Annotated in this window: 212 protein-coding genes, 1 tRNA gene, 3 pseudogenes and 1 riboswitch; of the genes and pseudogenes, 144 read left to right on the forward strand and 72 right to left on the reverse strand. The window is 73.7% G+C overall.

What is annotated here, in order from left to right; genetic code table 11:
- The first annotated feature begins 511 nt into the window (after positions 1–511).
- From IG69_RS0111135 to aspS, 17 genes are all read left to right on the forward strand, one after another.
- Entirely contained in the window at positions 512–1,204 is a 693-nt protein-coding gene (locus tag IG69_RS0111135) for a tetratricopeptide repeat protein (protein WP_030528244.1), read from the forward strand.
- The gene (locus IG69_RS0111140; protein ID WP_157577524.1) at positions 1,201–2,145 is read left to right on the forward strand and encodes an HAD-IIA family hydrolase; all 945 of its coding nucleotides are present in this window, start codon (positions 1,201–1,203) and stop codon (positions 2,143–2,145) included. Before IG69_RS0111135 ends, IG69_RS0111140 begins: the two co-directional genes overlap by 4 nt.
- Positions 2,146–2,192: 47 nt before the next feature.
- The gene (locus IG69_RS23120; RefSeq protein WP_051750459.1) at positions 2,193–2,990 is read left to right on the forward strand and encodes a hypothetical protein; all 798 of its coding nucleotides are present in this window, start codon (positions 2,193–2,195) and stop codon (positions 2,988–2,990) included.
- Positions 2,987–3,163, forward strand: coding sequence for a hypothetical protein (locus tag IG69_RS22120; RefSeq protein ID WP_157577526.1), 177 nt, complete (start codon positions 2,987–2,989; stop codon positions 3,161–3,163). The genes IG69_RS23120 and IG69_RS22120 overlap by 4 nt, the downstream gene beginning before the upstream one ends.
- Before the next feature lies 1 nt (position 3,164).
- Positions 3,165–3,971, forward strand: coding sequence for a TlyA family RNA methyltransferase (locus tag IG69_RS0111155; protein ID WP_030528247.1), 807 nt, complete (start codon positions 3,165–3,167; stop codon positions 3,969–3,971).
- A gap of 2 nt (positions 3,972–3,973) precedes the next feature.
- Positions 3,974–4,909, forward strand: coding sequence for an NAD kinase (locus IG69_RS0111160; protein ID WP_030528248.1), 936 nt, complete (start codon positions 3,974–3,976; stop codon positions 4,907–4,909).
- Complete coding sequence (gene recN, locus IG69_RS0111165) at positions 4,906–6,594, forward strand: DNA repair protein RecN (protein WP_030528249.1); 1,689 nt, start codon at positions 4,906–4,908, stop codon at positions 6,592–6,594. Before IG69_RS0111160 ends, recN begins: the two co-directional genes overlap by 4 nt.
- Before the next feature lie 14 nt (positions 6,595–6,608).
- Positions 6,609–7,793: a putative cytokinetic ring protein SteA gene (steA, locus tag IG69_RS0111170; RefSeq protein WP_030528250.1), complete on the forward strand. Its 1,185-nt coding sequence runs from the start codon at positions 6,609–6,611 to the stop codon at positions 7,791–7,793.
- On the forward strand, positions 7,790–8,758 hold the full coding sequence (locus tag IG69_RS0111175) for a copper transporter (RefSeq protein ID WP_030528251.1): 969 nt from the start codon (positions 7,790–7,792) through the stop codon (positions 8,756–8,758). Before steA ends, IG69_RS0111175 begins: the two co-directional genes overlap by 4 nt.
- Complete coding sequence (locus IG69_RS0111180) at positions 8,755–9,567, forward strand: hypothetical protein (protein WP_030528252.1); 813 nt, start codon at positions 8,755–8,757, stop codon at positions 9,565–9,567. The genes IG69_RS0111175 and IG69_RS0111180 overlap by 4 nt, the downstream gene beginning before the upstream one ends.
- Entirely contained in the window at positions 9,564–11,201 is a 1,638-nt protein-coding gene (murJ, locus tag IG69_RS0111185) for a murein biosynthesis integral membrane protein MurJ (RefSeq protein WP_036829899.1), read from the forward strand. Before IG69_RS0111180 ends, murJ begins: the two co-directional genes overlap by 4 nt.
- Positions 11,198–12,274, forward strand: coding sequence for a glycosyltransferase family 4 protein (locus IG69_RS0111190; protein ID WP_036829857.1), 1,077 nt, complete (start codon positions 11,198–11,200; stop codon positions 12,272–12,274). Before murJ ends, IG69_RS0111190 begins: the two co-directional genes overlap by 4 nt.
- A gap of 19 nt (positions 12,275–12,293) precedes the next feature.
- Positions 12,294–14,006, forward strand: coding sequence for a CTP synthase (locus IG69_RS0111195; protein ID WP_030528255.1), 1,713 nt, complete (start codon positions 12,294–12,296; stop codon positions 14,004–14,006).
- Positions 13,999–14,643, forward strand: coding sequence for an NUDIX domain-containing protein (locus tag IG69_RS0111200; RefSeq protein WP_030528256.1), 645 nt, complete (start codon positions 13,999–14,001; stop codon positions 14,641–14,643). Before IG69_RS0111195 ends, IG69_RS0111200 begins: the two co-directional genes overlap by 8 nt.
- A 63-nt stretch (positions 14,644–14,706) precedes the next feature.
- Positions 14,707–15,192 (forward strand): YchJ family protein, encoded by a 486-nt coding sequence (locus tag IG69_RS0111205; protein WP_245616130.1) that lies wholly within the window; start codon positions 14,707–14,709, stop codon positions 15,190–15,192.
- Between the two features lie 3 nt (positions 15,193–15,195).
- Positions 15,196–15,918 carry a VOC family protein gene (locus IG69_RS0111210; RefSeq protein ID WP_030528258.1) on the forward strand — a complete coding sequence of 241 codons (723 nt, stop codon included), beginning with the start codon at positions 15,196–15,198 and terminating at the stop codon, positions 15,916–15,918.
- A gap of 123 nt (positions 15,919–16,041) precedes the next feature.
- The gene (gene aspS / locus IG69_RS0111215) at positions 16,042–17,865 is read left to right on the forward strand and encodes an aspartate--tRNA ligase (protein WP_030528259.1); all 1,824 of its coding nucleotides are present in this window, start codon (positions 16,042–16,044) and stop codon (positions 17,863–17,865) included.
- A gap of 94 nt (positions 17,866–17,959) precedes the next feature.
- Here the strand turns inward: aspS and IG69_RS0111220 are convergent, their stop codons facing one another.
- Positions 17,960–18,784, reverse strand: a complete 825-nt coding sequence (locus tag IG69_RS0111220; RefSeq protein WP_030528260.1) for an alpha/beta fold hydrolase — start codon at positions 18,782–18,784, stop codon at positions 17,960–17,962.
- A gap of 129 nt (positions 18,785–18,913) precedes the next feature.
- Positions 18,914–19,711: a GNAT family N-acetyltransferase gene (locus IG69_RS21030; protein WP_051750461.1), complete on the reverse strand. Its 798-nt coding sequence runs from the start codon at positions 19,709–19,711 to the stop codon at positions 18,914–18,916.
- A gap of 382 nt (positions 19,712–20,093) precedes the next feature.
- Between IG69_RS21030 and IG69_RS0111230 the strand changes: the two genes are divergently transcribed.
- The 17 genes from IG69_RS0111230 to IG69_RS0111310 all read left to right on the forward strand — a co-directional run bounded on the left by IG69_RS0111230 (position 20,094) and on the right by IG69_RS0111310 (position 34,814).
- The gene (locus IG69_RS0111230; protein WP_030528262.1) at positions 20,094–20,609 is read left to right on the forward strand and encodes a DinB family protein; all 516 of its coding nucleotides are present in this window, start codon (positions 20,094–20,096) and stop codon (positions 20,607–20,609) included.
- Between the two features lie 47 nt (positions 20,610–20,656).
- Complete coding sequence (locus IG69_RS0111235; protein ID WP_030528263.1) at positions 20,657–22,069, forward strand: replication-associated recombination protein A; 1,413 nt, start codon at positions 20,657–20,659, stop codon at positions 22,067–22,069.
- Between the two features lie 14 nt (positions 22,070–22,083).
- Complete coding sequence (locus IG69_RS21035; protein WP_051750462.1) at positions 22,084–22,398, forward strand: TraR/DksA family transcriptional regulator; 315 nt, start codon at positions 22,084–22,086, stop codon at positions 22,396–22,398.
- A gap of 53 nt (positions 22,399–22,451) precedes the next feature.
- The gene (locus IG69_RS0111245) at positions 22,452–22,817 is read left to right on the forward strand and encodes a DUF948 domain-containing protein (RefSeq protein ID WP_030528265.1); all 366 of its coding nucleotides are present in this window, start codon (positions 22,452–22,454) and stop codon (positions 22,815–22,817) included.
- Between the two features lie 2 nt (positions 22,818–22,819).
- Positions 22,820–23,158: a hypothetical protein gene (locus IG69_RS20220; protein WP_036829860.1), complete on the forward strand. Its 339-nt coding sequence runs from the start codon at positions 22,820–22,822 to the stop codon at positions 23,156–23,158.
- 102 nt (positions 23,159–23,260) lie between these two features.
- On the forward strand, positions 23,261–25,951 hold the full coding sequence (gene alaS, locus IG69_RS0111255) for an alanine--tRNA ligase (RefSeq protein WP_030528266.1): 2,691 nt from the start codon (positions 23,261–23,263) through the stop codon (positions 25,949–25,951).
- Complete coding sequence (ruvX, locus tag IG69_RS0111260) at positions 25,951–26,484, forward strand: Holliday junction resolvase RuvX (RefSeq protein WP_030528267.1); 534 nt, start codon at positions 25,951–25,953, stop codon at positions 26,482–26,484. The genes alaS and ruvX overlap by 1 nt, the downstream gene beginning before the upstream one ends.
- A complete protein-coding gene (gene mltG / locus IG69_RS0111265; protein WP_051750463.1) occupies positions 26,481–27,653 on the forward strand; it encodes an endolytic transglycosylase MltG in 1,173 nt (390 codons plus the stop codon). Before ruvX ends, mltG begins: the two co-directional genes overlap by 4 nt.
- Positions 27,647–28,474, forward strand: a complete 828-nt coding sequence (locus tag IG69_RS0111270) for a shikimate dehydrogenase (RefSeq protein ID WP_342666162.1) — start codon at positions 27,647–27,649, stop codon at positions 28,472–28,474. Before mltG ends, IG69_RS0111270 begins: the two co-directional genes overlap by 7 nt.
- On the forward strand, positions 28,471–29,154 hold the full coding sequence (locus tag IG69_RS21040; protein ID WP_051750464.1) for a prepilin peptidase: 684 nt from the start codon (positions 28,471–28,473) through the stop codon (positions 29,152–29,154). Before IG69_RS0111270 ends, IG69_RS21040 begins: the two co-directional genes overlap by 4 nt.
- 24 nt (positions 29,155–29,178) lie before the next feature.
- Positions 29,179–30,408, forward strand: coding sequence for a chorismate synthase (gene aroC, locus IG69_RS0111280; protein ID WP_030528271.1), 1,230 nt, complete (start codon positions 29,179–29,181; stop codon positions 30,406–30,408).
- On the forward strand, positions 30,408–30,914 hold the full coding sequence (locus tag IG69_RS0111285; RefSeq protein ID WP_030528272.1) for a shikimate kinase: 507 nt from the start codon (positions 30,408–30,410) through the stop codon (positions 30,912–30,914). The genes aroC and IG69_RS0111285 overlap by 1 nt, the downstream gene beginning before the upstream one ends.
- On the forward strand, positions 30,911–31,984 hold the full coding sequence (gene aroB / locus IG69_RS0111290; RefSeq protein ID WP_030528273.1) for a 3-dehydroquinate synthase: 1,074 nt from the start codon (positions 30,911–30,913) through the stop codon (positions 31,982–31,984). Before IG69_RS0111285 ends, aroB begins: the two co-directional genes overlap by 4 nt.
- Positions 31,985–32,123: 139 nt before the next feature.
- Complete coding sequence (locus tag IG69_RS20230) at positions 32,124–33,080, forward strand: hypothetical protein (protein WP_051750465.1); 957 nt, start codon at positions 32,124–32,126, stop codon at positions 33,078–33,080.
- Between the two features lie 216 nt (positions 33,081–33,296).
- On the forward strand, positions 33,297–33,857 hold the full coding sequence (gene efp, locus IG69_RS0111300; protein ID WP_030528275.1) for an elongation factor P: 561 nt from the start codon (positions 33,297–33,299) through the stop codon (positions 33,855–33,857).
- Positions 33,858–33,860: 3 nt separating this feature from the next.
- Positions 33,861–34,274 (forward strand): transcription antitermination factor NusB, encoded by a 414-nt coding sequence (gene nusB / locus IG69_RS0111305; RefSeq protein WP_030528276.1) that lies wholly within the window; start codon positions 33,861–33,863, stop codon positions 34,272–34,274.
- A gap of 42 nt (positions 34,275–34,316) precedes the next feature.
- Positions 34,317–34,814 (forward strand): GNAT family N-acetyltransferase, encoded by a 498-nt coding sequence (locus tag IG69_RS0111310; protein ID WP_030528277.1) that lies wholly within the window; start codon positions 34,317–34,319, stop codon positions 34,812–34,814.
- Positions 34,815–34,834: 20 nt separating this feature from the next.
- Here IG69_RS0111310 and IG69_RS0111315 read toward each other — a convergent pair whose 3' ends face one another.
- Complete coding sequence (locus tag IG69_RS0111315; protein ID WP_030528278.1) at positions 34,835–35,026, reverse strand: hypothetical protein; 192 nt, start codon at positions 35,024–35,026, stop codon at positions 34,835–34,837.
- 167 nt (positions 35,027–35,193) lie between these two features.
- On the opposite strand from IG69_RS0111315, the gene IG69_RS0111320 reads away from it, so the two are divergent.
- Positions 35,194–35,568, forward strand: a complete 375-nt coding sequence (locus IG69_RS0111320) for a nuclear transport factor 2 family protein (protein WP_030528279.1) — start codon at positions 35,194–35,196, stop codon at positions 35,566–35,568.
- A 27-nt stretch (positions 35,569–35,595) separates the two neighbouring features.
- On the opposite strand, the gene IG69_RS0111325 is transcribed toward IG69_RS0111320, so the two are convergent.
- The gene (locus IG69_RS0111325) at positions 35,596–36,129 is read right to left on the reverse strand and encodes a metallophosphoesterase family protein (RefSeq protein WP_051750466.1); all 534 of its coding nucleotides are present in this window, start codon (positions 36,127–36,129) and stop codon (positions 35,596–35,598) included.
- Positions 36,130–36,286: 157 nt separating this feature from the next.
- Between IG69_RS0111325 and pyrR the strand changes: the two genes are divergently transcribed.
- The 12 genes from pyrR (at position 36,287) to coaBC (ending at position 48,833) form a co-directional block, all read left to right on the forward strand.
- Positions 36,287–36,898, forward strand: a complete 612-nt coding sequence (gene pyrR, locus IG69_RS0111330; protein ID WP_051750499.1) for a bifunctional pyr operon transcriptional regulator/uracil phosphoribosyltransferase PyrR — start codon at positions 36,287–36,289, stop codon at positions 36,896–36,898.
- Positions 36,895–37,839 carry an aspartate carbamoyltransferase catalytic subunit gene (locus tag IG69_RS0111335; protein ID WP_030528282.1) on the forward strand — a complete coding sequence of 315 codons (945 nt, stop codon included), beginning with the start codon at positions 36,895–36,897 and terminating at the stop codon, positions 37,837–37,839. Before pyrR ends, IG69_RS0111335 begins: the two co-directional genes overlap by 4 nt.
- On the forward strand, positions 37,836–39,143 hold the full coding sequence (locus IG69_RS0111340; protein ID WP_030528283.1) for a dihydroorotase: 1,308 nt from the start codon (positions 37,836–37,838) through the stop codon (positions 39,141–39,143). The genes IG69_RS0111335 and IG69_RS0111340 overlap by 4 nt, the downstream gene beginning before the upstream one ends.
- Positions 39,137–40,285: a glutamine-hydrolyzing carbamoyl-phosphate synthase small subunit gene (carA, locus tag IG69_RS0111345; protein WP_030528284.1), complete on the forward strand. Its 1,149-nt coding sequence runs from the start codon at positions 39,137–39,139 to the stop codon at positions 40,283–40,285. Before IG69_RS0111340 ends, carA begins: the two co-directional genes overlap by 7 nt.
- Positions 40,285–43,596, forward strand: coding sequence for a carbamoyl-phosphate synthase large subunit (gene carB / locus IG69_RS0111350; RefSeq protein ID WP_030528285.1), 3,312 nt, complete (start codon positions 40,285–40,287; stop codon positions 43,594–43,596). The genes carA and carB overlap by 1 nt, the downstream gene beginning before the upstream one ends.
- Positions 43,593–44,471, forward strand: coding sequence for a dihydroorotate dehydrogenase electron transfer subunit (locus tag IG69_RS0111355; RefSeq protein ID WP_030528286.1), 879 nt, complete (start codon positions 43,593–43,595; stop codon positions 44,469–44,471). The genes carB and IG69_RS0111355 overlap by 4 nt, the downstream gene beginning before the upstream one ends.
- An 8-nt stretch (positions 44,472–44,479) precedes the next feature.
- The gene (locus IG69_RS0111360) at positions 44,480–45,430 is read left to right on the forward strand and encodes a dihydroorotate dehydrogenase (RefSeq protein ID WP_245616131.1); all 951 of its coding nucleotides are present in this window, start codon (positions 44,480–44,482) and stop codon (positions 45,428–45,430) included.
- The gene (pyrF, locus tag IG69_RS0111365) at positions 45,427–46,293 is read left to right on the forward strand and encodes an orotidine-5'-phosphate decarboxylase (protein ID WP_030528288.1); all 867 of its coding nucleotides are present in this window, start codon (positions 45,427–45,429) and stop codon (positions 46,291–46,293) included. The genes IG69_RS0111360 and pyrF overlap by 4 nt, the downstream gene beginning before the upstream one ends.
- Before the next feature lie 91 nt (positions 46,294–46,384).
- Complete coding sequence (gene mihF, locus IG69_RS22125; protein ID WP_030528289.1) at positions 46,385–46,702, forward strand: integration host factor, actinobacterial type; 318 nt, start codon at positions 46,385–46,387, stop codon at positions 46,700–46,702.
- On the forward strand, positions 46,699–47,280 hold the full coding sequence (gmk, locus tag IG69_RS22130) for a guanylate kinase (protein ID WP_030528290.1): 582 nt from the start codon (positions 46,699–46,701) through the stop codon (positions 47,278–47,280). Before mihF ends, gmk begins: the two co-directional genes overlap by 4 nt.
- Positions 47,281–47,283: 3 nt before the next feature.
- Entirely contained in the window at positions 47,284–47,559 is a 276-nt protein-coding gene (rpoZ, locus tag IG69_RS0111380) for a DNA-directed RNA polymerase subunit omega (RefSeq protein ID WP_030528291.1), read from the forward strand.
- A 5-nt stretch (positions 47,560–47,564) separates the two neighbouring features.
- Positions 47,565–48,833 carry a bifunctional phosphopantothenoylcysteine decarboxylase/phosphopantothenate--cysteine ligase CoaBC gene (gene coaBC / locus IG69_RS0111385; RefSeq protein ID WP_030528292.1) on the forward strand — a complete coding sequence of 423 codons (1,269 nt, stop codon included), beginning with the start codon at positions 47,565–47,567 and terminating at the stop codon, positions 48,831–48,833.
- A gap of 123 nt (positions 48,834–48,956) precedes the next feature.
- Here coaBC and IG69_RS21045 read toward each other — a convergent pair whose 3' ends face one another.
- Positions 48,957–50,168, reverse strand: a complete 1,212-nt coding sequence (locus tag IG69_RS21045) for a DivIVA domain-containing protein (protein WP_051750467.1) — start codon at positions 50,166–50,168, stop codon at positions 48,957–48,959.
- Positions 50,165–51,634, reverse strand: a complete 1,470-nt coding sequence (locus IG69_RS0111395; protein ID WP_030528294.1) for a coiled-coil domain-containing protein — start codon at positions 51,632–51,634, stop codon at positions 50,165–50,167. Before IG69_RS0111395 ends, IG69_RS21045 begins: the two co-directional genes overlap by 4 nt.
- 128 nt (positions 51,635–51,762) lie before the next feature.
- On the opposite strand from IG69_RS0111395, the gene metK reads away from it, so the two are divergent.
- From metK to fmt, 3 genes are all read left to right on the forward strand, one after another.
- Complete coding sequence (gene metK / locus IG69_RS0111400; protein WP_030528295.1) at positions 51,763–52,983, forward strand: methionine adenosyltransferase; 1,221 nt, start codon at positions 51,763–51,765, stop codon at positions 52,981–52,983.
- A 70-nt stretch (positions 52,984–53,053) separates the two neighbouring features.
- Positions 53,054–55,105: a primosomal protein N' family DNA-binding protein gene (locus IG69_RS0111405; protein ID WP_036829865.1), complete on the forward strand. Its 2,052-nt coding sequence runs from the start codon at positions 53,054–53,056 to the stop codon at positions 55,103–55,105.
- Positions 55,106–55,139: 34 nt separating this feature from the next.
- Positions 55,140–56,075, forward strand: coding sequence for a methionyl-tRNA formyltransferase (fmt, locus tag IG69_RS0111410; RefSeq protein WP_030528297.1), 936 nt, complete (start codon positions 55,140–55,142; stop codon positions 56,073–56,075).
- Between the two features lie 14 nt (positions 56,076–56,089).
- On the opposite strand, the gene IG69_RS0111415 is transcribed toward fmt, so the two are convergent.
- Together IG69_RS0111415 and IG69_RS0111420 are read right to left on the reverse strand one after the other, a co-directional pair.
- On the reverse strand, positions 56,090–56,776 hold the full coding sequence (locus IG69_RS0111415; protein WP_036829867.1) for a maleylpyruvate isomerase mycothiol-dependent enzyme family protein: 687 nt from the start codon (positions 56,774–56,776) through the stop codon (positions 56,090–56,092).
- Positions 56,773–57,579 (reverse strand): DinB family protein, encoded by an 807-nt coding sequence (locus tag IG69_RS0111420; protein WP_030528299.1) that lies wholly within the window; start codon positions 57,577–57,579, stop codon positions 56,773–56,775. The genes IG69_RS0111415 and IG69_RS0111420 overlap by 4 nt, the downstream gene beginning before the upstream one ends.
- Before the next feature lie 71 nt (positions 57,580–57,650).
- Between IG69_RS0111420 and IG69_RS0111425 the strand changes: the two genes are divergently transcribed.
- From IG69_RS0111425 to IG69_RS0111475, 12 genes and pseudogenes are all read left to right on the forward strand, one after another.
- Positions 57,651–59,141, forward strand: coding sequence for an RsmB/NOP family class I SAM-dependent RNA methyltransferase (locus IG69_RS0111425; protein ID WP_030528300.1), 1,491 nt, complete (start codon positions 57,651–57,653; stop codon positions 59,139–59,141).
- Between the two features lie 47 nt (positions 59,142–59,188).
- Positions 59,189–59,845 carry a ribulose-phosphate 3-epimerase gene (rpe, locus tag IG69_RS0111430; RefSeq protein ID WP_030528301.1) on the forward strand — a complete coding sequence of 219 codons (657 nt, stop codon included), beginning with the start codon at positions 59,189–59,191 and terminating at the stop codon, positions 59,843–59,845.
- Positions 59,846–59,847: 2 nt separating this feature from the next.
- The gene (locus IG69_RS0111435) at positions 59,848–60,459 is read left to right on the forward strand and encodes a pentapeptide repeat-containing protein (RefSeq protein ID WP_051750468.1); all 612 of its coding nucleotides are present in this window, start codon (positions 59,848–59,850) and stop codon (positions 60,457–60,459) included.
- A 69-nt stretch (positions 60,460–60,528) separates the two neighbouring features.
- Positions 60,529–60,659: riboswitch (FMN riboswitch) on the forward strand.
- A gap of 118 nt (positions 60,660–60,777) precedes the next feature.
- Positions 60,778–61,788 carry a bifunctional diaminohydroxyphosphoribosylaminopyrimidine deaminase/5-amino-6-(5-phosphoribosylamino)uracil reductase RibD gene (ribD, locus tag IG69_RS0111440; protein WP_030528303.1) on the forward strand — a complete coding sequence of 337 codons (1,011 nt, stop codon included), beginning with the start codon at positions 60,778–60,780 and terminating at the stop codon, positions 61,786–61,788.
- A gap of 2 nt (positions 61,789–61,790) precedes the next feature.
- The gene (locus IG69_RS0111445; protein WP_030528304.1) at positions 61,791–62,405 is read left to right on the forward strand and encodes a riboflavin synthase; all 615 of its coding nucleotides are present in this window, start codon (positions 61,791–61,793) and stop codon (positions 62,403–62,405) included.
- A 74-nt stretch (positions 62,406–62,479) separates the two neighbouring features.
- A pseudogene (gene ribB, locus IG69_RS23280) lies at positions 62,480–62,959 on the forward strand (3,4-dihydroxy-2-butanone-4-phosphate synthase); the annotation flags it as partial.
- Entirely contained in the window at positions 62,939–63,661 is a 723-nt protein-coding gene (gene ribA / locus IG69_RS23285) for a GTP cyclohydrolase II (RefSeq protein WP_425414807.1), read from the forward strand. The pseudogene ribB and the gene ribA, both read left to right, overlap by 21 nt.
- The gene (gene ribH / locus IG69_RS0111455; RefSeq protein WP_051750469.1) at positions 63,658–64,164 is read left to right on the forward strand and encodes a 6,7-dimethyl-8-ribityllumazine synthase; all 507 of its coding nucleotides are present in this window, start codon (positions 63,658–63,660) and stop codon (positions 64,162–64,164) included. Before ribA ends, ribH begins: the two co-directional genes overlap by 4 nt.
- Positions 64,161–64,928, forward strand: coding sequence for a nicotinamide riboside transporter PnuC (gene pnuC, locus IG69_RS0111460; protein ID WP_051750470.1), 768 nt, complete (start codon positions 64,161–64,163; stop codon positions 64,926–64,928). The genes ribH and pnuC overlap by 4 nt, the downstream gene beginning before the upstream one ends.
- Positions 64,929–64,971: 43 nt before the next feature.
- A complete protein-coding gene (locus IG69_RS0111465) occupies positions 64,972–65,235 on the forward strand; it encodes a phosphoribosyl-ATP diphosphatase (protein WP_030528308.1) in 264 nt (87 codons plus the stop codon).
- 47 nt (positions 65,236–65,282) lie between these two features.
- Entirely contained in the window at positions 65,283–66,128 is an 846-nt protein-coding gene (gene hisG / locus IG69_RS0111470) for an ATP phosphoribosyltransferase (protein WP_030528309.1), read from the forward strand.
- Between the two features lie 14 nt (positions 66,129–66,142).
- The gene (locus tag IG69_RS0111475) at positions 66,143–66,583 is read left to right on the forward strand and encodes a PH domain-containing protein (protein ID WP_030528310.1); all 441 of its coding nucleotides are present in this window, start codon (positions 66,143–66,145) and stop codon (positions 66,581–66,583) included.
- On the opposite strand, the gene IG69_RS0111480 is transcribed toward IG69_RS0111475, so the two are convergent.
- From IG69_RS0111480 to IG69_RS0111490, 3 genes are read right to left on the reverse strand one after another with little or no spacing between them, the layout of a single operon-like run.
- Positions 66,584–67,819 carry an MFS transporter gene (locus IG69_RS0111480; RefSeq protein ID WP_036829870.1) on the reverse strand — a complete coding sequence of 412 codons (1,236 nt, stop codon included), beginning with the start codon at positions 67,817–67,819 and terminating at the stop codon, positions 66,584–66,586.
- 32 nt (positions 67,820–67,851) lie between these two features.
- Positions 67,852–68,958: an FUSC family protein gene (locus tag IG69_RS0111485; protein WP_030528312.1), complete on the reverse strand. Its 1,107-nt coding sequence runs from the start codon at positions 68,956–68,958 to the stop codon at positions 67,852–67,854.
- Positions 68,955–69,536 (reverse strand): nucleoside/nucleotide kinase family protein, encoded by a 582-nt coding sequence (locus tag IG69_RS0111490; protein WP_226902897.1) that lies wholly within the window; start codon positions 69,534–69,536, stop codon positions 68,955–68,957. Before IG69_RS0111490 ends, IG69_RS0111485 begins: the two co-directional genes overlap by 4 nt.
- A gap of 30 nt (positions 69,537–69,566) precedes the next feature.
- Here IG69_RS0111490 and hisF point away from each other — a divergent pair, with 30 nt between their 5' ends.
- Genes hisF through IG69_RS0111505 form a run of 3 tightly spaced genes read left to right on the forward strand, consistent with a single transcriptional unit; the run spans position 69,567 to position 71,606 of the window.
- Positions 69,567–70,343: an imidazole glycerol phosphate synthase subunit HisF gene (hisF, locus tag IG69_RS0111495; protein ID WP_030528314.1), complete on the forward strand. Its 777-nt coding sequence runs from the start codon at positions 69,567–69,569 to the stop codon at positions 70,341–70,343.
- A 27-nt stretch (positions 70,344–70,370) separates the two neighbouring features.
- Positions 70,371–70,928 carry a hypothetical protein gene (locus IG69_RS21050; RefSeq protein ID WP_051750472.1) on the forward strand — a complete coding sequence of 186 codons (558 nt, stop codon included), beginning with the start codon at positions 70,371–70,373 and terminating at the stop codon, positions 70,926–70,928.
- Between the two features lie 30 nt (positions 70,929–70,958).
- Positions 70,959–71,606 (forward strand): Pr6Pr family membrane protein, encoded by a 648-nt coding sequence (locus tag IG69_RS0111505; protein ID WP_051750473.1) that lies wholly within the window; start codon positions 70,959–70,961, stop codon positions 71,604–71,606.
- Here IG69_RS0111505 and IG69_RS0111510 read toward each other — a convergent pair.
- The 3 genes from IG69_RS0111510 to IG69_RS0111520 form a co-directional block, all read right to left on the reverse strand.
- Positions 71,581–71,997 (reverse strand): hypothetical protein, encoded by a 417-nt coding sequence (locus IG69_RS0111510; RefSeq protein WP_030528317.1) that lies wholly within the window; start codon positions 71,995–71,997, stop codon positions 71,581–71,583. The two genes, IG69_RS0111505 and IG69_RS0111510, sit on opposite strands and share 26 nt — an antisense overlap.
- A gap of 81 nt (positions 71,998–72,078) precedes the next feature.
- Positions 72,079–73,467 (reverse strand): DUF4331 domain-containing protein, encoded by a 1,389-nt coding sequence (locus tag IG69_RS0111515; RefSeq protein WP_030528318.1) that lies wholly within the window; start codon positions 73,465–73,467, stop codon positions 72,079–72,081.
- The gene (locus tag IG69_RS0111520; protein ID WP_030528319.1) at positions 73,467–73,730 is read right to left on the reverse strand and encodes a hypothetical protein; all 264 of its coding nucleotides are present in this window, start codon (positions 73,728–73,730) and stop codon (positions 73,467–73,469) included. Before IG69_RS0111520 ends, IG69_RS0111515 begins: the two co-directional genes overlap by 1 nt.
- Before the next feature lie 144 nt (positions 73,731–73,874).
- Here IG69_RS0111520 and hisI point away from each other — a divergent pair, with 144 nt between their 5' ends.
- The 16 genes from hisI (at position 73,875) to IG69_RS0111600 (ending at position 91,047) form a co-directional block, all read left to right on the forward strand.
- The gene (gene hisI / locus IG69_RS0111525; RefSeq protein ID WP_030528320.1) at positions 73,875–74,243 is read left to right on the forward strand and encodes a phosphoribosyl-AMP cyclohydrolase; all 369 of its coding nucleotides are present in this window, start codon (positions 73,875–73,877) and stop codon (positions 74,241–74,243) included.
- Entirely contained in the window at positions 74,240–75,796 is a 1,557-nt protein-coding gene (locus IG69_RS0111530; RefSeq protein ID WP_030528321.1) for an anthranilate synthase component I, read from the forward strand. Before hisI ends, IG69_RS0111530 begins: the two co-directional genes overlap by 4 nt.
- Positions 75,793–76,398, forward strand: coding sequence for a Trp biosynthesis-associated membrane protein (locus tag IG69_RS0111535; protein WP_051750474.1), 606 nt, complete (start codon positions 75,793–75,795; stop codon positions 76,396–76,398). Before IG69_RS0111530 ends, IG69_RS0111535 begins: the two co-directional genes overlap by 4 nt.
- A 65-nt stretch (positions 76,399–76,463) precedes the next feature.
- Positions 76,464–76,691, forward strand: coding sequence for an HGxxPAAW family protein (locus tag IG69_RS0111540; RefSeq protein WP_030528323.1), 228 nt, complete (start codon positions 76,464–76,466; stop codon positions 76,689–76,691).
- 14 nt (positions 76,692–76,705) lie between these two features.
- Positions 76,706–77,506 carry an indole-3-glycerol phosphate synthase TrpC gene (gene trpC, locus IG69_RS0111545; RefSeq protein WP_245616132.1) on the forward strand — a complete coding sequence of 267 codons (801 nt, stop codon included), beginning with the start codon at positions 76,706–76,708 and terminating at the stop codon, positions 77,504–77,506.
- Positions 77,503–78,750 (forward strand): tryptophan synthase subunit beta, encoded by a 1,248-nt coding sequence (trpB, locus tag IG69_RS0111550; RefSeq protein WP_169742058.1) that lies wholly within the window; start codon positions 77,503–77,505, stop codon positions 78,748–78,750. The genes trpC and trpB overlap by 4 nt, the downstream gene beginning before the upstream one ends.
- Complete coding sequence (gene trpA / locus IG69_RS0111555; protein WP_030528326.1) at positions 78,747–79,565, forward strand: tryptophan synthase subunit alpha; 819 nt, start codon at positions 78,747–78,749, stop codon at positions 79,563–79,565. Before trpB ends, trpA begins: the two co-directional genes overlap by 4 nt.
- Complete coding sequence (locus IG69_RS0111560; protein ID WP_030528327.1) at positions 79,562–80,080, forward strand: MauE/DoxX family redox-associated membrane protein; 519 nt, start codon at positions 79,562–79,564, stop codon at positions 80,078–80,080. Before trpA ends, IG69_RS0111560 begins: the two co-directional genes overlap by 4 nt.
- Positions 80,081–80,110: 30 nt before the next feature.
- Positions 80,111–80,890 carry a DsbA family protein gene (locus IG69_RS21055; RefSeq protein WP_051750475.1) on the forward strand — a complete coding sequence of 260 codons (780 nt, stop codon included), beginning with the start codon at positions 80,111–80,113 and terminating at the stop codon, positions 80,888–80,890.
- A 31-nt stretch (positions 80,891–80,921) separates the two neighbouring features.
- Complete coding sequence (gene lgt / locus IG69_RS0111570; protein WP_036829873.1) at positions 80,922–81,821, forward strand: prolipoprotein diacylglyceryl transferase; 900 nt, start codon at positions 80,922–80,924, stop codon at positions 81,819–81,821.
- Between the two features lie 129 nt (positions 81,822–81,950).
- Positions 81,951–86,492, forward strand: a complete 4,542-nt coding sequence (gene gltB, locus IG69_RS0111575) for a glutamate synthase large subunit (protein WP_030528330.1) — start codon at positions 81,951–81,953, stop codon at positions 86,490–86,492.
- Positions 86,485–87,945 carry a glutamate synthase subunit beta gene (locus IG69_RS0111580; RefSeq protein WP_030528331.1) on the forward strand — a complete coding sequence of 487 codons (1,461 nt, stop codon included), beginning with the start codon at positions 86,485–86,487 and terminating at the stop codon, positions 87,943–87,945. Before gltB ends, IG69_RS0111580 begins: the two co-directional genes overlap by 8 nt.
- 196 nt (positions 87,946–88,141) lie before the next feature.
- Positions 88,142–89,605 (forward strand): pyruvate kinase, encoded by a 1,464-nt coding sequence (gene pyk / locus IG69_RS0111585; RefSeq protein ID WP_030528332.1) that lies wholly within the window; start codon positions 88,142–88,144, stop codon positions 89,603–89,605.
- A 39-nt stretch (positions 89,606–89,644) separates the two neighbouring features.
- Positions 89,645–89,727, forward strand: a tRNA-Leu gene (locus tag IG69_RS0111590).
- 1 nt (position 89,728) lies between these two features.
- Positions 89,729–90,322: an ANTAR domain-containing response regulator gene (locus tag IG69_RS0111595; RefSeq protein WP_030528333.1), complete on the forward strand. Its 594-nt coding sequence runs from the start codon at positions 89,729–89,731 to the stop codon at positions 90,320–90,322.
- A gap of 164 nt (positions 90,323–90,486) precedes the next feature.
- Positions 90,487–91,047, forward strand: coding sequence for a GNAT family N-acetyltransferase (locus IG69_RS0111600; protein ID WP_169742059.1), 561 nt, complete (start codon positions 90,487–90,489; stop codon positions 91,045–91,047).
- Positions 91,048–91,074: 27 nt separating this feature from the next.
- Here the strand turns inward: IG69_RS0111600 and IG69_RS0111605 are convergent, their stop codons facing one another.
- The 3 genes from IG69_RS0111605 to IG69_RS0111615 form a co-directional block, all read right to left on the reverse strand.
- A complete protein-coding gene (locus tag IG69_RS0111605; RefSeq protein ID WP_051750477.1) occupies positions 91,075–92,373 on the reverse strand; it encodes a DUF1501 domain-containing protein in 1,299 nt (432 codons plus the stop codon).
- Positions 92,374–92,384: 11 nt separating this feature from the next.
- Positions 92,385–94,139: a DUF1800 domain-containing protein gene (locus IG69_RS0111610; protein ID WP_051750478.1), complete on the reverse strand. Its 1,755-nt coding sequence runs from the start codon at positions 94,137–94,139 to the stop codon at positions 92,385–92,387.
- Positions 94,140–94,307: 168 nt separating this feature from the next.
- A complete protein-coding gene (locus IG69_RS0111615; RefSeq protein WP_030528337.1) occupies positions 94,308–94,739 on the reverse strand; it encodes a hotdog fold thioesterase in 432 nt (143 codons plus the stop codon).
- On the opposite strand from IG69_RS0111615, the gene polA reads away from it, so the two are divergent.
- Complete coding sequence (polA, locus tag IG69_RS0111620; RefSeq protein ID WP_030528338.1) at positions 94,738–97,446, forward strand: DNA polymerase I; 2,709 nt, start codon at positions 94,738–94,740, stop codon at positions 97,444–97,446. The genes IG69_RS0111615 and polA overlap by 2 nt on opposite strands.
- Positions 97,447–97,470: 24 nt before the next feature.
- Here polA and IG69_RS0111625 read toward each other — a convergent pair whose 3' ends face one another.
- Positions 97,471–98,790, reverse strand: coding sequence for a lipopolysaccharide biosynthesis protein (locus IG69_RS0111625; RefSeq protein WP_157577528.1), 1,320 nt, complete (start codon positions 98,788–98,790; stop codon positions 97,471–97,473).
- A 29-nt stretch (positions 98,791–98,819) separates the two neighbouring features.
- Positions 98,820–99,530 carry a class I SAM-dependent methyltransferase gene (locus IG69_RS0111630; RefSeq protein WP_211250997.1) on the reverse strand — a complete coding sequence of 237 codons (711 nt, stop codon included), beginning with the start codon at positions 99,528–99,530 and terminating at the stop codon, positions 98,820–98,822.
- Positions 99,531–99,637: 107 nt separating this feature from the next.
- Here IG69_RS0111630 and IG69_RS0111635 point away from each other — a divergent pair, with 107 nt between their 5' ends.
- Together IG69_RS0111635 and IG69_RS22135 are read left to right on the forward strand one after the other, a co-directional pair.
- Positions 99,638–101,311 carry an MmpA family trehalose lipid delivery protein gene (locus IG69_RS0111635; protein ID WP_030528341.1) on the forward strand — a complete coding sequence of 558 codons (1,674 nt, stop codon included), beginning with the start codon at positions 99,638–99,640 and terminating at the stop codon, positions 101,309–101,311.
- A 42-nt stretch (positions 101,312–101,353) separates the two neighbouring features.
- Positions 101,354–101,494 carry a DUF2613 family protein gene (locus IG69_RS22135; RefSeq protein WP_157577530.1) on the forward strand — a complete coding sequence of 47 codons (141 nt, stop codon included), beginning with the start codon at positions 101,354–101,356 and terminating at the stop codon, positions 101,492–101,494.
- Here IG69_RS22135 and IG69_RS0111645 read toward each other — a convergent pair.
- Genes IG69_RS0111645 through IG69_RS0111655 form a run of 3 tightly spaced genes read right to left on the reverse strand, consistent with a single transcriptional unit; the run spans position 101,479 to position 106,090 of the window.
- Positions 101,479–102,612, reverse strand: a complete 1,134-nt coding sequence (locus IG69_RS0111645; RefSeq protein WP_030528342.1) for a glycosyltransferase family 4 protein — start codon at positions 102,610–102,612, stop codon at positions 101,479–101,481. The genes IG69_RS22135 and IG69_RS0111645 overlap by 16 nt on opposite strands.
- Entirely contained in the window at positions 102,609–104,642 is a 2,034-nt protein-coding gene (locus tag IG69_RS0111650; RefSeq protein ID WP_030528343.1) for a hypothetical protein, read from the reverse strand. The genes IG69_RS0111645 and IG69_RS0111650 overlap by 4 nt, the downstream gene beginning before the upstream one ends.
- Complete coding sequence (locus tag IG69_RS0111655) at positions 104,639–106,090, reverse strand: bifunctional glycosyltransferase/class I SAM-dependent methyltransferase (RefSeq protein ID WP_030528344.1); 1,452 nt, start codon at positions 106,088–106,090, stop codon at positions 104,639–104,641. The genes IG69_RS0111650 and IG69_RS0111655 overlap by 4 nt, the downstream gene beginning before the upstream one ends.
- A 114-nt stretch (positions 106,091–106,204) precedes the next feature.
- On the opposite strand from IG69_RS0111655, the gene IG69_RS0111660 reads away from it, so the two are divergent.
- A complete protein-coding gene (locus IG69_RS0111660) occupies positions 106,205–107,047 on the forward strand; it encodes a 2OG-Fe(II) oxygenase (protein ID WP_030528345.1) in 843 nt (280 codons plus the stop codon).
- Here IG69_RS0111660 and IG69_RS0111665 read toward each other — a convergent pair.
- The gene (locus IG69_RS0111665; protein WP_169742061.1) at positions 106,986–108,233 is read right to left on the reverse strand and encodes an acyltransferase family protein; all 1,248 of its coding nucleotides are present in this window, start codon (positions 108,231–108,233) and stop codon (positions 106,986–106,988) included. The genes IG69_RS0111660 and IG69_RS0111665 overlap by 62 nt on opposite strands.
- Positions 108,234–108,370: 137 nt before the next feature.
- On the opposite strand from IG69_RS0111665, the gene pgfA reads away from it, so the two are divergent.
- Positions 108,371–109,315 (forward strand): cell envelope lipid trafficking protein PgfA, encoded by a 945-nt coding sequence (gene pgfA / locus IG69_RS0111670; RefSeq protein WP_030528347.1) that lies wholly within the window; start codon positions 108,371–108,373, stop codon positions 109,313–109,315.
- 9 nt (positions 109,316–109,324) lie between these two features.
- On the opposite strand, the gene IG69_RS0111675 is transcribed toward pgfA, so the two are convergent.
- Positions 109,325–110,125, reverse strand: coding sequence for a class I SAM-dependent methyltransferase (locus tag IG69_RS0111675; RefSeq protein ID WP_030528348.1), 801 nt, complete (start codon positions 110,123–110,125; stop codon positions 109,325–109,327).
- Positions 110,126–110,279: 154 nt separating this feature from the next.
- Between IG69_RS0111675 and rpsA the strand changes: the two genes are divergently transcribed.
- From rpsA to IG69_RS0111705, 6 genes are all read left to right on the forward strand, one after another.
- On the forward strand, positions 110,280–111,773 hold the full coding sequence (rpsA, locus tag IG69_RS0111680; protein WP_030528349.1) for a 30S ribosomal protein S1: 1,494 nt from the start codon (positions 110,280–110,282) through the stop codon (positions 111,771–111,773).
- Between the two features lie 177 nt (positions 111,774–111,950).
- On the forward strand, positions 111,951–112,916 hold the full coding sequence (locus tag IG69_RS0111685; RefSeq protein ID WP_084696758.1) for a carbohydrate ABC transporter permease: 966 nt from the start codon (positions 111,951–111,953) through the stop codon (positions 112,914–112,916).
- Entirely contained in the window at positions 112,913–113,773 is an 861-nt protein-coding gene (locus tag IG69_RS0111690; RefSeq protein ID WP_030528351.1) for a carbohydrate ABC transporter permease, read from the forward strand. The genes IG69_RS0111685 and IG69_RS0111690 overlap by 4 nt, the downstream gene beginning before the upstream one ends.
- A gap of 96 nt (positions 113,774–113,869) precedes the next feature.
- Complete coding sequence (locus tag IG69_RS0111695) at positions 113,870–115,162, forward strand: ABC transporter substrate-binding protein (protein WP_030528352.1); 1,293 nt, start codon at positions 113,870–113,872, stop codon at positions 115,160–115,162.
- A 13-nt stretch (positions 115,163–115,175) separates the two neighbouring features.
- On the forward strand, positions 115,176–116,267 hold the full coding sequence (locus IG69_RS0111700) for an ABC transporter ATP-binding protein (RefSeq protein ID WP_030528353.1): 1,092 nt from the start codon (positions 115,176–115,178) through the stop codon (positions 116,265–116,267).
- A 30-nt stretch (positions 116,268–116,297) separates the two neighbouring features.
- Positions 116,298–116,768, forward strand: coding sequence for a PPOX class F420-dependent oxidoreductase (locus IG69_RS0111705; protein ID WP_030528354.1), 471 nt, complete (start codon positions 116,298–116,300; stop codon positions 116,766–116,768).
- On the opposite strand, the gene IG69_RS0111710 is transcribed toward IG69_RS0111705, so the two are convergent.
- Together IG69_RS0111710 and IG69_RS0111715 are read right to left on the reverse strand one after the other, a co-directional pair.
- Entirely contained in the window at positions 116,721–117,950 is a 1,230-nt protein-coding gene (locus IG69_RS0111710; protein ID WP_030528355.1) for an acyltransferase family protein, read from the reverse strand. The two genes, IG69_RS0111705 and IG69_RS0111710, sit on opposite strands and share 48 nt — an antisense overlap.
- Positions 117,947–119,125: an acyltransferase family protein gene (locus tag IG69_RS0111715; protein ID WP_030528356.1), complete on the reverse strand. Its 1,179-nt coding sequence runs from the start codon at positions 119,123–119,125 to the stop codon at positions 117,947–117,949. Before IG69_RS0111715 ends, IG69_RS0111710 begins: the two co-directional genes overlap by 4 nt.
- A gap of 71 nt (positions 119,126–119,196) precedes the next feature.
- Here IG69_RS0111715 and coaE point away from each other — a divergent pair, with 71 nt between their 5' ends.
- Together coaE and IG69_RS0111725 are read left to right on the forward strand one after the other, a co-directional pair.
- A complete protein-coding gene (gene coaE, locus IG69_RS0111720; protein WP_030528357.1) occupies positions 119,197–120,381 on the forward strand; it encodes a dephospho-CoA kinase in 1,185 nt (394 codons plus the stop codon).
- Positions 120,382–120,469: 88 nt separating this feature from the next.
- Entirely contained in the window at positions 120,470–121,891 is a 1,422-nt protein-coding gene (locus IG69_RS0111725) for an APC family permease (protein ID WP_051750480.1), read from the forward strand.
- Here the strand turns inward: IG69_RS0111725 and IG69_RS0111730 are convergent.
- From IG69_RS0111730 to IG69_RS0111755, 6 genes are all read right to left on the reverse strand, one after another.
- Positions 121,881–123,098 carry a pyridoxal phosphate-dependent decarboxylase family protein gene (locus IG69_RS0111730; RefSeq protein WP_051750481.1) on the reverse strand — a complete coding sequence of 406 codons (1,218 nt, stop codon included), beginning with the start codon at positions 123,096–123,098 and terminating at the stop codon, positions 121,881–121,883. The two genes, IG69_RS0111725 and IG69_RS0111730, sit on opposite strands and share 11 nt — an antisense overlap.
- A 57-nt stretch (positions 123,099–123,155) precedes the next feature.
- On the reverse strand, positions 123,156–126,218 hold the full coding sequence (locus IG69_RS0111735; RefSeq protein ID WP_030528360.1) for an alpha-mannosidase: 3,063 nt from the start codon (positions 126,216–126,218) through the stop codon (positions 123,156–123,158).
- A gap of 16 nt (positions 126,219–126,234) precedes the next feature.
- Entirely contained in the window at positions 126,235–127,158 is a 924-nt protein-coding gene (locus IG69_RS0111740; protein WP_084696760.1) for a carbohydrate ABC transporter permease, read from the reverse strand.
- Positions 127,155–128,096, reverse strand: a complete 942-nt coding sequence (locus IG69_RS0111745) for a carbohydrate ABC transporter permease (RefSeq protein WP_030528362.1) — start codon at positions 128,094–128,096, stop codon at positions 127,155–127,157. Before IG69_RS0111745 ends, IG69_RS0111740 begins: the two co-directional genes overlap by 4 nt.
- Before the next feature lies 1 nt (position 128,097).
- Positions 128,098–129,456 (reverse strand): extracellular solute-binding protein, encoded by a 1,359-nt coding sequence (locus tag IG69_RS0111750; RefSeq protein WP_030528363.1) that lies wholly within the window; start codon positions 129,454–129,456, stop codon positions 128,098–128,100.
- A 140-nt stretch (positions 129,457–129,596) separates the two neighbouring features.
- Positions 129,597–130,913, reverse strand: coding sequence for an ROK family transcriptional regulator (locus IG69_RS0111755; protein ID WP_030528364.1), 1,317 nt, complete (start codon positions 130,911–130,913; stop codon positions 129,597–129,599).
- Between the two features lie 90 nt (positions 130,914–131,003).
- Here IG69_RS0111755 and uvrB point away from each other — a divergent pair, with 90 nt between their 5' ends.
- Complete coding sequence (gene uvrB, locus IG69_RS0111760; RefSeq protein ID WP_030528365.1) at positions 131,004–133,118, forward strand: excinuclease ABC subunit UvrB; 2,115 nt, start codon at positions 131,004–131,006, stop codon at positions 133,116–133,118.
- A 14-nt stretch (positions 133,119–133,132) separates the two neighbouring features.
- Here the strand turns inward: uvrB and IG69_RS0111765 are convergent, their stop codons facing one another.
- Positions 133,133–134,158 carry an aldo/keto reductase gene (locus IG69_RS0111765; protein WP_030528366.1) on the reverse strand — a complete coding sequence of 342 codons (1,026 nt, stop codon included), beginning with the start codon at positions 134,156–134,158 and terminating at the stop codon, positions 133,133–133,135.
- A 172-nt stretch (positions 134,159–134,330) separates the two neighbouring features.
- Here IG69_RS0111765 and IG69_RS0111770 point away from each other — a divergent pair, with 172 nt between their 5' ends.
- Positions 134,331–134,738, forward strand: a complete 408-nt coding sequence (locus IG69_RS0111770; RefSeq protein ID WP_157577532.1) for a hypothetical protein — start codon at positions 134,331–134,333, stop codon at positions 134,736–134,738.
- A 12-nt stretch (positions 134,739–134,750) separates the two neighbouring features.
- Here the strand turns inward: IG69_RS0111770 and IG69_RS0111775 are convergent, their stop codons facing one another.
- From IG69_RS0111775 to IG69_RS0111785, 3 genes are all read right to left on the reverse strand, one after another.
- Complete coding sequence (locus IG69_RS0111775; RefSeq protein WP_030528368.1) at positions 134,751–134,939, reverse strand: hypothetical protein; 189 nt, start codon at positions 134,937–134,939, stop codon at positions 134,751–134,753.
- A gap of 9 nt (positions 134,940–134,948) precedes the next feature.
- Complete coding sequence (locus tag IG69_RS0111780; protein ID WP_030528369.1) at positions 134,949–136,406, reverse strand: HNH endonuclease signature motif containing protein; 1,458 nt, start codon at positions 136,404–136,406, stop codon at positions 134,949–134,951.
- Between the two features lie 117 nt (positions 136,407–136,523).
- Complete coding sequence (locus IG69_RS0111785; protein WP_051750482.1) at positions 136,524–139,181, reverse strand: phosphoenolpyruvate carboxylase; 2,658 nt, start codon at positions 139,179–139,181, stop codon at positions 136,524–136,526.
- Between the two features lie 66 nt (positions 139,182–139,247).
- On the opposite strand from IG69_RS0111785, the gene IG69_RS0111790 reads away from it, so the two are divergent.
- Entirely contained in the window at positions 139,248–140,267 is a 1,020-nt protein-coding gene (locus IG69_RS0111790; protein ID WP_051750483.1) for a TerC family protein, read from the forward strand.
- 21 nt (positions 140,268–140,288) lie between these two features.
- Here IG69_RS0111790 and IG69_RS0111795 read toward each other — a convergent pair whose 3' ends face one another.
- The 4 genes from IG69_RS0111795 to IG69_RS0111810 are packed head-to-tail and all read right to left on the reverse strand — an operon-like array spanning position 140,289 to position 144,345.
- On the reverse strand, positions 140,289–141,164 hold the full coding sequence (locus tag IG69_RS0111795) for an EamA family transporter (RefSeq protein WP_030528372.1): 876 nt from the start codon (positions 141,162–141,164) through the stop codon (positions 140,289–140,291).
- 16 nt (positions 141,165–141,180) lie between these two features.
- Positions 141,181–141,843, reverse strand: a complete 663-nt coding sequence (locus tag IG69_RS0111800) for an MBL fold metallo-hydrolase (protein WP_030528373.1) — start codon at positions 141,841–141,843, stop codon at positions 141,181–141,183.
- Positions 141,844–141,845: 2 nt separating this feature from the next.
- Positions 141,846–142,541, reverse strand: coding sequence for a maleylpyruvate isomerase family mycothiol-dependent enzyme (locus tag IG69_RS0111805; protein ID WP_051750484.1), 696 nt, complete (start codon positions 142,539–142,541; stop codon positions 141,846–141,848).
- 10 nt (positions 142,542–142,551) lie between these two features.
- Positions 142,552–144,345, reverse strand: coding sequence for a glycoside hydrolase family 15 protein (locus IG69_RS0111810; protein ID WP_030528375.1), 1,794 nt, complete (start codon positions 144,343–144,345; stop codon positions 142,552–142,554).
- A gap of 83 nt (positions 144,346–144,428) precedes the next feature.
- Between IG69_RS0111810 and uvrA the strand changes: the two genes are divergently transcribed.
- Positions 144,429–147,455: an excinuclease ABC subunit UvrA gene (gene uvrA, locus IG69_RS0111815; RefSeq protein ID WP_036829879.1), complete on the forward strand. Its 3,027-nt coding sequence runs from the start codon at positions 144,429–144,431 to the stop codon at positions 147,453–147,455.
- 19 nt (positions 147,456–147,474) lie between these two features.
- Here uvrA and IG69_RS0111820 read toward each other — a convergent pair whose 3' ends face one another.
- The 6 genes from IG69_RS0111820 to IG69_RS0111845 all read right to left on the reverse strand — a co-directional run bounded on the left by IG69_RS0111820 (position 147,475) and on the right by IG69_RS0111845 (position 154,068).
- Positions 147,475–148,374, reverse strand: a complete 900-nt coding sequence (locus IG69_RS0111820; RefSeq protein ID WP_030528377.1) for an SCO6745 family protein — start codon at positions 148,372–148,374, stop codon at positions 147,475–147,477.
- An 87-nt stretch (positions 148,375–148,461) separates the two neighbouring features.
- Positions 148,462–149,166 carry an ABC transporter ATP-binding protein gene (locus IG69_RS0111825; RefSeq protein WP_245616140.1) on the reverse strand — a complete coding sequence of 235 codons (705 nt, stop codon included), beginning with the start codon at positions 149,164–149,166 and terminating at the stop codon, positions 148,462–148,464.
- Between the two features lie 5 nt (positions 149,167–149,171).
- Positions 149,172–150,002, reverse strand: a complete 831-nt coding sequence (locus IG69_RS0111830; RefSeq protein ID WP_030528379.1) for an ABC transporter ATP-binding protein — start codon at positions 150,000–150,002, stop codon at positions 149,172–149,174.
- Complete coding sequence (locus tag IG69_RS0111835; RefSeq protein ID WP_030528380.1) at positions 149,999–151,711, reverse strand: branched-chain amino acid ABC transporter permease; 1,713 nt, start codon at positions 151,709–151,711, stop codon at positions 149,999–150,001. Before IG69_RS0111835 ends, IG69_RS0111830 begins: the two co-directional genes overlap by 4 nt.
- The gene (locus IG69_RS0111840; RefSeq protein ID WP_245616134.1) at positions 151,708–152,664 is read right to left on the reverse strand and encodes a branched-chain amino acid ABC transporter permease; all 957 of its coding nucleotides are present in this window, start codon (positions 152,662–152,664) and stop codon (positions 151,708–151,710) included. The genes IG69_RS0111835 and IG69_RS0111840 overlap by 4 nt, the downstream gene beginning before the upstream one ends.
- A gap of 186 nt (positions 152,665–152,850) precedes the next feature.
- Complete coding sequence (locus IG69_RS0111845; RefSeq protein ID WP_242525650.1) at positions 152,851–154,068, reverse strand: branched-chain amino acid ABC transporter substrate-binding protein; 1,218 nt, start codon at positions 154,066–154,068, stop codon at positions 152,851–152,853.
- Positions 154,069–154,322: 254 nt separating this feature from the next.
- Here IG69_RS0111845 and IG69_RS0111850 point away from each other — a divergent pair, with 254 nt between their 5' ends.
- The 12 genes and pseudogenes from IG69_RS0111850 to IG69_RS0111900 all read left to right on the forward strand — a co-directional run bounded on the left by IG69_RS0111850 (position 154,323) and on the right by IG69_RS0111900 (position 164,613).
- Positions 154,323–154,802, forward strand: coding sequence for a Rieske (2Fe-2S) protein (locus tag IG69_RS0111850; RefSeq protein ID WP_030528383.1), 480 nt, complete (start codon positions 154,323–154,325; stop codon positions 154,800–154,802).
- A gap of 199 nt (positions 154,803–155,001) precedes the next feature.
- Positions 155,002–155,142: pseudogene (locus tag IG69_RS23290) on the forward strand (type IV toxin-antitoxin system AbiEi family antitoxin domain-containing protein); the annotation flags it as partial.
- Positions 155,143–155,198: 56 nt separating this feature from the next.
- Positions 155,199–155,756: a hypothetical protein gene (locus IG69_RS0111855; RefSeq protein ID WP_051750485.1), complete on the forward strand. Its 558-nt coding sequence runs from the start codon at positions 155,199–155,201 to the stop codon at positions 155,754–155,756.
- A 152-nt stretch (positions 155,757–155,908) separates the two neighbouring features.
- Entirely contained in the window at positions 155,909–157,849 is a 1,941-nt protein-coding gene (gene uvrC / locus IG69_RS0111860; protein ID WP_030528385.1) for an excinuclease ABC subunit UvrC, read from the forward strand.
- Positions 157,850–157,859: 10 nt separating this feature from the next.
- Positions 157,860–158,759: an RNase adapter RapZ gene (gene rapZ / locus IG69_RS0111865; protein ID WP_030528386.1), complete on the forward strand. Its 900-nt coding sequence runs from the start codon at positions 157,860–157,862 to the stop codon at positions 158,757–158,759.
- Positions 158,756–159,712, forward strand: a complete 957-nt coding sequence (locus tag IG69_RS0111870) for a gluconeogenesis factor YvcK family protein (RefSeq protein WP_036829881.1) — start codon at positions 158,756–158,758, stop codon at positions 159,710–159,712. Before rapZ ends, IG69_RS0111870 begins: the two co-directional genes overlap by 4 nt.
- 21 nt (positions 159,713–159,733) lie before the next feature.
- A complete protein-coding gene (gene whiA / locus IG69_RS0111875) occupies positions 159,734–160,714 on the forward strand; it encodes a DNA-binding protein WhiA (RefSeq protein WP_030528387.1) in 981 nt (326 codons plus the stop codon).
- Between the two features lie 161 nt (positions 160,715–160,875).
- Positions 160,876–161,880 (forward strand): type I glyceraldehyde-3-phosphate dehydrogenase, encoded by a 1,005-nt coding sequence (gap, locus tag IG69_RS0111880; protein ID WP_030528388.1) that lies wholly within the window; start codon positions 160,876–160,878, stop codon positions 161,878–161,880.
- Between the two features lie 21 nt (positions 161,881–161,901).
- Positions 161,902–163,107 carry a phosphoglycerate kinase gene (locus tag IG69_RS0111885; protein ID WP_030528389.1) on the forward strand — a complete coding sequence of 402 codons (1,206 nt, stop codon included), beginning with the start codon at positions 161,902–161,904 and terminating at the stop codon, positions 163,105–163,107.
- Positions 163,108–163,905, forward strand: a complete 798-nt coding sequence (gene tpiA / locus IG69_RS0111890; RefSeq protein WP_030528390.1) for a triose-phosphate isomerase — start codon at positions 163,108–163,110, stop codon at positions 163,903–163,905.
- A 101-nt stretch (positions 163,906–164,006) separates the two neighbouring features.
- Complete coding sequence (gene secG, locus IG69_RS0111895; RefSeq protein WP_030528391.1) at positions 164,007–164,249, forward strand: preprotein translocase subunit SecG; 243 nt, start codon at positions 164,007–164,009, stop codon at positions 164,247–164,249.
- A 13-nt stretch (positions 164,250–164,262) separates the two neighbouring features.
- Positions 164,263–164,613 carry an RNA polymerase-binding protein RbpA gene (locus IG69_RS0111900; protein WP_084696763.1) on the forward strand — a complete coding sequence of 117 codons (351 nt, stop codon included), beginning with the start codon at positions 164,263–164,265 and terminating at the stop codon, positions 164,611–164,613.
- 450 nt (positions 164,614–165,063) lie between these two features.
- Here the strand turns inward: IG69_RS0111900 and IG69_RS0111905 are convergent, their stop codons facing one another.
- From IG69_RS0111905 to tkt, 7 genes are read right to left on the reverse strand one after another with little or no spacing between them, the layout of a single operon-like run.
- Entirely contained in the window at positions 165,064–165,540 is a 477-nt protein-coding gene (locus tag IG69_RS0111905; protein WP_051750486.1) for a hypothetical protein, read from the reverse strand.
- Positions 165,541–165,544: 4 nt separating this feature from the next.
- Entirely contained in the window at positions 165,545–166,279 is a 735-nt protein-coding gene (gene pgl, locus IG69_RS22975; protein WP_030528394.1) for a 6-phosphogluconolactonase, read from the reverse strand.
- Positions 166,276–167,412 carry a glucose-6-phosphate dehydrogenase assembly protein OpcA gene (opcA, locus tag IG69_RS22980; protein WP_030528395.1) on the reverse strand — a complete coding sequence of 379 codons (1,137 nt, stop codon included), beginning with the start codon at positions 167,410–167,412 and terminating at the stop codon, positions 166,276–166,278. The genes pgl and opcA overlap by 4 nt, the downstream gene beginning before the upstream one ends.
- A complete protein-coding gene (gene zwf, locus IG69_RS0111920; protein WP_030528396.1) occupies positions 167,409–168,953 on the reverse strand; it encodes a glucose-6-phosphate dehydrogenase in 1,545 nt (514 codons plus the stop codon). The genes opcA and zwf overlap by 4 nt, the downstream gene beginning before the upstream one ends.
- Positions 168,950–170,563, reverse strand: coding sequence for a glucose-6-phosphate isomerase (locus IG69_RS0111925; RefSeq protein WP_030528397.1), 1,614 nt, complete (start codon positions 170,561–170,563; stop codon positions 168,950–168,952). The genes zwf and IG69_RS0111925 overlap by 4 nt, the downstream gene beginning before the upstream one ends.
- Positions 170,560–171,675 carry a transaldolase gene (tal, locus tag IG69_RS0111930; RefSeq protein ID WP_030528398.1) on the reverse strand — a complete coding sequence of 372 codons (1,116 nt, stop codon included), beginning with the start codon at positions 171,673–171,675 and terminating at the stop codon, positions 170,560–170,562. Before tal ends, IG69_RS0111925 begins: the two co-directional genes overlap by 4 nt.
- Before the next feature lie 7 nt (positions 171,676–171,682).
- Positions 171,683–173,959: a transketolase gene (gene tkt, locus IG69_RS0111935; RefSeq protein ID WP_030528399.1), complete on the reverse strand. Its 2,277-nt coding sequence runs from the start codon at positions 173,957–173,959 to the stop codon at positions 171,683–171,685.
- A 194-nt stretch (positions 173,960–174,153) separates the two neighbouring features.
- On the opposite strand from tkt, the gene IG69_RS0111940 reads away from it, so the two are divergent.
- Positions 174,154–175,083, forward strand: a complete 930-nt coding sequence (locus IG69_RS0111940) for a heme o synthase (RefSeq protein ID WP_030528400.1) — start codon at positions 174,154–174,156, stop codon at positions 175,081–175,083.
- Here the strand turns inward: IG69_RS0111940 and IG69_RS0111945 are convergent.
- Together IG69_RS0111945 and IG69_RS0111950 are read right to left on the reverse strand one after the other, a co-directional pair.
- Positions 175,025–176,341 (reverse strand): MFS transporter, encoded by a 1,317-nt coding sequence (locus IG69_RS0111945; protein ID WP_211250998.1) that lies wholly within the window; start codon positions 176,339–176,341, stop codon positions 175,025–175,027. The genes IG69_RS0111940 and IG69_RS0111945 overlap by 59 nt on opposite strands.
- The gene (locus IG69_RS0111950; RefSeq protein ID WP_030528402.1) at positions 176,338–176,910 is read right to left on the reverse strand and encodes an ArsR/SmtB family transcription factor; all 573 of its coding nucleotides are present in this window, start codon (positions 176,908–176,910) and stop codon (positions 176,338–176,340) included. Before IG69_RS0111950 ends, IG69_RS0111945 begins: the two co-directional genes overlap by 4 nt.
- Positions 176,911–177,108: 198 nt before the next feature.
- On the opposite strand from IG69_RS0111950, the gene IG69_RS22530 reads away from it, so the two are divergent.
- Positions 177,109–177,300, forward strand: a complete 192-nt coding sequence (locus IG69_RS22530; protein ID WP_030528403.1) for a hypothetical protein — start codon at positions 177,109–177,111, stop codon at positions 177,298–177,300.
- A gap of 20 nt (positions 177,301–177,320) precedes the next feature.
- Complete coding sequence (locus IG69_RS23125; protein ID WP_030528404.1) at positions 177,321–180,152, forward strand: helix-turn-helix transcriptional regulator; 2,832 nt, start codon at positions 177,321–177,323, stop codon at positions 180,150–180,152.
- Between the two features lie 19 nt (positions 180,153–180,171).
- Here IG69_RS23125 and IG69_RS0111965 read toward each other — a convergent pair whose 3' ends face one another.
- From IG69_RS0111965 to IG69_RS0111975, 3 genes are read right to left on the reverse strand one after another with little or no spacing between them, the layout of a single operon-like run.
- Positions 180,172–181,095 (reverse strand): COX15/CtaA family protein, encoded by a 924-nt coding sequence (locus IG69_RS0111965; protein WP_051750489.1) that lies wholly within the window; start codon positions 181,093–181,095, stop codon positions 180,172–180,174.
- A gap of 51 nt (positions 181,096–181,146) precedes the next feature.
- Positions 181,147–181,890, reverse strand: coding sequence for an ABC transporter permease (locus tag IG69_RS0111970; RefSeq protein WP_030528406.1), 744 nt, complete (start codon positions 181,888–181,890; stop codon positions 181,147–181,149).
- Positions 181,887–182,600: an ABC transporter ATP-binding protein gene (locus IG69_RS0111975; RefSeq protein ID WP_030528407.1), complete on the reverse strand. Its 714-nt coding sequence runs from the start codon at positions 182,598–182,600 to the stop codon at positions 181,887–181,889. Before IG69_RS0111975 ends, IG69_RS0111970 begins: the two co-directional genes overlap by 4 nt.
- 113 nt (positions 182,601–182,713) lie before the next feature.
- Here IG69_RS0111975 and pssA point away from each other — a divergent pair, with 113 nt between their 5' ends.
- The 10 genes from pssA (at position 182,714) to IG69_RS0112030 (ending at position 190,745) form a co-directional block, all read left to right on the forward strand.
- The gene (gene pssA, locus IG69_RS0111985) at positions 182,714–183,676 is read left to right on the forward strand and encodes a CDP-diacylglycerol--serine O-phosphatidyltransferase (protein ID WP_030528408.1); all 963 of its coding nucleotides are present in this window, start codon (positions 182,714–182,716) and stop codon (positions 183,674–183,676) included.
- Between the two features lie 76 nt (positions 183,677–183,752).
- Complete coding sequence (locus IG69_RS0111990) at positions 183,753–184,445, forward strand: helix-turn-helix transcriptional regulator (RefSeq protein ID WP_036829888.1); 693 nt, start codon at positions 183,753–183,755, stop codon at positions 184,443–184,445.
- The gene (gene sufB, locus IG69_RS0111995; RefSeq protein ID WP_030528410.1) at positions 184,442–185,863 is read left to right on the forward strand and encodes a Fe-S cluster assembly protein SufB; all 1,422 of its coding nucleotides are present in this window, start codon (positions 184,442–184,444) and stop codon (positions 185,861–185,863) included. The genes IG69_RS0111990 and sufB overlap by 4 nt, the downstream gene beginning before the upstream one ends.
- Entirely contained in the window at positions 185,863–187,041 is a 1,179-nt protein-coding gene (gene sufD / locus IG69_RS0112000; RefSeq protein WP_030528411.1) for a Fe-S cluster assembly protein SufD, read from the forward strand. Before sufB ends, sufD begins: the two co-directional genes overlap by 1 nt.
- A complete protein-coding gene (locus tag IG69_RS0112005) occupies positions 187,038–187,379 on the forward strand; it encodes a non-heme iron oxygenase ferredoxin subunit (protein WP_030528412.1) in 342 nt (113 codons plus the stop codon). Before sufD ends, IG69_RS0112005 begins: the two co-directional genes overlap by 4 nt.
- Positions 187,380–187,387: 8 nt before the next feature.
- A complete protein-coding gene (gene sufC / locus IG69_RS0112010) occupies positions 187,388–188,152 on the forward strand; it encodes a Fe-S cluster assembly ATPase SufC (RefSeq protein WP_030528413.1) in 765 nt (254 codons plus the stop codon).
- Between the two features lies 1 nt (position 188,153).
- The gene (locus IG69_RS0112015) at positions 188,154–189,449 is read left to right on the forward strand and encodes a SufS family cysteine desulfurase (RefSeq protein WP_036829890.1); all 1,296 of its coding nucleotides are present in this window, start codon (positions 188,154–188,156) and stop codon (positions 189,447–189,449) included.
- Complete coding sequence (gene sufU, locus IG69_RS0112020) at positions 189,449–189,895, forward strand: Fe-S cluster assembly sulfur transfer protein SufU (protein ID WP_030528415.1); 447 nt, start codon at positions 189,449–189,451, stop codon at positions 189,893–189,895. The genes IG69_RS0112015 and sufU overlap by 1 nt, the downstream gene beginning before the upstream one ends.
- On the forward strand, positions 189,892–190,218 hold the full coding sequence (locus IG69_RS0112025; RefSeq protein WP_030528416.1) for a metal-sulfur cluster assembly factor: 327 nt from the start codon (positions 189,892–189,894) through the stop codon (positions 190,216–190,218). Before sufU ends, IG69_RS0112025 begins: the two co-directional genes overlap by 4 nt.
- Before the next feature lie 2 nt (positions 190,219–190,220).
- Positions 190,221–190,745 carry an acVLRF1 family peptidyl-tRNA hydrolase gene (locus IG69_RS0112030; RefSeq protein WP_084696765.1) on the forward strand — a complete coding sequence of 175 codons (525 nt, stop codon included), beginning with the start codon at positions 190,221–190,223 and terminating at the stop codon, positions 190,743–190,745.
- A gap of 12 nt (positions 190,746–190,757) precedes the next feature.
- Here IG69_RS0112030 and IG69_RS0112035 read toward each other — a convergent pair whose 3' ends face one another.
- The gene (locus IG69_RS0112035) at positions 190,758–191,165 is read right to left on the reverse strand and encodes a PPOX class F420-dependent oxidoreductase (RefSeq protein ID WP_030528418.1); all 408 of its coding nucleotides are present in this window, start codon (positions 191,163–191,165) and stop codon (positions 190,758–190,760) included.
- Between the two features lie 107 nt (positions 191,166–191,272).
- Here IG69_RS0112035 and IG69_RS0112040 point away from each other — a divergent pair, with 107 nt between their 5' ends.
- A complete protein-coding gene (locus IG69_RS0112040; RefSeq protein WP_030528419.1) occupies positions 191,273–191,701 on the forward strand; it encodes a DUF1801 domain-containing protein in 429 nt (142 codons plus the stop codon).
- Between the two features lie 4 nt (positions 191,702–191,705).
- On the opposite strand, the gene ypfJ is transcribed toward IG69_RS0112040, so the two are convergent.
- The gene (gene ypfJ, locus IG69_RS0112045) at positions 191,706–192,626 is read right to left on the reverse strand and encodes a KPN_02809 family neutral zinc metallopeptidase (protein ID WP_030528420.1); all 921 of its coding nucleotides are present in this window, start codon (positions 192,624–192,626) and stop codon (positions 191,706–191,708) included.
- Positions 192,627–192,752: 126 nt separating this feature from the next.
- On the opposite strand from ypfJ, the gene IG69_RS0112050 reads away from it, so the two are divergent.
- Together IG69_RS0112050 and IG69_RS0112055 are read left to right on the forward strand one after the other, a co-directional pair.
- Positions 192,753–194,351, forward strand: coding sequence for an ABC-F family ATP-binding cassette domain-containing protein (locus IG69_RS0112050; protein WP_030528421.1), 1,599 nt, complete (start codon positions 192,753–192,755; stop codon positions 194,349–194,351).
- 36 nt (positions 194,352–194,387) lie between these two features.
- A complete protein-coding gene (locus IG69_RS0112055) occupies positions 194,388–195,440 on the forward strand; it encodes a metallophosphoesterase (protein WP_084696766.1) in 1,053 nt (350 codons plus the stop codon).
- Between the two features lie 25 nt (positions 195,441–195,465).
- On the opposite strand, the gene IG69_RS0112060 is transcribed toward IG69_RS0112055, so the two are convergent.
- Positions 195,466–196,851, reverse strand: a complete 1,386-nt coding sequence (locus IG69_RS0112060; RefSeq protein WP_256437917.1) for a TrpB-like pyridoxal phosphate-dependent enzyme — start codon at positions 196,849–196,851, stop codon at positions 195,466–195,468.
- Positions 196,852–197,002: 151 nt separating this feature from the next.
- On the opposite strand from IG69_RS0112060, the gene IG69_RS0112065 reads away from it, so the two are divergent.
- Complete coding sequence (locus IG69_RS0112065; RefSeq protein WP_030528424.1) at positions 197,003–198,904, forward strand: ABC transporter ATP-binding protein; 1,902 nt, start codon at positions 197,003–197,005, stop codon at positions 198,902–198,904.
- Positions 198,905–198,917: 13 nt separating this feature from the next.
- On the opposite strand, the gene IG69_RS0112070 is transcribed toward IG69_RS0112065, so the two are convergent.
- Together IG69_RS0112070 and IG69_RS0112075 are read right to left on the reverse strand one after the other, a co-directional pair.
- Positions 198,918–200,261, reverse strand: a complete 1,344-nt coding sequence (locus IG69_RS0112070; RefSeq protein WP_030528425.1) for a DUF2252 domain-containing protein — start codon at positions 200,259–200,261, stop codon at positions 198,918–198,920.
- 39 nt (positions 200,262–200,300) lie between these two features.
- On the reverse strand, positions 200,301–201,089 hold the full coding sequence (locus IG69_RS0112075) for an SURF1 family cytochrome oxidase biogenesis protein (protein ID WP_030528426.1): 789 nt from the start codon (positions 201,087–201,089) through the stop codon (positions 200,301–200,303).
- A 33-nt stretch (positions 201,090–201,122) separates the two neighbouring features.
- On the opposite strand from IG69_RS0112075, the gene moaA reads away from it, so the two are divergent.
- The gene (moaA, locus tag IG69_RS0112080) at positions 201,123–202,124 is read left to right on the forward strand and encodes a GTP 3',8-cyclase MoaA (protein ID WP_030528427.1); all 1,002 of its coding nucleotides are present in this window, start codon (positions 201,123–201,125) and stop codon (positions 202,122–202,124) included.
- 21 nt (positions 202,125–202,145) lie between these two features.
- On the opposite strand, the gene IG69_RS21625 is transcribed toward moaA, so the two are convergent.
- Positions 202,146–202,496, reverse strand: a complete 351-nt coding sequence (locus tag IG69_RS21625; RefSeq protein WP_245616135.1) for a DUF3099 domain-containing protein — start codon at positions 202,494–202,496, stop codon at positions 202,146–202,148.
- Between the two features lie 61 nt (positions 202,497–202,557).
- Between IG69_RS21625 and fabG the strand changes: the two genes are divergently transcribed.
- Both fabG and fabI read left to right on the forward strand, forming a co-directional pair.
- The gene (fabG, locus tag IG69_RS0112090; RefSeq protein WP_030528429.1) at positions 202,558–203,271 is read left to right on the forward strand and encodes a beta-ketoacyl-ACP reductase; all 714 of its coding nucleotides are present in this window, start codon (positions 202,558–202,560) and stop codon (positions 203,269–203,271) included.
- Between the two features lie 38 nt (positions 203,272–203,309).
- On the forward strand, positions 203,310–204,068 hold the full coding sequence (gene fabI / locus IG69_RS0112095) for an enoyl-ACP reductase FabI (protein WP_030528430.1): 759 nt from the start codon (positions 203,310–203,312) through the stop codon (positions 204,066–204,068).
- A gap of 3 nt (positions 204,069–204,071) precedes the next feature.
- Here the strand turns inward: fabI and serB are convergent, their stop codons facing one another.
- Both serB and IG69_RS0112105 read right to left on the reverse strand, forming a co-directional pair.
- Positions 204,072–205,295 (reverse strand): phosphoserine phosphatase SerB, encoded by a 1,224-nt coding sequence (gene serB / locus IG69_RS0112100; protein WP_036829893.1) that lies wholly within the window; start codon positions 205,293–205,295, stop codon positions 204,072–204,074.
- 9 nt (positions 205,296–205,304) lie between these two features.
- Positions 205,305–206,540: a hypothetical protein gene (locus IG69_RS0112105; RefSeq protein ID WP_157577534.1), complete on the reverse strand. Its 1,236-nt coding sequence runs from the start codon at positions 206,538–206,540 to the stop codon at positions 205,305–205,307.
- 92 nt (positions 206,541–206,632) lie between these two features.
- On the opposite strand from IG69_RS0112105, the gene IG69_RS0112110 reads away from it, so the two are divergent.
- Positions 206,633–206,899, forward strand: coding sequence for a hypothetical protein (locus tag IG69_RS0112110; protein ID WP_157577536.1), 267 nt, complete (start codon positions 206,633–206,635; stop codon positions 206,897–206,899).
- On the opposite strand, the gene IG69_RS0112115 is transcribed toward IG69_RS0112110, so the two are convergent.
- Together IG69_RS0112115 and glgC are read right to left on the reverse strand one after the other, a co-directional pair.
- Positions 206,889–207,719, reverse strand: coding sequence for an LLM class F420-dependent oxidoreductase (locus IG69_RS0112115; protein WP_030528434.1), 831 nt, complete (start codon positions 207,717–207,719; stop codon positions 206,889–206,891). The genes IG69_RS0112110 and IG69_RS0112115 overlap by 11 nt on opposite strands.
- Positions 207,716–208,987: a glucose-1-phosphate adenylyltransferase gene (glgC, locus tag IG69_RS0112120; RefSeq protein ID WP_030528435.1), complete on the reverse strand. Its 1,272-nt coding sequence runs from the start codon at positions 208,985–208,987 to the stop codon at positions 207,716–207,718. Before glgC ends, IG69_RS0112115 begins: the two co-directional genes overlap by 4 nt.
- 63 nt (positions 208,988–209,050) lie before the next feature.
- Between glgC and glgA the strand changes: the two genes are divergently transcribed.
- From glgA to IG69_RS0112145, 5 genes are all read left to right on the forward strand, one after another.
- Complete coding sequence (gene glgA / locus IG69_RS0112125) at positions 209,051–210,244, forward strand: glycogen synthase (protein ID WP_030528436.1); 1,194 nt, start codon at positions 209,051–209,053, stop codon at positions 210,242–210,244.
- Positions 210,241–210,726, forward strand: coding sequence for an XdhC family protein (locus IG69_RS0112130; RefSeq protein ID WP_051750491.1), 486 nt, complete (start codon positions 210,241–210,243; stop codon positions 210,724–210,726). The genes glgA and IG69_RS0112130 overlap by 4 nt, the downstream gene beginning before the upstream one ends.
- Before the next feature lie 49 nt (positions 210,727–210,775).
- Complete coding sequence (locus tag IG69_RS0112135; protein WP_030528438.1) at positions 210,776–211,558, forward strand: ABC transporter ATP-binding protein; 783 nt, start codon at positions 210,776–210,778, stop codon at positions 211,556–211,558.
- Between the two features lie 66 nt (positions 211,559–211,624).
- On the forward strand, positions 211,625–212,098 hold the full coding sequence (locus IG69_RS0112140; RefSeq protein WP_030528439.1) for an NfeD family protein: 474 nt from the start codon (positions 211,625–211,627) through the stop codon (positions 212,096–212,098).
- A 39-nt stretch (positions 212,099–212,137) separates the two neighbouring features.
- Complete coding sequence (locus tag IG69_RS0112145; protein ID WP_030528440.1) at positions 212,138–213,328, forward strand: SPFH domain-containing protein; 1,191 nt, start codon at positions 212,138–212,140, stop codon at positions 213,326–213,328.
- A gap of 42 nt (positions 213,329–213,370) precedes the next feature.
- On the opposite strand, the gene IG69_RS0112150 is transcribed toward IG69_RS0112145, so the two are convergent.
- Positions 213,371–213,667, reverse strand: coding sequence for an ArsR/SmtB family transcription factor (locus IG69_RS0112150; RefSeq protein ID WP_030528441.1), 297 nt, complete (start codon positions 213,665–213,667; stop codon positions 213,371–213,373).
- Between the two features lie 111 nt (positions 213,668–213,778).
- Between IG69_RS0112150 and IG69_RS0112155 the strand changes: the two genes are divergently transcribed.
- The 6 genes and pseudogenes from IG69_RS0112155 to IG69_RS23135 all read left to right on the forward strand — a co-directional run bounded on the left by IG69_RS0112155 (position 213,779) and on the right by IG69_RS23135 (position 218,745).
- The gene (locus tag IG69_RS0112155; protein WP_051750492.1) at positions 213,779–215,041 is read left to right on the forward strand and encodes an MFS transporter; all 1,263 of its coding nucleotides are present in this window, start codon (positions 213,779–213,781) and stop codon (positions 215,039–215,041) included.
- Entirely contained in the window at positions 214,957–215,733 is a 777-nt protein-coding gene (locus tag IG69_RS0112160; RefSeq protein WP_030528443.1) for a sulfite exporter TauE/SafE family protein, read from the forward strand. The genes IG69_RS0112155 and IG69_RS0112160 overlap by 85 nt, the downstream gene beginning before the upstream one ends.
- Positions 215,730–216,449 carry a sulfite exporter TauE/SafE family protein gene (locus IG69_RS0112165; RefSeq protein WP_030528444.1) on the forward strand — a complete coding sequence of 240 codons (720 nt, stop codon included), beginning with the start codon at positions 215,730–215,732 and terminating at the stop codon, positions 216,447–216,449. Before IG69_RS0112160 ends, IG69_RS0112165 begins: the two co-directional genes overlap by 4 nt.
- Before the next feature lie 10 nt (positions 216,450–216,459).
- Positions 216,460–217,284, forward strand: a complete 825-nt coding sequence (locus IG69_RS0112170) for a TrmH family RNA methyltransferase (protein ID WP_030528445.1) — start codon at positions 216,460–216,462, stop codon at positions 217,282–217,284.
- A 165-nt stretch (positions 217,285–217,449) separates the two neighbouring features.
- Positions 217,450–217,695 (forward strand): annotated as a pseudogene (locus IG69_RS23175) (PAS domain-containing protein); the annotation flags it as partial.
- Positions 217,696–217,704: 9 nt separating this feature from the next.
- Positions 217,705–218,745 (forward strand): ATP-binding protein, encoded by a 1,041-nt coding sequence (locus IG69_RS23135; RefSeq protein ID WP_342666163.1) that lies wholly within the window; start codon positions 217,705–217,707, stop codon positions 218,743–218,745.
- 12 nt (positions 218,746–218,757) lie between these two features.
- Here IG69_RS23135 and IG69_RS0112180 read toward each other — a convergent pair whose 3' ends face one another.
- Positions 218,758–219,135, reverse strand: coding sequence for a DUF3037 domain-containing protein (locus IG69_RS0112180; RefSeq protein ID WP_051750494.1), 378 nt, complete (start codon positions 219,133–219,135; stop codon positions 218,758–218,760).
- Positions 219,132–219,896: a HipA family kinase gene (locus IG69_RS0112185; protein WP_030528448.1), complete on the reverse strand. Its 765-nt coding sequence runs from the start codon at positions 219,894–219,896 to the stop codon at positions 219,132–219,134. Before IG69_RS0112185 ends, IG69_RS0112180 begins: the two co-directional genes overlap by 4 nt.
- Before the next feature lie 35 nt (positions 219,897–219,931).
- Here IG69_RS0112185 and IG69_RS0112190 point away from each other — a divergent pair, with 35 nt between their 5' ends.
- Together IG69_RS0112190 and IG69_RS0112195 are read left to right on the forward strand one after the other, a co-directional pair.
- Positions 219,932–221,467 (forward strand): serine/threonine-protein kinase, encoded by a 1,536-nt coding sequence (locus tag IG69_RS0112190; protein WP_051750495.1) that lies wholly within the window; start codon positions 219,932–219,934, stop codon positions 221,465–221,467.
- Positions 221,468–221,700: 233 nt separating this feature from the next.
- Positions 221,701–222,672 carry a hypothetical protein gene (locus IG69_RS0112195; protein ID WP_051750496.1) on the forward strand — a complete coding sequence of 324 codons (972 nt, stop codon included), beginning with the start codon at positions 221,701–221,703 and terminating at the stop codon, positions 222,670–222,672.
- On the opposite strand, the gene IG69_RS21630 is transcribed toward IG69_RS0112195, so the two are convergent.
- Positions 222,632–223,651: a DNA methyltransferase gene (locus IG69_RS21630; RefSeq protein ID WP_084696771.1), complete on the reverse strand. Its 1,020-nt coding sequence runs from the start codon at positions 223,649–223,651 to the stop codon at positions 222,632–222,634. The genes IG69_RS0112195 and IG69_RS21630 overlap by 41 nt on opposite strands.
- Between the last annotated feature and the right edge of the window lie 162 nt (positions 223,652–223,813).

Below are 223,813 nucleotides of genomic sequence, written 5' to 3' on the forward strand. Positions count from 1 at the left end.
CGCCGATGGTACTGCACTGGTGACGGTGTGGGAGAGTAGGACGCAGCCGGACAACCATTCCAGAAAGGGCCCACCAACACACTTGGTGGGCCCTTTCTCATTGTCCGAAAGAGCATGTCCCGGAGGACATTCTCCGAGCCCGCGCGGTGGCGTCGATAGACTGGCGCGCCGCCTGCCGGCATCCGACGACCGAGAGGACCACCAGGTGTCCGACGACGACCAGCGCCGTGGGGGAGCGTCCCGCTCCGACCGAGGCGGCAGCGACCGCCGCCCCTCGAGCGGAGGCCACGGCGGCCCCCGTCGGGGCGCGAGCGGTGGCGGACGCGGTCAGGGTGGGGGTCCACGCGGACAGGGCGCACGCGGTGGAGCAGGAGCCCCGCCGCGCAGCGGTGGTGGCGACCCCCGGCGGGGTGCCGGCGGCGGCGCCCGCCCGGCCGACGGCCAGGAGCGTGGTGGCAGCCGGCTCGCGCCGAAGAGCCCCCGCCTGCCCGAGCCGCGGATCCCCGACGAGGTGACCGGCAAGGAGATCGACCGCAGCGTGCACCAGCAGCTGCGCACCCTCTCCAAGGAGAACGCCGACGGCGTCGCGAAGCACCTCGTCATGGTCGCCGTCATGCTCGAGGCCGACGAGATCGACGCTGCGATGGCCCACGCCGAGACCGCGGTCCGCCGCGCCGGCCGCGTGCCCGCCGCGCGCGAGGCGCTCGGCATGGTCGCCTACCGGACCGGCGACTTCGCGCGGGCCCTCACCGAGTTCCGCACGGTCCGTCGCCTCAGCGGGTCCTCCCACCTCCTGCCGCTCATGGTCGACTGCGAGCGAGGGCTCGGACGGCACGACCGCGCTCTCGAGCTCGCGTCGTCCCCCGAGGCCAAGACCCTCACCGCCGCGGAGCGGCTGGAGCTGGCCATCGTGGTGTCGGGCATCCGGCGCGACCTCGGTCAGCTCGACGCGGCGCTCCTCGCACTCCAGGTGCCGGCGCTCACGCAGGGTCGCAAGGCCGGTGCGCACCGTCTGCAGTACGCCTACGCCGACACGCTGCTGGCCCTCGGTCGCACCGACGAGGCCCGTGAGTGGTTCCACAAGGTCGTCGACGCCGACACCGACCTCGAGACCGACGCCGTCGAGCGGCTCGAGGAGCTGGACGGCGTCGTGCTCGAGGACTTCGGAGACGACGAGGAGCTCGCGCCGGAGCCCCCCGCGTGAGCACGCTGGCCGCGCGCTACCGCGCGCTGGTCTGCGACCTCGACGGCGTGGTCTACCGAGGCCCCAGCGCCGTGCCGCACGCGGTCGAGGCGCTGTCGGCCCTCGACCGTCCGGTCGTCTACGCGACGAACAACGCCTCCCGCCGTCCCGCGGACGTCGCCCAACACCTGACGGACCTGGGTCTGGAGTGCGCGCCCGAGGACGTCGTGACGAGCAGCCAGGCCGCGGCGTGGCTGCTGGGCGAGGCGGGTACCGAGCCATGGGCGCGTGTGCTGGCCGTCGGGGGCGCCGGCGTCGCCGACGCGCTCGGCGAGGCCGGCTTCATGGCGGTCCGGCGGGTGGGCGAGGGCGAGGGCGCCGTCGCCGCCGTCGTGCAGGGCTACGGTCTGGACGTCACCGCCGCAGACCTCGCCGAGGCCGCCTACGCCGTCGAGGACGGCGCCCGCTGGGTCGCCACCAACACCGACGCCACGCTGCCGACCGACCGGGGCGTCGCTCCCGGCAACGGCTCGCTCGTCGGCGCCGTCGCCCGCGCGGTGGGTCACGAGCCGGACGACGTCGCCGGTAAGCCCCGGCCGCCGCTGTACCTCCTCGCCGCGCGCCGCCTCGGGCTCGAGGCCCCGCAGGTGCTCGCCGTGGGGGACCGCCTCGACACCGACATCGAGGGCGCCGTCAGCGCCGGGGCCGAGTCGCTGCTCGTGCTGACCGGCGTCGACGACCTCGACGCCGTGCTCGCGGCGCCCGCCTCCCGCCGCCCGACCTGGGTGGCACCGGATTTGCGGTGGCTGCACGACGCGCCGGAGGACGGCGAGATCTCCCTCGACGCGCTGGCCGACGCCGTCCGTGCGGTGCACGAGGCGCACGACGCCGGGGACGCCGTTCGTGCCGAGGGCCTGGCCGACGTGGCCCGTCACCTGCTGGAGCGGATGGCCGACCGGTAGCGTGGGGCTCCCGCGGCCGACCCGCCGCACGACACCAGGAGGACCCCATGGCCAAGCGCTCCGTCCGCGCCTACGTCGAGCTCGCCTCCGGGCTCGGTGAGATGACGCGCGCCCGCGCCGTCGAGGCGGCCCACGAGATCGTCGTGCTCGCCGGGTCCGCCGGCTCGAAGTCCAAGGTCGCCAAGCAGGCCGAGAAGCTCGCCGGCGACCTGCTGTCCGCGGCCGAGCAGAACCGCGCCCAGATGGTCGGCCTCGTCCAGCGCGAGGTCGAGTCGGCGGTCGAGCGGGTCGACCTCGGCCGGGTGCTCGGCGAGGTCCAGGGGCTCGCGGCCACCGTCGCCGGCCTCGCGGCCCGGGTCGACGAGCTCGCGCGCTCGGCGGGGATGCGCTCGGGCCTGCCGGGTGCCGGCCTCGTCGAGACGGCCGAGCCCGCTCTCGCCGCGCCGCCGGTGACGTCCGCCCGGCCGGCCCGCCCGGCGCCGCCGCGCACCCGGCGCGCGGCTACCTCGAGCAAGCCGGCGTCGTCGGCCCCCGCGAAGAGGACCACGGCGAAGAAGGCCTCGGCGAAGAGGGCCTCGGCCGCCGCGAAGACGTCGACGGCCACGAAGACCTCGGCGCAGAAGACGTCCGCGAAGAAGGCGTCGGCTCCCACGGCGAAGACCGCCGCGAAGAGGTCGCCGGCGACGAAGGCGTCGGCCCCGGCGAAGAAGTCCCCGGCGAAGAAGAAGTCCACCGCGAAGACGTCGACGGCCACGAACACGTCGGCCCCGGCGAAGAAGTCCCCGGCGAAGAAGTCCCCGGCGAAGAAGTCCACGGCCACGAAGACGGCGGGAGGCTCTGCGTGAGCGAGCAGACCCCTGCCCCGCTGACCGAGGCCCCCGAGACCGGGGACCCGGCCATCGACGCGACGCTGCGCGACCTCGCCGCGGTCCCGGCCGACGACCTCGACGGCCGGCTCGCGGCCGGCGAGGAGGTCCAGCGCACGCTGCGCCAACGCCTCGGCGACCTGGGCGGCTGACATCGCGCGACTCGACGCCGAGCTCGTCCGGCGCGGCCTGGCCCGCTCGCGCGGGGAGGCCCGTGACCTCGTCGCCGACGGCCTCGTGCGGGTCGACGGCGAGCCGGCCCGCAAGCCCTCGACCCCCGTCGAGCCCGAGACCGCGCTCGAGGTCGACGCCGCGGCCCCCCGCTGGGTGGGGCGGGCGGCGCACAAGCTGCTCGCGGCCCTCTCGCTCTGGGGCCCGCGCGGGCTGACCGCCGACGGAGCGCGCTGCCTCGACGTCGGGGCGTCGACGGGGGGCTTCACCCAGGTGCTCCTCGCGCACGGCGCCGCGCACGTCGTCGCGGTCGACGTCGGGCACGGGCAGCTCGTCGCGGAGCTCGCGGACGACCCCCGCGTCGAGGACCGGCCGGGCACGAGCGTGCGCGGCCTCACCGCGGACGCCGTCGGGGGCCGCGCGGACCTCGTCGTCGCCGACCTCTCCTTCATCTCGCTCACCCTCGTCGCCGCCGAGCTCGCCGGCCTCGTGACCGACGACGGCGACGTCGTCGTCCTCGTCAAGCCCCAGTTCGAGGTGGGTCGGGCCAAGCTCGGGCGCGGCGGCCTCGTCACGTCCCCCGCCGACCGGGCCGTCGCGATCGAGGCGGTCCACGGAGCGTTCCTCGGGGTCGGGCTGCACACCCGGGCCATCGCCCCGAGCCCGATCGCGGGCAGCACGGGCAACGTCGAGTACCTCCTGTGGGCGCGGTCGGACCCGTCGGACACAATGAGCCTCGAGGAGGTCCGCGCGAGCGTGCGGGCGCTGACCGAGCAGGGCGGAGGCTGACGATGACCGGTCCGACCCGACGTGTGCTCCTCGTGACGCACGCGTCCCGCGCCGACGCCCAGGAGCTCGCGGCCGCCGTCGCGACGCGCCTGCTGTCCGCCGGGATCGGTGTCTGCGCACCGGAGTCCGACCTCGTGGGTACGCCGCTGTCGCGGGTCGAGGGCGTCGGCGCCATCCCCGAGGACGAGCCCGACATCGGCTGCGAGCTCGTCTGCGTGCTCGGTGGCGACGGCACGATCCTGCGCGGCGCCGAGCTCTCCCGCGGCTCGGGCGTCCCGCTGCTCGGGGTCAACCTCGGCCACGTCGGCTTCCTCGCCGAGGCCGAGCGCGACGACCTCGACGCGACGGTCGAGCGCATCTGCGCCCGCGACTACACCGTCGAGGAGCGACTCACCCTCGAGGTCACCGTCCGGCGCGACGGTGCGACCGTGTTCTCGTCGTGGGCCCTCAACGACGTCTCGGTCGAGAAGGCCGCCCGCGAGCGGATGCTCGAGCTGACCGTCGAGATCGACGGGCGACCCCTGTCGACGTGGGGCTGCGACGGCGTGGTCGTCGCCACCCCGACCGGCTCCACCGCGTACGCGTTCTCGGCCGGCGGCCCGGTCGTCTGGCCCGACGTCGAGGCGCTGCTGCTCGTCCCCATCAGTGCGCACGCCCTCTTCGCCCGCCCCGTCGTCGTCGGTCCCCGCTCGCACCTCGCGGTGCAGCTGCTCGCGGACTCCGACGCCGCCGCCGTGCTGTGGTGCGACGGTCGCCGCGCCGTCTCCCTGCCGCCCGGCGCCCAGGTCGAGGTCCAGCGCTCCGAGCAGCCGGTGCGCCTCGCGCGCCTGGGCACCGGCGCCTTCACCGACCGGCTCGTCGAGAAGTTCGCGCTGCCCGTCCACGGCTGGCGCGGCGCGGCCCGTCAGCGCCAGGCGACCCAGGGCACCGACCGGTGATCGAGGAGATCCGCATCCGCGACCTCGGCGTCATCGACGACGCCGTGCTGCCGCTGCACCCCGGCCTCACCGTGCTGACCGGCGAGACCGGCGCCGGCAAAACGATGGTCGTCACCGGCCTCGGCCTCCTCCTCGGCGGCCGCGGCGACTCCGGGCTCGTGCGGACCGGCACCGACCGCACCGTCGTCGAGGGCGTCGTCGACCTGCCCGCGGCGCATCCCGCGATGGTGCGGGCCGCGCAGGCGGGCGCCGACGTCGCGGACGGGCTCGTCCTCGTCCGCACCGTCCAGGCCGACGGGCGCTCCCGCGCCCACGTCGGAGGGCGGGCCGCGCCGGTCGGCGTGCTCGGCGACCTCGCCGAGCACCTCGTGGCCGTCCACGGGCAGGCCGACCAATGGCGGCTGCGCCGGGCCGACGAGCACCGCGAGGTCCTCGACGCGTTCGGTGGCGACACGGTCGCCGCCGCCCTCGCCACCTACCGCGAGGCGCACACCGAGCTCGTCGCCGTCGAGGCCGAGCTCGCCGCCCTGCGGACGGCCGCCGAGGAGCGCGCCCGCGAGGCGGAGTCGCTGCGCGTCGGGCTCGAGCGCATCGAGGCCCTCGACCCGCAGCCGGGCGAGGACGACGACCTGCGCGCCGAGTCCGAGCGGCTCGGCCACGCCGAGGAGCTGCGCGACGCGGCGGGCGCCGCCCACGAGATCCTCAGCGGCGAGAGCGACACCGCCCTCGAGACGCCGGCCGTCCTCGAGGCGCTCGGTGCGGCGTCGGCGCGCATCGCCCACGCGTCGGCGGCCGACCCCGCCCTCGCCGCGCTCGGTGCCCGGGTCGACGAGCTGCGCTACCTCGCGGCCGACGTCGCCGCCGACCTCGGGGCCTACCTCGCGGACGCCGACGTCGACCCCGCCCGCCTCGAGCAGGTGCAGCAGCGGCGCGCAGCCCTCACCGAGCTGACCCGCCTCTACGGGCCCGGCGTCGACGACGTCATCGCCTGGGGTGGACGCGCCGCGGTCCGGGTCGCCGAGCTCGAGAGCACCGGCGACCGCATCGAGGAGCTCGCGGCCCGGCTCGAGGACCTCACCACCCGGCGCGCGGACGCGGCCGAGGCGCTCTCGGCCGCCCGCCGCAGCGCCGCGGAGGCGCTCGGCACCCGCATCACCGCCGAGCTCGCCCACCTCGCGATGGGCTCGGCCACCGTCACCGTCGCCGTCGAGGACTCCGGGCGCTTCGGCGCCGACGGGCGCGACACCGTCGAGGTGCGCCTGGCCGCCGGGCCGGGCACGACCCCGCGCTCGGTCACCAAGGCCGCCTCGGGCGGTGAGCTCTCGCGGGTCATGCTCGCCCTCGAGGTCGCGACCGCCGACGCCGGCACCTCCGTGCCGACCTTCGTCTTCGACGAGGTCGACGCCGGCGTGGGCGGACGCGCGGCGCTCGACGTCGGCGCACGGCTGGCCGCCCTCGCCCGGCACGCCCAGGTCGTCGTCGTCACCCACCTTGCGCAGGTCGCCGCCCACGCCGACCGCCACCTCGTCGTCGAGAAGTCCGTCGACGGGCACGTGACCCGCAGCATGGTCCACGCCGTCGAGGGGGAGGACCGCGTCGCGGAGCTCGCGCGGATGCTCGGGGGCTCCGGCACCGACGCCGCCCTCGAGCACGCGCGCGACCTGATGGCGCGCGCTCGCGCCTGAACGCATCTGGCACGATGGGGCAGATGTCCATCCGCCTGACGAGCCGCCGCGACCGGGACCCCACCGAGGGATCCGGCCCCGCGCGCGTCGACCGGCGCACGAAGAACCTCACGAAGCGGCTCAAGCCGGGCGACGTCGCCGTCATCGACCACGAGGACATCGACCGCGTCAGCGCCGAGGCGCTCGTCGCGTGCCGCCCGGTCGCGGTCGTCAACGCCGCCTCCTCGATCTCGGGGCGCTACCCGAACCTCGGCCCGGAGATCCTCGTCGAGGCGGGTATCCCGCTCCTGGACGCCGCCGGCCCCGATGTCATGGCCATCAAGGACGGCACGTCGCTGCGCCTCGAGGACGGACGCCTGCTCGCGGACGGCGAACCCGTCGGGGACGGCGTGCTCCTCACCTCGGACGCGGTGCAGGAGGCGATGACCGCCGCGCGCGCCGGCCTGTCGGCCGAGATCGAGGCCTTCGCCGAGAACACGATGGACTACCTGCGCAAGGAACGTGAGCTCCTCTTCGACGGGGTCGGTGTCCCGGACGTGCGCACCGACCTCGACGGTCGGCACGCGCTCATCGTCGTGCGCGGCTACCACTACAAGGAGGACCTCGAGATGCTGAGGTCCTACATCCGCGAGTACAAGCCGGTCCTCATCGGCGTCGACGGCGGCGCCGACGCGCTCATCGAGGCCCGGCACACCCCCGACATGATCGTCGGCGACATGGACTCGGTCTCCGACGGCGCGCTGACCAGCGGCGCCGAGATCGTCGTCCACGCCTACCGCGACGGCAACGCCCCCGGGGTCGAGCGGGTGCGCGCGCTCGGCGTCGACCCCGTCGTCTTCCCCGCCACCGGCACGAGCGAGGACGTCGCGATGCTCCTCGCCGACGACAAGGGCGCCGAGCTCATCGTCGCCGTCGGCACCCACGTCACCCTCGTCGAGTTCCTCGACAAGGGCCGCTCGGGGATGGCCAGCACGTTCCTCACGCGCCTGCGCGTCGGCGGCAAGCTCGTCGACGCCAAGGGCGTGAGCCGCCTGTACCGCGCACGCATCTCGTCGCCGAGCATCGTGCTCATGTTGTGCGTCGCCGTCTTCGCGCTCGGCGCGGCGCTGTGGTCCACCACCGGTGGACGCGCGCTGCTCCAGGTCCTCGCCGCGAAGGTCGACGACCTGTGGACCGCCCTCGGAGGAGTGCTCGGGTGATCGACTTCCGCTACCACATCGTCTCGATCGTCTCGATCTTCCTCGCCCTGGCGGTGGGGATCGTGCTCGGCGCCGGCCCGCTCCAGGGCGAGATCGGCTCGACGCTGCAGAACGAGATCGCCGGTCTGCGCACCGACAAGGCCGACCTCAACGAGCAGCTGACGACCGCCCGCGCCGGCACCGAGGCGCGCGACTCCTTCCTCGACGCCGTCTCCGGGCGGGTCTACGGGGGTGCGCTGCGCGACCGCACCGTCGCCGTCGTCGTCATGCCCGGCTCGGACGCCGCCGTCAGCGAGTCCGTCACCGCCGCCCTCGGCACCGCGGGCTCGCGCGTCACGTCGACGACGACGGTCACCGAGGACTGGGTGAGCACCAACGCCAAGACGGTGGCCGCGCGCGACGAGGTCGTCGGGCAGGTCGCCACGAGCACCGGCGTCGACACCTCGTCCGGCTCCGCCGCGCCCCGCGACCTCCTGCTCGCGACCCTGCTGGCCCGCACGGCGCCGGCGGGGGACGACGGCCCCGACGACAGCACCGCCCGCACCGGGCTCCAGGCGCTCGCCGACGCCGGGCTCGTCTCGCTCGACGCCGAGTCCTTCTCGCGGGCCGACCTCGTCGTCGTCGTGTCGGGCACGGTCTCCGACGGCGACTCCTCGGCCCGCACCGCGACCGCGCAGCAGTGGGTCGCCCTCGCCTCGGCACTCGACGCCCGCTCACGCGGCGTCGTCGTCGCCGACGACCTCGCGGCCCAGGCCGACGGCACCCCGGTCCTCACCGTCCTGCGCGACACCGCGGCCGCGACCCGCGAGGTCTCCTCGGTCGACGACGCCGGGTCGCCGCTCGGCGTCGCGAGCGTCGTGTTCGCGCTCGTCCAGCAGGACGGTGGCAGCGCCGGCCAGTACGGGCTCGGGGCCGGCACCGACGCCGCGTACGCGCCCGTCCCCGCGTCGGCCGCCACCTCGTGACCCCGCTCCGCCGGCTCGCGGCCGGGGTCGTCGGCACCTCCGCGGGCGCGGCGTCCTTCGCCGCGATGACGCGCGCGGTCCGCTCGCCGCGCTGGACCCGGACCAACCACGCCGGTGACCCCGTGACCCTGCTGGAGGGCCCGGCCTGGGTCCTCGCCGGTGCGGCCGGCGCCGCCGCGGGCGGCTCCCTCCCGGGTGCCGTGGCGGCCGCCGGTGCCGGCGCCTTCGGGGCGCTCGACGACCTCGCCGGCGACGGCTCGTCCAAGGGCCTGCGCGGGCACCTCGGCGCCGCCGCGCGCGGCGAGCTGACGACGGGCGCCGTCAAGATCGGCGGACTGGCCCTCACCGGTCTCGTCGCGGCCGCGCTGACCGACCGGGGCCGCGACGACGTCGGAGCGCTCGACACCCTCGTCGGCGGCGCGGTCGTGGCCGGTGCCGCCAACGTCGCCAACCTGCTCGACCTGCGCCCCGGGCGCGCCCTCAAGGCGACGACCCTCGCGGCGCTGCCGCTCACCCTGGCCTCCGACGGGCGCGGCGCCGGCGCGGCGGCCGCCGCCGTCGGCGCCTCCCTCGGCACCGTGCGCCCCGACCTGGCCGGTCGCGCGATGCTCGGGGACACCGGGGCCAACGCGGCCGGCGCCCTCGTGGGCGCGGCCCTGCTGGAGCGCTGCGGGCGCCGTGGACGGCTCGCCGCCCTCGCGGTGCTCGTCGCCGCGACGCTCGCCTCCGAGAGGGTCAGCTTCACCGCCGTCATCGAGTCCACGCCGGGCCTGCGCGAGCTCGACGCGTGGGGCCGGCCCGCCCGATGACCCGCCAGCGCGCGGCCCTCGGCATCGCCGGGGCGGCCGGGCTCATCGCCGCCGTCACCCTCCTGGCCCGGGCCGCCGGCTTCACCCGGATCCTCGTCTTCGCCGGCTCGGTGCGGGCCGAGGGCGTGGGGTCGGTCTACCAGAGCGTCAACGCCATCCCCAACGTCCTCTTCGAGGTCGCCGCCGGAGGTGTGCTCGCCGCCGTCGCCGTCCCCCTCATCGCCCACCGGCTCGGGGCGGGGGAGCGCGAGCACGCCGACCGGCTCGCGTCGGTGCTCCTCAGCTGGGCGCTCGTCGTCCTCGTCCCGCTCGGGGCGCTGCTGTGGCTCGCGGCCCCGCTGCTGGCCGACTGGCTCGTGCGCGCGTACGACCCCCGCACCCACGACGTCGCGACGACGCTGCTGCGCATCTTCTCGGTCCAGGTGCCGCTCTACGGCGTCGGGATCATCCTCGTCGGGCTGCTGCAGGCGCACCGTCGCTTCCTCGCCGCCGCTCTCGCGCCCCTCGTCTCCTCGGTCGTCGTCCTCGGCTCCTACCTCTGGTACGGCCACCTGACCGGGGGAGCCACCGCCCCCTCGGCCGTCGGCGACGACGCCATCGCCGTCCTCGGCTGGGGCACGACGCTCGGGGTCGTCGTGCTCTCCCTGCCCCTGCTCGTCCCGGCGCTCGCCACCGGCTGGCGCTGGCGGCCCGGGCTGCGCCTCGAGCGCGAGGACGCCGTCCGCATCCGGGCCCTCGCCGGCGCCGGGGTGCTCGCCCTCGGGGCCCAGCAGGTCGCGGTGCTCGTGACGATGTGGCTGGCCAACCACTCGGGCACCGACGGTGCGTTCGCCGTCTACCAGTACGCGCAGGCGGTCTACCTCCTCCCGTACGCGGTCCTCGCCGTGCCCGTGGCGACGAGCGCCTTCCCGGCGCTCGCGACGAGCACCGGGGCGGGCGAGGACTCCAGCGCGACGCTGGCCCGGTCGCTGCGGGCCGTGCTCGTCCTCACCGCGCTCGCCGCCGGGATGCTCGTCGCCGCCGCGCCGCCCATCGGGGCCTTCTTCACCGTCCTCGACGCCCGCCAGGGCGCCCAGGGCGCCAGCCCCGAGGCCCTCGCCGCCCTCGCCCCCAGCCTCACCGCGTTCGCGCCCGGGGTCGTCGGCTTCGGGCTCACCGCCCTGCTGACCCGGGCCCTCTACGTTCGCGGCCGCCCCCTCGACGCCGCGATGGCGGTGTCGCTCGGCTGGGCGGTCGCCGCGCTCCTGCCGCTCGTCCTCGTCGGCCCGGACCGCGGGGCCGCGACGACCCTGCGGTGGGTCGGGCTCTCCTCGACCCTCGGGATGACCCTCGCGGCGGTCCTCCTCGTCGTCCTCGTGCGCCGTAGCTGGGCGCCCGAGGTGACCCGGGGCCTCGCCCGCACCACCGGAGCGGCGGTCGTGGCCCTCGCCCTCGCGCTCGTCGTCGGCGACCTCGTGACCCGCGGCCGGACCTACGACGGGCTGCTCGACGCCGTGCTCTGGGGCCTCGCGGCCGGCGGCGCGGCGCTGATGACAGGACTGCTCGCGATCTTCTACGGTGACCGTCGGGCGATGGGGGCCGTCCGCGACCGAGGCCGGGCCCGCCGCCGTCGGGGAGGAGAGGACACGACGTGAAGGTGCTCCTGGTCATGGGGACGAGCGCCGGGGGCGTGGGCACCCACGTGCGCGCCCTCGCCCGGCTGCTCGAGGCCGACGGCCACCAGGTCGTCGTCGCGGCGCCCGCCGAGGCCGCCGACCGCTTCTCGCTCCTGGAGTCCGCCACGCTCGTCGAGCTCGACCTCTCCGACCGGCCGCACCCGGCCCGCGACGCCGCGGCCGTCCGGTCCCTCGCCGGCCCGGTGCGCGGCGCCGACGTGGTCCACGCCCACGGCCTGCGTGCCGGCGCCGTGGCCGTGCTGGCCGCGGCGCGCAGCGGGGTCCCCGTCGTCACGACCCTGCACAACGCGGCGCCGGCGGGCCGGCTGTCCGCGGCCGTCTACGCCGGCCTCGAGCGCGTCGTCGCGCGCGGGTCGGACGCGGTGCTCGGCGTCTCGGCCGACCTCGTCCAACGGGCCGCCCGGCTCGGCGCCCGGCGCACCGGCCTCGCCGTCGTCCCGGCGCCGCCGTTCCAGCCGGCCCGGCGCGACCGGTACGCCGTGCGGGCCGAGCTCGGGCTCGACGCCCGGACCTCGCTCGGTGTCGTCCTCGCACGCCTGGCCCCGCAGAAGGGGCTGCACCGGCTCCTCGACGCGCACCGCGAGCTCACCGACCTCGACCTCGTGACGGTCGTCGCGGGGGAGGGGCCCCAGCACGACGAGCTCCAGCGCCGGATCGACGCCGAGGCGCTGCCGGTGCGCCTGCTCGGGCGCCGGGGCGACGTCCCGGACCTGCTCGCCGCCGCCGACGTCGTGGTCTCCAGCGCGGTGTGGGAGGGCCAGCCCGTCGGGCTCCAGGAGGCCCTGCACGCCGGCGCGGCCATCGTCGCGACGGACGCCGGCGGCACCGGGGCGGTCGTCGGCGACGCCGCCGTCCTCGTCCCCGTCGACGACGCGACCTCGCTCTCCCGGGCCATCCGCGACGTCGTGACGCACGGCGCGGTGCGCGACGACCTGCGCTCCAAGGCCGTCGAACGGGCCGACCACCTGCCCTCCGACGCCGACGCGCTGGCCGCCGTCCTCGACACCTACCGCGGGGTGGGCGCGGCATGACGTATCGTTGAAGCCCGTGGTGCTCCAGACGACGAAACAGATCTTCGTGACCGGAGGCGTCGCCTCCTCGCTCGGCAAGGGGCTCACCGCCTCGAGCCTGGGGCACCTGCTCCGCGCCCGCGGTTTGCGGGTGACGATGCAGAAGCTCGACCCCTACCTCAACGTCGACCCCGGGACGATGAACCCGTTCCAGCACGGTGAGGTCTTCGTCACCGACGACGGCGCCGAGACCGACCTCGACATCGGCCACTACGAGCGCTTCCTCGACGTCAACCTCAAGGGCAGCGCGAACGTCACGACCGGGCAGGTCTACAACCGGGTCATCACCAAGGAGCGCCGCGGCGAGTTCCTCGGCGACACCGTCCAGGTCATCCCGCACATCACGAACGAGCTCAAGGAGCGGATGCGGGCGCAGGCCGCGGGCTCCCCGGGTGTCGAGGACGCCGACGCGCCCGACGTCATCATCACCGAGATCGGCGGCACCGTCGGCGACATCGAGTCGCTGCCCTTCCTCGAGGCCGCCCGCCAGGTGCGCCACGACCTCGGCCGCGACAACGTCTTCTTCCTCCACGTCTCGCTCGTGCCCTACCTCGCGCCGAGCGGGGAGCTGAAGACCAAGCCGACCCAGCACTCCGTCGCCGCGCTGCGGCAGGTCGGCATCCAGCCCGACGCGCTCGTCCTGCGCGCCGACCGCGAGCTGCCCGAGTCGATCAAGCGCAAGATCAGCCTCATGTGCGACGTCGACAACGAGGCCGTCGCCGCGGCCGTCGACGCCCCGAGCATCTACGACATCCCCAAGGTGCTGCACCGCGAGGGCCTCGACGCCTACGTCGTGCGCCGGCTCGGCCTCGTCTTCCGCGACGTCGACTGGACCCAGTGGGACACCCTCCTCGAGCGCGTGCACCACCCCGAGCACGAGGTCGAGGTCGCGCTCGTCGGCAAGTACATCGACCTGCCCGACGCCTACCTCTCGGTGACCGAGGCCCTCCGCGCCGGCGGCTTCCACCACGACGCCAAGGTCAACATCCGCTGGGTCGCCTCCGACGACTGCTCGACCGACGCGGGGGCGCAGCGCGCGCTCGGCGGGGTCGACGCCGTCCTCGTGCCGGGCGGCTTCGGCGTCCGGGGCATCGAGGGCAAGGTCGGCGCCCTGCGCTGGGCGCGCACCCACGGGGTCCCGACCCTCGGCATCTGCCTCGGCCTGCAGTGCATGGTCATCGAGTACGCACGCTCCGTCGCCGGCATCGACGGCGCGAGCTCGACCGAGTTCGACCCCGACAGCCCCGCCCCGGTCATCGCGACGATGGAGGAGCAGAAGGCGTTCGTCGAGGGCGCCGGCGACCTCGGTGGCACGATGCGCCTCGGCAGCCAGCGGGCGGACCTCAAGGCCGGGTCGGTCGTCGCGCAGGCCTACGGGTCCACGAGCGCCGACGAGCGCCACCGTCACCGCTACGAGGTCAACGAGGGCTACCGTGCGCAGCTCGAGGACGCCGGGCTCGTCATCAGCGGGACCCACCCCGAGCTCGGGCTCGTCGAGTTCGTCGAGCTGCCGCGCGAGGTGCACCCGTACTACGTCTCGACCCAGGCGCACCCCGAGTTCAAGTCGCGGCCGACCCGCGCGCACCCGCTGTTCGCCGGGCTCGTCGGCGCGGCCATCGAGGAGCAGCGCGCGTCGCGCCTCGTCGAGGTCGAGCGGCCGCGCAGCGCCGAGCCGGCCGACGCGCGTGCCTGAGCCGCTCGAGGACGTCCTCGGCCGGCGGCCGGTCCGCGGCTCGCGGCTCGCCTTCGAGGGACGCGTCTGGGACGTGCGCACCGACGAGGTCGACCTCGGCGAGGGCGGCGTCGTCGTCCGTGACTACGTCGAGCACACCGGCGCGGTCGCGATCCTCGCGCTCGACGAGCAGGACCGGGCGGTCGTCATCCAGCAGTACCGGCACCCGGTCGGGGCGCTCGGCTGGGAGATCCCGGCGGGCCTGCTCGACGTCGACGGCGAGGCGCCCCACCTCACCGCGGCGCGCGAGCTGCACGAGGAGGCCGACCTCACGGCCCGCTCCTGGTCCACGCTCGTCGACCACTGGGCCTCGCCCGGCGGGTCCTCCGAGGGGGTGCGGGTCTTCCTCGCCCGCGACCTCGCCGAGGTGCCGGAGGCCGAACGGCACGCCCGGACGGGGGAGGAGCTCGGGATGCCGGTGCGCCGCGTCCCCCTCGACGAGCTCGTCGAGGGCGTGCTCGCCGGCCGGCTGCACGGCCCGACGCTCGTCATCGCCGTGCTGGCCGCCGAGGCCCTGCGCGCCCGCGGCTGGGCGGGCCTGCGCCCCGCCGACGCGCCGTGGCCCGCGCGCAGCCCGGGGCGACGCCGGAGGGTGTGAGCGGTCACCCTCCGGGGTACGGGGCGACTCGTGGGAGTCACCGGGGCGTGGGACGATGAGCTCGTGGCCGAGACCTTCGGAGCGGGACGGGGCAACGCCGCCTGGCTCAAGGTGTCGGGCGGCTCCGACGAGGCGCTCGACCGCGACGCGCGCTGCCCGTGCGGTGGAAGCCCCGAGGGTGCGAGCTTCGCGCAGTGCTGCGGCCAGGCCATCGAGGGCAACCGCCCGGCGCCGACCGCCGAGGCCCTGATGCGCTCGCGGTACACGGCGTATGCGCTCGCCGACGGCGACCACCTCTTCCGGTCGTGGCACCCCCGCACGCGCCCCGAGCGGGTCGACCCCGAGCCGTGGGTGCGCTGGGTCGGCCTCGAGGTGCTCGACGTCGTCGACGGCGCACCCGACGACACGACGGGGGTCGTGGAGTTCCGGGCCGGCTGGGTCGCCGGCGAGGGCGCCACGCGGCAGCGCGGTGAAGTCCACGAGCGCAGCCGCTTCGAGAAGCGGGCGGGGCGCTGGTTCTACGTCGGACCCGTCGACGCGGGGGCCTGAGGCGTGCAGATCGAGAACGTCGTCCTCGACGCGGCCGACCCGCACGTGCTGGGCGCCTTCTGGGAGACCCTCCTCGGCGGCCGCCGCGTCACCGACGAGCCCGACACCGTCGAGGTCCGCATCTCGCCCGACGGGGCGCCGGTCCTCGACCTCTGCCTGACCACGGTGCCGGAGCCCGCGCCGTCCCACCCGCGCCTGCACCTCGACCTGCTCGGCGGCGACGCGCAGGACGAGGTCGTCGTGCGCGCCCTCGGGCTCGGCGCCCGGCACCTCGACATCGGGCAGGGTGACGTGCCGTGGGTCGTGCTCGCCGACCCCGAGGGAAACCCGTTCTGCGTCATGGAGTCCCGGCCGGAGTACCGCGCCGGGAGCCCGGTCGCGGCCCTGCCGCTCGACAGCGCCGACGTCGAGCGCGACCTGCGGTTCTGGACCGCGCTCTCGGGCTGGGCCCCCGTCGCCGGGGTCGTTCCGAGCGCCCTGCGCCACCCGAGCGGGCACGGCCCGCTGCTCGAGATCTGTCCCGAGGAGCGGCCCAAGCCCGCGGGGGAGAAGAACCGGCTGCACCTCGACGTCCGGCTCGAGGGGGACGAGGACCTCGACGACGCCGTCGAGCGCGCCCTCGACCTCGGCGCTGCCCTCGTCGAGCACGACTGGGGTCCGCTGCCCTGGCGCGTGCTCACCGACCCCTCGGGCAACGAGGTGTGCCTCCTGCCCTCCCGGGGCTGACGCACGGGGCCGCGGCCCCGGGTGGGGGCCGGAATCTCGGTTCGGGCGGGGAGCGGGCCTTCCGTAGGATGGCCGTCGGCCGTCCAGCGGCCACCTCCCGACCCCGAGACCGAAGGACCCCCCGTGCTCCGCACCCACGAGGCCGGCACCCTGCGTGCCGCCCACACCGGCCAGACCGTCGCGCTCACCGGCTGGGTGGCGAAGCGGCGCGATCACGGCGGGGTGGCGTTCATCGACCTGCGGGACGCCAGCGGCGTCGTCCAGGTCGTGGCTCGGGACGAGGTGCTCACCGGGGCGGCCCACGACCTGCGCAGCGAGTTCGTCGTCAAGGTCACCGGCACCGTCACCGCGCGCGAGGAGCGCAACGTCAACGCGGACCTCCCGACCGGCGAGGTCGAGGTCGTCGCCGAGGCGATCGAGGTCCTCAACGCCAGCGCGCCGCTGCCCTTCCAGGTCGACGAGCGCGTCACCGTCGGCGAGGAGGCGCGCCTCAAGCACCGCTACCTCGACCTGCGCCGTCCGGGCGCGCACTCCGCGGGCCACGCGATCCGCCTGCGCAGCAAGGTGAGCGCCGCCGCCCGCCGGGTCCTCGAGGCCCGCGACTTCGTCGAGATCGAGACCCCCACCCTCACCCGTTCCACCCCCGAGGGCGCCCGTGACTTCCTCGTGCCGGCCCGCCTCGCGCCCGGCTCCTGGTACGCGCTGCCCCAGAGCCCGCAGCTGTTCAAGCAGCTGCTCATGGTCGCCGGGATGGAGCGGTACTACCAGATCGCGCGCTGCTACCGCGACGAGGACTTCCGCGCCGACCGTCAGCCCGAGTTCACGCAGCTCGACATCGAGATGTCGTTCGTCGAGCAGGACGACGTGCTCGAGCTCGGCGAGGCCGTGGTCCGCGAGATCTGGGAGCTCATCGGCGTGGAGCTGCCGACGCCCTTCCCGCGGATGACCTACGCCGAGGCGATGCGCCGGTTCGGCTCCGACAAGCCCGACCTGCGCTTCGGCCAGGAGCTCGTCGAGTGCACCGAGTACTTCGCCGACACCCCGTTCCGGGTCTTCCAGGCCGAGTACGTCGGCGCGGTCGTCATGCCCGGCGGCGCGAGCCAGCCGCGCAAGCAGCTCGACGCGTGGCAGGAGTGGGCCAAGCAGCGCGGTGCGCGCGGCCTCGCCTACGTCCTGATCCAGGAGGACGGCACGCTCGGCGGCCCGGTGGCCAAGAACCTCTCGGAGGCCGAGGTCGCGGGTCTCGCGGAGCACGTCGGGGCGAAGCCCGGCGACTGCGTCTTCTTCGCCGCCGGCCCGACCCGCTCCTCGCGGGCGCTGCTGGGCGCCGCCCGGCTGGAGATCGGCCGGCGCTGCGAGCTCATCGACGAGGACGCGTGGGAGTTCCTCTGGGTCCTCGACGCCCCGCTCTTCGAGCCGGCGTCCGAGGCCGTCGCCGCGGGCGACGTGGCCGTCGGCTCGGGCGCGTGGACGGCCGTCCACCACGCCTTCACCTCGCCCAAGGCCGAGTTCCTCGACACCTTCGACACCGACCCGGGGCCGGCGCTCGCCTACGCCTACGACATGGTGCTCAACGGCAACGAGCTGGGCGGCGGGTCCATCCGTATCCACCGCCGCGACGTCCAGGAGCGCGTGTTCAAGGTCATGGGCCTGTCGCAGGAGGAGGCGCAGGAGAAGTTCGGCTTCCTCCTCGACGCCTTCCAGTTCGGCGCGCCGCCGCACGGCGGCATCGCCTTCGGCTGGGACCGGATCGTCATGCTGCTCGGCGGCTTCGACTCCATCCGCGACGTCATCGCGTTCCCGAAGTCCGGCGGCGGCTACGACCCGCTGACCGACGCCCCGGCCCCGATCACGCCGGAGCAGCGCAAGGAGGCCGGCATCGACGCGAAGCCGACGACCGACGCCGCGCCGCAGGGCGCCCCCGAGGTCTCGCCCAAGCAGTCCTGACCACCCGTCGAGGGAGCAGAACACGCCGTGCGGAGTCGTCTCCGCACGGCGTGTTCTCTTCTCTCGACCACTCCGCCCCACCGGGCGGGTGACGTCAGCGGGCGAGGAACTCCAGCAGGGCCGAGGTGAACTCGTCCTTGTGCGAGACGTTGATGCCGTGCGGGCCGTCGCTGACGACGTGCAGCTCGGCGCCGTCGACGACCTGGGCGGTGCGCTGGCCGGAGACCTCGAGGGGCACGATGCCGTCGCCGTCGCCGTGGATGACGAGGGTCGGGACGGTGCTCTTGCGCAGGCCGCCGGTGAAGTCCTCGACCCAGGAGGCGATGCACTGGACGGCGGCGTGGACGTCGGCCTGGGCGGCGAGCGCGATCGCCTCCTGCCGCTCGTCCTCGGTGACCTTGAGCTCGCCGCCGGCGCTGAAGAAGTTCGTCGTGAAGTCGTCGAAGAACGCCGGGGGGTCCTGCGCGAGCTGCTCCTGCATCCCGCGGACGTCGTCGTCGGTCAGGGCGCCGTCCGGGTGTTCGTCGTCCTTCTTGAGGCACGGGGGCACGGCCGCGGCGTAGACGACGCTGTGGAGCCGCTCCTCACCGACGGTGTCGATGTAGCGGGCGACCTCGCCGCCGCCCATCGAGAAGCCGACGAGGCTGGCGTCGCGCAGGTCGAGCTCGGTCATCAGCGCGTCGAGGTCGGAGGTGAGGGTGTCGTAGTCGTACGACGAGGCCTCGCCGGGCTTGCCGGACTCGCCGAAGCCACGGCGGTCGTAGGTGACGACGCGGTAGCCGGCGTCGCGCAGTGCCGGGACCTGGTTGCTCCAGGACTTCCCGCTCAGGGGCCAGCCGTGGATGAGGACGACCGGCCGGCCGTCACCACCGTGGTCCTCGTAGTGGATCTCGACCGAGCCGTTGGTCAGCGTGCTCACGGGGTTCCTTCCGTCGGGGGATGTCCTTCCACCCTAGGCGCGCTGACCTGCAGTGTTGAAAGTTCGTCCAAGGTAGTGCTGCGGTGTCGAGGCCTGCGGGCGCACGGGCGGTCGCGCGGCGTCGCGCCGTCAGTCGCGGGCCAGGCGGGGGAGCGAGCCCTCGCGCCAGCGGCTGCGCCAGGCCATCCCGGTCGTGAAGCCGAGCCGGTGGTAGATGCGCCGGGCGTCCTCGTTGTCGGAGAACATCCCGAGGGCGCAGGCGCCGGTGCGGGCGACGGCCTCGCGGGTCAGGGCGGCGGTCACCGCGGCGCCGAGCCCCTGTCGGCGGGCGATGGGGGCGACCGCGATGCCGGCGAGCGTCGGGGTGCCGCCGGTCGAGGGCTCGCTGCCGCCGCAGGCGAGCAGGCTGCCGTCGGCGGCGCGGACACCGAGCCACACCTGGTCGGGGCGGGCGAACGGCTGGCCGTGGGTGCGCGGGCTGGCCTCGAGCAGGAGGGCGACGATCTCGTCGCGGGCGGCCTCGGTCAGCGGGACGACGCGCTCCTCGCCGGCGACGGGCGCGGGGGCCGTGCGGGTCCACATCCACTCCCAGTCGCCGCCGACGGAGCCGACGGGCAGGTGGGCCTCGACGAGGTCGTCGAGGTCGACGGGGCGGCTGAGGTGCCGGAAGCCGCCGTCGTGGAACCAGCGCTGCACCGCAGGGTCGGTGACGAGGGCGGCGAGGGCCGCGGCCGGGCCGAGGACGGACGCGCCGGGGACCCCGTGGTCGCTGTTGCGCGCGAAGGCGACGGCCACGCCGCCGCGCTCGTCGCGGGCGACCCACGACGGGCCGGGCGCGCGGCGCCCCACGTCGAGCTGGACGACCGGGTGGTGGCCGGAGGCTTCCAGGAGCTCGTCGTAGGAGGTCAGGGACGTCGCGCCGGTCACGCGGCACAGAATGGCACGCCAGCGGCCGGGGTGACCGCGGCGGTGGGGCGAGCGTGGCCCGGCCCAGCGAAATGGTGCTCGCCCGAGATCCATGCGCCTCGGAAGGAATCCCTTGCCCCGGGAAGGTGTGGTTGCGCTCCGGAAGGGATCCCTTGCCCCGGGAAGGTGTGGTTGCACTCCGGAAGGGATCCCTTGCCCCGGGAAGGAGCGGTTGCGCCCCGGAAGGGATCCCTTGCGGCGCGAGGGTGTGGTTGCGGGAGGAAGGGATTCCTTCCGGACCGCATGGATGCCGTAAGCACCCCATGGACGGCCGGGCGCCGCACCCGTCGCCGGGGCCCGCTGCCACCGCGCGGCGACCCGCTCCGAGCGCTAGCGTGCCGGGATGGCAGCGACGCGCGAGCGGCCCCCGTGGACCGGCGACGAGCGCACGCAGCTCCTCGGGTGGTTCGACCTGCAGCGGGGCATCGTCCGGCTCAAGTGCGAGGGCCTCTCCGACGCGGACGCGCACCGGGTCCTCCTACCGTCCTCGCCGCTGCTCACCGTCGCCGGGATCGTGGGCCACCTGACGGCGGTCGAGGACCTGTGGTTCCGTGAGGTCCTGCTCGGGGAGTGGGGCGACGGGCCGGGCCTCGGCCCCGACGCCGGGGAGGACGACGAGTTCCGTGTGGCGGGCCGCCCGCTGCACGCCCTGCTCGCGGGGTACGCGGCCGCCTGTGCCCGCTCCGACGCGGCGATCGCGGCGCACGACCTCGACGACACCGGCAGCACCGCCCTGCACGCCGTCGGGGGCGCCACGCTGCGCTGGATGGTGCAGCACATGCTCGAGGAGACGGCCCGGCACGCAGGCCACCTCGACCTGCTGCGCGAGATGCTCGACGGCGAGACCGGCTACTACTGACCGACCGGGCGTCGGGGACCGTCGGGCGCCGGCGCTAGCCTCACGGGGTGGCACAGGACGGGACCGACCTCTTCGGCGCGGCCGCGCAGGCGGCGGACGGCGCACCGACCTCCGTCGTGCCCCCGCTGGCCGTCCGGATGCGCCCGCGCAGCCTCGACGAGGTGCGCGGCCAGGCCGACGTGCTGCGCCCCGGCAGCCCCCTGCGCCGCCTCGTCGAGGGCAGCGGCGGCGCGGCCGGCCCGCTGTCGGCCATCCTCTGGGGTCCGCCCGGCACCGGCAAGACGACCCTCGCGCACCTCGTCGCCACCGCCTCGGAGCGCGAGTTCGTCGAGCTGTCCGCCGTGACCGCCGGGGTCAAGGACGTCCGCCAGGTCATGGAGCAGGCCCAGCGCACGCGCGACCTCTACGGCCGCCAGACCGTCCTGTTCCTCGACGAGATCCACCGCTTCACCAAGGCCCAGCAGGACGCGCTCCTGCCCGGCGTCGAGAACCGCCAGGTCGTCCTCGTCGCCGCGACGACCGAGAACCCCAGCTTCTCGGTCATCGCCCCGCTCCTGTCGCGCTCGATGCTCGTCACCCTCGTGTCGCTCACGGACGAGGACGTCGCCGACGTCCTCACCCGCGCCACCGCGGACGAGCGCGGCCTCGCCGGCGCCTACGCGCTCGCCGACGACGCCCGCGAGCACCTCGTCCGACTCGCCGGGGGCGACGCCCGCCGCGCGCTGACCTTCCTCGAGGCCGCCGCCGGGGTAGCCGACGACTCCGTGGCCCCCGGGGCGGCGCGCCCCGAGCCGCTCGTCGTCACGCTCGCGCACACCGAGCAGGCGGTCGCCCACGCAGCCGTGCGCTACGACCGCACCGGCGACCAGCACTACGACGTCGCCTCGGCGCTCATCAAGTCGATGCGCGGCTCCGACGTCGACGCCGCCCTGCACTACCTCGCCCGGATGCTCGAGGCCGGCGAGGACCCGCGCTTCATCGCCCGGCGCATCGTCATCTCGGCGTCCGAGGACGTCGGGATGGCCGACCCGACCGCCCTGCAGACCGCCGTCGCGGCGATGCACGCCGTCGCGCAGATCGGGATGCCCGAGGCGCGGATCATCCTCGCGCAGGCCGTCGTCCACAACGCCCTCGCGCCGAAGTCGAACGCGGCCTACGGCGGCATCAACGCCGCCATCGCCGACGTCCGCGCCGGGCGCGGTGGCTCGGTGCCGCTGCACCTGCGGGGCAGCGGCTACGGCGGCGCGAGCCGGATCGCCGAGGCCTCGGCCAAGGCGGCCGGCCGCTCGAAGGCCCCCGCGTACGTCTACGCGCACGACGAGCCGGACGGCGTCGCCGCCCAGCAGTACCTCCCTGACGACCTGGCCGGCGCGGCCGACTACTACCACCCGACGGACCGCGGCTTCGAGGCCCGGTTGCAGGAGCGCTGGCGCTGGCTGCGGGAACGGCTCGGGCGCTGACCTACGGTGGGGGGATGGACACCGACGCGACCCTGGCCGCCCACGAGGACCAGCTGGAGGCCGACCTCGCGACGCTGACCGCGAGCCCGCCCGAGGGCGAGAACCTCTCGTTCGGCAAGCGCATCGGCGACGGCACCTCGCTCGCGGTCGACCGGCTCTCGGCCGTCGCCGTCCAGGAGCAGCTGCTCGACACGCTGACCCAGGTGCGCCGGGCGCGCGCCCGGGTCGCCGACGGCACCTACGGCACGTGCGAGGTCTGCGGCGAGCCGATCCCCGCCGCGCGCCTCGAGGCCCGCCCGTGGGCCGCCCGCTGCGTCCGCCACGCCTGAGCCCCCGGGAATGGGTGCGTCGGCCGCCACGGCCGCCCGGTAGGGTCGGCGCCATGGACGTCACGCTCGGAGGGATCGCGGGACTCGTCGCCGCGCTCGCGTTCGCCTACCTCGTCGTCCGGGTCGCCGGGCTCGTCGGCAAGGCGGGCCGGATCCTCGACGAGGCGCGCGAGAGCGTGCGCACGACGACCGAGAACGTCCAGCCGACGCTCAAGAGCCTCACCGACACCGTCGGCCTGACCAACGACCAGCTCGCGCGGGTCGACGCCATCACGAGCTCGGTCTCGACCATGACGACCAACGCGTCCGCGCTCACGTCGGTCTTCGCCGCGACCGTCGGCTCGCCCCTCATCAAGGTCGCGGTCTACAGCTACGGCGTCCGCACGGCGGTCCGCGGCCTGCGCAAGGTCTCGTCGTGAGGATGCGCACCGCCGTCGGCCTGGCCGTGCTCGCGGGCGCGGCGTACGTCCTGTGGCGGCGCCCGGCCACGCGCCGGTTCGTCGCCACCGTCCGCGAGTCCGCGACCGAGCGCGAGGCCCAGCTGCGCGCGGCCGTCGAGACCGCCGTCCGCGAGGACGCCACCACCCGCGCGCCCCGCCACGCGGCCGACGCGCGCGTCCCGGACCTCGACGTCGACGCGGGCTGGGGCGAGGGCGAGGGCCGGTCGCTCACCCCCGAGGAGGCGCGTGACCTCCTCCTCGACCCCGCGGGCCGGGGCCGCCGAGCCGCCGACGCCGGGCCCGCCGACCGAGCTCGCTAGGGGCACCCGCCCCCGCCTCCGCACGCCCGTCACCCCCCTCGTGCGCACCGGCCTACGATCGAGGCTGCCCGCGCACGGCCGACCCCCAGGACTGAACCCGACATGGAAACCTCCGAGATCCGGCGCCGCTGGCTCGACTTCTTCGAGCGCAACGGCCACACCGTGGTCCCCTCGGCGCCGCTCGTCCACGACGACCCGAACCTCCTGTTCGTCAACGCCGGCATGGTGCCCTTCAAGCCGTACTTCCTCGGCCAGGAGACCGCGCCCTACGACCGCGCGACGAGCGTCCAGAAGTGCGTGCGCACCCAGGACATCGAGGAGGTCGGCAAGACCTCGCGGCACGGCACGTTCTTCCAGATGAACGGCAACTTCTCCTTCGGCGACTACTTCAAGGAGAAGGCCATCGCCCTCGCCTGGGAGCTCGTCACGACGCCGCAGGACCGCGGCGGCTTCGGCCTGGACCCCGAGCGCATCTGGCCGACCGTCCTCGACGGCGACGACGAGGCGCTCGGCATCTGGCACGAGCAGGTCGGCGTGCCGCTCGAGCGCATCGTGCGCCGCGGCCTCGCGGACAACTACTGGCACATGGGCGTCCCCGGCCCGGGCGGCCCCTGCTCCGAGATCTTCTACGACCGCGGCGCGGAGTACGGCCCCGACGGCGGACCGGCCGTCGACGAGGACCGGTTCATGGAGTTCTGGAACCTCGTCTTCATGCAGGAGAACCTCACCGAGGTCCGCACCAAGGTCGACTTCGACGTCAGCGGCCCGCTGCCGCGCAAGAACATCGACACCGGGATGGGGCTGGAGCGCATCGCGTCCATCCTCCAGGGCGTCGACAACATGTACGAGATCGACGAGGTCTACCCGGTCCTCGCCCGCGCGGCGGAGATGACCGGCAAGTCCTACGGCGCGCACTCCGGCCACTCGGCGGGCTCGAGCCACCCCGGCGACGTGCGGCTGCGCGTCGTCGCCGACCACGTCCGCTCCTCGCTCATGCTCATCGGCGACGGCGTGACCCCCGGCAACGAGGGCCGCGGGTACGTCCTGCGGCGAATGCTGCGCCGCTCGGTCCGCTCGATGCGACTGCTCGGCTACGAGGACCCCTGCCTGCCCGAGCTGCTGCCGGTCTCGCTCGAGCGGATGAAGCAGTCCTACCCCGAGCTCGAGGCCGGGTTCGACCGCATCGCGCAGATCGCCTACGCCGAGGAGGAGGCGTTCCGCCGCACGCTCGCGTCGGGCACGACGATCCTCGACACCGCGGTCGCGCGGACCAAGGAGTCCGGCGGCACGGTGCTCGCGGGCGACCAGGCCTTCCAGCTCCACGACACCTACGGCTTCCCGATCGACCTCACCCTCGAGATGGCGGCCGAGCAGGGCGTCGAGGTGGACCGCGACGGCTTCACCCGCCTGATGCAGGAGCAGCGCCAGCGGGCGAAGGCCGACGCGAAGGCCAAGAAGTCCGGGCACGTCAACACCGAGGTGTGGCGCGACCTGCGCGCCCTCGGCGCCACCGACTTCCGCGCCTACCAGGAGCTGATGAGCGAGGCCAGCGTGCTCGGCCTCGTCGTCGACGGCGAGCGGGTCGAGGAGGTCGAGCCGGGCACGCGCGCGCAGGTCGTCCTCGACCGCACCCCGTTCTACGCCGAGTCCGGTGGCCAGGTCGCCGACGAGGGCGTCATCACCGCCGACGGCCTCGAGCTGCGTGTCCTCGACGTGCAGCGCCCCGTCAAGGGCCTCATCGCGCACACCGTCGAGGTCGTCTCCGGGGCGCTGCGCTCCGGCTCGTCGGTCCTCGCGCAGGTCGACCGCGACTGGCGGGTGGCTGCGTGCCAGGCGCACTCCGGCACGCACGTCGTCCACGCGGCGCTGCGCCAGGTGCTCGGCCCGTCGGCGCTGCAGTCCGGCTCGTACAACAAGCCCGGCTACCTGCGCCTCGACTTCGCGTGGGGGCAGGCGCTCTCGCCCGAGACCCGCAGCGAGATCGAGGAGGTCGCCAACCTCGCGCTGCGCCAGGACCTCCCGGTCTCGGCCACGTACATGCCGCTGCCGCGGGCCCGCGAGATCGGTGCGCTCGCGCTGTTCGGCGAGACCTACGACGAGGACGTCCGCGTCGTCGAGATCGGCGGCCCGTGGAGCCGCGAGCTCTGCGGTGGCACCCACGTCGCCCACTCCAGCCAGATCGGCGCCCTCACCCTCACCGGCGAGTCGTCGGTCGGCTCCGGCGTGCGCCGCGTCGAGGCCTTCGTCGGGATGGACGCGCTGCGCCACCTCGCGAGGGAGCGGGCCATCGTCGCCGAGCTGACCGGCCAGGTCGGCGGGCGGCCCGACGAGCTCGCCGAGCGCGTCGCGGGCCTCATGGGGCGCCTGCGCGACGCCGAGCGCGAGCTCGACCGCCTGCGCAAGGAGCAGCTCCAGGCGCAGGCCGGCTCGCTGACCGACCGCGCCCGCGACGTCGGCGGCATCACCTTCCTCGGCCACGACGCCGGGGATGCCGGCGCCGACGACGTGCGCACGATGGTCCTCGACCTGCGCGGCCGCCTCGGCGACGAGCGCCCGTCGGTCGTCGCGATCACCGGGGTCGCCAAGGGCCGGCCCGTGGTCGTCGTCGCGACCAACCCGGCCGCGCGCGAGCGCGGCGTCAGGGCCGGCGAGCTCGTCCGCGCCGCGGCGCAGGCGCTCGGCGGTGGCGGCGGCGGCAAGGACGACATCGCCCAGGGCGGCGGGCAGGACCCGGCCAAGGTCGGGGAGGCGCTCGCCGCGGTCGAGTGGCGCGTCGGGGAGATCGCCGGCTGATGCCGGCTCCCGGCGCGGGGAGCGAGCGCGGCGCCCGGCTGGGCGTCGACGTCGGCTCGGTGCGCGTCGGGGTCGCCGTCAGCGACCCCGACGGCCTCCTCGCGACCCCGCTCGAGACGGTGCCGCGCACCTCGGAGGCGCCGGCCGCCCCGGGGGACGACGACGTCGAACGGGTGGCCTCGCTCGTCGCCGAGCACGCCGCCGTCCGGGTCGTCGTCGGGCTCCCGCGCTCGCTCTCGGGGGACGAGGGTCCCGCCGCGGAGCGCGCACGCACGTATGCTTCCGTGCTGGCGGTGCGCGTGGCACCCGTCCCGGTGCGGCTCGTCGACGAGCGGCTGACGACGGTGGACGCGCACCGGATGCTCCGGCAGAGCGGTGTGGCCGGGAGGCGGCAGCGGGCCGTGGTCGACCAGGCCGCGGCGGTGCTCATCCTCCAGGCCGCGCTCGACGCCGAGCGGTCGACCGGCGCCCCCGCGGGGGAGCAGGTCGGCGGACGACGGCGCAAGCCACGGACGAAGGGCACGACGACGTGAGCCACGACTTCACCGAGACCATCTTCGGTGACGAGGAGAGCCCCGAGCGGGGCCACCGCACGCGCCGCGAGGCGCACCGGCGGCGGCGGCCACCGCGCCGTCGTGGCCGCCGGCTCGTCGCGATCCTCCTGGCCCTCGGCCTCATCGGCGGCGCCGCCTACGGCGCCTGGACCGTCCTCGGACCCGGCGTGAGCGGCCTGTTCGGCGACGAGCCGACCGACGTCGACTTCGCCGGCCCCGGTGAGGGCGAGACGCGAGTCGTCATCAAGCAGGGTGACACCGGCGAGACCATCGCCTCGACCCTGCGCGACGCCGGGGTCACCAAGACCCGGACCGCCTACCTCGAGGCGGCCAAGGGGGACCCGGCGGCCGCGGCCGGCATCCAGCCCGGCACCTACGTCATGCTCAAGGGGATGCGCGGCGCCGACGCCTTCACCTTCCTCGCCGACCCCGACAACCGGTCCGCGAAGCGGGTGACGATCCGCGAGGGCCTGTGGAAGAAGGAGGTCTTCGCGGCGCTCGCCGAGGCGACGGGGGTCAAGGAGTCCGAGTACGAGAAGGCCGCGAAGGACGGCGAGGCGATCGGGCTGCCCGCCGCAGCCAAGGGCAACGTCGAGGGCTGGCTCTTCCCCGCGAGCTACGAGTTCGACGACGACACGACCGCCACGGAGCAGCTGACGCAGATGGTCGCGCTCACGAAGAAGGCGCTTCAGGACGCCGGCGTCGCCGAGAAGGACTGGGAGCGCACGCTCGTCATCGCCTCGATCGTCGAGGGCGAGGTGAGCGGCGACGCCGACCGCGGCAAGGTCGCGCGCGTGGTGCTCAACCGACTCGAGGGCGGCCCGCCGAGCTACGGCCTGCTCCAGATGGACTCCACCGTCCACTACCTCGCGCAGCAGCGCGGCAAGGCCGGCACCACCGACGCCCAGCGCGCCTCCGACAGCCCGTACAACACCTACAAGGTCCAGGGCCTGCCCCCCGGCCCGATCGGCAACCCCGGTGCCGCGTCCATCGAGGCGGCCGCGAACCCCGAGCCGGGTAACTGGGTGTTCTTCGTGACGGTCGACCCGAGCACCGGCGAGACGAAGTTCGCCAGCACCTCGGCCGAGCACGACCGCAACGTCCGCGAGTTCCAGCAGTGGTGCTCCGACAACCCCGGCCAGTGCTGAGGGCCGCGGTCCTCGGGTCGCCGGTCGCGCACTCCCTCTCGCCCGCGCTCCACGCGGCCGGGTACGCGGCGTGCGGCCTGGAGGACTGGGAGTACGGACGGCACGAGGTCGACGCCGCCGGGCTGCCGGCGTTCGTCGCCGGGCTCGACGACACCTGGCGCGGGCTGTCGCTGACGATGCCGCTCAAGGAGGCCGCCCTCGAGGTGGCGTCGAGCGTCTCCGACGTGGCGCGGCAGGCCGGCGCCGCGAACACCCTCGTCCGGCGCGACGACGGCGGCTGGGACGCGACGAACACCGACGTCTCCGGAGCGGCCGAGGCGCTGCGCCCGCACCTCCCGGGCGAGCCGCGACGCGCGCTCGTCCTCGGCGCCGGGGCCACCGCCCGCTCGGTCGTGCTGGCCCTGGCCGGCCTCGGCGTCACCACGCTCACCGTCCGCGCCCGTGACACGGCCAAGGGCGCAGACCTGCTCGCGTGGGCGCTCGACGCGGGCATCGGCATCCGCAACGGGTCGGTCGCCGCCATCGACGCGTGGGTGACGACGAAGGACGACGTCGTCGTCTCGACCGTCCCGCCGGCCGGGGGCGAGGACGTCGCCGCCACAGTGCCCGCGCAGCACGGCGGCGTCCTGCTCGACGTCGTCTACGCCGGCTGGCCGACGCCGGTCGCCCGGGCCGCCGCGGCGGCCGGGATGACGGTGGTCTCCGGGCTCGACCTGCTCGTCCACCAGGCCGCGGCGCAGTTCACCCTCTTCACCGGCCGGCCCGCGCCGGTCGAGGCGATGGCCGGCGCCGGGATCGCGGCCCTCGAGGGCCGCGCGTGACGATCTGGGGGGTCGCGGCGCTCGCCGCGCTCGTCATGGGCGTCGTCGGCCACCTCACGGGGCGCGAGCTTGCCACCGGCGGGTACCGCATCCCGGAGGACGAGGCGACCCACCCACCCGGCCACCCCTGGTGGACCGGCCCGGCGACGGCCGTCCTCGCCGCGCTGGCCGTCTGGTCGGTCGGCGACCTCGGCGGCTGGGCGGCCCTGCCGCCGTTCCTGCTCTTCGCCTGGCTGACCGTGGCCCTGGTCTGGATCGACCTCGACGTGCACCGCCTGCCCGTCGGCCTCGTCGTGCCGACCGGGGCCGTGCTCGCGGTCCTGCTCGTCATCGCCGTCGTCGCGACGGGGGGCCCGCGCTGGCAGGGCACCCTCGTCGGGGCCGGGCTCATGGGCGGGTTCTACCTGCTGCTGGGCATCATGCCGGGCGGCGGCGTCGGGGGCGGCGACGTGCGCCTGGCGCCCGTCATCGGCGCCCTGCTCGGCTTCCTGGGCGTCGGGCACGTCGTCGTCGGGATGGCCGCCGGCTTCCTCGTCGGAGGGGTGGCCGCCGCGGCGCTGCTGCTCCTGCGGCGGGTCGGGCTCGGCTCGGCGATCGCCTACGGGCCGGCCATGTGCCTCGGGGCCTGGGCCTCCGTCGTGCTCACGCCTCGCATCGTGACCGGCCTCGCGGGGGGCTGACCCCTCCGTGTCAGGATGGGCGCCATGCTGCGCTGGCTGACCGCGGGCGAGTCCCACGGACCCGCCCTCCTCGCGACCATCGAGGGCCTCCCCGCCGGGGTCGAGGTGACGACCGCCGACATCGCGGACGCCCTCGCCCGTCGCCGCCTCGGCTACGGCCGTGGCGCCCGGCAGAAGTTCGAGCAGGACGAGGTCGAGGTGCTCGGCGGGCTGCGGCTCGGACGCACCCTCGGCTCGCCGGTCGCCATCCGCATCGGCAACACCGAGTGGCCGAAGTGGCGCACCGTCATGAGCCCCGACCCGGTCGCCGCCGCCGACTACGCCGCCTCCGACGACGTCAACGCCGAGAAGGAGGTCGCCCGCAACCGGCCCCTGACCCGGCCGCGCCCCGGGCACGCCGACCTCGTCGGCATGCAGAAGTACGGCTTCGACGACGCCCGCCCGGTGCTCGAGCGCGCCTCCGCCCGCGAGACGGCCGCCCGGGTGGCCCTCGGCGCGGTCGCCGCCGCCTTCCTCGAGCAGGCCTACGGCATCCGGCTGCTCTCGCACACCGTCGCGATCGGCGCGGCCGGGGTGCGCGACGACGCCCCGCTGCCCGGGCCGGACGACGTGCCCGCGCTCGACGCCGACCCGGTGCGCGCCTTCGACGCCGAGGGCTCGGCCGCGATGGTCGCCGAGGTCGACGCCGCCCACAAGGACGGCGACACGCTCGGCGGCGTCGTCGAGGTCGTCGCCGTCGGGGTGCCGCCGGGCCTCGGGTCGCACGTGCACTGGGACCGGCGCCTCGACGCCCGGCTCGGCGCGGCCCTCATGGGCATCCAGGCGATCAAGGGCGTCGAGGTCGGCGACGGCTTCCGCACCGCGGCGCGCCGGGGCTCGCAGGCCCACGACGAGATGGAGCGCGGCGCCGACGGCGTCATCCGGCGCCGCACGCTGCGTGCCGGCGGCACCGAGGGCGGGATGTCGGTCGGAGGCGTCCTGCGGGTGCGCGCGGCGATGAAGCCGATCTCCACCGTCCCGCGGGCGCTCGACACCGTCGACGTCGCCTCCGACGAGCCCGCGACCGCCATCCACCAGCGCTCCGACGTGTGCGCCGTGCCCGCGGCGGGCGTCGTCGCCGAGGCGATGGTCGCGCTCGTCCTCGCCGAGGCCTGCCTCGAGAAGTTCGGCGGCGACTCCGTGGCCGAGACCGCCCGCAACCACCGCGCCTACCTCGACGCGATCCCCGCGTCGATGCGCACCTGGGAGTCCTGATGCCCCGCGTCGTCCTCGTCGGCCCGCCCGGGTGCGGCAAGACCACCACCGGGGAGGCGCTCGCCGCGCTGCTCAGGGTCCCGTTCCACGACACCGACGCCGCCGTCGAGGCCGCGCAGGGTCGGACTATCGGCGACATCTTCGTCGTCGACGGCGAGCCCGCGTTCCGGGAGCTCGAGCGGGCCGAGGTCGCGCGCTCGCTCGCCGAGGAGCCCGGCGTCGTCGCGCTCGGCGGGGGAGCGCCGGTCGACCCGCTGACCGAGCCCCTGCTCGCCGGCCACACCGTCGTCTTCCTCGACGTCGGGATCGCCGACGCCGCCAGGCGCATCGGGCTCGACCGATCGCGGCCGCTGCTCGCCGTCAACCCGCGCGCCTCGTGGGTGCGGCTGATGGGGGAGCGCCGGCCGGTCTACGAGCGGGTCGCGACGCACGTCGTCGACACCGCGGGCCGCCCGGCCGACGACGTGGCCGCCGAGATCGCGGGCCTGCTCGGGGCGCCGGCGTGAGCGAGCCGGTCGTCATCCCCGTCGGGGACCTCCACGACGTCGTCGTCGGGCGCGGGGTGCTCGACCGGGTGGCGGGCCTCGTGCCCGAGGGGGCGCGCCAGGTCCTCGTCGTCGGTCCGGAGGGGCTGGACCGCTACGCGGGACCGGTCGCGCAGTCGCTGCGCGCGGCCGGGCTCGTCGTCCACGAGGCGAGCGTGCCCGACGCCGAGCGGGCCAAGACCGCCGAGGTCGCCGCGTCGCTCTGGGCGGTGCTCGGGCAGCACGCCTTCACGCGCACCGACGCCGTCGTCGCGGTCGGCGGCGGCACCGTCACCGACCTCGCCGGCTTCGTCGCCGCGACGTGGCTGCGCGGGGTGGCGGTCGTCCACGTCCCGACGACGCTGCTCGCGATGGTCGACGCCGCGGTCGGCGGCAAGACGGGCATCAACACCGCCGAGGGCAAGAACCTCGTCGGCTCCTTCCACACGCCGGCCGGTGTCGTCTGCGACCTCGACGTCCTCTCGACGCTGCCGCAGGCGGACCTCGTCGCCGGGCTCGCCGAGGTGCTCAAGGGCGGGTTCATCGCCGACCCGCGCATCCTCGAGCTCGTCGAGGCCGCGCCGCAGGACGCGGTGCGCTGGGACGCGCCCGTCCTCGACGAGCTCGTGCGCCGCAAGGTCGCGGTCAAGGCCGAGGTCGTCGCCGGTGACCTTCGCGAGGCGTTCGCGCGGGAGGTGCTGAACTACGGGCACACGCTCGGGCACGCCGTCGAGCAGGTCGAGGGCTACCGGCGCCGCCACGGCGAGGCGGTGGCCATCGGGATGGTGTTCGCGGCCGAGCTCGGGCACCGCACGGGCACGGTCTCGTCCGAGCTGCTGGCCCGGCACCGGTCGGTGCTGGCGGCCGTCGGGCTGCCGACGACGTACGACGCGGCGCCCGTCGAGGAGCTGCTCGCCGTCATGGCGCGCGACAAGAAGTCGCGCGGCGCCCGGCTGCGCTTCGTCGTCCTCGACGGGCTCGCCCACCCGGTGCGCCTCGAGGGGCCGCCGGAGTCCCTCCTGCGCGAGGCCTACGCCGCCCTCGCCCCCTGACGCCTCTTCTCCCCGCGACCTGCGGTGGTCCGCGTGCGACCGCAGGGGGATCCGCGCAGGTCGCCCGGAGCAGAGCGGCGTCAGCGGGGCCTGTGGATGACGGCGTCGGCACTCCCTCCCGACGTGCCACCGTCGGGGGATGCTCGGCGACCCGCCACCCGCACCCTTCGACCCCGCGCTCCTGCGCGGGGCGCCGGACCTGCGCCCGATGGGTATCGACCCCGGTCGCCGTGGGTGGCACCACGTGCGCCACGGCGCCTGGGTCGACGAGGCGGTGTGGCGCGGCCTGACGCCCGAGCAGGGACACGCCGCCCTGGTGCACGCCACCGACCTCGCGGCGCGTCGGCCGGCCCGCAACGTCTACGCGCTCGAGTCCGCCGCGGCGGTGTGGGGCCTGCCCGTCATCGGAGCCTGGCCCCAGCACGTCACCGTGCTGCGGAGCCGGGCCGAGCAGCGCGGCTCGGCCGTCGTGCGCGTCCACGTCGGCCTGCCGACCGAGGGCGTCCTGCGCGAGGGCCTCAGGGTCACCGAGGTGGCGCGAACGGTCGTCGACCTCGCCCGGATGCGGTCCTTCGAGTCGGGGCTCACGGCTGCGGACCACGCCCTGCGCCATGCGATGACGACGCCCGAGGCACTGGTCGCAGCTGCCGGTGACGTGCCGCCGCGCGTGTGGGGGCGGCCCCGGGCGCTGCTCGTGGCCGAGCTCGCCGACGGGCGCTCCATGTCGCCGGGCGAGAGCCTGTCCCGGGCCCGCATGTTCACGTTGCGGCTGCCGCGCCCGACGCTGCAGGTCCCGCTGGAGGACGACGAGGGCCTCGTCGGGTTCGGTGACTTCGGGTGGCCCGGGGTGGTCGGCGAGGTCGACGGCCGGCGCAAGTACGCCGTCCCGGCGGGCGCCGACGCCGTCGCGGCCGAGCGCGCGCTGTGGGCCGAGAAGCTGCGGGAGGACCGCATCCGACGCCGATGGCGCCTGGCCCGGTGGGTCTGGGCGGATGCGCTCGAGGAGGCACGGCTCGCGCGGATCCTCCTCGCCCAGGGGGTTCGTCCCGTGGCGCGACCACGGTGGGTGGACCTCGGCGCCCGCGACGCGTCATGACACCCCTGCTCCGCGCGACCTGCGGTGGTGCGCGTGCGCTCGCAGGGGGATCCGCGCAGATCGCGGGGGGAAGGGCCGCTGCGGGGGAGGCGGCGTGGTCCGGGGGGTGGGGCGCGGGACGGTACGATGATCGCTGATCCCCCACCCCTCGCCGGGGTGACGCGCGCCCGCCCGACGGCGGTGCGCCGCTTCCGAGACACGAGAGAGATCCCGCACGTGGCATCGACCAACGACCTCAAGAACGGCCTCGTCCTCAACCTCGAGGGCCAGCTGTGGTCCGTCGTGGAGTTCCAGCACGTCAAGCCGGGCAAGGGCCCCGCGTTCGTGCGGACGAAGCTGAAGAACGTCCTGTCCGGCAAGGTCGTCGACAAGACGTTCAACGCCGGCGTCAAGGTCGAGACGGCGAACGTCGACAAGCGCACGATGCAGTACCTCTACAACGACGGCACCGACTTCATCTTCATGGACGGTGACACCTACGACCAGCTCCCCGTGAGCCCCGAGGTCGTCGGCGACGCCGCGAAGTACCTCCTCGAGAACCAGGACGCGATCGTGGCCCGCCACGACGGCTCGGTCCTCTACATCGAGCTCCCCGCCTCGGTCATCCTCGAGATCACCTACACCGAGCCGGGCCTCCAGGGCGACCGCTCGACCGGCGGCACCAAGCCGGCGACCCTCGAGACCGGTGCCGAGGTCCAGGTCCCGCTCTTCCTCGAGCAGGGCACGAAGATCAAGGTCGACACCCGCGACGGCTCCTACCTCGGCCGGGTCAGCTGACCCGTGGCCGCTCGCACCAAGGCCCGCAAGCGCGCCCTCGACCTGCTGTTCGAGGCGGAGCAGCGGGGCATCGACGCCGCGGAGCTGCTGCGTGAGCGGCTGGCCACGCCGGTCACCGAGCACGCGCTGCCCGAGCTGACCGCCGACCTCGTCACCGGGGTCTCGGAGCGCCGCGAGACGATCGACGAGCTCATCACCACCTACGCGCAGGGCTGGTCCCTGAAGCGGATGCCCGCCGTCGACCGCAGCATCCTGCGGCTCGGCGCGTGGGAGGTCCTGTACTCGCCGGACGTCCCCGAGGCCGTCGCCATCAGCGAGTGGGTCGGGCTCGCCACCGAGCTCTCGACCGACGACAGCCCCCGGTTCGTCAACGGCCTGCTCGGCCGGCTCGCCGAGGTCAAGCCGACGCTCGCCTGAAAACCGGTTGCCGCAGTGCCGTGCGGGCGGCACGGTCGGGGGATGAGCGTCCGCCCGGCCACCACCGCCGACCTGCCGCTGCTCGGCCCCCTCGAGGACACCGGCGACCGGCAGTTCACCGACCTCTTCGGTGACCTCGGCTGGCCGGCGGCCACGCCGGGGGAGGAGCGCGCGGGGGTGCCGGGGTTCCTCCTCGTCGCGACCGACGACGAGACCCCGGGCGCGCCGGTCGTCGGGTTTGCCCACGTCCTCGACCTCGGGGGCGCGTGGCACCTCGAGCAGCTCTCGGTCGACCCCGACCACCAGGGGCGAGGCCACGGCACCGCGCTGCTCGCGGCCGTCGACACCGAGGTCGCCGCGCGGGGCGGCGGCACGCTCACCCTCATGACCTACGCCGCCGTCGCGTGGAACGGCCCGTTCTACGCGCGGCGGGGCTGGGCGGAGGTCGAGCCCCCGGCCCGCCTGGCGCCGATGCTCGCGGCCGAGGAGCGCGAGGGGCTGGCGCGGCACGGTCGGCGGATCGCGATGGAGCGCCGCTGACGCGGCGTTCGCACCCGGGGTCAGCGGGCGCCGGCGCTCGCGAAGACCACCTCGGGCCACGGGGACGCGGCCAGCCAGGCGCGGTAGGTCTCGGTGTCCGCGTCCGCCGGCGGGAAGAGCGGCTGGCGTGCGGCAACCGCCGCGACGGCCGGACCGTCGGCGTCGACCGCGCAGGAGGCCGCACCGGCAGTGGGGGGAGCGATGGTCGTCACGGGGGCCTCCTTCGGGATCGGGCGGGTGCTGCGACAGCACCAGTGCATCACAGTGTGTTGGGGCAGGCATAGCGATGCGTTATGCGTCTCACGACCCGGATGACGTCCGTGCCGGGTGCCGCCCGTGGGGGCTGGCGCCGGCCCGCGCACCGTGCTGGACTGTGCGGATGAGCACGCTCGGGCCGCGGCTGGCCGCTGCGATCGCCGCCAAGGACCCCGACACCGTCCGCGCGCTCGTCGCCCCCGACGTCGACTTCCGTGGGCTCACCCCCGGCCGCGCGTGGGAGGGCACCGGCGCGGAGGCGCTCGTCGAGGTGTTGTTCGGCGCGTGGTTCGAGCCCTCCGACGAGGTCCGGGCGCTGCTCGACGTCACCGTCGGCGCGCCCGTGGAGGACACCGAGCGCGTCTCGTACCGGCTGGCGCTGCGCAACGGCGACGGGGACTTCACGGCCGAGCAGCAGGCGTACTACCGCACCGAGGGCGAGCGCATCACGTACCTGCGCGTGCTCTGCTCCGGCTTCCGGCCGCACACCTCCGGCTGATTGACCGCACCCGCGGCACCCGTCGGGTCAGCGGCCGTCGCGCGGCCCGAAGACCGTCAGGGCCACGAACGGCATGTGCGTGTGCCCGCAGCAGACGGTCCGCACCGCCTCGGGTACGTCCGCGAACGCCTCGGCCCACCGCCCGAGCCGCGTGTCGACGAGGACGACCTCGTCGTCGTCGCGGGGGCTGCCGTGGCAGAAGAGCACGTCGCCGAACCCCTCGACCGACCGGACCGCGGGGTGGGGGAGCCCGGCGAGCAGCTCCACCTGGTCGGGCCGCAGCACCTTCGCCGCGAACACCGACTCGGGGTGCTCGCAGCGGCCTCCGCGCGCGACCTCGACGACCTCGCGGTCGGCGTTTCCCCGGACGAGCAGCCCCCGGTCGCCGAGCGCGGTGAGGGCGTCGAGCGTCTCGACGGGCATCGGCCCCGACACGAGGTCGCCCGTCACGACGACGAGGTCGGCGGCGCGGACGTCGGGCTCGGCGGTGACGGCCTCGAGCACCGGGAGGACCCCGTGCGTGTCGGACAGCAGGGCGACGGAGCGGACGGCGACGACCATCCACCGACCCTAGGCGCGGCGGCGTCCACGGGGCGGGCCGGAGTGCGACCCGTCCGCCGTCGGCCGCTAGAGTGGCCACCGCAAGACCGCTCGACGTCCTTTAACGACCTGTCCCGTGAGGCAGGGAAGGAGGTCCGCGCCTGTGCGCGCTGACGACATGCTGCCCACCGCAGACGATGCCGCCGCTCCCGGTGCCCCCCGCACCGTGATGAGCGAGCCGGACGTCGCGAGAGCCCTCCGCCGCATCGCCCACGAGATCGTCGAGCGCAACAAGGGCGCCGACGACCTCGTGCTGCTCGGCATCCCGACCCGCGGGGTCGAGCTGTCGCGGCGCCTCGCGGCCCTCCTCCAGGAGGTCGAGGGCGTCGAGGTCCCGGTCGGGGCGCTCGACATCACGATGTTCCGCGACGACTTGCGCCACCAGCCGACCCGGGCGCCGATGCCGACGCGCATCCCGCCGGGCGGCGTCGACGACCGTGTCGTCGTCCTCGTCGACGACGTCCTCTACTCGGGCCGGACGATCCGCGCGGCGCTCGACGCCCTCGCCGACCTCGGCCGCCCGCGGGCCGTGCGCCTCGCCGTGCTCGTCGACCGCGGGCACCGTGAGCTGCCGATCCGGGCCGACCACGTCGGCAAGAACCTGCCGACGGCCCACAGCGAGCGGGTCATGGTGCGGCTCACCGGGGTCGACGACGCCGGCGACTCGGTGACCATCGCCTCCGGCGAGACGCGCGCCGGCCGCCCCTCGACCCCGGGAGGTGCGCGATGAGGCACCTGCTCTCCAGCGCGGACCTGACCCGCGACGACGTGCGGATGCTCCTGGCCACCGCCGCCGAGATGCACGACGTGCAGCGGCGCGACGTCAAGAAGCTGCCGACCCTGCGCGGCCGCACGATCATCAACCTCTTCTTCGAGGACTCCACCCGCACCCGCAGTAGCTTCGAGATCGCGGGCAAGTGGATGAGCGCCGACACGATCAACATCACCGGCAAGGGCTCCTCGACGAGCAAGGGCGAGTCCCTGCGCGACACCGTGATGACGATCGACGCGATGAGCGTCGACTGCGTCGTCATCCGCCACATGGCCAGCGGCGCCGCGCACCAGGTGGCGCAGTGGGTCGACGCGAGCGTCGTCAACGCCGGCGACGGCACCCACGAGCACCCGACGCAGGCCCTGCTCGACGCGTACACGATGGAGCAGCGCCTCGGCAGCCTCGAGGGGCGCCGGGTCGCGATCGTCGGCGACCTCACGCACAGCCGGGTCTTCCGCTCCAACGCGATCACGCTGCGCCGCCTCGGCGCCGAGGTCACGCTCGTCGCCCCGCCGACGCTCATGCCGAGCGGCATCCGACCCTGGGCCGAGCGCGACGGCCTGCACCTGACCGACGACCTCGACGCCGTGCTCGCCGACGGTCCCGACGCGGTGATGATGCTCCGCGTCCAGCGCGAGCGGATGAGCGGCGGCTTCTTCCCGACCCCGAGGGAGTACACCGTGGGCTTCGGCCTGACCCGCGACCGGCTGCGCGCCCTGACCGACGCCAACCCCGAGGCGGTCATCTGCCACCCGGGCCCGATGAACCGCGGCCTCGAGATCAGCGCCGACGCCGCCGACGGGGCCCGCAGCCTCGTCCTCGACCAGGTGTCGGCGGGGGTGGCGGTGCGGATGGCCGTGCTCTACCACCTGCTGGCCGGCGAGGAGGTGGCCGCGTGAGCGACCTGCTCATCACCGGGGTCACCTGGCACGACGCCGACGGCACGCCGCGGACCGGCGACGTCGCCGTCCGCGAGGGGACGGTCACCGAGGTCGGCCGCGTCGAGGACACCGAGGGCCTGACCCGCCACGACGCCGACGGCCTCACCCTCCTGCCCGGCTTCGTCGACCTGCACACCCACCTGCGCCAGCCCGGCCGCGAGGACGCCGAGACCGTCGTGTCCGGCTCGCGCGCCGCCGCGGTCGGCGGCTACACGGCGGTCCTCGCGATGGCCAACACGACCCCGGTCACCGACACCGCCGAGGCGGCCGAGCACGTCCAGCGCCTCGGGCGCGACTGCGGGCTCGTCGACGTCGTCCCGGTCGGAGCCGTGACCAAGGGCCTCGAGGGCGCCGAGCTCGCCGAGCTCGGGCTCATGCACCGCAGCCGTGCCCGGGTCACCGTCTTCTCCGACGACGGGCGCTGCGTCGCCGACCCCCGCGTCATGCGCCGCGCGCTGGAGTACCTGCGGCCCTTCGACGGGGTCGTCAGCCAGCACAGCCAGGACCCCTCGCTCGCCGGCCCGCAGGCCTGCTGCCACGAGGGCGAGCTGTCCGGGCGCCTCGGCCTGCCGGGGTGGCCGCCGGTCGCGGAGGCGAGCATCATCGCCCGCGACGCCATGCTCGCCCGGCACACCGGCGGACGGGTCCACGTCGCGCACGTGAGCACCGCCGAGGGCCTCGACGTCGTGCGCTGGGCGAAGGAGCGCGGCATCCGGATGACCGCCGAGGTCGCGCCGCACCACCTCGCGCTCGGCACCGACCTGCTGACCGGGTACGACCCGGTCTACAAGGTCAACCCGCCGCTGCGTCCCACCGAGGACCAGGAGGCGCTGCGCGAGGGCCTGGCCGACGGCACGATCGACGCCGTCGCCACCGACCACGCCCCGCACGCGCGGCACGACAAGGAGCACGCGTTCGTCGACGCCGCGTTCGGGATGCTCGGCCTCGAGACCGCGTTCTCGGTCGTCCACGACCTCCTCGTCACCACCGGCCGGATGACGATGGCCGACCTCGCCCGTGTCCTCTCGACGGCGCCGGCGGGCATCGCCCGCCTCGCCGACCACGGTCGTCCCGTCGCCCCCGGCGAGCCGGCCAACCTCGTGCTCGTCGACCCCACGGCAGCGGTCACCGTCGACCGTGACGCCTCCCACTCCCTGTCCCGCAACACCCCGTGGCACGGGCGCACCCTCACCGGGGCCGTGCACACGACGATCCTGCGCGGTGCCGTCACCGCGCGGGAAGGAGAGCCCGCACCGTGCTGACCACCCGCGAACCCGCCGTCCTCGTCCTCGAGGACGGGCGCACCTTCACCGGCTCCGCCTACGGCCGCCGCGGCGAGACCGTCGGCGAGGCCGTCTTCTCGACCGGCATGACCGGCTACCAGGAGACGCTCACCGACCCGAGCTACCACCGCCAGGTCGTCGTCATGACGGCGCCGCACGTCGGCAACACCGGCTGGAACGACGAGGACGACGAGTCGGGCCGCATCTGGGTCGCGGGCTACGTCGTGCGCGACCCCGCGCTGCGCCCCTCGAGCTGGCGCAGCCGCCGCACCCTCGAGGACGAGCTCGACGCGCAGGGCGTCGTCGGCATCTGCGACGTCGACACCCGGGCCCTGACCCGCCACCTGCGCGAGCGCGGCGCGATGCGGGTCGGCATCTTCTCCGGCGAGCTCGCCGCGCGCCCGGGCCCGGAGCTCCTGCAGCGGGTCACCGAGGCGCCGCCGATGACCGGCGCGTCGCTCGCCGCCGAGGTCGCCACGAAGGAGGCCTACGTCGTGCCGCCGGTGGGGGAGAAGCGGTTCACCGTGGCCGCCGTCGACCTCGGCATCAAGTCCAACACCCCGCGGATGATGGCCGAGCGCGGCATCGAGGTGCACGTCCTGCCGGCCACCGCGACCCTCGAGGAGGTCCGCGCGGCCGGCCCCGACGGCGTGTTCTTCTCCAACGGCCCCGGCGACCCGGCGACGGCCGACGTCCAGGCCGAGCTGCTCCGGGGCGTGATGCGCGAGGGCATCCCGTACTTCGGCATCTGCTTCGGCAACCAGATCCTCGGCAAGGCGCTCGGGTTCGGCACGTACAAGCTCAAGTACGGCCACCGCGGCATCAACCAGCCGGTCATGGACCGCACGACCGGCAAGGTCGAGGTCACCGCCCACAACCACGGGTTCGCCGTCGACGCCCCGCTCGAGGGCTCGACGAGCACCGACTTCGGCGAGGCGAGCGTCAGCCACGTCTGCCTCAACGACGACGTCGTCGAGGGCCTCGAGGTCCGGCGGGACGGGCGGCTCGTCGCCTTCTCCGTCCAGTACCACCCGGAGGCCGCGGCCGGCCCGCACGACGCCGCCTACCTCTTCGACCGCTTCTGCGATCTCATGACCAGCAACCAGGAGGTGCGCGCCTGATGCCGAAGCGCGACGACATCAAGAGCGTCCTCGTCATCGGCTCCGGCCCGATCGTCATCGGGCAGGCGTGCGAGTTCGACTACTCCGGCACCCAGGCCTGCCGGGTGCTGCGCGAGGAGGGCATCCGCGTCGTCCTCGTCAACTCCAACCCGGCGACGATCATGACCGACCCGGAGTTCGCGGACGCCACCTACATCGAGCCGATCACCCCCGAGATCGTCGAGAAGATCATCGCCAGGGAGCGGCCGGACGCCGTCCTCGCGACCCTCGGCGGCCAGACCGCGCTCAACTGCGCGATGGAGCTGCACGAGCGCGGCGTCCTCGAGCGCTACGGCTGCCCGCTCATCGGCGCCAACGTCGAGGCCATCCAGCTCGGCGAGGACCGCGAGAAGTTCAAGGGCGTCGTCGACCGCTGCGGCGCCGAGTCGGCCCGCTCGGCCATCTGCCACACGATGGACGACCTCATGGCCGCGGCCGACGACCTCGGCTACCCGGTCGTCGTCCGCCCGTCCTTCACGATGGGCGGCCTCGGCTCCGGCTTCGCGCACACCCCGGAGGAGCTGCGGCGCATCGGTGGCGCGGGCCTGCAGTACAGCCCGGTCACCGAGGTGCTCCTCGAGGAGTCGATCCTCGGCTGGAAGGAGTACGAGCTCGAGCTGATGCGCGACACGGCCGACAACGTGGTCGTCGTCTGCTCCATCGAGAACCTCGACCCGATGGGCGTGCACACCGGCGACTCGATCACCGTCGCTCCGGCCCTCACCCTCACCGACCGCGAGTACCAGCGGCTGCGCGACATCAGCATCGCGGTCATCCGCGAGGTCGGCGTCGACACCGGCGGCTGCAACATCCAGTTCGCGGTCAACCCCGAGGACGGCCGGATCATCGTCATCGAGATGAACCCGCGCGTCTCGCGCTCCTCGGCGCTGGCGTCCAAGGCCACCGGCTTCCCGATCGCGAAGATCGCGGCGCGGATGGCCATCGGGTACACGCTCGACGAGGTGCCCAACGACATCACGCAGGAGACCCCGGCCTCCTTCGAGCCGACGCTCGACTACGTCGTCGTCAAGTGCCCGCGCTTCGCGTTCGAGAAGTTCCCCGCGGCCGACGACACGCTGACCACGACGATGAAGTCGGTCGGCGAGGCGATGGCCATCGGCCGCTCCTTCACCGAGGCGCTCCAGAAGGCGCTGCGCTCGCTCGAGAAGGCCGGCAGCAGCTTCCACTGGGACGGCCCGCGGCCGACGACCGAGGCGGCCCGCGCGCTGCTCGACTCGGCGCGCCGGCCCACCGACGGCCGCCTCGTCCAGGTCCAGCAGGCGCTGCGCGGCGGCCTGTCGGTCGAGGAGGTCCACGACGCGACCGGCATCGACCCGTGGTTCCTCGACCAGATCGAGCTCGTCAACGAGGTCGCCGAGCACGTCGCGACCGCCGAGGAGCTGACCCCCGAGCTGCTGCGCCTCGCGAAGCGCCACGGCTTCAGCGACACCCAGCTCGCGTCGCTGCGTCGGATGCCCGAGGCCGTCGTCCGCGGCGTCCGCCACGCGCTCGGGGTGCGCCCGGTCTACAAGACGGTCGACACCTGCGCGGCCGAGTTCGCCGCCCGGACGCCGTACCACTACAGCGCCTACGACGAGGAGACCGAGGTGACGCCGCGCGAGCGGCCCGCCGTGCTCATCCTCGGTTCGGGCCCGAACCGGATCGGGCAGGGTGTCGAGTTCGACTACTCCTGCGTCCACGCGAGCTTCGCCCTGCGCGACGCCGGCTACGACACCGTGATGGTCAACTGCAACCCCGAGACGGTCTCGACCGACTACGACACGAGCAGCCGCCTCTACTTCGAGCCGCTGACCCTCGAGGACGTCCTCGAGGTCGTCCACGCCGAGCAGCAGGCCGGCCCTGTCGCCGGCGTCGTCGTCCAGCTCGGCGGGCAGACCCCGCTCGGCCTGGCCAAGGCGCTCAAGGAGGCGGGCGTGCCGATCGTCGGCACCTCGCCCGAGGCCATCGACCTCGCCGAGGACCGCGGGGCGTTCGGCCGCGTCCTCCACGAGGCCGACCTGCCCGCCCCGAAGCACGGCACGGCGTACAGCGCGGCCGAGGCCGTCGAGATCGCGCGCGAGATCGGCTACCCGGTGCTCGTGCGCCCGTCGTACGTCCTCGGCGGCCGCGGGATGGAGATCGTCTACGACGACGAGACGCTCTCGGGCTACGTCGAGCGCGCGACCGTCGCGAGCCCGGAGCACCCGGTGCTCGTCGACCGCTTCCTCGACGACGCGATCGAGATCGACGTCGACGTCCTCTACGACGGTGAGGACATGTACCTCGGCGGGATCATGGAGCACGTCGAGGAGGCCGGCATCCACTCCGGCGACTCCTCGTGCGCGCTGCCGCCGGTCACCCTCGGCGCGACCGAGCTCGAGCGGGTGCGCGAGTCGACCCTCAAGCTGGCGCAGGGCATCGGCGTGCGCGGCCTCATGAACGTCCAGTTCGCGCTCGCCCAGGACATCCTCTACGTCCTCGAGGCCAACCCGCGGGCGTCGCGCACGGTGCCGTTCGTCGCCAAGGCGACCGGTGTGGCCCTCGCCAACGCGGCGGCCCGGATCATGCTCGGCGCCTCGATCGCGCAGCTGCGTGAGGAGGGCGTCCTGCCCCGCCACGTCGACGGCGGCCGGATGCCGGCCAGCGCGCCGGTGTCGGTCAAGGAGGCCGTCCTGCCCTTCAAGCGGTTCCGGACCGCCGAGGGCCTGGTCGTCGACAGCCTGCTCGGCCCGGAGATGCGCTCGACCGGCGAGGTCATGGGCATCGACCGCGACTTCGGCCGGGCGTTCGCCAAGAGCCAGCTCGGCGCGCTCAGCGGGTTGCCCACGAGCGGAACGGTGTTCGTGTCCGTGGCCAACCGCGACAAGCGCGCGATCATCTTCCCGGTCAAGCGGCTGGTCGACCTCGGCTTCCGCATCCTGTCGACCTCGGGCACAGCAGAGGTGCTGCACCGCAACGGGATCGAGGCCGACGTGGTGCGCAAGCACGCCGAGCGCGGCGAGCACGAGCAGTCGGTGGTCGACCTCATCAACGCGGGCGAGATCGACATGGTCGTCAACAGCCCGAGCGGACCGAGCGCCACGACGCGCGCCGACGGCTACGCCATCCGGGCCGCGACGGCCGCGATGGACAAGCCGATCGTCACCACCGTGCAGCAGCTGTCGGCGGCCGTCCTCGCCATCGAGGCCGTGCAGCGCGACGACCTCGACGTCATGTCGCTGCAGGAGCACACGGCGGCCCTCGACCTGTTCGGCATCGGGGCGCAGGCGTGAGCGGGAGCGGGGTCGTCCAGGTCGCCGGCGAGGTCGTCGCCAACCGGCGGGTCGGGGCCTACCACCACCTGACGATCGTCGCGCCGGGAGTCGCCGAGCTCGCCCGGCCCGGCCAGTTCGTCGCGCTCGCGGTCGGCGGCCCGACGTCGGCCAACCTCCTGCGCCGCTGCTTCTCGCTGCACAAGGTCAAGGCGTCCGGCACCTACGGCGGCACCCTCGACGTCGTCGTCGCCGCGCACGGCCCGGGCACGCAGTGGCTGACCGGCCTGTCGACGCACGACGCCGTCGACGTCGTCGCGCCCCTCGGCCGGCCCTTCCCGCTGCCGGCCGAGCCGGTGCCCTGCGTCCTCGTCGGCGGCGGCTACGGCTCCGCGCCGCTGTTCTGGCTCGCCGAGGCCCTGCGCGAGCGGGGCTGCCACGTCGAGATGGTCCTCGGCGCGGCGTCCGAGGACCGGCTCTTCGGCGTCGTCGAGGCGCGGCGCAGCGCCGACGGCGTCACCGTCACCACCGACGACGGCTCGGCCGGGCGCAGGGGCTGGGTCTCCGACGTCCTCGGCGAGGTGGTCGACCGCACCGGGGCCGGCGTCGTCTACGCCTGCGGCCCGATGGGGATGCTCCGCTCGGTCACCGAGGTCGCACAGGCCCACGGGGCCGTCGCGCAGGTGGCCGTCGAGGAGTCGATGGCCTGCGGCATCGGCGTCTGCATGACCTGCGTCATGCCGGTGCGCGGCACCGACGGCACGACCCGGATGGTCCGCTCCTGCGTCGAGGGTCCGGTCTTCCGCGGCGACCTCGTGCGCTGGGACGCCATCGGCGGGGGCATCACCCGCGTGCCCGAGGACGCGGTGGGCGCCCCGAGGCCGGGGGGTCACTGATGGTCGACATGAGCACGACGCTCGCCGGCGCCACGCTGCCCAACCCGGTGATGACCGCGTCCGGCTGCGCCGCCAACGGCAAGGAGCTGCACCGCTTCTTCCCGGTCTCCGACCTCGGCGCGTTCGTCACCAAGACCGTGATGCGCGACCCGCGCTCCGGCCGGCCGACGCCGCGGATGGCCGAGACCTCGTCCGGGATGCTCAACTCGATCGGCCTCCAGGGGCCGGGCATCGACGCCTTCTGCGAGCAGGACCTGCCGTGGCTCGCCGCGCAGGGCGCCCGCGTGCTCGTCTCGGTCGCGGGCAACACCGCCGAGGAGTTTGGCGAGGTCGTCCAGCGCCTCGTCGCCTCGCCCGCGTGGCCGTGCGTCGTCGGGGTCGAGGCGAACATCTCCTGCCCCAACGTCGCCAACCGCGGGCTCGTCTTCGCCTGCGACCCGGTCTCGTCCGAGCGCGTCGTCCAGATCGTCCGCACCCGCGTGCCCGAGGGGGTGCCGGTGTTCGCCAAGCTCACCCCCGACGTCACCGACATCGTCGCGATCGCCGACGCGGTGCTGCGCGCCGGCGCCGACGGCCTGACGATGATCAACACCCTGCTCGGCATCGTCATCGACACCGACCTGCTGCGCCCGCAGCTCGCCGGCGTCACCGGCGGGCTCTCCGGCCCGGCCGTGCGCCCGGTTGCCGTCCGCGCCGTGTGGCAGGTCACCGCCGCGATGCGCGCGGGCACCATCCCGACAGCACCGGTCATCGGGGTCGGGGGAGTGCGCACCGGGGCGGACGCGCTCGAGCTCGTCGCCGCCGGCGCCTCGGCGGTGCAGGTCGGCACCGCCACGTTCAACGACCCGTCCGCGCCGCGCCGCGTGCTCACCGAGCTCGAGGAGCACCTCGCGCGGCACGGCTTCACCCGCTTCGCCGACGCCGTCGGCGTCGCCCACGAGAGGATGGCCGCCCTGTGAGCCAGGTTCCCTTCGGCACGCGGCTGCGCACCGCGATGGACGAGCACGGCCCGTTCTGCCCCGGCATCGACCCGCACGCCGCCCTCCTCGAGGCCTGGGGCCTGCCGGACACGGTCGACGGCCTCGAGCGCTTCGCGATGACCTGCGTCGAGGCCTTCGGGGGCCAGGTCGCGTGCGTCAAGCCGCAGTCCGCGTTCTTCGAGCGGTTCGGGTCGCGCGGCGTCGCCGTCCTCGAGCGGACCCTGGAGGCCCTGCGCGAGGCCGGCACGCTGTCGCTGCTCGACGCCAAGCGCGGCGACATCGGCACGACGATGGGCGGCTACGCGCAGGCCTACCTCTCCGACGACTCGCCGGTGCGTGCCGACGCGGTGACCGTCAGCCCCTTCCTCGGCTACGGCTCGCTGCGGCCTGCGCTCGACCTCGCCGCCGCCACGGGGCGCGGCGTGTTCGTCCTCGCGCTCACCTCCAACCCGGAGGGTCCGTCCGTCCAGCACGCGGCCGTCGACGGGCGCACCGTCGCCGCGTCGGTCGTCGAGGGAGCCGCCGCCGACAACGCCGACGCGCGCTCCGCCGGAGGTCTCGGGAGCGTCGGGCTCGTCGTCGGCGCGACGGTCGGCGACGCCGCCCACACCCTCGGCCTCGACCTCGCCGGGTCGGCCGCGCCGCTGCTCGCCCCGGGCCTGGGCGCCCAGGGCGGGACCCCCGAGGGGCTGCGCGCGACCTTCGGCGACGCGCTGCCCCAGGTGCTCGGCAACAGCTCCCGCGAGGTGCTCGGCGCGGGTCCCGACACCACCTCGCTGCGTGCCGCGGCCCGCCGTTCCGCGGCCGAGCTGGTGGCCGTCGTCGAGGCGGCGCGGCCCTGACTCGGGAGCGCTCCCGCGACCGGTAGAGTCGGTCGGGTACAGCCGGGTGTTGAGCAGCCAGCACTCGCAGTGACAGCAAGGATCCGATTCCGTGGCTCTCCCCCCGCTCACCCAGGAACAGCGCGCGGCCGCGCTCGAGAAGGCCGCCGCCTCACGACGTGAACGTGCCGAGGTGAAGAACCGCCTCAAGCACGGCGGTGCCTCCCTCGGAGGCGTCATCGAGGACGGGAAGGTGAACGACGTCATCGGCAAGATGCGCGTCTCCGCCCTCCTCGAGTCGATGCCGGGCGTCGGCCGGGTGCGAGCCCGCCAGATCATGGAGGAGGTCGGCATCAGCGAGAGCCGACGCGTCCGTGGTCTGGGCCAGAACCAGGTCGCGGCGCTGCTGCAGCGCTTCGGGCGGCAGTGACGACCCCCTCCCGCCTCACGGTCCTCGCCGGTCCCACCGCGGTCGGCAAGGGGACCCTCGCGGCGTACGTCCGTGAGCACCACCCCGAGGTGTGGCTGTCGGTGTCGGCGACGACCCGACGGCCGCGACCCGGGGAGGTCGAGGGCGTGCACTACCACTTCGTCTCCGACGAGCAGTTCGACCGGATGGTCGAGCAGGGCGAGCTCCTCGAGTGGGCCGTCGTCCACGGTCGGGCCAAGTACGGCACACCCCGCGGACCGGTCGAGGAGGTCCTCGCGACCGGTCGTCCGGCCCTGCTCGAGATCGACCTCCAGGGCGCCCGCCAGGTGCGCGAGTCCATGCCCGACGCGTTCTTCGTCTTCCTCGCGCCCCCGAGCTGGGACGAGCTGGTCCGCCGGCTCGTGGGCCGGGGCACCGAGGACGAGGAGGAGCGGGCGGCCCGCCTCGACACCGCGCGCATCGAGCTCGCGGCCGCCGAGGAGTTCGACGTCACCGTTGTCAACGACGACGTTCGGCGCGCGGCCGAGGACCTCGTATCATGGACGCGAACCCCTGTCCCCGCAACGAAACGAGACTGACGCGTGTCCGGAACCACGGCGAACCCCATCGGCATCACCAACCCGCCGATCGACGAGCTCCTCGAGCAGGCCGACTCCAAGTACGCCCTCGTCCTCTACTCCGCGAAGCGGGCCCGGCAGATCAACGCCTACTACGCCCAGCTCCAGGAGGGCCTCCTCGAGTACGTCGGCCCGCTCGTCGACTCCGAGGTCCACGAGAAGCCGCTCTCCATCGCCCTGCGCGAGATCAACGAGGGCCTGCTCACCTCCGAGCCCACCAACGAGCCCTCCGAGGGCTGACGCCCGTGAAGGTCGTCCTCGGGGTCGCCGGGGGCATCGCCGCCTACAAGGCGTGCTCGCTCCTGCGCCTGCTCTCCGAGGCCGGCCACGACGTCACCGTCGTCCCCACCGCCTCCGCCCTCCACTTCGTCGGTGAGGCGACGTGGGCGGCGCTGTCGGGCAAGCCGGTCCACACCGACGTGTGGTCCGACATCACCGAGGTCCCGCACGTGCGGATCGGTCAGGAGGCCGACCTCGTCGTCGTCGCGCCGGCCACGGCCGACCTGCTCGCGCGGGCGGCCACCGGGCAGGCGGACGACCTGCTGACCAACGTCCTGCTCACCGCGCGGTGCCCGGTCGTCATGGCCCCGGCCATGCACACCGAGATGTACGAGCACCCGGCGACGCAGGCGAACATCGCCACCCTCACCGAGCGCGGCGTCCACGTCGTGCCGCCGGCCTCGGGGCGCCTGACCGGCCGCGACACGGGCCCGGGACGCCTGCCGGAGCCGGAGCAGCTCTTCGAGGTCTGCGTGCGCGAGCTCGCGCGGGGCGCCGGGGGAGCGGCGCCGTCCGGTGCGGCGGCCGCTCGGGCTCCCCGGGGTGACCTCGCGGGCCGGCGCGTCGTCGTCACCGCCGGCGGTACCCGCGAGCCGCTCGACCCCGTCCGCTACCTCGGTAACCGGTCGTCCGGCAAGCAGGGCTACGCCCTCGCCGCCGTCGCGGCCGGGCGCGGCGCCGAGGTCGTCCTCGTCTCCGCCGCCTCGCTCGAGGCGCCCGCCGGGGTGCGGGTCGTCCCCGTCGAGACGGCGCTCGAGATGGAGGCCGCCGTCCGCGCCGAGGCGGCCGAGGCGGACGTCGTCGTCATGGCCGCGGCCGTCGCCGACTTCCGGCCGTCGAGCTACGCCGACCACAAGATCAAGAAGACGCACGAGCCCGGTGCCGACGGGAGCGCGGACGAGTCCGCGCCGGTCGTCACCCTGGTGCGCAACCCCGACATCCTCGCCGGCCTCGTCGCCGCGCGCGGCGGGGCGGCTGCGCCGGTCGTCGTCGGGTTCGCCGCCGAGACCGGCGACGAGAGCGCCTCGGTGCTCGAGCACGGGCGCGCCAAGCTCGCCCGCAAGGGCTGCGACGTCCTCGTCGTCAACGAGGTCGGCGCCGACGTGACGTTCGGCAAGGACGACAACACCGTGCACGTCCTGCGCCGGGGGAGCGACGCCGTCCTCGACGTCGGTCCGGTCACGAAGACCGCTGTCGCGCAGGCCGTCTGGGACGTCGTCACCGACCTCCTCTGACCGGGTCGGTCACCAGCCCCGCGGCACCGGCGTCCGGTCCCACCCGTCGAGTGAACAGGACACGCCGCCTGCGCTGGTGCGCACGCGGCGTGTTCTGTTCACTCGACGGGTCGAACGGGTCGGTCAGCGGCGGGCGCCGGCCTTCTTGCCGCGGGGAGCCTTCGCCGCGGGCTGCGCGTCCGCCTCGGCGGTGTCCTCCGCCTCGACCTCCTCGTCGACCTCGGGCTCGGTCTCCTCGATGTCGTCGGTCCCGGCCTCGGTGTCGTGCGCCTCGACGGGCTGCACCTCGTCCGACTCCTGCTGCTCGATGGGCTGCGCGTCGGCCTCGGTCGCGTGGACCTCCTCGACCGCGACCTCCTCGCGCTCCGGCTCCGCGGCGGGTGCGGGCGCGGGCTCCTCGACCGCCCCGACGGCCGCCGGGCCGCCCAGCGTCGCGAGCATGTTGCGGACGTTGGAGAGCTGGGCCGTGATGCTGTCGCGGCGCGCGGTCGCGGCGGCCAGCTCGCGCTCGGAGTCGCGGCGGACGCGGTCGGCCTGCTCCTTGGCGGTGCGGACGAGGCCGGCGGCCTCGGCGCGCGCGGCCTCGAGGACCCGGGCGGCCTCGCCGGTCTTGGCGGCGTGGTCCTCCTCGGCCTCGCGGGCGAGGAGGTCGGCGCGCTCCTGCACGGCGGCCAGGGCGTCGTCCTGTGCGGCGATCTGCGCGTTGAACTCGGCCGCGGCGGCCTCGCGACGCTCGCCGAGCGTCGTCTCGAAGTCCGCGGCCTGCTGCGCGGTGCGGGCCCGCTGCTGCTCGTAGTAGGCCTCGGCCTCCTCGCGCCGGGCGGCGGCCTCGCGGGCCGCGTCGTCGACGATCGCGTCGGCCTCGGCCTTCGCCTGCGCCACCACCTGGGCCGCGGCGGCGTCGGCGCGCCCGCGGACCTCCTCGGCGTAGCGGTCGGCCTCGGCCCGTGCCAGCGCGGACTCCTCGGTCGCCACGCGCCGGGCCTCGTCGGCGTCGGCGGCGGCGGCCGCGCGGATGGCCCCGGCCTCCTCGTCGGCGAGCCCGAGCATCGTCCCGATGCGCTCGCCGAGGTCGGCGAAGGTCGGGCTGGAGGCCTTGCGCGCGTCCTCCTCGAGCGAGGCGAGCCGTGAGCGGTGCTCCTCGAGCTGCGCCGCCGTCGCCTCGTGGTCCTGGCGCGCCTTGGTCAGCTGCACCGACGTCTCCGCGGCCTCCTGCCGGGCCGACTCCGACTCCTGGCGCGCCGTGTCGACGGCCTGGTGCAGGGCCGCGAGGTGGGCGTCGACCTGCACCGGGTCGTAGCCGCGGAAGACGGTGGGGAACTCGGGGTGGGTCATGCGGACTCCTCGTCGGGGGTGGGGGCCTCGGGCGTGGGTGCGTCGGTGGTCGGGGGTGCGTCGTCGTGCACGTCCAGCGCCTCGATGACACCCGTGAGCCGGCTCAGCTGGGTGGTGATGGCGTCACGTCGCGCGGCGAGTGTATGCACCTCGGCGCGGGCCCGTTCGACGGCGGCGTGCGCCTCGGCGCGGACCAGGTCGGCGCGGGCACGGGCGTCGTCCGAGAGCCGGGTGATCTCGGCGCGGGCGGCGCGGTGCGACTCGTGCGCCTCGCGCTGCATGCGCTCGACGTCGGCGGCGACCTCGTGCCGGACGCGGCGGGCGCCCTCCTCGGCGTCGGCGACCCGGCGCTCGGCGCGGAGCGTGGCCTCCGCCTCGCGCCGGCGCGCCTCCTCGAGGATGCGCTCGGACTCGCGCGCCGCGGCCTCCCGGGTCCGCTCCGCGTCGGCGCGCGCCTCGGCGAGCACGCTCTCGGCCTGCTCGCGCATCCGACGGGCCGCGGCGTCGGCCTCGGCCAGCCGGTCGCGGCTCTTCGCCCCCGCGCTGCCGAGCAGGGTCTGGACACGCTGCCGGTGCGTGCGGGTGCGCTCGACGATCTCGGCGTGGTGCTCGCGGGTGCGCCGCTCGCGCTCCTCCTCCGTCCGCGCGAGGACCTCGCGCACGGTGCCCTGGGCCCACGCGAGGTGGCGCTCGGCCGCCTCGACGACGGAGGCCGCCTCGGCCTCCGCGGCGGCGGCCAGCCGGATGGCCTCCCGCTGCGCGTCCTCGACGAGCAGCTCGGCCTCGACCCGGGCGCCACGCTCGCGGGTCGTCAGCTCCGCGATGCGCCGGGCGACCTCGGTCTCGGCCTCCTCGCGGTGACGGACCGCGAACGACTCCGCCGCCTCGCGCAGGGCGGCCAGCTCGCCGTGGGTCGTGGTGCTCAGGGCCTCGAGCTCGGCCGCGTGCCGGGCGTGCTCGTCCTGCCACCGCTCCTGGTGCGCCCGCTCGTCGTCGGCGAGGCGTGCCATCGTCGTGTCGTGCTCGGCCCGGGCGCGCTCCAACACCGCGGCCGCGCGCTCCTCGGCGTCGCGCACGAGCGTGGCGGACTGCTCCTCGGCGAGACCGATGGCCTCGTCGCTCACCTTCGTCGCCCGCTCGCGCAGCAGGGCGGCCTGGTCGGAGGCGTCGGCGAGGAGGATCTCGACCTCGGCGCGGGTGTCGGCCAGGCGCTGGTCGGACTCGGCGCGGGCGTCCTCCAGCCGGGCGGTCAACTCGGCGAGCTCGTGCGCGGCGCGGTCGCTCTCGGCGCGCACCCGGGCGGCCTCGGCCCGCGCCTCGCTCAGCTCGCGGCCCGCGTCCTCGCGCAGCTGGTCGGCCAGCTCCTGGGCGCGCGTGAGGAGCGAGAGCGCCTCGTCGACCGGCCCCGCGGGCGCGGCGGGGTCGTTCCCGGCGCGCACCGGCTCGTCGTGGATCCCATCGGACACGCGCGCCATGATTTCACGTGCGGCCGGGGGAGACGGACCGGGCGGCTGTCGTGTTCCACGGACCGGTATCTTGGGCCGGGCGTGCCCGCTCAGGTCCGGGGGCGCCCGTCCATCGAAGGAGTTGCCGCGTGTCCGCACGTCTGTTCACGTCCGAGTCGGTCACCGAGGGTCACCCGGACAAGATCTGCGACCAGATCTCCGACAGCATCCTCGACGCGATGCTCGAGCAGGACCCGCACAGCCGGGTCGCCGTCGAGACGATGGTGACGACCGGCCTGGTCCACGTCGCCGGCGAGGTGACGACCGAGGCGTACGTCGAGATCCCGCGGATCGTGCGCGAGACGGTGCTCGGCATCGGCTACGACAGCTCGACGAAGGGCTTCGACGGCGCGTCGTGCGGCGTCGAGGTCTCGATCGGCCAGCAGAGCCCCGACATCGCCCAGGGCGTCGACACCGCCTTCGAGAACCGCAGCGGCGGCGTCGACCCCAAGGACAAGCAGGGCGCCGGCGACCAGGGCCTGATGTTCGGCTACGCGTGCGACGACACCCCCGAGCTCATGCCGCTGCCGATCTACCTCGCGCACCGGCTCTCCGAGCGCCTCACGGCGGTCCGCAAGGACGGCGAGCTGTCGTACCTGCGCCCCGACGGCAAGACCCAGGTCACCATCGCCTACGACGGCGACACCGCCGTCTCGCTCGACGCCGTCGTGCTCTCGACCCAGCACGCCGAGGACGTCAGCCTCGAGGGCCTGCTGCAGCCCGACATCCGCACCCACGTCATCGAGCCGGTCCTCGCCGAGCTCGCCGACGGCGGCACGGACCTGCGCACCGACTCCTACCGCACCTACATCAACCCCACCGGCAAGTTCGTCATCGGTGGTCCGATGGGTGACGCGGGCCTGACCGGCCGCAAGATCATCGTCGACACCTACGGCGGGATGGCCCGCCACGGCGGCGGCGCGTTCTCGGGCAAGGACCCGTCGAAGGTCGACCGCTCGGCGGCGTACGCCACCCGCTGGGTCGCGAAGAACGTCGTCGCCGCGGGCCTGGCCCGCCGCTGCGAGGTCCAGGTCGCCTACGCCATCGGCGTCGCGCAGCCGGTCGGCCTCTACGTCGAGACCTTCGGCACCGAGACCGCCCCGGTGGAGAAGATCCAGGACGCGATCCGCCGCGTCTTCGACCTGCGCCCGCTCGCGATCCTCGAGGACCTCGACCTGCTCCGTCCCATCTACAAGCCGACCGCCGCCTACGGCCACTTCGGGCGCACCGCGGTCGAGGGCGTCGAGAACGCCTTCACCTGGGAGCGCACCGACCGCGTCGAGGCGCTGCAGCGCGCGGTGGCCGGCTGACCGGCCGCTCGTCCACAGCCGGAGCCCGCCGCCCCCGAGGGGGTCGGCGGGCTCCGCTAGGTTCGGGGCCGTGAGCGGGACGGACGAGGCGGGGGAGCAGCTGGCCCTCCTCGCCGGTGCCCGGCCCGCCCGCCCGCGCCTGCGGGGCGAGGACCCTCCGGCCGACGAGCGTCCCGTCGCGCTCGTCCAGGTCGACACCGGCCTGGCCCACCTCGACCGGCCGTTCGAGTACGTCGTCCCCGCGTCGATGGCGCAGGGCGCGATCCCCGGGGCGCGGGTCAAGGTCCGCTTCGCCGGGCAGGACCTCGACGGCTGGGTTCTCGAGCGTCGGGACGAGGCCGAGCACACCGGGCGGCTCAGCCCCCTGCGGAGGCTCGTCTCGCCCGAACCGGTCCTCACCCCGGCCGTCCTCGACGCGGCGCGCACCGTGACCCGCCGGTACGCCGGCACCCTCGGCGACGTCCTGCGCCTCGCGGTGCCCCCGCGGCACGCTCGCGCCGAGCAGGCGCTCGCCGCCGACGCCCCCGAGCACCCGCCGCTGCCGGACGCCCCGTCCGGGGCCTGGGCGCCGTACCCGGCGGGGGAGGCGTTCCTCGCCCGGCTGCGCTCCGGGGGCGACCCCGGCGCCGCGGTCCTCGCCCTGCCGGCCACCGACCCGTCGCGGGCCTGGCCGGCCCTGCTCGCCGAGGCGGTGCGGGCCACGGTCGAGGGCGGGCGCGGGGCGGTCGTCGTCGTGCCGGACCACCGTGACGTCGTGCGGACGGAGGCCGCGCTCGTCGCGGCGCTCGGTCCGGGCCGGCACACCCGCCTGACCGCCGACCAGGGCCCGCAGGCCCGCTACACCGCCTTCCTCAAGGCGCTGCGCGGCCACGTGCCGGTCGTCGTCGGCACCCGCGCGGCGGCCTTCGCCCCGGTCGCCGACCTCGGGCTCGTCGTCTGGTGGGACGACGGCGACGACCTGCTCGACGAGCCACGGGCCCCCTACCCGCACGTCCGTGAGGTGCTGCTCGCCCGGGCCGCGCGCGAGGGCACGGCCGTGCTCGCCGCCGGCCACGTGCGCTCCGCGGCCGTCGCCGACCTCGTCGCGTCCGGGCGTCTCTCGGTCGTCGAGGCCCCGCGGCGGGCCGTCCGCGATGCCGTGCCCGCCGTCCGCGTCGCCGGGGAGGGCGCCGACGTCGAGCGGGACCCCGCGGTGGCGGCGGCCCACCTGCCGAGCGTGGCCTGGCGGGCCGCGAAGGAGGCGCTCGCGGCGGGGCCGGTGCTCGTCCAGGTGCCACGGCGCGGCTACCTGCCCTCGCTCTCGTGCCAGGACTGTCGTCGCCCCGCCCGCTGCCGGGTGTGCTCGGGCCCGCTCGGGCTCACCGGCCCGCAGGGTCCGCCCGCGTGCCGCTGGTGCGGTCGCGTCGAGACCGCCTTCTCCTGCCCCAGCTGCTCCGGCACCCGGCTGCGCTCGTCGGTCGTCGGTGCCCGGCGGACCGCCGAGGAGCTCGGGCGCGCCTTTCCCGGCGTCCCCGTGGAGCGCTCGGGTGCGGGCACGGTGCTCGACGCGGTCGAGGGCACCCCGCGCCTCGTCGTCGCGACGCCCGGCGCGGAGCCGGTGGCCGAGAGCGGGTACGCCGCTGCCCTCCTCCTCGACGCGTGGGCCCTGCTCGACCGGCCCACGCTCGACGCCGGCGAGGAGGCGCTGCGCCGGTGGTGCTCCGCCGCCGCGCTCGTGCGTCCGGCTGCGGCCGGTGGCCGCGTCGTGCTCGCCGGCGCGCCGCTCCACGTCACCGTCCCCGCGGTCGAGGCACTCGTGCGCTGGGACCCCGCGTGGTTCGCCGAGCGCGAGCTCGCCGAGCGGCGCGAGCTGTCGCTGCCCCCCACGGCGCGCGTCGCGGCCCTGACCGGCTCCCGGGCCGCCGTGGCCGCCGCCCTCGACGAGCTCACGCTGCCGGAGGGAGGTACCGTGCTGGGTCCGCTGCCGCACGGCGAGCAGCGCTGGCGCACCCTCGTCACCGTGCCGACCGGTGCCGGTCCGGAGCTGACGAGCGAGCTCTCCGCCCTCCGGGCCAAGGCGTCGGCCCGCAAGGACCCCGACCCGGTCACCGTGCGGGTCGACCCGCGCGACCCCGCCGGCTGACCGGCGGCGCCACCGGCCCTCCTAGACTCGCCGGGTGCGCCTCGTCCTCGCCGGAACCCCCGACACCGCCGTCCCGTCGCTGCGGGCGCTGCTCGCCTCGCGCCACGAGGTGGCCGCCGTCGTGACCCGCCCGGACGCCCGCGCGGGCCGGGGCCGGACGCTGCACCCGTCACCGGTCAAGGAGGTCGCGCTCGAGCACGGCCTCGAGGTGCTGACCCCGGCGCGCCCCGGAGACCCCGACTTCCTCGACCGGCTGCGCGAGATCGCCCCCGACTGCTGCCCGGTCGTGGCCTACGGCGCGCTCCTGCCCCGGCCGGCTCTCGACGTACCGCGGCACGGCTGGGTCAACCTCCACTTCTCGCTGCTGCCCGCGTGGCGTGGCGCCGCGCCGGTGCAGCGCGCCGTCATGGCCGGGGACGAGGTGACCGGCGCCAGCACGTTCGTCATCGAGGAGGGCCTCGACACCGGGCCGGTGCTGGGGACGGTGACGGAGCCGGTGCGCCCCACCGACACCGCGGGGACGCTCCTCGAGCGGCTCGCCGGCATCGGCGCCGGGCTGCTCGTCGCGACGATGGACGGCCTGGAGGACGGCTCCCTGCGCGGCGTGCCCCAGCCCGACGACGGCGTCAGCCACGCCCCCAAGCTCACGGTGGCCGAGTGCGAGGTCCGCTGGTCGCTCCCCGCCCACCTCGTCGACCGGCAGGTGCGCGGCGCCACGCCGAACCCCGGCGCCTGGAGCACCTTCCGGGACGAGCGGCTCGGCATCGGCCCGTTCGCCACCGCCGACCTGCCGCCGGACCTCCCGGCGCTCGCGGCGGGCGAGCTGCACGCCACCAAGCGCGCCCTCCTCGTGGGCACCGCCTCCGGCCCGGTCGTGCTCGGCGAGGTGCGTCCCCAGGGCAAGCGCGCGATGGCCGCCGCCGACTGGGCCCGCGGCGTGCGGATCGCGCCGGGGGAGCGGCTGGGCTGACGGCCCGGGCGGCCTCAGCCACCCGGCAGGGGCTGCTCCGGCAGCGGCCCGAGCCCGGCGAGGGCGGGCAGCCAGGGGGTGACGTCACCCCGGACGACGAGGGCGCGCACCTCGTCGGCCGTCCGGCGCGCGGTGACGGCCCGGAGGAGGTCGACGGTGTCGGCGCGCAGGAGGACCGCGGCGTCCTCCGGTCGCCCGGACGTGACGCGGACGCGGGTGCCGTCGTCGAGCCCGAGCGGGGGCAGGCCGTCGCCGGCCTGCGCGACGCGGCCGAGCATCCGGTCGAGGACGATCTCGACGCCTGCGCCCGAGCGGCCGCCCGGCTCGCCGAGCGCACCGCGCAGGTCCTGCTCGTGGATGACGACGTCACCGAGCGGCCGCGTGCCGTGGGCCGTCATCCACTGCACGAGGCCCGGTGCGAGGGAACGCCACTCGTCGACGAGTGTGCTGACGTGGCGGCCCCGGCGCGCCTCCACCTGGGCGGCCGTCCACTCCTCGCCGTGGTCGTCCGGCTCGTTGCCGTCGAGCACGTCGGCGCCGAGGCCGACCATGTGCGAGAGCAGGTCGCGGGCGCTCCAAGCGGGCGTGGCGGGGACGCGGACCTCCATCCGGTCGTCGCCGGCCGCGAGCACGAGGGCGCAGACGCGCTCGTGCGCCTCGCGCCAGGCCGCGACCGCCGGGTCGGTGGTCCCGGTGGTCATCGGGCCTCCAGTGCCGCGAGGTCGCGCTCGGCGTAGCGCCGGTGCCACCACTCCTCGGTGAGGATGGTCAGCAGGCACTCGCGCACCGGGAAGGCCTCCGGCTCGGGCCAGCCCGGCGCGTCGACGGGCACCGTGTCGCGGGCGAGGTCGTCGTCGCCGAGTGTGGCGAGGTGCGCCCGGACCCGGTCGGCACGGTCACGGCGCAGCGCGAGCGCCACCTCGAGGTCGGGCCGGGCGTCCCGGTCGGCGGTGAACGCGTCGGTGTCCGGAGCCTCCTCCCAGGGCAGGGAGAGCGGGTCCCAGGGCGCCGGGTCGCCCTGGACAGCGCGCAGCAGCCAGCACTCCGTCGCGAACGCGAGATGGCGCAGCGTGTCGACGAACGACCACTCGCCGTCGACGCGCTCGTGCAGGAGGGCGGGGTCGAGACGGCGGGCCCGCTCGACCGTCCCGGCCCACAGGTCCTCGAGGACGTCCCAGGCGTGCCGGAAGCCGTCGGCGTCCGTCGGCCGGATGTCGGCGTGCCCCCGTGCGGTCCGGTCGAGCTCGGCGACGACGAGCGGGGCGACGTCGACCCCGTTGACGACGAGCCGGCCGATCTCGCCGCTCACCTCCAGGCCCTCCACGTAAGCGCCCCGGACCCGCACGTCGGCGAGCAGGACGTCGCGCAGGAGCATCCCGGAGAGGTCGGCGGAGCGCAGCCGCGCCCCTCGCAGGCGGACCTGCTCGGCGGTGGCGCCGCTCAGGTCGACGCGCCGCGCGCTCGTCCCGGAGAGGTCGAGGCCCTCGTGGTCCACGGTGTCCATGGGCCCACGCTAGGGGTGGATGCGGACGAGGGGCGTCCGCTGTCCCGACCGGCCGCCGGTAGCCTGCTGCGGTGCCCGACCGACCCACCCGCCCCCACGGCCGCGGGCCGCGGCAGCGCTCCCGGACCGCCCCCGCGCAGCGCACCCGCGCCGCCGAGCCCACCCGCTTCGCCGCCTACACCCTCCTGCGGGCGGTCGCCGACGGCGCCTACGCCAACCTCGAGCTGCCGCAGATCCTCCGCCGTCGCCGGCTCGAGGGGCGCGACGCCGCCTTCACGACCGAGCTGGCGTTCGGGACGCTGCGCTGGCAGGGCCTGTACGACAAGGTGATCGAGGTGGCCGCCGGTCGCCCGGTGGAGCGGCTCGACCCGGCGGTCCTCGACGTCCTGCGCATCGGCGTGCACCAGATGCTCGGGATGCGCGTCGCGCCGCACGCCGCGGCCGACCAGACCGTCGGGCTCGCCCGCAGCGTCGCGAGCCAGGGGGCGGGCGGCCTCGTCAACGCGGTCTTGCGCCGGGTGGGGGAGCGCCCGCTCGAGGAGTGGGTCGAGGAGGTCGCCCCGCGCGACGGCGGGAGCGCCGCGCTCGCGGTGCGCCACTCGCACCCCGAGTGGGTCGTCAAGGCCCTGCGCGCCGCCCTCCTCGGGCACGGTCGCGCGACGCCCGAGACGGTCGACGCCGAGCTCGACGCCCTCCTCGCCGCCGACAACGTCCCGCCGGTCGTGCACCTCGTCGCGCGCCCCGGGCTCGCGACCGTCGAGGAGCTGCTCGAGGACGCCGACGCCGAGGCCAGCCTCGGTTCGCCCATCGGCGCGGTGCTCCACGGCGGGGACCCGGGCCGCATCGCCGCGGTGCGCGACGGTCGGGCCGCGGTGCAGGACGAGGGGTCGCAGCACCTCGCGCTCGCGCTGGCCGCGGTCGACGTGCCCGACGACGCCCCGGCCCGCTGGCTCGACCTGTGCGCCGGCCCCGGTGGCAAGGCCGGCGTGCTCGGGGCCCTGGCGCTACAGCGCGGCGCGGACCTCACGGCCGTCGAGGTCAGCGAGCACCGGGCCGACCTCGTGCGCTCGAGCCTCGCCGCCCTCGGCCAGCGTGCCGAGGACGCCGGACGCTCCGTCGAGGTCCGCACCGCCGACGGCCGCGAGATCGGCGAGGACGAACCCGCTTCTTACGCGAGGGTGCTCGTCGACGCGCCGTGCACCGGGCTCGGTGCGCTGCGCCGCCGGGCCGAGGCGCGCTGGAGGCGCACGCCGGCCGACCTCGCCTCCCTCGGACCGCTGCAGCGCGCGCTCCTCGCGTCGGCGCTCGACGCCGTCGCGCCCGGTGGGGTCGTCGCCTACGCGACGTGCAGCCCGCACGTGGCCGAGACACGGTTCGTCGTCGGCGACGTGCTCAAGAAGCGCGACGACGTCGAGGTCCTCGACGCCCGTCCGTTCGTGCGCGACGCCGCCGGCGAGCAGCTGGCCGAGCTCGGCGACGGCCCGTACGTGCAGCTGTGGCCGCACGTGCACGGGACCGACGCGATGTTCCTCGCCCTCCTGCGCAAGCGGCCGGAGGCCTGAGCCCGGCTGCGCCCGGACCGCCGAACGACCTCGCTAGGGTGGCGGGCGTGCAGATCTCGCCCTCGATCCTCTCGGCCGACTTCGCCAACCTCCAGTCCGAGCTCGAGGCGATCGCCACGGCCGACTGGGCGCACGTCGACGTCATGGACAACCACTTCGTCCCCAACCTCACCCTCGGCCCGCCGGTCGTCGAGGCGCTGCTCAAGGTCTCGCCGGTCCCGCTCGACTGCCACCTGATGATCGAGGACCCCGACCGCTGGGCGCCGGGGTACGCCGAGGCCGGGGCGCAGTCGGTGACCTTCCACGTCGAGGCAGCCACCGACCCCGTCGCCACGGCCCGCGCCATCCGCGCCGCCGGCGCCCGCGCCGCCTTCGCGGTCAAGCCGGGCACCGACTTCGCCCCCTACGAGGACCTGCTCGCCGAGGTCGACATGGTCCTCGTCATGACCGTCGAGCCCGGGTTCGGCGGCCAGTCCTTCATGGCCGACCAGATGCCCAAGGTCCGCCAGGTCCGCGAGGCGGTGCGCCGGCGCGGTGGCGAGATCTGGGTGCAGGTCGACGGCGGCGTGTCCGCGAGCACGATCGAGCAGTGCGCCGAGGCCGGGGCCGACGTGTTCGTCGCCGGGTCGGCCGTCTACGGCAAGGACTCCGCCGCCGACGCCGTCGCCGAGCTGCGCGCCCTGGCCGAGAAGCACCGGCACTGAGCGTGCCCTCCCTCGCCGGGCGCCTCGCGCAGGAGGACGGCTTCGCTGCCGACCTCGACCTGACCGAGGGGCTCGCTCCCGGCGAGGTTCTGGCCGGCGCCGAGCTCGAGGGCTGCCGCCTGACCGGGGCGGTGCTCGAGCGGGCCGTCCTGCGGGACTGCACCTTCACCGACTGCACGTTCACCGGGTGCGACCTCTCGATGGCCGTCCTCGACGGCTCGCGCTTCACCGACTGCCGGTTCGTCGAGTGCAAGGCCCTCGGCGTCGTCTGGGCCCGGGCGGCGCCCGCACCGCTCTCGACGCGGCCGTGGGACCTCGAGCGGTGCCGGCTCGACCTCGGCTCGTTCCGTGACGCCGCCGCCGCGGGGTCGCGGTTCGTGGACTGCTCGATGCGGGAGGTCGACCTCGCCGGTGCCGACCTGCGCCGCGCGACCTTCACCGGGTCCGACCTCGCCGGCGCGACCTTCGCCGGAACCGACCTGCGGGAGGCCGACCTCGTCGGGGCCTCCGGCTACGTGGTCGACCCGACCGAGAACCGGGTCCGCGGCCTGCGCGTCGACGCGGTCGCGGCCGGCGGCATCCTCCGCGCGCTGGGGCTTGTCGTCGAGGGCTGACCCGTCCGTGCGCGGGACGTCACACCGGACCTCGTGGCGGCCGACGGGGCGAGGGCGCATAATGGCCGCATACGTGCTCCGGGGTCGGTGCAATTCCGAACCGGTGGTGACAGTCCACGACCCGACCGCAGCCAGCGGCCGGTTGACGCGGTGAAACTCCGCGACCGACGGTGAGAGTCCGGATGGGAGGCAGCACGTGTCGACGGGAGCAGTGTCCCGTCGGCGGTCGCCGTGACCGCGCACCGAGGTGTGCGCGAGCCGTCGACCCGTCCACCCGGAGCCCGACCGAGACCGGTTCGAGGCACGAGGACGGACACCGTGGAGCGAGACACCGCGCTGATGCGCCGGGCGCTCGATGCCGCCGTGCGCGGGCCCGAGGCCGACCCCAACCCCCGTGTCGGCTGCGTCGTCACCGACCGCGACGGCGAGGTCGTCGGCGTCGGCCACCACCGCGGCGCCGGCACGCCGCACGCGGAGGTCGACGCGCTCGCCCAGGCCGGGGCCGCCGCCCGCGGCGGCACCGCCTACGTCACGCTCGAGCCGTGCGACCACACCGGGCGCACCGGCCCGTGCTCGCGCGCCCTCCTCGACGCCGGGGTGGCCCGGGTCGTCCACGCGGTGCCCGACCCGTCCGCCGAGGCCGCCGGTGGGGCCGAGCGGCTCGCGGCCGCCGGGGTCGCGGTGCAGGCCGGCGTCCTCGCCGAGGACGCCGAGGCGGTCAACCGCACTTGGTTGCACACCCGGCGCACCGGTCGTCCCTTCGTCACGTGGAAGGCCGCCGCCACCCTCGACGGGCGCTCGGCCGCCGCCGACGGCTCGAGCCGCTGGGTCACCGGGGAGGCCGCCCGCGCCGACGTCCACGCCCTGCGCGCCCGCTGCGGCGCGGTCCTCGTCGGCACCGGCACGGCCCTGGCCGACGACCCCGCCCTCACCGTCCGCGACGCCGAGGGCCGCACCGTCGGCCGCCAGCCCCTGCGCGTCGTCGTCGGCAAGCGCGACCTGCCGGGCGGCGCCCGGCTCGCCGACGGCGTCGCCGAGACCCTGCACGTCCCGACGCACGACCCCGCCGCCGCCCTGGCGGCCGTCCACGCGCGCGGCGTCCACCACGTCCTGCTCGAGGGCGGGCCGACCCTCGCCGCCGCCTTCCTGCGGGCCGGTGTCGTCGACGAGGTCGTCGCCTACCTCGCCCCGGCCCTGCTCGGCGGCGGCCACCCCGTCGTCGGCAACCTCGGGGGCAGCTCGATCGGGGACGCCCTGCGCCTCGAGACCACCGACGTCACCGTGCTCGGTGGCGACGTCCGCATCACCGCCCGACCGCTGAGGAGCTGACCGTGTTCACCGGAATCGTCGAGGAGCTCGGCACCGTCGTCGCCCTGGACCGGGGCGCCGACTCCGCCCGGCTCACCCTCCGCGGCCCCCTCGTCACCGAGGACGCGACGCACGGCGCCTCGATCGCCGTCAACGGCGTGTGCCTCACCGTCGTCGAGCACGTCGACGGTGAGTTCACCGTCGACGTCATGGCCGAGACCCTCCACCGCTCGAGCCTCGGCGCGCTCGCCCCGGGCGACCGGGTCAACCTCGAGCGGGCGATGGCCGCCTCGTCCCGGTTCGGCGGGCACGTCGTCCAAGGCCACGTCGACGGCACGACGACGATCACCGCCCGCGAGCCGGGCGAGCGCTGGGAGGTCGTGCGGTTCGGGCTGCCGGCCGCCCTCGCGCCCTACCTCGTCGAGAAGGGGTCGATCACGGTCGACGGGGTGTCCCTCACCGTCGTCGACGTGACGGACGGCTCGTTCTCGGTCTCGCTCATCCCGACCACGCTCGACCTGACCACGCTGGGGCACAAGGGGGTCGGCGACCCCGTCAACCTCGAGGTCGACGTCCTCGCCAAGTACGTCGAGCGGCTGCTGGCCACCCGGTTCGCCCCCACGGAGGTGGCCCCGTGAGCGCCGGCCCCGGTCCCGCGCCGACCCTCGCCTCGGTCGAGGAGGCCCTCGACGCCCTGCGCACCGGCCGGCCGGTGCTCGTCGTCGACGACGCCAACCGCGAGAACGAGGGCGACGTCGTCCTCGCCGCCGAGACGCTCGACCCGTCCTGGACGGCGTGGGCGGTGCGCCACAGCTCGGGCTACCTGTGCGCGCCGATGCCCGAGGCGAGGGCCGACCGGCTCGGCCTGCCGCTCATGGTCCGCGACAACGCCGACCCGCTCGGGACCGCCTACACCGTGACGGTCGACGCCGCGGTCGGCGTGACGACGGGCATCTCGGCCGCCGACCGCACCCGGACGGTGCGCGTCCTCGCCGACCCGGCCTCGACGCCGGCCGACCTGCGCCGGCCCGGGCACGTCGTGCCGCTGCGCGCCCGCGCGGGCGGCGTGCTCGTCCGGCCCGGGCACACCGAGGCGACCGTCGACCTCTGCCGGCTCGCGGGGCTGGAGCCGGTGGGGGTCATCGGCGAGCTCGTCGAGGACGACGGCACGATGACCCGCCTCGACGGCGTGCTCGCCCTCGGTGCGCGGTACGACCTGCCGGTGCTCGCCATCGCCGACCTCGTCGCCTGGCGCCAGCGCCACGACCGCGTCGTCCGGGTCGCCGACACCGTCGTCCCGACGCCGCACGGCCGCTTCCGGGCGCTGGCCTACCGCGACGACATCACGGAGGAGGAGCACCTGGCGCTCGTCAGCCCGCTGGGTCTCGGCACCGGCCCGGTGCTGACGCGGGTCCACTCCGAGTGCCTGACCGGCGACGTCCTCGGCTCGCAGCGCTGCGACTGCGGCCCGCAGCTGGACCGTGCGCTCGAGCGCGTCGGCGCCGAGGGCGGGCTCGTCGTCTACCTGCGCGGCCACGAGGGCCGGGGGGTCGGGCTCGCGGCCAAGCTGCGCGCCTACGAGCTGCAGGACCGCGGGCTCGACACCGTCGACGCCCAGCTCGAGCTCGGACTGCCCGTCGACGCCCGCGACTACACGGTGGCCGCCGGCGTCCTCACCGACCTCGGCGTCGACGCTGTCCGGCTGCTCACGAACAACCCGGCCAAGGTCGAGGGCCTGCGCGCCCACGGCATCGAGGTCCCGGCCGTCGAGCGGCTGCGCACGACGCCGCTGCCGACGAACAGCGAATACCTGCGCACCAAGCGCGACCGGATGGGCCACGACCTCGTCGTCGACGCCCACGACCCCCGAGAGAACCCGAGGAGCACGGCATGAGCGGAGCAGGGTCCCCGAGCGTCGCGGCGGACGGGCGCGGCCTGCGGGTCGCGGTCGTCGCCGCGTCGTGGCACGACACGGTGATGGACGGCCTCCTCGACGGCGCTCGCCGCGGCCTGGCCGAGTGCGGCGTCGAGGACCCCCTCGTCGTCCGCGTCCCCGGCACCGTCGAGCTGAGCGTGGCGTGCGCTCGCCTCGCCCCCGCGCACGACGCCCTCGTCGCCCTCGGGGTCGTCGTCCGCGGCGGCACGCCGCACTTCGACTACGTCTGCCGGAGCGCGACGGCCGGGCTGACCGACGTCGCCGTGCGCACCGGCGTGCCGGTCGGGTTCGGGGTCCTGACCTGCGACGACGACGCCCAGGCCCTCGACCGCGCCGGGCTGCCCGGCTCCCGCGAGGACAAGGGCCACGAGGCGGCCGTCGCCGCCGTCGCCACCGCGGTCACCCTCCGCGACCTCGGCGCGCGTGCGCCGCTGCCCACCGCCGACCGACAGGACGGATGACGACCGTGCCCCTCCTCGCCGCCGCGGCCCAGCCGGGCCCGAACCTCTTCCAGCAGCTGCTCGACGCGAGCATCCCGATCGGCACCTACCAGCTGCACTACCTCGAGGTCCTCGGCGTGCTCATCGGCATCGTCTCGGCGTGGTTCGGGATGCGTCGCGCCGTCTGGGCGTGGCCGGTCGGCATCGTCGCCAACGTCATCCTCTTCTTCGTCTACCTCGGCGCGCTGGTCGGGGCCGACCAGCGGATCCCGCTGCTCGGGCAGGCCGGGCGCCAGGTGTTCTTCATCGTCGTCAGCGTCTACGGCTGGGTGACGTGGGCCGCCCTGCGCCGCCGGCGCGGCGGGGGAGGGGCCCCGGCGGTCGACCCGCGCTGGATGACGGCCCGCGAGCGGGCCGTCGTCGTCGCCGGCTGGCTCCTGGGCACGGTGCTCGTGCACCAGGTCTTCCAGGCGATCCTCGACGCCAACCCCAACCCGTACTACACGCCGGCCTGGTGGTTCTCCTGGTGCGACGCGTGGATCTTCGTCGGCTCCGTCGTCGCGACCTACGCGATGGCCCGCGGCTGGAACGAGTTCTGGCTGGCCTGGATCGGCGTCGACCTCGTCGGGGTGCCGCTCGGCTTCGCGACCGGGTACGTACCGACCTCCGTCATGTACGTCTTCTACGGGATGTTCGTCCTCTACGGCTTCTCGCAGTGGGTACGGGTGACCCGCGCGGCGGGTGAGGCGGCCTCCCACGACGACGTCGTGGCGCCCGTCGCCTGACCGGCGGTCGGGCGGCCCTCCGCACCCCCGTACGCTGGTGCCCGTGAAGACGTTCGACGCGCTGTACGCCGAGCTCGCCGAGAAGGCCCGCACCCGCCCCGAGGGCTCGGGGACGGTCGCGGAGCTGGACGCCGGCGTCCATGCCATCGGCAAGAAGATCGTCGAGGAGGCGGCCGAGGTCTGGATGGCCGCCGAGCACGAGGGGCGCGAGCGCACCGCCGAGGAGGTCAGCCAGCTGCTGTACCACCTCCAGGTGCTCATGCTCGCCGCCGACCTCTCCCTCGACGACGTGTACAAGCACCTCTGAGCCGGCCTCCCCGCCGCTCGTCGACGCCCCACCCCAGGAAGACCCCCATGCTGCGTATCGCCGTCCCCAACAAGGGATCCCTCGCCGACCCGTCGGCCGCCATGCTCCGCGAGGCCGGGTACCGCACCCGCCGCGACACCAAGGAGCTCGTCGTCACCGACGTCGACAACGGGATCGAGCTGTTCTACCTCCGCCCGCGCGACATCGCCGTCTACGTCGGCTCCGGCACGGTCGACTGCGGCATCACCGGCCGCGACCTGCTCCTCGACTCCGCCTCCGCGGCGGTCGAGGTGATGCCGCTCGGCTTCGGTGCCTCCACCTTCCGCTGGGCCGCGCGCCCGAACACCGCGACCGACGTCGCCGGGCTCGCCGGCCGCCGCATCGCGACGAGCTACTCCGGCCTCGTCGAGAAGCACCTCGCCGACCAGGGCGTCGAGGCCTCGGTCGTGCGCCTCGACGGTGCCGTCGAGACCGCGATCACCCTCGGGGTCGCCGACGTCATCGCCGACGTCGTCGAGACCGGCGCGACCCTGCGCAGCCAGGGCCTGGAGGTCTTCGGCGAGCCGATCCTGCGCAGCGAGGCCGTGCTGGTCCGGCGCGAGGGCAGCGAGGAGACCGCCGGCATCGAGGTCCTGCGCCGGCGACTGCTGGGCGTCGTCACGGCCCGCCACTACGTGATGCTCGACTACGACGTGCCGGCGGACCTCGTCGACCGCGCCTGTGCCGTCACCCCCGGCCTCGAGAGCCCGACCGTGTCGCCGCTGCAGAACCGCGACTGGTGCGCCGTCCGCGCGATGGTGCCTCGGATCGGCACGAACGCCGTGATGGACGAGCTGTACGACCTCGGCGCCCGCGCCATCCTCGTCACCGACATCACGGCCTGCCGGCTCTGACCCGGGTGCCGACCGTGACCGACGCCCCCGCCCCCGACGCCCCCTTCCGGCCCCGGCGCGGGCGCGTCGTGCCGCTCGCCGTCGCCGGCGTCTTCGTGCTCATCTGCACGGCCGTCGCCGTCGGGATGGGCGTCGCGGGCCAGTGGGGGCTCGGCGACCAGCTGGCCCTCGTCGTCTTCGGCGTCGCCGTCGCCGCGTTCCTCGCGCGCTACGCCGCCATCCGCGCGACCCCCGGCGAGGCCGGGCTGACGGTGCGCAACCTCATGTTGACCCGCACCGTCGGCTGGGACGAGATCGAGGCGGTGCGCTTCGTCGACGGCGACCCCTGGGTCAGCCTCGAGCTCGTCGACACCGACGTCGTCGCGGTCATGGCCGTGCAGCGCGTCGACGGCGAGCGCGGCCGCGCCGAGGCCGCGCGCCTGCTCGAGCTCGTCCGGGCCCGCCGCCGCGGCTGATCACACGGCGACGCCCTCCCGCTCGGACCCCACCCGCGCGGCGGTGGGCCGCAGCCGGCCGAGCGCCAGGAGCTGGGGGAGGGCCATGAGCGCGAGCAGCGCCCAGAGCAGCGTGAACCCGCCCGAGGCGTCACGGACCGCGCCCATCGTGGCGGGCCCGAGCGAGGCGAGCGAGTAGCTGACGAGGAAGGCCATCGCGGTCAGGCGTGCGCTGTCGCGCGGGGTGACCGAGTACCGGACGAGCAGGCCGAGGCCGAGCGCGAAGCACGCCCCCTGGCCGGCGCCGATGAGCAGGGCCCAGCCCCAGGCGAAGGCGTCCGGCGCGAGCCAGACGCCGGTCTCGCCGACGCCGCCGAGGAGGGTCGCCCCGGCGAGCAGCCACCGCGGGTCGTGGACGCGGTCGAGCAGGGTCGGCGCGACGAGGCCGCTGACCAGCTGCGCGCCGGTGAAGACGGACATGAGCAGCCCGGCGTCGCCGGCGCTCCACCCGTGGGACTCGTAGGTCGGCGCGAGCCAGGCCAGCGACGAGTAGAACTGCCACGACTGGAAGGTCAGGTAGGCCGCGAGCGTCCAGGCGGTCACGCTGCGCCACGGGAGCCGGTGCGTGACGGCCTCGGCGTCGGGGTCGGCGGGCGCGGCCGCCCGTCGCGCGGAGCGACGCGCCAGCGGCACCCACACCAGGCCCGCCAGGGCGGCCAGCGGCGCCCACGCGAGCAGGGAGCCCGCCCAGCCACCGAATGCGCCGGACAGCGGCACGGCGACGGCCGAGGCGACGGCGGCGGCGCCCATCATCGCCATCATCGTCAGGCCGGTGCCGAGGCCCGACCGGTGGGCGGGGAAGACGCTCTTGACGATTCCCGGCAGCAGCGTGCCGGCCACCGCGATGCCGGCGCCGGCGACGAGCGTGCCGGCGTAGAGCGACCACGTCTGCCCGCCGCCGACGCCGCGCACGACGAGCCCGACGAGCACCAGCCCGACCCCGTGGCCGACCGCGACCCCCGGGCCGACCCGGCGCGCCAGGACGTTGGCGACCGGCGCGAGCAGGCCCATGCAGAGCACCGGCAGGGTCGTGAGGACGCCCATCGCCGCGCCCGAGAGGCCGAGGTCGTCGCGGACGGTCTCGGCGAGCGGCGGCAGGCTCGCCATGAGGGTGCGCAGGTTCGCGGCGACGAGCACGAGCGCGGTGACGACGAGCCAGGGCGGCGTCGAGGTCGTGGGGCGGGCGGGGGTGGTCACGAGGCACTCACCGCGGCATCCTCACACGCGCCTCAGGGGAGGTGGGACTCCGGGACCAGCTGGAGCGCCTCGTCGTCGTCGAGGCCGGCGACGACGAGCAGGTCGACGACGATCGAGCGGACCTGCCCGCGGACCATCTCGGCCGAGAGCCCGGCCGACGGCTCGGCCCGCGCGGAGAGCCCGGCGACCCGGGCGAGGACGACGCGTCCGGCGGACGGCAGCGCGTGCTCGTCGAGGACGCGGGCGAGGTCGTCGGCGGCCCGGGCGAGCTCGGCGACGAGGTCGACGTACCGGGGTGGCACGGTCTCGTCGCGGCGGACGGCCACGCCGGCGCGGCGGGCGAGGACGCGCAGGTTGCGCACGCAGCGGTCGAGCGGGACGACGAGCGCGGACGCCGCGACGGCCTGGGGGCGGTGCCGGCGCAGCAGTGGGGACTGGCGCACGACCGCCACGCCCTCGGCGGCGGCGGTGCGCAGGTCGGTCAGCCGGTTTTCCAGCGCCCGGGCCTCGTCCAGGGCCTCGCGGGCGAGGTCGACGTCGCCCGTCCGCAGCGTCTCGGCCACCGACTCCAGGGTCCGCGCGACGGCCCGCACCGTGCGGGCGGCCTCCGCGCGGGGCCGCGCCACCGGGCTCGTCGGGACCACGGCCCCGATGAGGAGCGCGACGAGGCCGCCGACGAGCGCGTCGAGCCAGCGCCCGACCCCGGTGCTCGTCGTCGCGGCGAAGGCGACGATGAAGACCGACTGGACGCCCGCCTGGATGACGACGAGCTGCCCGGACGAGATGACGATGGCGATGGCCATCGCGGCGACGACGACGGACGCCATCTGGAGCCCGCCGCTGCCGAGCAGGAGGATCGTCACGTCGCCGACGAGCACGCCGATGGCGACGCCGACCGTCACCTCGACGATCCGCCGCAGGCGCTGCCCGTAGGTGAGCCCGAGGCAGAGGATCGCGGTGACCGGGGCGAAGAAGGGTTGGGGGTGACCGAGGGCGAGCCGTGCGGTGAACCAGGCGACGACGACGCCGAGGCCGATCTGGAGCAGGAAGACCACCCGGTCGTGGAGGCGGTGCAGCCCGCGCTCGAGCGCCGAGCGCAGGCCGTCCGCCCCGGAGCGGGCGCGCGCGGCGACGCTCACCGACCCTCCGTCGAGACGCGGACGTCGGCGTGCTCGCGGGTGCGGTCGTCGGCGAAGACCCGCTCCTCCTGGGCGGCCCAGCGCTCCCAGTGCGGGCGAAAGGTCTCGCCGTCACGGTCGATGCCCCGGCGCATCCGCTCGTCCCGGGGTGCCTCGACCCACACACGGACGGCGGCGTAGTCGCCGGCCCGGCCGACGCTCGCGCCGCAGCCCTCGACGACGAGGACCGGGGCCGCGGGCACGTCCCGCGTCTCGCCCCAGCCGTGGCGGTCCCAGTCCCACACCCGGTAGCGCGCGTCCTCGCCCCGCGACAGGGGGTCGAGGACCTGCTCGACGAGGAGCGGGACGGCGTCGGCGAGCCCGTCCCAGCCGGGGTAGAGCTCGTCCATGTGGACCACCGGGGCGGCGAGGGCCTCGACCACACCCTTGGCGAGCGTGGTCTTGCCGGAGCCGCTCGGCCCGTCGACGGCGACGACGGCCGTCGCGCCGCACCGCGGGCGGGCGTCGTGGAGGGCCTCGAGGACCGCCTCGACGTGCTCCGGCTCGGCCGGGTCCGTCACCTGGAACCACACGGTCACCGACCCTAGCGCCGCCACTACGCTGGCGCCGTGTCGTCCGTCGCCGTCCGTGTCATCCCGTGCCTCGACGTCGACGCCGGCCGCGTCGTCAAGGGCGTCAACTTCCGCGGCCTGCGCGACGCGGGGGACCCCGTCGAGCTCGCCCGCCGCTACGGCGAGCAGGGCGCCGACGAGCTGACCTTCCTCGACGTCACCGCGAGCAGCGGGGACCGCGCGACGATGTACGACGTCGTGGCCCGCACGGCCGAGGAGGTCTTCATCCCGCTGACCGTCGGCGGCGGGGTGCGCACGGTCGACGACGTCGACCGTCTGCTGCGCGCCGGGGCCGACAAGGTCGGCGTCAACACCGCCGCCATCGCGCGCCCGGAGCTCATCGCCGAGACCGCCGACCGCTTCGGGGCGCAGGTGCTCGTCCTGTCCGCCGACGTGCGGCGTCGTCGGACCGAGGACGGCTCGCCCGCAGGCGGGTTCGAGGTGACGACGCACGGCGGGCGCACCGGCACCGGCCTCGACGCCGTCGAGTGGTGCGCCCGGGCCGAGTCGCTCGGCGCCGGCGAGATCCTCCTCAACTCGATGGACGCCGACGGCACCAAGGACGGCTTCGACCTCGAGCTGATCCGGCTCGTCCGGGCCGCCGTCTCGGTCCCGGTCATCGCGAGCGGGGGAGCGGGCGCCGTCGAGCACTTCGCGCCCGCGGTCGAGGCCGGTGCGGATGCGGTCCTCGCCGCGAGCGTGTTCCACTTCGGGGACCTGACGATCGGTCAGGTCAAGGACGCGCTGCGCGTCGACGGGCTGCCCGTGCGCTGAGGCCACGGGCACGACGGAGGGGGAGAGATGCTCGACACCGCGCACCCGCGCGACCTCGTGATGGTGGGGGCCGTGTTCGGCCTCGCGACGTTCATCTGGTCCGGCTGGGCCCAGGAGGGTCCGCCGCGGCCGGTGCTGTGGAGGGTGCTGCTCGGCGCGCTCGGGGTCGCCGGGCTCGCGCTCGCCGGCTGGAGCACGACGCAGGCGGTGCGGCACTGGGGCGGCTCGAGCGCGATCGAGCCGGGGAGCCGGGCCTTCACCGTCTACCTCGTCGTCTTCTGGGCCGAGGTCGTCGTCGCGGGGGTGGCCGGGGTCCTGCTCGCCCGGCGGGGGCGCGGCGACCTCGTCGCGCCGCTCGTGCTCCTCGTCGTCGGGCTGCACTTCGTCGCGCTCGCGGTCGTCTTCTCGCAGCCGGTGCTGCACCTCACCGCGGGGCTGCTCGTGGCCGTCGCGGTCCTCGCGGCGCTCGTCCCGGCCGGCGCGGTCGCCCGCAGCTTCTGGTGCGGCGTCCTGGGGGCGCCCGTGTTCCTCGTCGTCGGGCTGTGGTGTGCCCTGACCGGAGAGCCGCTCCTCGACCCCTCCTGACGCGGCGGCCCCACCCCTACACTCACGCTCGTGACCGCCTCCCGCGCACGGCAGCTGCACCTCGTGGTCGCCCTCGTGGCGACCTTCGCCCTCACGTTCCAGACCGCCCTCGTGCTGTCGGGGGAGGCGGTCCTCAACGACGAGGTGCCGCCGCTGGCCACGCGCCTGTACCGCCTGGTCGCCTACTTCACGATCCAGAGCAACGTCCTCGTCGCGGTCACGGCGTGGCAGCTGTGGCGCGACCCGCTGCGTGACGGCCGCTGGTGGCGCCCGGTGCGGCTCGCCGCGCTCGTCGGCATCACCGTGACCGGGCTCGTGCACTTCGTCCTGCTGCGGCCCCTGCTCGACCTGAGCGGGGCCAACTGGGTCGTCGACAAGCTGCTCCACATCGTCGTGCCGGTGCTCGCCGTGCTCGCCTGGGTGCTCGCCGGGCCGCGGCCGCGCACGACGTGGCGCACCGCCCTCGAGGCCCTCCTGTGGCCGCTGCTCTGGACGGCGTGGACCCTCGTCGTCGGCGGCCTGAGCGGCTGGTACCCCTACCCGTTCCTCGACCACCGGAGGAACGGTGTCGGCGCCGTGGTCGTCGCCGTGCTCGGGATCACCGTCCTCTTCCTGCTGCTCTTCGCCGCGGTCGTGGCCCTCGACCGCCGGCTCAGGCCGGCCAGTCGAGCTCGGTGACCTCGCCGCCCACGACCGTGGCCGTCATCGTCACCCCGTGGGTACCGACGGGGTAGAGCTCGTAGTCGCCGGCGAGCAGCTCGGGGTAGACGAGGCACGACACGGTGCCCGACGGGGTCGGCCGGGGCACGACCCCTACGTGGGGGAACGGCGACGCGTGCGCGTGGTCGTGCGGTCCGTCGTGCTCGTGGTGGTGCGGGTGGTCGTGGTGGTGCGGGTGGTCGTGGCCGTGCGGGTGGTCGGCGACCGCCCCGGCGGGCCGGATCTCGACCTCGAGGTCGTCCAGGTCGGGGCGGTGCTCGGGCATCGTCACGACGAGCGCGCCGACGTCGCCGCCGATGTCGAGGGGCACGGGCCCCTGTCCGGCGTACGGGTTCTCGGTGGTGGGCACGGCAGTCCTCTCGGGCGGGAAGGGTGGAGCGGGCGGGCCCGCCCCGCCCACCGGGTCGCGGTGGACGGGGCGGGCGGTCGGTCAGGCGGCGCCGCCGGCGGTGCCGGGGGTCGTCTGGTACCCCCCGGCCGGCGTCCCCAGGTAGGGGAAGACGTCGAGGAACGGCGGGTTGGTGTTGCTCGTGCCGTCGGTCAGGCCGCCGGACGCGTCGTCCGGCGTGAACGACGGGTCCACGAGGGGGATGGTCGCCCCGGCCACGGCGCGCAGCTCGATGGCCACGACGTCGTCGATCGGGCGGCGACCGTTGGGGAACCCCGCGGCGTCACCCGCGACGAGCCCGATGGGGTTCGGCTTCTTGGCCGGCGGCACCGCGAGGTTGAGTCGCAGCATGTCCGCCTGGTTCGCGCCGGTGTAGTTCTGGAAGCCCGGCACGACCCCCTTCGGGATGCCCGTCAGGAGGATCGCGAGCAGGTCGGCGCGGTCCTTCTTGTAGGCGGCCAGGCGGGGGAACACCCCGGGGTAGAGCACCGGCAGGAGACCGGCGAGCTCGGGCCGCGCCACGTACTGCGCGAACCGCTTGTCACCGTCGGGCCCGACCGAGTTCCACGTGTCCTTCTCGGCCATCGGGGTGATGACCTCGTTGAACAGCGGGTTGCCCAGCCGCGAGACCTGCCGGAAGGGCCCGGCGTCCTCGGCCTTGCCCTGCCCGACCTTGAGGACGCGGATCTTCTGGCGGCTGGCCGTGGCCCACACCCCGATGACCGAGCGGGTGTCGTCGACGTCCGTCGGCGCCCCGTGGCCGGCCGTGAGGTCGGTCTTGGGCACCTGGATCGCGATGCTGTGGACGTTGAGCCCCTGGGTGCCGTTGACCCCCGCCGCCGCGGCGGACGGGATGAGGTGCGCCATCTGGTAGGGCCGCAGCGTCCCGAGGTCGAAGATGCTGCCGAGGTCGACGTGGAAGCCCTCCGCCCGCTGCCCGGCGAACACGGTGCGCCCGCCCGCGATGCGGTGGACCGCCTGCGCGGCGAGCTTCTCGTAGTTCGGCGTGCTGCGCGGCCCGACGTTGACCGGCGGGCAGGCCAGCCGCTCGGCGAGCGTCGTCCACCCCTTGCCCTTCTCGTACCGCGTCACCGAGTAGTACTGCGGGCGGGTCCACGTCGAGTCGCTGATCGAGGTGATCGGGCCCGTGTTGTAGAGGAAGGTCTTCTTGTTGCGGATGCCGGTGACGAACCGGAACCGGTACACGATGTCGGCCTCGCCGGCCGTCCCCGAGTTGCTGATCTTGATCTCGTAGAGCACGTCGTCGCCGAACTCGTAGAAGTTCGGACCGCCCTGCGGGTTCTGGAAGGGGATGAAGTTGGCGATGAGCGTGACGTGGCTCGGCTTGTCCGGGCTGACGAACGCGTAGACGTCGGTGTTGTCGGCGACGGGGTCCTTGGAGACCTCGGGGGCTTCGCGGTGGGAGGACATCAGGCCTTCCCTCCCGACGCCTTGACGAGCCGGCGGACGAGGGCGGGGTCGTGGACCTCGACCTCCTCCTCGCCGACCATGAGCGAGATGACCCCGGAGCCGGGGTCCTCGATGAACGCGACGAGCACGGCGTTGTCGAGCTCGCCGAGGACCTCGTCCTTGTCACGGACGGTGGCCTGCGCCGCCGTGGCCGTGGCGACGACGGCGATGGCCGTCGTCGACCCCGCCGCCGCCAGGAGGCCGCGTCGTGATGTCCCTGCCATGGTGCTTCCCTTCGTGGGGCGCGGGAGGACCTCCCGCGCGGGAGCGGGCCGCGGACGTCGACCACCTGGGTCCACAGCGACCCGTTGGTGTTCGGAGCCGTGCCCCGGAGCGGATGGGTCGACCCGTCACGGCAGAATGGGCGGGTGCCGACCGACCCCGCCCTCGACCCCTCCGTCGCCGCCCGCCTGAAGCGCGACGAGCACGGTCTCGTCGCCGCGATCGTCCAGCAGCACGACAGCGGTGAGGTCCTCATGCTCGGCTGGATGGACGACGAGGCGTTGCGCCGCACCCTGACCGAGGGCCGCGTGACGTTCTGGTCGCGCAGCCGCCAGGAGTACTGGCGCAAGGGGGACACCTCCGGCCACGCCCAGCACGTGCGCTCGGTCGCGCTCGACTGCGACGGCGACGCCCTCCTCGTCCGCGTCGAGCAGGTCGGCGCGGCCTGCCACACCGGCGACCGCACGTGCTTCGACGCGGGGGACCTCGGCGCGGTCGTCGGGGCGGGCGCATGAGCGCCGCCGAGACGCCGGACCTCGCGTACGGGCAGACCTGGCCGGCGCTCGACGCGTTCGGCGTGCTCGCGCGCGACCGGCGCGTCATCCCCGTCGTCCGGCGCCTCATGGGCGACGCCGAGACACCGGTCGGGGTGTACCGCAAGCTCGCCGGCGACCGGCCCGGCACCTTCCTCCTCGAGTCCGCCGAGCACGGCGGCGTGTGGTCGCGCTGGTCGATCATCGGGGCGGCCAGCCGCGCCACCCTCACCGAGCGCGACGGCGAGGCGCACTGGCTCGGCGAGCCGCCGGTCGGCGTGCCCACCGACGGCCCGGCGACCGAGGCCCTGCGCGCCACGATGGAGGTGCTCGCGACGCCGCCGATCGCCGGCCTGCCCCCGCTGACCGGCGGGATGGTCGGCGCCGTCTCGTACGACGCGGTGCGCCGCTGGGAGAAGGTCCCGAGCGACCTGCCGGACGAGCTCGGGGTCCCCGAGCTCGCGATGATGCTCGCCACCGACCTCGCGGTGCTCGACCACGCCGACGGCTCGATCCTCCTCGTCGCCAACGCCGTCAACTACGACGACACCGACGAGCGCGTCGAGCAGGCCTGGTCCGACGCCGTCGCCCGCCTCGACGCGATGACCGCGGCGCTCGCCGCGCCGGCCCCGAGCACCGTCGCCGTCGTCGACACCGAGGCCGTCGAGTCCGCGATGGCCGGCGTCCGGTCGAACACCACCCGCGAGCGCTACGAGGAGGTCGTCGAGCTCGCCAAGGAGGACATCCGCGCGGGCGAGGTGTTCCAGGTCGTCCTCTCGCAGCGGTTCTCGCTCGACTGCCCGGCCGACCCGCTCGAGGTCTACCGCGCCCTGCGGGCCTCCAACCCGAGCCCCTACATGTACCTCTTCCGCTTCCCGGCACCCGACGGGTCCGACTACGCCGTCGTCGGCAGCAGCCCGGAGGCGCTCGTCCGGGTCACAGGGGAGCGGGCCATCACGCACCCGATCGCCGGGTCGCGGCCGCGCGGCAAGACGCCCGAGGACGACGTCCGGCTCGCCGAGGAGCTGCTGGCCGACCCCAAGGAGCGCGCCGAGCACGTCATGCTCGTCGACCTCGGCCGCAACGACCTCCAGCGCGTCTGCCGCCCCGGCACCGTCGACGTCGTCGAGTTCATGGACGTGCGCCGCTACAGCCACGTCATGCACCTGGAGTCGACGGTCGTCGGTGACACCCGGCCGGGCGTCGGCGCGTACGACGTGCTCGTGTCGACCTTCCCGGCCGGCACCCTCTCCGGCGCCCCGAAGCCGCGCGCGCTCGCGCTCATCGAGCACTACGAGCCCTCGCGGCGCGGGGTCTACGGCGGCGTCGTCGGCTACCTCGACTTCCACGGCGACCTCGACATGGCGATCGCCATCCGCACCGCGCTCGTCCGCGACGGCGTCGCGCACGTGCAGGCCGGCGCCGGCATCGTCGCCGACTCGGTGCCGGCCCGCGAGCACGAGGAGTGCGTCGCGAAGGCCACCGCCGCGCTGCGCGCCGTCGCGACGGCCGGGGCGATGCGGACCGTGTCGTGAGGCGGCTGACCGGCAAGGGCCCCGTCGCCCTCCTCGCGCTGCTCGGCGCGGGCGTCGTCCTCGTCGCCGGGTTCCGGCCGTGGGTCTCCGGCACCGTCGCCGACGCCGTCCTCGGCGGCAGCCGGGTCGAGGCCACCGGCGCGGAGGTGGCGCCCGGGCTCTCGGCGATCGCCCTCGCGGTCGCCGCCGCGGCCGTCGCCGTCGTCGCCGCCGGCCGGGTCGGCCGCACGGTGGCCCTCGTCCTCTGGGCCGGGTGCCTCGTCGTCGCCGGCGCGCTCACCGTCCGGGTGCTCGGCGACCCCTCCGGCGCGCTCGGGCCGGTCGCGGCCACACGCGTCGGCCGCACCGGCACCGTCGAGGCGGTCGCCTCCGCGACGGCGATGCCCTGGGTGGCGCTGCTCGGCGTCCTCGTCGCCGCGCTGGCCCTCGGCTGCGCGCTCGCCGGGGCGCGCCGGTGGGCCGGGCCGTCCCGCCGTTACGAGGCGCCGGGCACGGCCGAGGGCCACGTCGCCGGCCGGCGGGGCGAGCGGGTGGCGAGCGACTGGGACGACCTCTCCGCGGGCCGTGACCCCACCGACGTCGGCGACGACGCCACGACCTGACAGAATCGACACGACGCCACGCCCCGGGCCGACCGGCCCCCGACCCCTTCCGAGGTGGAGCCCCCATGAGCGAGATCGAAGACCACGGCCACAGCCTGGCGGCGTGGACCGCGGTGGGGATCATCATCGTCGCGTCGGCCATCATGTGCCTCGCGGTGATGTTCCCCAACGTCCCGCTGTTCATCGGCGGGGCGGTGCTGGCCGTCGTCGGCGGCATCGCCGGCAAGGTCCTCTCCATGGCCGGGTACGGCGCGGCCGGGCGCGACCGCGGCGAGGCCCCCTCGATCCGATGACCGGCGGTCCTCCCGTGGCCTCCGTCCTCGACTCCATCGTCGATGGGGTCCGTGAGGACCTCGCCGAGCGCGAGGAGCACCTGCCGCTCGAGCGGGTCCGCGAGCTCGCGGCCGCCGCCCCGCCGGCGCTCGACGCCGAGGCGGCGTTCCGGCGCCCCGGTCTCGCGCTCGTCGCCGAGGTCAAGCGCGCGAGCCCGAGCAAGGGAGCGCTCTCGGACATCCCGGATCCCGCGGCCCTCGCCGCCGCCTACGAGGTCGGTGGCGCCAGCGCGATCTCGGTCCTCACCGAGCAGCGGCGCTTCGGCGGCAGCCTCGCCGACCTCGACGCCGTGCGCGCCGCTGTGTCGATCCCCGTGCTGCGCAAGGACTTCGTCGTCACCGACTACCAGGTCTGGGAGGCGCGGGCCCACGGCGCCGACATCGTGCTGCTCATCGTGGCCGCGCTCGACGACGACTTGTTCCGGTCGCTGCTCGCCCGCGTCGGCGAGCTCGGGATGACCGCGCTCGTCGAGGTCCACGACGAGGCCGAGACCCAGCGCGCCGTCGACGCCGGCGCCACCGTCATCGGCGTCAACGCCCGCAACCTCAAGACCCTCGAGGTGCACCCCGACACCTTCTCGCGGCTGCGGCCGCTCGTCCCGGACGGCGTCGTCATCGTCGCCGAGTCGGGCATCACCGGGCCCGCCGACGCGGCGGCGTACGCGGCGCAGGGCGCCGACGTCGTCCTCGTCGGCGAGGCCCTCGTCCGCGACGGCGACCCGGCGGCCGGGGCCGCCGCGATCGTCGCCGCCGGAGCCGTGGAGGCGACCCCGTGACCGACACCACCGACACCACCGAGAGCGGCCTGACGGTCGACGAGCTGCCCCGCCCGGGACGCTTCGGCGACTTCGGCGGCCGCTACGTGCCCGAGGCGCTCGTCCCGGCGCTCGAGCAGCTCGACGAGGCCCGCCAGAAGGCCGCCGTCGACCCCGAGTTCCAGGACGAGCTCGCCCGTCTGCACGCCACGTACACCGGACGGCCGAGCATCATCACCGAGGTGCCGCGCTTCGCCGCGCACTGCGGCGGCGCCCGGGTGGTCCTCAAGCGCGAGGACCTCAACCACACCGGGTCGCACAAGATCAACAACGTCCTCGCCCAGGCCCTGCTCACGAAGCGCATGGGCAAGACCCGCATCATCGCCGAGACCGGCGCGGGCCAGCACGGCGTCGCGACGGCCACCGCCGCCGCGCTCATGGGCCTGGAGTGCACGGTCTACATGGGCAAGGTCGACACCGAGCGCCAGGCCCTCAACGTCGCGCGGATGAAGATCCTCGGCGCGGAGGTCGTCGCCGTCGAGCACGGCTCGGCCACGCTCAAGGACGCGATCAACGAGGCCCTGCGCGACTGGGTCACCAACGTCACGACGACGCACTACGCCATCGGCACGGTCACCGGCCCGCACCCGTTCCCCGAGATGGTCCGCGACTTCCACGCGATCATCGGCGAGGAGGCGCGGGCGCAGGTCCTCGAGCTGACCGGGCGCCTGCCCGACGCCGTCGTCGCGTGCGTCGGTGGTGGCTCGAACGCGATGGGCATCTTCCACCGCTTCGTCCCCGACACCGGCGTGCGGCTCATCGGCATCGAGGCCGGCGGCGAGGGCGTGCAGAGCGGGCGCCACGCCGCCCGCTTCGCCGCGGACGCGACCCCCGGGGTGCTGCACGGCGCCATGAGCTACCTCATGCAGGACACCGACGGGCAGACGGTGGAGTCGCACTCGATCTCGGCCGGCCTCGACTACCCGAGCGTCGGCCCCGAGCACGCCCACCTGCGCGACAGCGGCCGGGCCGAGTACCGCTACGCCACCGACGACGCGGTGATGGAGGCCTTCCGCCTGCTCTGCCGCACCGAGGGCATCATCCCGGCGCTGGAGTCGGCCCACGCCCTCGTCGGGGCGATGGAGGTCGGGCGCGAGCTCGGCCCCGACGGCCTCGTCCTCGTCAACCTCTCCGGCCGCGGTGACAAGGACATGCACACCGCCGCCGCGTACTTCGGCCTCGTCGAGGAGGGCACCCAGTCGTGAGCACCACCCAGGCCACCCGCCTCGGGGAGGTTCTCGAGCGCTGCCGCGCCGAGGGCCGCGCCGCGCTCGTCGGCTACCTCCCGGTCGGCTACCCGAGCGTCGAGGGCTCCATCGAGGCGATGAAGGTCCTCGTCGAGGCCGGCTGCGACATCGTCGAGGTCGGCGTCGCGTACAGCGACCCGGTCATCGACGGCCCGGTCAACCAGGAGGCGATGGCCGCCGCCCTCGCCGCCGGGGTCCGCGTCGACGACGTCTTCACCGCTGTCTCGGCCGTCCGCGACGCGGGCGCCGTCCCGGTCGTCATGACCTACTGGAACCTCGTGCTCAAGCGGGGCGTCGAGGCCTTCGCCGCCGACCTCGAGGCGGCCGGGGGCGCAGGCCTCATCACCCCGGACCTCGTGCCGGACGAGGCCGACGACTGGCTGGCCGCGAGCGAGCGGCACGGCCTGGACCGGGTCTTCCTCGTGGCCCCGAGCAGCACCCCCGACCGCCTCGAGAAGGTCACCTCGGCCTGCCGCGGGTTCGTCTACGCCGCCTCGACGATGGGGGTTACGGGGGTGCGCACCAGCGTCGACACCGACGCCCGCACGCTCGTCGAGCGCGTCCGCGAGGTCACCGACGTCCCCGTCTGCATCGGCCTCGGCGTCTCCACCCGCGAGCAGGCGGCCGAGATCGCCGCCTACGCCGACGGCGTCATCGTCGGGTCCGCGCTCGTGCGGACCCTCGCCGGCGACGGGGAACTCTCCGAGCGGCTCGAGGCGTTGCGCAGTCTGACCACCGAGCTGGCCCAGGGTGTCCGGGAGGGGAAGCGATGAGCACGAGCACCGACGAGGTGGGCACCGCGCCCGCCCCCTGGTACCGCTCGGAGCGTGTCCTCGACGTCGTCGGGCTCGCGGCCCGCCTCTTCCTCGGGGTCGTCCTCGTGTGGGCCGGGTTCGCCAAGGTCGGCCGCCCGCTGACCTCGCAGCGCGCGGTGCAGGCCTACGACCTGCCGTTCCTCTCGTTGGACGTCGCGGGCTGGATCGGCCTCGCGCTGCCCTTCCTCGAGATCGTCCTCGGGGTCCTCCTCGTCCTCGGGCTCTTCACGCGGCCGGCGGCGATCGTGGGGACGCTGCTCATGGTCGTCTTCGTCATCGGGATCTCGCAGGCGTGGGCCCGTGGCCTGACCATCGACTGCGGCTGCTTCGGCGGCGGCGGCCAGGTGGGCGCCAACGAGACGAAGTACCCTCAGGAGATCGCGCGCGACGCCTCGTTCGCCCTCGCCGGCGCGTGGCTCTGGTGGCGGCCGCGCACCCTCGCCTCCCTCGACCGCGTCCTCTTCGGACACTGACCGACCGCACCGAAAGGCATCACCCCCGACATGGCCAAGAACTCGACGAAGCCGAGGCCGGGCAACGCCCGCCAGGCGAAGATCCAGGCGGCGCAGAAGGCGAACGGCGGCGGGGGTGTCAACAAGATCGTCGTCGCGACGGTCGTCGTGGTCGTCGCCATCGTCGCGGTCGTCGGCGGTGTCATCTGGATGGAGACCTCGCAGAAGAACGCCGTGACCGGTGGCGGCAACGCCGTGCCGGCGGGCGCCGCGGGCCTGGGCGCCGGGTACCCGGCGTTCACCGACGTCAAGGCGGTCGCGGGCGCGCCGACGCTCGACGTCTTCGAGGACTTCCAGTGCCCGGCCTGCAAGGCCTTCGAGGACCAGCTCGGCCCGACCGTCGAGTCCCTCGCGAAGGAGGGCAAGGTCAAGGTCGTCTACCACGTGAAGAACTTCCTCGACGACAACCTGCGCAACGACAGCTCCACCAAGGCCGGCAACGCCGCCTTCTGCGCGGCCGACGCGGGCAAGTTCCAGGAGTTCCACGACCAGGCCTACGCCAATCAGCCGAGCGAGGGCGCCGGGTTCACCGACGCACAGCTCAAGGGCTTCGCCTCCGCGGCCGGCATCACCGGCAGCGCGCTGACGACCTGGCAGCAGTGCTACGACGCCGGCAAGTACGTCGACTACGTCAACTCGGTCGAGAAGAAGAGCTTCGAGGACGGCGTGCGCGGCACCCCGACCCTGCGTCTGAACGGCAAGGACCTCGACCTCGGCCAGGTCGGCACCCCCGAGCTGCTGACCCAGGCGATCCAGGACGCCACGAAGTGACCCCGGTGATCCGGCAGGCGGGTCGTCCGGCGTGACGACCTACCTGCCGAGCCCGACGGTCGCGGCCTTCGACCTCGGGCCCCTGACGATCCGGGCGTACGCCCTGTGCATCCTCGCGGGCATCGTCCTCGCGGTGTGGCTGACCGGGCGCCGGCTCGCGGCGCGGGGGGTCGACTCCGGCGTCGCGCTCGACGTGTCGGCCTACGCCGTCATCCTCGGGATCATCGGCGGCCGGCTCTACCACGTCATCACGACGCCCGAGCCGTACTGGGGCGAGGGCGGGCACCCGCTCGACGCGCTGAAGATCTGGAACGGCGGCCTCGGCATCTGGGGCGCGATCGCGCTCGGCGCGGTGGGCGTCTGGATCGGCTGCCGCCGGGCCGGCGTCCCCTTCCTCACCTTCGCCGACGCCGCCGTGCCGGGCGTCGCCTTCGCCCAGGCGATCGGCCGGTGGGGCAACTGGTTCAACAACGAGCTGCACGGCGGCCCGACCACGCTCCCGTGGGGGCTGACGGTCCACCAGTGGGACCAGGCCGCCGGCCGCGCCGTCACCGACGCCTCCGGCAACGCCGTCGTGGCGGGTGTCTACCACCCGACGTTCCTCTACGAGTCGCTCTTCCTCCTCGTCCTCGGGTTCGGGCTCCTCGCGCTCGACCGGCGTCGTCGCCTCGCGCCCGGGCAGCTGCTCGGCTTCTACGTGGCGGGGTACCCGGTCGGGCGCATCGTCGTCGAGAAGATGCGCACCGACGAGGCCGAGCTGATCCTCGGCCAGCGGCTCAACGTGTGGACGAGCGTCCTCGTGTTCCTCCTGGGCGTCTGGATCGTGTGGCACACCGGCCGCCGGGCCCGCCGGGCCGAGCCCGAGCAGGTCGACGAGCCGGCCGCGGAGGCGTCCACGGCGGAGCACCCCGAGTCCCAGGATGTGGGATAGCGACGCTCGAATGGCAAGACGCGGGGGGCCGGGGATAGCATTCCGGCACGTGGCCAGAGACGTCCGCGCCTGACCTTGCCGTGCCCGGTCCCGCGAGGGGCCGTCGACCCCCGAGGACGGTGATCCGACGTGACCGTCGCCCGCTTCTCCGCCCAGCCCGACGACGTCGGGCTGTACCGCCGCGAGCACGAGCACGACGCGTGCGGTGTGGCGATGGTCGCGACGATGCGAGGGAGCGCGGGCCACGACATCGTCGCCCACGCCCTCGACGCGCTGCGCAACCTCGACCACCGCGGCGCCACCGGCGCCGACCCGCTCGTCGGTGACGGCGCCGGCATCCTCACCCAGGTGCCCGACGCCTTCTTCCGGGCCGTCGTCGACGCCGAGCTGCCGCCCGCCGGCGCGTACGCGGCCGGGATGGCCTACCTGCCGACCGACGCCGCCGAGCGCGAGAGCGCGCAGGAGCGCATCGAGGCGATCGCCGCCGAGGAGGGCCTGCGGGTCCTCGCCTGGCGCGACGTGCCCGTCGTCCCCGACCTCGTCGGCGAGGCCGCCCGCGCGACGATGCCCTGCTTCCGTCAGCTCTTCGTCGCGTCGCAGGAGGGCCTCACGGGCATCGAGCTCGACCGGGTCGCCTTCGTCCTGCGCAAGCGCGCCGAGCGCCAGGCCGAGGTCTACTTCCCGTCGCTGTCGGCCCGCACGGTGGTCTACAAGGGGATGCTGACCACGGGTCAGCTGGAGCCGTTCTTCCCGGACCTCTCCGACGAGCGCTTCGCCACCGAGCTCGCCCTCGTGCACTCGCGCTTCTCGACCAACACCTTCCCGAGCTGGCCGCTGGCGCACCCCTACCGGCTCATCGCGCACAACGGCGAGATCAACACCGTCAAGGGCAACCGCAACTGGATGCACGCCCGCGAGAGCATGCTCGCGTCCGACGTCCTGCCCGGCGACCTCTCGCGCATCTCGCCGATCTGCAGCCCGGAGGCCTCGGACTCCGCGTCCTTCGACGAGGTCCTCGAGCTGATCCACCTCGGCGGGCGCAGCCTGCCCCACGCGGTGCTCATGATGATCCCCGAGGCCTGGGAGAACCACGCCTCGATGGACCCCGCCCGCCGCGCGTTCTACGAGTTCCACTCGACCTTCATGGAGCCCTGGGACGGCCCGGCCGCCGTCTGCTTCACCGACGGCACCCTCGTCGGGGCTGTCCTGGACCGCAACGGCCTGCGTCCCGGCCGCTACTGGGTCACCGACGACGGTCTCGTCGTCCTCGCCTCCGAGGCCGGTGTCCTCGACCTCGAGCCCGAGAACGTCGTGCGCCGCGGCCGCCTGCAGCCCGGCCGGATGTTCCTCGTCGACACCGCCGCCGGGCGGATCGTCAGCGACGAGGAGGTCAAGTCCGGCCTCGCCGGCGAGCACCCCTACGAGGAGTGGCTGCACGCGGGACTCATCGGCCTGAAGGACCTGCCCGAGCGCGAGCACATCGTCCACACCGCCGCCTCCGTCGCGCGCCGCCAGCGCACCTTCGGGTACACCGAGGAGGAGCTCAAGATCGTCCTCGCGCCGATGGCCCGCACCGGCGCCGAGGCCCTCGGGTCGATGGGCACCGACACGCCGATCGCGGTGCTCTCGGAGCGGCCGCGGCTCGTCTTCGACTACTTCACCCAGCTCTTCGCGCAGGTCACCAACCCGCCGCTCGACGCCATCCGCGAGGAGCTCGTCACCTCGCTCGCCGGCTCGATCGGGCCGGAGGGCAACCTCCTGGACGCCAACCCGGCCCACGCCCGTCAGGTCGTCCTGCCGTTCCCGGTCATCGACAACGACGAGCTCGCGAAGATCGTCCACATCAACGCCGACGGCGACCTGCCCGGCTTCGAGACCGTCGTCGTCCGCGGCACCTACGACGTGAGCGGCGGCGAGGCGGCCCTGCGCGCCCGCCTGCACGAGATCTTCGCCGAGGTGTCCGAGGCCATCGCCGGCGGAGCACGCTTCGTCGTCCTCTCCGACCGCGACTCCGACCGCGACCTCGCGCCGATCCCGTCGCTCCTGCTCACCTCGGCGGTCCACCACCACCTGATCCGCGAGAAGACCCGCACGCAGGTCGGCCTCGTCGTCGAGGCCGGCGACGTCCGCGAGGTACACCACGTCGCGCTCCTCGTCGGCTACGGCGCCGCCGCGATCAACCCCTACCTCGCGATGGAGTCCGTCGAGGACATGGTCCGCCGCGGCGACATCACCGACGTCACCGAGGAGAAGGCGGTCGCCAACCTCATCAAGGCGCTCGGCAAGGGTGTCCTCAAGGTGATGTCGAAGATGGGCATCTCCACCGTCGCGTCCTACCGGGGCGCCCAGGTGTTCGAGGCGATCGGGCTCTCGCAGGGGCTCGTGGACGAGTTCTTCACCGGCACGGTCAGCCAGCTCGGCGGCATCGGCCTCGACGTCGTCGCCGCCGAGACCGCGGCCCGGCACGGGATGGCCTACCCGCCGGACGGCATCCGCCAGGCGCACCGCAAGCTCGTCGTCGGCGGCGAGTACCAGTGGCGCCGCGAGGGCGAGCCGCACCTCTTCGACCCCGAGACGGTCTTCCGGCTCCAGCACGCGACCCGCCAGCGCCGCTACGACGTCTTCAAGCAGTACACGCAGCGGGTCGACGAGCAGTCCGGCCGGCTGATGACCCTCCGCGGGCTCTTCGAGCTCGGCGGCGCGTCGCCGCGCGAGCCCGTGCCGCTCGAGGAGGTCGAACCGGTCGAGTCCATCGTCAGGCGGTTCTCCACCGGCGCGATGAGCTACGGCTCGATCAGCAAGGAGGCGCACGAGACGCTCGCCGTCGCGATGAACCGCCTCGGCGCGCGCTCGAACACCGGCGAGGGCGGCGAGGACGTCGACCGGCTCCTGGACCCGGTGCGCCGCTCGGCCATCAAGCAGGTCGCCTCGGGCCGCTTCGGCGTGACGTCGATGTACCTGACCCACAGCGACGACATCCAGATCAAGATGGCCCAGGGCGCCAAGCCCGGTGAGGGCGGCCAGCTGCCCGGCCCCAAGGTCTACCCGTGGGTCGCGCGGACCCGGCACTCGACGCCCGGCGTCGGCCTCATCAGCCCGCCGCCGCACCACGACATCTACTCGATCGAGGACCTCGCGCAGCTGATCCACGACCTCAAGAACGCGAACCCGCAGGCGCGGGTCCACGTCAAGCTCGTCTCCGAGGTCGGGGTCGGGACGGTCGCAGCGGGGGTCAGCAAGGCGCACGCCGACGTCGTCCTCATCAGCGGCCACGACGGCGGCACCGGTGCCGCGCCGCTCACGTCGCTCAAGCACGCGGGCGGCCCGTGGGAGCTCGGCCTCGCCGAGACCCAGCAGACGCTCGTCCTCAACGGCCTGCGCGACCGGATCGTCGTCCAGGTCGACGGGCAGATCAAGACCGGCCGCGACGTCGTCGTCGCCGCGCTGCTCGGCGCCGAGGAGTTCGGCTTCGCCACCGCGCCGCTCGTCGTCTCCGGCTGCGTGCTCATGCGGGTCTGCCACCTCGACACCTGCCCCGTCGGCATCGCGACCCAGAACCCGGAGCTGCGCAAGCGCTTCTCTGGGCAGCCCGAGTTCGTCGAGACCTTCTTCGAGTACATCGCCGAGGAGGTGCGCGAGCACCTCGCCGCACTCGGCTTCCGGAGCATCGAGGAGGCGATCGGCCAGATCCAGCACCTCGACGTGAGCAAGGCCGTGCAGCACTGGAAGGCGTCGGGGCTCGACCTCGGGCCGGTCCTCGCGGCCGTCGAGAGCCCCGACGGCTCGGGCATCCGTCACCGCGTCGCCCAGGACCACGGCCTCGAGAAGGCGCTGGACCACCAGCTCATCGCCGCGGCCCGCGACGCGATCGACCACGGCGAGGCGGTGCAGGCGCGCTTCGCGATCCGCAACGTCAACCGGACGGTCGGCACGATGCTCGGCCACGAGGTGACCAAGGCGCACCCGGACGGGCTCGCGGACGGCACGATCGACCTCACTCTCACCGGCTCCGCCGGGCAGAGCTTCGGGGCGTTCCTGCCGGCCGGTGTCACGCTGCGGCTCGAGGGCGACGCCAACGACTACGTGGGCAAGGGCCTCTCCGGCGGCCGCGTCGTCGTCCGGCCCGCCCCGGGGTCGGCGCTCGTCGCCGAGGAGAACGTCATCGCCGGCAACGTCATCGGCTACGGCGCGACCTCCGGCGAGCTGTTCCTCCGCGGCCGGGTCGGCGAGCGCTTCTGCGTCCGCAACTCCGGCGCCACCGCCGTCGTCGAGGGCGTGGGCGACCACGGCCTCGAGTACATGACCGGTGGCACGGCGCTCATCCTCGGCCCGACCGGGCGCAACGTCGCGGCCGGCATGTCCGGTGGTGTGGCGTACGTCCTCGACCTCGACCACGACCGGGTCAACCCCGAGCTGGTCGACCTCCTGCCGCTCCGGCCGGACGACGAGCTCGTCGTCCACGACCTCCTCGAGCGCCACGTCCGGTGGACCGACTCGGGTGTCGCGGCGCGGCTCCTCGCCGACTGGGGCAGTGCCCGGTCGGCCTTCACCCTCGTCCTCCCGCGCCAGTACCAGCGCGTCCTCGACGTGCGGGCGCAGGCGGAGACGGAGGGACTCGACCCCGACGGCCCCCAGGTGTGGGAGCGGATCATGGAGGCCTCCCGTGGCTGACCCCCAGGGTTTTCTCAAGACGCGTGAGCGCGAGCTGCCGCGCCGCCGCCCGGTCCCGGTGCGCATCCGGGACTGGAAGGAGGTCTACGAGGCGCAGGCGGTGCCCGAGCTGCAGCGTCAGGCCGGTCGCTGCATGGACTGCGGGATCCCGTTCTGCCACAGCGGCTGTCCGCTGGGCAACCTCATCCCCGAGTGGAACGACCTCGCGTGGAAGGGGGAGTGGCGCGAGGCCATCGAGCGGCTCCACGCCACGAACAACTTCCCCGAGTTCACCGGTCGGCTCTGCCCGGCGCCGTGCGAGTCGGCGTGCGTCCTCGGCATCAACCAGCCGCCGGTCACCATCAAGCAGGTCGAGGTGACGGTCGTCGACCGCGCCTTTGAGAACGGCACGATCCTGCCGGTCTCGCCGGAGCGGCTGTCCGGCAAGACCGTCGCGGTCGTCGGCTCCGGCCCGGCCGGCCTCGCGGCCGCCCAGCAGCTGACCCGCGCCGGGCACACCGTCGCGGTCTACGAGCGGGCCGACCAGCCCGGCGGCCTGCTGCGCTACGGCATCCCCGAGTTCAAGATGGAGAAGGCCGTCCTCGACCGGCGCATCGCGCAGATGAAGTCCGAGGGCACCCGCTTCCGCACCGGCGTCGACGTCGGTGGCGACCTCACCGGGGCCGACCTGCGCAAGCGGTTCGACGCGGTCGTCGTCGCCATCGGCTCGACCGTGCCGCGCGACCTGCCGGTCCCCGGCCGCGAGCTCGACGGCGTCGTCCAGGCGATGGACTTCCTGCCGCCGGCCAACCGGGTCGCGCTCGGGCAGAGCGTCGAGAACCAGGTGACCGCCACCGGCAAGGACGTCGTCGTCATCGGCGGCGGCGACACCGGCGCCGACTGCATCGGCACGGCGCACCGGCAGGGCGCCCGCTCGGTGACGAGCCTCGAGATCATGCCGCAGCCCGGCATCGATCGCGCCGACGCCCACCCGTGGCCGACCTACCCGATGCTCTTCCGCGTCGCCTCGGCGCACGAGGAGGGCGGCGAGCGGGTCTACGCGACGACGACGAGCGAGGTCGTCGGCGACGACCAGGGCCGGGTGCGGGCGCTGCGTCTGCACGAGGTCCGGATGGGCGAGAACGGCTTCGAGAAGGTCGAGGGCTCCGAGCGCGAGATCCCGGCCCAGCTCGTGCTCCTCGCGATGGGCTTCCTCGGGCCGCAGCCCGGCGGGCTGCTCGAGCAGCTCGGGGTCGACAAGGACGAGCGCACGAACGTCGCGCGCGACGGCCACTTCATGTCGTCGGTGCCGGGCGTGTTCGTCGCCGGCGACGCCGGCCGCGGGCAGTCGCTCATCGTCTGGGCCATCGCCGAGGGACGATCGGTCGCCCACGAGGTCGACGCCTGGCTCATGGGCAAGCCGTCGCGGCTGCCCCGGCCGGTTGCGCCGACGGACCGTCCGCTGACGGTCTGAGCCGGCACCCCGGTCCGACCTCCCGCCCGACACAGGGCTTCGTCCGCGAGACCCCGGTTCCGAGCCGGGGTCTCGCGGACATTTCGGGGTGACCCCGAAATGTGGAGGCGCGTGGGGCCGGTGGGGTTCGGCGGGGGAGCGACCGCGATGTGGCCCGCGTCACGATGGAAGCGGTTGCACCGATAGGCTCGGCGGCATGCGTCGTGCCAAGATCGTCTGCACCCTCGGCCCCGCCACCTCCAGCGCCGAGAACCTGCGAGAGCTCGTCCGGGCCGGGATGGACGTGGCCCGCCTCAACCTCAGCCACGGCGTCCACGCCGACCACGAGCAGGTCTACCTCGACGTCCGCCGCGCGAGCGACGCCGTCGGCCGCGCGGTCGGCGTCCTCGTCGACCTCCAGGGCCCGAAGATCCGCACCGCACGGTTCGCGGACGGCCCCGTCGTCCTCCAGAGCGGCGCGACCTTCACGATCACCACGCGCGACGTGCCGGGAGACGTCACCGAGGTCGGCACGACGTACGAGGGGCTGCCGGGCGACGTCCACACCGGCGACCGCATCCTCATCGACGACGGCAAGATCGCGCTCATCGCCACCGACGTCACCGAGACCGACGTCGTCTGCCAGGTCCTCGAGGGCGGCCCGCTGAGCAACAACAAGGGCATCAACCTGCCGGGCGTCGCCGTCTCGGTGCCGGCCCTGTCCGAGAAGGACGAGGACGACCTGCGCTGGGGCCTGCGGGTCGGCGCCGACATGATCGCGCTGTCGTTCGTCCGCAGCGCCGACGACATCCGCCGCGTCCACGAGATCATGGACGAGGAGGGCCACCGCCTCCCGGTCATCGCGAAGATCGAGAAGCCGCAGGCCGTCGAGAACCTCGACGAGATCATCCGCGCCTTCGACGGCGTCATGGTGGCCCGCGGGGACCTCGGCGTCGAGATGCCGCTCGAGCAGGTCCCGCTCGTGCAGAAGCGTGCCTGCGAGATCGCCCGCCGCCGGGCCAAGCCCGTCATCGTCGCGACGCAGGTGCTCGAGTCGATGATCGAGAACAGCCGCCCGACCCGCGCGGAGGCCTCCGACGCCGCGAACGCCGTCCTCGACGGCGCCGACGCGCTCATGCTCTCCGGCGAGACGAGCGTCGGCAAGAACCCGTTCGCCGCGGTCCGGACGATGGCCCGCATCATCGAGAACACCGAGACGCACGGCCTGCACCGCATCCGCCCGCTCGGCACCCGGCCGAACTCCAAGGGCGGCGCCGTGACGGCCGCGGCCGCCGAGATCGGCGAGCTCCTGGGGGTCAAGTACCTCATCACGTTCACCGAGGGCGGCGACTCCTCGCGGCGCCTGTCGCGGGTGCGCCCGCGCATCCCGATGCTCGCCTTCACGCCCAACCAGTCCACGCGCAGCCAGCTCGCGCTCACGTGGGGCGTCGAGACCTTCCTCGTCGGCAAGGTGCGGCACACCGACGAGATGGCCATGCAGGTCGACGAGGTGCTCATGGGGCTCGGCCGGGTCCAGGAGGGCGACCAGGTGGTCATCGTCGCGGGCTCGCCCCCCGGCATCCCCGGCTCGACGAACGCCCTGCGCGTGCACAAGGTCGGCGACGCCAAGAACCGGGTCGCACCGGCCTACGTCGAGGCGGCGAAGCACGGACACGCCTGAGGCCGGCACGGTGGCCCTCGATATGCTGTCCACGCCCCGGCCGGGGTGGTGGAACGGCAGACACGGCGGACTCAAAATCCGCTGCCCGCGAGGGCGTGCGGGTTCGAGTCCCGCTCCCGGCACATGACCCAGAGTGCAGCCACCACCAAGCGCGTCCTCGTCGCCGAGGACGAGGCCATCATCCGGCTCGACCTCGCGGAGATGCTCCGCGAGGCCGGGTACGACGTCGTCGGCCAGGCCGGCGACGGCGAGCAGGCCGTCGAGATGGCCCGCTCGCTGACCCCGGACATCGTCATCATGGACGTCAAGATGCCCGTCATGGACGGGCTGACGGCCGCCGAGACGATCGGCGCCGAGCGCATCTGCCCGGTCGTCATGCTCACCGCGTTCAGCCAGCGCGAGCTCGTCGAGCGCGCCCGCGACGCCGGCGTCATGGCCTACGTCGTCAAGCCCTTCACCGCGAGCGACGTGACGCCGGCGCTCGACATCGCCCTCTCGCGCTGGAGCGAGCTCAAGCAGCTCGAGGCCGAGGTCGCGGACCTGGGGGAGCGGCTCGAGACGCGCAAGGCGGTCGACCGCGCCAAGGGCGTGCTCATGGCCAAGCTGAAGATCAGCGAGGCCGACGCGTTCCGGTGGATCCAGAAGACCGCCATGGACCGGCGGATGGGGATGCGCGAGGTCGCCGACGCCGTCGTCGCCGGCATGGAGAAGAGCTGACCGGATCCGTGGGCCGGGAGCGGTCCCACGACGGGATCCGCGGGGCGCGTCGGGCCGTTCGGACCGGTTCCGGCCATCCGGACTTTCCTCGGGCGCCTACGGGGGCATAGTGTCCGGTGTCGGTGCGGTTCCCGCGGGGGACCACCGTCGGACAGGAGGCGAACGTGGCGCGACGACCCGTCGAGGTGGCTGCCGTCGAGGGTGACCTCGAGGCCCTCACCGCGCTCTGGCGCGAGGCGAAGGTCGACGCCGGGACGAGCCCCGAGGTCTGCGCCCGCGCCATCTCCGACGGCCGCCTCTCGAGCGCCCTCCAGCGTCCCGGCGTGCAGGCGTTCATCGCCACCCTCGAGGGCGAGCCCGCCGGCTACGTCATCACGACCGACAACCCCTTCGGCCTCGCGCCGAGCCCCGAGGTCGCCATCGAGCAGCTCTGGGTCACCCCGGTCGCCCGGCGCCACGGCGTCGCGAAGCAGCTCCTCGCCGCGGTGCTCGCGGCGGCCGAGCGCGCCGGCTGCGAGCAGGTCGTCTCCAACGTCCCCACGACGAGCCGCGAGGCCAACCGGTTCTTCGCCCGCCTCGGCTTCGGCTCCACGGTCACCCGTCGCGTCGTCGCCACGGGCACCCTGCGGCGCCGGATCGCGCCCGAGACGGCCGACACCGGCCTCGAGCTGACCCGGCGCCGGCGCAGCCTGCGCCAGCGGGCCTTCTCGACTCGCTCGGCCTGAGCCGGCCTCCCCGGCGGCCGGGCCCGTTCAGGCCTTGGCGCGTAGGAGGCCGAGCCGCTCCGACGGGGCGCCGGGCAGGATGCCGCTCGCGGTGAGGCCGCAGCGCTTCTCGAGCACCTCGGCGAGGACCGAGCGGTAGTCGGTCGTCGCCTTGAGGTCACCCGCCTGCGTCTGGTCGGGGGCGACCCCGGGCCAGGTGCCGTAGACCTTGCCGCCGTTGACGCCACCGCCGAGGACGAAGCTGAAGTTGCCGTAGCCGTGGTCGACGCCCCCGGAGCCGTTCTCGGTGACGCGGCGGCCGAACTCCGACAGCGTCACGAGGGTGACCCGGTCGGCGGCGCTGCCCAGGTCGGTCATGAACGCGGCGAGCGCCTTGCCGACCTCGCTCAGCTGGCCGAACATCCACCCGCCGGTGCTGGACCCGAGGTCGGTGTGCATGTCCCAGTTGCCGGAGTCGATGCTCACCGCGCGCAGGCCGACGCCGGCCTTGACGAGGCGGGCGGTGTCGCGCAGCGCGTCGCCGAGGCCGCCCGAGGGGTAGGTCGCGCCGTTCGCCGGGGTGTAGCCCGCGGTCCGCAGCGTGCCCGCGGTGGTCAGCGCGTCGAGGGCGGTCCGGGCGGGGGTCGTGATGGCGTCGGCGTCGCCGGCGTGCATCGCCCGCAGCGCCGTCGTCCAGCGGGCGGTCTCCGTCGCGTCCCACGCCCCGCTGAGGGTGAAGGAGTCGACCGAGCGCATCGAGAGGTCGGAGGTCAGGTCCCCGAGGAAGGATCGCGGGGCGGTCGTCGAGCCGATCGTGGTCCCCGCGAAGGGGCCGGGGGTGGTCGTGGCGCCGACCATGCGGTCGAGCCAGCCGGTACGGATCGAGGAGCCGGGGGCGGCGCGCTCCATCTCGTCCATGTCGGTGAAGTGCGAGCGGGTCGGGTTGGGCTGCCCGACGGCGTGGACGACGGCGAGGCTGCCCGCGGTGTAGAGCGGCAGGAGCGGCGCGAGGGCGGGGTGCAGGGCGAAGCGGGTGTCCAGCGCGAGGCCCCGGGACTGGGGGATCGCGATGGAGGGCCGTGCGGTGTAGTAGGCGGGGTCGCCGACCGGCGGGACGACGGACAGGCCGTCGATGCCGCCGCGGAAGGAGAGCACGACGAGGGTGTCGCCGGTGTAGCCGGCGTCCGCGAAGGTCAGGCGGGTCATCGCCTCGGCCGGTCCGGCGAGGGCGAGGGTGGCGCCGGCCGCGCCGAGGACGGAGGCGCCGGCGAGCAGCGCGCGGCGGCTGGGGGCCATCGCGGCGAGTCCCTCGGGGCAGCCGCAGGTGGGGGTGCTGGTGGTGGTCATCGGGGCGCTCCTCAGCGGGTCGCGAACTCGGGGGTGTCGAGGATCAGCGCCACGACGTAGGGCAGGCGCCAGCCGACGGCTCCGTCGGTGGGCTTCAGCGGGTTGCTCGCGCTCCGGCCGAGGAAGGTGCAGACCGCGTCGCGCTTGGCGGCGGGCAGCGGCGCGGAGAGCAGCCGGGTGGACAGGGCGTCGACGTAGTCGCCGTACGTGGCGGGCAGGGTCGTCGGGAGCAGCCCGCGCAGGGCGGGGAAGACGACGCGCTTCTCGTTCGTGTCCGCGGCCTGCCAGCCCTGGTACATCGAGAAGTTCCACGTCGCGAGCGTCGCGCCGGCGCCGGCCCAGAAGCCGGCCACGTCCGGGTAGCCGTTGGGCGCGGGCCACGCGAGGGGGGCCTGGCCGGCCACGCGGGCGTTCCACACGACGTCGCCCAGCCACGCGCGGGGGTCGGCGCCGGGACGGACCCCGAGGATCCGGGCCGTCGAGACGATGCGCTCCAGGGGCCGCTTGACCTTGAGGCCGGTCGAGCCGGCGAACTCGGCAGAGGCGAAGAGGGCGCGCAGGACGGGGGCGATCGCGGTGTCGTTGGCCAGGTAGACCTGCGCGAGGGAGTCGACGAGGCTGCTCGGCGGGGTGTCGGACACGAACCGGATCGCCAGCTTCGTGGCGATGCGCCGGGCGGTGCTCGGGTGGCGCGCCAGGTGCTGGAGGTAGGAGGTCGCCACCGCGTCACCCTTGGGCGAGGTGTTGGGGCTGGACCACCCGAGGAGACCCAGCTCGCCCACGTGGTGGCGGTTGTAGCGGTAGAAGTACTCGCCGGTCTCGTGCTCGGTCGACACGCCCGTCATCACGAGGGCCGAGGTACGGATGTCGGACTCGGCGTAGCCGCCGGTGACGCCGACGGTGTGCAGCTCGAGGAGCTCACGGCCGAAGTTCTCGTTGGGGGCCCGCTTCGAGGAGGACTCGTTGTCCAGCTGGGCGAGCATCGCCGGGTGCTTGGCGGCGGCGACGAGCATGTCGACGTAGCGGCCGAGGGCGTGCTTGCGGACGACGTCCTCGTGGAAGCGGTGCACGCAGTCCCACGTCTCGCCCCAGGGCGCCGTGACGACGAGGTGGTTGCTCCAGAAGTCGACCATCACCTCGAGCAGCTGGCGCTTGGACCAGATGGCCCGGGCCGTGTAGGCCTCGATGGTGTCGTACCCGAGGTCGCCCGTCTGGTTGGGCCAGTAGCGGTCGCGCACCTCCCAGGTCTGCCACCACAGCCGGGGGAACCGGGTCTTGAGCAGGTCGTCGACGACCGGGTCGGGCATCGTCTTCGGCGACAGCTGCGCCTCGAGCCACGCGCTCGCGCCCATCGACGTGATGGCGTCGATGACCTCGGGCGTCGCGCCCCAGGTCGCCCGCCGGGCCAGGTGCAGCGCGGCGACGGGACTGCCGGTCACTCCGGCGGTGGAGCTGCGCCGCGGGGCCGTCCGGACGGCCGTGTAGGGCAGCGTCCGGCCGCGGGTGGTGCGCGCGGGCGTCGCGGCGGCCACGGCCGCGCGCGGGGTGTACGCGGCGTCGACCGCCTTCGCGCTCGCCGTCCGGGTCGGCACCACCACGCCGGCCGGCGCGGTGGATCGCGGCGGGGTGGGGTCGGGCAGCCGGGTCTTCGCCCTGGCGGCCTTGGCGGCCTTCTTCGCGGGCGCGGACGGGTCGGAGCCGGCGGTGGCGGCGCCGAGGATGGCCTGGAGGGTCGCGGCCCGGCGAGGGGGCAGGGGAGAGCTCACCCTTCAATGGTTTCGGCCTGTGCCGCAACCGTCCTCGTCCGTTCGGGTGCCGCGCCATCGGGCCAACGGCCCTCGTCCGCCGGATTTGACCGGGGCTTTACCCGGGCTTGGCCCGGGGGTGGTCCGCCGCTGGTGAGCGCCTGACCCGAGCCGTCCGCCGGCCCGGCGTCACGCGCCCGGGGCGGCGTCCCGGATGAGGCAGGTGATGCGGCTCGTGCAGACCCGGCGGCCGTCCTCGTCGGTGACGACGACCTCGTAGCAGGCGAGGGTGCGCCCGAGGCTGAGCGGCGTCGCCGTGCCCGTCACGAGGCCGGAGCGGGCGGCCCGGTGGTGGGTGGCGTTGATGTCGAGCCCGACGACCGCCTTGCCCTCGCCCGCGTGCAGGGCGGCCCCGATGGACCCGAGCGTCTCGGCGAGGACGACCGAGGCGCCCCCGTGGAGCAGGCCGTAGGGCTGGGTGTTGCCGGCGACCGGCATCGTCGCGACGAGCTGGTCGGACGTGGCCTCCAGCACCTCGATGCCCATCCGGTCCATGAGGGAGTCGGGGTTCATCGCGCGCATCCGGGCGACGGCTGACATGAGGTCGGGGCTGTCGGTCATGGTCGTTAGGCTGCCACGCGTGAAGCTCCTCCTCCTCGACGGACACTCCCTGGCCTACCGGGCGTTCTTCGCCCTCCCCGTCGAGAACTTCTCGACGAGCACGGGGCAGCACACGAACGCCGTCTACGGCTTCACCTCGATGCTCATCAACGTCCTGCGCGACGAGGCGCCGACGCACGTCGCCGTCGCCTTCGACGTCTCGCGCCAGACCTTCCGGCTGGAGCAGTACGGCGAGTACAAGGCCGGCCGCTCCAAGACGCCCACCGAGTTCACCGGCCAGCTGCCGCTCCTGCGCGAGGTGCTCGACGCGCTGCGCATCAAGCACATCGGCGTCGAGGGCTTCGAGGCCGACGACGTCATCGCGACCCTGACCCGCCGCGCCACCGAGGCCGGCGCCGAGGTCGTCGTCTGCACGGGGGACCGCGACGCCTTCCAGCTCGTCACCGACAAGGTCAGCCTGATCTACCCGGTCCGCGGCGTCTCCGAGGTCTGGCGGATGGACCCCGCCGCCGTCGAGGAGAAGTACCTCGTCCCGCCGGACCGCTACAGCGACCTCGCGGCGCTCGTCGGCGAGGCCAGCGACAACCTGCCCGGCGTGCCCGGTGTCGGCCCGAAGACCGCGGCCAAGTGGATCGCGCAGTACGGCGACCTCCAGGGGATCGTCGCCCACGTCGACGAGATCAAGGGCAAGGCCGGCGAGAACCTGCGCGCCCACCTCGACGACGTCCTGCGCAACCGCCGCCTCAACAAGCTCGTCGACGACCTCGACCTGCCACTGTCCGTGCCGGACCTCGAGCGCGCCACCTGGGACCGCGAGGAGGTGCACCGGGTCTTCGACGGCCTCGAGTTCCGGGTGCTGCGCGACCGCCTCTTCCAGACCTTCGACGTCGAGTCCGACGAGGTCGAAGGTGGCTTCGAGCTCGGTGGTGACGTGCTCACCGCCGACGACCTCACGACGCGGTTCGCCGACGACGGCCCGGGCCGCGCGCTGCCGCACGGTGTCGTCGTCTCCGGGCACTACCGCGCCGGCGAGGGCGACGCCACCGCGCTCGCGCTCGCGGGCGAGGACGGCGCCACCGCCCACCTCGACCTCACGGCGCTCACCGCCGAGCAGGAGCAGGCCCTCGCCGGCTGGCTCGCCGACCCCGACGCCCCGAAGGTCCTCCACGACCTCAAGCCGCAGCTGCAGGCCCTCAGCGCCCGCGGCCTGGCGCTCAACGGCGTCGTCAGCGACACCGCCCTCGCCGCCTACCTCGTGCGCCCCGACCAGCGCTCCTACGACCTCGAGGACCTCGTCGTGCGCCAGCTCGGCCGCGAGCTGACCGCCGAGGGCGACGCCACGAGCGACCAGGGCGCCCAGGGCACGCTCGACTTCGACACCGACGACGACACCGCCGCCCGCGACGCGATGGTCCGCGCCCGCGCCGTCCTCGAGCTGTCGGCCGTCCTCGCCGAGAAGGTCGAGGAGACCGGCGGCACCGAGCTGCTCGCCGACCTCGAGCTGCCGCTCGTCGGCATCCTCGCCGAGATGGAGCGCACCGGCATCGCCGTCGACGAGGACGCCCTCACCGCGCTCGAGGCCGACTTCGCCGCGAAGATGCGTCAGGCCCAGCAGGACGCCTACGACGCGATCGGCCGCGAGGACGTCAACCTCGGCAGCCCGAAGCAGCTCCAGGAGGTCCTCTTCGACCAGCTGGGCATGCCGAAGACCAAGCGGACCAAGACCGGGTACACGACCGACGCCGACGCCCTGGCCGACCTCTTCGTCAAGACCGAGCACCCCTTCCTCGAGGCGCTGCTGCGCCACCGCGACACCAGCCGGCTGCGGGTGACCGTCGAGGGGCTCATCAAGTCGGTCGCGCCCGACCGGCGCATCCACACGACGTACCTGCAGACCATCGCGGCCACCGGGCGGCTGTCGTCCACGGACCCGAACCTCCAGAACGTGCCGATCCGCACCGAGGAGGGCCGGCGCATCCGCGACGTCTTCGTCGTCGGCGAGGGCTTCGAGTCGCTGATGTCGGCCGACTACAGCCAGATCGAGATGCGGATCATGGCCCACCTCTCCGGCGACGAAGGGCTCATCGAGGCCTTCCGCACCGGCGAGGACCTCCACCGCTTCGTCGGCGCGCGGGTGTTCGCCGTCGAGCCGGCCGACGTCACCCTCGAGATGCGCAGCAAGGTCAAGGCGATGAGCTACGGCCTCGCCTACGGCCTCTCGGCGTTCGGCCTCTCCAAGCAGCTGACCATCTCGACGGGCGAGGCGCAGGGCCTCATGGACGAGTACTTCGCCCGGTTCGGCGGCGTGCGCGACTACCTGCGCGAGGTCGTCGTCGAGGCCCGCGCCACCGGCTACACCGCGACGATGCTCGGCCGCCGCCGCTACCTCCCGGACCTCCTGAGCGACAACCGCCAGCGCCGTGAGGGCGCCGAGCGGATGGCCCTCAACGCCCCGATCCAGGGCACCGCCGCGGACATCATCAAGCTCGCGATGAAGGGCGTCCACGCGGCGCTGCAGGCCGAGGGTGCGCGCAGCCGGATGCTCCTCCAGGTGCACGACGAGCTCGTGCTCGAGGTCGCGCCCGGCGAGCGCGAGGACGTCGAGGCCCTCGTCCGCCGCGAGATGGGCGCGGCGATCGACCTCGGGGACGTGCCGCTCGACGTCAGCGTCGGCGTCGGCCGCTCCTGGCACGACGCCGCGCACTGACCCGGCAGCGGCGCGGCCGCTCCCTCAGCGGACGGCGGGCTGCTCGGGCGAGGCGGCGTCCTCGGCGAGCGGCGGGTCGACCGTCGGCACGGCCGGGTCATCGTCGGGCCCGGTGCGGGCCAGCAGGTAGCCGCCGAGGACGAGCAGCAGCAGGGCGTCGAGGCCGAGCTTGACGAGGAGCAGGTCGTGGGCGGTCGTCACGACACCGGACAGCGCGGTGGTCGCGACCAGCGCGCCCCACAGGAGGAGGACCGCGCGCGGGTGCCGCCGGGCGAGCGCGCCGTAGACGAGCAGCTGGACCATCGCGAGCACCGTGCCCAGCGTCGCGAAGAGCCACAGGTCGTCGCGGACCGGGGCGTAGGCGGCGCCGCCGACGAACTCGAGGGCCAGGCCGCGCAGGAGGAGCACCCCGGCGACGGCCACGAGCCCGAGCGCGAGGATGGCCCCGAGCCCCCAGGCGTGCGTCCGGCGCAGGTCGTGGCCGCGGGCCATCCGGGGGAAGAGGACGACGACGACGAACTGCGGCAGGAAGAGCATGGCCTTCGTGAGGACGAGGCCCGCGGCGTAGTGCCCTGCCTCGTCGCCGGGCAGGACGACGCGGGCGAGGAGGACGTCGATGTTCGAGACGGCGAAGAAGGCGAGCAGGGCGGAGGCGCTGTGCACGACCTCGCGGGCGACACCCTCGCGGTCCCACGCGCGACGCACCTGCTCGGGCACCGCGCCGACGGGGACGGCCGTGCGCCGGCGACCCGGGCGCCGCAGGGCCACCGTGCCGACCACGACCGGTGCCGCGGCCGCGAGCGCCACGCCGACGAGGGCGGCGGAGGCCGAGCGGTCGACGAGGAGCGCCGCGCCGCCGGCCACGAGCCGGGCGGTGCCCATCGTGACGTACAGGAGGGCGAGGGCCCCCCAGCGCTGCCCGCCCTGGAGGATCCCGGCCTGACCGCCCATGACGGTGAGGAGGCCGGCCGACACCGCGAGGCAGACGGCCCCGACCGGGCTGTCCAGCCGCAGACCGCCGACGACGAGGGGGACGGCGAGCGTTCCGACGAGGGTCACCCCGGCGGCGGCCCGCAGCGTCGCGGAGAGCACGTCCCGGGTGACGTGCGCGGGGTCGCCGGTGGTCGTCGACACCCGGCGGGCGCCGGTGGCCTGGAGCGCGAGCGAGACGACGTTGAGGACGATGAGCGCGCCGAGCACGCTCGAGAACTGCCCGAACTCGTCGGGGCCGAGGAGCCGGGCGCAGGCGAGCGTGAGGCCGTACGTCGTGAGGTTCATGACCCCGATGGCCGCCGCCATCGTGGCGCCCCCGAGGACGCGTCTGCGACGTCGCCGGCTGCTCACCGGCGAAAGTTACCACCGGGTAGAGCCGATCAGTAGGGGTCGTCGGCTCCCGTGTGTCCGAGCAGCCGGGCGACCGGGCGCAGGTGCAGGCGCAGCAGGACCTTGACCCCGACGTTGCGGACCCACCAGGGCAGCTCGGCGAGCATCCGGGCGCGGTCGGCGGTGGACGGCGCCGTGACGACAAAGCGCGCCATCGAGCCGGTGCGGCCGCGGTAGGCGAGCGTCCGGCCGGGGAGCACGTGCCGCAGGAGGGCGAGGGTGACCCCGATGGACGAGAACGCGTCGTGCACGAGGACGGCGCCGCCGGCGACGACGTGCTCGGCCCAGCGCAGGTCGTCGGTCACCGTCCAGTAGTCGTGCTTGCCGTCGACGTGGAGCACGTCGACCTCGCCCGTCCACCCGCGCCGCGCCTGCGCCGACGTGGTGGCCAGCACGGTCACCCGGTCCTCGACGCCGAGCCGGGCGAGGTGGGCCGCGAGGAGGCCGCGGACGGCGGGCCCGGCGTACCGGCGGGTGCGCACGAAGGGGTCGATGGTCGTCACGACGACGTCGCGGCGGGCGCCGGCGAGCGCGCACGTGGAGCGACCCTGGTGCGCGCCGACCTCGAGCACACGGGCCGGCCCGGGGTGGACGGACCGGACGACGGCCTGCAGCAGCTCGGCCTGCGCGCGGGTCAGCCAGCCGGGGATGCGGTCGACCTCCGCCCAGGGCACGACGCCGCCCGGCGTTCTCTCGGGCACGGGTCCCTCCGCGGCTCGGTCATCTAGGGTGTGGCTCCGGACCGGGCCAGCATAGGGAGGCCGTGATGGTGGCCCCGAGGTGGCCGGGCGGGCGCAGGACGCGCGAGGTGGTGCTGGACCTCTGGGTCCTCGTGCCCGTCGTCGTCCTCGGGTGGCCGCTGCTGACGCGCGGCGGGTACCCCTTCGCGCGCGACCTCGTCCTCACCCCGCGACTACCGCTGCGACCCGAGGCCGTGGGCCTCGGGACGGCCTCGCCGCGGGCCGCGCCGCTCGACGCCGTGGTCGGCGTCCTGTCGCTCGGGCTCGACGGGGGAGTGCTCGGCCGGGTCGCGGTCCTCGGTGGGCTGGCGCTCGCGGGGTGGGGGGCGCACCGGCTGGCCCGCCCGCTGGGGACGCCCGCCCGCCTGCTCGTCGGCGCCTTCGCGGTGTGGAACCCGTTCGTCGTCGAGCGCCTGGGCCTCGGGCAGTGGGCGCTGCTGCTCGGCTACGCCTCCCTCTGGTGGGTCGCCCTCGCGGCGGTGCGGGCGCGCGAGGACGGCCGGCTCCTCCCGCGGACGGCGCCCTGGCTGGCGCTCGGCGCCCTGACCCCCACCGGCGCGGTGCTCGTCGGGGGAGTGGCGCTGGTGACCGGTCTCGGGACGACCCGTCACGGTCGCCGTCGGGACCTCGGCCTCGTCGGGCTCGTCGCCGCCGCGCAGCTGCCGTGGCTCCTCCCGTCGCTGCTGTCCTCGGCGGCCACCACGTCGGACCCGGCCGGGGTCGCGGCGTTCGCCGCCCGGGCCGAGCTGCCCGGACCCGCGGTCGTCTCGCTCGTCGGGCTCGGGGGCGTCTGGGACCGGCTGAGCGTCCCCGGGAGCCGCGCCGGGCTGCTCGGGGCCCTCACCGTGCTCGTCGTCCTCGCCGGGCTCGTCGCCGGGCGACGGCGGGGGCTGCCCGGTCGACGGCTGCGCGCGTGCGGGGTCGTCGGTCTCGTCCTCGCCACCCTGACGAGCGTGCCCCTCGGGCAGCACCTCGTCGCCGCCGGCACCGACACCGTCCCGGGCCTGGGCCTGCTGCGCGACGCCCAGAAGTGGCTCGCCCCCTTCGTCCTCGTGGCCGTCCTCGGGGTCGGCGCGCTCGTCGACGGCCTGGCCCGGCTCGTGGCCCGCCGGGCGACGCCGCTGTCGTCGACCGTCCTCGTCGTCGCGCTGGCGCTGCCCTTCGTCCTGCTCCCCGACGGCGCGGTCGTCGTGCACCGGGTCCTCACCCCGAGCCGCTTCCCGGCCGACGTGGAGCAGGTCGCCCGGGCGGTGGACGGCACCGACGCGCTCCTCGTCTCGGCGCCGTGGCGCCTCTACCGGGCCTACCCGTGGGCCACCGCCTACCCGACCTACGACCCCGCGTCGCGCCTCTACGACGTCCGGGTCGTCACGAGCGACGCGCTGGTCCTCGGCGACCGCACACTCCGGGGCGAGGACCCGCTCGCGGCCGCCGTCGGCCGCGCCCTGGCCCCCGTGACGTCCGGCTCCGTCGCCGTCCTGCGCGGGCTGGGCGTGCGCTGGGTCCTCGTGACGCGCACCGACCCGGACGGGCCGGGCCTGCTCGCGGCGCTGCGTGCGGACCCCTCGGTCCGGGTCGTCGTCGAGGGGCCCGACGTCGTCCTCCTCGAGCTGACCGGCCGCCGGGCGGCGGCACCGCAGGTCGCCCCCGCCGCCCTCGCCACCGTGGTCGTGGCGGACCTCGCGGTGCTCCTCCTGCTGCTCGGCGTCGGTCTCTCCCGACCTCCCCGGGCGCGGCGCTGAGTTCTGTTACTGTGGCGTAGTTTCTCGACAGGAAGGCCGCGGATGTTCGGCAACGTGATCGCCCCCGCCGTCGCGGGCATCGCCCTCGCGCTCGCGGGGATCTTCGGGCTCGTGTCCTCGCAGACCGCCGCGCCCGCCGAGAACCCCGCCAGCCAGCCGGTCATCGTCTACGGCGCTCGCTGAGCCCGGCGGCCCCGCCGCCGCCCCGCCTCCTCCTGCAGGACGGCCACCAGCTCCTCGACGGAGCGCTCCCAGCTGAGCCCGGCCGCTCGCTCGCGTGCCGCCTCGCCCGCCAGCTCGACGTCGACCCGGCCGGACAGCACGTCGTCGACGGCCGCGGTCAGGCCCGCGCGGTCCTCGACGAGCCAGCCGGTGACGCCGTCGTCGACCGACTCGCGCAGCCCGCCGCTGGAGCGGTAGCCCACGGTCGGCGTCCGCTGCGCCGCGGCCTCCGTCACGGCGATGCCCCAGCCCTCCCGCACCGAGGGCAGGGCCAGGACGTGGGCGGCCGCGAGGAGCCGGTCCCGCTCGTCGTCGTCGACCCACCCGTGGAAGCGGACGACGTCGTCGACGCCGAGCTGGTGCGCCTCCTCCCGCAGCCGCCTCTCCCACCAACCCGTGCCGACGACGTCGACCACCAGCCCTGGGTGGCGACCGCGCAGGGCGTGCGCGGCCTCGAGGACGTGCTCGACCTGCTTGTGCGGGACCAGCCGCGAGAGGACGACCACCCGGGGGGTGGGGGAGCGCGGCCCGGCGACCGGCCGCGGGACCAGGCCGTTGCGCACGACCCGCACGAGGTCGGCCCGCACCCCGAGGCGTTCCAGGTCGGCGGCCGTCGAGCGCGAGACGGTGACGTGCGGGGCCCGGCGGTAGAGGGCCGGCGTGACGCGGGACTCCACGAACCAGCCGAGCCGGCCGCGCCAGTCGGGGTAGATCATCCGCCACTGCTCGCGGTGGACGTGGTGGACGAGGGCGACGACCCCGGTCCGGCGGACGAGGGGCGTCGCGAAGGGCAGCCCGTTGATCACGTCGACGACGACGTCGAGGGAGCGCCGGTGCCGCGCCACCCAGAGCAACCCGTGGAGGTAGACGGTCAGCCGGCCGCCGCCGCGCACGTGGACGACGCCGTCGACCCGCTCCCCGGCCCGCGTGCCCGGGGGGCGTGCGGTGACGACGACGACCCGGTGGCCGCGGGCGGCGAGCCCGGCGGCCATCTGCTCCACGTAGACCTCGCTGCCACCGGCCTCCGGGTGCGCCGCGTCCCGCCACGAGAGGAACGCGACGTGCAGGGGACGGCTCATCCGCCGGTCCCGACGACGCGCGGGCACAGACGGGTGGGTCGTCCTGCACCCTCGGTGACGGTGACGCCGAGCTCCTGCGCGCGCTGCGGGTCGGAGACGACGGCCAGGCGCCCGGGCTGGATGACCCAGTCGTCACCGAGGCGCTGGCTGGGGAAGACCGCGACCCGCCCGCCGGGCGTCGAGGTGACCTCGACGACCGAGAGGTGGGGGTCGGTGCCGATCCCGACGGTCGTCGAGGTCTCGGGGTAGACCCCGTACCACCGTCCGGCGCGCGGGGTCTCGCCGTCGTCGACGACGACGCGCACCGTGTGGTCGGCCCGCGTCTGGAGGTAGACCTGGCGCTGGACCGAGCCCGTGTAGGTGGCGAGCAGGATGCGTCCGGGTCGGACGTCGCGGTGGACGGTGACCCGCAGCACGGTGGGCGCCGACTCGACGAGGACCCAGGGCTCGTACCGGTCCCCGGTCGCGAGGTACAGGGCGTCGCAGCCGGGTGTGGCGGCGAGCGTGTCGGGGGCGGCGTCGTCCGGGAGGTCGGTGACGTCGCGCAGGACCGGCGGCCCGGCCAGCCCGAGGGCGTCGTCGACCCGGTGCTGGAGCGAGAGCAGGCGCACCAGCGGCTCGCCGCGGCCGACGGTGGCGCTCGACCACAGCCCCGAGACCGCCTGGACGGCGGTCGACCACACCGTGACGGCGGCGAGCACCCCGAGGACGACACCGGCCCGCCGGCGCGACCGCCGCAGCAGCGGCGGCAGGACGGTCCACAGCGCGACGACGGCGCCGACGACGAGGAGGGGGACGAACTCGCTCGTGTACCGGTTGGCGACGTAGCCGTAGGCGAGGATGCCGCCGGGCACGACGGCCGCACCGAGCAGCGGCACCCCGAGCACGCGCAGGGGCCGCCGGTCCCGCAGCAGGAGCAGGCCCGGGACCGCGGCGACGGCGAGCGCGAGGAGCAGGGGGGCGGTCGCGGTGACGCTCGCGGTGCGGTAGGTCTGGTCGAGGACGACGCCGTCGCGGACGACCGGGGGCGCCTCGGGCAGCGAGAACCACGGGAACCACGAGGTGAGGCGCAGGCCGTCGGGTGAGAGGTAGGCCTGGAGGGTCGTCGGCAGGAACTGCAGTCCGGTGATGTGGCCGCCGTTGGCCGCGAGGGCCTCGCGGCGGTGCGCGTTGACCCCCGTCCACACCTGGTCGGCCAGCGGGAACAGGTACGGGTGGCCGAACTTGACCTGGTTGAGCGCGACCGAGAGCGCGAGCGGGACGAGCGCGGCGGCGACGAACCCACCGGCCAGGCGCCGGCCGTGGGGGCGGGCACGCCCCTCCGCGAGCCACCACGCGGCGCCGGCGAGCACCGTCGCGCCGATGACGGCGAAGCCGCCGGTGGTCCGGGTCATGACGGCCGCGAGGACGAACGCCCCGAGCCACCCGAGCGAGCGCCGGTCGGGCGAGGACGCGGCGCGCGCCAGCCAGTACAGCGCGCCGACGACGGTGGCGACCGACCAGGCGTAGACCTCGTGGTAGACCCACGGCAGGCCGGCGTCGAAGGTGAGGACGGTGCCCCCGGTGAGGGCCGCGAGGAGCACCGCCGCCGCCGCGGCCTCGCGGCGGTCGGGCACGCCGTCGCCCCGGACGACGCGCCGGGCGAACCAGAGGAGCTTGGTCGCCATGACGGCGGTGACGAGCCACGCGAGGGCCATCGACAGCACGGTGAGGCGGCCGTCGAACTCGTGCGTCACGAGCATGACGGGCACCCGCAGGAGCGCGGGGAACGGCGGGAAGTACATGTACGTCCGGCCACCGATCTCGAACCCCTCGATGCCGAGGCTGTCGGCCGGGAGGTCCAGCCGGCCGTCGAGGAACGCCTGGGCCTGGAGGTCGAAGAAGTTCGACGCGTAGCCGAGCCCGACCGCCGTCCGTCCCGGGTTCCACCCGAGGTCGAGCAGGACGAGGAGGTGCACGAGGGCACCGGTCAGGCAGCCCGCGAGGGTGGCCGCGACGACCCGGGGGTGGAGCGGTGCCGGACGGCTCACGCGGGGGCGAGGCGGTAGAGCAGCTGGTAGCCGAACAGCGTCGGCCAGCCCCGCACGGCGGCGCGGTCGGCCGCGCCGACGGCCCGCAGGACGTCGACCCGGCGGCCGCCGCTGCGACCCCGGTCGAGCACGTCGACCGGCACCCCGACGACGTCGCGCTCGAGCACCGTCAGGCCGCTGCGCGCGACGAGGCGCTCGAAGCTGCGCCGCGTGAAGAAGCGCAGGTGGCCCTCGTCGAGCGGTCCGCGGCTGTCGTAGTCGAAGCGACCGACGGCCGTGCGGCACCGGGGGTACCAGTGGCCGAAGTTCGGCACCGACACGAGGATCTCGCCGCCGTCGGCGAGGCGCGCCGTGAGGTCTCGCAGCAGCGACTCGGGGTCGGCGACGTGCTCCAGGACGTCGGCCGCGACGACCCGGTCGTAGCCGGAGCCGACGGCGTCGGGCAGGCCCCGCCCGAGGTCGGCCTCGACGAAGTCGTCGAGGCGCTCGCCGACGCCGTCGTGCTTGACGAGGTCGACCCCGACGACCCGGTGCCCGGCGCGACGGACCAGGGCGCCGAACGCGCCGTCGGAGCACCCGACGTCGAGCACCGACCCGGCGGGCGCTGCACCGAGCCAGGCGAGGAGCCGGCCGTGGCTCGAGTGCTCGGAGGACTTCAGCTCGTAGGCGTCGGGGGCGCCCGGGGTCCGGTGGGCGCCGAAGCCCATCCGCCCGGCCCGGTGCCGCAGCACGTCGCGGGCGACGTCGCGCGCGTAGGCCATCCCGTTGACGTAGCAGATCTCGTCGCCGTAGTACGTCGGGATCGGGACCTCCTCGACCCGCTTCCCGGCGTCGAGGAGCCCGAGGATGATCTCGGTGTCGAAGTCGAAGTCGTCGCTGTAGGTGTCGAGGGCGAGGTCGGCGAGCGCGTCGACCCGGTAGGCGCGGTACCCGCTGTGCCACTCGCTGAGCCGGGCGCCGGTCATCGCGTTCTGGAACGTCGTGAGGATGCGGTTGCCGACGTACTTGTAGACCGGCATGCCGCCCTTGAGCGCCTGGCCGCGCACCATCATCCGCGAGCCGAACACCGCGTCGGCCCGGCCCTCGGTCAACGGGCGCACGAGGTCCTCGATGACCTCGGGGGCGTACTGGCCGTCGCCGTGGAGGAGGACGACGACGTCGAGGCCGTGCCCGATCGCCCACCGGTACCCGGCCTTCTGGTTGCCCCCGTAGCCGAGGTTCTTTTCGTGGCGCACGACGGTGAGCGGTAGGTCGCTCGTCTCGCGGTAGGCGAGCCCGATCGCGTAGGTGTCGTCCTGGCTGGAGTCGTCGGCGAGCAGGACGTGGTCGACCTCGGCGCGGAACGCCGCGGGGAGCCGGTCGAGCGTCTCCACCAGCGTCGTGGCGGCGTTGTAGGCGACGACGAGCACGCCCACGCGGGGGCTGCCGGCGGCGGCGGTCTGGGTCATCGGGTGTCCGTCCTGGGTGGGCGCGGGTCCGCCCGGTCGAGGCGGCGTCGCGACGTCGCTGGATTGTATGTGACCCGCCAGTAGCCCCGTGGCACCTCGTGCCATAGTGGCGCCATGCCGAGCCAGTTCGTCGACCTCGAGCGGCTCGAGGCCGCCCTGCCGCAGGCCAGCGCCGCCTACCGGTCCGCCGACCCGTTCCCGCACCTCGTGCTCGACGACGTGCTCCGGCCGGAGGCCTTCGCCGCCGCGGTCGCGGAGTTCCCCGGCACCGACGACGAGTTCTGGCGCGGCTACCTCCACGTCAACGAGACGAAGTACTCCAACACCGTCCCGGACTCGTGGGGCGACACCCTCCGCGCCGTCGCCGAGGAGCTCTGCGCGCCCGCGTTCGTCGCCTACCTCGAGCGGCTCACCGGCATCGAGGACCTCATGGCGGACTGGACCATGGACGGCGGCGGCCTGCACCAGACGTTGCGCGGGGGCCACCTCAACATCCACGCCGACTTCACGACCCACCACGACCACGAGAACTGGGCGCGGCGGGTCAACATCCTCCTCTACCTCAACGAGGAGTGGCCCGCCGAGTGGGGCGGGCAGCTCGAGCTGTGGGACCCGCAGATGACGGCGTGCCGCGCCAGGGTCACGCCGAAGGGCAACCGGATGCTCGTCTTCACGACCTCCGAGGACAGCTTCCACGGCCACCCCGACGCGCTCACCTGCCCTCCGGGGGAGGCTCGGCGCTCGCTGGCCCTCTACTACTTCACCGAGGAGGACCACGCGGTCCGCCGCTCGACGCACTACCGCGCCCGGCCGGGTGACGGGGCCAAGCGGGTCGCCATCTGGGCCGACCGGCAGGCGCTGGACGTCTACGACCGGGCCAAGCGGCGGCTCGGGCTCAGGGACGAGACGGTGCAGAAGGCGCTGTCGCGGGTCCAGCGGCTGCGCCGGCGGGGCTGAGGGCCGGCTCCGGGACGAGGGGGAGGGCCGCGAGCTCCTCGCGGTCGGCCGGTCGCGCCCCGAGGCGGCGCTGGACCCAGGCCTCGACCGGCCGCTCGACGTAACGGACGGTGAGGACCACGGCGGCGGCGAGCAGCGCGAGGGCGAGCGCCGCCTTGGCCGGGGCCGGCCAGGTCGGCAGACGCTGGCCCACGCCGAAGAAGATCGGGTAGTGCCAGACGTAGACCGCGAGGCTGTAGCGGCCGAGCACGACGAGCGGCCGCCAGCCGAGGGCGCGGGAGAGCCGGCCCTCGGGCGGCAGACCGGGGGCGGCGACGACGACGGCGACGACGGCGAGGTTCGCGGCGACGCCGCCCCACCCGAGGTAGGCGCCCGAGTTGCCGAGCAGCAGCACGAGGGCGGCGAAGAGCGTCAGCGCGTACGAGACGACGGTCCCGGCGACCGAGCGGACCGGCCGCAGCCACGGCCAGCAGACGGCGGCGAGGGCCCCCCAGAGCATCCCGTCCATCCGCGTCGTCGTGCGCAGCAGCGCGGTCGTCAGCGCCTCGACGTCGGCGACGTGCGCGCGCCAGGCCGTGCAGGCGAGCAGCAGGCCCCCGAGGGTGAGCGCGAGCACGACGCGTCGGTGGCGCAGCCCCCGCACGAGGACGACGAGGACGAGCGTCACCTGCACGTAGACGGCGGTGTACCAGAGGTGCCCGAGGTCGGCCCGCGCGAGCAGGGCCTCGGTCTGGAGGTAGACGTTCCACCCGAACGTCGTGACCCAGAGCACCGAGCGCTCGGTCTGGGTCTCGACGACCTCGCCCGCGCCCTCGGCCAGGGTCGTGAACCACACGAGCAGCAGCAGGGGCCAGGTCTGCGACGAGATGCGCACGACCCGGCTGAGCACGGCGAGCGCCGGGCGCTCCGCGGCGATCGTGCCGACCCGGCCCTCGTCGTCGGCGCGCGTCCCGTCCCGGCCGATGAGGGATCGGGTCAGGAGGAAGCCCGCGACGACGAGGAAGACCGTGACGGCGATGTTGCCGCTCTGGAGCAGGTGCAGCAAGGGCGGCACACCGGCCAGGGCCTCGATCGACCACAGCGCCCACATGTGCGACAGGACGACGAGGACGAGGGCGACGCCGCGGACCCAGTCCAGAGCCGTCGAGCGCGTGCGCGGCGTGGTGGGCGCGGCGGCGGTGGTCATGGCGCGCAGGCCTCCCGGGACGGTGCGGACGGGGCTGCCGGGCGAGGGGTCGCCACGCGGCATCCGCGAGTCATGTTACCGGCGGGTTGCATCCTGCTACATTTCGTCCGACATCGAGCCCAACGGAGGGTCAAGCAGTGCGCGGAATCGTGACGAAGCTCCTCGTCTTCCTCGGAGCGTTCCTGGTGACGACCGCGATCCTGTCGCTGGCGTACGCCTCGGGACAGGTGCAGAAGACCCCCCTCGACGTCGACACGGTGACGCGGCTGTCGGGCGAGGCCCAGGTGGCCGGCCCGGACGGGCTCGAGACGACGCCGGTCAAGGCCACGAGCATCACGCACGCCGACTCCGAGCTGAGCACCGGCGAGGTCGTCCTCTTCCAGAACTCCAGCTGCCTCGTGCGCGACCCGGACGGCAACGCCCCCGACTGCGTCGCGGCGGACGACCCGTCCAAGACGTTGCTCTCGGCGAGCACCGACACCTTCGCCACCGACCGTCGCACCGCCCTGCCGGTCAACGACTTCGCGAACCTGCCGGCCGACGCGGCGCCGAAGGAGGGGCTGATCAACAAGTTCCCGTTCGGTGTCGAGCAGAAGACCTACCCCTTCTGGGACGGTCTCGTCGGCGGCGCGGTCGACGCGACGTACCAGGGCGAGGAGGACGTCGACGGCCTGGCCACGTACAAGTTCCTCGTCTCGGTCAAGGACGCCCCGATCCAGATCGCCGACGGCGTGGCCGGCACCTACTCCACCGACAAGACGCTGTGGATCGAGCCGACGACCGGATCGATCATCGACCAGAAGGAGCACCAGGTCCGGCTGCTCGACGACGGGTCGACCTTCCTCGACCTCACGTTCGGCTTCACGCCCGAGACCGTCCGAACCAACGTCGACTCCGGTTCCTCCAACGCCTCGCAGCTCGGCCTGCTGACCCGCACGGTGCCGCTGGTCGGTGGCGTCCTCGGCGTCGTCGCGCTCCTCGGCGGCCTTGCCCTCTGGCTGACCGGTCGCCGCGGCGGCCGCCACGGTGCGGCCGACGACGGCGAGACGCTCGAGCGCAGCCGGGTCCCCGCGGGCCGCTGACACGCGGGCTCAGGCCGGGCGCTCGGTGACGAGGATCGCCGTGCCCGGCAGCACCCGGCCGCGCAGCGGGGACCAGCCGCCCCACTCGGCCTCGTTGCGCTCGGGCCACTCCGGCTCGACGAGGTCGACGAGCACGAGCCCGGCCGCCACGACCTGGCGCACGAGGTCGCCGAGGGTGCGGTGGTGCTCGGTGTACGTGACGACGCCGGCCTCGCTCTCGACGTAGGGGGTGCGGTCGAAGTACGACTGCGACACGGTGAGCCCGGCCGGCCCGGGCACGTCCGGGAAGGCCCAGCGCACCGGGTGCGACGTCGAGAAGACGAAGCGCCCGCCGGGGCGCAGCACGCGGGCGGCCTCGCGCAGCACGGCGGCGCTGTCGGCGACGAACGGGATGACCCCGTAGGCGGTGAACACGCGGTCGACCGACGCGTCCGCGAGGGGGAGGACCGCCCCGTCGCACTGGAGCAGGGGGAGCGGGGCGGCGCCGGCCCGCACGTCGAGCCGACGCCCGGTGCGCAGCATCCCGGCCGACAGGTCGCTCGCGACGACCCGCACGTCGTGGGTGCGGGCCAGCCAGCGCGAGCACTGGGCCGCGCCCGCGCCGATCTCCAGGACGGTCATCCCGTCGCGGACGCGGAGCAGGTCCAGCTCGGCCTCGGTCCAGCCCTCGGGCCCCCAGACGAAGGAGTCGTCGCCGAGGAAGGCGCCGTGCTCGGTGTAGTAGTCGTCGGCCTCGGCGTCCCACCACGACCGGTTGGCCGCGCGCGTCTCCTCCGCGCCGACGGGTCGGCGCCCCGCCTCGGACGTCATCGGCCGGCGCCCCCGACCGCGACCGTCCCGGACGTTTTGCCCGCTGCACCCGGAGCCGAGTAGGCTGGCCGAGCACACGTGTGCCCTGCGTGGGTCACGCGTGCGCGCGAAGCATCCCATCGATTCCATCTGTCCACATCGGAGTTCCTACTACATGACTGCCAGCACGGTCGACACGACCGCCCCCCAGATCGCGATCAACGACATCGGATCTGAGGAAGACCTCCTCGCCGCCATCGACGCGACGATCAAGCACTTCAACGACGGCGACATCGTCGAGGGTCGCATCGTCAAGGTCGACCGGGACGAGGTCCTGCTCGACATCGGCTACAAGACCGAGGGCGTCATCCCCTCGCGCGAGCTGTCCATCAAGCACGACGTCGACCCCAACGAGGTCGTCGCCGTGGGCGACGAGGTCGAGGCCCTCGTCCTCCAGAAGGAGGACAAGGAGGGTCGTCTGATCCTGTCCAAGAAGCGCGCCCAGTACGAGCGCGCCTGGGGCACGATCGAGAAGATCAAGGAGGAGGACGGCGTCGTCACCGGCACCGTCATCGAGGTCGTCAAGGGTGGCCTCATCCTCGACATCGGCCTGCGCGGCTTCCTCCCGGCGTCCCTCGTCGAGATGCGCCGCGTCCGCGACCTCCAGCCGTACGTCGGCAAGGAGATCGAGGCCAAGATCATCGAGCTCGACAAGAACCGCAACAACGTGGTCCTGTCGCGCCGTGCCTGGCTCGAGCAGACGCAGTCCGAGGTCCGCACGACCTTCCTCAAGGAGCTCGGCAAGGGCCAGGTCCGCACGGGTGTCGTGTCCTCGATCGTCAACTTCGGTGCGTTCGTCGACCTCGGCGGGGTCGACGGCCTCGTCCACGTCTCCGAGCTGTCCTGGAAGCACATCGACCACCCGTCCGAGGTCGTCGAGGTCGGCGACGAGGTCAAGGTCGAGGTCCTGGACGTCGACATGGACCGCGAGCGCGTCTCCCTGTCGCTCAAGGCGACGCAGGAGGACCCGTGGCAGCACTTCGCCCGGACCCACGCGATCGGCCAGGTCGTCCCGGGCAAGGTCACCAAGCTCGTCCCGTTCGGTGCGTTCGTACGCGTCGACGACGGCATCGAGGGCCTGGTCCACATCTCCGAGCTCGCCGAGCGTCACGTCGAGCTGCCCGAGCAGGTCGTCACCGTCGGCCAGGAGATCTTCGTCAAGGTCATCGACATCGACCTCGAGCGTCGCCGCATCTCGCTCTCGCTCAAGCAGGCGAACGAGGACGGCGCCGGCCAGGTCGAGTTCGACCCGACCCTCTACGGCATGGCCGCGGAGTACGACGAGCAGGGCAACTACAAGTACCCCGAGGGCTTCGACCCGGAGACCAACGAGTGGCTCGAGGGCTTCGAGACCCAGCGCGAGGCCTGGGAGAAGCAGTACGCCGAGGCGCACGCGCGCTGGGAGGCGCACCGCGCCCAGGTCGAGGCGTTCGCCAAGGCCGACGCGGAGGCCGCCGGCGGCAGCGCCGAGACCTCGTACTCCTCGGAGTCGGGCTCGTCCTCCTCGAGCGACAGCTCGCCGCGTCCGCAGCAGGCCGCGCAGTCCGAGGGCACGCTCGCCTCGGACGAGGCCCTCGCCGCCCTGCGCGAGAAGCTCACCGGCAACTGAGCCACCGCGCCGCCACGGCGCACCGGCTCTGCCACGAGGGGCCCGGACCACACGGTCCGGGCCCCTCGCCCGTCCCCGGGTCCCCGCGCGAGACGACTTCACGGATGTCATCGGCCGGACGAAACTCGTTCACCTCCAAGTCCCCGTCGGTCGACCTGCGCGGTTAGGGTCGCGCACGTGCCGCCGACGTCGACGACCCAGCCCGATGTCGCGCGAGGGGGAACCACCGGCCCACCCGAGCCGGTCGGACCCCCTCCGCGACGCTCGTCCGGACGCGCGTGGGAGTGGTCGCTCGCCGCGCTGCTCCTCGCGCCGAACCTCGTCCTGCTCATCGTCTTCACCTACCGTCCGCTGCTGGACAACATCCGGCTGTCGTTCACGGACTGGAACATCTCGGCGCCGGTCGCGAACCCGGTCGGGTTCGCCAACTACGTCGAGTGGTTCGGCCGGGAGGACACCCGCACCGTCCTCGGCAACACGCTCGTCTTCACGGTCGCGACGGTCGGCATCTCGATGGGACTCGGCCTGGGCCTGGCGATCCTCCTCGACCAGCGGCTGCGCGGGAGGAACCTCGTCCGCTCGGCCGTCTTCGCCCCGTTCGTCATCTCCGGCGCGGCGGTCGGTGTCGCGTTCCAGTTCGTCTTCGACCCGAGCTTCGGCCTGGTCCGCGACCTGCTCGCCCGCATCGGGGTCGAGGCACCGGACTTCTACCAGCGCTCCGGCTGGGCGCTGTTCATGGTGACCTTCACCTACATCTGGAAGAACCTCGGCTACACCTTCGTCATCTACCTCGCCGCCCTCCAGGGCCGGCGCGCCGACCTCGACGAGGCCGCCGAGATCGACGGCGCCTCGCCGTGGACGCACTTCCGCAAGGTGCTCCTGCCGCAGCTGCGCCCGACGACCTTCTTCCTCTCGATCACGGTGCTGCTCAGCTCGGTCCAGGTCTTCGACATCATCAACGTCATGACCCGCGGCGGGCCCGTGGGCGACGGCACGATGACCCTCGTCTACCAGGTCTACCGCGAGACCTTCGTCAACCAGCGGGCCGGCTACGGCGCGACGGTCGCGACCGTCATGTTCCTCATCCTCCTGGTCGTCACCGTCGTCCAGGTGCGGATCATGGACAAGGGGCAGCGCTCGTGAGGGCGCGCGCGCACGGGGCCGAGGCCGCCTCGCACCGCTCCCGCGGGATGACCGTCGCCGGCTACGTCGGGATGGTCCTCGTGCTGCTGCTCGTCGGCGTCCCGCTGTTCTGGATCGTCATCACCTCGCTCAAGGAGCGCGGCGACATCTACGTGCAGCCGGCGCAGTGGCTGCCCGACCCCGCGACGACCGCGAACTACCACGACGTGACGACGCGCATCCCGTTCCTCGACTACTTCCGCAACTCGGTCATCATCACGCTCGTGCTGTCGGCGTCGAAGATCGTGCTCGGCGTCATCAGCGCCTACGCGCTCTCGCTGCTGCGCTTCCCGGGGCGGGGGGTCGTCTTCCTCGTCGTCATCGCCGCGCTCATGGTGCCGAACCAGATCACGGTGATCAGCAACTACGCCCTCGTCGCGCAGCTCGGCTGGCGCAACACCTTCCAGGGCATCATCGTCCCGCTCGCCGGGGTGGCCTTCGGGACCTTCCTCATGCGCAACCAGTTCCTCAGCCTGCCCGGCGAGATCATCGAGGCGGCGCGGCTGGACGGGGCGGGGCCGATCAAGCTCCTCTGGCGGGTCGTGCTGCCGATGTCGTGGCCGACGCTCGTCGCCTTCTCGCTCATCACCGTCGTCAACGAGTGGAACGAGTACCTCTGGCCGTTCCTCATGTCCGACGACCAGCGCACCGCCCCGCTGCCGGTCGGCCTGACCCTGCTCCAGAACAACGACGGTGTGACGAACTGGGGCCCGGTGATGGCGGGCACGGTGCTCGCGATGCTCCCGGTGCTCGTCCTCTTCCTCGTCCTCCAGCGCCAGATGATCAAGGGCCTCACCGCGGGGGCCGTCAAGAGCTGACCCGGGCGACCCGCGAACCACCGACCAGCGCCACCGACGACCACGACGCACATCCACCCCGGGCGAGCAGTCCCGGACCACAGGGAGGGCACCACCATGAACAACGTCACCCGCCGGGGCTTCCTCGGCCTCGCCGGCGTCGCCGGCGCCGCCGGTCTCAGCGCCTGCGCCGGCACCGGCACCAGCGCCACCTCGAACCAGGGCGGCGACGGCAACACGCTCGAGTTCTGGAGCAACCACCCCGGCAACAGCAAGCCGGTCGAGCAGGAGCTCATCGCGGCGTTCCAGAAGGCCAACCCCGGCATCACCGTCAAGCTCGTCGACGCCGGCAAGAACTACGAGGAGGTCGCCCAGAAGTTCAACGGCGCCCTCGTCGGCGGCACCCTCCCCGACCTCGTCGTCGTCTCGGACGTCACGTGGTTCAACTTCGCGCTCAACAAGCAGCTGACCCCGCTCGACGACCTCATGACGACGGCGAAGGTCGACCCGTCCGACTACGTCGACGCCCTCTACGGCGACTACCTCTTCGACGGCGGCCACTTCGCGCTGCCCTACTCGCGCTCGACGCCGCTCTTCTACTACAACAAGGAGATCTGGTCCAAGGCCGGCCTGGAGGACCGCGGCCCGAAGACCTGGGACGAGTTCAAGGAGTGGTCCGAGGCGCTCAAGGCGGCCGCCGGCAACGGCAAGTTCGCGATGGAGCTGCCCGACGGCTCCAACTACCTCGACTGGCACTTCCAGAACATGGCGTGGGGCTACGGCGGCGGGTACTCGCAGGAGTGGACGCCGACGTTCACGGCCGAGGGCACCGTCAAGGCGGGCCAGTACCTCCAGGACATCGCCAAGGCCGGTGTCGTCAAGTTCAACGCGACCCCCGAGGCCGACTTCTCCGCGGGCCTGGCCGGCTGCATCCTCCAGTCCACCGGCTCGCTCGGGGGCATCGCCAAGGACGCGAAGTTCGAGGTCGGCACCGCGTTCCTGCCGGGCGAGGGCAACTGCCCGACCGGCGGCGCGGGCCTCGGCATCCCGGCGAACATCTCGGACGAGCGCAAGGCCAACGCGCTCAAGCTCGCCGAGTTCATCACCAACGCCGAGAACACGGTGACCTTCACGCAGGCGACCGGGTACATGCCGGTGCGCAAGTCGGCCGTCGAGCTGCCGGCCGAGAAGGAGTACCTCGCGAAGAACCCCAACGCCAAGACCGCGATCGACCAGCTGCCGCAGACCCGCTCGCAGGACAACGCCCGCGTGCTCCTGCCCGGCGGCGGCGCCCGCATCGGCAAGGGCCTGGACCAGGTCGCGCAGGGGCAGGACGTGGCGACGGTCTTCGCCGGCCTCGACAAGGAGAGCCAGCAGGTCTTCGACAACCAGATCAAGTCCAAGCTCTGAGGAGAGCCATCCGATGGCAACGGTCTACTTCGACGCGGCGACCCGCCGCTACGCCAAGGACGCCTCTCCGGCGGTCGACGCGGTCACCCTCGACATCGAGGACGGCGAGTTCCTCGTCCTCGTCGGCCCCTCGGGGTGCGGCAAGTCCACGACCCTGCGGATGCTCGCCGGCCTGGAGCCGGTCGACGACGGCCGCATCCTCGTCGACGGGCACGACCAGCAGGGGGTGCGCCCGCGCGACCGTGACATCGCGATGGTGTTCCAGAGCTACGCGCTGTACCCGAACATGACGGCCGCGCAGAACATGGCCTTCGCGCTCGACAACTCCGGTGTCTCCAAGGCGGAGACGAAGACCCGGGTCCAGGAGGCGGCGCGCATCCTCGAGATGGAGGACCTGCTGCACCGCAAGCCGGGGCAGCTCTCCGGCGGGCAGCGCCAGCGCGTCGCGATGGGCCGGGCGATCGTGCGCCAGCCCAAGGTGTTCTGCATGGACGAGCCCCTCTCGAACCTCGACGCCAAGCTGCGTGTCTCGACCCGCAGCCAGATCGCGGGGCTGCAGCGACGGCTCGGGGTGACGACGGTCTACGTGACGCACGACCAGGTCGAGGCGATGACGATGGGTCACCGGGTCGCGGTCCTGCGCGACGGGAGGCTCCAGCAGGTCGACGCCCCGGAGGTGCTCTACGACAAGCCGGTCAACACGTTCGTCGCCTCGTTCATCGGCTCCCCGGCGATCACCCTCGTCGAGGCGCCGGTGCGCGAGGGCCGGGCCGAGGTGCACGGGGTGCCCGTCGCGCTCGACCGCTCGGTCGCGTCGGCGGCCGGTGACCGCGTCGTCGTCGGGCTGCGCCCGGAGGCCTGGCGGATCGCCGGCGCCGACGACCCCGGCGCGCTCGAGCTGACCGTCGAGCTCGTCGAGGCGCTCGGCTCGGAGTCGTTCGTCTACGGCCGCCGGCCGTCGACCGACGGCACCGAGGGGGAGCGGGTCACCATCAAGACCGAGAAGCGGGCCGGCGTCGAGGTCGGTGACGTCGTGCGCGTCCGTCCGCTCGAGGCCGAGGCGCACGTGTTCGACGCGGAGAGCGGCGAGCGGCTCGGCGCCTGACGGGGTGGTCGTGCGTGGCAGGGTGGAGCCATGCCACGCACGATCGCCACGAACACCTCCGTCGAGCTCGCCGAGCTCCTCGACTTCGTCCGCCCGCGCCACCAGATGGTGCTCATGACCACCCGCGCCTCGGACGGCCGCCCGCAGGCGTCGCCGGTCACCGGCGGGGTCGACGACGCCGGCCGCATCGTCGTCACGAGCTACCCGGAGCGGGCCAAGGTCCGCAACGCCCGTCGCGACGCGCGCTGCAGCGTCCTCGTGCTGTCCGACGACTTCGGCGGGGCGTGGGTGCAGGTCGACGGTGACGCCGAGGTCGTCGACGCGGTCGACGACGTCGAGCCCTTCGTCGAGTACTTCCGCAACATCTCGGGCGAGCACCCCGACTGGGACGAGTACCGGCAGGCGATGGTCGAGCAGGGCAAGTCGCTCCTGCGCATCACGCCGACGCGCTGGTCACCGGTCGCGACCGGCGGGTTCCCCGCTCGCCTCGCCGGGGAGTGAGGCCGTCGGCCGAGGGTCGCCACCGGCCAGCCGGCTGAGGCGGCGCGAGCCGAAGACCCGGCGGACGACGGCCTCCGCGACCGGGGCCACCGCGCGGTGCACGACGACGACGACGGCGCCGAGGACGACCGCGGTGACGAGCAGCCGTGGGAGCGTGTCCCACCCGCCCGCGTGGCGGCGGACGAGCTGGAAGACCGGCATGTGCCACAGGAAGACCGTGAGCGACGCCTGGCCGAGCACGACGAGCGGGCGCCACGACAGCACCCGGCTGCCCGGGCCGTCGACGGAGGCGCCGTTCGCGAGCCCGACGACGAGGGCGGTCGCGGCGAGCGTGGTGACGACTCCCTGGAGCCCGAAGTAGCCGTCGATCCCGACGAACACACAGCTGAGGAGCACGCCCGCGAGCAGCAGGAGGCCGCTGCCCGCGAGGGCCGTCGCGTGCCGTCGCAGCCACGTCGGCGTGGGCCGACCCTGGAGCAGGGCCGCGGCGGCCGCCCCGGCGAGGAGGCCGTCCATCCGGGCCGTCGTCGTCAGCGCCGCGCGGAACCAGCCCTCGTCGAGGTAGAGCTGCCAGCGCCACCAGAAGGTGGCGACGAGCGCGACCACCGCGATCCCGACGAGCAGACGCCGGCGTCGGGCCAGCGCGACGACGACGAGGGCCGCGACGACGAAGAACTGCACGTCGATGCTGAGGAAGTACAGCGGGCCGATGTCGGCGCGCGCCGCCAGTGCGTGGTCGCGGACGTAGGTGTTGAACGTGAAGGTCGCCGCCGCGAGCACCGACCGGATCGTCGCGTCGCTCGAGGTCGTGTCCGTGGGGTCGAGGCGCCACGCGAGGAGGACGGCCACGAGCAGCACCCAGACCTGGAGCGCGATCCGGACCGTCCGCTGCTCGAGGTAGACCAGCGGGCCCCAGACGCGGCTGCGGGTGGAGGCGGCGAGCATCCGCTTCGTCACGAGGTAGCCGCTGATGACGTAGAACGTGCTCACGGCGATGTTGCCGCCCTGGAACAGCGCGCCGAGGGAGCCGAGCGGCGGTCGCTCGGCGGTCGGCCAGACGACCGTCGCGTGGAACAGCACGACGAGGGCGATGGCGGCTCCCCGCAGCCCGTCGACCGGCAGGGAGCGGTGGACGACCCGGTGCAGGGTCGACGGCACGGCGACGGGAGGGGCGCTGCTCACGCGACCCCCACCCCCGGGGCCGGGGGCAGCGGGCGCTCGACGGCGGGCGGTCGCAGGTGGGTGGCGAGCCAGGCCCGGACCGGCTCCTCCACGCAGCGGTGGCTGACCGCCGTCACCACGGCGACGACGGCGAGGACGACCGCGGTCGTGGCGACGGGGGACGCCTCGGGCCCGACGTGCCGCCCGACGAAGAAGATGACGGGGTAGTGCCAGACGTAGACGACGAGGGAGGCGCGACCGAGCCAGGTGAGCCATCGCACCGACAACACCCTGGTCAGGCGGCTCTCGCGCTCGTGGAGGACGACGGCCGCGACGAGGGTGGCGGCGACGACGACGAACGCGACGCTCCAGCCCTCGAGGTAGGCGTAGGGGCCGAGCTCACCGCCGAGCGACAGGAGGACGGGCACCGCGAGCAGCGCGAGCGCCCCGACGAGCGGTGCGCGGGGAGCCAGGCGCCGCAGGTGGGGGAGCGCGACCGCGAGGGCCGCCCCGAGCAGGAGGCCGTCGGCGCGGGCCACGGTGCTGACCGAGAGCGCGAACCAGGTGCTGTCCGAGGCCTCGACGAGGCGGTAGGTCGCGGACGCGACGGCCAGCAGGACGAGCGTCCAGGTCAACGCCCGCCGGCGCGCCGCGAGGACCGCCACGAGGAGCGGCAGCACGAGGTACCACTGCTGCTGCACGGAGAGGAACCACAGGTGCCCGAGGTCCGGGCGGGCCTGGAGCGGGTCGAGCGCGTAGAGCCAGTTGTTCGTGTAGGTGAGGGTGTGGGTCACCGTCGTCACCGTCGACCCGGTCGGGGCGGTGTCGGTCGGGTCGAGCGCCGCGACGAGCACCACGGCCGCGCACAGCGGCACGACCTGCGCGCCCAGCCGCACGAGGCGCCGGGCGTAGAACCGCACCGGGTCGAGGGTCCCGCGGGCGTCGTCACGCAGCAGGCCGGCGGTGACGATGTACCCGCTGACGACGAAGAACACCGGTACGGCGCCCCCGGCGACGAGGCCGCGCAGCCACGGGGTCGACCGGATCCCCTCGGCCGGCCAGAGGAACGCGCTGAGGTGCCCCAGCACGACGAGGACGATGGTGAGCCCGCGCAGCCCGTCGAGGGCGAGGAGGCGCCGCCCGGGCGCGGTGGCCCGGGTCCCGGCGTCCGGGGCCTCCCGCGTGTGGGTCGTCACGGGAGGAGGTTACCCGTCGGTCGCCCGGCGCACCGGGGCTCGGCGGGAGGCGCGCCGGTAGGGTCGGCGGCATGCTGCGCGTGGGCCTGACCGGAGGCATCGGGTCCGGGAAGTCGACCGCCGCGCGGGAGCTCGCGCGGCTCGGGGCGCACGTCGTCGACGCCGACGCGGTCGCCCGCGAGGTCGTCGAGCCCGGGCAGCCGGCGCTCACCGAGATCGCCCGACGCTTCGGCGACCACCTCCTGCGCCCGGACGGCTCGCTCGACCGGGCGGCTCTCGGGCGCGTCGTCTTCGGTGACCCGGCGGCGCTGCGGGACCTCGAGGCCATCACCCACCCCGCGATCTGGGCGCGCACGGCCGAGCTCGTGGCCGAGGTCCCGGAGGGCGGTGTGCTCGTGCACGACATGCCGCTCGTCGTCGAGAAGGGGATGGCGGGGGAGTACCACCTCGTCGTCGTCGTGGGGGCCGACGCCGAGGTCCGCGTGGCGCGGCTGGTCCGCGACCGCGGGATGGACGAGTCCGACGCGCGCACACGGGTCGCCGCGCAGGCGGACGACGCGGCGCGCCGGGCCGCCGCCGACGTGTGGCTGCCCAACGAGGGGAGCCCCGAGGCGCTGGCCACGGCGGTGCGCCGGCTGTGGCACCGACGTCTCGAGCCCTTCGCCGACAACATGCGCAGCGGGACCCGCAGCCGCCTGCCCGCACCCGTGCTGTCCCCGCCGGACGCCGACTGGGCGCCCACCGCGGCCCGGCTCCTCGCCCGGGTCCGGCACGGCGTGGGCGAGGCGGCGGTGACGCTCGACCACGTCGGCTCGACCGCGGTCCCGCACCTGCCGGCCAAGGACGTCGTCGACCTGCAGGTGGGTGTCGCGACCCTCGCCGACGCCGACGACCCCGCCTTCGTCGCCGGGATGGCGCGGATGGGGTTCGTGCGCGTCGAGGACGTCACCGAGGACCACGGCAGGGACGGCTCGCCGTGGCCCAAGCGCTTCCACGGGTCGTCCGACCCCGGGCGCGTCGCCCACGTCCACGTGCGCGAGGTGGGTTCTGCCGGTTGGCAGTTCGCCCTACTGTTTCGCGACTGGCTCCGCGCCGACGCCGGCGAGCGCGACGCCTACGCCGCCGTCAAGGCCGACCTCGCGGCCCGCCTCGTGACGACCGAGGAGTACGCCGACGCCAAGGAGCCGTGGTTCGACGCGGCGTCCCCGCGAGCCCGCGCCTGGGCCGAGCGGACCGGATGGGCGCCGGGGGCCTGAACCTCCCCCCGACCGGCGGGGTGTGACAGGGTGGGTCGATCGCGCTCCGGTGGGGGGACCGGGGCACCATCGACGAACTGGGGACTCCGTGACCGCGACCGACACCACCGCCGTCGACGACGGGACCGGTGCGCTCAGGCGCTCCATCAACGGCAAGCAGCTCTTCTTCTACACGCTGGGTGACGTGCTCGGCTCGGGCATCTACGTCCTCGTGGGGCTCGTCGCGGCGGCCGTCGGTGGCGCGTTCTGGGTCGCCTTCGCCCTCGGCATCCTCGTGGCCGCCATCACCGGGTCCGCGTACGCCGAGCTCGTGACGAAGTACCCCCGGGCGGCCGGTGCGTCGCTCTACGTGAAGAAGGCGTTCGGCAGCCCCGTGCTGACCTTCCTCGTCACCGTGTCGTTCCTCTCCGCGAGCTTCGCCGCGACGGGGTCGCTCGCCACCGGCTTCGCCTCGTACTTCGCGACCCTCTTCGACGGCGGCGGCCCGCCGGCCCTGCTCGTGTCGCTGGTCTTCGTCGCGCTGCTCGCCGTCGTCAACTTCGTCGGCATCACCGAGTCGGTCGTCATGAACATGCTCATGACCTTCGTCGAGGTGGCCGGCCTCCTCGTCATCATGGCGATCGGCGTCTACCACGTCGTGCAGGGCGACGCCGACTTCGGCGTCCTCACCGACCTCAGCACCGACGGCAACCCGGCGCTGGCGATCCTCGCCGGGATCGCGTTCTCGTTCTTCGCGATGACCGGCTTCGAGAACACGGCGAACGTCGCCGAGGAGACCGTGGACCCGCACCGCCACTTCCCGCGCTCGCTCGTCGGAGGCATGGTCGTGGCCGGCGTCGTGTACGTCCTCGTCTCGATGGCCGCCGCCCTCACCGTGCCCGTCGACCGGCTCGCCGATTCCGACGCCGCGCTGCTCGAGGTGGTGAAGTCCGGGATCCTGCCGTTCTCGACGGACCTCATGGCGACGGTGTTCTCGGTCATCGCCCTCGTCGCCATCACGAACACGACCCTCGTCACCCTCGTCACGCAGCCGCGCATCCTCTACGGCATGGCGAACGAGGACGTCGTGCCCGGCATCTTCGCGACGGTCCACCCCCGTCGCCGCAGCCCCTGGGTCGGGCTGCTGTTCAGCGCGCTCGTCGTCGCGGCGCTGCTCGTCACCGGCACGCTCGTGCTCGAGGCCGGCGGTGGGATCGACCTGGTCAACCGGCTCGCGCTGGTCACCGTCGTCTTCCTGCTCTTCATCTACGCCCTGGTCATCGTCGCGTGCCTGCGCCTGCGCGGGCAGGACGAGCACGAGAAGACGTTCCGGGCCAACACCCCGCTGCTGCTCCTGGGCCTCGTGGGCAACCTCGCGATCCTCGCGTTCGCGGTCTACGACGACCCGACGTCACTCCTGTGGTGCGGGGGCCTGCTCCTGCTCGGGGTGGTGCTGTACCTCGTCGAGCGGGTCGTCGGCTCGCGGACCGGCAGCGACGACACGGAGACGGACCCGGCGCTCACCCGGTGACGATGGCGACGGCCCGGGGTCCGAGGCGCTCGAGCGCGGCGACGAACAGGTCGAGGTCCTCGGGCCGGGTGCGGTGGTTGCCGATGGCGACACGCACGGCGAGCCGTCCCCGCAGCGTCGTCTCGGTGACGACCGCCACGCCGCTCTCCTGGACGAGGAGGACGAGCTCGCGGTTGACGGCGTCGAGCTGCTCCTCGTCCAGGCCGTCGACCCGGTAGCGCAGGCACACGATGTCGCAGCCGACGGGGGCCAGCCGCTCCAGCGCGGGGTGGCCGTCGACGAGCTCGGCCAGCCGGTAGGCCAGCGCGGTGGTCCGGTCCATCACCGCGCCGTGCGCGTCGGCGCCGTGCGCGAGCAGGGCCATCCACACCCGCAGGGCCCGGAAGCCGCGGGTGAGGTCGATGCCGTACTCGGTGAACCAGACGTCGCCGGCGGCCAGCCCGCGGGTGGCGTGCCGCAGGTAGGCGGGCACGACCGAGAAGGTCGCGCGGTGGGCGGCCTCGTCGCGGACGAGGACGAGCCCGACGTCCATCGGCGCCTGCATCCACGTGTGCAGGTCGAGCGCCAGCGAGTCGGCCCGAGCCATCCCCCGCACGAGGTCGCGGTGGGCGCTGAGGCCGAGGAAGCCGCCGATCGCGCCGTCGACGTGCAGCCAGAGGCCCTCGCGCTGGGCGAGGGCGGCGACGTCGAGGGTCTGGTCCTCGTGCACGGGCAGCAGCCGGAGCGACGCCTCGCCGAGACCCAGCAGCTCGCAGCTCTTCCGGTGGCAGCTGTGGACCTCGCTGCTCGCGTAGACGGCCACCGTCCATACTCCGGCCAGCCCCTCGGTGCGAACGGTCGGGCCGAGGACCGCGCTGCGGGCGACCGCGAGCCCGACGAGGTTCGCCTCCGACGCGCCGCTGACCAGCAGGCAGCTCGCACTCGTCGGGTAGCCCACCGCCTCCGCGCACCAGCGCACGACCTGCTGCTCGACGAGCACCGGCGCGTGGTCGCCCCCGCCGAGGTTCGGGTTGAGGGCGCTGGCCACGAGGTCGGCCAGGTTGCCCACCGGGGTGCCGGTGCCCATGTACCAACCCCAGAACCGGGCGTGGTCGTTGCCCATCGTGTACGGCACGACGCGCGCGAGCACCTCGGCGTAGGCGGCCTCCGCCCCGATGCCCTCACGGGGGAGGGGGCCGGCGAAGGAGTCGGGCACGGAGCCGGTCATGGCGCCGATGCTCCCCCCCGGGCGCGCGGCGGGGCCAGTCCCCGCCGCGCACCGGTGTCAGGCCCGCCGCAGCCGCAGCGTCGCGATCTGGAAGGGCCGCAGCGAGATCGAGCCGTCACGGTCGGTCAGCGCCCGCGGCTCCCGGAGCGGCCGTTCGAGCAGGTCGGTCTCGACGACCTCGGTCGCCTCGAACCCGGCGACGAGCCTTGCCGACGCGCGCCCGCCGTGGGCCTCGTAGAGCCGGACGACCACGTCGCCGCTGCGGTCCTCCGTGAGCTTGACCGCCTCGACGACGACACCCGGGTCGCCCTCGAGCCGCACGAGCGGAGCGGGGGCGGCCGCACCGCGCACCGAGCGCACCGGCAGGTTCGCCCGGTAGCCCTCGACGACGGCCTCGGCGACCTCGGCCCCGACGACGAGCCCGGCCCGCAGCCGGTGGTGGCCTTGGTCGGCCTCGGGGTCGGGGTAGACCGGCGCGCGCAGGAGCGAGAGCCGGACGGTCGTCGTCGTGCCGGGGGTGGCCTCGGCGTCGCCGCGCGAGGTCCGGCCGACGTCGTGGCCGTACGTCGAGTCGTTGACGACCGCGACGCCGTACCCCGGCTCGCCGACGTGGACCCAGCGGTGGGCGCAGGTCTCGAAGCGGGCCGCGTCCCACGAGGTGTTCGTGTGCGTCGGGCGCAGGACGTGGCCGAACTGGATCTCCGAGGCCGCGCGGTCGGCATGGACGTCGAGGGGGAAGGCGAGCTTGAGCAGCTTCTGACGCTCCCGCCAGTCGACGTCGAGCTCGACGTCGACGACCCGGCTGCCGGCCCGCAGGGCGAGCATTTGCTCGACCCGGGAGGAGCCGAACCGGCGCACGACGCGCACGGCGACCCGCTCCGGCCCCTTCTCGACGAGCTCGACGAGCTCGGCGTCGACGAGATCGGTCGTGTGCCGGCGGTAGTGCTCGTCGACGTCCCACGCGTCCCACTGGGTGGGGGTGTCGCGGTGCAGCTGGAGCAGGGCGCCGCGGCTCCCCGGCGCGAGGACCTCGCGGCCCCCGGCGGTGAGGTCGCGCACCGACGCGAGCAGCCCGTCGCGGTCGACGACCAGGCGCACGAGCCCGTTGTCGACGACCCACCCGCCGGTGTCGGGGTCGGGGGAGTCCTCGACGCCGACCGGGGTCTCCGGTCCCGAGCCGTCGAGGACCGCCGCGCCGAGGGCGGTGACCCCGTCGCGGTCGTGCGGGGCCGCGTTGAAGACGACCTCGTGCTCGCCCTCGCCCGCGAGAGCGGCCAGGGCGTCGTCGACGAGGGTCTCGAGCTCGGTCGCCACCCGCTCGTAGTTGGCCTCGGCCTCGCGGTGCACCCAGGCGATGGACGAGCCGGGCAGGATGTCGTGGAACTGCTGGAGCAGCACCGTGTGCCACGCCCGCTCGAGCGCGTCGTAGGGGTACTCCGCGCCCGTCGTCACCGCCGCCGTCGCCGCCCACAGCTCGGCCTCGCGCAGGAGGTGCTCGCTGCGGCGGTTGCCCCGCTTGGTCCGGGCCTGCGAGGTGTAGGTGCCGCGGTGGAACTCGAGGTACATCTCGCCGCTCCACACGGGTGCGTCCGGGTAGGCCGCCTCGGCCCGGCGGAAGAAGTCGTGGGGGTCGCCGAGCTCGACGCGCGGGGAGCCCTCGAGGTCGTGGGTGCGCGCGGCGGCCGCGAGCATCTCGCGGGTGGGACCGCCGCCGCCGTCGCCGTACCCGAAGGGCAGCAGCGAGAGGTCGGTCCGCCCCTTCTCCGCGAAGTTGCGCTCGGCGCGCGCGAGGTCGGCCGCCGAGACGTCGGAGTTGTAGGTGTCGGCCGGCGGGAAGTGGGTGAAGACCCGGGACCCGTCGATGCCCTCCCACCAGAAGGTGTGGTGCGGCATCCGGTTGGTCTCGTTCCACGACGGCTTCTGGGTGAGGAACCAGCGCGCGCCCGCCGCGAGGGCGATCTGCGGCATCGCCGCCGTATAGCCGAACGAGTCGGGCAGCCAGACGTCCTCCGGCTCGACCCCGAGCTCCTCGAGGAAGAAGCGCTTGCCGGCGACGAACTGGCGGGCCAGCGCCTCGCCTCCGGGCATGTTGGTGTCGGACTCGACCCACATGCCGCCGACCGGCACGAACCGGCCCTCGCGCACGCGCTCCTTGATCCGCTCGAACAGCTCGGGCTGGCTGTCGCGCACCCAGGCGTACTGCTGCGCCGAGGAGCACGCGAAGACGAGGTCGGGGTCCTCGTCCATGAGGGCGAGGACGTTGGAGAAGGTGCGGGCGCACTTGCGCGCGGTCTCGCGGGTGGGCCAGAGCCAGGCCGAGTCGATGTGCGCGTGCCCGACGGCGACGACGCGGTGCGCGCTGGCGTCCGCCCCCGCGTCGAGCGCGGGCCGCAGCGCGGCGCGGCCGGCCGCCGCGGTGCCGGCGACGTCGTCGGGGTCGACCGCGTCGACGGCGTCCTCGAGCGCCTTGAGGGCGCCCGCGCGGCGGCTGCCGGCGGGCAGCTCGACGACGAGGCCGCGCAGGGCGGTCACGTCCTGGAGCAGCTCCCACACCTCGACGTCGACCTCGGCGAGGTCGACCCCGTCGTAGCGGTAGCGCGGCTCGCGCCCGGCCGTGGCGAGGTCACCGAGCGGGGTCGGCTCGAAGGTGAAGGCGCCGGCGCCGGCGACGTCCGGGTTGGACGACGCCTCGAGCAGCACCTCGACGGCCTGTCCGTCCGCGGAGACCGCCGCGAGGGGTAGGTACCGGTTGCGGGGGTGCAGGCCCTTGATGACGGTGCCGTCCGGGCGGTAGGCCGTGGCCTCGGCCTGGAAACCGGGGTGGTCCTCGGAGTAGCCGAGGTCGGCGACGACCTCGACGCGCGTGCCGTCACCTCCCCAGCCCTCGGGGACGGTCCCGGTGGCGCGGAACCACGTCGTGCCCCACGGGCGGCCCCAGCGGGTACCGGGGGAGACGGGTTCGAACGCGGAGGTGGTGGCCTCGGCGAAGGGGACGGGCTCGCCGGGGGCCTCCCACCACTCGACGGTGAGGGGGGTGCGGCGGCGGTGGAGGCCGGGGACGAGGCGCTCCCGCACGAAGCGGTCGACGCGCAGCTCGACGAGGTGGCTGTTGTCGTGCACGGGTGGTGGTTTCCTCTCAACCCTTGACGGAGCCGGCGAGGGCGAACGAGCCGCCTCCGAGGCGTTGGACGACGAGGTACAGGACGAGCACGGGCAGGGAGTACAGGACGGAGAAGGCGGCGAGCTGCCCGTAGGCCACCGCTCCGTTGGTGCCGAAGAACGTGTAGATCGACACGGCCGCAGGCTGTTTCGCCGGGTCGAGCAGGAGCACGAACGGGACGAAGAAGTTCCCCCACGCCTGCGTGAACACGAAGATGAAGACGACCGCCATGCCGGGGCGCATGAGCGGGACGACGACCCGCCACAACGCCTGCATCGAGCTCGCCCCGTCGACCCAGGCGGCCTCCTCGATCGACACCGGCACCGAGTCCATGAAGTTCTTCGTCATCCAGACGGCCATTGGGAGCGCCGTCGCGGAGAGGAAGAGGACCGTGCCGGGCACCGAGTCGAGCAGCCCGAGCGTGACGAAGAGGGCGTAGACCGGCACCATCACCGCGGTGATGGGCAGGCAGCTCCCGAAGAGGATCGTGTGGAGGAACGCCCGGTTGAACCGCATCCTGTACCGCGACAGCGGGTACGCCGACAGGGTCGCGACGAGGACGACGATGACCGCCGTCGCGCCCGAGACGACGAGCGAGTTGAGCAGCGGTCGGAAGGTCAGCTCCGGGGTGAGGACGTCGCGGTAGTTCTGCAGCGTCGGCTCCTCCGGCACCGAGACCGACACCGTGGCGCTCGGGTTGACCGACGCGAGGAGGATCCAGGCGAGCGGCACGAGGAACGCCACGCCGACGACGACGAGCGCGAGCCCGGCGGCCAGTCGCGGGCCCTTCGTGCGGCTCGGCGCCGCGGGGCTGACCCGGGGGCGCCGGGGTGGGCGGGTCGCGGCCGGCGGGACCGGCACGGCGGCGGTGGGCGACGGCGTGGTCGTGGGCGTCGTCATGAGTCGACCTCCGGCTTGAGCACCTTGACGTAGACGACGGCGAACAGCGCACCGACCATGAGCGTCACCGTGGCGATGGCCGTGCCGTAGCCGACCTGTGCGAACTTGAAGGCCTGCTGGAAGGCGAGGATGGGCAGCGTCGAGCTCTGCGTCCCGGGGCCGCCGCCGGTCATCACCCAGATGAGGGTGAAGACGCCGAGGGTCTGCAGCGTCGTGAGCATCATGTTCGTCGCGATGGCCCGGCGGACCATCGGCAGCGTGATCCGCGTGAAGCGCTGCCACCAGCCGGCGCCGTCGATCTCCGCGGCCTCGGTGAGGTCCGGCGGGACCTCGGCGAGGGCGGCCGAGTAGACCATCATCGAGAACGCCGTGCCGCGCCAGACGTTGGCGAGGATGACGGTGAGCAGCGGGAACGTGATGAGCCAGGTCGGCCCGTCGAGGCCGAGCCACCCGAGCATCTCGTTGAGCGTGCCGTCGGTGGCGAAGAACGCGTAGAGGGTGAACGCGGCGACGATCTCGGGCAGCACCCACGCCGTGACGACGAGAGAGCTGACGACCGAGCCGAGCCGCTTCGGCCCGTTGCGGACGAGCAGCGCGAGGGCCATCCCGAGGACGTTCTGGCCGACGATGGCGGAGCCGACGACGAAGACGAGGGTGAGCCAGACCGACTTCCAGAACTGGCCGCTCGTGAACAGCTGCGTGTAGTTGTCGAGACCGACGAACTCGGGGGCGACGGCGCGGTAGCCCGACAGGGCCGCGTTGGTCAGCGAGCCGTAGAGGGCGTACCCGATGGGGCCGACGAGGAAGATCCCCATGAGGACGACGCCGGGGGCGAGGGGGAGGAGGCGCAGGAGCGTGCGCCGGCCGCCGGTGGCGGCACCCCGCCCCGGGCCGCCGCGGTCGCGGCGGCTCGGGGCGGGTGCGAGGGCGGTGCTCACCTCAGCCGCCCTGGACCTTGTCCTGGCCGACGATGCCGACCAGCCCCTCGTCGTAGGTCTTCGCCGCCTCGTCGGGCGTCGCGGACCCGGTGGCGACGGACTCCGCCGCGACCTGGATGTTGCCGGAGATCTGCGAGTAGTCCGGGGTCGCCGGCCGGAAGTTCGTCGTCGGCACGAGCGAGGAGAAGAACTCGAACGACGGGTTGTACGAGGTGTACGCGTCGTCCGAGGCGACGTCCTTGCGGACCGCGATCTGGCTGTTCTCGGTGTCGTACTTGAGCGAGTTCTCGCGGTTGAGCGCGACCTTGATGAAGTCGAACGCCGCGTTCTTGTCCTTCGCGTTGGCGCCGACCGACAGCAGCCAGCCGCCGGACATCGACACCGAGCCGGGGGCCTGGCCGTTCTGGGTCGGCATCGGGGCGAAGCCGATGGTGTCCTCCCAGCCCTTCCAGGCGTTGTCGCCCTCGATCCACTGGCCGGGAAGCCACGAGCCGTCGAGCGCGATGGCCAGCTCGCCCTTGGGGAGCATCTCGGTGGCGACGCGCGAGCCGACCGTGGCGTCGAGCGCGACGTCGAGGGCCGGGGCGAGCTTCTCGCCGAAGATGGTCTGGTAGAAGCCGAGCGTGTCCTTGAAGCCCTGCGACCCGGTGACCCACTTCTGGCTGGAGTCGTCGTACAGCGTGCTGTCGGTGCCGTAGAGCAGCATCTCGAAGCCCTGCATCGAGGTGGCCTCGCCGGCGGCCTTGCCCGCGTAGACGTTGATCGGCGTGACGCCCGGGGCCTTCTGCTTGATGGTGCGGGCGGCGCTGAGGACGTCGTCCCAGGTCTTCGGCTGCCAGTCGGTCGGCAGTCCGGCCTTCTCGAAGATGTCCTTGTTGTAGAACAGCGCACGGGTGTCGGTGCCCATCGAGACGCCGTAGGTCTTCTTGTCGTCGCCGAGGCCGGCCTGCTTGGCGACGTCGTCGAACTGGCTCCAGTCCGACCACCCGGCGAGCTGCTCGTCGATGGGGGCGAGGTAGCCGGCGGCGGCGTCGCTGCGGACCTGGAAGCTGTCCTCGTAGATGACGTCGGGGGCGGTGGAGGGCGAGCGGTTCATCAGGGCGAGCTTGGTGAAGTACTGGTCCTGCTCGGCCTCGATCGCGGTGAGCTTGACCTTCTTGCCGGGGTTGGCGGCCTCGTACTCCGAGGCGGCCTTCTTGAGGACGGCGTCGAGCTGCGTGAACTGTGCCGTGCGCTGGTAGGCGACCGTGATCGTGTTCGTGTCGCCGGACCCGGAGGAGGAGCCCGAGCCGCAACCGGCGAGGACGATCCCGAGGGAGAGGGCGGCGGCACCGAGGGCCGCAGGACGGGTGCGCTGCATCGGGGGGTCCCTTCGCGTTCGCGGGTCACCGTTGACCCGGCTTGCGAGGTTTATACATCAAATGGACTAACTGACGTCAAGGGGGATCCGGGGTTCGTGGACACGGGATCTCGACAGGTGGACGCCGGCCGTCGGGGGTGTCAGTCGACGAGCAGGGCGGAGGAGCGCGCGCTGAAGGCGTGGTCGAGGACGGTGCTCGCGGCGCCCACCGCGGCGACGTCGGGGCCGAGGACGGTGCCGCGCACCGCGATCGGGTGGATGGCCGCACCGACGGCCCGGTCACGCACGAGCGCGGGGACGAGCGTGAGGAACGTGGGGGAGAGCCGGGCCCAGAGCGGCCCGCCGAAGACGACATGGTCGGCGTCGAGGACGTCGACGAGGTCCGTCACCGACTTGGCGACGTGCCGGGCCCAGTCCTCGAGCAGGGCGAGGGCGCGGGTGTCCCCGGCGTCGGCGAGGTCGCAGAAGGCGTCGAAGGCGACGAGGACCGAGGCGCCGGGGTGGAGGGGGTCGCCGGCCGGCGGGGGCACGGTGGGCCCGCCGGCGTCCGTGAGGTCGGGCGCAGCGGGGTCGAGGTCCCAGTGCCCGATGCCCTCGCGGACCGCGCGCCGGACGACCTGGCCCGGCGCGCAGACCTCGCCGAGGCAGCCGCCGAGGCCGCACCAGCAGGACGGGCCGGTGGCGCCGGTGCCGAGGTGGCCGACCTCGCCGGCGTTGCCCGAGGCCCCGCGCAGCACCTCGCCGCCGACGACGAGACCGGCGCCGACACCGGTGCCGAGGTAGAGGAAGACCGCTGTCGCGCCGGGCCCGAGGCCGCCGGCCCAGACCTCGCCGACGGCGGCGGCGACGACGTCCTTGTCGAGCAGCACCGGCAGCCCGGTCGCGTCGGCGAGGGTGTCACGCACCCCGACCCGCTCCCAGCCGGGGAGGTTCGGGGGGCGCACGAGCGTGCCGGCCGCGCGGTCGAGCGGGCCGGGGGCGGCGACGCCGAGCCCGACCAGCCGCCCCGGGTCGATGCCCGAGTCCGCGACGAGACGGTCGACGTCCTCGACGACGTCGCGCAGTACCTCGTCCGGGTCGGCGCCCGGCCGCAGCGCGCGGGCGGAGCGGGCGACCGGCTGCCCGGTGAGGTCGAGGAGGACGTGGCTGACGACGGCCGGGTCGAGGTGGACGCCGACGGCGTAGCGGCCCGAGGGCTGGAGGCGCAGCAGGGTGCGCGGCTTGCCGGGACCCGAGGCCCGGCGGCCGGCCTCGACGACGAGGTCGTCGTCGAGGAGGCGGCGGCAGATGTTCGAGACGGCCTGGGGGGAGAGGCCCGTCGCGGAGGCCAGCTCGACCCGGCTCAGGCCCTCCGGGTGGTGGCGGATCGCCTCGAGGACGACGACCTGGTTGTAGCCCCCGACGCGGGGCAGGTTGGAGCCCCGGCGGATGGTCGGGGGCGCGGGCACGCCCGTCATCGTCGCACGTGGGCGCCCGGGCTGGGCAGCGATCCCGTCCACGCGCACGCGGCCGCGGCCCCTGTCGGTGCCGGGGCCTACCGTGGATGCATGCGCCCCACCACCGAGCTCCAGCGCCGCGTCGCGCCGTTCGAGGTCGTCTCCGAGTTCTCGCCCGCCGGCGACCAGCCGAAGGCCATCGAGGAGCTCGCCCGCCGCATCAAGGCCGGCGAGCAGGACGTCGTCCTCCTCGGCGCCACCGGCACCGGCAAGTCGGCCACCACCGCGTGGCTCGTCGAGCAGGTGCAGCGCCCGACGCTGGTCATGGCGCCGAACAAGACGCTCGCCGCGCAGCTGGCCAACGAGTTCCGAGAACTGTTGCCGCACAACGCCGTCGAGTACTTCGTCAGCTACTACGACTACTACCAGCCCGAGGCGTACGTCCCGCAGAGCGACACCTACATCGAGAAGGACTCCTCGATCAACGAGGAGGTCGAGCGGCTGCGGCACAGCGCCACGAACAGCCTGCTGACCCGGCGCGACGTCATCGTCGTCGCGTCCGTCTCGTGCATCTACGGCCTCGGCACGCCGCAGGAGTACGTCGACCGGATGGTCCCGCTGCGCGTCGGCGACGAGGTCAACCGCGACGACCTCCTGCGCAAGTTCGTCCACATGCAGTACACCCGCAACGACCTCGCCTTCACCCGCGGCACCTTCCGGGTCCGTGGCGACACCGTCGAGATCATCCCGGTCTACGAGGAGCACGCCGTCCGCATCGAGTTCTTCGGCGACGAGGTCGAGGCGCTCTACACGCTCAACCCGCTGACCGGCGAGGTCGTGCGCGAGGAGCAGGAGATGTACGTCTTCCCCGCCTCGCACTACGTCGCCGGCCCGGACCGGATGGAGCGGGCGATCGCGGGCATCGAGCGCGAGCTCGAGGACCAGCTGGCGAACTTCGAGCGCCAGGGCAAGCTGCTCGAGGCGCAGCGGCTGCGGATGCGCACGACGTACGACATCGAGATGATGCGCCAGATCGGGTCGTGCTCGGGGATCGAGAACTACTCGATGCACATCGACGGCCGCTCGCCGGGCTCGGCGCCCAACTGCCTCCTCGACTACTTCCCGGAGGACTTCCTCCTCGTCATCGACGAGTCGCACCAGACCGTCCCGCAGATCGGCGCGATGTACGAGGGCGACGCCTCGCGCAAGCGCACCCTCGTCGACCACGGCTTCCGCCTGCCGTCGGCGATGGACAACCGGCCGCTGAAGTGGGAGGAGTTTCTCGAGCGGATCGGCCAGACCGTCTACCTGTCGGCGACCCCGGGCGACTACGAGCTGGCCAAGAGCGACGGCTTCGTCGAGCAGGTCATCCGCCCGACCGGGCTGGTCGACCCCGAGGTGATCATGAAGCCGACCAAGGGCCAGATCGACGACCTGCTCCACGAGATCCGGCTGCGCACCGAGAAGAACGAGCGCGTCCTCGTCACGACCCTCACGAAGAAGATGGCCGAGGACCTCACCGACTACCTCCTCGACAAGGGAGTGCGAGTCCGGTACCTGCACAGTGACATCGACACGCTCCGCCGCGTCGAGCTGCTGCGCGAGCTGCGGATGGGGGAGTACGACGTCCTCGTCGGCATCAACCTCCTGCGCGAGGGTCTCGACCTGCCGGAGGTGTCGCTCGTCGCGATCCTCGACGCCGACAAGGAGGGCTTCCTCCGCTCGACCCGCAGCCTCATCCAGACGATCGGCCGCGCGGCGCGCAACGTGTCGGGCCAGGTGCACATGTACGCCGACAAGGTCACGCCCTCGATGCGCGACGCCGTCGAGGAGACGACGCGCCGGCGCGAGAAGCAGGTCGCCTACAACCTCGCGCACGGGGTCGACCCGCAGCCGCTGCGCAAGCGGATCGCCGACATCACCGACATGCTCCAGCGCGAGGACGCCGACACCCAGGAGCTCCTCGGCTCCGGGCGGGCGCGATCGCGCGGCAAGGCCGACGGTGGTCGTGGCCGCGGCGCGGTGGCGGCCGACGCGGACGCCGCGATGGGCACGCAGCGCGGCAAGGACCTGCCGGCGAGCGAGCTGGCCGGCCTCATCCAGGAGCTCTCGACGCAGATGCACCAGGCCGCCGGCGACCTGCACTTCGAGCTCGCGGCGCGGCTGCGCGACGAGATCGGCGACCTCAAGAAGGAGCTGCGGCAGATGAGCGAGGCGACGCGCTAGCCCGGGCGACCGGCTCAGCCGGCGAGGTCGCGGCTGCGCTGCTGCACGCCCATCTCGCCGTAGGGGTAGTCGGTCGCCCCGAGGTCGCTCGCCGTGTCGAGCGCCGCGTTCTCCTCGGGCGTCAGCTCGACGTCGACGGAGCGGAGGTTGGCCCGCAGCTGCTCGGTGGTGCGTGCGCCGAGGATCGTCGAGGTGACGGCCGGGCGGTTGGTCACCCACGAGAGGGCGACCTCGGCCATCGAGACACCGCGCGCCTGGGCGACCTGCTCGACGGCCTCGATGATCCGCCACGTGCGGTCGGTGCCGCGGCGGTCGTAGGCCTCCATCCCGCGGTTCGGGTCGTCGCCGAGGCGGGTGTCGCCGGTGGGTCGCTGGTCGCGGGTGTACTTGCCCGACAGCCAGCCGCCGCCGAGCGGGCTCCAGGGGAGCAGTCCCATCCCGGCGTCGAGCACGGCGGGGACGATCTCCCACTCGATCTCGCGGACGATGAGGCTGTACTGCGGCTGGAGGGTCACCGGCGGGCGCACCCCGAGGGCGCGCGCGGTGTGGACGAGCTTGGTCAGCTCCCAACCGGTGAAGTTGGAGAGGCCGTAGTAGCGGATCTTGCCCGCCTGCACGAACCCGTCGAGGGTGCGCAGGGTCTCCTCCATCGGCGTGTGCTCGTCGGAGGCGTGCACCTGGTAGAGGTCGACCGAGTCGACGCCGAGCCGGTCGAGGGAGGCGTCGAGGGCTCGGGTCAGGTGCCGGGCCGAGAGGCCGCTGCTGTTGGGGCCCTCCTCGAGGGCGAAGCGGCCCTTGGTCGCGAGGACGACTCGGTCGGTGACGTCCGTCGGGCGGTCCTTGAGCCAGCGGCCGATGATCTCCTCGGACACCCCGCCGGAGTACACGTTCGCGGTGTCGACGAGCGTGCCGCCCTCCTCGAGGAAGACGTCGAGCTGCTCGTGCGAGCCGGCCTCGTCCGTCTCCGTCCCGAAGGTCATCGTGCCGAGGCAGAGCTCGGAGACCGCAGTTCCACTGTTGCCGAGTCGTCGGTAGCGCATGCGTTCGACCCTAGACCGGGGTCCGCCGCGGGACGGGCCCGCGATGCCGACCGACTCGCGTGTTCGCCCGGTTCCGGCGACGGAGCCCCCGCCGAGGCCCTAACCTCCGGGGGTGGCTGTGGTGGAGATCGGTGAGCCCGGTCGCGTCCGACGGGACTTCCCTCCGGTGTGCGTGAAGTCGGGTGTCCCGACGGAGGACTCGGTGCGGCTGGCCGGCAGCGCGGCGCCGGGGTGGACCGGCGCGATGGTCCTCTTCGGGACCCTCCCGTGGCTCTTCGCCACGTCGATGTCCGGGCGGCGGTACGAGGTGGAGCTGCCATGGCGACGCGAGCTGACGCAGCGCTACCGCGGCCGGCGCCGCGCCGGCTGGGTCCTCGTCGCCTCCGGTCCGGTCATGGCGCTCGTGGGCGCGTCGGCCGGGGTCGGGTGGGCGGGCTTCCTCATGTGGCTGTCGGTCCTCGGCGTCGCCGCGGTCGTCGTCACCGAGTGGCGCCTGAGCGTCGGTGTCCGGTTGTCCCCGGAGGGCGTCCTCGTCGTGACGCGGGTGCACCCGGACTTCGCGCGCGCCTGTCGGCGCTGACCGCGCCGCCGGTCAGCGCTCCGGCGGGACCTCGGTCGAGAGGCCGCTGTACCACCGCACGACACCGGCGACGACGAGCAGGACGAGGCCGGAGGCGAGCAGCGACTCGTCCCACGACATCCCCCCGACACCGGAGCAGAACCCGACGAGCACGGCGCACAGGCCGACAGCGGCCGCAGCGGCCGAGAACGAGAACCCCATGCGGGCACCCTAGGGGTGGTCGAGCGGGTTCGGGAGGCGGTGCTGGGGTCCGGTGGTGCGGGTGGCGCCGTCGGGGCCGTGCCAGGTGACGGTGCCGTCCGGGGCGAGCGTGGGTCGCCAGCGGCCTTGTTGCTTGAAGCGGTGGTGCCGTCGGCAGAGGTCTTCGAGCCCGGTCGGGGTGGTCGCACCGACGGGCCAGGGCTTGACGTGGTCGAGGTCGCAGTGCACGGCCGGGCGGGTGCAGCCCCACATCCGGCACGTCCCGTCCCTCGTCTTGACGAACTCGCTGATCGCTTTCGGTGGCTTGTACGCGCCGGTGGTGAGGGAGGCCAGGGTCCCGGTGTCGGCCTCGAGCACGGCGCGGGCGACCTCGAACGGCAGGACCTTGAGCAGGTTGGCCAGGGTGGCGGGGTCGACCCAACCCAGACCCGGCAGCTGAGTCCCCGACACCGCGTACCCGGGCGACACGACCGCCTGCGACACGCTGAGATCCCCGTCGAGCTCGGCCGGCTCCTCCAACCACGACAGCTCCTCGCGCGAGTCCGGGTCGAGGTCGCCGTACCGGACGACCTCACCCGTCGTGGAGTCGATGAGCGTCTCGTCGTCGTCGCACTCCACCCGGAACCACGTCCCCGACGCCTGCTCCGGTGCGGGACGGTCGGTCACCACGGGCACCCCGAGGGTGACCTGCGCCGAGACCTTGACGTTGCGCAGCACCAGGTCGGCCAGCGCGTCCGCCCGTGACTCCGGCACCGACAGCGCCTCGTCGACCTGCCGGTAGTCACCGGCCAGCTCCTCCACCGCCGCCCACATCGCGCTCGACGTCGCCGTCGGCAACGAGGCGAACCAGTCCGTCAGCCCGTCCTCCCCGGGACGGACCTCCACACACCGACCCCGCTTCCGCAACGCCACGTGAGCCGCGACCTGGTCGGCCGCCACCCGCGTCGCGACCCGGCGGGCCTCACCCGCGACCCGGGCCGGGTCCATCGCCGCCAGCCGCGGCGCCAGATCCGCATCGACCCGCACACACGCCTCCACGTCCAGCCCCGCGCAGGCGTCGACGACCTTCTGCACGTTCGCTGTGGCGACCGCACCCTCGATCAGCAGGTCACGCACCCGCGGGAACCGCTCACCCAGCGCGGCGCCCAACGCCGCCTTCCGACCCGCGACCCCCTCGGTCAGCCCCGTCGCCAAACTCATCCGCGTCGACGCCATCGCGTCGACGAACCCCACCGGATGCACCCGCTCCCACGAGCCCGAGCGCACCGTCGTCTCCACCCTGGCGCCCCACGCCCCCGCCACAGCGACCACCGCGTCCGCAGCGTTCGCCATCCCCTGCGCCGCCCCCGCCAGCGCGAACGCCTCCTCCGACGACAGTCCGTGACCCTGCTCGACCAGCTCACGACCCAGTCGCGCACACTCCTCGCGCAGCCCCGCGACGCGGCGGGAGAGGGTCTCGGTGTCCATGCCTCAGTGTACCGAACACGTGTTCGACGGGCAAGGGTAGACGGACCTCTGTGGACGACGAAAGTGGCTGAAGGACAGCCATTTCCGAGAGCCGGGCGGTACCTCCCGACACCAGCCTCACCCGGTGTTCTGCAGCCCCGCCGCGAGCCCGTTGACGGTCAGCAGGAGCGGCCGGTGCCACTGCGACCCCTCGTCCTCGCCGGTCGCCCGCAGCTCGCCGAGCCCGCGCAGCAGCAGGTGGCTGAGCATGTCGACGAACGGCCGCCGCAGCCCGACGGCGGTGTACAGGTGCGGCTTCCGCTCGAGCATCTCGTCCTGCCCCAGCAGCTCGAGCACCATCCGCCGGGTAAGTGCGAGCTCGTCGAGCACCTGGGTCGCGAGCTCGGGCCGTCCACCGAGGGCGAGGAACGCGGCCGCCAGGTCGTCGTCGGTCTTCGCCAGGCTCATCTCGGCGACGTCGACGAGCGCCGCGAACACCGGCCACTCGCGGTAGGCCTGCCGGGCCTCGTCGAGGTCGCCGAGCGCGGCGAGCCCGCTGCCGAGCCCGTACCAGCCGGGCAGGTTGACCCGCGTCATCGACCACGCGAACACCCACGGGATGGCGCGCAGGTCGTCGAGACTGCGTCCCGACTCCGAGCCGCTGCGTCGCGAAGGACGTGACCCGAGCCGCAGGTCGGCCAGGAGGTCGAGCGGGCTCGACATCGCGAAGAAGTCCGCAAAGCCCGGCTGCTCCACCAGCGAGCGGAACGCCGTCCGGCTCGCTTCTGCCACAGCAGAACCCACGGCGTCGAACCGCCCGGCCGCCTCGTCGCGCGCGGCGACGTGCTCCGGCGCGTCGGTCAGCAGCACGGCCGATGCGACCCGCTCGAGGTGCTGCTCGGCGATGCGGACGTCGGCGTACCGGGCGAAGATCACCTCGCCCTGCTCGGTCACCTTGAACCGCCCGTCGACCGACCCCGTCGGCTGCGCCGCGATGGCCCGGTGCAGCGGACCGCCCCCACGGCCGAGGGACCCACCACGACCGTGGAAGAGCGTCAGCTCCACCCCGTGCCGCCGGGCCCACGCGACGAGCCCGACCTGCGCGCGGTGCAGCGCGAGGGTGGCCGCCGCCGGACCCACGTCCTTGGCCGAGTCGGAGTAGCCGAGCATCACCTCGACCTGCCGGTCGACGCCCTCGAGCCACGTCGCCGTCGACGGCAGGGCCACCCACTCCTCGAGCGTGTGGTCGGCGGCGTCGAGGTCGGCGCCGGTCTCGAAGAGGGGGACGACGTCGAGCGCCAACGGGCGCGCCCCCACCGCGAGCCGGGCCAGCGCCCGCACCGCGACGAGGTCGGCGGCGGACTGGCTGAACGAGACGACGTACCGGCCGCAGCTGCGCCGGCCCCACCGCTGCTGCAGCCAGGCCATGACGCGCAGGGTGTCGAGCACCTCGCGGGTCCGGTCACCGGGAGCCCCGACGAGCTCGGGCCAGCCGTCGACCGCGAGCCGGTCCAGCAGCGCGGGGTCGGTCGCCGCGACCTCGGGGTCGGCCGGCCGGGCGTCGTCCGGCAGGAGCCCGAGCGCCTCGACGAGGGCCGCCCGGTGGACGGCCGAGTGCTGCCGCACCTCGAGCTCGGCGAGGTGGAACCCGAACGTCTGCACCATCCACACGACGTCCTGCAGCTCGCCGTGGGCCGTGCGCGCGTCACCGGCCGCGACGAGCGAGTCCTGGACGAGGGCGAGGTCGGCCAGCGCCTCCTCGGGCGAGCCGTACGCGACGCCGGCCCGCTCGTCACGGGTCGCCGCCAGCCGGGCCGCGACGACGAGCAGCTTCTGGCGGTGCGGCTCGTTGGGGGAGTCCTTGGTCACCTCGGCGAGCAGGCGTGGGTGGGCGGCGGCGTCGTTGGCGAGGGCGTCGCGCAGCGCCGCCGTCGGGGGCGTCGACTCCTCGTCGACCGTGATCATCCGCGCGACCCGGTCGACGGCGTCGTGGAGGATCTCGAGCGCCTGGTCGGCGTGGGCGCGCACCGTCTCGCGCGTCACCTCGGCGGTGACGAAAGGGTTGCCGTCGCGGTCACCCCCCACCCAGGACCCGAACCGGACGATGGGCGGCAGCGGTGTGTCGGAGGGGCGCTCGTCACCACCGAAGGCCGCCTCGACCGCACGCTGGAAGCGCGGCACCGCGTGGATGAGTGACTGCCGGAAGACCGTGAGCACCGTCTTCACCTCGTCGGCCGGCGTCGGCCGGGTGATGCGCAGCGTCGAGGTGCGCTGGAGGATGTCGATGTCCTCGAGCATCCTGCGCCGCGCGCGGGCCCGCTCCGCGGGGCCCGAGCCCGGGTCGGCGTGCGTGTCGAGGTGCTCGGCGATGCGACGCAGCGCCGACGCCACCGCCCGGCGGCGCGCCTCGGTCGGGTGGGCGGTCAGCACGGGGTGGATGCGCATCCGCTCCAGGCGCGCCCGGGCGTCCGGACCCGCCGCGGCGACGGCCGGCCCGATGTCGCCGGTGTCGCTGCCGCCGCCGTACTCGCCGTCCTCCCGGCGCAGGGACCGGGCCCGGTGCCGCTCCTCGGCGAGGTTGGTCAGGTGCAGGTGCACCGTCAGCAGGCGCGCCAGCCGGGACGTCGTCTCCGGGTCGAGGGCCGCCACGAGCGCCGCCGGGTCGCCGTCCTCCTCGCCGCGGCAGCGCCGCTCGAGGGCGTCGGTCAGCTCGAGGAGGTCCGCGCGTCCGGACTCCTCGACCACCTGCCGGTGCAGGCTCGTCAGCAGGGAGAGGTCGTCGAGCATGCTGGCCATGACGGCCAGCCTAGGAGCGCGCGGACGTGGCGCAACGGGGCGTCCACCCACCGTTACGCTGGCGCGGTGCTTCCCGCCCTGCTGCCCGCCGCCACCAGCGATCTCGACCTCGCCCCCTGGGTCTGGTGGGTGACGATCGGCGTCGCCGTCGCCGTCCTCGCCTTCGACATCGCGGTCATCGCCCGCCGCCCGCACCGTCCCTCCACCAAGGAGCTCGTGTCGGCGCTGGCCGTCTACGTCGGCGCCGCGGTCCTCTTCGGGCTCGGGCTCTGGTTCACCGCCGGGGGCCAGCTCGCGGGTGAGTTCTTCGCGGGCTGGCTGACCGAGTACTCGCTCTCGGTCGACAACCTCTTCATCTTCATCCTCATCATGGCGAGCTTCCGGGTGCCGGAGAAGTACCAGCAATTCGCGCTCATGGTCGGCATCGTCATCGCGATCGTCCTGCGCGGCATCTTCATCGCCGTCGGCGCGGCCGCGATCAACAACTTCAGCTGGGTGTTCTACATCTTCGGCGCGTTCCTCGTCTACACGGCGTGGAAGCTGGCCAGCGGCGGCGAGACCGACGACGACGAGTACGAGCAGAACCGCTTCATGCGCCTGGTGTCCAAGCGCTTCCCGGCCAGCGAGGACTACGACGGCACGAAGCTCTTCACGCGGCAGAACGGGGCCCGGCTCGCCACGCCGCTCTTCTTCGTCATCGTCGCGCTGGGCACGACCGACCTGCTCTTCGCGCTCGACTCCATCCCCGCGATCTACGGCCTCACCGACGAGCCCTACCTCGTCCTCGTCGCCAACCTCTTCGCCCTCATGGGTCTGCGGCAGCTGTACTTCCTCATCGGTGGCCTGCTCAAGAAGCTCATCTACCTCAGCTACGGCCTCGCGGTGCTGCTCGCCTTCATCGGCCTCAAGCTCATCCTCCACGCCCTGCACGAGAACGAGCTCGGGTTCATCAACGGCGGCGAGAAGGTGCCGGTGCCGGAGATCCCGATCTCCGTCTCGCTCGGCGCGATCGTCGTCATCCTCGGCGTCACCACCGTGCTCAGCCTGTGGCGCACCCGGCGCCACCCCGAGCTCGTCGAGGACTGACCCCCGGCCCGGTCCGGCGTCTCAGGCGGCCTGCGCCTCGGCGGGGTCCTTGCGCGCCCCGAGCCCGAGGACGAGGGCCGAGGCGCTGACGACGAGTGCCATTCCGACGAGCTGGCTCGGCGCGAGCCGCTGGCCGAGCACGACCAGCCCGGCGACCGCGGCGGCCGCCGGCTCGAGGCTCAGCAGGATGCCGAACACCTGCGCGCGCAGCCGGCGCAGCGCCAGCAGCTCGAGCGAGTAGGGCAGCACCGACGACAGCACCGCGATGCCCAGGCCCTTGAGCAGCGCCTCGCCGGTCCACGACGGGACGCTGGTGACACCGAGCGGCAGCGTGACGAGGGTGGCGACGACCATCGCCAGCGCGAGGCCCTCGAGCTTCGGGAAGGCCGCGCCGGTGCGACCGGACAGGACGATGTACGCCGCCCAGAAGCCGCCGGCGGCCAGGGCGAGCAGGATGCCCGTCCACTCCAGCTCGGCGAACGGCACCTCGCGCGCCTCCGAGATGAGGACGACGCCCGCCGCGGCCGCGAGCACCCCGAGGGCGTCGACGACACGCCGCGACAGCACGGCCGCCAGCGTGAGCGGCCCGATGAACTCGATGGTCACCGCGACGCCGATCGGCAGGTGCGCCAGCGACTGGTAGAAGGTGTAGTTCATGAGGCCGAGCGCGACGCCGAAGGCCGCGACGGTGGCCCAGGCGCGCCGGGTGTGACCGTGCCAGCGGGGCCGGACGAAGGCCAGCAGCAGCGCGGTCGCGAACAGCAGCCGCATGACGACCGAACCGCCCGCACCGATGACCGGCACGAGGGTCTGCGCCAGCGCCCCGCCGAACTGGACGGACACGACCCCCGCGAGGACGAGCAGGGGAGCGGGAACCCGGTCGGCGGCGGTCGTCACCGCTGCAGGCTAGCCATCACCATCCGCGCTCGCGCCACTCGTCCAGGTGCGGCCGCTCCGCCCCGAGCGTCGAGTCGCCGCCGTGCCCCGGGTAGAACCACGTCTGGTCGTCGTACACGCCGAAGATGCGCTCGGTGACGTCGCCGTAGAGGGCGTCGAAGTCCTGGCCCTCGTTCTTCGTGTTGCCGACGCCGCCGGGGAAGAGGGTGTCGCCGGTGAAGAGGTGCGTCACCCCGTCGGGCGCCCGCCACGCGAGCGCGACCGAGCCGGGCGTGTGGCCGCGCAGGTGCACCACGTCGAGCACGAGCTCACCGACCCGCAGCGTGTCGCCCTGTCGCAGACGGACGTCCGGCGCCAGCGGCAGCGCGTCCGCGTCCTCCTCGCCGGCGTAGGTGCGGGCGCCGGTGGCGCGGGCCACGTCCGGCAGCGCCCGGACGTGGTCCCAGTGCTGGTGCGTCGTCACGAGGTGGTCGAGGCGCCCGGTGCCCTCGGCGACGAGCGCGAGGCAGCGGTCGGGGTCGTCCGCGGCGTCGACCATCAGCTGTGCGCCGGTGGCCGTGCAGGTGAGGAGGTAGACGTTGTTGTGCATGTCCGAGACCGACATCTTGCGCAGGGTCGCGGGGCCGAGCTCGCGCACGTCGCTCGGGCCGCCGGGGGTCACGTCGCCGGTGTAGGCCATCGTCATCGTCCGTCCGGGAGTCGGGGCAGGGGGTCGGCGGAGACACCGTCGGTGAGGCCGCGGGCGAGCCACCCGAGGAGCGCGGCGCGGCTGCCGGTCACCGAGGTCGTGCCCAGGCCGACGGTCCACTCCTCGCCCTCGTCCGAGCGCAGCGTCACGTCCGGGGCGTCGTCGAGGGTGCGCAGGCGCTCGGCCTCCTCGTCGAGGAAGGCCAGCAGGAGCTCGGGCTCGAGGTCGGCGAACCCGAAGCCGGCGTCGAGGTCGACGTGGTGCCACGTCACCTCGCGCAGCCGCATCATCGGGATGTCGGCCGCGGTGCCGCGCACGTCGCCGGGGGTGCGCTCGAGGGCCTGCCCGGCGTGCTCGGGGCCCAGGCGCGGCGCCTCGGCGGCGTACTCGGCGGCGGTGCGCTCGAGGTCGTCGGCGAGCTCGGCGGGGGTGCGGCCGGCGCCCTCGTCGATGTCGGCGTTGCGCTGGTCCCGGCTCGCGTACATCGTCTCGCGGGTGCCGTCGACGGCCGAGCGCACGAGCCGGGCGAGCCCGTCGGCGTTGCGCGCGACGTGGGTGACGACGTGCCCGCGGGTCCATCCTTCGCAGAGCGTCGGGCCGGCGGCGTCGGGCAGGGCCCGCGTGGTGGCGACGAGCCGGGCGGTGTGCGCGTCGACGTACTGGGCGGGGTCGATCCGGGTGCCGGTCATGCCGCCGACGCTACCGCCGCCCGGCCTGCGCGTCGGCCTCCGCGATCGCGATGGCCGCGCGGACGAGCGCGAGGTGCGAGAACGCCTGCGGGAAGTTGCCGACGAGCCGGTCGGTCGACGGGTCGTACTCCTCCGAGAGCAGGCCGAGGTCGTTGCGGATCCCGAGGAGCCGGTCCATCAGGGTGTGCGCGTCGTCGACGCGGCCGCACCGGGCGTAGGCCTCGGCGAGCCAGAACGAGCAGGCGAGGAACGGGTTCTCGTCGCCGCTCAGCCCGTCGACCCCGCTCTCGGTGCGGTAGCGCAGGACGAAGCCGTCGCGCAGCAGGTCCTCCTCGACGGCCCGGACGGTGCCCAGCACGCGCTCGTCGTCGGCCGGCAGGAAGCCGACGGTCGGGATGAGCAGCAGCGCCGCGTCGACCTCGCGGGTGCCGTAGTGCTGGACGAAGGTGCCGCGCTCGGCGTCGAAGCCCTGGTCGAGGACCTCCGCGTGGACGCGGTCCCGCAGGGCGCGCCAGCGCTCGACGTCGCCCTCGTGGCCGTCCTCCTCGACCGCCCGGACGGCCCGGTCGAAGGCGGCCCAGACCATGACCCGCGAGTGCGTGAAGTGCTGCGGCTCGCCCCGGATCTCCCAGAGACCGTTGTCGCTCTGGTCCCAGTGGTCCGCGAGGTCGTCGACGAGGGCCTTCTGGACGGCCCACGACTCGTGCGACTCGCTGACGCCGAGGCGCCGGGCCTCGTCGAGCGAGATCATCACCTCGCCGAGGACGTCGCTCTGGCGCTGGTCGACCGCCGCGTTGCCGACCCGCACCGGGCGCGAGCCCTCGTAGCCGGGCAGGTGGTCGAGCGTGCGCTCGGGCAGCTCGCGGCTGCCGTCGACGGCGTACATGATCTGGAGGTCGGCCGGGTCGCCGGCGACCGCCCGCACGAGCCAGTCGCGCCACAGCCGCGTCTCGTCGACGTAGCCACAGGCGAGCAGCGCCTCGAGGGTGAGCGAGGCGTCGCGCAGCCAGCAATACCGGTAGTCCCAGTTGCGCTCGCCGCCGACGTCCTCGGGCAGGCTCGTCGTCGGCGCGGCGACGATGCCTCCGCGCAGCTCGTCGGTGAGCAGGCGCAGGACGAGCAGCGAGCGGGTGACCGCGTCGCGGTAGGGCCCGTCGTGGGTGTGCCGGGCGGCCCAGTCGTCGAACCGCCGCACGGTGTCGTCGACGCGGCTCGGCACGTCGAGCGCGCCGGGGACCTCGCACCACGACGGCACCCAGGTCATCGCGAACTCGTAGCGCTCGCCCGCGCGGACCGTGAACTCGTCGCGGTGGTGGTGGTCGGTGGGCTCGGGCAGCCGGTCGCCGCGCAGCACGAGCATGTCCGGCCCCGCGACGGCGCGGATGACCGTGACGCCGTCGCAGTCCTCGGTCCGCGACACCCAGGGCAGGACCTTCCCGTACCCCGTCCGCACGACCCACTCGTGGAGCATCGCCACCTCGCCCTCGAGGCCTTCGACGATGCGCACGAGGTCGGCGCGACCGTCGCCGAACGGCATGAGGTCGGTCACACGCACCCGCCCCGTCGCGGTCTCGTGGACGGTGTCGAGGACGAAGCTGTTCTCGCGGTACGCGCGCGTCGCCGTCGCCTCGTCGACCGGCCCGAGGAACCAGCGGCCGTGGTCGTCGGTCCCGAGGAGGGCCGCGAAACAGGCGGGGGAGTCGAAGCGGGGGAGGCAGAGCCAGTCGACGGCTCCGTGCCGGCTGACGAGGGCCGCGCCCTCGGTGTCCCCGAGGAGGGCGTACTCGGCGATGGGGGTGCTCACCTCGTCGACCCTAGACGCCGGGTCTGGACGAACCCCGGATGCCGTCACCGCTGATGAGGGGGCTGTCGGACCCGACACCTAGCATGGCGAATGTGAGTCATGACCACCTCGTCGTCCGCGGCGCCCGCGAGCACAACCTCAAGGACGTCAGCATCGAGCTCCCCCGGGACGCTCTCGTCGTCTTCACCGGCCTCTCGGGGTCGGGCAAGTCCTCGCTGGCCTTCGACACCATCTTCGCCGAGGGCCAGCGGCGCTACGTCGAGTCGCTCTCGGCGTACGCCCGGCAGTTCCTCGGGCAGATGGACAAGCCCGACGTCGACTTCATCGAGGGCCTCTCGCCCGCGGTGTCGATCGACCAGAAGTCGACCAACCGCAACCCCCGCTCCACCGTCGGCACCATCACCGAGGTCTACGACTACCTCCGTCTCCTCTTCGCCCGCGCCGGCCGCCCGCACTGCCCGGTCTGCGGCGAGCCGATCACCCGGCAGAGCCCGCAGCAGATCGTCGACCGGCTCCTCGAGCTGCCCGAGCGCACCCGCTTCCAGCTGCTCGCGCCGGTCGTCCGCGCCCGCAAGGGCGAGTACGTCGACCTCTTCGCCGAGCTCCAGGCCAAGGGTTTCTCCCGGGCCCGCGTCGACGGCGAGGTCGTCACCCTCACCGACCCGCCGAAGCTCGAGAAGCAGGTCAAGCACACGATCGACGTCGTCGTCGACCGCCTCGTCGCCAAGGGTGACGACACCTCGGCCAAGCGCCGGCTCACCGACTCCGTCGAGACCGCCCTCGGGCTGGCCGGCGGGGTCCTCGTCGTCGACTTCGTCGACCTCGAGGAGGGGCACCCGGAGCGCGAGCGCCGCTACTCCGAGAAGATGGCCTGCCCGAACGACCACCCGCTGTCGATGGACGAGGTCGAGCCGCGCTCGTTCTCGTTCAACAGCCCGTTCGGCGCCTGCCCCGAGTGCAGCGGCATCGGCACCGAGCTCGAGGTCGACCCCGACCTCATCGTCCCCGACGACGACCTGACCCTCGCCCAGGGCGCCATCGCCCCGTGGGCCACCGCGTCGGGCGCCGCCGACTACTTCCAGCGCGTCATGTCGGCCCTCGCCGACGAGATGAAGTTCTCCATGGACACGCCGTGGCGCGAGCTGCCGAAGAAGGTCCGCGACGCGTTGCTCACCGGGCGCAACCACAAGGTCCACGTCCGCTACCGCAACCGCTTCGGGCGCGAGCGCTCGTACTCCACCGGCTTCGAGGGCGCCATCCCGTTCGTCCGGCGGCGCCACTCCGAGACCGACTCCGACTGGAGCCGTGAGCGCTACGAGGGCTACATGCGCGAGGTGCCCTGCCCCGTGTGCAAGGGCGCGCGGCTCAAGCCCGAGTCGCTCGCCGTCCTCATCGGCGGCCGCTCGATCGCCGACGTCTCCCGCCTGGCCATCGGCGACGCCGCGCAGTTCTTCTCGACGGTCGAGTTCACCGAGCGCGAGCGGCAGATCGCGGCGCGCGTCATCAAGGAGATCGACGCCCGGCTGGGGTTCCTCCTCGACGTGGGCCTGGAGTACCTGAGCCTGGACCGGCCGGCCGGCACCCTGTCCGGCGGTGAGGCGCAGCGCATCCGGCTCGCGACCCAGATCGGGTCCGGCCTCGTCGGGGTCCTCTACGTCCTCGACGAGCCGAGCATCGGTCTGCACCAGCGCGACAACCACCGCCTCATCGAGACGCTGACCCGGCTGCGCGACCTCGGCAACACGCTCATCGTCGTCGAGCACGACGAGGACACGATCGCGACGGCCGACTGGGTCGTCGACATCGGCCCGGGCGCGGGCGAGCACGGGGGCGAGGTGGTGCACTCCGGCACCGTCGCCGACCTGCTGACCCACCCCGACTCCATCACCGGCAAGTACCTCTCCGGCCGTCGCGAGATCCCGACCCCGGCCGTCCGTCGCCCGCAGGAGCGCGGCCGGGAGGTCGTCGTCGTCGGGGCGACCGAGCACAACCTCGACAACGTCACCGTCGGCTTCCCGCTCGGCAACCTCGTCGCGGTCACCGGGGTCTCGGGCTCGGGCAAGAGCACGCTCGTCAACGACATCCTCTACAACGTCATGGCGAACAAGCTCAACGGCGCCCGCCACGTCCCGGGCCGGCACAAGTCTGTGACCGGCCTCGACCACCTCGACAAGGTCGTCCACGTCGACCAGAGCCCGATCGGGCGCACCCCGCGCTCGAACCCGGCGACGTACACCGGTGTGTTCGACCACGTCCGCAAGCTCTTCGCGACGACCGAGGAGGCCAAGGTCCGCGGCTACCAGCCGGGGCGGTTCTCGTTCAACGTCAAGGGCGGCCGCTGCGACGCGTGCTCCGGCGACGGCACGATCAAGATCGAGATGAACTTCCTCCCCGATGTCTACGTGCCGTGCGAGGTCTGCCACGGCGCGCGGTACAACCGCGAGACGCTCGAGGTCCACTACAAGGGCAAGTCGATCGCCGACGTCCTCGACATGCCGATCGAGGAGGCCGCCGAGTTCTTCGCCGCGGTCCCCGCGATCGCGCGGCACATGCGCACGCTCAACGACGTCGGCCTCGGCTACGTCCGGCTCGGCCAGCCCGCGCCGACCCTGTCCGGCGGTGAGGCACAGCGCGTCAAGCTCGCCTCCGAGCTGCAGAAGCGCTCGACCGGGCGGACCGTGTACGTGCTCGACGAGCCGACGACCGGCCTGCACTTCGAGGACATCCGCAAGCTCCTCAAAGTGCTCCAGGGCCTCGTCGACAAGGGCAACACCGTCATCGTCATCGAGCACAACCTCGACGTCATCAAGTCGGCCGACTGGCTCGTCGACCTCGGCCCCGAGGGCGGCAGCGGCGGCGGGCGGGTCATCGCCGAGGGCACGCCCGAGGAGGTCGCGGCGCTCGAGGAGTCGCACACCGGGCGCTTCCTCGCGCCGGTCCTCGCGAAGACCGCGCGCACGACGGCCGCCCCGGCCAAGCGGGCTGCGTCGAAGAAGACGGCGGCGACGAAGGCCCCGGCCACCAAGGCGCCGGCGAAGAAGACCGCGGCCAAGGGCTCGACCGCCCGTCGGGAGCCGACCCGCAGGACCACCTCCCGCAAGGCCGGCTGACCCGGCCCCCGGACCGCGCTCAGGCGCGGCCGGGGGTGCCGGGCAGCCAGCCGGCGTCGATGACCTTCTTCACCACGGCACGGGCCGTCGTCAGCAGCTGCTCGGCGTCGTCGACATCCGCCCACGCCGCGGCCGAGGCGTCGTCGGTGGCGTCCTCGAGGTGGTCTCGCAGCCGCCGCCCGGCCTCGGTCAGCGTCGGCGCCCCACCGTCCCGGGCCGGTGTCAGCAGGCCCGACGTGCCCAGCGACTCCTCGGCCCCGGCCCACTCCTCGTCGGTCCACCTCCGGGTGGGCTGGAGGAAGGCACGACCGCGGCTCGCGCGCTCCGGGCTCGTGGCGCGCAGCCAGGCGTCGTAGAGGACGAGCGACTCGAGCGGGCGCAGCCCCGCCGAGGTCAGGGCCGCGACGTGCCCGTCGCCGCGCCACTCGCGCCACAGGGCGGTCGCGTGCCAGAGGGCCAGGTGCGGGGACGCCGGCCACTCCTGCGCCGCATAGGCGGCCGCCAGCGGCCGACCACCGTGGTCCAGCCGGTCGAGGACCGGACGCAGCCGTCCGACGAGCTCGGCCACGGCGGGGGAGCCGACGTCCGCTCCCAGCGCGGAGCGCAGCCCGTCGTCGAGGCAGCGGGTGCGCACCTCGTCGAGCCCGCTCGGGGTGTGCCGCCCGAGCGCCAGGCCCCAGGCCTTGGCCACCGCCTCCGGCCGGAAGCCGAAGAAGGTCGCCGCGACCACCTGGCCCGGGACCGCGCCGAGCGGGGCGGCACGCATCCCGGTGTAGGCCCCCAGCCACCCGACACCGAGCTCCTCGCGGGCGGCGTGCACGTGCGGGCCGAAGTACGCGGCGAGGTGGTAGGGCTCGAGGGTGCGGTAGGCCAGGCGAGCCACCGCGCGCGCGGCCGCGTCGTGCCGGAAGGTCGTCATCGACCCACCCTAGGCGGGCCGTGCGGCGGGTGAGCAACGGGAACGGGCCGCGCGACGTGGAGTCGCGCGGCCCGTCCTCGTGTGTGATCAGTCTTCGCCGAGGTAGGCCTTCCGGACGTCGTCGCTCGCGAGGAGCTCCTTGCCGGTGCCCGAGAGGACGATCGAGCCGACCTCGAGGACGTAGCCCTTCGTCGCGCGCCGCAGCGCTGCCTGGGCGTTCTGCTCGACGAGGAGGATCGTCGTCCCCTGCTGCTGCAGGGTCGTCACGGTCGTCATGATCCGCTTCATCATCAGCGGCGAGAGACCCATCGACGGCTCGTCGAGCATGAGCATCTTCGGGCGGCTCATCATCGCCCGGCCCATCGCGAGCATCTGCTGCTCACCGCCCGAGAACGTGCCGGCGGGCTGCGCGCGGCGCTCCTCGAGGATGGGGAAGAGCTCGAACGCCGCCGCGAGGTCCTCACGGATGCCCTTGTCCTTGCGCGAGAACGCCCCGAGGAGGAGGTTCTCCTCGACGCTCAGCTTCGGGAAGATGCGCCGGCCCTCGGGGGAGTGGGCCAGCCCGAGCGAGACGATCTCGTGCGGGGCGACCTTCGTCAGGTCCCGGCCGTCGAAGACGATCGAGCCCGACACCGGGCGCAGCAGGCCCGAGATCGTCCGCAGCGTCGTCGTCTTGCCGGCGCCGTTCGTGCCGATGAGCGAGACGACCTCGCCCTGGTCGACGGTGAACGAGATGCCCTTGACGGCCTTGATCTTGCCGTAGGACACGACGAGGTCCTTGACCTCCAGCATGGCGCTCACGCGCTCTCCTCCTCGTCCTCGTCGGTGTCGTCGCCACCGATGTAGGCCTCGATGACCCGCGGGTCCGACTGCACCTCGCCGGGGGAGCCCTCGACGAGGACCTCGCCCCGGACCAGGCAGAGCACCCGGTCGCAGAGGTTGAAGATGAACCGCATGTCGTGCTCGATGACGACGACGGCGAGGCCGCTGTCCCTGATCTTGAAGATCAGGTGCATCGTCTCCTCGGTCTCCTTGGGGTTCATGCCCGCGGTCGGCTCGTCGAGGAGCAGGATCTGCGGGTCCGTCGCGAGGGCCCGCGCGATCTCGAGCCGGCGCTGGTCGCCGTAGGGGAGGTTGCGCGCGAGGATCTCGGTCGACTTCCCGAGCCCGACGTAGTCGAGCAGCTCCTGCGCCCGCAGGCGGGTGGCCTCCTCCTCGCGCCGGAACTTCGGCCCGCGGAGGATCGAGGTGAGCGCCATCGACGAGGTGCGGCAGTAGCGCCCGACCATGACGTTCTCGAGGGCGGTCATGTTGCCGAACAGCCGGATGTTCTGGAACGTCCGGGCCATGCCGGCGCGCACGACCTTGAGCGGCTTCGGCGGCAGCTGCTCACCGCCGAGGGTCACCCGGCCCTCGGTCGGGACGTACATCCCGGTGAGGCAGTTGAAGAAGGTCGTCTTGCCGGCGCCGTTCGGGCCGATGAGCCCGACGATCTCGCCGTCGTGCACCTTCATGCTGACGTCGCCGACGGCGGTGAGGCCGCCGAAGCGCATCGTGACGTGCTCGGCCTCGAGAACGACGCGGTCCCCGATCACGTGGCCGCTCGGCGTGGGGTCGGTGACGGTCACTTCGCCTCCTCCAGGTGTTCGGACTGCACGATCTCGGCGAGCTCCTCGTCGTCCTCGTGGAACTCCAGCTGCCGTCGTTTGCTCGCGACGAGGCCCTCCGGCCGGAAGCGCATCATGACGACGAGCAGCAGACCGAAGATGAGCAGCCGGTAGTCGTTGACGATGCGGGCCTTCTCGGGGAGGAGCTTGAGGACGGTCGCGCCGACGAGGACGCCGGCCACCGTGCCCATGCCGCCGAGGACGACCGCCGCGAGGAGGAACGCCGACTCGAGGAAGATGTACTGGTCGGGCGTCACCGAGGTGTCCTGGTGAGCCTTGATCGTCCCGGCGAGGCCGGCGAGCGAGGCGCCGACCGCGAACGCGAGCAGCTTGAGCCCGAAGACGTTGACGCCCATCGCCTCCGCCGCGCGCTCGTCCTCGCGGATCGCGACCCAGCCGCGCCCGATCCGGCTGTCGTTGAGCCGGGTGAAGACGAGGATGACGAACGCGATGAGCAGGAGCAGGAGGAAGTAGTAGTTGCTGAACCGTCCGAGCGGGATGCCCGCGACCGTGTGCGTCTGGCCGAAGTCGAACCCGAAGAAGTTGAGGTCCGGGATGCCGGGGATGCCGTTCGGGCCGTTGGTCAGGTCCGGGCCGTTGTTGCCGTCGAGGTTGAACATCGCCAGGCGGAAGATCTCGCCGAAGCCGAGGGTGACGATGGCGAGGTAGTCGCCGGAGACCCGCAGTGTCGGGGAGCCGATGATCAGGCCGAAGATCGACGCGACGAGCATCCCGAGGAGCATGACGACGAGGAAGGGCGGGTTCCACCCGATCGTCGCGAACGCCGACTTCGACAGCATCGCGCCGACGTAGGCGCCGGTGCCGAGGAAGGCGATGTAGCCGAGGTCGAGCAGGCCCGCGAGCCCGACGACGATGTTGAGGCCCAGCGCCGTCGCCGCGAAGATGAGGATCTGCGTGGCGATCGACATGTTCGCGTCCGAGCCGTCCTGGGTGAACGGGAAGAGGAACGCGACGAGGAAGGCCGCCAGCAGCAGCGGGCGCCGGTTGTTCTGCCCGATGAACCCGAGGTACTCGCCGAACCCGCTGCCCACGAGGCCGATCGCGACAGCGAGCAGCGTGATGAGGAGGCACCCGAAGGTCGCCGGGTCGTCGACGTTGAGCGTGTACGCCGTCGCGAAGAGCAGCAGCCCGAGCATGACGACGATGACGAGGATCTCGGCCCACGAGGGCAGCCGCGGCCAGGTCCGGACGTCGAGGTCCACGTGCGGCGAGAGCAGGCCACCGGCGAGGACGAGCACGGCGCCGGCGAGGCCGACCCAGCCGCCCTCGTTGACGTTGATGAGCCCGCCCGCCTGGTAGGCCACGGCGATGATGCCGGCGAGGGCGAAGACCACCGAGCCCCAGCCGACGGCGCGCAGGCCCCGGCCCGGGTTGAGCCACTGCGGCCGCCGGAAGAGCAGCACGCCGAGGGCGAGCGCGACGATGCCGAGGAGCATCGCGTAGAGCTGGATCCCGAGCGGGTAGAACCGGACGCTCACGTCGTCGAGGATCCGGTTGTCGTAGGACCACGACAGCAGGCCGCTCACGAGGAGCAGCGCGCCACCGGCGACCGCGAGGATCGCGGCGCGGTCGCCGTGCTGCTCACGCAGCCGGTCCAGGCGCGAGAGCTCGGTGTCGGTCGTGTCGGGGGAGTGCGTCACGGTGCTCATGCGCGGTCCACCACCTTTGCGCCGAGGAGGCCCTGCGGTCGGAAGACGAGGACGAGGATGAGGAGCGCGAACGCCCACACGTCCTTCCACGGGCTGCCGCCGAAGGTGCCGGGGATGAACTGGACGGCCAGCGCCTCGACGAGCCCGAGGGTGAGTCCGCCGATGACGGCGCCCCAGACGTTGCCGATGCCGCCGAGGACGGCGGCGGTGAAGGCCTTGAGGCCCGCGAGGAAGCCCATCTTGAAGTTGATGTTCGTGACCTGCAGGCCCTGGGCGATGCCGGCGACGGCCGCGAGGGTCGCGCCGATGACGAAGGCGACGACGATGATGCGGTCGACGTTGATGCCCATGAGCCGCGCGGTGTCGGGGTCCTGAGAGACGGCCTGCATCGCCCGCCCGGTCTTGGTCCGGGAGACGAAGTAGAACAGGCCCGCCGCGCAGATGACCAGGGCGCCGACGGTGAAGATCGTCGAGCGCTGGAGCGTCACGCCGCCGAGGTTGAACGCGGGGCCGCTCACGACCTCGATCTGCGGGAAGGGGACCTTCTGCTTGGCGTCCGGGAAGCTCGGGATCTTGCCGTAGAGGAGGCGGACGGCCTCCTGGAGGAAGACCGAGATGCCGATGGCCGTGATGAGGGGGGCGAGGCGCGGGGCGTTGCGCAGCGGCCGGTAGGCGATGCGCTCCATGAGGACCGCGATGGCCACCGAGGCGGCGACCGCCCCGACGATGAGGACGGGGAGCGCCCAGAAGGGGAGCATCTCGCCGCCGTCGACGTAGCTGCGGAAGAACAGGAGCGCGGTGCTGAGGGCACCGAACGCACCCACCATGAAGATCTCGCCGTGGGCGAAGTTGATCAGCTGGATGATCCCGTAAACGACCGTGTATCCGACCGCGATCAGGGCGTACAGCGATCCCAGGGTCAGCCCGTTGACGAGCTGCTGGGCAAGTTCCACCACGACCTCCTAGGCGTGACGTGCGGGTGGGCTGGGGGGAGAGTAGCGGGTGACGTGCGTCACGGACAGGCGCCACACGGGGGGTGGGCACGCACCCGACGGCCGGGTCCGGACACGGACGGCGGGGGTGGTCTTCTCGACCACCCCCGCCGTCGGGGTGCTCACGACTGTGTCGTCAGGAGCGGCTTACTTGAACTCCTCCGTGTTCACGGGGGCCCACGCACCGTCCTTGACCGCGTACACGGTGAGGACCTTGGAGGTGGTGTCGCCGTACTCGTCGAACGCGACCTTGCCGGTCACGCCGTCGAAGGAGACGCTGCTCATCGCCTGGACCGTCGCCTGGCGGGCGGCCTCGGCCGAGTCCGCGTCCTTGAGCGAGGTCTTGAGGGCGTTGATGATCGCGTTCGCCGCGTCGTACGCGTAGGCACCGTAGGCCTCGTACGGCTCGGCGTAGCCGCCCGCGTTGTAGGCCTCGACGAACGCCTTGGCCGACTCGAGCTGGTCGGTCGGGGCGCCGACCGAGGTGGCGAGGTCGCCGGTGGCGGTGCTGCCCGCGAGCTTGATGAACTCGCCGGAGTAGATGCCGTCGCCGCCCATGAGCGGGACGTTGAGGCCGGCGGCCTTCATCTGCTGCGAGAACGGACCCGCCTGCGGGAACTCACCGCCGTAGTAGACGGCCTTGGGGTTGCTCGGCTTGATCTTGCTGACGACGGCGTCGTACTTGTCGTCGTCGGGGTTGATCGTCTCGGCCGCGACGATGGTGCCGCCGAGCTTCGTGAACTCCTTGCTGAAGGCGTCGACGAGGCCCTGGCCGTAGGTCTTCTTGTCGTGGACCGTCGCGACCTCCTTGATGCCGGCCTTCTCGAAGAGGTAGCGCGCCGCGAACGGGCCCTGGATCGAGTCGGTCGTGCAGGTGCGGAAGTAGTTCTGGTAGGTCCGCTTCGGGGCCGTCGCGAAGTCGGCGCCCTGGGTGAGCGACGGGTTCGTGTTGGCCGGCGAGACCATCGTGATGTTGGCCGTCGAGAGCACCGGCTGGACGCTCTGCGCGACCGAGCTGTTGAGCGTGCCGACGACGCCGACGACGTCCTTGTCGGACGCGAGCTTCGTCGCGGCGTTCTTGCCGACGTCGGGGGTGGCCTGGTCGTCCTCCGCCGCGAGCTCGAGCTTCCAGCCGGGGATGGCGTTGGACTCGTTGGCCTGCTTGATGGCGAGGTCGACCGAGTGCTCGATGCCCTTGCCGAGGGCGGCGAGGTCACCGGAGAGCGGCGCGATGACGCCGATCTTCGCGGTCTTGGTGCTGCCGGAGCCGCTGCCGGTGTCGCTGCCGCCGTCGTCGCCGCCGCGCGTGCCGCAACCGGAGAGCGCGAGCGAGGCCACGAGCAGCGAGGCGCCAACGGCAACCACGGAACGCTGAGGCACAGTTCCTCCTGGGGATCTGGTCTGGTGAGCGGATGCTCCTGCCCGCCGACGCGGACCTGACGGAATGTAGCCGTGATCGGCCCGTTTGCCGAGGACCTTCTTGTTTGTGGTGCCGAGTTGTTACCTGCGGATCCAGCAGGTGGACGGGCCGGACGGACAGTGGACGAAGGTCCACAGGCGGCGTCCAGCGACGACATGGATACTGCGAGGGACACCCACGGACCGAGAGGGACAGCCCGATGAGCACCGACCGCCCCACCCCGTCCAGCACCGAGTGCGGCTCCGGCTGCGCGTGCGTCACCCGACGCCAGTCCTTCCGCACCGCGGGCGCCGTCGGCGCCGTCGTCGTCGGGGCCGGCTCGCTCGCCGCCTGCGGCTCCGGCGACGTCGAGGAGGCCGCCAGCTCGGCCGCCAGCGCCGCGAGCTCCGCCGTGTCGCAGGCCATCAAGGCCGCCGAGATCCCCGTCGGCGGCGGCAAGGTCTTCGAGTCGATCTCGACCGTCGTCACCCAGCCGACGCAGGGCGAGTACAAGGCGTTCTCGTCCGTCTGCACCCACCAGGGCTGCCAGGTGGGCGGCGTGTCCGACGGCGTCATCACCTGCCCCTGCCACGGCAGCCAGTTCGACGCCGCGACCGGCGCCGTCAAGCAGGGACCGGCGACGAAGCCGCTGCCCGAGAAGTCCGTCACCGTCAGCGGCGACGGCCTCACCGTCTCCTGACGTTCGTCCCTCCCGGCACTCCCGTCACGACATTTCGGGGTGACCCCGAAATGTCCACGAGACCCCGGCTCCGAGCCGGGGTCTCGTGGACGAACCGGGGTTTCGTGCCGTCGTCCACAGGTGCCGGAGCGGGCGGCCGTCGTCCACAGATCCGTCCCGGCCGCTGGCCCCTCGGCTCGGCCGCGTCGATCGTCGGGGGATGGACGAGACGGATGACCTGGGCTTCCTCGGGCGGCTGCACGACGGCGTGTTCACGACCGCCGAGGCAGCCGGCCTCGGTGTATCCCGCGAGGCGCTGACCCGCGCCGTGAGGGCGCGCACGCTCCGGCGCTTGGCGCGTGGCCTGTACGCGACCGGGGCCGCGGCAGCACGTCCGGAGGACCGACACCTCGAGCTGTGCCGCGCCCTGCGTTCGGCCCGGTCGAGCCGCCGTTCGCCGCCCTCGTCGGTGTCGCCCTCGACCACGGGACGGTGGCGGCCGTCGTCTCGGTCGACGCCGCGATGCACCGGGGGATCGTCACCCTCGACGGGCTGACGGGCGAGGTCGCTCGGCGGGCGGGCCATCGCCACGTCCAGCGAGCCCTCGCGATGCTCCGGCTCGTCGACGCGGCCAGCGAGAGCCCGGGGGAGAGCCGCACGCGGGTGACGCTCGAGTCCCTCGGGCTCGAGCTCGACTCGCAGGTCGAGGTCCGTGACGAGGACGGTGAGCTCGTCGGGCGCGTCGACCTCGCCGTCCGCGGGACGAAGGTGCTCATCGAGTTCGACGGAGCCGTCAAGTACTCGGCGGGCGGTCCGGAGGCCGTCATCGCCGAGAAGCGTCGTGAGGACAGGTTGCGGGAGCTGGGCTACGTCGTCGTCCGCGTCATGTGGGACGACCTCGCGCACCCCGAGCGGCTGCTGGCCCGGGTGCGGCGGGCGATGGCCCTGGCCGAGCGGCTGACCGCCGGCGCGTGACCATCTCCGTCAGCTCGACACACGAGCTCGTCCGCGAGACCCCGGCTCGGAGGTCGTGCCTCGTGGACATTTCGGGGTGACCCCGAAAAGGGGAGGCGGGTGGGGTGGGTGGGGGCAGTCGGGGTGTCGGGGGCGCGGCTTAGGGTTGACGGGTGGCCGACCCCTCGACGTACCGCCCCCGGCCGGGCGAGATCCCGACCGACCCGGGCGTGTACCGCTTCCGCGACCGCGAGGGCCGCGTCATCTACGTCGGCAAGGCCAAGTCGCTGCGCCAGCGGCTGTCCTCCTACTTCCAGGACGTCGCCGCGCTCCACCCGCGCACCCAGACGATGGTGCGCACCGGCGCGAGCGTCGAGTGGACGGTCGTCGGCACCGAGGTCGAGGCGCTCCAGCTCGAGTACGCGTGGATCAAGGAGTTCGACCCGCGCTTCAACGTCAAGTACCGCGACGACAAGTCCTACCCCTACCTCGCCGTGACGATGGCCGACGAGTACCCCCGTGCCCTCGTCGTCCGCGGCGCCAAGAAGAAGGGCACGCGCTACTTCGGCCCCTACGCCCACGCGTGGGCCATCCGCGAGACCCTCGACCTCGCGATGCGCGTCTTCCCGATGCGCACCTGCTCGACCGGCGTCTTCCGCCGCGCCGAGCAGGTCGGCCGCCCGTGCCTGCTCGGCTACATCGACAAGTGCAGCGCCCCCTGCGTCGGCCGGGTCGACGCCGCGCGCCACCGCGAGATCGCCGAGGACTTCTGCGACTTCATGGCGGGCAACAGCGGCCGGTTCGTCTCGCGCCTCACCCGCGAGATGAAGGCCGCCGCCGCCGAGCTCGACTTCGAGAGGGCGGCGCGGCTGCGCGACGACATCGGTGCGCTCGAGCGGGTGCTCGAGAAGTCGGCGGTCGTCCTGCCCGACGCCACCGACGCCGACGTGTTCGCCCTCGCCGAGGACGAGCTCGAGGTCGCGGTCCAGCTCTTCCACGTCCGTGGGGGCCGCGTGCGGGGCCAGCGCGGCTGGGTCGCCGAGCGCGACGCCGAGACGACACCCGAGGTCGTCGAGCACCTCCTCCAGCAGGTCTACGGCGGTGAGTCCGGCGAGGGCGTGCCGCGCGAGGTGCTCGTCCCGGTCCTCCCGGACGACGACGAGGCCCTCGCGGCGTGGCTCGCCGGCCTGCGCGGCAGCCGGGTCGACCTGCGCGTCCCCCAGCGCGGCGACAAGCGCACCCTGATGGAGACGGTGGCGCGCAACGCGACCCAGAGCCTCGCCCGCCACAAGGTCACCCGTGCCGGAGACCTGACGACCCGCAGCCAGGCCCTCCAGCAGCTCCAGGAGGTCCTCGACCTCGACGACGCGCCGCTGCGCATCGAGTGCTTCGACATCAGCCACGTCCAGGGCACGCAGGTCGTCGGCTCGATGGTCGTCTTCGAGGACGGCCTGCCCCGCAAGTCGGAGTACAGGCGCTTCATCGTCCGCGGTGACGAGACCGGGGCCACCGACGACACCGCGGCCATGCACGAGGTCCTCACCCGTCGTTTCCGCCGCGGCCGCAAGGAGGCCGAGGAGCGGGAGGCCGAGGTGGCCGAGGGCCGCGAGCGGCCGGCGCGCTTCGCCTACACCCCGAACCTCGTCGTCGTGGACGGCGGTCTGCCGCAGGTCAACGCGGCGGCCCGAGCCCTCGAGGAGGCGGGCGCCGTCGACGTCGCCGTCGTCGGTCTCGCGAAGCGTCTCGAGGAGGTCTGGGTGCCGGGGGAGGAGTTCCCCGTCATCCTCCCGCGCACCAGCGAGGGGCTCTACCTGCTCCAGCGGCTGCGCGACGAGGCGCACCGGTTCGCCATCACCTTCCACCGGCAGCGCCGTTCCAAGGCGATGACCCAGAGCGCGCTCGACGGCATCGCCGGTCTCGGCGAGAAGCGGCGCCAGGCGCTGCTCAAGCGGTTCGGGTCGGTCAAGAAGATCCGCGCCGCCTCTGTCGACGAGCTCGCCGACGTGCCGGGCATCGGGCCTGCGTTGGCGGCCGTCGTTGCGGCAGAGTTGGGCTCGACCGAACAGGACATGCCGGCCATCGACCCGCTGACGGGCGAGGTCGTCGAGCAGTAGGGAGCATCCAGTGGCTGACGCACCGTCGTCGGGGTCGAACGGACGGGCGGACTTCCTCGTCGTCAGCGGGATGAGCGGCGCCGGCCGCTCGACCGCCGCCAACGTCCTCGAGGACCACGGGTGGTACGTCGTCGACAACCTCCCGCCCCAGCTCATCCCGGCGATGGCGGTGCTCGCCGGTCGCGCCCGGGACGAGGGGGCCGGCGACCTGCGCATCGCCGCGGTCGTCGACGTGCGCGCCCGCCCGTTCAGCTCCGAGCTGCGCGAGGGCATCGCCGCGGTGCGCGAGCACGGCTGGCACCCCCAGCTGATGTTCCTCGACGCCACCGACGAGGCCCTCGTCCGCCGCTTCGAGAGCGTCCGCCGGCCGCACCCGCTCCAGGGCGAGGGGCGCCTGCTCGACGGCATCCAGGCCGAGCGCGAGCTCCTGCGAGACCTGCGGGCCGACGCGCACGTCGTCATCGACACCTCCGGCCTCAACGTCCACCAGCTGGCGCGCAAGCTGACCCCGATCGTCGGCAAGAGCGGCGGACCCTCGCTGCGGCTGGCCGTCATGTCCTTCGGCTTCAAGTACGGCGTGCCGCTGGACGCCGACTTCGTCTTCGACATGCGCTTCCTGCCCAACCCGTTCTGGGTGCCCGAGCTGCGCCCGCTGACCGGCGTCGACGCGCCGGTCGCCGAGTACGTGATGTCGCAGGCCGGTGCCACGTCGTTCGTCGACCGCGTCGTCTCCCTCATGGAGCCGGTCACCGCCGGCTACCGGCACGAGGGACGGCGCTACGCGACGGTCGCCGTCGGCTGCACCGGCGGCAAGCACCGGTCGGTCGCCGTGGCCGAGGCGCTCTCGCGCCGCCTCGGGAGTCCGGACGTCGCGACCTTCGTCGTCCACCGCGACCTGGGGCGCGAGTGAGCGGGCCGGTCGTCACCGCCCTCGGCGGGGGCCACGGGCTGTCGGCGACGCTCACGGCGTTGCGGTTCGTCACCGACGAGATCACCGCGGTCGTCACGGTCGCCGACGACGGTGGGTCGAGCGGCCGGCTGCGCGACGAGTTCGGCGTCCTGCCGCCCGGCGACCTGCGGATGGCCCTCGCCGCCCTGTGCAGCGACACCGAGTGGGGCCACACCTGGCGCGACGTGCTCCAGCACCGGTTCGAGGGGGAGGGCCCCCTCGGCGGGCACGCGCTGGGCAACCTGCTCATCGTCGCGCTCTGGGAGCTGCACGAGGACCCCGTCGCGGGCCTCGACCTCGTCGGGCGCCTGCTCCAGGCCCACGGGCGGGTGCTGCCGATGGCCGCGGTGCCGCTCGCCATCGAGGCCGAGGTCGGCGGGCTCGACCCGCAGGCCCCCGCGACGGTGACGACGGTCCGCGGGCAGGCCCAGGTCGCCCGGACCCGCGGCCGGGTGGAGCGCGTGCGCCTCGTGCCGTCGGACCCGCCTGCCTACCCCGAGTCGGTGGCGGCCATCCGCAGCGCCGACTGGGTCGTGCTCGGCCCCGGTTCGTGGTTCACCTCCGTCATGACCCATCTGCTCGTGCCCGACCTCGAGGAGGCGCTGCGGGTCACGCGGGCCCGTCGCCTCCTCGTGCTCAACCTCGACCCGGGAGCGGGGGAGACGGCCGGCTTCGACGCCGTGCGCCACCTCGAGTCGTTCGCGGCGCTCGCGCCGGGGCTGCGCCTCGACGGGGTGCTCGCCGACCCCGCCGCGGTCGAGGACCACGCCGCGCTGGAGGCGGCCGCCGCGCGGCTCGGCGCGCAGCTGCACGTCACCCCCGTCTCGCGCGCGCGGGCCACCGGCGAGCACGACCCGCTCCGGTTCGCGGCCGCCCTGCGGGACATCCTGTACACCCCGCGACCCGGTCACTGACGCGTGGCAGGATGACCCGCTATGGCGATGACGGCGAAGGTGAAGGACGAGCTGAGCAGGCACGTCGTGACCAAGCCCTGTTGCCGCAAGGCCGAGGTCGCGGCGATGCTGCGGTTCGCCGGGGGCCTGCACATCATCGGAGGGCGGATCGTCGTCGAGGCCGAGCTCGACACGGCCAGCGCGGCGCGCCGGCTGCGGCGTGAGCTCGCCGAGGTGTACGGGCACACCCCGGAGGTCCTCGTCCTCGCGGCCGGGGGGCTGCGCAAGGGGAGCCGCTACGTCGTCCGGGTCGTCCAGGACGGCGAGGCGCTGGCCCGGCAGACCGGCCTCATCGACAGCCGCGGCCGCCCGGTCCGCGGGCTGCCCGCCAAGGTCGTCAGCGGCTCCGTCTGCGACGCCGAGGCCGCGTGGCGGGGCGCCTTCCTCGCGCACGGCTCGCTGACCGAGCCCGGGCGCTCCTCCGCCCTCGAGGTCACCTGCCCCGGGCCGGAGGCCGCGCTCGCCCTCGTCGGTGCCGCCCGCCGGCTCGGCATCCAGTCCAAGGCCCGCGAGGTCCGTGGCGTCGACCGCGTCGTCATCCGCGACGGCGACGCCATCGGGGCGATGCTCACCCGCCTCGGGGCGCACGACGCCGTCCTCGCCTGGGAGGAGCGCCGGATCCGGCGCGAGGTCCGGGCCACCGCCAACCGGCTCGCCAACTTCGACGACGCCAACCTGCGTCGTTCGGCCCGGGCGGCGGTCGCGGCCGGGGCACGCGTCGAGCGGGCCCTGGAGATCCTCGGCGAGGAGGTGCCGGAGCACCTGCGCGAGGCCGGCGAGCTGCGGCTGCAGCACAAGCAGGCGTCCCTCGAGGAGCTCGGCCAGCTCGCCCAGCCGGTCATGACGAAGGACGCGGTCGCGGGGCGCATCCGCCGCCTGCTCGCGATGGCCGACAAGAAGGCGCAGGACGAGGGCATCCCGGACACCGAGGCGGTCCTCACCGCCGACATGCTCGACGGCTGAGAGCGGCCCGGACCGTCTCACGGACGGGCGTGCGTAAACGGTTACTCGCCCGTACCCCGGACACCGTGATGGTGCTCCCGGGTGGGGTCTAGGGTGTGTGGTGGACCACAGGGACGTGGGACCCGCCCCGTCCTCACCCTCCCCATCGGAAGGCAACGCAAGTGACCGTTCGCGTAGGCATCAACGGCTTCGGCCGCATCGGGCGCAACTTCTTCCGCGCGGTGCAGGCGTCCGGCGCCGACATCGAGATCGTCGCCGCCAACGACCTGATGGACAACGCGTCCATCGCGCACCTCCTCAAGTACGACTCGGTCCTCGGCGTCCTCGCCGACGACGTCTCGCACACCGAGGACTCCATCACCGTCGGGGGCAAGACCATCCGCGTCTTCGCCGAGCGCAACCCCGCCGACATCCCCTGGGGTGAGGTCGGCGCCGACGTCGTCATCGAGTCCACCGGCATCTTCACCGACGGCGAGAAGGCCAAGGCCCACATCGCCGGCGGCGCCAAGAAGGTCATCATCTCCGCCCCGGCGAAGAACGAGGACGCCACCTTCGTCATGGGCGTCAACGACGCCGACTACGACCCGGCCAACCACCACGTCATCTCCAACGCCTCGTGCACGACGAACTGCCTCGCGCCGATGGCGAAGGCCCTCAACGACGAGCTCGGCATCGTCAAGGGGCTCATGACGACGGTGCACGCCTACACGCAGGACCAGAACCTGCTCGACGGCCCGCACAAGGACCTGCGTCGCGCCCGCGCCGCCGCCCTGTCGATCATCCCGACGAGCACCGGCGCCGCGAAGGCCATCGGCCTCGTCCTGCCCGAGCTCAAGGGCAAGCTCGACGGCTACGCGCTCCGCGTCCCGACCCCGACCGGCTCCGCCACCGACCTCACCTTCGAGGCCGGCCGCGAGACCACCGTCGAGGAGGTCAACGCGATCGTCAAGAAGGCCGCCGAGGGCGCGCTCAAGGGCTACCTCAAGTACACCGAGGACCCGATCGTCTCCGCCGACATCGTCACCGACCCGAGCTCGTGCATCTTCGACTCGGGCCTGACCAAGGTCATCGGCAACCAGGTCAAGGTCGTCGGCTGGTACGACAACGAGTGGGGCTACTCCAACCGCCTCGTCGACATCACCGCCCTCGTCGGCAAGAGCCTGTGAGCCGGGGGGACCGACCGACCCATGGCTGACATCGCCTCGCTGGGCGACCTGCGCGGCAAGCGCGTCCTCGTCCGGTCAGACCTCAACGTGCCGCTCGACGGCACGACGATCACCGACGACGGCCGCATCCGGGCGTCGGTCCCCACCCTGCGGCAGCTGTCCGAGGCGGGCGCACGCGTCATCGTGTGCGCCCACCTCGGGCGCCCCAAGGGCGCGCCGGAGGAGAAGTACTCCCTCCGGCCCGTCGTCGGGCGGCTCTCAGAGCTGCTCGGCCGCGACGTCGTCTTCGCCACCGACACGGTGGGGGAGAGCGCGCGGGCCGCGGTCGACGGGATGGCCGACGGCGACGTCGTCCTCCTCGAGAACCTCCGGTTCAACGCCGGCGAGACCGCGAAGTCCGACGAGGACCGCGCCGAGTTCGCCGACGCCCTCGCCGGGCTCGCGGACGCGTTCGTCTCCGACGGCTTCGGCGTCGTCCACCGCAAGCAGGCGTCGGTCTACGACGTCGCGACCCGGCTGCCCTCGGCCATGGGCGGGCTCGTCCACGACGAGGTCGAGGTGCTCAAGCGCCTCACCGAGTCGCCAGAGCGCCCCTACGCCGTCGTCCTCGGCGGCGCCAAGGTCGCCGACAAGCTCGCGGTCATCGACAACCTCATGGGCACGGCCGACCGCCTGCTCATCGGCGGCGGGATGCTCTTCACCTTCCTCGCGGCCCAGGGCCACGAGATCGGCACGAGCCTGTTCGACGCCGACAGCGTCGACGCGTGCAAGGGCTACCTCGAGCGCGCCGAGCGCGAGGGCGTCGAGATCGTCCTGCCGGTCGACGTCGTCGTCGGGCGGGAGTTCTCGGCCGACACCGAGGTCGACACGGTCGCCGCGGACGCCATCCCGGCCGACACGATGGGGCTGGACATCGGCCCCGAGTCGGCCCGCCTGTACGCCGAGAAGCTCGCCGACGCGCGCACCGTGTTCTGGAACGGGCCGATGGGCGCGTTCGAGATGGAGCCGTTCGCGGCCGGCACGAAGGCCGTCGCCCAGGCGCTCGTCGACGCGACCGAGGGCGGCGCGCTGACCGTCGTCGGGGGTGGCGACTCCGCCGCCGCCGTACGGCAGCTCGGGTTCTCGGACGACCAGTTCGGGCACATCAGCACCGGCGGCGGCGCCTCCCTCGAGTACCTCGAGGGCAAGGAGCTGCCCGGCATCGCGATCCTCACGAAGGAGCACTGAATGGCCTCCGGCCGCACCCCGCTCATGGCGGGGAACTGGAAGATGAACCTCGACCACCTCCAGGCGACGCACCTAGTGCAGAAGCTCGACTGGACGCTCAAGGACGGCAAGCACGACTTCGGCGCCGTCGAGGTGGTCGTCCTGCCGCCGTTCACCGACATCCGCAGCGTCCAGACGCTCATCGACGGTGACCGGCTCGAGCTCAAGCACGGCGCGCAGGACCTCTCCGCTCACGCCTCCGGGGCGTACACCGGCGAGGTGAGCGGCGCGATGCTCGCGAAGCTCGGCTGCTCGTACGTGGCGGTCGGCCACAGCGAGCGGCGCGAGTACCACGGCGAGACCGACGAGGTCGTCAACAGCAAGGTCAAGGCGGCCTTCGCCGCCGGGCTGACGCCGATCTTCTGCGTCGGCGAGGGCCTGGAGGTCCGCCAGGCCGGCACGCACGTCGAGCACGTCCTCGCGCAGGTCGAGGCCGGCCTCGCGGACGTGCCCGCCGAGCAGGCCCGCACCGCCGTCGTCGCCTACGAGCCCGTGTGGGCCATCGGCACCGGCGAGGTCGCGACCCCCGACGACGCGCAGGAGGTGTGCGGGGCCATCCGCACCAAGCTCGCCGAGCTGTACTCCGGCGACGTCGCGGACGGCATCCGGGTGCTCTACGGCGGCTCGGTCAAGTCCGGCAACGTCGCGGCGATCATGGGCCAGGACGACGTCGACGGCGCGCTCGTCGGCGGGGCCTCGCTCGAGGCGGGCGAGTTCGCGGCCATCTGCCGTTTCCGCGACCACCGCGGCACCGTCTGACCCGATCCGTGCCGCCGCGCCCGCCGGGGTCGCGGCGGCCGGGCCGGGCAGCGGTTATCCTTGTCCGGTTGTCCCCGACCCCCACACCGAAGGATCCCTCCGTGGACGCGGTTCGTATCGGCCTCCAGGTCCTCCTGGTCATCGGAGGCCTGTTCCTGACCCTCCTCATCCTGCTCCACAAGGGCAAGGGTGGCGGACTCTCGGACATGTTCGGCGGTGGCATGTCGAGCTCGCTCGGCGGCTCGTCCGTGGCCGAGCGCAACCTCGACCGCATCACCGTCGGGGTGGCGGCCGTGTGGTTCACCTGCGTCGTCGGTCTCGGCGTCCTCGAGCGGTTCGCCTGAGAGGGGCTGGACGATGGCTGGTGGTAACGCGATCCGTGGCTCGCGCGTCGGCGCGGGCCCCATGGGAGAGGCCGAGCGCGGCGAGGCCGCGCCCCGGCGCTACGTCTCCTTCTGGTGCTCCAACGGGCACGAGACGAAGCCCAGCTTCGCCGAGGAGGCCGGCCTGGTCGTCCCCGAGCAGTGGGACTGCCCGCGCTGCGGCTTCCCGGCCGGGCAGGACCGGGACAACCCGCCGGCCCCGCCGAAGGTCGAGCCCTACAAGACGCACCTCGCGTACGTGAAGGAGCGCCGCTCGGACGAGGACGGCCAGGCCATCCTCGACGAGGCCCTCGCGAGCCTGCGCGGCCGCGGCCTCATCCAGTGAGGCGCTGAGCTCCTCGCACGAACGCACGCGACCCCCGGCCAGCGGCCGGGGGTCGCTGTGTGTTCGGCGTGCTGACGTTCCCCAGCTCCATACCCCTCCGACCCCTGACACCCAGGGTCAGAGGGGTCGGCCCGCCGCTGTCGTTCGCTCCCGATGCTGACGCACTCATGACGAGCGGTCGCCGAGCAGCTGCTCGTCCCATGTGCTCCGGATGGTGGACCAGACACGATGAACGGCCCTTCATCCGCCGCTCGTCCCGTGTGCTCCGGATGCTGGAGCAGTCATGATGAGCGGTCGGGTGCAACCGCTCATCATGACTGCGCCGAGGGGTGGAGCGAACGACAGCGGCCGCGCGAGTACTGACAACTCGGCCAGGTCCGCGCTCGCTCGAGGTGAAACCCGACCTCGTGGCGGTCGGGTTTCACCTCGAACCGGCAACGGGGTGGTGACTCAGCGGCGGGCGGTGCGGGCCAGGTGGCCGACGACGTTCTCGACCCAGTCCTGCTCGCGCTGCATCCACCGCACCGCGACGAGCGTGCGCACGACGACCGGCACCCCGCGGCGCGGCGGCTCGACGGCGAGGTCGGTGCCGAACGGGTCGGTGCTGACGACCCAGCGGTAGCCGGCGCCGACGAGGTGGTCGCCGACCGCCGTCGCCACGACCGTCACGGCCTCGGGCCCCTCGGCCTCGTCACCCCGCGCGAGGGCCGCCGACCACGCCGCGGCGATCGTCGCCAGGTCGGCGGGGTCGATGCCGTGCTCGGCGTAGCGCAGGCGGTAAGCCTCGAGCCGCGCCTCCTCCTCGCCGGTCAGCGGACGCGTCGCGACCTCCTCGACCGGCTCGACGCCGTCGTTGCCACCGGGCCCGTCGTCGGCGACGACCGCGTCGTCGTCGCCGCGGGTGCGCCAGCGGTCGAGGATGCCCACGGCGTCAGCCCCGGTCCAGGTCGGCGGCGGCGTCGGTGTCGACGAGCCAGAGCGTCTGCTCGCTGCCGTGGACGTGCGCGGCCGGCGTCTCCTCGAACGGCGACCCGGTGACCCCGCGACGGACGGCGTCCGCCTTGTCGCCACCGGCGACGAGGAACCACACGAGGCGCGAACGTTCGAGGCACTCGCGGGTCAGCGACACCCGGTCCGGCGGCGGCTTGGGGGAGTCGTGCACCGCGACGGCCATCGCATCGGTCGTCCCGGCGGCCGGGTGGTGCGGGAAGAGCGAGGCGATGTGCCCGTCCGGCCCGACCCCGAGCACCATGACGTCGAACGCGCCGTTGCCCGCCGCGTGGATGGCCTCGGCGTAGGCGTGCGCCGACTCCTCGGCCGAGGCCGAGCTGTCCGGCCCGGCGACGCGGTGGACGTGCGCGGGGTCGAGCCCGAGCGTGTCGAGACCGGCCTCGTCGTTCTGGGTGTCGTTGCGGTCGGGGTCACCGGCGGGCAGGTAGCGCTCGTCGCCCCACCAGACGTGGACCCGCGCCCAGTCGACCGCCGCCCGCGCCGGGGTGGCGGCGAGCGAGCGGACGATCTCGGAGCCCATCGAGCCGCCGGTCAGCGACACGTGGGCCACCCCGCGAACGGACTGCGCGTCGACGAGCGCGACGACGAGCCGCGCCGCCGCGGCGTCCGCGAGGGCCTGCTTGGACGGGTGGACGACGACGGTGCTCCCGCTCACGAGCGACGCTCCTTGACCTCGGCGAGCTTGGCCGCCGCGGCGGCCTTGACGGTCTCGGTGTCCGCGCCGTCCTCGGGCATCGGGCGCTTCTCGACCATCGCCGAGCTGCCGGCCACGCGAGCGGCCCGGCGCAGGCGCTGGGTCGTGCGCTCGGCCTCGGCCGGCGACGGGGCCGCCCCGGCCTTGACCGCCTCGCTCGCGGTGCGGCGTGCGCTCGTCAGCGTCGGGAAGCCCTTGGTGAGGGCGTCCTCGTAGACCTCGTCGGGGTCGAGCCGGCGCAGCTCGTCGGCCAGGCACTCGGCGTCCGAACGGTGCGGCAGCGCGAGCGTGCGGTCCGGCTGGCCGACCTGGCGCAGCATCGACGTGCTGCCGTCCTCCGGACGGACCAGGTCGACCGTGCCGCTCTTGCGCTCGAGACGGACCGAGATGATGCCCGAGCCGCTCTTGGAGCGGGCGAGCGACACGGGGCAGCGCAGCCTGCTCGCCAGCCATCCGGCGAGCAGCTCGCCCGACGGGCTGTCCGGGGCCGCGACGACGAGCGCCTCGGTGACCGGCTCGAACGGCGGCTGGTCGAGGGCAGCGGTGAGCAGCCCGCGCCACAGCGTGATGCGTGACCAGGCGAGGTCGGTGTCGCCGGGCGCGTACGACTTCGCGAGCCGCTTGAGGACCGTCTTCGGCGGCCCCTGCGTCCGGGCCGCGTCGGTGATGCGGCGCTGGGCCATCTCGCCGATCGGGTCCTTCGAGGGGTCCTTCGGGGCCTCGGCCGGCCACCACGCCACGATCGGCGAGTCGGCGAGCAGGAGCGGGGTGACGACGGCGCGGCCGTGGCTCGCGAGCCGGCCGTACAGCCGGAGCACGACGACCTCGGACGCGCCGGCGTCGCCGCCCACGCGGATCTGGCCGTCGAGGCGGGCGGCGCCGCGGCGGTTGCTCCCGACGACGACGATGATCCGGCAGGGGTGCTGCCGGCTCGCGTCGTTGGCGACCTCGATGGCCTCCTCGGCCTCCGCCTCGTCGACGACGACGACGAGGGTGAGGACGCGGGAGAGCGCCATCGCGCCGGTGTCGGAGCGCAGGGCGACGAGCTTCTTCGAGACCGCCGCGGTCGAGGTGTTGGGCAGGTCGACGATCAAGGCAGCCTCCACTCGCGTCCGTCACGGTGCATCAGCTCGTCGGCCGACGCGGGGCCCCAGCCACCCGAGGCGTACTGCTCGGGGGCCTTGCCCTTCGTCGCCCAGAACTTCTCGATGGGGTCGAGGATCTGCCACGAGAGCTCGACCTCCTCGTGCCGCGGGAAGAGCGGCGGCTCGCCGAGGAGCACGTCGAGGATGAGCCGCTCGTAGGCCTCGGGGGAGGACTCGGTGAACGCGCGGCCGTAGCCGAAGTCCATCGTCACGTCGCGCACCTCCATCTGCGAGCCGGGCACCTTGGCGCCGAACCGCAGGGTGACACCCTCGTCGGGCTGGACCCGGATGACGATGGCGTTCTGCCCGAGCTCCTCGGTGGCGGTGTGCGTGAACGGCAGGTGCGGTGCCTGCTTGAAGACGACCGCGATCTCCGTGACGCGCTTGCCGAGCCGCTTGCCGGTGCGCAGGTAGAACGGCACGCCGGCCCAGCGGCGCGTGTCGACCTCGAGGCGCACCGCGGCGTAGGTCTCGGTGGCGGAGCCGTCGGCGACGCCGTCCTCGTCGAGGTAGCCGACGACCTCCTCGCCGCCCTGCCAGCCGCGGGAGTACTGCCCCCGCGCGGTGCCGGACGCGAGGTCGTGGGGGATGCGCACCGCCGAGAGGACCTTCTCCTTCTCGAGGCGCAGCCCGTGCGCGTCGAACGACACCGGCTCCTCCATCGCCGTCAGGGCCATGAGCTGGAGCAGGTGGTTCTGGATGACGTCGCGCGCCGCGCCGATGCCGTCGTAGTACCCGGCGCGGCCGCCGATGCCGATGTCCTCGGCCATCGTGATCTGCACGTGGTCGACGTAGTTCGCGTTCCACACCGGCTCGAACATCTGGTTCGCGAAGCGCAGCGCCAGGAGGTTCTGGACCGTCTCCTTGCCGAGGTAGTGGTCGATCCGGAAGACCGAGTCGGCCGGGAAGACGTTCTCGACGATGTCGTTGAGCTCGCGGGCGGAGGCGAGGTCGTGCCCGAACGGCTTCTCGATGACGACCCGGCGCCACGACCCGCTCTGCGGGGTCGAGAGGCCGGAGCGCTCGAGCTGCTCGCAGACGATCGCGAACGACCCCGGGGGGATCGAGAGGTAGAACGCGTGGTTGCCGCCGGTGCCGCGCTGCTCGTCGAGCTCGGCGACGGTCTCGGCGAGGAGGTCGAACGCGGCGTCGTCGTCGAAGCTGCCCGGGACGAACCGGATGCCCTCGGCGAGCGTGCGCCACACCTCCTCGCGGAACGGGGTGCGGGCGCGCTCCTTGACCGACTCGTAGACGATCTTCCCGAAGTCCTGGTCCTCCCAGTCGCGGCGGGCGAACCCGACGAGCGAGAAGCCGGGCGGCAGGAGACCCCGGTTGGCGAGGTCGTAGATCGCCGGCATGAGCTTCTTGCGGGCGAGGTCACCGGTGACACCGAAGAGCACCATCGAGCACGGGCCCGCGATCCGGGGCAGGCGCTTGTCGCGCGGGTCCCGCAGCGGGTTCTGCTCGGCCGTGACGCGAGCCGGGCTCATGCGCCCCGTCCCAGGGCCGCGCGGACCCGGGCCAGCCCGGCGTCGTGCTCGGTCAGGTGCAGGCGCAGCACGGGCCGGCCGTGCTCGGCGAGGACCTTCGCGTCACCGGCCGCCTGCGCGGCGATGAACTGGCCGAAGGTGAAGTCCCGCCCGGGCACCTCGAGGTCCTGGGCCGGGTCGGCCGTGACCTGCACGTACACCCCGGTCGCGGGCCCGCCCTTGTGGTACTGGCCGGTGGAGTGCAGGAAGCGCGGGCCCCAGCCGAAGGTCACCGGGCGTCCGGTGCGCTCGAACAGGTCGCGCGCGACCTGCTCGAGGTCGGCGTCGGCCTCGCGGTCGAGGTAGGCCATGACGGCGACGTACCCGTGCTCGGCGTCGAGGCCGGCGAGGAGCGCGTCGACGGCGGCGTCGACCGAGCCGGCGTCGCCGAGCCAGTCGCCACCGAGCGCGCGGACCTCCACGGCCCCGTCGGTGAAGGCGGGGTCGTCGCCGGCGCCGATGCCCGCGTCGAGCATCTCGCGGGCCGCGGCCTTGGCGCTCTCCACGTCGGGCTGGTCGAACGGGTTGATGCCGAGCAGCCGACCGGCGACGGCGGTCGCCGCCTCCCACAGGAGCATCTGCGCCCCGAGGCGACCCGCGACCGTGACGACCGAGTCGCCGTCCGCGCCGTCGTCGTCGGAGTCGGTGGCCACGAGCCGGACGACCGTGCCGTCGGCGTAGAGGTGCGCCGGCTCGGTGCCGATCGCGACGACCGGGAGGATGCCGGTGCCCTCCTTGCCGGTGGACTCGGCGATGAGCTGCTCCGCCCACGCCGGGAAGCCGACGTTCTCCGTGCCGGCGTCGACGAGGACGAGCTTGTCGCGCAGCGGCTCGGTGCCGGCCATCGCGGCGCCCAGGCGCAGCGCCGGGTTCGCCTCGTCGTCGGCGGCGAGCAGGTCGGCGACGAGCTCGGCGTCGTCGAGGAGGGCCTCGACGTCGGCCCCGGCGAGACCGGACGGGACGAGCCCGAACGCGGTGAGCGCCGAGTAGCGGCCGCCCACGGCCGGGTCGGCGTTGACGACACGGAAGCCCGCCTCGCGCGCCTGCCCGTCGAGCGGGCTGCCCGGGTCGGTGACGACGACCATCCGCGTCGTCGGGTCGATGCCCGCCTCGCGGTAAGCGGCCTCGAACGCGCGCCGCTGGCTGTCGGTCTCGACGGTCGACCCGGACTTGCTGGAGACGACGACGACCGTGCGGTCGAGGTCGGTCAGCGCGCCGCGCACGACGTCGGGGTCGGAGGAGTCGAGGACGACGAGGGGGACCCCGGCCGTGCCGCAGATGACCTCCGGCGCGAGCGAGGACCCGCCCATCCCGCAGAGGACGACGCGGTCGTAGCCCTCCTCCTGCAGCTCGGACCGGATCGCGGCGATCTCGCCGACGAGCGGGCGCGAGCTGCGGGGGAGGCCGGTCCAGGAGAGGCGCTTGGAGGCCTCGTCCTGCGCGGCCTCGCCCCACAGGGTGTCGTCCTGCGCGAAGAGCCGGCTCGCCACCCGGTCGGCGACGAGCTGCGGGACGTGCCGCGCGACGGCGTCGGCGGCGGCCCCGGTGGCGGAGACGTCGATCGTGCTCACGCGGCGGCCTTCTCGAGCTCGCTCTGGACGCGGTCGAGGAGCTCGGCCCACGACTTCTCGAACTTCTCGACGCCCTCGCGCTCCAGGAGGTCGACGACCTCGGAGTACGAGATGCCGAGGCGCTCGAGCCCGTCGAGGACCGCCGTGGCCTCGGCGTAGGAGCCGGTGACGGTGTCACCGGTCACCTCGCCGTGGTCGGCGGTGGCGTTGAGCGTCTTCTCCGGCATCGTGTTGACGGTGCCGGGCGCGACGAGCTCGGTGACGTACATCGTGTCCGGGTAGGCCGGGTCCTTGACACCGGTCGAGGCCCAGAGCGGACGCTGCGGGTGCGCACCGGCCGCCTCGAGCGAGGCCCAGCGCGGGGTCGAGAAGACCTCCTCGTAGGCCTGGTAGGCCAGGCGGGCGTTGGCCAGGCCGGCCTTGCCGCGCAGGGCCTTCGCCTCGTCCGTCCCGATGGCGTCGAGGCGCTTGTCGATCTCGCCGTCGACGCGGCTGACGAAGAACGACGCGACGGAGCGGATCTGCGAGAGGTCCTTGCCCTTCTCGCGGGCCTGCTCGAGACCGGTGAGGAAGGCGTTCATCACGGCGCGGTAGCGGTCGAGGCTGAAGATCAGCGTGACGTTGACCGAGATGCCCTCGGCGAGCACCTGCGAGATGGCCGGCAGGCCCTCGAGCGTCGCCGGGATCTTGATGAGGACGTTGGGCTGGTCGACCGCGTCGCGCAGTGCCTTGGCCTCCTGCACGGTCTTCGCGGTGTCGTGCGCGGAGCGCGGGTCGACCTCGATCGAGACGCGGCCGTCCTCGCCGTCCGTCCGCTCGAACACGGGCATGAAGATCTCGCAGGCGTCGTGGACGTCGCGGGTGGTCAGCGAGAAGACGGTCTCGTCGACGCTGCGCCCGTCACGGGCGAGCTCGGCGACCTGCTCGTCGTAGGCGTGGCCCTCGGCGAGGGCGGCCTGGAAGATCGACGGGTTGGTCGTCACGCCGACGACCCCGTGGTCGTCGATCAGCTCCTGGAGGTTCCCCGAGGAGATGCGGTCGCGGGAGAGGTCGTCCAGCCAGACGGACACGCCGTTCGCGGCGAGGTCCTGGAGGGGCTTCGGTGTGGTCATGCGGCTCTCACTTCCCTGCCGAGGCCTTCTGGCTCGGCGTCTTCGTGTTGCCGGCAGCGCGGGAGGACTTCGCCCGCGGAGCGGTGTCGGTGACGGCGGGGACACCGGTGGCCGTGCGCGCCGCCTTGAGCGAGTCCTTCGCGGCCTTGGCGACCGCCTCGGGCGTGAACCCGAACTCGCGGAACAGCGTCCCGGCGTCGGCCGAGGCCCCGAAGTGCTCGAGGCTGACGCAGCGGCCGGCGTCCCCGACGAGGTCGTGCCATCCCATGGCGACACCCGCCTCGACGCTGACGCGGGCCTTGACCTCGGGGGGCAGGACCTTGCTCTGGTAGGAGCGCGGCTGCTCCTCGAACCATTCCCGGCACGGCATGGAGACCACGCGGGTGCGGGTGCCGGAGCGCTCCAGGCGCTCGCGCGCGGCGAGGGCCAGGCTCACCTCGGAGCCCGTCGCGATGAGGATGACCTCGGGCGCCTCGTCGCCGTTCGTGCCACCGTCGACGAGCACGTACGCACCCTTGCGGACGCCGCTCGCCTTCGCGTGCGTCGTGCGGTCGATGGTCGGCAGGTTCTGGCGCGACAGGGCGAGACCGGCGGTGCGGCGGCGGCGGAGGATCTCGGCCCACGCCTCGGCGGTCTCGTTGGCGTCGGCCGGGCGGACGACGTCGAGCTGCGGGATGGCGCGGAGCGACGCGATGTGCTCGACCGGCTGGTGGGTCGGGCCGTCCTCACCGAGACCGATGGAGTCGTGCGTCCACACGAAGGTCACCGGCAGCTGCTGCAGGGCGGCGAGACGGACCGCGGGCCGCATGTAGTCGGAGAAGACGAGGAAGGTGCCGCCGTACGGGCGGGTCATCCCCTCGAGCGCGATCCCGTTGAGGATCATGCCCATCCCGTTCTCGCGGATGCCGAAGTGCAGCGTGCGGCCGTAGGGGCCGCCCTTCCACTCGGCGGTCTGGCGGCTCGTCGGGATGAACGAGTCGGCGCCGGCCATCGTCGTGTTGTTGGACTCGGCGAGGTCGGCCGACCCGCCCCAGAGCTCGGGCAGGACGTCGGCGAGGGCGCCGAGGACCTTGCCGGAGGCGGCGCGGGTGGCGAGGCCCTTCTCGTCGGCCTCGAAGACCGGGAGGGCCTTGGCGAAGTCCTTCGGGAGCTCGCCGGCGACGAGCCGGTCGAGGAGGGCGGCGCGGTCGGGGTTGGCCTTCCGCCACGCCTTGTAGCCCTTGTCCCACTCGCGGTGGGCGGCCTTGCCGCGCTTCTTGACCTCGCGGGCGTGGGCGAGGACCTCGCGCTCGGCGGGGAAGGACTTCTTCGGGTCGAAGCCGAGGATCTCCTTGGTGGCCGCGACCTCGTCGTCGCCGAGGGCGGAGCCGTGGGCCTTGCCGGTGCCGCGCGCCGACGGGGCGGGCCACGCGATGACGGTGTGCAGGCGGACCAGGGTGGGGCGCTTGCCCTTCCGGCTCTTCTCGAGCGCGGCGAGGAGGGCGTCGACGTCCTCGGTGTACTCCGGCGTGCCGGCCGGGTCGTCGGACTGGCGCCAGTCGACGTCGACGACGTCCCAGCCGTAGGCCTCGAAGCGCTTGGCGACGTCCTCGCTGAACGAGATGTCGGTGTCGTCCTCGATGGAGATCTGGTTGGCGTCGTAGACGACGGTGAGGTTGGCGAGCTCCTGGTGGCCGGCGAGCGAGCAGGCCTCGGCCGACACGCCCTCCATGAGGTCGCCGTCGGAGGCGAGCACCCACACGTGGTGGTCGAACGGGCTCTGGCCGGGCTTGGCGTCGGGGTCGAGCAGGCCGCGCTGGCGGCGCTGGGCCATCGCCATGCCGACGGCCGAGGCGAGGCCGGAGCCGAGCGGGCCGGTGGTGATCTCGATGCCCTTGGTGTGGTGGACCTCGGGGTGGCCGGGGGTCAGCGAGTCCCAGGTGCGCAGCGCCTTGAGGTCGGACAGCTCGAGGCCGTAGCCCGACAGGTAGAGCTGCACGTACTGCGTGAGCGACGAGTGGCCGCACGAGAGCACGAAGCGGTCGCGGCCGAGCCACGAGGGGTCGGACGGGTCGTGGTTCATCACCTGCTGGTAGAGCAGGTAGGCCACGGGCGCGAGGCTCATCGCGGTGCCGGGGTGGCCGTTGCCCTTGTGCTGGACGGCGTCGGCGGCGAGGATGCGGGCGGTGTCGACGGCGCGGACGTCGAGGTCCGACCACTTCGCCTTGCGGGCCACCGGCTTCGAGAGCTCGGGGGAGCGGCCGGCGACGGGGGACGCGGAACGGGGACGGGCGGTGGGGCTCAAGGGGTTCCTCTCTCGCGGGGACGTGCTCGTGACGTCGCCACCGGCGGTGAGGGCGCCGTGTGACGCAACTGGCAACCACCCTAGCCCTGCGTGAGGGGGTGACGACCGGGGGCGTCACGGGTGGTTCCCACGGGCGGATAGAATCGGGGGGCACGCTTCCGGCCGACCCGAAGGACGACGTGGCCACCACCCCCGTGACGACCGCTCCCGCGGCGGTCTCCGCCCGCCGCGGTCCGCGACGCGTCGGGGCCTTCGTGGCGCTCACCAAGCCGCGCATCATCGAGCTGCTGCTCGTGACGACCGTGCCCGTGATGTTCCTCGCCGAGCGCGGGGTGCCGTCGCTGTGGCTCGTCGTCGCGACGCTGGCCGGTGGCATCCTCAGCGCCGGCGCCGCGAACACCTTCAACTCGGTCTACGACCGCGACATCGACCGGCTGATGCACCGCACGAGCAGCCGGCCGATGGTCACCGGCGAGGTCACCGTCCGTGAGGCGATGCTCTTCGGCGGTGTCCTCACGGTGGCGTCCACGGTGTGGTTCGCGCTCGTCGTCAACGTCCTCTCGGCCGCGCTGTCGCTGCTGGCCATCGCCCTCTACGCCGTCGGCTACACGATGCTCCTCAAGCGGCGCACGTCGCAGAACATCGTCTGGGGCGGGATCGCCGGCTGCATGCCGACGCTCATCGGCTGGTCCGCGGTCACCGGCTCGGTCGGCTGGCCGGCGCTCGTCCTCTTCCTCGTCATCTTCTTCTGGACGCCGCCGCACTACTGGCCGCTCTCGATGGCCTTCCGTGACGACTACGCCTCGGCCGAGGTGCCGATGCTCCCCGTCGAGAAGGGGCCGGTCACGGTCGGCCGCCAGATCGTCGCCTACTCCTGGGTCATGGTCGCGGTCTCGCTCGCGCTCGTGCCGGTGGCGTCGATGGGCTGGCTCTACACGGTCGTGGCCGTCGCGTCCGGTGCGCTCTTCGTCGCCGAGGCCCACCGCCTCCTCCGCGCCGCGCGGCGCGGGGTCACGGGCCTGGCGCTCAAGCCGATGCGGCTCTTCCACTACTCGATCACGTACGTCACCGTCGTGTTCCTCGCGGTGGCCGTCGACCCGCTGCTCCACCTGCCGCTGCGCTGACCCCCGCGGGGAGGTCGCGGCCGGTGCGGTAGGGGCCGATCCACACCGTGAGCGAGACGAGCGCGTGCAGCGCCGTCATCGCGACGATCGTCTCGTGCACCCCGATCGCGCTGCCGAGCCACCCGGCGGCGAGCCCGGCGAGCGGCATCGTGCCGAAGTTGAGCACCGACGAGGCCGACATCGTCCGTCCGAGGAGGCTCGGTGGGGTCCAGCGCTGCCGGAACGCGGAGCGGACGACGTTGGCCCCGACGACACCGACCCCGACGAGGGCGACGCCGAGGGGCACCAGGCCCACCGCCGCGCCGGGGCAGGCGAGCGGCACGAGCAGGGCGGTCGGTCCTCCCACGACCTGGAGCCACCGCATCGCCCGTGCGGTGCCGACGCGGCGCGCGAGGGGCGTGGCGACGGCCGCGCCGACGAGACCGCCGACGCTGCCGGCGGCCACGAGGAGGCCGACGGTGCCGGGCGCGACACCGAGGTCGCGGACGAGGAAGAGGACGAGCAGCGCCCCGTAGCCGGTCAGCGCGAAGTTCGAGGCCGCGCCCTGCAGGGTGAAGAAGCGCAGGTACCGGTCGCGCGCGACCACCCCCACGCCGTTGGCGATCTCGCGCCGCAGCGGCTCGCGGGCCGGACGCTCCGGCGGGGGGCGGAGCGCGGCGGGGTCCATCCGCCACAGGCAGGCCGCCGACACGAGGAAGCCCGCGACGTCCGCGACGACGGCGGTCGCGGCCCCGACGAGCTGGACCAGCAGGCCGCCGACGCCCGGCCCGGCGACCTGCATCGCGGACTCGGTGCCGTAGAGGCGGCCGTTGGCGGCGTCGAGGTCGTCGGCCCGGACGACGCGCGGCACGAAGGCGCCGTAGGCCGTCCGGAAGAACACGGCGCACATGCCGTTCGCGAGCACCGCGGCGAGCAGGTGCGGGAGGTCGAGCACCCCGAGCAGGGCCGCGACGGGGATGGAGCCGACGGCGGCCGCGGCGACGAGGTCGGCGACGAGCATCACCCGGCGCGCGTCGAGCCGGTCCACCCAGGCGCCGGCGGGCAGGCCGACGAGGAGCCAGGGCAGCCAGGCGGCGGCCGTGAGCAGCCCCATCCAGCCGGGCCCGGCGTCGAAGGTCGTCACGGCGAGGAGCGGGACGACCACCGTGGTGGTCATCGCGCCGAGGACGCTGACGCCCTCACCGGCCCAGAAGAGGCGGAAGTTCCGGTTGCGGCGCAGGGGTGGTGGCTCGGCCGCGGCGCGGACGGCGCCCGTCACGGACGGCACGGGAACCCCCGGGCGACGACGAGGACCGGCTCGCGCTCGACGCCGTCGTCCGGGACCTCGCGGTCGGCCCAGCGGCGGTAGAGGGCGATGGTCTCCTCGGCGACCTGCCGGAGCTCGGCGGGGGAGAGGCGCAGCCAGTTCTGGTTGGCGAACGCCGCGTCCTCCCAGGCGGGGTCGGCGTCGCGGTCGGCCAGCCACGTGGTGATGCGCTCGACCTGGCGGCGCAGCTGGAGGGCCTCGGCCTCGCGGGCCGCGGTGGCGGCGGCCGGGTCGTCGGCGAGCTCGGCGCTGCTCCACCGGGTGCCGGCGGAGACCAGGCGCCACCACCGCTCGCGGCGGTCGCGCGCCAGCTCGGGGGCCTCCTCGACGAGGCCGGCCCGGGCGAGCACCTTGAGGTGGTGGCTCGCGTTGCCGACGGCCTGGCCGGTGCGGGCCGCGAGCATCGAGGCGGTGCCGGGGCCGTCGACCTTGAGCGAGTCCATCATCCGGGAGCGGAAGGGGTGGGCGAGCGCCGCGAGGGGGGCGGCGTCGCGCAGCGTGCGGATCTCGGGTCGGGTCATGCGGTCGACGGTAGACCCACAATTGCTGTTGTGCAATGAGTGTTGTGGATATCCGGAGGACGGGACAGCCACCTGAGGTACCTCAGGACGCGCGTCGCGCCGCCGATCCGGGAGGACGCCCCATGTGCCGCCCTGCCTCAGCGCCCGACGGTGGAGGGGTCGGCGGCACCCGGCCGCCGGCACCGAGAGGAGACCACCGTGAACACCTCCGCCGACCCGCTCTTCGTCCGCGCCGAGCTCGAGTACCGCCTCGAGCGGTGGGGGAGCACCCGCATCGCGTCGACCCCGGACCGCGGAGCACCGGACCACCCGGTGCGCCGGCTCGCCGAGCGCCTGCGCCGCCGGGCGTCGCGGCCGGTGCTGGCGCCGGGTCGCCCCCGCCACCCGTGACGGGTGCCATGATCGGCACCGTGCCCACCCGTCCGAGCGCCGTCCTCGTCGGCCGTGACCCCGAGCTGGGCCGACTGCGGGAGGCCCTCGGCGGACCGGGGGACGGTGGGGCGGTCCTCCTCGGCGGCGACGCCGGCATCGGGAAGAGCGCCGTGGTCGCCCGCCTCGTCGACGAGACCACGACCCGGCGGGTCCTCCTCGGCCACTGCGTGGGTGACGTCGGGACCCTGCCGTACCTGCCCTTCGTCGAGATGCTGGCCGCCCTCGACGGGCGCGAGCGAGACCTCGTCGACGAGCTCGTCGAGGCGCACCCCGGCCTCGTCCCGCTCGTGCCCCGGCTCTCCGCCTCGGCGAGGGAGACGGCCCGCGCCGACCTGGTGGAGGCCGTCCACGCGGTGCTGGGCGTCCTCGGACGCGACGGCGGCGCGCTCGTCGTCGTCGAGGACGCGCACTGGGCCGACGAGTCCACCCGTGAGCTGCTGACCCTGCTCTTCACGCGCGGTGCGCCCGAGGGCGTCTCGCTGGTCGTCACCTACCGCAGCGACGACGTGCACCGCCGGCACCCGCTCGCCCCGGCGCTCGCCGTCTGGTCGCGGCTGCCGCGCCTGGCCCGCCTCGAGCTCGGGCGACTGCCCGACGACGCCGTGCGCCGGATCGTCCGCAGCGCCGCGGCGCTGCCCGACCCGCTCGTCGACGAGGTGACCGCCCGCGCCGAGGGCAACGCCTTCCTCGCCGAGGAGCTGGCCGTCGCGGCGGCCGACGGCTCGGCGCCCGAGCTCGGCCGGCTCCTCCTCGGGCGGGTCGAGCGGCTCGACGACGACGCGCAGGCCGTCGTCCGGGTGGCCGCCGTGGTCGGCCGGCGCGTGCCGCACGCCCTGCTCGAGCGGGTCGCCGACGTGCCGCCCCCGACGTTGCGCTCGGCCCTGCGACAGGCGGTCGAGCACCACGTGCTCGAGCCGTGGGGGGAGCTCGGCTACGAGTTCCGGCACGCCCTCCTGGCCGAGGCGGTGTCCGAGGACCTGCTGCCGACCGAGCGCCTCCAGCTGCACCGCGCCTGCGTCGAGGCCCTGCGCGAGGACGAGCGGCTCGGTGCGGCGGCGGACCTCGCGCGCCACGCCCTCGCGGCCGGCGACCGCGCCACCGCCCTGCACGCCTCGGCCCGGGCCGGGGACACCGCCCGCCGGATGGGTGGACCGGCCGAGGCGCTGGGTCACTACGAGACCGCGCTGGGACTCACCGACGACCCCGAGGTCGTGCACGACCTCACCCTGCGGGCCGCGGCCGCCGCCAACGGGGCCGGACGCGCCGGCCGTGCCGTCGCGCTGCTGCGGGCCCGGCTGGCGGACGCCGAGGGGGCGCCACGCGAGCGGGCCGAGCTGCTCGCGGCCCTTGCGTACGCCGCACGGCTGACGGAGGAGCGCGTCGACCGGCTGACCGTCACGGCCGAGGCGCTCTCGCTCCTCGACACCGACGCCCCCGTGGCCCTGCGCGTGTCGGTCCTGACCCGTCGCGCCGACGCGCTGACCGACGCCGGGCTGGTCGAGGAGGCGCTCGCCGTCGCCGACGAGGCGATGGGCCTCGCCGTCGAGCACGGACTCCACGCCGACCGCGTCGACCTCAGCTCGAACCTCGCCTGGCTCGCCCAGGCCGCGGGCGACCCCGACGGGTCGGTCCGGCGTCTCCGGGGGGTCGTCGAGGGCTGGCGGGACACCCCGGACCTCGCGTTCCTCCGGGCGCTGCACATCCTCGCCGTCGTGCACCACCGGCAGAGCGACCTCCCCGCGGCGCTCGCCGGCTTCGAGCGCGTCGTCGACGAGGCGCGCCGCGCGGGCCTCGCGGCCTCGGTCTACTCGGTCGACGCGCTCGCCCTCGCGATCACCGTCGCGTTCGAGCTCGGTCGGTGGGACCACGCGCTGGAGCTCGCGGAGCGGGGCCGCGTCGGCGCGTCGCCGTCGGCGCGCGCCAGCATCGACGCGGCGGTGGGCTACGTCCACGCCGCGCGTGGGGAGCCGGACGTCGAGGCCACCCTCGCGGCCGGGCGCCCGTTCTGGCCGGACGACTCCCGCATCCCGGTGCAGGCCGGCGTCGCGGCGCTCGACGTGCTGGGGCGCTGCGGCGTGCTCGACCGGGTCCTGGCGCTGCGCGCCGAGCTCGTGACCTCCCTGCGCGCGGCCTGGTCGGTCGAGCACGCACCGGTGGAGGTCCGTCTGGCCGCCCTCGTCGTGGGGCACCTGGCGAGCGCCGCGTCGACGGCCTCGGCGGCGACCCGCGGGCGGCTCCTCGACGAGGGGGAGCGGCTCGCCGCGGAGGCGGCCCTCGTCTGGCCGGAGGGCTCGCCCGGACCCGAGCTGGAGGGGCGGATGTGGCTGGCGCGGCTCGCCGCGGAGCGGCTGCGGCTGCGGCGCGCCGCAGGTGAGCCGGTCGAGGCCGAGACCCTCGTGACGGCCTGGGAGGACGCCGTGACCCTGGCCGAGGAGCGCGGAGACCCCTACGAGAGCGCCCGGGCCCGCCTGCGGCTGGGGGAGGTGCTCCTGTCGACCGGGGACCGTCGGGCGGACGGGGTGCTCGAGAACGTCCGGGTGGTCGCCGTGTCGCTCGGGGCGGCGCCGCTGCTCACCGCGCTCGACGCCCTCGCCACCGACCGTGGCCCCGCCCAGGGGCTCACGGCGCGCGAGCACGAGGTGCTCGCGCTGCTCGCGCTCGGGCGGTCCAACGGGGAGGTCGGGCGCGAGCTGTTCATCACGACGAAGACGGCGAGCGTGCACGTGTCGAACATCCTCGCCAAGCTCGGGGCGGCGAGCCGCGGCGAGGCCGTGGCGGTCGCCCGCAGCACCGGCCTCCTGGACCCCTGAGCGGTCGGGGCCGGGCGCCTCAGGCGGTGAGGGCGGCGTCGCGCCGGCGCGCAGCCGGCGTGCCCGGCACGAGCACCCCGCGGGAGAGGAGCAGGACGCGCGTGGCGGCGGCGACGAGCACCGCGGCCCCGAGCAGGTGCAGCGCGACGAGCGGGATGGGCAGACCGGTCCAGTACTGCGCGAAGCCGATCGCGCCCTGGGCGAGCTCGACGACGAGCAACGTCGTGACCGGGCCGCGCAGGGCCGTGCCGCGCGAGCCCCACCAGAGGACCACCGTCACGGCGACGAGGGCGTAGACACCCACGGCGTGCACGTGGCTCCACACCTGCGGGTCCAGGCCGTTGCGCGGGGCGTCGGCATCGCCCGCGTGCGGGCCGCTGCCGGTGACGACGGTGCCGAGGTAGACGACGACCCAGACGAGCGCCTGCATGAGGAGGGTCGCGCGCCGCAGACCCGGCGCCGCGGGCGTCCCGAGCCGGTCCGTGACGCGCAGGAGCAGCCACACCGACCCGGCGACGAGCACGAGCGAGAGCAGGAGGTGGATCGCGACGACCCACGGGTTGAGCTGCGTCAGGACGGTGATCCCGCCGACGACGCCCTGGAACGGGATGCCGAAGGCCAGGAGGAACGCGTGGACCCGCAGCGACCGGCTCGTGCGGCTCCACCGCCAGACGGCGACGAAGGTCAGCACGGCGACGGCGATGAGGACGTAGGTGAGCAGCCGGTTGCCGAACTCGATGACCCCGTGGGCGCCGAGCTCGCGGTGCGGCACGAAGGACTCGTCGGTGCAGCGCGGCCACGTCGGGCAGCCGAGGCCGGAGCCGGTGAGGCGCACGAGGGCCCCGGTGACGATGATGACGGTGTTCGCGACGAGGCTCGCCCAGGCCCAGCGACGGACCGTCCGGGTCGAGACCTCGCCGGTGACGAGGGGGAGGGGGCTCACGCGTCAGATGCTACGACGGGCCGTCGTGGCCGGCCGAACCCGCTCGGCCGCTCAGCCGGACCAGCGGAACCAGCGCACGGCGGCCGCGCCGGCCGCCGCACCCCACACGACGAGGACGGCCCACTGCCCCCACGGCCAGCCGCCGTCCACGAGCGCGACGCGCGTCGCGTCCCCGAGGGCTCCGGAGGGCAGCGCCGCGGCGACGGTCGAGAGCGCGCCCGGGAGCCGGTCGGTCGGCACGAGCACGCCGAGCCCGAGCAGGACGACCCACGCGAGGTTGGCGATCGCGAGCACGGCCTCGGCCCGGACGGTCCCCGCGAGGAGCAGGGCGAGACCGACGAACGTCGCTGTCCCGAGGAGCAGCGAGACCAGCCCCGGCAGCAGGCCGCCCGCCGGGGGACGCCAGCCGAGAGCCAGACCCAGCGCGCCGAGCACGACCACCTGGACGGCGAGCACGGTCAGCACGGCGAGCGCCTTGCCGGCGAGCAGGCCACCGCGCCCCAGCGGGGTCGTCCCCAGCATCCGCAGCACCCCCGAGCGCCGGTCGAAGCCCGTCGAGATGGCCTGCCCCGTGAACGCGGTGGAGACGACGGCGAGGGCGAGCGCCCCGGCGGCGGCCAGGTCGACCCGGCGCCCCGCGCCGAGGTCCGGGACGGAGGCGAGGGCGAGCCCCGCGAGCGCGAGGGCGGGCAGGACGACCGACACGAGCAGCTGCTCGCCGTTGGCCAGCAGCACCCGGCTCTCGAAGCGGGCCTGCGCGAGCACCCGGCCCCGGGCCGCCGTGGGCGCGCTCACGACGCCTCCCGGCGGCGGGTCAGGGAGAAGTAGACGTCCTCGAGCGACCGGTCGCCGCGCACCCGGGCCAGCGGCCCCTCGGCGACGACCCGTCCGCCGGCCATGACGACGACGTCGTCGGCGAGCCGCTCGGCCTCCTCGAAGGAGTGGGTCGTCACGACGACGCAGACGCCGCGCCCGGCCTCGGCGCGCACGAGGTCCCAGACCTCGAGGCGCGCGTGGGGGTCGAGCCCGGCGGTCGGCTCGTCGAGGAAGAGGACCTCCGGCCGCCCGACGAGGGCGGCGGCCAGTGCCACACGCTGCCGCTGGCCGCCGGACATCCGGCGGACCGTCGTGCGGGCGAACTCGTGGATGCCCAGCCGCTCGGCGAGCTCGTCGACCGGCCGCGGCGCCCGGTGCAGGGCCGCGAGGTGGTGCAGGAGCGGGAGGGGGCGCACGGTCGTCGGGAGGCCGCCGTCCTGCAGCATCACGCCGACGGCGGCGCGGTGGGCGGCGTCGGCGTGCCACGGGTCGGTGCCGAGGACGCGGACCTCGCCGGCGTCCGGGCGCTGCAGGCCCTCGAGGCACTCGACGGTCGTCGTCTTGCCGGCGCCGTTGGGGCCGAGGAGCGCGGTGACGCGCCCGGCGTCGGCCGACCAGGAGGCGCCGTCGACGGCCGTCGTCGTCCGGAACACGCGCCGCAGCTCACGCACGAGGACAGCGGCCACCATGCCCGGCATCCTAGGGTGGGGCCCATGCCACGCATCGACCGGGAGGCCGGGCCCGCCACGTCGCCCACCGAGACGACGGGCCCGGAGGCGGGCACGGGCCACGAGGGGGAGCGATGAGCAGCGACGCGTCCGACACGAGCACCGGCCGCCGGCGGATCCTCGACCGCTGGCGGCTCGTCTCGCCGACCGGTGCCCGCGTCGTCTCGCTGCGCCAGCTGCCCAAGCGGGAGCGCGCCCGCCTCCTCGCCCCGAGCACGTTCACGACGCTCAACATGGTGAGCGGCTTCTCGTCGGTGCTGCTCGCGTTCCGGGGGCACTTCACCCTGGCGGCAGTCCTCATCGCCTTCTCGATCGTCATGGACATCGCCGACGGCTTCGTCGCACGCCTGGTCGGGGCGACCTCGCCGTTCGGCCTCCAGCTCGACTCCCTGGCCGACCTCATCTCCTTCGGGGTGGCGCCGGCCGTCCTCGTGCACACCTGGGCCCTGAGCGACTGGCCGCTGCTCGCGTGGCTCGTCGCCTTCCTCTGGCTCTCGTGCGCGGCCTTCCGCCTCGCCCGCTTCAACGTGACGATCGACCCCGCCGCCGACAAGCGGTACTTCGTCGGCCTGCCGTCCCCGGGCGCCGCGAGCGTCGTCATCGCGACGATCTTCGCCCTCGACTCGCCGTTCTTCGGCCCGGGCACCGGCCCGTGGCAGGCCTGGTTCCCGCTGCTCGTCAGCGTCGTCCCCGCCTTCCTCATGGTGATGACGATCCGCTTCCGGTCCTTCCGCAACCTGCTCCAGCCCACGACGCCGGGCGCCCGGCTGACGACGGGTCTCGTCGCGGCCGCCATCGTCATCGGGCTCGTCGTGGCACCCGGCCTCACCGGGATCGTCGTCGCCTACGGGTACGTCCTCACCGCCCCGCTCGGCGTGCTCACCGCGCCGGTGCGCGAGCGGCTGCTCGGGTCCGAGTCGGTCGCCCCGCCGCGCCGCCGGATGCAGTCGGTCTTCCTCCCGATCGAGGGCGACGACGAGCTCGACGGCCCGGACGCCGACGACCCCTGCGACGAGCCGGGCACGGCCCCCGCCTGACCCGGTCCCTCACCCGTGTCACGGGTTAGGCGACCCTTCCTTGGACGTCGTCGCAGCAATTACCTAACATGGGTGTGTGGTTAATCCCGCAGCCTCCGTCGACGAGTCGCGCACGCGCGACCGGGTGCTGCGTGTCGTGAGCCAGGAGGGCCCGGTGAGCATCACCGCCCTCGTCGAGCGGCTCGGCCTCACCGAGACCGCCGTGCGCCGCCACGTCGACAACCTCTTCGCCGAGGGCCTCGTCCTCGCCCGCGACGCCGCCGGCCCGCGCCGGCGCGGCCGCCCCGCGAAGGAGTGGCTCCTCACCGACGCCGGCCACCGCGCCCTGGCGTCCGACTACGACGACCTCGCCGGCGAGGCGCTGCGCTTCCTGCGCCGCACCGGCGGCGAGCACGCGGTCCAGGCCTTCGCCGAGGAGCGCGTCGCCCACCTCGAGGCCCGGCTCGCCGGGCGCCTCGACGACGCGGGGCAGGACGTGCGCTCGCGCGCCGACGCCCTCGTCGACGCCCTGAGCACCGAGGGCTACTCGGCCTCCGCCCGCCCGGTGGGAACACCCGGCGGCCCGGCGGCCTTGACCGGTGTGCAGCTGTGCCAGGGTCACTGCCCGGTCCAGCACGTCGCGAGCGAGTTCCCCGAGCTGTGCGAGGCCGAGACCGAGGCGTTCTCCCGTCTCCTCGGCGTCCACGTCCAGCGCCTGGCGACCCTCGCCCACGGCGACCACGTCTGCACCACGTTCGTCCCGACCCCTACCGAGAGGCCATCGCGATGACGAGCCACATCGAAGAGCTCAACCCGGGTCTGAAGGACCTCGGCACCTACGAGTACGGGTGGGCCGACAGCGACACCGCGGGCTCCACCGCGCGCCGCGGCCTGTCGGAGGAGGTCGTCGCCGACATCTCCGACCGCAAGAGCGAGCCGCAGTGGATGAAGGACCTGCGGATGAAGTCGCTGCGGCTGTTCGACAAGAAGCCCATGCCGAGCTGGGGCAGCGACCTCACCGGCATCGACTTCCAGAACATCAAGTACTTCGTGAAGTCCACCGAGAAGCAGGCGACCTCCTGGGAGGACCTGCCCGAGGACATCAAGAACACCTACGACAGGCTCGGCATCCCCGAGGCCGAGAAGCAGCGCCTCGTCGCCGGCGTCGCCGCGCAGTACGAGTCGGAGGTCGTCTACCACCAGATCCGCGAGGACCTGGAGGAGAAGGGCGTCATCTTCGTCGACACCGACACCGGCCTGCGCGAGCACGAGGACCTCTTCCGCGAGTACTTCGCCTCGGTCATCCCGGCCGGCGACAACAAGTTCGCGGCGCTCAACACCGCCGTGTGGTCGGGCGGCTCGTTCATCTACGTCCCGCCGGGCGTCCACGTCGACATCCCGCTCCAGGCCTACTTCCGCATCAACACCGAGAACATGGGCCAGTTCGAGCGGACGCTGATCATCGCCGACGAGGGCTCGTACGTGCACTACGTCGAGGGCTGCACCGCGCCGATCTACAAGTCGGACTCGCTGCACTCCGCGGTCGTCGAGATCGTCGTCAAGAAGAACGCCCGCGTCCGCTACACGACGATCCAGAACTGGTCGAACAACGTCTACAACCTCGTCACCAAGCGCGCGACCTGCGCCGAGGGCGCGACGATGGAGTGGATCGACGGCAACATCGGCTCCAAGGTGACGATGAAGTACCCGGCGGTCTTCCTCCTCGGCGAGCACGCCCGGGGCGAGACGCTGTCCATCGCCTTCGCCGGCGAGGGCCAGCACCAGGACGCCGGCTCGAAGATGGTGCACGCCGCCCCGAACACGAGCAGCTCGATCGTCTCCAAGTCCGTCGCCCGCGGCGGTGGCCGCACCTCCTACCGGGGCCTGGTCAAGGTGATGGAGGGCGCGACCGGCTCGAAGAGCTCGGTCGTCTGCGACGCGCTGCTCGTCGACACGATCAGCCGCTCCGACACCTACCCCTACGTCGACATCCGCGAGGACGACGTCCAGATGGGCCACGAGGCCACGGTCTCCAAGGTCTCCGAGGACCAGCTCTTCTACCTCATGTCCCGTGGCATGTCCGAGGAGGAGGCGATGGCGATGATCGTGCGCGGCTTCGTCGAGCCGATCGCCAAGGAGCTGCCCATGGAGTACGCCCTCGAGCTGAACCGCCTCATCGAGCTGCAGATGGAAGGAGCAGTCGGCTGATGCCGTTGCTGACCCCCCAGCGCCCCACCGAGGGCGCCCACACCCACAGCGCCGCGACGATGGTCCCGGACCAGTCGCGCGCCGAGCGCACGGCGTCCTTCGAGGTCGACGCGTTCCCGGTCCCGCACGGGCGCGAGGAGGAGTGGCGCTTCACGCCGGTCGACCGGCTCGGCACCTTCTTCCGCGACGAGGCGACCGGTGAGTGCCTGACCTGGGAGGAGAACCTCCCCGAGGGCGTCACCGTCTCGACCCTCCCCGTCGCCGACTGGCAGGCGCTCGGCGTGCCCGCGCCGCAGGACCGCGCGGCCGCCGTCGCCGCCGCGCACAGCGGTGGCGTGGCGCTCGTCGACGTCCCGGCCGAGGCCGAGCTCACCGAGCCGGTGCGGCTGCGCCTGACCGGCGGCGAGCAGGGCCTCGTCCACGGGCACGTCACCGTGCGCGTCGGCCGCTTCGCGAAGGCCACCGTCCTCCTCGAGCACGACGGCACCGCGGACTACTCCGAGGTGCTCACGGTCCTCGCCGGCGACGGCTCGGACGTCACGCTCGTCTCGGTCCAGGAGTGGGACGACGCCTCGCGCCACCTCGGCCAGCACGACGTCGTCGTCGGCCGCGACGCCCGCGTCCGGCACATCGCCGTGACGCTCGGCGGCGGGGTCGTCCGGCTGAACACGAACGCCACCTACGCCGGTCCCGGCGGGTCGTTCGAGGGTCTCGGCGTCTACTTCGCCGACGCCGGCCAGCACCTCGAGCACCGGCTCTTCGTCGACCACGAGGCGCCGCACTGCCGCAGCAACGTCGAGTACAAGGGCGCGCTCCAGGGCGAGACCGCCCGGACCGTCTGGGTCGGCGACGTCCTCATCCGCGCCGCGGCCGAGGGCACCGACACCTACGAGCTCAACCGCAACCTGCTGCTCACCGACGGCGCCCGCGCCGACTCGGTGCCCAACCTCGAGATCGAGACCGGCGAGATCGAGGGGGCCGGGCACGCCTCGGCCACCGGCCGGTTCGACGACGAGCAGCTCTTCTACCTCATGGCGCGCGGCATCCCCGAGGACGAGGCCCGCCGCCTCGTCGTCCGCGGGTTCTTCGCGAGCGTCGTCGGCCGCATCGGCGTCCCCGAGGTGCAGGAGCGCCTCATGGAGGCCATCGAGCGCGAGCTCGCCGGGGGCGCCGCGTGAGCGAGCAGCCGACCGAGGAGGGCTTCACCTACGTCTGCCGGCTCGACGAGCTGCCGGCCGTCGGGGCCGCCCTCGCCGAGATCGAGGGGCGCCGCGTCTCGATCGTCCGCACCGAGGACGGCGCCGTCCACTGCGTCGACGACACGTGCAGCCACGCCAACGTCTCGCTCTCCGAGGGCGAGCTCGACGGCTGCACCCTCGAGTGCTGGCTCCACGGCTCGCGCTTCGACCTGCGCACCGGCGAGCCGACCGGCCCGCCCGCCATCACCCCCATCGCCGTCCACACCGTCCGCACCGAGGGTGACGACGTCTTCGTCGCCCTGTCCGAGGAGCTCTGACCCCACGTATGTCCACCCTTGAGATCAAGGACCTGCACGTCACCGTCGAGACCGAGCAGGGCACCAAGGAGATCCTCCGCGGTGTCACCCTGACCATCGAGTCCGGCCAGACCCACGCCATCATGGGCCCCAACGGCTCGGGCAAGTCGACGCTCGCCTACTCGATCGCCGGCCACCCGAAGTACACCGTCACCTCGGGCACCGTCACGCTCGACGGCGAGGACGTCCTCGCGATGAGCGTCGACGAGCGCGCCCGCGCCGGCGTCTTCCTCGCGATGCAGTACCCCGTCGAGGTCCCCGGCGTCACCGTCTCGAACTTCCTGCGGACCGCCAAGACCGCCGTCTCCGGCGAGGCCCCGAAGCTGCGCACCTGGGTCAAGGACGTCAAGGACGCCATGGGCAACCTGCGCATGGACCCGGCGTTCGCCGAGCGCAACGTCAACGAGGGCTTCTCGGGTGGCGAGAAGAAGCGCCACGAGATCCTCCAGATGGAGCTGCTGCGGCCGAAGTTCGCCGTCCTCGACGAGACCGACTCCGGCCTCGACGTCGACGCGCTGCGCATCGTCTCCGAGGGCGTCAACCGCGCCAAGGAGTCGACCGGCTCCGGCGTCCTCCTCATCACGCACTACACGCGCATCCTGCGCTACATCCGGCCCGACTTCGTCCACGTCTTCGTCGACGGCCGGATCGCCGAGCAGGGCGGCCCCGAGCTCGCCGAGCGCCTCGAGGCCGAGGGGTACGACCGCTTCCTCCCGGCGACCACCGAGGCCTGACATGGCGGCCGCCCCCTTCACCGACGAGGAGCTGGCCCGCCTGCGGGCCGACTTCCCGATCCTGTCGCGCACCGTGCGCGGGGGGCACCCGCTGGTCTACCTCGACTCCGGGGCCACCTCGCACAAGCCGACCGTCGTCCTCGACGCGGAGCGGCACTTCTACGAGCACACGAACGCCGCCGTGCACCGCGGGGCGCACCAGCTCTCCGAGGAGGGCACGGACGCCTACGAGTCGGCCCGCGAGACCATCGCCCGCTTCATCGGCGCGCAGGCCTCCGAGGTCGTCTTCACCCGCAACGCCACCGAGGCCCTCAACCTCGTCGCCTACGCCTTCACGAACGGGGCGCACGGCGGCGGGGGCGGCCACGGCGACCGGTTCGCGCTGCGTCCGGGCGACGAGGTGCTCGTCACCGAGATGGAGCACCACGCCAACCTCATCCCGTGGCAGGAGGCGTGCCGCCGCACCGGCGCGACCCTGCGCTGGGTGCCCGTCACCGCGGACGGCCGGCTCGACCTCACCGACCTCGACTCCCTCCTCACCGAGCGGACGAAGGTCTTCGCCTTCACGCACGTCTCGAACGTGCTCGGCACGGTCAACGCGGTGCGTGAGCTCGCCGAGCGCGCGCACGCCGTCGGCGCCCTCGCGGTCCTCGACGCCTGCCAGTCGGTGCCGCACCTGCCGATCGACGTCACCGACCTCGGCGTCGACCTGCTCGCGTACTCGGGTCACAAGATGTTCGGCCCGCTCGGCGTCGGCGTCCTCTGGGGCCGCCCGGAGCTCCTCGACGAGATGCCGGTGTTCCTCACCGGCGGCTCGATGATCGAGACCGTGACGATGGAGTCGGCCACCTACGCGCCGGTGCCGCAGAAGTTCGAGGCCGGCGTGCCCGTCGCGGCGCAGGCCGTCGGGCTCGCCGCCGCGTGCGACTACCTCACCGCCCTCGGGATGGACCGCGTCCACGCCCACGAGCAGATGCTCACCGAGCGCCTGCTGCGCGGGCTGGCCGAGCGGCCGTGGGTCACCGTCCTCGGGCCGGCCGACCTGCGCGAGCGCGGCGGCGCCGTCGCGTTCGCCGTCGACGGCGTGCACCCGCACGACGTCGGCCAGGTGCTCGACGACCGCGGCGTCGAGGTGCGCGTCGGCCACCACTGCGCGTGGCCGCTGCACCGGACGCTCCGCGTGCCGGCCAGCACCCGGGCGAGCTTCGCCGCCTACACCACCCCCGGCGAGGTCGACGCGCTCCTCGAGGCGCTCGACCGCGTGCCGGCGATCTTCGGGACGGAGGTGCCCGCCTGATGGACCTCTACCAGGAGCTCATCCTCGACCACTCGAAGAAGCCCGTGAACCACGGTCTGCGCGAGCCGTTCGAGGGCGAGAGCCACCAGGTCAACCCCACGTGCGGCGACGAGGTCACCCTCCGGGTGCACCTCGTCGGCGAGGGGCCCGAGGCGGTCGTCGAGGACGTCTCGTACGACTCGATGGGCTGCTCGATCAGCGTGGCCTCCGCGTCGATCCTCGCCGAGGAGCTGACCGGCGGCACCGTCGCCCACGCCCGCGACACCTACGAGGCGATGCGGGCGATGCTCACGAGCAAGGGCGAGGACCCCGGCGACGAGGACGTCATCGGCGACGGCGTCGCCCTGTCCGGCGTCGCCAAGTACCCCGCCCGCGTCAAGTGCGCCCTCCTCTCGTGGGCCGCGTTCACCGATGCCCTGTACAAGGCCGAAGGAGCCCAGCAGTGACCGACACCGCAACCCCCGCCAACGTGGCGGACGTCGAGGAGGCCCTGCGCGACGTCGTCGACCCCGAGCTCGGGATCAACGTCGTCGACCTCGGCCTCGTCTACGGGATCACCGTCGACGGCCAGAACCACGCCGTCATCGACATGACCCTCACCTCGGCGGCCTGCCCCCTCACCGACGTCATCGAGGACCAGACCGCGGCCTCCCTGGAGGGCCTCGTCGCGTCCTACCGCGTCAACTGGGTCTGGATGCCCCCGTGGGGCCCGGACAAGATCACCGACGACGGTCGCGAGCAGCTGCGCGCCCTGGGCTTCAACATCTGAGCGTGACCACGCGCGTCGTCGAGGTCGCGGCCGGGCGGTACGACCGCTGGCGGGCGCGCTTCGACGAGAACAACGGCGCCGGCGGCCCCCAGCGGGTCGTCGGCGTCGACCGTCTCGACGCCGACCCGCTGGCGCTCCTCCTCGTGCGCCGCGGTGGCTACGCCGTCGGGGTCGCGGTGGGGGAGAGGCTGACCGAGCACAAGGTCGGGACCCGCTACGTGCAGTCGCGCACGGCGGCCGGTGGCTGGAGCCAGCAGCGCTTCGCGCGGCGGCGGGCGAACCAGGCCGACGAGCTCGTCGGGGCGGTCACCGAGCACGCCGTGCGGCTGCTCGCCGGGTCGGGGGCGGCGGGGCTCGTCGTCGGCGGTGACCGGTCGCTCGCCGAGGCCGTCCTCGAGGACCCGCGGCTCCGAGGTCTCGTCGGGCTCCCGCGGCGCGAGCTCTACGACCTGCCCGACCCGCGGCTGGCCGTGCTCCAGACGGCGCTCGAGCGCGCCCGCGCCGTGCGCGTCACCATCGAGGAGTAGCGCGACGGAATCTCAGGGCGTGGTGTCGCCCGGCGTGATGCGCAGGACGACGCGGTCGGTGTGCCCGCGGCGCATCACCCGCTCGATGCCCATGACGAGCCGGAACTGGAACCCGTACTCGGCCCGCAGGACGTCGTGCGCGTGGGCGACACCGGCCTCGTCCTCGACCAGCTCGGCTCGTCCGGTGGCGACCGGCGCGTCCGGCTCGACGGCGCCGCGTCGCGAGCACGGGCGCATCTCGACGCGCGGGTCGCGGCGCAGACGCTTGACCTTGCCGCTACCGGAGGGCGTCGTGACGAGCAGCGACCCGTCGGCGTCGGGCGCCACCCAGACGGGCGTCGCGACGGGCGCACCCGAGCGGCGGAAAGTGGTGAGCGAGACGAAGTCAGCCTCGCCGACGGTGGTCCAGACGTCGGTCATCCGGCCAGCCTGTCACGGCCAGCGCGTTGGCGACCTCTCGACGAACGCGGTGAAGCGGGAGCAGGATGGGCCGCGCACGCACGGCACGACGACACCGAGGGGTGGACATGGCAGGCACGACGGATGGGTTCTCGGCCGAGGAGAAGGCGGCGATGAAGGCGCGGGCCGCCGAGGCGAGGGCGGCCAAGAAGGGCGCCAAGGCCGAGGAGGAGCGGCAGGCGCTCCTGGACGCCATCGCGAAGATGGACGACGGCGACCGCGCGCTGTGCACGCGCCTGCACGAGGTGATCACCTCCGCCGCACCGGAGCTCGCGCCGCGCACGTGGTACGGAATGCCGGCCTACGCGAAGGACGGCAAGGTCCTGCTGGCGGTCAAGAACTCCGGCAAGTTCGGGCAGCGCTACTCCAGCCTGGAGTTCCAGGACGTCGCCGCCCTCGACGACGGGGCCCTGTGGCCGGTGGCCTGGGCCGTGACCACCCTGACCGCCGAGGGCGAGGAGCAGGTCGCCGCGCTCGTGCGCCGAGCGGTGGGCTGACGCCTCAGCTCTCGACCGAGGCGACCGCGAAGGTGTCGCACTGGTTGAGGTCGCCGGTGCGGTAGCCCTGGAGGAACCACTTCTGCCGGGAGGCGCTCGAGCCGTGCGTCCACGACTCGGGGGAGACCCGGCCGGTCGCGGCCTCCTGGATGCGGTCGTCCCCGACGGCGGAGGCCGCCGAGAGGGCCGACTCGATGTCGGCGTCGGTCAGTGGCTTCAGGAACGGCGTGCCGGTGTCCTCGTCGGGCACCTGCGACGCGTGCTGCGTCCACACGCCGGCGAGGCAGTCGGCCATCAGCTCGATGCGGACGCCGTTGGACTCCGGCCCGGTGCCGCCCTGCTGGGCCTTGCCGAGCAGCCCGAGCTGGTCCTGCAGCGCGTGCCCGTACTCGTGGGCGACGACGTACTCCTGCGCGAGCGCGCCGTCGTCCGCGCCGAACTGGGTGCTGAGCACCTGGAAGAAGCTCGCGTCGATGTAGACGGACTTGTCGAGCGGGCAGTAGAAGGGCCCGACCTGGTTGCTCGCCGTGCCGCACGCCGACTGCGTCGCGCCCGAGTAGAGCACCGTCGGCGTCTCCTGCCACTCGCGCTTGTAGCGGGGGAGCTCACCGGCCCAGAACGCCTGCACCGAGTTGACCGTGCCGATGACCCGGCAGGTGTCGCTGCGGTTGGCGTCGGCGCCGGTCCGGCACTCCTGGAAGGCGGTGGGATCGACCTCGCCACCGGCCTGCACCTGCCCGGGCGCGGGCTGGCCGCTGCCGCCGGTCGGGAGCTGCGAGGGGTCGATGCCGAAGACGAGCGCGAGGATGAGCACGACGATGCCGCCCAGGCCGCCGCCGACGACGAGCCCGCCCGGGCCACCCGACCCGCCGCCACCGGAGCGGACCTGCGAGGTGTCGAGGGTGACGTCGTCGTTGAAGCTCATCGCACTGCCTCCGTGGTCGGGCCGTTCCGGAGCAGAGTCCGGCGCGACCTAGACTAGGGGGAGCCCGGGCGGCCGTGCCGCCACGCGACGCAGGCCCCGGGACCCACCACACCGGAAGGCCCCACCGTGATCACCGCTGCGTCCGTCGAGCTGCGCGCAGGCTCCCGCCTGCTCCTCGACGGGGCCACCTTCCGGGTCGCCCCCGGCGACCGCATCGGCCTCGTCGGCCGCAACGGCGCCGGCAAGACGACGCTGACCAAGACCCTCGCGGGGGTCACCCAGCCGGCCGCCGGCACGATCACCCGCTCCGGCGAGGTCGGCTACCTCCCGCAGGACCCGCGGACCGGCGACCTCGGCATCACCGCCCGCGACCGCGTCCTGTCCGCGCGTGGGCTCGACACGATCGTCCGGGACCTGCGGGCCGCCGAGCAGGCGATGGCCACCGAGACCGGCGAGAAGCAGGAGCGCGCGATGCGCCGCTACAGCCGGCTCGACGCCGAGTTCACCGCCGCGGGCGGGTACGCGGCCGAGTCGGAGGCGGCCCAGATCGCCGCGGCCCTCGGCCTCGAGGAGCGTCTGCTCGAGCAGACCATCGGCACCCTCTCCGGCGGTCAGCGCCGACGCGTCGAGCTGACCCGCATCCTCTTCAGCGGCGCCGAGACGCTGCTCCTCGACGAGCCGACCAACCACCTCGACGCCGACTCCATCGCCTGGCTGCGCGACCACCTCAAGGGGTACCGGGGCGGGCTCGTCGTCATCAGCCACGACGTGCACCTGCTCGACGTCGTCGTCAACAAGGTCTTCCACCTCGACGCCAACCGCAGCGAGCTCGACCAGTACAACCTCGGCTGGAAGGCCTACCTCCAGCAGCGCGAGACCGACGAGCGCCGCCGCCGCCGGGAGCGGGCCAACGCCGAGAAGAAGGCGTCCGCCCTCATGGCACAGGCCGACAAGATGCGCGCCAAGGCGACGAAGACCGTCGCCGCGCAGAACATGGCCCGCCGCGCCGAGCGGCTGCTCTCGGGCCTCGAGGCCGACCGGGCGCAGGACAAGGTGGCCAGGCTGCGCTTCCCCAAGCCCTCACCGTGCGGTCGAACCCCCCTGCGGGCCTCGGGCCTGTCGCGCTCCTACGGCTCCGCCGAGGTCTTCACCGACGTCGACCTCGCGATCGACCGCGGCTCGCGGGTCGTCGTCCTCGGCCTCAACGGGGCGGGCAAGACGACGCTGCTGCGCCTCCTCGCCGGGGTCGACACCCCCGACACCGGCCAGGTCGAGCCCGGTCACGGCCTCAAGCTCGGGTACTACGCGCAGGAGCACGAGAACCTCGACGTCGGCCGGACCGTCCTCGAGAACATGAAGTCGGCGGCGCCCGATCTCGGCGAGACCGAGGTCCGCAAGGTGCTCGGCAGCTTCCTCTTCAGCGGCGACGACGTCGACAAGCCCGCGGGCGTCCTCTCCGGCGGCGAGAAGACCCGGCTCTCCCTCGCCCTGCTCGTCGTGTCGTCGGCGAACGTCCTGCTCCTCGACGAGCCGACGAACAACCTCGACCCCGCCTCGCGCGACGAGATCCTCGGCGCGCTGCGCACCTACGAGGGCGCCGTCGTCCTCGTGACGCACGACGAGGGCGCCGTCGACGCGCTCGAGCCGGAGCGCATCCTCCTGCTGCCCGACGGCGTCGAGGACCTCTTCAACGCCGACTACCGCGACCTCGTCACCCTCGCCTGAGGCGCGCCGACCCGTCGGCGGGCGCATACTGCCCGGGTGAGGTCGCTGCGGGTGCTGGTCACCGTCGTCGTCCTGCTGCTCGCGGGGTGCGGCGCCGGTCCGCGCCCGGGGGATGCCTCGACCGCGCCCGCGGCGTCGCCCCCGGCCCCCGCCCGACTCACCCCCACGGCTCCCGTCACCCTCGCAGCGCGCCCTGCCCCGGTGCGGTTCTCGGTGCTCGGCGACGTCGGGGCGACCGCGGACACCACGCGCGTCCTGCGCGGCATCGACGACCGTGCCGACGACTTCACGCTCGTCGTCGGCGACCTCTCGTACGGGGCGCCCGGCGCCGAGACCGACTGGTGCCGGCAGGTGTCCGCGGCCCTCGGCGCCCGCTACCCGGTCGAGATCGTCTCGGGCAACCACGAGGACCACGGGCCCAACGGTGACGTCGACGCCTTCGCGCGCTGCCTGCCCAACCGCCTCCCGGGGCTCGTCGGGCAGTACGGCCGCGAGTGGTACGTCGACGTCCCGGCCGCGAAGCCGGTCGTGCGCATCGTCATGGTCTCGCCGGCGCTCGACTTCGGGTCCGGGACGTGGTCGTACGCCGCCGGGACCTCGCACTACCGGTGGACCGAGAAGGCCCTGACCTCGGCGCGGGCCGCGGGTATCCCCTGGGTCGTCGTCGGGATGCACGAGCCGTGCCTGTCCGTGGGCGTCTACGCGTGCGAGCCGGGGCCGGACCTGACCAACCTGATGCTCCGCGAGAAGGTCGACCTCGTCGTCACCGGTCACGAGCACATGTACCAGCGCACCCGCCCGCTCGCCCTCGGTGCGCAGTGCCCGCGGGTCACGCCCGGCCGGTACGACGCGGGCTGCGTGACGAGCGGCCGGGGCACGACGACCGTCACCGTCGGCACCGGTGGCCACCCGCTCCGCGACGTGACCCCCGGCGACCCGGAACGGCCCTACTTCGCGGCGGTCAGCGCTCGCGACCTGCACCCGGCGTTCGGGTCGCTGGCGGTGTCGGTGACCGCGCACGACCTCCGGGCGCGGTTCGAGCCGGTCGGCGGCGCGACGTTCACCGACCAGGTGCACCTGACGCGCTGAGCGCCCGGCGGCGTCCCGGCCCTCGTCAGCCCGGGATGGCCGGCAGGCGGGTGAGGGCCGCGGCCACCGACTGCTGGAGCTCGGTGTCGTCCCACGTGTGGTCGACGAGGTCGCCGCGCAGGTAGGCGTCGTAGGCCGGCAGGTCGAGGTGGCCGTGACCGCACAGGGCCGTGAGGATGACCTTCTCCTCCCCGGTCTCGATGCACCGGATGGCCTCGTCGACCGCCGCCGCGACCGCGTGCGTCGGCTCGGGCGCCGGCACGATGCCCTCGGTCCGCGCGAAGAGCACGCCGGCCGCGAAGCAGTCCTTCTGCGTCTTGGCGACGGCCTCGATGAGGCCCTCCTCGTAGAGGTGGCTGACCAGCGGGCTCATGCCGTGGTAGCGCAGGCCGCCGGCGTGGATCGGGTCGGGGATGAAGTCGTGCCCGAGCGTGTGCATCTTGAGCAGCGGCGTCAGCCCGGCGACGTCGCCGAAGTCGTAGGCGTACGTGCCCTGGGTGAGCGAGGGACAGGACGCCGGCTCGACCGCGCGGATGACCGGCCCGGCCCCTCCGGCCTGCAGCTTCTCGCGGAGGAACGGGAACGTCAGCCCGCCGAAGTTCGAGCCGCCGCCGGTGCAGCCGACGATGAGGTCGACGCTCTCGCCGACCTTGGCCAGCTGGAGCAGCGCCTCCTCACCGATGACGGTCTGGTGGAGCAGGACGTGGTTGAGGACCGAGCCGAGCGCGTAGTTGGCCGTCGGGTCCTGCGCGGCGACCTCGACCGCCTCGCTGATGGCCAGGCCGAGCGACCCGGGGGAGGCGGGGTCGCTCGCGAGCATCGTGCGACCGGCCTGCGTGAGGTCCGAGGGGCTCGGGTGCACCGTGCCGCCGAAGGTCTCCATCATGATCCGGCGGTACGGCTTGGCGTCGTACGAGGCCCGGACCTGCCACACCTCGCACTCGAGGTCGAACTGCGCGCACGCGAACGCGAGCGAGGTGCCCCACTGCCCGGCGCCGGTCTCGGTCGTCAGCTTCCGGATGCCCGCCTTCGCGTTGTAGTACGCCTGCGGCACGGCGGTGTTCGGCTTGTGCGAGCCGGCGGGGGAGACGCCCTCGTACTTGTAGTAGATGCGGGCCGGCGTGCCGAGCGCCTTTTCGAGGCGGTGCGCCCGGAACAGGGGCGAGGGCCGCCACAGCCGGTAGACGTCCTGGACCTCCTGCGGGATGTCCACGTACCGCTCGGTGGTCACCTCCTGCGCGATGAGGTCCATCGGGAAGATCGCGGCGAGGTCCTCGGGCCCGACCGGCTGCCCCGTCCCGGGGTGCAGCGGCGGCGGGGGAGGCGTCGGGAGGTCGGCCAGCACGTTGTACCAGCGGGTCGGCATCTCGTCCTCGTCGAGCAGGATCTTGTGGCGCAGCGGCTCGGGCACGGGGCTCCTCGGTGGATGTCGCGAACGGTCGGCGTGGGCACATCGTGCGGTCGCGGCGCCTCGCGCACAAGAGGGTGACCACCGTCGGGGGAACACGTGTCGGCGCGCGGTGGTTGACTGGCGAGCAGCGACACCGAGGAGACCGACACCGATGAGCATGACGGGCTGGCAGGCCCTCCACAGCCTGAGCCGCGACTCCAGCGTCAAGGAGCGCCGCCTGGCGCCCGGCACGACGCGCCGGGTCCTCGGCTACGCCCGCCCGTACAAGAAGGCCATCGCGTGGTTCCTCGGGCTCGTCGTCGTCGAGTCCGCCCTCGTCGTCGCCACGCCGCTGCTGCTCAAGGCGATCATCGACGACGGCATCTACCCCAAGGACTCCGGCGTCGTCGTGCGCCTCTCGTTGTTCGTCGCGCTCATCGCCCTCGTCGGCGGGGTGCTGACCCTCGTCGAGCGATGGTTCTCCGCGCGGATCGGCGAGGGCCTCATCTACGACCTGCGCACCCAGGTCTTCTCGCACGTCCTGCGCCAGCCGGTCGCCTTCTTCACCCGTGCGCAGACCGGTGCCCTCGTTACCCGCCTCGGCAACGACGTCATCGGCGCCCAGCAGGCGTTCACCTCCGTGCTCTCGAGCGTCGTGAGCAACGCGATCACGCTCGTCCTCATCGTCGGGGCGATGGCGCTGCTGTCCTGGCAGCTGACCCTCGCCGCCCTGCTGCTCGTCCCCTTCTTCCTCCTGCCGGCACGCTTCATGGGCCGGCGGCTCGCGAGCCTCGCACACGAGCAGATGGTGCAGAACGCCGACCTCGGGACGCGGATGACGGAGCGCTTCAACGTCGCCGGCGCGCTGCTCGTCAAGCTCTTCGGCCGCCCCGCCGTCGAGGACGACGAGTACGCCGTCCGCGCCGCCCGGGTGCGCGACATCGGTGTGAAGATCGCCGTCAACCGGTCGGTGTTCTTCGTCGCGCTCACCCTCGTCGCCTCGCTCGCGACGGCGATGGTCTACGGGGTCGGCGGTGTCATGGCCGTCGGCGGCTCGTTGACCGTCGGCACGCTCATCGCCCTCACCGCGCTGCTCGCCCGCCTCTACGGGCCGCTCACCGCCATCTCCAACGTCCGCGTCGACATCATGACCGCCCTCGTGTCCTTCGAGCGGGTCTTCGAGGTGCTCGACCTCGAGCCGCTCGTCGCCGACGCCCCGGACGCGCGACCGGTCCCCGCGGGCCCGGTGCGGGTCGACGTCGAGAACGTCGGCTTCGCCTACCCGTCCGCCGACGAGGTCTCGCTCGCGTCGCTGGAGAGCACGGCGACGGGCGACCGCCGGGGCAGCGGGCCGGTCCTGCGCGACGTGTCCTTCACCGTCGAGCCCGGCACCCTCGTCGCGCTCGTCGGGCCGAGCGGTGCCGGCAAGACGACGATCACCTCGCTCGTGGCGCGGCTGTACGACCCGACCGCCGGCTCGGTGCGCATCAACGGCGTCGACCTGCGCGAGGCGTCCGGCGAGTCGCTCCACGACGCGGTCGGCGTCGTCACCCAGGACGCGCACCTCTTCCACGACACCATCCGCGCCAACCTCGAGTACGCCGCGCCGGGCGCCACCGAGGAGCAGATGGTCGCCGCGCTGCGCGCCGCCCAGGTGTGGACGCTCGTCGACTCCCTGCCGGCCGGCCTCGACACCGTCGTCGGCGACCGCGGCCACCGCCTCTCCGGCGGCGAGAAGCAGCGCCTGGCCATCGCCCGCCTGCTGCTCAAGGGGCCCGGCCTCATCGTCCTCGACGAGGCGACGGCCCACCTCGACAGCGAGTCCGAGCAGGCGCTCCAGCGGGCCCTCGACGAGGCCCTGCGCGACCGCTCGGCGCTCGTCATCGCGCACCGCCTCTCGACCGTCCGGCACGCCGACCAGATCCTCGTCGTCGACGACGGCCGCATCGTCGAGCGCGGCACCCACGCCGAGCTCGTCGCGGCGGACGGCCTCTACGCCGAGCTCTACCGCACCCAGTTCGACGACGAGCTCGGTGAGGTCCTCGACACCCCGACGGAGTCCCACCCCGCCTGAGCCCGCACCGGTGTCAGGCCGGGGCGACGTGCTCGAACGCGCCGCCGCGGAAGGCGTCGACGAAGAGGCGGTAGTCCTCGGTGGCGCGCGTCGAGTACGCCCGGGCGAACTCGACCATCGTCGCGACGAGCGCGTCGGTGTCGTCCCCGACGGCTCGCCCGACGACCTCCTCGACGCTGACCCGGACGAGGTCCTGGTCGGACTCGGCGTCGGCGACGCAGTGGATCTTCGCGGTCGCCCGTCCCAGCTGGGGGAGGAGCACCTCGAGGTCCTCCGGCTCCGAGACGTCGTCCCAGGACAGGTCCGCCTCGTACGGGGAGACCTCGCTGACGACGTACCCGACCTCGCGTCCGTCGGTCTCGAGCGAGGTCCAGCCGAGGAACCGGTCGGCGTGCGCCTGCAGCGCCCGCTGCGAGACCGCCGTCCGGTGGCCGTGGTGGTCGAAGTAGGTGGCGCCGCGCTCGTCGTCGACGACCCGGCTCGGTGCGGCGACGTTCCCCTGCTTCATCGAGAGCACCACGTCGTTGTCCAGTGCCTGGGTGAACCCCTCGACGAGCAGGCTGTAGGCGGGCAGGCCGGCGCTGCCGATGCCGAAGCCGGAGCGTCCGACGACGTCGAGGACGTCGAACGTGACGGTGCCGCGGTGCCGCTCGGGCAGGGTCTCCCGGTAGCGGGCGAACGCCGCCCGCACCCGCTCCTCCTCGTCGGCCTCGAGCCGACGCACGCCGCTCCTCTCGGCGAAGGAGCGGCGATAGTCGTCGACGACGGTCATCGACTCGAGCATCGCGAAACGGGTCGACATCTTCGCCGCCCGGAGGGCGTCGAGGACCGCACCCTCGGCGGTGTCGAGGGTGAGGGCCCACTCGGTGTCGTCGTCGACCTGCCGGTAGTGCGCGACCTGGTCGACGTAGGCGCGGACGTAGAGGCCGACGAGGTCGTCGATGACGTCGTCGGGCAGCGCCTTCTGCCAGCACATCAGCGACAGGCTGGCGCAGAAGCGCGCGAGGTCCCACGTCCAGTGCCCGAGGTAGGCCTCGTCGAAGTCGTTGACGTCGAAGACGAGTCGGCCGTCGGCGTCGAGGTAGGTCCCGAAGTTCTCGGCGTGCAGGTCGCCCTGGATCCAGACCCGGGCGCCGTCGTCGTCGACCCAGCGCTCGTCGAAGCCACCGAACAGCCCACCCTCACCGACGTCGGCGTAGAACAGGCAGGCCGTGCCGCGGTAGAAGGCGAACGGGTCGCGCGCCATCTTGCGGAACTTGGTCCGGAACCCGTGCGGGTCCGCGCGCATGAGCGGCTCGAAGGCCTCGAGGAGGGTCGTGACGATGAGGTCGGTGCGCTGCTCCGGCGTCGTGGTCATGCGGCACTCTCGCACGCCGCCCGCCGCGCAGGACCGGCCTCAGGCGTCCTCCTCGTCCCAGATGCGAACCTTCTTCGGCTTCGGCGGGTACTTCTCGGGATGCGCCAGGCGCTCCTCGCGCCGGATGCCGAAGCCGACGAGGACGAACCCCAGGACCGTGGTCATCCACCACTGGTAGGCGTAGGCGAGGTGCGGGCCGAGGCTGCGGTCGGGCGGCAGCAGGGGAGCGGGGCGGGGCGGCGTCGCGCCGTCGGCCGTGCGCTCGGACTCCAGCAGCACGTACCCCGGCAGCAGCGTCGTGCCGAGGGCGCGCGACGCGTCCGGCACGGAGAGGTTGGCGATCTGCCCGGCCGCTGGTGGCTTGTCGGCCGACTCCTCGCCGGGCCGGGCCCAGCCGACGACCGTCGTCTCGCCGGAGGGAGCCGGCGGCACGGTCGGCAGGACGCTGGCGCCCTGGTCCGAGACGCGCACCCAGCCGCGGTCGACGAGGACGTCGGTGCCGCCGTCGTCGGGGCGGAAGGCCCACAGGACCTCGTAACCGACCGCACCGTCGTTGGGGCGGCCACGGACGAACACCGGACCCGCGGCGTAGCTGCCGGTCATCGTCACGCGCGTCCACTCGGCGTCCGTGCTGACGCCGTCGGCGGTGATGGCCTCGCCGACGGGCACGGGCGTGGCGCGGTAGTGCCGGTCCAGCCGGTCGTTGCGCTCCACCTTCGCCTCGTGCCGGTGGTACTGCCACCAGCCGAGGTGGTAGGCGGCCACCGCGAAGAGGGCCGAGAGGACGAGCGCGCCCAGCCATCGAGGTGTCAGGAGCCGACGCAGCACCACTTCACGCTACGCGACGTACTGTGGACTCCTATGACCGACCTCCCAGAGCCCCGCCTCCTCGACCGCTTCGGCCGCGTCGGGCGAGACCTGCGCGTGTCGGTCACCGACCGCTGCAACCTGCGCTGCACCTACTGCATGCCCGCCGAGGGCCTCGACTGGCTCCCCAAGCCCGAGATGCTCACCGACGACGAGCTCGTCCGGCTCGTGCGCATCATGGTCGGCCTCGGTGTCACCAACGTCCGCCTGACCGGCGGCGAGCCGATGCTGCGGCGCAGCCTCGTCCACGTCGTCGCCGGCATCGCGGCGCTCGAGCCACGCCCCCGGATCGCCATGACGACCAACGGCATCGGCCTCGACCGGCTCGCAGCGCCGCTCGCGGCCGCCGGGCTGGACCGTGTCAACGTCAGCCTCGACACCATCGACGCCCAGCGCTTCCGCGACCTCACCCGTCGCGACCGGCTCGAGGACGTCGAGGCCGGGCTCAAGGCCGCCGCCGACGCCGGGCTCACCCCGGTCAAGGTCAACGCGGTCGCGATGCGCGGGTTCAACGACGAGGGTGTCGCCGACCTCCTCGGCTGGTGCCTCGACCGCGGCTACGAGCTGCGCTTCATCGAGCAGATGCCGCTGGACGCCCAGCACGCCTGGGACCGCTCGCAGATGGTGTCGCAGGCCGAGATCCTCGAGCGGCTCGGGGAGCGGTTCCGGCTCACCCCCGTCCAGGAGCGCGGCAGCGCCCCGGCCGAGCGCTTCCTCGTCGACGGCGGCCCGCAGACCGTCGGCGTCATCGCCAGCGTGTCCGCGCCGTTCTGCGCCGCCTGCGACCGGGTGCGGCTGACGGCCGACGGCCAGCTGCGCAACTGCCTCTTCTCCCGCTCCGAGATCGACCTGCGCGGCCCGATGCGCGAGGGCGCGTCGGACACCGAGCTCGCCGACCTCGTCATCGGCGAGATGTGGGCGAAGAAGCCCGGGCACGGCATCGACCGCCCGGACTTCGAGCAGCCCGACCGCCCGATGTCGGCGATCGGCGGCTGAACCGGCGCGACCGCGACGGCGTCAGCCGCGGGGCTGGTCCTCGTGGCGCACGGTGCTCGGCACGTGCGTGTACGCGTGGTCGGTGAGGCGCGGGGTCGGGTCGACGCTCGGCGTGACCGGCGTGCGACGGCCGCGCACCCGCGGGGCGACCGAGTTGACGGCGACGACCGCGATGAACGGCAGGAACACCGCGGCGGCGGCGAAGATCCAGCGGTACCAGTCGTCGATGACGATGGTGAGCACGAAGCAGATCGTGCGGATGGTCATCGTCACGAGGTACTGCTTCATCCGGTGCCGCTGGTCGGCTTCGCGCGAGTCCGCCGCCGTCGTCACCGACTGGGCGTCGGGGTGGCGGTGGCGGGTCGTGGGCACCCGTCCACCATACGTCCGCGGCTGTCCGGCTACCGCTGGGTAGTCCACTAGGTTCGACAGCATGAGCGACCCCCGCACCGTCCTGGTCACCGGCGGCAACCGCGGCATCGGGCTGGCCATCGCCCGCTCCTTCGCGCAGGCCGGCGACCGCGTCGTCGTCACCCACCGCAGCGGGGAGCCGCCGGAGGGCCTCGAGGGCGTCATCTGCGACGTCACCGACAGCGCGTCCGTCGACGCCGCGTTCACCGAGGCGGAGGAGAAGCTCGGCGGTCCGGTCGAGGTGCTCGTGGCCAACGCCGGCATCACCAAGGACGGCCTGCTCATGCGGATGAGCGACGAGGACTTCGACAGCGTCCTCGAGACCAACCTCACCGGCGCCTTCCGGTGCGTGCGCCGCGCGAGCAAGGGGATGATCCGCCTGCGCCGCGGCCGCATCATCCTCATCTCGAGCGTCGTCGGCCTCTACGGCGGCCCCGGGCAGGCAAACTACGCCGCGAGCAAGGCCGGCCTCGTCGGCCTGGCCCGCTCGGTGACGCGCGAGCTCGGCGGCCGCGGCATCACGGCGAACGTCGTCGCGCCCGGCTTCATCGAGACCGACATGACCGCGGCGCTGCCCGAGGAGACCCAGAAGACCTACAAGGCGGCGATCCCGGCCGGCCGCTTCGCGACGACCGACGAGGTCGCCGGTGTCGTGCGCTTCCTCGCCTCGCCGGAGGCGGCCTACGTCTCCGGCGCCGTCGTCCCGGTCGACGGCGGCCTCGGCATGGGCCACTGACCGCGACCGTCCCCCGACCCACCACCGAAAGGCCAGCCATGCTGCTCGAGGGCAAGAAGCTCCTCATCACCGGTGTCCTCATGGACTCCTCGATCGCCTTCCACGTCGCGAAGATCGCCCAGGAGCAGGGGGCGGAGGTCGTCCTCACCTCCTTCGGCCGCACGACGAAGATCACGACGGCCATCGCGCGGCGCCTGCCGCAGACCCCGCCGGTCATCGAGCTCGACGTGACGAGCGAGGAGGACCTCGCGGCCCTGCCCGACCGGGTCCGCGAGCACGTGCCGCACCTCGACGGCGTCCTGCACTCGATCGGCTTCGCCCCCCAGGGCGCCTTCAACTTCCTCGAGGCCTCGTGGGAGGACGTCTCGACGGCGGTGCACGTCTCGGCGTACTCGCTCGCCGCCCTCGCCAAGGCCTCCCTGCCGCTCATGCCCGACGGCGGCAGCGTCGTCGGCCTCACCTTCGACGCCCGCTTCGCGTGGCCGGTCTACGACTGGATGGGCGTGGCCAAGGCCGCCTTCGAGTCGACCAACCGCTACCTCGCCCGCGACCTCGGCCCGAAGGGCGTGCGCTGCAACATCGTCGCCGCCGGCCCGATCCGCACGACCGCGGCCAAGTCCATCCCCGGCTTCGAGCAGTTCGAGGAGGCGTGGGGCACGCGCGCGCCGCTCGGCTGGGACGTCAACGACGCGGTGCCCACGGCCCGGGCGTGCGTCTCGCTGCTGTCGGACTGGTTCCCGGCGACGACCGGCGAGATGATCCACGTCGACGGCGGCTACCACGCCATCGGGGCCTGAGGGTCAGGCCTCCGCGGTCTCGGCGTCCTCGATCTCCTCGCGGCTGACGCCGAGGAGGAACAGGACGGTGTCGAGGTAGGGCACGTTGACCGACGTGTCCGCCTGCTCGCGCACGACCGGCTTGGCGTTGAACGCGACCCCGAGACCGGCCACGCCGAGCATGTCGAGGTCGTTGGCCCCGTCTCCGATGGCGACCGTCCGCGTGAGCGGCAGCCCCTCGAGGGCGGCGAACTCGCGCAGCGCGGCCGCCTTGCCCGGCCGGTCGACGACCGCGCCGGTGACGCGACCGGTCAGCCGGCCGTCGAGCACCTCGAGCCGGTTGGCGCGGACGTGGTCGACGCCGAGCTCGACCCCGATCGGCTCGACGACCTCGGCGAACCCGCCCGAGACGAGCGCGACGGTGAAGCCGAGCGACTTGAGGGTGCGCACGAGCGTGCGGGCACCGGGGGTCAGCCGGACGGAGGCCCGCACCTCGTCGAGGACGGAGACCGGCAGCCCGGCGAGCGTCGCGACGCGGGCGTGGAGGCTCTCGGCGAAGTCGAGCTCGCCCCGCATCGCGCGCTCGGTGACCGCCGCCACCTCGGCGGCGGTGCCGGCGTGCTCGGCGATCAGCTCGATCACCTCGTCCTGGATGAGCGTGGAGTCGACGTCCATGACGACGAGCCGCCCCCCGCGCCGGGCCAGGCCGGCCGGGGCGACGGCGATGTCGCAGCCGGTGCTCGCCGAGACGAGCGCGAGGTCGCGGCGCAGCCGGTCGACGTCGGCGCCGGAGACGTCGAGCTCGACCGTGGTCACCGGCCAGCGCGACAGGCGCCGGATGCGGTCGATGTTCGCGCCGTGCGCGGCGACCGCGCGGGCGACGGCTGCGACGTGGCGCGTCTCGAGCGGGCGGGCCATCGCGACGACCGCGGCCCGGCCGGTGCGCCGGCGGGCGTTGTCGCCGCGCCCGGCCACGAGCTGGACGTGCATCCCCATCTCCTCGCCGGCCCGGGTGATGCGGTCGGTGAGGACGTTCTCGTCCGGCCCGGGTGCGAGGAGCACCGACAGGGCGAGGTGCCCGCGGACGACGACCTGCTCGAGGTCGAGGACGTCACCGCCGACGGTCGCGGCCGCCGCGAAGACGGCGCTCGTGACGCCCGGTCGGTCCGGCCCGCTCAGCGAGACGAGGAGCGTGCGCGCCTCGGGGTCGGGCTGCGGCGGGAGGGGCGGCGTCTCGGGGGAGGGCACACCGGCAGGCTAGCCGGGGATGGTCGGATGCTGGCCCCCGGACCGGTCACTGAAAGGACCTTCCAGCGTCATGGTGGTGAGCAGTTGGTGCAGCTCGGCCCACCGCGGGTCGTCGCCGTCGGTCGCCAGCCTGTGGTCGACGACGGCCGAGGCCTCGGCCAGCATCGTCGCCGCCAGCGCAGGATCCGGCTCCGCCCTAGCACCACGCAGCAGAGCGTCGACCAACCTCTCGGCATACTGACCTCCGAACGGACTCGCCACCTCGAGGAGCCGCAAATCGTCGAGGGTCAGTCGGGGATCCGGCGGCTCGAAAGCCGACGGAATCTCGGACTCGCACGCCAGCCACAACGCCCTGGCGAGGTCGCCGATCCAGTCGACTTCCTTGTCCGTTCCACGCCGGATCGTGTCCGCCAGCTCTCGAACGCGTCCGGCGGAGACGGCGGCCTCGACGACTGCGTCGCCGTCGATCGTCGCAAGACCCCCCAGGCGAGCGGCGGCCAGCCTCTTGTCGAGCTCGGCCGAGCGCTCTCCCAGCAGCCGATGTGCCCGGGCCCGCATCAGCAACCGTCGGGACTGTGAGCCCGTGGCCATCCAGTCGGCGGTCTCGTGCTCGCCTGCCCGTTCAAGCCATCCCGGCGACCAGGGCTGTGCGTCAGCATGGTCGATCTCGGTCAGGGCCTCGGCGGCGTGCCCCTCGTCCAGCAGCACCTCGGCGTACGCGAGGTGTGCCTCTGCCAGCTGCGCGCGGAACGCACCGTCGGGCACGTCGCTCGGAACGGTGTCGACCGCGAGCTGGACCATGGCTAGGTGCTGCCGCACGACGCCGCGCCGTCCGGGCGTGTCACGGGGAGGGACGTCGAAGCCCAGTGCCTCGAACATCACCCATGCGGCGGATGTCTGGCGCGTCGACCGGTAGCGAACCGCGGCCTCGGAGCACTCGCGGAGGGTCCACCACAGCACGACGGCGTGTGTCACGAGGTGGACGCCGACGACCCCGACCTCCCAGGCGTCCGCGTCGTCGACGAGTCCCGAAGCGCCGAGCACGAGATTGGCGACGAAGAGCGTGCAGGCGACGATCCGCACCCCGGACACCCCCAGCCTCGCGACCGGAGGATCGGGGTCTCGCTCGTCACGGGTCCAGTCCAGCGTCCGGGCGAGATCGCTCGGCAGGCGCGCCAGCACCGTCTCGGCGCGCGACCCGAAGGCGCCGGCGACGAACGCTCCCGCCGTGATGAGGACCCCCATGGGGATCGCGAGATCCGGTGCTCCCATCCCAGCCCCCCCCTCTCGGGCCACATGGTCTCGCGGCGGACGGGACGTGGCAAGGGCGTCGTGTGTTGGTCGACGGGCGAGGTCAGCCGCCGAGCGCGGGCCGCTGGACCTGCTCGCCTACCTCGAGGCGCTCGACGCGCTGGGCCGGCCCGGCGTCACGGCGGGCTCGGCGCGCGCTGCGGTCGCTGACCGCTCGGGCGCACGCGCACGTCGACCTGCTCGACGACGACGAGCTCCTCCCCGCGAGCACGACCGTCCTCGAGGTCGGGGGAGACCGGAGCCGGCGTGTCGGCACGGTGCTCGACGTGCTCGCCCGCCGGGTCAGCCGGTGAGGGAGTCCCGCCAGGCGATCAGGTCGCGGACCGGACCGAGGTCGTGGTCGGGGCCGTTGAGCCCGACCGTGAACAGCCGCGTGCCGACGTCGTGCAGGGCCTGGGCCCCGGCGGCGTAGTCGTCGACGTCCTCGGGCAGGCGCCCGGGCCTGGGCGAGACGCCGGCCGAGCGCTCGATCTCCGAGGGGTCCCGCCCCACCTTCGTGCACCACTCGTCGAGGACGGAGTGCTTGTGCGCCACCGTCTCCGGGTCGCCGAAGCCGTGCCAGACGTCGGCGTGCTGCGCGACGATGCGCAGCGTCTTGCGCTCGCCCCCGCCGCCGATGAGGACGGGGATCTTGCGCGTCGGCGCGGGGTTGAGCTTCGACCACCGCTCCTCGATGAGCGGCAGGTCGCGGGCCAGTGCGTCGAGCCGGCCTCCCGCGGTGCCGAACTCGTACCCGTACTCGGCGTAGTCGCGCTCGAACCATCCCGACCCTATGCCGAGGATGAGCCGGCCCTCGGCGCCGTCGCGGGCGCTGACGTGGTCGACGGTGCGGGCCATGTCGGCGAGCAGCTGCGGGTTGCGGTAGCTGTTGCACGTGACGAGGGCGCCGATCTCGACGCGCTCGGTGGCCTCGGCCCACGCCGCGAGCATCGTCCAGCACTCGAAGTGGGCGCCGTCGGGCTCGCCGTAGAGCGGGAAGAAGTGGTCCCAGTTGAAGATCACGTCGACGCCCGCCTCCTCGAGCCGCGCGCAGGTGCGGCGGATCTCGGCGTAGCTCGCGTGCTGGGGCTGGAGCTGCGCGCCGATGCGGACCGGCCGGTCGGTGCCGCTCACGTGCCCTCCACCGGTCCGGCGCCGATCTCCTGGCCCTTGCCGACGACCGTGATGCCGGAGTCGGTGACGGTGAACCCGCGCGCGAGGTCGGCCTCGCGGTCGACGCCGATCGTCGTGCCCTCGGGCACCGTGACGTTCTTGTCGATGATCGCGCGGCGGATCGTGCAGTTGCGCCCGATCTGCACGCCGTCGAGCAGGACGCTGTCCTCGACCTCGGTGTAGCTGTGCACGTGGACGTCGGGGGAGACGACCGAGCCGATGACGCGCGCGCCGGAGATGACGACGCCGGGGGAGACGGCCGAGTTGAGCGCCTCGCCGAACCGGCCGTGCGCGCCGTGCACGAACTTGGCCGGAGGGAACGGGCCGTAGGTCGTGTAGATCGGCCAGTCGTAGTTGTAGAGGTTGAAGACCGGGTGGATCGAGACGAGGTCCATGTGCGCCTCGTAGTAGGAATCCATCGTCCCGACGTCGCGCCAGTAGCCCATGTCGCGCTCGGTGCCGCCGGGGACGACGTTGTTCTTGAAGTCGTAGACCGACGCGGCGCCCTGCGCGACGAGGGCCGGGACGATGTCGCCGCCCATGTCGTGCTTGCTGCCCTCGGTCGTCGAGTCCTTGGTCACGGCGTCGATGAGCGCGTCGGCGCTGAAGACGTAGTTGCCCATGCTCGCGAGCACCTCGTCCGGGGAGTCGGGCAGGCCCTTTGGGTCGGTCGGCTTCTCGAGGAACGCGCGGATGCGGGTCGGGTCGTCGGGCTCGACGTCGATGACGCCGAACTGGTCGGCGTCGGCCTTCGGCTGGCGGATCGCGGCGACGGTGACGCCGGCGCCGCTCGCGACGTGCTGGTCGACCATCTGCGAGAAGTCCATCCGGTACACGTGGTCCGCGCCGACGACCACGACGATGTCGGGCTTCTCGTCGGTGATCGTGTTGAGGCTCTGGAAGATCGCGTCGGCGCTGCCGAGGTACCAGGACTTGCCGATGCGCTGCTGCGCGGGGATCGGGGCGACGTAGTTGCCCAGCATCGTGCTCATCCGCCACGTCTTGGTCACGTGCCGGTCGAGGCTGTGCGACTTGTACTGCGTCAGCACGACGACCTTGAGGTAGCCGGAGTTGACGACGTTCGACAGCGCGAAGTCGATGAGCCGGTAGATGCCCCCGAACGGCACGGCGGGCTTGGCGCGGTCGCGCGTCAGCGGCATCAGCCGCTTGCCCTCCCCACCCGCGAGGACGATGGCCAGGACCTTGGGACCTCCGCTGCGGTACGCCATGCGACCAACCTATGGGGTGATCGGCCTCGTCGGCAGCCCCCGTTCGCCACTACGGTGAAAACCGTGCGCATCGACATCCTGACCAAGGAGTACCCGCCGTCGATCTACGGGGGAGCGGGGGTGCACGTCGCCGAGCTGACCCGGGCCCTGCGGGAACGGGACGACACCGACGTGCGCGTCCACGCCTTCGGGGGCCCGAGGGACGAGGAGGGGACGACGAGCCACCCCGACCTGCCGGAGCTCGAGGGCACCAACGCCGCCCTCAGCACCCTCGGGGTGGACCTGACGATGGCCGCCGCCTGTGCCGGAGCCGATCTCGTCCACTCCCACACCTGGTACGCCAACTTCGCCGGGCACGTCGCCGGCCTCCTCGAGGGCGTGCCGCACGTGCTGTCGGCCCACAGCCTCGAGCCGATGCGGCCGTGGAAGGCCGAGCAGCTCGGCGGTGGCTACCGGCTCTCGTCGTGGGTCGAGCGCACCGCGTACGAGGGCGCGGCGGCCGTCATCGCGGTGAGCGCGGGGATGCGCGAGGACATCCTGCGCTCCTACCCGAGCGTCGACCCCGCCAAGGTCCTCGTCGTGCACAACGGGATCGACGCCGAGCTCTGGCGGCCGAACGACGCCCCGGACGTCGTGCGCCGGCACGGCATCGACCCCGACCGCCCGGCCGTCGTCTTCGTCGGCCGGATCACCCGCCAGAAGGGCCTGCCCTACCTGCTGCGCGCCGCCGCGCAGCTGCCGCCCGAGGTGCAGCTCGTGCTCCTCGCCGGCGCGCCGGACACCCCGGAGATCAAGACCGAGGTCGAGGGGCTCGTCGATGACCTGCGCGCCGAGCGCGACGGCGTCGTGTGGATCAGCGAGATGCTCCCGCGCGACGAGGTGACGGCCGTCCTCAGCGCCTCGTCGGTGTTCGTCTGCCCGTCGGTGTACGAGCCGCTCGGCATCGTCAACCTCGAGGCGATGGCGTGCGAGCTGCCCGTCGTCGCGACGGCGACCGGCGGCATCCCCGAGGTCGTCGTCGACGGCGAGACCGGTTGGCTCGTGCCGATCGAGCAGGTCCAGGACGGCACCGGGACGCCGGTCGACGAGGACCGTTTCGTCGCCGACCTCGCGGCCGCCCTCACCGACGCCGTCTCCGACCTCGACCGCGCGGCCCGCTTCGGCGCCGCCGGCCGGCGCCGGGCCGTCCAGTCGTTCTCGTGGGGCACGATCGCCGAGCGCACCCTCGAGGTCTACCGCGGGGTCGTGGGCGCGTGAGCGACACCCGGCACGACCCCGTCCTCGGCAGCGGCGCCACGCCGGTCGAGGGCGCCCTCGGGCACCTGGTCGCCGTCTTCGACAACCGGATCGCGCAGTCGCTGGTGGCGATCGCCACGGCCACCGGGTGGGATGCCACGCTGCTCGACGCCGCCCCTGTCGGGGACGCCCTCGGCGCGCTCGGGACCGTCGACGCGCTCGTCGTGTGCAACCACGACGGCGACGGCGCCTACCCGCTCCTCGGCGACGCGCTGCGGGCCGGGGTGCCCTACGTCGCGATGATGGCCAGCCGCCACCGGTCGGCCGCCCTGCACGAGCAGCTGCGCGGCGAGGGCCTCGACGACGAGCAGCTGGGCCGCCTGCACGTCCCCGCCGGCCTCTCGATCGGGGGCAGCTCGCCCGGTGAGATCGCCCTCTCGGTCGTCGCGGAGGTGGTGGCCGACGGCCACGGGAGGCCCGGCACCCCGATGCGGGCCTCCTGACCGCGCGGCGCGGCCGGCGCGGAGCACGCCGTCAACTAGGGTCGGTGGCATGAGCGACGTCCTGGCCCTCGCCGGTGTCGGCGTCGTGCGCGGCGACACCACCATCCTCGACGACCTGTCGTGGGAGGTGGAGGAGGGCCAGCGCTGGGTCGTCCTCGGCCCCAACGGCGCCGGCAAGACCACCCTCCTGCAGATCGCCGCCGGCCGGATGCACCCGACGACCGGGGTCGCGGGCGTCCTCGGGGAGGTCCTCGGCGCGGTCGACGTCTTCGAGCTCCGGCCGCGCATCGGCCTGTCGAGCGCCTCGCTCGCGGAACGCATCCCGCCGCACGAGAAGGTCCGCGACGTCGTCGTCACCGCCTCCTACGGCGTCGTCGGCCGGTGGCGCGAGGCGTACGACGGGATGGACGAGGCGCGCGCCGCCGAGCTCCTCGACGCCCTGGGCGCGAGCCACCTCGCCGAGCGGCGGTACGGCACGCTGTCGGAGGGGGAGCGCAAGCGGGTGCAGATCGCCCGCGCCCTCATGACCGACCCCGAGCTCATGCTCCTCGACGAGCCCGCCGCCGGCCTCGACCTCGGCGGCCGCGAGGACCTCGTGCGCCGGCTCGGGGCGATCGCCGCCGACCTCGCCGCGCCCGCCCTCGTCCTCGTGACCCACCACGTCGAGGAGATCCCGCCGCACTTCACCGACGTCCTGCTGCTGCGCGAGGGCCGCGTCGTCGCGCAGGGCCCGATCGAGATCACCCTGACCGCCGAGAACCTCGAGCGCACCTTCGGCATGCCGCTCGAGCTCGAGGTCCGCGGGGACCGCTACGCCGCCCGCGCCCGCTGAGGCGACAGGGAACCGAGGACGCCGGCCGCGCGTCCGAGCCACGACACCGGAGGGAAGGGCAGGCCGATGGACTGGCTGACCGACAACGCCTGGCTCGGATGGCTGGGCGTCGCACTCGTGCTCGCGGCCATCGAGGCCGCCACCGTCGACTTCGTCTTCGTCATGTTCGCCGGCGGCGCGCTCGCCGGGGCGATCGCGGCGGCGCTCGGCGCACCGTTCTTCTTCCAGGTCGTCGTCGCGGTCGTCTTCGCGATGGTGCTCCTGCTCGTCGTGCGCCCGATGCTCAAGCGCAAGTTCACCGACGCGGTCACCGACCACCACATCGGCGCGGCCGGCCTCGTCGGGCGCGAGGCGTGGGTCCTCCAGGCCGTCACCGAGACCGACGGCCGCGTCAAGCTCGCGGGCGAGACGTGGTCGGCCCGGCTCGCCGAGGGCGGCGCGCCCGCCGGTCCCGGCGACCAGGTCCGGGTCATCGCCATCCACGGCGCGACCGCGATCGTCGTCCCGCTGCCCGCACCCCCGATCACCCCCACCACCTGACCCCGTGCCCCGACCGGGCACCGACGGAAAGGCACCACCATGGACGGAATCGGTCCACTCGTCGTCATCCTGCTGCTTGCGGTCTTCGCGATCATCGTGCTCGTCCGCACCGTGCGCGTCGTCCCGCAGCAGACCGCCCTCATCATCGAGCGCCTCGGTCGCTACTCGCGCACCCTCGAGGGCGGGTTGCACTTCCTCGTGCCGTTCGTCGACATCGTGCGCGCCAACATCGACCAGCGCGAGCAGGTCGTCTCGTTCCCGCCGCAGCCGGTCATCACGAGCGACAACCTCGTCGTCTCGATCGACACCGTCATCTACTACCAGGTGATCGACCCGAAGTCCGCGGTCTACGAGATCGCCAACTTCATCGCCGGCATCGAGCAGCTCACCGTCACGACGCTGCGCAACGTCATCGGCTCGCTCGACCTCGAGCAGACGCTGACCAGCCGCGACCAGATCAACGGCCAGCTGCGCGGCGTCCTCGACGAGGCGACCGGCAAGTGGGGCATCCGCGTCAACCGCGTCGAGCTCAAGGCCATCGACCCGCCCGCCTCCATCCAGGAGTCGATGGAGAAGCAGATGAAGGCCGAGCGCGACCGCCGCGCGGCCATCCTCAACGCCGAGGGCACCAAGGCCAGCCAGATCCTCACGGCCGAGGGCGAGAAGCAGAGCCAGATCCTGCGGGCCGAGGGCTCGGCGCAGGCCCGCATCCTCGAGGCCCAGGGCCAGGCCCGCGCCATCCAGCAGGTGTTCGACGCCATCCACCGTGGCAAGCCGACCCAGAAGCTGCTCGCCTACCAGTACCTCCAGGTGCTGCCGCAGATCGCCCGCGGTGACTCCAACAAGATGTGGATCATCCCGAGCGAGCTGACCGACGCGCTGCGCGGCATCGGCGGGGCGCTCGGCGCCACGAAGCCCTCGGGCGACGGCGGCGACGACGAGTGGGTCGACCCGGGCGAGATGCTCGGCAACGCCTTCGAGGAGACGACGCTCGAGGACCCGAAGTCCGCCCTCGAGCGGGCCCGCGGCCAGGCCGCCCAGTCGAGCAAGGAGGCCGAGGAGCACGCCCAGCCGGCCTCGCGCGTCCAGCCCCCCATCCGTCCGGACGCCGACGCGGTGCCGCCGCGCGAGGCGCCCGCAGCCCCGCCGGCGACCGAGCCGATGGCCCCGCCCGCCTCCCCGCCGGTCGAGCCGCCGCCGGCCCCGCCGGCACCTCCGGCCCAGCCCTGAGCGACGCGACCGAGCGCCCGGACCTCCACGAGGTCCGGGCGCTCAGTCGTGGACGACGGCGTCGAGAAGGCCGGGGAAGCGCGCGTCGAGCTCGTCGCGGCGCAGGGTGACGACCCGGTGGCGCCCGGCGGGCTCGTTGCGCACGACGCCGGCCTCGCGCAGCGTGCGCAGGTGGTGCGAGAACGTCGACTTCGGCACGCCCGGCTCGCTCTCGCGGCACTCCTCGACGGTCCGCGGGCCCTCCGTCGCGAGCTCGCGCACGAGCGCGAGGCGCGTCGGGTCGCTCAGCGCGAAGAGCACCACGGGGAGCTCGACGGCGGCGAGGTCGGGGTGGTCCATGAGGCGGGGCGAGGAGGGCCGGGACAACGGTTCGACTTCCTTGGAATAGTGGCCGATGGTGCGAGGTTCAACGAGGCGAACGGTTCGATGATTCCAGAACGGAGCACGGCGATGTCCCTCCGCCTCACCCCGGCCCCGGCCTTCGTGGTCGTCGGTGCCACCGTGGCCACCTTCCTCGCGGCCTCGAGCGCGCCGAGCCCGCTGTACCCGGCCTACGAGGAGGCCTTCGGCTTCGGCCCGGCGACGCTCACCGTCGTCTTCGCCGTCTACGTCCTCGCCCTGCTCGCCGCGCTCCTGGTCGTCGGGCGGCTCTCGGACCACGTCGGCCGCCGTCCCGTCCTCGCCGCCGCCCTGCTCGTCGAGCTCGGGGCCCTCGCCCTGTTCCTCGGGGCGGAGGGGACCGCGGCGCTCGTCGCCGCCCGGGTGGTCCAGGGGCTCGCGACCGGCGCGGCCATGGGCGTGATGGGTGCCTTCCTCCTCGACCTGCAGCGCCACGGGACCCAGCGCGGCGCCGTCGTCAACGGGGTGGCGCCCCTCGTCGGGCTGGCGCTCGGCGGCGTGGTCGCCGGTGCGCTGGCCGACCTCGCGCCCGCTCCGCTGCGCCTGGTCTACGCCGTGCTCGGCGGGCTCGTGGTCGTCCTCCTGCTCGCGGTGCCGTTCCTGCCTGAGACCGCACCCCGTCGCCCGGGCGCGCTCCGCTCGATGCTCCCGGTCGTCGCCGTCCCCGCGGCGGCCCGCGGGACCTTCAGGACGTCGGTGCCCGTCATGGCCGCGACGTGGTCGCTCGGCGGGCTGATGCTGTCGGTCAGCGGCAGCGTGCTCGCGACCCGCTTCGCGGTGCCGGGGCACCTCGTCGCCGGTTTCGTGCTCGGCGCGTTCACGGGGACCGGCGCGCTGGCCTCGTACGCCGGGCGGGAGCGACCGGCCGCCGACCTGCGCCGCTTCGGGCTCATCGCCCTCGTCACCGGGCTCGTCGCCTTCGTCGCGTCCCTCGTCCTCACCCTCTTGCCGCTGCTCGTCATGGCGGTCGTGGTCGCCGGGGCCGGGTTCGGCAGCGCCTTCCTCGGTGCGCTGCGCGCGGTCAGCGCGCTCGCGCAGCCGCACGAGCGCGCCGGCCTGATGTCGGCCGTCTACGTCGTCAGCTACCTCGCGTTCTCGGTGCCCGCCCTCGTCGCCGGTGCACTCACCCTTGCACTCGGGCTCGACACCACGACAGTCGGATACGCCCTGCTCGTCGGTGTCGTGGCCGCGGCGGCCCTCGCGGTGGAGCTCCGCACTAGGGTGGCCCGGTGTCCCTCGGAGAAGCCCTGCTCGTCGTCCTCGCGGGCATTGGCGCCGGCACCATCAACACCATCGTCGGCTCCGGCACGCTGATCACCTTCCCGACCCTGCTGCTGCTCGGGATCCCGCCGGTCACGGCGAACGTGTCGAACAACATCGGCCTCGTCCCCGGCAGCGTCACGGGCTCGATCGGGTACCGCCGCGAGCTGCGGGGGATGGGTCCGCAGCTGCGTCGCTACGCCCCCATGTCCTTCCTCGGCGGCACCCTCGGTGCGGTGCTGCTGCTCGTCCTCGACCCCGACCTCTTCCGCGCGATCGTGCCGGTGCTCATCGTGCTGGGCCTCGTCCTCGTCGTCGCCGGACCGCGCCTCAACGCGTGGACGGCACGGCGGCGCGAGGCGGGAGGGGCCGAGGCCGCGAGCACGCACCGCCGGCTCATGCAGGGTGGGGTGCTCGGCGCCGGCGTCTACGGCGGGTACTTCGGTGCGGCGCAGGGCATCATCCTCGTCGGCATCCTCGGCGCCCTCTCGAGCGACCCGCTCCAGCGCATCAACGGCCTGAAGAACGTGCTCGCCTCGGTCGTCAACTTCGTCGCGGCGCTCGTCTTCGTCCTCGTCGCCCCGGACCAGATCGACTGGCTCGTGGTCCTCCTCATCGCGGTCGGCTCGACGATCGGCGGCGTCGTCGGCTCCACCGTCGGGCGCCGCCTGCCCGCCCCCGTGCTGCGGGCGATCATCGTCGTCGTCGGCGTCGTGGCCGTCGTCAAGCTCGTCGTCTTCCCGTGACGCCGCTCGTCCTCGTCGCGCTCGGGCTGTCGGTCCTCGCGGGCGCGCTCGTCCAGTCGGTCGTCGGCTTCGGGATGTCGGTCGTCGCCGCCCCGCTCGTCGTCCTGCTGGCCCCGGACCTCATGCCGGTGGCCCTCCTGCTGCCGAGCATCACCCTGCCCGTCCTCCAGCTCTCGCACGGCGTCCGCGACCTGGCCCGCGGGCCGCTGGCCCTCGCCCTCGTGGCCCGGGCCGTCCTGACACCGGCCGGGGTGGCCGTCGTCGCGTGGTTCTCGCCGCGGGCCATCGCGGCGCTCGTCGGCGCGCTCATCCTCGTGACGGTCGCCCTGTCGGTCCGCGCGGTCGACCTGCGCCCGACGCGCGCGAACACGCTCGTCGCCGGAGCGGTCTCGGGGGTCTCGGGCACCGCCGCCGCGATCGGGGGGCCCTTCCTCGCCCTGGTCCTCCAGCACGAGCGGCCCGAACGTGTGCGCTCGACGCTCGCGGCCTTCTTCCTCGTCGGGTCCGGGATGGCGGTGGCGGGGCTGGCGCTCGGCGGCGAGGTCCACCGCGACCAGGTGCTCGCCGGGCTCGCGCTCATCCCGTTCGCGCTGGTCGGCTACGCCCTCGCGGTGCCCGTCCGCCGGCGGGTGGACCCCGAACGGTTCCGCCGGCTCGTGCTCGGCTTCTGCGTGGTCGCCGGCCTCGTCGTCATCGCCCGCGCCGTCCTGGCCTAGCCTCGTGCGCGTGCCGACGACCGTCTCCGACCCCGCCGACCCCCGCCTCGCCGACTACGTCTCGCTGACCGACGTCGCCCTGCGACGCCGCCTGGAGCCCGAGGGCGGGCTGTACGTCGCGGAGTCCGAGAAGGTCATCCGGCGGGCCCTCGCCGCGGGGCACCGGCCGCGCTCCTACCTCATGGCCGAGCGCTGGCTCACCGACCTCGCGGACGTCGTGGCCGACGCCGAGGCCGACGGCGTGCCGGTGTTCGTCGGGGCCCACGACGTCATCGAGCGCCTCACCGGCTTCCACCTGCACCGCGGCGCGCTCGCGGCGATGCACCGCCCCGCGCTGCCGTCGCTCGCCGAGGTCCTCGAGGCCGCCCGGCGGGTCCTCGTGCTCGAGGACGTCGTCGACCACACCAACGTCGGCGCCGTCTTCCGCTCGGCGGCCGCGCTCGGCGTCGACGCCGTGCTCGTCACCCCGCGCTGCGCCGACCCGCTCTACCGCCGGGCCGTCCGCGTGTCGATGGGCACCGTCTTCCAGGTGCCGTGGACGCGCATCGACCCGTGGCCGGGCGGTATCGAGCAGCTGCACGGGCTCGGCTTCCACGTCGCCGCCCTCGCCCTGACCGAGGACTCCGTCGGGCTCGACGAGCTGGCGGCCGACCCGCCCGAGCGGCTCGCACTCGTCCTCGGCACCGAGGGCGACGGGCTGGCCCGGCGCACCCTCGCCGGGGTCGACACCGTCGTGCGCATCCCGATGGCCGGGGGAGTGGACTCGCTCAACGTCGCCGCGGCCGGCGCCGTCGCCGCCTGGGCCCTGCGCGCCCCGGCTCCGCCGGAGGGGTGATCACGGCATCGGCCGTCCGGACCGAATCCGCGGCGGCGCGTCCGTCGCGGCGTCGCTCCTGGAGTCCGAGGACTTCCGGGTCGTGCAGGCCGACGACGGCGTCGCCGGCGTCGAGGCCGCACGCCGCCACGACCCCGAGGTCGTCCTCCTCAACATCTCGGTTACACCCTCGAGGAGGTCGAGGGCCGCAGCCCCGGCCGCGTCCTCCAGGGGCGCGACACCGACCCCGGGACCGTGCGCCGGATGCGCGAGTCGATCCGTCGCCAGGAGCCCTTCACCGCCGAGGTCCTCAACTACGCGAATGACGGGAGCAGGTACTGGGTGTCCCTCGACGTCTCGCCGATCCGCGACGGCGAGGTCGTCACCGGCTTCGTCGGCGTCGAGACCGACATCACCAACCGTCGCCTCACCGAGGAGAACCTGCGCCGGGCCAAGCAGACGGCGGAGGAGTCCGCGGAGGCCAAGCAGCGCTTCCTCGCGAGCATGAGCCACGAGATCCGGACGCCGCTCAACGCGGTCATCGGCCTGACCGACCTCCTCCAGGACACCGCGCTCGACGAGCAGCAGCGCTCGTACGTCAGCACCGCCCACCAGAGCGGTCGGCACCTGCTCGCGATCGTCAACGACATCCTCGACTTCAACGCCCTCGAGAGCGGCGAGCTCGAGATGGAGTCGACCTCGACCGACGTGCGCGCACTCATCCAGGACGTCTGCACGATGTTCACGACGAAGGCCGAGCGGCGGGGACTGTCGCTGTGGTGGTCGGTGGACCCCGACGTCCCCGAGCTCGTCTGCAGCGACCTCGTCCGCCTGCGCCAGATGCTCATCAACCTCGTCGGCAACGGGCTGAAGTTCACCGAGCGCGGTGGTGTGCGGATCCGCGCGAGCTACCTCGCGGCCGCGCCCCTCCTGCGCCCCGACGCCGAGACCGCCCCGGGCACGCTCGTCCTCGAGGTGGTCGACACCGGGATGGGCATCCCCGCGGACCGGCTCTCGCGGATCTTCACCGCGTTCGCCCAGGGGGACGCGTCGACGACGCGCACCCACGGCGGCACCGGTCTTGGTCTCGCGATCTGCGCCCGCATCGCCCAGCGGCTCGGCGGCGAGATCCAGGTGCAGTCGACGGTCGGCGAGGGCTCGTCGTTGACGTTCTCGCTGCCCGTGCTCGGCTGCGCCGGCGGCAGCGCCGGCGCCACCGGCATCGAGGCGCTCCAGGCGCTCTCGGCGCACCGCGACGACGTCGTCCTCATGGACGTCAACATGCCCAACCTCGACGGCGTGCGTGCGACGGAGCAGCTGCGCGTCCGCCCGGGGCCGCCGCCGCGGATCATCGCCCTGACGGCCAACGCCGCCGAGGGGGACCGGGAGCGGATGCTCGCGGCGGGCATGGACGACTACCTGAGCAAGCCGTACACGCTGGCCGACCTCGAGAAGATCCTCGCGCCGGTCCGCGCGGGCTGACGCCCGGGGCGCTCAGCGGACCAGGCGGTCGAGCAGCCGCTCGACCTCGGCGGCCGGGTCCGCGGCGGACCCGCCGTGGACCGGGCCGGGCTGGAGGACGGTCGAGCGCGGCGCGCTGAGCCACCCGAAGCGCTTGCCCTGGGTCGTCAGCGTCGCGTCCACGCCCGCCGGGGGCCGCTCGCACATGCCGCCCACGGCGTCGAGCGCCCCGCGCAGGCCGTCGAGGTCGGCGTCGGGCGCGAAGGCCCGGATGCGGTCCTCGTCGAGGTGCCAGGCGCAGCGCAGCACGCCCGCGGACTGGGAGTGCAGGACGACGCCGACGTTGAGGCACTCGCCCCGGTCGACACGCGGCACGAAGCGCACGACCACGTACTGGTAGGCGTGGCTCACGGCGCACCGTCCAGCCAGGCGGAGGGCGCGGCGAGGCGCATCCCGAGGTGCTCGCGGTAGGCGGCGCGGACGGCGTCGAGGTCGGGCAGGCTCGCCGTGGTCTCGAGCCACTCCTCCGGCACCTCGTCGACGACCTCGCGCAGGACGTCGACGGTGAGGAGCGGGGCGAACCGCTCGTGCGCGGCCCGGACCGACCCGGCCACCGGCGCCAGGACGTGGCCGCTCGCGTCGAACGGCTGGGCGACGAAGCGCCCGACGTCCGGCGGGCGGCTCGGCCAGGAGTGGTGGAACCACAGGGCCGCCCCGTGGTCGATCGCCCAGGCCCGGCGGTGCCAGACGAGGAGGTTGGGGTTGGCCCAGGTGCGGTCGACGTTGGCTGTGTAGGCGTCGAGCCAGAGGATGGCCGCGGCGTCCTCGGCGCTGGGCGGCCGCGAGCCGTCGTAGCCGAAGGCCCCGGGCAGGAAGTCGACGCCGAGGTTGCGGCCCGGGCTGGCGTTGAGCAGGTCCTGGACCTCCTCGTCGGCCTCGTAGCGGGCGATCGCGCTCGGCAGGTCGACGACGGCCAGGCGCGGGGTCGGGATGCCGACCCGGCGGGCGACCTCGCCGACGAGCACCTCGGCGACGAGGACCTTGCGGCCCTGCCCGGCGCCGGTGAACTTGACGACGTAGGTCCCGAGGTCGTCGGCCTCGACGAGACCCGGCAGCGAACCGCCCTCCCGCAGAGGGGCGACGTAGCGCACGGCGGTCACTGACTCGAGCACCCGACCACCCTACGGCAGCCGTTTAGGGTGGTCGGATGACCACGCAGGAGCGCAGGCTGGCCGGTCGCTACGTCCTCGACACGCCCATCGGACGGGGCGGGATGGGCGAGGTGTGGCGCGCCACCGACACCGTCCTCGGGCGGCAGGTGGCGATCAAGACGATCGACCTCACCCGCGTCCCCGACGAGTCCGGTGCGGTGCGGTTCGAGCGCGAGGCCCGCGTGACGGCCGGCCTCAACCACCCGCACGTCGTCACGGTGCACGACACCGGTGTCGAGGGCGACACCGCGTACCTCGTGATGGAGCTGCTGCCCGGGCCGAGCCTCGCCGAGCGGCTGCGGGAGGGCCCGTTCGCGGTCGACGACGTCATCGACGTCGTCCGCCAGGTCGCCGGCGCGTTGCAGGCCGCGCACGGCCGCGGGCTGGTCCACCGTGACATCAAGCCCGCCAACGTGGTCACGGCCGCGGACGGCCGGCTGCGGGTCCTCGACTTCGGCATCACCCAGCTCGGCGACGCCTCGACCCAGCAGGCGCTCACCGCCACGCACACCGTCATGGGGACGGCCGAGTACCTGTCGCCGGAGCAGGCGATGGGCGGGCGCGTCGACGGCCGGGCCGACCTCTACGCGCTCGGCTGCCTCGCCTTCGCGCTGCTGACCGGTGAGCCGCCCTTCTCGGGCCCCACGGCGGTGGCGACGATGATGATGCACACCCACGACCCGGTGCCCGACGTGCGCGACCTGCGCCCCGACACCCCGGCCTGGCTGGCCGGCCTCGTGTCGTCGCTGCTCGCCAAGGACCCCGCCGACCGACCCGCCGACGCGGGCGCCGTGCTCGCCGCCGTCGACGCGCGCCGCGCCCCCACCGGTGGCGCCGCGGCCGCGGGGGCCGCCGCAGCCGCGACGACGGTCCTGCCCGCCGGTGGGGCCGACCGCACCCAGCGGCTGTCGAGCACCCCGCTGCCCCCGCCGCCGCCGCCGACGACCGGTCTGCCGCCGCGCGAGCCGGAGCGCAGGCGCGGCGCGTCCACCCCGTGGGTGCTCGCGATCCTCGCGCTGCTGGTCGTCGGCCTCGTGGGCTGGTACCTCGTCACCTCGCAGGACGACACCGGGGGCGCCGACGCCTCGCCGAGCGCCTCGCCCACCCCGTCGGCCCAGCAGTCGGCCCCGGAGCAGTCCACACCGGCCGAGACCACGCCCGAGCCGGAGCCGACGACGGCCTCGCCCGAGCCCACCCCGAGCGAGACCCCCTCCGACACGCCGACCGACACCGCGCCCGACGGCACTCCGGTCACGGACGCCTACGCGTCGCTCCAGGAGGCGGTGCAGCAGGCCGCCGCGGACGGCACCGTCGACGCCAAGGTGGCGCGCGACGTCGCGAGGCACGCCCAGGCCACGGAGCGGGCGCTGTCCGGCGCCGACGCTCGCAAGGTCTCCGACGAGGCGCAGAAGCTCGCGGACGAGTACGCGAAGGCGGTGGAGGACGGCTCGGTGTCGGCCGACGCCACGGGCACGCTCGACCCGCTCGTCCAGGCGGTGCTCGACGCGGCCGACGCCTACGCGGGCGGCTGACCCGGCGGGGCGCCGGCCCCGCCCACGACAAAGGCCCCGAACCTGTGGTTCGGGGCCTTCGTCGTCGTGCTCTGCTGTGTCCGAGGGGGGACTTGAACCCCCTCCGCATGGTCCTAGTACGCCCTTGTATACCAGCCGAATCGGCTCCGTGGGCAGGTCGGAGGACGGCCCGCGTGTCGGCTACGTGTCGGAGGACCCGGCCGAGCTACCCTTTGACCCAGTACGGTGACCCCGTGCCCACCGATGACGAATGCCTGCAAGAACTCGAACGCGCGTCCGAAGTACTCTTCGACCTGGCTGGTGAGGATGTGGATGCCATCGACGTCAAGAGCGTCCGCACTGAGGAGGCACCGTTCCTAGCCAAGATCGTGAGCAAGCTGAGCCCCATGGTCGGTAACCTCATGGAGCAACGGATCGTTCAAATCCTCGACCAAGAGGCTCCAAACGGCTTCTCCTGGCACCGTCAGGACCCCGGCTTCCCGGACGCGGTCTTGCGCCATGAATCCGGAGAGCCAACCAGCACGGGGTACGAGATCAAGGCTTGGTATGTGCTGAGCACCGAGATCACGGGGCGATTCAAGGAATCGCAGCATCTACTGGCCGAGAAGAATATCAACGTGGTCATTGTGGCGTGGTGCATGAGCCACATGATCTTCGGCAAGCCCAAGATCTTGGGGGTGCTCACAGTTTCGGGCAAGGCGCTGGCTGCGAGTCGTGATGCTCACTACCACAACCCACCCGAGTACCTGATTATCGAACCACAAGACACCTCTGCGCGAACCGCGAACCTTCAGCAAAGCAACGTCAACGGTTACAAGTTGCAGGCGAGCGATTCCGACACGGCCGAACTTATGGCGGTCCGTGACGAATACCAGATCACGCCCTTCGACGGCCACCCCCACTCTTCAGACGCTCAGGGCAAGGCATCTGATCTCATGAATCGTCTCGTGTACCGACTAGATACCAACTTCGCGAAGATCGACCGCGTGGGAAACTCCAGCGTGGAGGACTTCAAGCGCACGATCCTTGCAGAGACGTATCTTGGCAAAACTATCGCCCAATGGAAGTCGACATTTGCTGACCTAAACGGCAAGGATGAGGTCCGGCAAGGGAAAGCCGCCGACACTATTGCGGCGCTATACGGTCAGATGATCCGCGAGGAACCTAGAACAGAGATTGCTGTTGAGTCTGAAGGCGATGAGTAGCCAACTCATAGAAGCCTGAGTCCGACTCGGCGGCAAAGGCGACACGTTCCAGGTTGATAGCCGCGAGGGAACCCGTGCAGAGTCCGCCGAAGGGCTCCCAAACGACATCGCCTACGCTCGTACAAGCCTTGACGATACGCTCCATCAAATCAAGCGGCTTCTGGTTCAGGTGGCTCGCACTCATGGATGTCGGCTTGTAGGTGCGAGGTGCAGACCTCACCATGCTTCCACGGAACCGCTCTGCCCCACGAAGGGACGGCCTGCTCCACACGTTGGTTACGCCATGTTCATGGTTCCAAATCGACCGTGTGGCCGCCCACTCGTCCGCGGTTACAGGCTTCTCGCCGTCAAAGCTGTAGTAGGGCAAACCATCGGGGTTGCCGTGTTCATTTGCGTAATCTACCAGCTTCATCATGACTTCGACAGGTGGCCAATACCAGAGCCAACCTTGGTCAAAGTACTTGCGGGTCGCCGCATCCTTAACCCCGCAGGCCTCGTTCGCCGCACGCCGCGGGAGCCCTGAGCGAACCCACTCCCGAAGCAACCACTCCTTCATATGGACCAGATGGTCGGAACCCGGCTCTTTCGCCACGCGTGGAGTTCGCGTGTAATAGACGCACACCTCAGTAACGACCGGAAAGCGCCGAATCGTCCGGCCGTTGACGTTGCCAGCGACCTGGCCGATGCCCTTGTCCCAAATGTTGCAAAACTCGTACTGCCAACCGTTCGCCACGAGATAGGGGTGGACATTCGCCCAGCCAACTTCTGTGTTCCAGAACCACAAACTGGTCGCGAGCGTCGAGTGACGGGACCACGCCTCGATGTGGGGTTGGTACCACTCGCCCAGATTCTCAGGTGTCCGGGGATCGCCAGGGAAGCCGCCGACTCCGTAGGCCCCGTCGCTGATGATGGTGTTCGGGGTCGTCCAAGCGTGATACGCGTCCAGCGCGTCTCCGTGATGAATGGTCCAGTCAGGCACCTGCGCACTCTAGACCGCGTCCACGACAGGGACCTGTCGCCACCCCAGTTATCCACAGATCCGTGAACCGCCCCGGCATGTCCGGAGACTCCGAACCTTGGGAAGGTTGGAGTCATGCCAGGAGAGACGAGCAGGCGGTACCCGTCTGAGCTGAAGGCGCGG

Source organism: Phycicoccus jejuensis (assembly GCF_000720925.1).
Classification (GTDB): Bacteria; Actinomycetota; Actinomycetes; order Actinomycetales; family Dermatophilaceae; genus Phycicoccus; species Phycicoccus jejuensis.

Coding starts and splice junctions, on each gene's coding strand:
- IG69_RS23120 (WP_051750459.1), top strand. CDS start 2,193: ATGGCCAAGCGCTCCGTCCGCGCCTACGTCGAGCTCGCCTCCGGGCTC.
- IG69_RS0111160 (WP_030528248.1), top strand. CDS start 3,974: ATGACCGGTCCGACCCGACGTGTGCTCCTCGTGACGCACGCGTCCCGC.
- steA (WP_030528250.1), top strand. CDS start 6,609: ATGGGGCAGATGTCCATCCGCCTGACGAGCCGCCGCGACCGGGACCCC.
- murJ (WP_036829899.1), top strand. CDS start 9,564: ATGACCCGCCAGCGCGCGGCCCTCGGCATCGCCGGGGCGGCCGGGCTC.
- IG69_RS0111230 (WP_030528262.1), top strand. CDS start 20,094: ATGGCAGCGACGCGCGAGCGGCCCCCGTGGACCGGCGACGAGCGCACG.
- IG69_RS21035 (WP_051750462.1), top strand. CDS start 22,084: ATGGACACCGACGCGACCCTGGCCGCCCACGAGGACCAGCTGGAGGCC.
- IG69_RS0111245 (WP_030528265.1), top strand. CDS start 22,452: ATGGACGTCACGCTCGGAGGGATCGCGGGACTCGTCGCCGCGCTCGCG.
- IG69_RS20220 (WP_036829860.1), top strand. CDS start 22,820: ATGCGCACCGCCGTCGGCCTGGCCGTGCTCGCGGGCGCGGCGTACGTC.
- alaS (WP_030528266.1), top strand. CDS start 23,261: ATGGAAACCTCCGAGATCCGGCGCCGCTGGCTCGACTTCTTCGAGCGC.
- ruvX (WP_030528267.1), top strand. CDS start 25,951: ATGCCGGCTCCCGGCGCGGGGAGCGAGCGCGGCGCCCGGCTGGGCGTC.
- aroC (WP_030528271.1), top strand. CDS start 29,179: ATGCTGCGCTGGCTGACCGCGGGCGAGTCCCACGGACCCGCCCTCCTC.
- IG69_RS0111285 (WP_030528272.1), top strand. CDS start 30,408: ATGCCCCGCGTCGTCCTCGTCGGCCCGCCCGGGTGCGGCAAGACCACC.
- IG69_RS20230 (WP_051750465.1), top strand. CDS start 32,124: ATGCTCGGCGACCCGCCACCCGCACCCTTCGACCCCGCGCTCCTGCGC.
- IG69_RS0111310 (WP_030528277.1), top strand. CDS start 34,317: ATGAGCGTCCGCCCGGCCACCACCGCCGACCTGCCGCTGCTCGGCCCC.
- IG69_RS0111320 (WP_030528279.1), top strand. CDS start 35,194: ATGAGCACGCTCGGGCCGCGGCTGGCCGCTGCGATCGCCGCCAAGGAC.
- IG69_RS0111325 (WP_051750466.1), bottom strand. CDS start 36,129: ATGGTCGTCGCCGTCCGCTCCGTCGCCCTGCTGTCCGACACGCACGGG.
- pyrR (WP_051750499.1), top strand. CDS start 36,287: ATGCTGCCCACCGCAGACGATGCCGCCGCTCCCGGTGCCCCCCGCACC.
- IG69_RS0111335 (WP_030528282.1), top strand. CDS start 36,895: ATGAGGCACCTGCTCTCCAGCGCGGACCTGACCCGCGACGACGTGCGG.
- carB (WP_030528285.1), top strand. CDS start 40,285: ATGCCGAAGCGCGACGACATCAAGAGCGTCCTCGTCATCGGCTCCGGC.
- IG69_RS0111360 (WP_245616131.1), top strand. CDS start 44,480: ATGAGCACGACGCTCGCCGGCGCCACGCTGCCCAACCCGGTGATGACC.
- IG69_RS21045 (WP_051750467.1), bottom strand. CDS start 50,168: ATGACCCACCCCGAGTTCCCCACCGTCTTCCGCGGCTACGACCCGGTG.
- IG69_RS0111415 (WP_036829867.1), bottom strand. CDS start 56,776: ATGACCACCGGGACCACCGACCCGGCGGTCGCGGCCTGGCGCGAGGCG.
- IG69_RS0111420 (WP_030528299.1), bottom strand. CDS start 57,579: ATGGACACCGTGGACCACGAGGGCCTCGACCTCTCCGGGACGAGCGCG.
- ribA (WP_425414807.1), top strand. CDS start 62,939: ATGACCCGCCTCGACGGCGTGCTCGCCCTCGGTGCGCGGTACGACCTG.
- ribH (WP_051750469.1), top strand. CDS start 63,658: ATGAGCGGAGCAGGGTCCCCGAGCGTCGCGGCGGACGGGCGCGGCCTG.
- pnuC (WP_051750470.1), top strand. CDS start 64,161: ATGACGACCGTGCCCCTCCTCGCCGCCGCGGCCCAGCCGGGCCCGAAC.
- hisG (WP_030528309.1), top strand. CDS start 65,283: ATGCTGCGTATCGCCGTCCCCAACAAGGGATCCCTCGCCGACCCGTCG.
- IG69_RS21050 (WP_051750472.1), top strand. CDS start 70,371: ATGCTCGACACCGCGCACCCGCGCGACCTCGTGATGGTGGGGGCCGTG.
- IG69_RS0111515 (WP_030528318.1), bottom strand. CDS start 73,467: ATGTCCTCCCACCGCGAAGCCCCCGAGGTCTCCAAGGACCCCGTCGCC.
- IG69_RS0111520 (WP_030528319.1), bottom strand. CDS start 73,730: ATGGCAGGGACATCACGACGCGGCCTCCTGGCGGCGGCGGGGTCGACG.
- IG69_RS0111530 (WP_030528321.1), top strand. CDS start 74,240: ATGAGCGCCGCCGAGACGCCGGACCTCGCGTACGGGCAGACCTGGCCG.
- IG69_RS0111540 (WP_030528323.1), top strand. CDS start 76,464: ATGAGCGAGATCGAAGACCACGGCCACAGCCTGGCGGCGTGGACCGCG.
- IG69_RS0111560 (WP_030528327.1), top strand. CDS start 79,562: ATGAGCACGAGCACCGACGAGGTGGGCACCGCGCCCGCCCCCTGGTAC.
- IG69_RS21055 (WP_051750475.1), top strand. CDS start 80,111: ATGGCCAAGAACTCGACGAAGCCGAGGCCGGGCAACGCCCGCCAGGCG.
- pyk (WP_030528332.1), top strand. CDS start 88,142: ATGCGTCGTGCCAAGATCGTCTGCACCCTCGGCCCCGCCACCTCCAGC.
- IG69_RS0111595 (WP_030528333.1), top strand. CDS start 89,729: ATGACCCAGAGTGCAGCCACCACCAAGCGCGTCCTCGTCGCCGAGGAC.
- IG69_RS0111605 (WP_051750477.1), bottom strand. CDS start 92,373: ATGACCACCACCAGCACCCCCACCTGCGGCTGCCCCGAGGGACTCGCC.
- polA (WP_030528338.1), top strand. CDS start 94,738: ATGGTCGTTAGGCTGCCACGCGTGAAGCTCCTCCTCCTCGACGGACAC.
- IG69_RS0111615 (WP_030528337.1), bottom strand. CDS start 94,739: ATGACCGACAGCCCCGACCTCATGTCAGCCGTCGCCCGGATGCGCGCG.
- IG69_RS22135 (WP_157577530.1), top strand. CDS start 101,354: ATGTTCGGCAACGTGATCGCCCCCGCCGTCGCGGGCATCGCCCTCGCG.
- IG69_RS0111645 (WP_030528342.1), bottom strand. CDS start 102,612: ATGAGCCGTCCCCTGCACGTCGCGTTCCTCTCGTGGCGGGACGCGGCG.
- IG69_RS0111655 (WP_030528344.1), bottom strand. CDS start 106,090: ATGACCCAGACCGCCGCCGCCGGCAGCCCCCGCGTGGGCGTGCTCGTC.
- IG69_RS0111660 (WP_030528345.1), top strand. CDS start 106,205: ATGCCGAGCCAGTTCGTCGACCTCGAGCGGCTCGAGGCCGCCCTGCCG.
- IG69_RS0111665 (WP_169742061.1), bottom strand. CDS start 108,233: ATGACCACCGCCGCCGCGCCCACCACGCCGCGCACGCGCTCGACGGCT.
- IG69_RS0111675 (WP_030528348.1), bottom strand. CDS start 110,125: ATGACGTCCGAGGCGGGGCGCCGACCCGTCGGCGCGGAGGAGACGCGC.
- rpsA (WP_030528349.1), top strand. CDS start 110,280: ATGACTGCCAGCACGGTCGACACGACCGCCCCCCAGATCGCGATCAAC.
- IG69_RS0111695 (WP_030528352.1), top strand. CDS start 113,870: ATGAACAACGTCACCCGCCGGGGCTTCCTCGGCCTCGCCGGCGTCGCC.
- IG69_RS0111700 (WP_030528353.1), top strand. CDS start 115,176: ATGGCAACGGTCTACTTCGACGCGGCGACCCGCCGCTACGCCAAGGAC.
- IG69_RS0111705 (WP_030528354.1), top strand. CDS start 116,298: ATGCCACGCACGATCGCCACGAACACCTCCGTCGAGCTCGCCGAGCTC.
- coaE (WP_030528357.1), top strand. CDS start 119,197: ATGCTGCGCGTGGGCCTGACCGGAGGCATCGGGTCCGGGAAGTCGACC.
- IG69_RS0111730 (WP_051750481.1), bottom strand. CDS start 123,098: ATGACCGGCTCCGTGCCCGACTCCTTCGCCGGCCCCCTCCCCCGTGAG.
- IG69_RS0111740 (WP_084696760.1), bottom strand. CDS start 127,158: ATGACGACGCCCACGACCACGCCGTCGCCCACCGCCGCCGTGCCGGTC.
- IG69_RS0111750 (WP_030528363.1), bottom strand. CDS start 129,456: ATGCAGCGCACCCGTCCTGCGGCCCTCGGTGCCGCCGCCCTCTCCCTC.
- IG69_RS0111755 (WP_030528364.1), bottom strand. CDS start 130,913: ATGACGGGCGTGCCCGCGCCCCCGACCATCCGCCGGGGCTCCAACCTG.
- uvrB (WP_030528365.1), top strand. CDS start 131,004: ATGCGCCCCACCACCGAGCTCCAGCGCCGCGTCGCGCCGTTCGAGGTC.
- IG69_RS0111765 (WP_030528366.1), bottom strand. CDS start 134,158: ATGCGCTACCGACGACTCGGCAACAGTGGAACTGCGGTCTCCGAGCTC.
- IG69_RS0111775 (WP_030528368.1), bottom strand. CDS start 134,939: ATGGGGTTCTCGTTCTCGGCCGCTGCGGCCGCTGTCGGCCTGTGCGCC.
- IG69_RS0111780 (WP_030528369.1), bottom strand. CDS start 136,406: ATGGACACCGAGACCCTCTCCCGCCGCGTCGCGGGGCTGCGCGAGGAG.
- IG69_RS0111785 (WP_051750482.1), bottom strand. CDS start 139,181: ATGGCCAGCATGCTCGACGACCTCTCCCTGCTGACGAGCCTGCACCGG.
- IG69_RS0111800 (WP_030528373.1), bottom strand. CDS start 141,843: ATGGCCTACACCGGCGACGTGACCCCCGGCGGCCCGAGCGACGTGCGC.
- IG69_RS0111805 (WP_051750484.1), bottom strand. CDS start 142,541: ATGACCGGCACCCGGATCGACCCCGCCCAGTACGTCGACGCGCACACC.
- uvrA (WP_036829879.1), top strand. CDS start 144,429: ATGGCGAATGTGAGTCATGACCACCTCGTCGTCCGCGGCGCCCGCGAG.
- IG69_RS0111820 (WP_030528377.1), bottom strand. CDS start 148,374: ATGACGACCTTCCGGCACGACGCGGCCGCGCGCGCGGTGGCTCGCCTG.
- IG69_RS0111825 (WP_245616140.1), bottom strand. CDS start 149,166: ATGCTGGAGGTCAAGGACCTCGTCGTGTCCTACGGCAAGATCAAGGCC.
- IG69_RS0111835 (WP_030528380.1), bottom strand. CDS start 151,711: ATGAGCACCGTGACGCACTCCCCCGACACGACCGACACCGAGCTCTCG.
- IG69_RS0111850 (WP_030528383.1), top strand. CDS start 154,323: ATGAGCACCGACCGCCCCACCCCGTCCAGCACCGAGTGCGGCTCCGGC.
- whiA (WP_030528387.1), top strand. CDS start 159,734: ATGGCGATGACGGCGAAGGTGAAGGACGAGCTGAGCAGGCACGTCGTG.
- IG69_RS0111885 (WP_030528389.1), top strand. CDS start 161,902: ATGGCTGACATCGCCTCGCTGGGCGACCTGCGCGGCAAGCGCGTCCTC.
- tpiA (WP_030528390.1), top strand. CDS start 163,108: ATGGCCTCCGGCCGCACCCCGCTCATGGCGGGGAACTGGAAGATGAAC.
- IG69_RS0111900 (WP_084696763.1), top strand. CDS start 164,263: ATGGCTGGTGGTAACGCGATCCGTGGCTCGCGCGTCGGCGCGGGCCCC.
- zwf (WP_030528396.1), bottom strand. CDS start 168,953: ATGAGCCCGGCTCGCGTCACGGCCGAGCAGAACCCGCTGCGGGACCCG.
- tal (WP_030528398.1), bottom strand. CDS start 171,675: ATGACCACACCGAAGCCCCTCCAGGACCTCGCCGCGAACGGCGTGTCC.
- IG69_RS0111950 (WP_030528402.1), bottom strand. CDS start 176,910: ATGACCCGACCCGAGATCCGCACGCTGCGCGACGCCGCCCCCCTCGCG.
- IG69_RS0111975 (WP_030528407.1), bottom strand. CDS start 182,600: ATGGTGGCCGCTGTCCTCGTGCGTGAGCTGCGGCGCGTGTTCCGGACG.
- pssA (WP_030528408.1), top strand. CDS start 182,714: ATGAGCAGCGACGCGTCCGACACGAGCACCGGCCGCCGGCGGATCCTC.
- sufB (WP_030528410.1), top strand. CDS start 184,442: ATGACGAGCCACATCGAAGAGCTCAACCCGGGTCTGAAGGACCTCGGC.
- sufD (WP_030528411.1), top strand. CDS start 185,863: ATGCCGTTGCTGACCCCCCAGCGCCCCACCGAGGGCGCCCACACCCAC.
- sufC (WP_030528413.1), top strand. CDS start 187,388: ATGTCCACCCTTGAGATCAAGGACCTGCACGTCACCGTCGAGACCGAG.
- IG69_RS0112015 (WP_036829890.1), top strand. CDS start 188,154: ATGGCGGCCGCCCCCTTCACCGACGAGGAGCTGGCCCGCCTGCGGGCC.
- sufU (WP_030528415.1), top strand. CDS start 189,449: ATGGACCTCTACCAGGAGCTCATCCTCGACCACTCGAAGAAGCCCGTG.
- IG69_RS0112035 (WP_030528418.1), bottom strand. CDS start 191,165: ATGACCGACGTCTGGACCACCGTCGGCGAGGCTGACTTCGTCTCGCTC.
- IG69_RS0112040 (WP_030528419.1), top strand. CDS start 191,273: ATGGCAGGCACGACGGATGGGTTCTCGGCCGAGGAGAAGGCGGCGATG.
- ypfJ (WP_030528420.1), bottom strand. CDS start 192,626: ATGAGCTTCAACGACGACGTCACCCTCGACACCTCGCAGGTCCGCTCC.
- IG69_RS0112065 (WP_030528424.1), top strand. CDS start 197,003: ATGAGCATGACGGGCTGGCAGGCCCTCCACAGCCTGAGCCGCGACTCC.
- IG69_RS0112070 (WP_030528425.1), bottom strand. CDS start 200,261: ATGACCACGACGCCGGAGCAGCGCACCGACCTCATCGTCACGACCCTC.
- moaA (WP_030528427.1), top strand. CDS start 201,123: ATGACCGACCTCCCAGAGCCCCGCCTCCTCGACCGCTTCGGCCGCGTC.
- fabG (WP_030528429.1), top strand. CDS start 202,558: ATGAGCGACCCCCGCACCGTCCTGGTCACCGGCGGCAACCGCGGCATC.
- fabI (WP_030528430.1), top strand. CDS start 203,310: ATGCTGCTCGAGGGCAAGAAGCTCCTCATCACCGGTGTCCTCATGGAC.
- IG69_RS0112105 (WP_157577534.1), bottom strand. CDS start 206,540: ATGGGGGTCCTCATCACGGCGGGAGCGTTCGTCGCCGGCGCCTTCGGG.
- glgC (WP_030528435.1), bottom strand. CDS start 208,987: ATGGCGTACCGCAGCGGAGGTCCCAAGGTCCTGGCCATCGTCCTCGCG.
- IG69_RS0112135 (WP_030528438.1), top strand. CDS start 210,776: ATGAGCGACGTCCTGGCCCTCGCCGGTGTCGGCGTCGTGCGCGGCGAC.
- IG69_RS0112140 (WP_030528439.1), top strand. CDS start 211,625: ATGGACTGGCTGACCGACAACGCCTGGCTCGGATGGCTGGGCGTCGCA.
- IG69_RS0112145 (WP_030528440.1), top strand. CDS start 212,138: ATGGACGGAATCGGTCCACTCGTCGTCATCCTGCTGCTTGCGGTCTTC.
- IG69_RS0112150 (WP_030528441.1), bottom strand. CDS start 213,667: ATGGACCACCCCGACCTCGCCGCCGTCGAGCTCCCCGTGGTGCTCTTC.
- IG69_RS0112155 (WP_051750492.1), top strand. CDS start 213,779: ATGTCCCTCCGCCTCACCCCGGCCCCGGCCTTCGTGGTCGTCGGTGCC.
- IG69_RS0112190 (WP_051750495.1), top strand. CDS start 219,932: ATGACCACGCAGGAGCGCAGGCTGGCCGGTCGCTACGTCCTCGACACG.